203 protein-coding genes and 3 pseudogenes (1 of these 206 running past the window's edge) are annotated in these 230,686 nt (G+C 60.7%); 104 read left to right on the forward strand and 102 right to left on the reverse strand.

The annotated features are described in order from the left end of the window. Together FXO12_RS18290 and FXO12_RS18295 are read right to left on the reverse strand one after the other, a co-directional pair. On the reverse strand, positions 1–33 hold the 5' portion of the coding sequence (locus FXO12_RS18290; RefSeq protein ID WP_057975202.1) for a FecR domain-containing protein. 912 nt of this gene lie to the left of the window's left edge; only the first 33 of its 945 coding nucleotides appear in the window; its start codon is at positions 31–33; its stop codon lies beyond the left edge, outside the window. Then, positions 33–539 carry a sigma-70 family RNA polymerase sigma factor gene (locus FXO12_RS18295; RefSeq protein ID WP_057975203.1) on the reverse strand — a complete coding sequence of 169 codons (507 nt, stop codon included), beginning with the start codon at positions 537–539 and terminating at the stop codon, positions 33–35. Before FXO12_RS18295 ends, FXO12_RS18290 begins: the two co-directional genes overlap by 1 nt. 541 nt (positions 540–1,080) lie before the next feature. Here FXO12_RS18295 and mnmG point away from each other — a divergent pair. The 17 genes from mnmG (at position 1,081) to FXO12_RS18380 (ending at position 17,353) form a co-directional block, all read left to right on the forward strand. After that, complete coding sequence (gene mnmG, locus FXO12_RS18300; protein WP_014720591.1) at positions 1,081–2,973, forward strand: tRNA uridine-5-carboxymethylaminomethyl(34) synthesis enzyme MnmG; 1,893 nt, start codon at positions 1,081–1,083, stop codon at positions 2,971–2,973. Continuing rightward, positions 2,970–3,614, forward strand: a complete 645-nt coding sequence (gene rsmG, locus FXO12_RS18305) for a 16S rRNA (guanine(527)-N(7))-methyltransferase RsmG (protein ID WP_160049719.1) — start codon at positions 2,970–2,972, stop codon at positions 3,612–3,614. The genes mnmG and rsmG overlap by 4 nt, the downstream gene beginning before the upstream one ends. A gap of 18 nt (positions 3,615–3,632) precedes the next feature. After that, positions 3,633–4,430, forward strand: coding sequence for a ParA family protein (locus tag FXO12_RS18310; protein ID WP_005792605.1), 798 nt, complete (start codon positions 3,633–3,635; stop codon positions 4,428–4,430). A 9-nt stretch (positions 4,431–4,439) separates the two neighbouring features. Further along, on the forward strand, positions 4,440–5,312 hold the full coding sequence (locus tag FXO12_RS18315; protein ID WP_003195890.1) for a ParB/RepB/Spo0J family partition protein: 873 nt from the start codon (positions 4,440–4,442) through the stop codon (positions 5,310–5,312). Positions 5,313–5,460: 148 nt separating this feature from the next. Beyond that, entirely contained in the window at positions 5,461–5,868 is a 408-nt protein-coding gene (locus FXO12_RS18320; protein WP_010565865.1) for a F0F1 ATP synthase subunit I, read from the forward strand. 16 nt (positions 5,869–5,884) lie between these two features. Beyond that, positions 5,885–6,754, forward strand: coding sequence for a F0F1 ATP synthase subunit A (atpB, locus tag FXO12_RS18325; RefSeq protein WP_003195886.1), 870 nt, complete (start codon positions 5,885–5,887; stop codon positions 6,752–6,754). Between the two features lie 133 nt (positions 6,755–6,887). Beyond that, positions 6,888–7,145, forward strand: coding sequence for a F0F1 ATP synthase subunit C (gene atpE / locus FXO12_RS18330; protein ID WP_002555987.1), 258 nt, complete (start codon positions 6,888–6,890; stop codon positions 7,143–7,145). Positions 7,146–7,201: 56 nt separating this feature from the next. Continuing rightward, the gene (locus FXO12_RS18335) at positions 7,202–7,672 is read left to right on the forward strand and encodes a F0F1 ATP synthase subunit B (protein ID WP_003195835.1); all 471 of its coding nucleotides are present in this window, start codon (positions 7,202–7,204) and stop codon (positions 7,670–7,672) included. Between the two features lie 12 nt (positions 7,673–7,684). Beyond that, complete coding sequence (locus tag FXO12_RS18340; RefSeq protein WP_003195833.1) at positions 7,685–8,221, forward strand: F0F1 ATP synthase subunit delta; 537 nt, start codon at positions 7,685–7,687, stop codon at positions 8,219–8,221. A gap of 21 nt (positions 8,222–8,242) precedes the next feature. Continuing rightward, positions 8,243–9,787, forward strand: coding sequence for a F0F1 ATP synthase subunit alpha (gene atpA / locus FXO12_RS18345; RefSeq protein WP_003195831.1), 1,545 nt, complete (start codon positions 8,243–8,245; stop codon positions 9,785–9,787). Positions 9,788–9,837: 50 nt separating this feature from the next. Further along, positions 9,838–10,698, forward strand: a complete 861-nt coding sequence (atpG, locus tag FXO12_RS18350; protein WP_003233565.1) for a F0F1 ATP synthase subunit gamma — start codon at positions 9,838–9,840, stop codon at positions 10,696–10,698. 27 nt (positions 10,699–10,725) lie between these two features. Next, entirely contained in the window at positions 10,726–12,102 is a 1,377-nt protein-coding gene (gene atpD, locus FXO12_RS18355; protein ID WP_003195827.1) for a F0F1 ATP synthase subunit beta, read from the forward strand. A 44-nt stretch (positions 12,103–12,146) separates the two neighbouring features. After that, a complete protein-coding gene (locus FXO12_RS18360) occupies positions 12,147–12,563 on the forward strand; it encodes a F0F1 ATP synthase subunit epsilon (RefSeq protein ID WP_003195825.1) in 417 nt (138 codons plus the stop codon). 123 nt (positions 12,564–12,686) lie between these two features. Further along, the gene (glmU, locus tag FXO12_RS18365) at positions 12,687–14,054 is read left to right on the forward strand and encodes a bifunctional UDP-N-acetylglucosamine diphosphorylase/glucosamine-1-phosphate N-acetyltransferase GlmU (protein ID WP_160049720.1); all 1,368 of its coding nucleotides are present in this window, start codon (positions 12,687–12,689) and stop codon (positions 14,052–14,054) included. A gap of 238 nt (positions 14,055–14,292) precedes the next feature. Continuing rightward, a complete protein-coding gene (locus FXO12_RS18370; protein WP_003195822.1) occupies positions 14,293–15,060 on the forward strand; it encodes a DeoR/GlpR family DNA-binding transcription regulator in 768 nt (255 codons plus the stop codon). A 10-nt stretch (positions 15,061–15,070) separates the two neighbouring features. Further along, on the forward strand, positions 15,071–16,903 hold the full coding sequence (gene glmS / locus FXO12_RS18375; protein WP_054917001.1) for a glutamine--fructose-6-phosphate transaminase (isomerizing): 1,833 nt from the start codon (positions 15,071–15,073) through the stop codon (positions 16,901–16,903). An 84-nt stretch (positions 16,904–16,987) separates the two neighbouring features. Continuing rightward, entirely contained in the window at positions 16,988–17,353 is a 366-nt protein-coding gene (locus FXO12_RS18380) for a hypothetical protein (RefSeq protein WP_054896099.1), read from the forward strand. 168 nt (positions 17,354–17,521) lie between these two features. On the opposite strand, the gene FXO12_RS18385 is transcribed toward FXO12_RS18380, so the two are convergent. From FXO12_RS18385 to FXO12_RS18410, 6 genes are read right to left on the reverse strand one after another with little or no spacing between them, the layout of a single operon-like run. After that, positions 17,522–18,454 (reverse strand): phosphatidate cytidylyltransferase, encoded by a 933-nt coding sequence (locus tag FXO12_RS18385; protein WP_034129176.1) that lies wholly within the window; start codon positions 18,452–18,454, stop codon positions 17,522–17,524. A gap of 1 nt (position 18,455) precedes the next feature. Then, positions 18,456–19,076: a 1-acyl-sn-glycerol-3-phosphate acyltransferase gene (locus tag FXO12_RS18390; protein WP_034129175.1), complete on the reverse strand. Its 621-nt coding sequence runs from the start codon at positions 19,074–19,076 to the stop codon at positions 18,456–18,458. A 9-nt stretch (positions 19,077–19,085) separates the two neighbouring features. After that, a complete protein-coding gene (locus tag FXO12_RS18395; protein WP_054896098.1) occupies positions 19,086–19,529 on the reverse strand; it encodes a hypothetical protein in 444 nt (147 codons plus the stop codon). Next, entirely contained in the window at positions 19,519–20,817 is a 1,299-nt protein-coding gene (locus FXO12_RS18400; protein ID WP_160049721.1) for a phosphatase PAP2/dual specificity phosphatase family protein, read from the reverse strand. The genes FXO12_RS18395 and FXO12_RS18400 overlap by 11 nt, the downstream gene beginning before the upstream one ends. A gap of 2 nt (positions 20,818–20,819) precedes the next feature. Then, complete coding sequence (locus FXO12_RS18405) at positions 20,820–22,568, reverse strand: bifunctional alpha/beta hydrolase/class I SAM-dependent methyltransferase (protein ID WP_057975209.1); 1,749 nt, start codon at positions 22,566–22,568, stop codon at positions 20,820–20,822. Between the two features lie 10 nt (positions 22,569–22,578). Continuing rightward, entirely contained in the window at positions 22,579–23,199 is a 621-nt protein-coding gene (locus tag FXO12_RS18410; protein WP_057975210.1) for a CDP-alcohol phosphatidyltransferase family protein, read from the reverse strand. 433 nt (positions 23,200–23,632) lie between these two features. Here FXO12_RS18410 and FXO12_RS18415 point away from each other — a divergent pair, with 433 nt between their 5' ends. The 9 genes from FXO12_RS18415 (at position 23,633) to cfaB (ending at position 35,473) form a co-directional block, all read left to right on the forward strand. After that, a complete protein-coding gene (locus FXO12_RS18415; protein WP_057975211.1) occupies positions 23,633–26,155 on the forward strand; it encodes an RHS repeat-associated core domain-containing protein in 2,523 nt (840 codons plus the stop codon). Between the two features lie 134 nt (positions 26,156–26,289). Next, a complete protein-coding gene (hflK, locus tag FXO12_RS18420) occupies positions 26,290–28,215 on the forward strand; it encodes a protease modulator HflK (protein WP_057975332.1) in 1,926 nt (641 codons plus the stop codon). A 9-nt stretch (positions 28,216–28,224) separates the two neighbouring features. Continuing rightward, positions 28,225–29,226 carry a protease modulator HflC gene (gene hflC, locus FXO12_RS18425; protein WP_161793234.1) on the forward strand — a complete coding sequence of 334 codons (1,002 nt, stop codon included), beginning with the start codon at positions 28,225–28,227 and terminating at the stop codon, positions 29,224–29,226. Then, positions 29,223–30,257 (forward strand): protease modulator HflK, encoded by a 1,035-nt coding sequence (gene hflK, locus FXO12_RS18430; RefSeq protein ID WP_003195796.1) that lies wholly within the window; start codon positions 29,223–29,225, stop codon positions 30,255–30,257. The genes hflC and hflK (FXO12_RS18430) overlap by 4 nt, the downstream gene beginning before the upstream one ends. After that, positions 30,254–32,140 (forward strand): cation-translocating P-type ATPase, encoded by a 1,887-nt coding sequence (locus FXO12_RS18435; protein ID WP_057975212.1) that lies wholly within the window; start codon positions 30,254–30,256, stop codon positions 32,138–32,140. The genes hflK (FXO12_RS18430) and FXO12_RS18435 overlap by 4 nt, the downstream gene beginning before the upstream one ends. 116 nt (positions 32,141–32,256) lie before the next feature. After that, positions 32,257–32,508: a membrane protein gene (locus FXO12_RS18440; protein WP_003195792.1), complete on the forward strand. Its 252-nt coding sequence runs from the start codon at positions 32,257–32,259 to the stop codon at positions 32,506–32,508. Between the two features lie 67 nt (positions 32,509–32,575). Beyond that, on the forward strand, positions 32,576–33,421 hold the full coding sequence (locus FXO12_RS18445) for a DUF692 domain-containing protein (RefSeq protein ID WP_034134115.1): 846 nt from the start codon (positions 32,576–32,578) through the stop codon (positions 33,419–33,421). After that, positions 33,412–34,200, forward strand: a complete 789-nt coding sequence (locus FXO12_RS18450; protein WP_057975213.1) for a DNA-binding domain-containing protein — start codon at positions 33,412–33,414, stop codon at positions 34,198–34,200. The genes FXO12_RS18445 and FXO12_RS18450 overlap by 10 nt, the downstream gene beginning before the upstream one ends. Positions 34,201–34,288: 88 nt before the next feature. Then, entirely contained in the window at positions 34,289–35,473 is a 1,185-nt protein-coding gene (gene cfaB / locus FXO12_RS18455) for a C17 cyclopropane fatty acid synthase CfaB (protein WP_014720571.1), read from the forward strand. A gap of 134 nt (positions 35,474–35,607) precedes the next feature. Here cfaB and cls read toward each other — a convergent pair whose 3' ends face one another. Next, the gene (gene cls, locus FXO12_RS18460; protein WP_057975214.1) at positions 35,608–37,047 is read right to left on the reverse strand and encodes a cardiolipin synthase; all 1,440 of its coding nucleotides are present in this window, start codon (positions 37,045–37,047) and stop codon (positions 35,608–35,610) included. A 130-nt stretch (positions 37,048–37,177) separates the two neighbouring features. Here cls and FXO12_RS18465 point away from each other — a divergent pair, with 130 nt between their 5' ends. After that, on the forward strand, positions 37,178–37,699 hold the full coding sequence (locus tag FXO12_RS18465) for a DUF3617 domain-containing protein (protein ID WP_014720569.1): 522 nt from the start codon (positions 37,178–37,180) through the stop codon (positions 37,697–37,699). Here the strand turns inward: FXO12_RS18465 and FXO12_RS18470 are convergent. From FXO12_RS18470 to folE2, 6 genes are read right to left on the reverse strand one after another with little or no spacing between them, the layout of a single operon-like run. Further along, entirely contained in the window at positions 37,696–39,033 is a 1,338-nt protein-coding gene (locus FXO12_RS18470) for a dihydroorotase (RefSeq protein ID WP_057975215.1), read from the reverse strand. The genes FXO12_RS18465 and FXO12_RS18470 overlap by 4 nt on opposite strands. Positions 39,034–39,036: 3 nt before the next feature. Beyond that, complete coding sequence (locus FXO12_RS18475; protein WP_057975216.1) at positions 39,037–39,597, reverse strand: DapH/DapD/GlmU-related protein; 561 nt, start codon at positions 39,595–39,597, stop codon at positions 39,037–39,039. Next, positions 39,594–40,472, reverse strand: coding sequence for a metal ABC transporter substrate-binding protein (locus tag FXO12_RS18480; RefSeq protein ID WP_054916969.1), 879 nt, complete (start codon positions 40,470–40,472; stop codon positions 39,594–39,596). Before FXO12_RS18480 ends, FXO12_RS18475 begins: the two co-directional genes overlap by 4 nt. An 11-nt stretch (positions 40,473–40,483) precedes the next feature. Beyond that, positions 40,484–41,350 carry a metal ABC transporter permease gene (locus FXO12_RS18485; protein ID WP_057975218.1) on the reverse strand — a complete coding sequence of 289 codons (867 nt, stop codon included), beginning with the start codon at positions 41,348–41,350 and terminating at the stop codon, positions 40,484–40,486. Beyond that, the gene (locus FXO12_RS18490) at positions 41,351–42,019 is read right to left on the reverse strand and encodes a metal ABC transporter ATP-binding protein (RefSeq protein ID WP_054916966.1); all 669 of its coding nucleotides are present in this window, start codon (positions 42,017–42,019) and stop codon (positions 41,351–41,353) included. Continuing rightward, on the reverse strand, positions 42,016–42,906 hold the full coding sequence (gene folE2 / locus FXO12_RS18495) for a GTP cyclohydrolase FolE2 (protein WP_057975219.1): 891 nt from the start codon (positions 42,904–42,906) through the stop codon (positions 42,016–42,018). The genes FXO12_RS18490 and folE2 overlap by 4 nt, the downstream gene beginning before the upstream one ends. 128 nt (positions 42,907–43,034) lie before the next feature. On the opposite strand from folE2, the gene FXO12_RS18500 reads away from it, so the two are divergent. Then, positions 43,035–44,246, forward strand: a complete 1,212-nt coding sequence (locus FXO12_RS18500; RefSeq protein ID WP_057975220.1) for an N-acetylmuramoyl-L-alanine amidase — start codon at positions 43,035–43,037, stop codon at positions 44,244–44,246. On the opposite strand, the gene FXO12_RS18505 is transcribed toward FXO12_RS18500, so the two are convergent. Continuing rightward, on the reverse strand, positions 44,243–44,611 hold the full coding sequence (locus tag FXO12_RS18505; protein WP_034129159.1) for a hypothetical protein: 369 nt from the start codon (positions 44,609–44,611) through the stop codon (positions 44,243–44,245). The two genes, FXO12_RS18500 and FXO12_RS18505, sit on opposite strands and share 4 nt — an antisense overlap. 125 nt (positions 44,612–44,736) lie before the next feature. On the opposite strand from FXO12_RS18505, the gene dksA reads away from it, so the two are divergent. The 4 genes from dksA to FXO12_RS18525 are packed head-to-tail and all read left to right on the forward strand — an operon-like array spanning position 44,737 to position 48,025. Continuing rightward, positions 44,737–45,141: an RNA polymerase-binding protein DksA gene (gene dksA, locus FXO12_RS18510; protein WP_034129158.1), complete on the forward strand. Its 405-nt coding sequence runs from the start codon at positions 44,737–44,739 to the stop codon at positions 45,139–45,141. A gap of 27 nt (positions 45,142–45,168) precedes the next feature. Next, positions 45,169–46,374 carry a zinc metallochaperone GTPase ZigA gene (zigA, locus tag FXO12_RS18515; protein ID WP_057975222.1) on the forward strand — a complete coding sequence of 402 codons (1,206 nt, stop codon included), beginning with the start codon at positions 45,169–45,171 and terminating at the stop codon, positions 46,372–46,374. Next, entirely contained in the window at positions 46,374–47,018 is a 645-nt protein-coding gene (locus FXO12_RS18520; protein ID WP_054896083.1) for a DUF1826 domain-containing protein, read from the forward strand. Before zigA ends, FXO12_RS18520 begins: the two co-directional genes overlap by 1 nt. Positions 47,019–47,062: 44 nt before the next feature. After that, positions 47,063–48,025, forward strand: coding sequence for a GTP-binding protein (locus FXO12_RS18525; RefSeq protein WP_057975223.1), 963 nt, complete (start codon positions 47,063–47,065; stop codon positions 48,023–48,025). Here FXO12_RS18525 and FXO12_RS18530 read toward each other — a convergent pair. Beyond that, a complete protein-coding gene (locus FXO12_RS18530) occupies positions 48,019–48,414 on the reverse strand; it encodes a DUF3301 domain-containing protein (RefSeq protein ID WP_003195752.1) in 396 nt (131 codons plus the stop codon). The two genes, FXO12_RS18525 and FXO12_RS18530, sit on opposite strands and share 7 nt — an antisense overlap. Before the next feature lie 117 nt (positions 48,415–48,531). Here FXO12_RS18530 and pdxY point away from each other — a divergent pair, with 117 nt between their 5' ends. Continuing rightward, complete coding sequence (gene pdxY / locus FXO12_RS18535; protein WP_003195749.1) at positions 48,532–49,404, forward strand: pyridoxal kinase PdxY; 873 nt, start codon at positions 48,532–48,534, stop codon at positions 49,402–49,404. Positions 49,405–49,537: 133 nt separating this feature from the next. On the opposite strand, the gene FXO12_RS18540 is transcribed toward pdxY, so the two are convergent. Then, positions 49,538–50,023, reverse strand: a complete 486-nt coding sequence (locus FXO12_RS18540) for an acyl-CoA thioesterase (protein WP_003195747.1) — start codon at positions 50,021–50,023, stop codon at positions 49,538–49,540. 281 nt (positions 50,024–50,304) lie between these two features. Between FXO12_RS18540 and FXO12_RS18545 the strand changes: the two genes are divergently transcribed. Further along, positions 50,305–52,065, forward strand: coding sequence for a cation:proton antiporter (locus tag FXO12_RS18545; RefSeq protein WP_057975224.1), 1,761 nt, complete (start codon positions 50,305–50,307; stop codon positions 52,063–52,065). Positions 52,066–52,147: 82 nt separating this feature from the next. Here the strand turns inward: FXO12_RS18545 and FXO12_RS18550 are convergent, their stop codons facing one another. The 3 genes from FXO12_RS18550 to uvrD all read right to left on the reverse strand — a co-directional run bounded on the left by FXO12_RS18550 (position 52,148) and on the right by uvrD (position 56,047). Next, positions 52,148–52,555, reverse strand: a complete 408-nt coding sequence (locus FXO12_RS18550; RefSeq protein WP_034129154.1) for an SMI1/KNR4 family protein — start codon at positions 52,553–52,555, stop codon at positions 52,148–52,150. 135 nt (positions 52,556–52,690) lie between these two features. Further along, positions 52,691–53,557 (reverse strand): Tim44 domain-containing protein, encoded by an 867-nt coding sequence (locus tag FXO12_RS18555; protein WP_003195740.1) that lies wholly within the window; start codon positions 53,555–53,557, stop codon positions 52,691–52,693. 306 nt (positions 53,558–53,863) lie between these two features. Then, on the reverse strand, positions 53,864–56,047 hold the full coding sequence (uvrD, locus tag FXO12_RS18560) for a DNA helicase II (RefSeq protein ID WP_014720554.1): 2,184 nt from the start codon (positions 56,045–56,047) through the stop codon (positions 53,864–53,866). 278 nt (positions 56,048–56,325) lie between these two features. Here uvrD and FXO12_RS18565 point away from each other — a divergent pair, with 278 nt between their 5' ends. The 3 genes from FXO12_RS18565 to FXO12_RS18575 all read left to right on the forward strand — a co-directional run bounded on the left by FXO12_RS18565 (position 56,326) and on the right by FXO12_RS18575 (position 60,688). Continuing rightward, the gene (locus FXO12_RS18565; RefSeq protein ID WP_060772792.1) at positions 56,326–59,199 is read left to right on the forward strand and encodes a bifunctional diguanylate cyclase/phosphodiesterase; all 2,874 of its coding nucleotides are present in this window, start codon (positions 56,326–56,328) and stop codon (positions 59,197–59,199) included. Positions 59,200–59,361: 162 nt separating this feature from the next. Further along, the gene (gene hexR / locus FXO12_RS18570) at positions 59,362–60,228 is read left to right on the forward strand and encodes a transcriptional regulator HexR (RefSeq protein ID WP_003177007.1); all 867 of its coding nucleotides are present in this window, start codon (positions 59,362–59,364) and stop codon (positions 60,226–60,228) included. 262 nt (positions 60,229–60,490) lie between these two features. Next, positions 60,491–60,688 carry a PA3496 family putative envelope integrity protein gene (locus tag FXO12_RS18575; protein ID WP_072445664.1) on the forward strand — a complete coding sequence of 66 codons (198 nt, stop codon included), beginning with the start codon at positions 60,491–60,493 and terminating at the stop codon, positions 60,686–60,688. On the opposite strand, the gene FXO12_RS18580 is transcribed toward FXO12_RS18575, so the two are convergent. After that, positions 60,618–61,592, reverse strand: a complete 975-nt coding sequence (locus FXO12_RS18580) for a LysR family transcriptional regulator (protein ID WP_057975225.1) — start codon at positions 61,590–61,592, stop codon at positions 60,618–60,620. The two genes, FXO12_RS18575 and FXO12_RS18580, sit on opposite strands and share 71 nt — an antisense overlap. 194 nt (positions 61,593–61,786) lie before the next feature. Here FXO12_RS18580 and FXO12_RS18585 point away from each other — a divergent pair, with 194 nt between their 5' ends. Together FXO12_RS18585 and oadA are read left to right on the forward strand one after the other, a co-directional pair. Further along, positions 61,787–63,202 (forward strand): acetyl-CoA carboxylase biotin carboxylase subunit, encoded by a 1,416-nt coding sequence (locus tag FXO12_RS18585; protein ID WP_003195732.1) that lies wholly within the window; start codon positions 61,787–61,789, stop codon positions 63,200–63,202. A gap of 11 nt (positions 63,203–63,213) precedes the next feature. Further along, positions 63,214–65,022 (forward strand): sodium-extruding oxaloacetate decarboxylase subunit alpha, encoded by a 1,809-nt coding sequence (gene oadA / locus FXO12_RS18590; RefSeq protein ID WP_034129149.1) that lies wholly within the window; start codon positions 63,214–63,216, stop codon positions 65,020–65,022. Positions 65,023–65,096: 74 nt separating this feature from the next. On the opposite strand, the gene FXO12_RS18595 is transcribed toward oadA, so the two are convergent. From FXO12_RS18595 to FXO12_RS18615, 5 genes are all read right to left on the reverse strand, one after another. After that, positions 65,097–66,032: a hypothetical protein gene (locus FXO12_RS18595; protein ID WP_127880328.1), complete on the reverse strand. Its 936-nt coding sequence runs from the start codon at positions 66,030–66,032 to the stop codon at positions 65,097–65,099. Positions 66,033–66,365: 333 nt separating this feature from the next. Continuing rightward, positions 66,366–67,694 (reverse strand): autotransporter domain-containing protein, encoded by a 1,329-nt coding sequence (locus FXO12_RS18600; protein WP_057975227.1) that lies wholly within the window; start codon positions 67,692–67,694, stop codon positions 66,366–66,368. 111 nt (positions 67,695–67,805) lie between these two features. Next, positions 67,806–70,772, reverse strand: coding sequence for an autotransporter domain-containing protein (locus tag FXO12_RS18605; RefSeq protein WP_057975228.1), 2,967 nt, complete (start codon positions 70,770–70,772; stop codon positions 67,806–67,808). A 155-nt stretch (positions 70,773–70,927) separates the two neighbouring features. Continuing rightward, a complete protein-coding gene (locus tag FXO12_RS18610) occupies positions 70,928–71,698 on the reverse strand; it encodes an amino acid ABC transporter permease (protein ID WP_014720547.1) in 771 nt (256 codons plus the stop codon). Beyond that, positions 71,695–72,516 (reverse strand): ABC transporter substrate-binding protein, encoded by an 822-nt coding sequence (locus FXO12_RS18615; RefSeq protein ID WP_020302822.1) that lies wholly within the window; start codon positions 72,514–72,516, stop codon positions 71,695–71,697. The genes FXO12_RS18610 and FXO12_RS18615 overlap by 4 nt, the downstream gene beginning before the upstream one ends. Positions 72,517–72,630: 114 nt before the next feature. On the opposite strand from FXO12_RS18615, the gene FXO12_RS18620 reads away from it, so the two are divergent. After that, complete coding sequence (locus FXO12_RS18620) at positions 72,631–73,533, forward strand: homocysteine S-methyltransferase family protein (RefSeq protein WP_034129144.1); 903 nt, start codon at positions 72,631–72,633, stop codon at positions 73,531–73,533. 126 nt (positions 73,534–73,659) lie between these two features. Here the strand turns inward: FXO12_RS18620 and FXO12_RS18625 are convergent, their stop codons facing one another. Genes FXO12_RS18625 through FXO12_RS18635 form a run of 3 tightly spaced genes read right to left on the reverse strand, consistent with a single transcriptional unit; the run spans position 73,660 to position 75,423 of the window. After that, positions 73,660–74,331, reverse strand: a complete 672-nt coding sequence (locus FXO12_RS18625; RefSeq protein ID WP_057975230.1) for a GNAT family N-acetyltransferase — start codon at positions 74,329–74,331, stop codon at positions 73,660–73,662. Between the two features lie 10 nt (positions 74,332–74,341). Further along, positions 74,342–74,788, reverse strand: coding sequence for a GNAT family N-acetyltransferase (locus tag FXO12_RS18630; RefSeq protein WP_057975231.1), 447 nt, complete (start codon positions 74,786–74,788; stop codon positions 74,342–74,344). Beyond that, positions 74,785–75,423 (reverse strand): FMN-binding negative transcriptional regulator, encoded by a 639-nt coding sequence (locus tag FXO12_RS18635; protein WP_034129141.1) that lies wholly within the window; start codon positions 75,421–75,423, stop codon positions 74,785–74,787. Before FXO12_RS18635 ends, FXO12_RS18630 begins: the two co-directional genes overlap by 4 nt. A gap of 87 nt (positions 75,424–75,510) precedes the next feature. On the opposite strand from FXO12_RS18635, the gene FXO12_RS18640 reads away from it, so the two are divergent. Further along, on the forward strand, positions 75,511–77,049 hold the full coding sequence (locus FXO12_RS18640) for a PLP-dependent aminotransferase family protein (protein ID WP_057975232.1): 1,539 nt from the start codon (positions 75,511–75,513) through the stop codon (positions 77,047–77,049). Between the two features lie 5 nt (positions 77,050–77,054). Here FXO12_RS18640 and FXO12_RS18645 read toward each other — a convergent pair whose 3' ends face one another. The 8 genes from FXO12_RS18645 to aspA all read right to left on the reverse strand — a co-directional run bounded on the left by FXO12_RS18645 (position 77,055) and on the right by aspA (position 94,156). Then, on the reverse strand, positions 77,055–81,665 hold the full coding sequence (locus FXO12_RS18645) for a dermonecrotic toxin domain-containing protein (RefSeq protein WP_057975233.1): 4,611 nt from the start codon (positions 81,663–81,665) through the stop codon (positions 77,055–77,057). Positions 81,666–81,780: 115 nt separating this feature from the next. After that, positions 81,781–82,872, reverse strand: coding sequence for a polyamine ABC transporter substrate-binding protein (locus FXO12_RS18650; RefSeq protein WP_054896069.1), 1,092 nt, complete (start codon positions 82,870–82,872; stop codon positions 81,781–81,783). Continuing rightward, complete coding sequence (locus FXO12_RS18655; protein WP_057975234.1) at positions 82,869–83,903, reverse strand: histone deacetylase family protein; 1,035 nt, start codon at positions 83,901–83,903, stop codon at positions 82,869–82,871. Before FXO12_RS18655 ends, FXO12_RS18650 begins: the two co-directional genes overlap by 4 nt. Before the next feature lie 127 nt (positions 83,904–84,030). Then, complete coding sequence (locus tag FXO12_RS18660; protein WP_057975235.1) at positions 84,031–85,023, reverse strand: AraC family transcriptional regulator; 993 nt, start codon at positions 85,021–85,023, stop codon at positions 84,031–84,033. Positions 85,024–85,086: 63 nt separating this feature from the next. Beyond that, positions 85,087–89,724, reverse strand: coding sequence for a DUF6543 domain-containing protein (locus tag FXO12_RS18665; RefSeq protein ID WP_057975236.1), 4,638 nt, complete (start codon positions 89,722–89,724; stop codon positions 85,087–85,089). Between the two features lie 115 nt (positions 89,725–89,839). Beyond that, entirely contained in the window at positions 89,840–90,817 is a 978-nt protein-coding gene (locus FXO12_RS18670; RefSeq protein WP_054896065.1) for an asparaginase, read from the reverse strand. Between the two features lie 76 nt (positions 90,818–90,893). Then, positions 90,894–92,339 (reverse strand): sodium:alanine symporter family protein, encoded by a 1,446-nt coding sequence (locus FXO12_RS18675; RefSeq protein ID WP_054916993.1) that lies wholly within the window; start codon positions 92,337–92,339, stop codon positions 90,894–90,896. A gap of 392 nt (positions 92,340–92,731) precedes the next feature. Continuing rightward, the gene (gene aspA, locus FXO12_RS18680) at positions 92,732–94,156 is read right to left on the reverse strand and encodes an aspartate ammonia-lyase (protein WP_003195657.1); all 1,425 of its coding nucleotides are present in this window, start codon (positions 94,154–94,156) and stop codon (positions 92,732–92,734) included. A gap of 181 nt (positions 94,157–94,337) precedes the next feature. On the opposite strand from aspA, the gene FXO12_RS18685 reads away from it, so the two are divergent. From FXO12_RS18685 to FXO12_RS18705, 5 genes are all read left to right on the forward strand, one after another. Beyond that, positions 94,338–95,246: a LysR substrate-binding domain-containing protein gene (locus FXO12_RS18685; protein ID WP_019818139.1), complete on the forward strand. Its 909-nt coding sequence runs from the start codon at positions 94,338–94,340 to the stop codon at positions 95,244–95,246. A 333-nt stretch (positions 95,247–95,579) separates the two neighbouring features. Beyond that, positions 95,580–96,071, forward strand: a complete 492-nt coding sequence (purE, locus tag FXO12_RS18690; protein ID WP_003195648.1) for a 5-(carboxyamino)imidazole ribonucleotide mutase — start codon at positions 95,580–95,582, stop codon at positions 96,069–96,071. An 11-nt stretch (positions 96,072–96,082) separates the two neighbouring features. Further along, positions 96,083–97,168 (forward strand): 5-(carboxyamino)imidazole ribonucleotide synthase, encoded by a 1,086-nt coding sequence (locus FXO12_RS18695; RefSeq protein WP_054896064.1) that lies wholly within the window; start codon positions 96,083–96,085, stop codon positions 97,166–97,168. A gap of 105 nt (positions 97,169–97,273) precedes the next feature. After that, positions 97,274–97,519 carry a GlsB/YeaQ/YmgE family stress response membrane protein gene (locus FXO12_RS18700; protein WP_005792540.1) on the forward strand — a complete coding sequence of 82 codons (246 nt, stop codon included), beginning with the start codon at positions 97,274–97,276 and terminating at the stop codon, positions 97,517–97,519. A gap of 77 nt (positions 97,520–97,596) precedes the next feature. After that, positions 97,597–98,133, forward strand: coding sequence for a DUF3299 domain-containing protein (locus FXO12_RS18705; RefSeq protein WP_003195640.1), 537 nt, complete (start codon positions 97,597–97,599; stop codon positions 98,131–98,133). A gap of 114 nt (positions 98,134–98,247) precedes the next feature. On the opposite strand, the gene FXO12_RS18710 is transcribed toward FXO12_RS18705, so the two are convergent. Beyond that, positions 98,248–99,147 (reverse strand): D-hexose-6-phosphate mutarotase, encoded by a 900-nt coding sequence (locus tag FXO12_RS18710; RefSeq protein ID WP_057975237.1) that lies wholly within the window; start codon positions 99,145–99,147, stop codon positions 98,248–98,250. 58 nt (positions 99,148–99,205) lie between these two features. Next, positions 99,206–99,610 carry an acyl-CoA thioesterase gene (locus FXO12_RS18715; protein ID WP_003176975.1) on the reverse strand — a complete coding sequence of 135 codons (405 nt, stop codon included), beginning with the start codon at positions 99,608–99,610 and terminating at the stop codon, positions 99,206–99,208. Positions 99,611–100,016: 406 nt separating this feature from the next. Between FXO12_RS18715 and FXO12_RS18720 the strand changes: the two genes are divergently transcribed. The 7 genes from FXO12_RS18720 to FXO12_RS18750 all read left to right on the forward strand — a co-directional run bounded on the left by FXO12_RS18720 (position 100,017) and on the right by FXO12_RS18750 (position 109,444). Next, positions 100,017–101,306 (forward strand): MFS transporter, encoded by a 1,290-nt coding sequence (locus FXO12_RS18720; protein WP_034129128.1) that lies wholly within the window; start codon positions 100,017–100,019, stop codon positions 101,304–101,306. Between the two features lie 119 nt (positions 101,307–101,425). Next, positions 101,426–102,412 (forward strand): phosphate ABC transporter substrate-binding protein PstS, encoded by a 987-nt coding sequence (locus FXO12_RS18725; protein ID WP_003195633.1) that lies wholly within the window; start codon positions 101,426–101,428, stop codon positions 102,410–102,412. A gap of 483 nt (positions 102,413–102,895) precedes the next feature. Next, entirely contained in the window at positions 102,896–104,929 is a 2,034-nt protein-coding gene (locus tag FXO12_RS18730; RefSeq protein ID WP_173647461.1) for an ABC transporter permease subunit, read from the forward strand. A gap of 15 nt (positions 104,930–104,944) precedes the next feature. Beyond that, positions 104,945–106,615, forward strand: coding sequence for a phosphate ABC transporter permease PstA (gene pstA / locus FXO12_RS18735; RefSeq protein WP_034129126.1), 1,671 nt, complete (start codon positions 104,945–104,947; stop codon positions 106,613–106,615). 99 nt (positions 106,616–106,714) lie between these two features. Further along, positions 106,715–107,548 carry a phosphate ABC transporter ATP-binding protein PstB gene (gene pstB, locus FXO12_RS18740; protein WP_003195626.1) on the forward strand — a complete coding sequence of 278 codons (834 nt, stop codon included), beginning with the start codon at positions 106,715–106,717 and terminating at the stop codon, positions 107,546–107,548. Positions 107,549–107,618: 70 nt separating this feature from the next. Continuing rightward, positions 107,619–108,380: a phosphate signaling complex protein PhoU gene (gene phoU / locus FXO12_RS18745; protein WP_034129125.1), complete on the forward strand. Its 762-nt coding sequence runs from the start codon at positions 107,619–107,621 to the stop codon at positions 108,378–108,380. Between the two features lie 164 nt (positions 108,381–108,544). Beyond that, positions 108,545–109,444: a response regulator gene (locus tag FXO12_RS18750; protein WP_034129124.1), complete on the forward strand. Its 900-nt coding sequence runs from the start codon at positions 108,545–108,547 to the stop codon at positions 109,442–109,444. Between the two features lie 135 nt (positions 109,445–109,579). Here the strand turns inward: FXO12_RS18750 and FXO12_RS18755 are convergent, their stop codons facing one another. The 3 genes and pseudogenes from FXO12_RS18755 to phoB all read right to left on the reverse strand — a co-directional run bounded on the left by FXO12_RS18755 (position 109,580) and on the right by phoB (position 113,279). Then, positions 109,580–110,920 (reverse strand): hemolysin family protein, encoded by a 1,341-nt coding sequence (locus tag FXO12_RS18755; protein ID WP_057975239.1) that lies wholly within the window; start codon positions 110,918–110,920, stop codon positions 109,580–109,582. Between the two features lie 257 nt (positions 110,921–111,177). Continuing rightward, entirely contained in the window at positions 111,178–112,464 is a 1,287-nt protein-coding gene (gene phoR, locus FXO12_RS18760) for a phosphate regulon sensor histidine kinase PhoR (RefSeq protein WP_219857405.1), read from the reverse strand. Between the two features lie 126 nt (positions 112,465–112,590). Further along, a pseudogene (phoB, locus tag FXO12_RS18765) lies at positions 112,591–113,279 on the reverse strand (phosphate regulon transcriptional regulator PhoB). A gap of 152 nt (positions 113,280–113,431) precedes the next feature. Here phoB and FXO12_RS18770 point away from each other — a divergent pair. Next, on the forward strand, positions 113,432–113,809 hold the full coding sequence (locus tag FXO12_RS18770; protein ID WP_054896059.1) for a hypothetical protein: 378 nt from the start codon (positions 113,432–113,434) through the stop codon (positions 113,807–113,809). 118 nt (positions 113,810–113,927) lie between these two features. Here the strand turns inward: FXO12_RS18770 and ubiA are convergent, their stop codons facing one another. Both ubiA and FXO12_RS18780 read right to left on the reverse strand, forming a co-directional pair. Beyond that, positions 113,928–114,818, reverse strand: a complete 891-nt coding sequence (ubiA, locus tag FXO12_RS18775; RefSeq protein WP_160049722.1) for a 4-hydroxybenzoate octaprenyltransferase — start codon at positions 114,816–114,818, stop codon at positions 113,928–113,930. Beyond that, positions 114,818–115,381 carry a chorismate lyase gene (locus FXO12_RS18780; protein WP_034129121.1) on the reverse strand — a complete coding sequence of 188 codons (564 nt, stop codon included), beginning with the start codon at positions 115,379–115,381 and terminating at the stop codon, positions 114,818–114,820. The genes ubiA and FXO12_RS18780 overlap by 1 nt, the downstream gene beginning before the upstream one ends. Positions 115,382–115,576: 195 nt before the next feature. On the opposite strand from FXO12_RS18780, the gene FXO12_RS18785 reads away from it, so the two are divergent. The 3 genes from FXO12_RS18785 to FXO12_RS18795 all read left to right on the forward strand — a co-directional run bounded on the left by FXO12_RS18785 (position 115,577) and on the right by FXO12_RS18795 (position 117,395). Further along, positions 115,577–115,744 (forward strand): rubredoxin, encoded by a 168-nt coding sequence (locus tag FXO12_RS18785; RefSeq protein WP_014720509.1) that lies wholly within the window; start codon positions 115,577–115,579, stop codon positions 115,742–115,744. Between the two features lie 36 nt (positions 115,745–115,780). Next, complete coding sequence (locus FXO12_RS18790; protein WP_054896057.1) at positions 115,781–116,929, forward strand: NAD(P)/FAD-dependent oxidoreductase; 1,149 nt, start codon at positions 115,781–115,783, stop codon at positions 116,927–116,929. A 190-nt stretch (positions 116,930–117,119) separates the two neighbouring features. Further along, on the forward strand, positions 117,120–117,395 hold the full coding sequence (locus tag FXO12_RS18795) for an HU family DNA-binding protein (RefSeq protein ID WP_003195589.1): 276 nt from the start codon (positions 117,120–117,122) through the stop codon (positions 117,393–117,395). 129 nt (positions 117,396–117,524) lie between these two features. Here FXO12_RS18795 and FXO12_RS18800 read toward each other — a convergent pair whose 3' ends face one another. From FXO12_RS18800 to tssA, 17 genes and pseudogenes are all read right to left on the reverse strand, one after another. Beyond that, positions 117,525–118,187, reverse strand: a complete 663-nt coding sequence (locus FXO12_RS18800; protein WP_082631491.1) for a hypothetical protein — start codon at positions 118,185–118,187, stop codon at positions 117,525–117,527. Positions 118,188–118,323: 136 nt separating this feature from the next. Next, positions 118,324–118,983, reverse strand: a complete 660-nt coding sequence (locus FXO12_RS18805; protein ID WP_057975240.1) for a hypothetical protein — start codon at positions 118,981–118,983, stop codon at positions 118,324–118,326. Continuing rightward, positions 118,983–120,464: pseudogene (locus tag FXO12_RS18810) on the reverse strand (RHS repeat-associated core domain-containing protein); the annotation flags it as partial. The gene FXO12_RS18805 and the pseudogene FXO12_RS18810, both read right to left, overlap by 1 nt. A 21-nt stretch (positions 120,465–120,485) precedes the next feature. Then, positions 120,486–120,917: a hypothetical protein gene (locus FXO12_RS18815; protein WP_034129265.1), complete on the reverse strand. Its 432-nt coding sequence runs from the start codon at positions 120,915–120,917 to the stop codon at positions 120,486–120,488. 84 nt (positions 120,918–121,001) lie between these two features. Then, on the reverse strand, positions 121,002–121,310 hold the full coding sequence (locus tag FXO12_RS18820; RefSeq protein WP_034129264.1) for a hypothetical protein: 309 nt from the start codon (positions 121,308–121,310) through the stop codon (positions 121,002–121,004). Then, positions 121,307–121,858, reverse strand: coding sequence for a hypothetical protein (locus FXO12_RS18825; RefSeq protein WP_034129263.1), 552 nt, complete (start codon positions 121,856–121,858; stop codon positions 121,307–121,309). The genes FXO12_RS18820 and FXO12_RS18825 overlap by 4 nt, the downstream gene beginning before the upstream one ends. After that, positions 121,852–126,228, reverse strand: coding sequence for an RHS repeat-associated core domain-containing protein (locus FXO12_RS18830; protein ID WP_082631492.1), 4,377 nt, complete (start codon positions 126,226–126,228; stop codon positions 121,852–121,854). Before FXO12_RS18830 ends, FXO12_RS18825 begins: the two co-directional genes overlap by 7 nt. A gap of 12 nt (positions 126,229–126,240) precedes the next feature. After that, the gene (locus FXO12_RS18835) at positions 126,241–126,675 is read right to left on the reverse strand and encodes a DcrB-related protein (RefSeq protein WP_057975242.1); all 435 of its coding nucleotides are present in this window, start codon (positions 126,673–126,675) and stop codon (positions 126,241–126,243) included. Positions 126,676–126,690: 15 nt separating this feature from the next. Beyond that, positions 126,691–128,634: a type VI secretion system Vgr family protein gene (locus FXO12_RS18840; RefSeq protein ID WP_057975243.1), complete on the reverse strand. Its 1,944-nt coding sequence runs from the start codon at positions 128,632–128,634 to the stop codon at positions 126,691–126,693. A gap of 156 nt (positions 128,635–128,790) precedes the next feature. After that, positions 128,791–131,451 (reverse strand): type VI secretion system ATPase TssH, encoded by a 2,661-nt coding sequence (gene tssH, locus FXO12_RS18845; protein ID WP_054896054.1) that lies wholly within the window; start codon positions 131,449–131,451, stop codon positions 128,791–128,793. Further along, a complete protein-coding gene (gene tssG, locus FXO12_RS18850) occupies positions 131,444–132,487 on the reverse strand; it encodes a type VI secretion system baseplate subunit TssG (protein ID WP_057975244.1) in 1,044 nt (347 codons plus the stop codon). Before tssG ends, tssH begins: the two co-directional genes overlap by 8 nt. Next, the gene (gene tssF, locus FXO12_RS18855) at positions 132,451–134,310 is read right to left on the reverse strand and encodes a type VI secretion system baseplate subunit TssF (RefSeq protein WP_003195564.1); all 1,860 of its coding nucleotides are present in this window, start codon (positions 134,308–134,310) and stop codon (positions 132,451–132,453) included. The genes tssG and tssF overlap by 37 nt, the downstream gene beginning before the upstream one ends. Further along, positions 134,307–134,822 (reverse strand): type VI secretion system baseplate subunit TssE, encoded by a 516-nt coding sequence (gene tssE / locus FXO12_RS18860; RefSeq protein ID WP_034129256.1) that lies wholly within the window; start codon positions 134,820–134,822, stop codon positions 134,307–134,309. Before tssE ends, tssF begins: the two co-directional genes overlap by 4 nt. Before the next feature lie 72 nt (positions 134,823–134,894). Next, positions 134,895–135,383: a type VI secretion system tube protein Hcp gene (locus tag FXO12_RS18865; protein ID WP_003195562.1), complete on the reverse strand. Its 489-nt coding sequence runs from the start codon at positions 135,381–135,383 to the stop codon at positions 134,895–134,897. Positions 135,384–135,538: 155 nt separating this feature from the next. Next, positions 135,539–137,035 carry a type VI secretion system contractile sheath large subunit gene (gene tssC, locus FXO12_RS18870; RefSeq protein ID WP_003195559.1) on the reverse strand — a complete coding sequence of 499 codons (1,497 nt, stop codon included), beginning with the start codon at positions 137,033–137,035 and terminating at the stop codon, positions 135,539–135,541. 2 nt (positions 137,036–137,037) lie between these two features. Next, positions 137,038–137,544 carry a type VI secretion system contractile sheath small subunit gene (gene tssB / locus FXO12_RS18875; RefSeq protein ID WP_003195557.1) on the reverse strand — a complete coding sequence of 169 codons (507 nt, stop codon included), beginning with the start codon at positions 137,542–137,544 and terminating at the stop codon, positions 137,038–137,040. Between the two features lie 54 nt (positions 137,545–137,598). Then, positions 137,599–138,615: a type VI secretion system protein TssA gene (tssA, locus tag FXO12_RS18880; RefSeq protein WP_054896052.1), complete on the reverse strand. Its 1,017-nt coding sequence runs from the start codon at positions 138,613–138,615 to the stop codon at positions 137,599–137,601. 393 nt (positions 138,616–139,008) lie between these two features. Between tssA and tagH the strand changes: the two genes are divergently transcribed. From tagH to FXO12_RS18945, 13 genes are all read left to right on the forward strand, one after another. Continuing rightward, positions 139,009–140,337, forward strand: a complete 1,329-nt coding sequence (gene tagH / locus FXO12_RS18885) for a type VI secretion system-associated FHA domain protein TagH (RefSeq protein WP_057975245.1) — start codon at positions 139,009–139,011, stop codon at positions 140,335–140,337. A gap of 57 nt (positions 140,338–140,394) precedes the next feature. After that, positions 140,395–140,904 (forward strand): type VI secretion system lipoprotein TssJ, encoded by a 510-nt coding sequence (gene tssJ / locus FXO12_RS18890; protein ID WP_034129109.1) that lies wholly within the window; start codon positions 140,395–140,397, stop codon positions 140,902–140,904. An 18-nt stretch (positions 140,905–140,922) separates the two neighbouring features. Beyond that, positions 140,923–142,257, forward strand: coding sequence for a type VI secretion system baseplate subunit TssK (gene tssK / locus FXO12_RS18895; protein WP_003195550.1), 1,335 nt, complete (start codon positions 140,923–140,925; stop codon positions 142,255–142,257). Positions 142,258–142,263: 6 nt separating this feature from the next. Further along, positions 142,264–143,553, forward strand: a complete 1,290-nt coding sequence (locus FXO12_RS18900) for a DotU family type VI secretion system protein (RefSeq protein ID WP_054896050.1) — start codon at positions 142,264–142,266, stop codon at positions 143,551–143,553. Continuing rightward, positions 143,550–147,050, forward strand: coding sequence for a type VI secretion system membrane subunit TssM (tssM, locus tag FXO12_RS18905; protein ID WP_057975246.1), 3,501 nt, complete (start codon positions 143,550–143,552; stop codon positions 147,048–147,050). The genes FXO12_RS18900 and tssM overlap by 4 nt, the downstream gene beginning before the upstream one ends. Next, positions 147,047–147,700 (forward strand): type VI secretion system-associated protein TagF, encoded by a 654-nt coding sequence (gene tagF, locus FXO12_RS18910; protein ID WP_014720494.1) that lies wholly within the window; start codon positions 147,047–147,049, stop codon positions 147,698–147,700. The genes tssM and tagF overlap by 4 nt, the downstream gene beginning before the upstream one ends. Next, the gene (locus FXO12_RS18915) at positions 147,701–148,420 is read left to right on the forward strand and encodes a PP2C family serine/threonine-protein phosphatase (RefSeq protein WP_034129104.1); all 720 of its coding nucleotides are present in this window, start codon (positions 147,701–147,703) and stop codon (positions 148,418–148,420) included. Beyond that, complete coding sequence (locus tag FXO12_RS18920; protein ID WP_054896047.1) at positions 148,417–151,395, forward strand: serine/threonine-protein kinase; 2,979 nt, start codon at positions 148,417–148,419, stop codon at positions 151,393–151,395. Before FXO12_RS18915 ends, FXO12_RS18920 begins: the two co-directional genes overlap by 4 nt. Continuing rightward, a complete protein-coding gene (locus FXO12_RS18925) occupies positions 151,395–152,099 on the forward strand; it encodes an ABC transporter ATP-binding protein (protein ID WP_034129102.1) in 705 nt (234 codons plus the stop codon). Before FXO12_RS18920 ends, FXO12_RS18925 begins: the two co-directional genes overlap by 1 nt. Then, positions 152,099–153,283 (forward strand): FtsX-like permease family protein, encoded by a 1,185-nt coding sequence (locus FXO12_RS18930; protein ID WP_057975247.1) that lies wholly within the window; start codon positions 152,099–152,101, stop codon positions 153,281–153,283. Before FXO12_RS18925 ends, FXO12_RS18930 begins: the two co-directional genes overlap by 1 nt. Beyond that, positions 153,276–154,988 carry an SUMF1/EgtB/PvdO family nonheme iron enzyme gene (locus FXO12_RS18935; RefSeq protein ID WP_057975248.1) on the forward strand — a complete coding sequence of 571 codons (1,713 nt, stop codon included), beginning with the start codon at positions 153,276–153,278 and terminating at the stop codon, positions 154,986–154,988. Before FXO12_RS18930 ends, FXO12_RS18935 begins: the two co-directional genes overlap by 8 nt. Before the next feature lie 84 nt (positions 154,989–155,072). Beyond that, positions 155,073–155,996, forward strand: a complete 924-nt coding sequence (gene tagQ, locus FXO12_RS18940; protein WP_003195532.1) for a type VI secretion system-associated lipoprotein TagQ — start codon at positions 155,073–155,075, stop codon at positions 155,994–155,996. Between the two features lie 124 nt (positions 155,997–156,120). Further along, entirely contained in the window at positions 156,121–156,495 is a 375-nt protein-coding gene (locus tag FXO12_RS18945) for a hypothetical protein (protein ID WP_003195530.1), read from the forward strand. Positions 156,496–156,624: 129 nt separating this feature from the next. Here the strand turns inward: FXO12_RS18945 and FXO12_RS18950 are convergent, their stop codons facing one another. The 6 genes from FXO12_RS18950 to exbB form a co-directional block, all read right to left on the reverse strand. After that, positions 156,625–158,025 (reverse strand): aminoacyl-tRNA deacylase and HDOD domain-containing protein, encoded by a 1,401-nt coding sequence (locus FXO12_RS18950; protein WP_032894530.1) that lies wholly within the window; start codon positions 158,023–158,025, stop codon positions 156,625–156,627. A 213-nt stretch (positions 158,026–158,238) separates the two neighbouring features. Next, entirely contained in the window at positions 158,239–160,314 is a 2,076-nt protein-coding gene (recG, locus tag FXO12_RS18955; protein ID WP_034129255.1) for an ATP-dependent DNA helicase RecG, read from the reverse strand. A gap of 8 nt (positions 160,315–160,322) precedes the next feature. Continuing rightward, complete coding sequence (locus FXO12_RS18960) at positions 160,323–161,243, reverse strand: hydrogen peroxide-inducible genes activator (protein ID WP_003195523.1); 921 nt, start codon at positions 161,241–161,243, stop codon at positions 160,323–160,325. A gap of 156 nt (positions 161,244–161,399) precedes the next feature. Continuing rightward, a complete protein-coding gene (locus FXO12_RS18965) occupies positions 161,400–162,146 on the reverse strand; it encodes an energy transducer TonB (protein WP_003195521.1) in 747 nt (248 codons plus the stop codon). Further along, positions 162,143–162,568 carry a TonB system transport protein ExbD gene (gene exbD / locus FXO12_RS18970; RefSeq protein ID WP_003195519.1) on the reverse strand — a complete coding sequence of 142 codons (426 nt, stop codon included), beginning with the start codon at positions 162,566–162,568 and terminating at the stop codon, positions 162,143–162,145. The genes FXO12_RS18965 and exbD overlap by 4 nt, the downstream gene beginning before the upstream one ends. A gap of 6 nt (positions 162,569–162,574) precedes the next feature. Beyond that, entirely contained in the window at positions 162,575–163,558 is a 984-nt protein-coding gene (gene exbB, locus FXO12_RS18975) for a tonB-system energizer ExbB (RefSeq protein WP_034129097.1), read from the reverse strand. A 188-nt stretch (positions 163,559–163,746) separates the two neighbouring features. On the opposite strand from exbB, the gene FXO12_RS18980 reads away from it, so the two are divergent. Then, positions 163,747–164,598 (forward strand): SDR family oxidoreductase, encoded by an 852-nt coding sequence (locus FXO12_RS18980; protein ID WP_057975249.1) that lies wholly within the window; start codon positions 163,747–163,749, stop codon positions 164,596–164,598. 126 nt (positions 164,599–164,724) lie between these two features. Here the strand turns inward: FXO12_RS18980 and FXO12_RS18985 are convergent, their stop codons facing one another. From FXO12_RS18985 to FXO12_RS19010, 6 genes are all read right to left on the reverse strand, one after another. Then, positions 164,725–165,465 (reverse strand): hypothetical protein, encoded by a 741-nt coding sequence (locus FXO12_RS18985; protein WP_057975250.1) that lies wholly within the window; start codon positions 165,463–165,465, stop codon positions 164,725–164,727. 56 nt (positions 165,466–165,521) lie between these two features. Further along, entirely contained in the window at positions 165,522–165,902 is a 381-nt protein-coding gene (locus FXO12_RS18990; protein WP_003176922.1) for a RidA family protein, read from the reverse strand. 24 nt (positions 165,903–165,926) lie between these two features. Then, the gene (gene spoT / locus FXO12_RS18995) at positions 165,927–168,032 is read right to left on the reverse strand and encodes a bifunctional GTP diphosphokinase/guanosine-3',5'-bis pyrophosphate 3'-pyrophosphohydrolase (RefSeq protein ID WP_003195510.1); all 2,106 of its coding nucleotides are present in this window, start codon (positions 168,030–168,032) and stop codon (positions 165,927–165,929) included. 60 nt (positions 168,033–168,092) lie between these two features. Further along, complete coding sequence (rpoZ, locus tag FXO12_RS19000; protein WP_003195508.1) at positions 168,093–168,356, reverse strand: DNA-directed RNA polymerase subunit omega; 264 nt, start codon at positions 168,354–168,356, stop codon at positions 168,093–168,095. A gap of 167 nt (positions 168,357–168,523) precedes the next feature. Continuing rightward, positions 168,524–169,144, reverse strand: a complete 621-nt coding sequence (gmk, locus tag FXO12_RS19005; RefSeq protein ID WP_019818119.1) for a guanylate kinase — start codon at positions 169,142–169,144, stop codon at positions 168,524–168,526. 10 nt (positions 169,145–169,154) lie between these two features. Then, positions 169,155–170,018: a YicC/YloC family endoribonuclease gene (locus FXO12_RS19010; RefSeq protein WP_003195504.1), complete on the reverse strand. Its 864-nt coding sequence runs from the start codon at positions 170,016–170,018 to the stop codon at positions 169,155–169,157. 287 nt (positions 170,019–170,305) lie between these two features. On the opposite strand from FXO12_RS19010, the gene rph reads away from it, so the two are divergent. Continuing rightward, positions 170,306–171,028: a ribonuclease PH gene (rph, locus tag FXO12_RS19015; protein WP_003195497.1), complete on the forward strand. Its 723-nt coding sequence runs from the start codon at positions 170,306–170,308 to the stop codon at positions 171,026–171,028. 22 nt (positions 171,029–171,050) lie between these two features. Further along, a complete protein-coding gene (locus FXO12_RS19020) occupies positions 171,051–171,419 on the forward strand; it encodes a DUF4870 domain-containing protein (protein WP_003195495.1) in 369 nt (122 codons plus the stop codon). Between the two features lie 59 nt (positions 171,420–171,478). Here the strand turns inward: FXO12_RS19020 and FXO12_RS19025 are convergent, their stop codons facing one another. Next, positions 171,479–172,258 (reverse strand): exodeoxyribonuclease III, encoded by a 780-nt coding sequence (locus tag FXO12_RS19025; protein ID WP_003195493.1) that lies wholly within the window; start codon positions 172,256–172,258, stop codon positions 171,479–171,481. A gap of 82 nt (positions 172,259–172,340) precedes the next feature. On the opposite strand from FXO12_RS19025, the gene pyrE reads away from it, so the two are divergent. After that, the gene (gene pyrE, locus FXO12_RS19030; protein WP_057975296.1) at positions 172,341–172,985 is read left to right on the forward strand and encodes an orotate phosphoribosyltransferase; all 645 of its coding nucleotides are present in this window, start codon (positions 172,341–172,343) and stop codon (positions 172,983–172,985) included. A gap of 165 nt (positions 172,986–173,150) precedes the next feature. Here the strand turns inward: pyrE and argB are convergent, their stop codons facing one another. The 5 genes and pseudogenes from argB to coaBC form a co-directional block, all read right to left on the reverse strand. Then, positions 173,151–174,056 carry an acetylglutamate kinase gene (argB, locus tag FXO12_RS19035; protein WP_003213275.1) on the reverse strand — a complete coding sequence of 302 codons (906 nt, stop codon included), beginning with the start codon at positions 174,054–174,056 and terminating at the stop codon, positions 173,151–173,153. A gap of 19 nt (positions 174,057–174,075) precedes the next feature. Continuing rightward, positions 174,076–175,482 (reverse strand): annotated as a pseudogene (locus tag FXO12_RS19040) (phosphomannomutase/phosphoglucomutase); the annotation flags it as partial. Further along, entirely contained in the window at positions 175,415–175,669 is a 255-nt protein-coding gene (locus tag FXO12_RS19045) for a hypothetical protein (protein WP_125919836.1), read from the reverse strand. The gene FXO12_RS19045 and the pseudogene FXO12_RS19040, both read right to left, overlap by 68 nt. Before the next feature lie 67 nt (positions 175,670–175,736). Beyond that, positions 175,737–176,192, reverse strand: a complete 456-nt coding sequence (gene dut / locus FXO12_RS19050) for a dUTP diphosphatase (protein WP_054919777.1) — start codon at positions 176,190–176,192, stop codon at positions 175,737–175,739. A gap of 5 nt (positions 176,193–176,197) precedes the next feature. Then, on the reverse strand, positions 176,198–177,406 hold the full coding sequence (gene coaBC, locus FXO12_RS19055; protein WP_003195481.1) for a bifunctional phosphopantothenoylcysteine decarboxylase/phosphopantothenate--cysteine ligase CoaBC: 1,209 nt from the start codon (positions 177,404–177,406) through the stop codon (positions 176,198–176,200). A 142-nt stretch (positions 177,407–177,548) separates the two neighbouring features. Between coaBC and radC the strand changes: the two genes are divergently transcribed. Next, positions 177,549–178,223: a DNA repair protein RadC gene (gene radC, locus FXO12_RS19060; RefSeq protein WP_057975297.1), complete on the forward strand. Its 675-nt coding sequence runs from the start codon at positions 177,549–177,551 to the stop codon at positions 178,221–178,223. A 129-nt stretch (positions 178,224–178,352) separates the two neighbouring features. On the opposite strand, the gene FXO12_RS19065 is transcribed toward radC, so the two are convergent. Then, the gene (locus FXO12_RS19065; RefSeq protein WP_057975298.1) at positions 178,353–179,945 is read right to left on the reverse strand and encodes an ABC transporter substrate-binding protein; all 1,593 of its coding nucleotides are present in this window, start codon (positions 179,943–179,945) and stop codon (positions 178,353–178,355) included. A gap of 457 nt (positions 179,946–180,402) precedes the next feature. Here FXO12_RS19065 and rpmB point away from each other — a divergent pair, with 457 nt between their 5' ends. Continuing rightward, the gene (rpmB, locus tag FXO12_RS19070; RefSeq protein WP_003176907.1) at positions 180,403–180,636 is read left to right on the forward strand and encodes a 50S ribosomal protein L28; all 234 of its coding nucleotides are present in this window, start codon (positions 180,403–180,405) and stop codon (positions 180,634–180,636) included. A gap of 11 nt (positions 180,637–180,647) precedes the next feature. Further along, positions 180,648–180,803, forward strand: coding sequence for a 50S ribosomal protein L33 (gene rpmG, locus FXO12_RS19075; RefSeq protein ID WP_003176906.1), 156 nt, complete (start codon positions 180,648–180,650; stop codon positions 180,801–180,803). 149 nt (positions 180,804–180,952) lie between these two features. On the opposite strand, the gene FXO12_RS19080 is transcribed toward rpmG, so the two are convergent. Further along, on the reverse strand, positions 180,953–181,315 hold the full coding sequence (locus tag FXO12_RS19080) for a cupin domain-containing protein (RefSeq protein ID WP_014720478.1): 363 nt from the start codon (positions 181,313–181,315) through the stop codon (positions 180,953–180,955). A gap of 230 nt (positions 181,316–181,545) precedes the next feature. On the opposite strand from FXO12_RS19080, the gene FXO12_RS19085 reads away from it, so the two are divergent. Both FXO12_RS19085 and FXO12_RS19090 read left to right on the forward strand, forming a co-directional pair. After that, positions 181,546–183,039 (forward strand): aldehyde dehydrogenase, encoded by a 1,494-nt coding sequence (locus tag FXO12_RS19085; protein WP_003195472.1) that lies wholly within the window; start codon positions 181,546–181,548, stop codon positions 183,037–183,039. Positions 183,040–183,197: 158 nt separating this feature from the next. Next, the gene (locus tag FXO12_RS19090) at positions 183,198–184,340 is read left to right on the forward strand and encodes an MFS transporter (RefSeq protein ID WP_057975299.1); all 1,143 of its coding nucleotides are present in this window, start codon (positions 183,198–183,200) and stop codon (positions 184,338–184,340) included. A gap of 124 nt (positions 184,341–184,464) precedes the next feature. On the opposite strand, the gene FXO12_RS19095 is transcribed toward FXO12_RS19090, so the two are convergent. Both FXO12_RS19095 and FXO12_RS19100 read right to left on the reverse strand, forming a co-directional pair. Beyond that, positions 184,465–186,033: a phospholipase D family protein gene (locus FXO12_RS19095; protein ID WP_057975300.1), complete on the reverse strand. Its 1,569-nt coding sequence runs from the start codon at positions 186,031–186,033 to the stop codon at positions 184,465–184,467. Between the two features lie 61 nt (positions 186,034–186,094). After that, on the reverse strand, positions 186,095–187,519 hold the full coding sequence (locus FXO12_RS19100; RefSeq protein ID WP_054896025.1) for a PLP-dependent aminotransferase family protein: 1,425 nt from the start codon (positions 187,517–187,519) through the stop codon (positions 186,095–186,097). A 166-nt stretch (positions 187,520–187,685) separates the two neighbouring features. Here FXO12_RS19100 and FXO12_RS19105 point away from each other — a divergent pair, with 166 nt between their 5' ends. Beyond that, positions 187,686–187,910: a DUF1127 domain-containing protein gene (locus tag FXO12_RS19105; protein WP_034129086.1), complete on the forward strand. Its 225-nt coding sequence runs from the start codon at positions 187,686–187,688 to the stop codon at positions 187,908–187,910. Here the strand turns inward: FXO12_RS19105 and FXO12_RS19110 are convergent, their stop codons facing one another. Beyond that, positions 187,911–189,203 (reverse strand): FAD-binding oxidoreductase, encoded by a 1,293-nt coding sequence (locus tag FXO12_RS19110; protein WP_057975301.1) that lies wholly within the window; start codon positions 189,201–189,203, stop codon positions 187,911–187,913. It lies immediately after the preceding gene. A gap of 115 nt (positions 189,204–189,318) precedes the next feature. Here FXO12_RS19110 and FXO12_RS19115 point away from each other — a divergent pair, with 115 nt between their 5' ends. Continuing rightward, on the forward strand, positions 189,319–189,672 hold the full coding sequence (locus tag FXO12_RS19115) for a YkgJ family cysteine cluster protein (protein ID WP_054919711.1): 354 nt from the start codon (positions 189,319–189,321) through the stop codon (positions 189,670–189,672). Between the two features lie 71 nt (positions 189,673–189,743). Here FXO12_RS19115 and FXO12_RS19120 read toward each other — a convergent pair whose 3' ends face one another. Further along, positions 189,744–190,232, reverse strand: a complete 489-nt coding sequence (locus FXO12_RS19120) for an Lrp/AsnC ligand binding domain-containing protein (protein WP_003176896.1) — start codon at positions 190,230–190,232, stop codon at positions 189,744–189,746. 156 nt (positions 190,233–190,388) lie between these two features. On the opposite strand from FXO12_RS19120, the gene dadA reads away from it, so the two are divergent. The 6 genes from dadA to FXO12_RS19150 all read left to right on the forward strand — a co-directional run bounded on the left by dadA (position 190,389) and on the right by FXO12_RS19150 (position 196,487). After that, the gene (gene dadA, locus FXO12_RS19125; protein ID WP_054896021.1) at positions 190,389–191,690 is read left to right on the forward strand and encodes a D-amino acid dehydrogenase; all 1,302 of its coding nucleotides are present in this window, start codon (positions 190,389–190,391) and stop codon (positions 191,688–191,690) included. After that, entirely contained in the window at positions 191,662–192,015 is a 354-nt protein-coding gene (locus tag FXO12_RS19130) for a RidA family protein (RefSeq protein WP_003195456.1), read from the forward strand. The genes dadA and FXO12_RS19130 overlap by 29 nt, the downstream gene beginning before the upstream one ends. Before the next feature lie 79 nt (positions 192,016–192,094). Beyond that, the gene (gene alr, locus FXO12_RS19135) at positions 192,095–193,168 is read left to right on the forward strand and encodes an alanine racemase (protein WP_034129082.1); all 1,074 of its coding nucleotides are present in this window, start codon (positions 192,095–192,097) and stop codon (positions 193,166–193,168) included. A gap of 116 nt (positions 193,169–193,284) precedes the next feature. Then, a complete protein-coding gene (locus FXO12_RS19140; protein ID WP_014720470.1) occupies positions 193,285–193,833 on the forward strand; it encodes a cupin domain-containing protein in 549 nt (182 codons plus the stop codon). A 182-nt stretch (positions 193,834–194,015) separates the two neighbouring features. Further along, a complete protein-coding gene (locus FXO12_RS19145) occupies positions 194,016–194,426 on the forward strand; it encodes a cytochrome c5 family protein (protein ID WP_034129081.1) in 411 nt (136 codons plus the stop codon). Positions 194,427–194,564: 138 nt separating this feature from the next. Next, positions 194,565–196,487 carry an acetyl-CoA hydrolase/transferase C-terminal domain-containing protein gene (locus FXO12_RS19150; RefSeq protein ID WP_057975302.1) on the forward strand — a complete coding sequence of 641 codons (1,923 nt, stop codon included), beginning with the start codon at positions 194,565–194,567 and terminating at the stop codon, positions 196,485–196,487. A 54-nt stretch (positions 196,488–196,541) separates the two neighbouring features. On the opposite strand, the gene FXO12_RS19155 is transcribed toward FXO12_RS19150, so the two are convergent. Beyond that, on the reverse strand, positions 196,542–197,114 hold the full coding sequence (locus FXO12_RS19155; RefSeq protein WP_003195447.1) for a xanthine phosphoribosyltransferase: 573 nt from the start codon (positions 197,112–197,114) through the stop codon (positions 196,542–196,544). A 58-nt stretch (positions 197,115–197,172) separates the two neighbouring features. Further along, positions 197,173–199,182, reverse strand: a complete 2,010-nt coding sequence (gene rep / locus FXO12_RS19160) for a DNA helicase Rep (RefSeq protein ID WP_005792464.1) — start codon at positions 199,180–199,182, stop codon at positions 197,173–197,175. 266 nt (positions 199,183–199,448) lie between these two features. On the opposite strand from rep, the gene FXO12_RS19165 reads away from it, so the two are divergent. Further along, entirely contained in the window at positions 199,449–201,113 is a 1,665-nt protein-coding gene (locus FXO12_RS19165) for a bifunctional diguanylate cyclase/phosphodiesterase (RefSeq protein WP_057975303.1), read from the forward strand. 125 nt (positions 201,114–201,238) lie between these two features. On the opposite strand, the gene FXO12_RS19170 is transcribed toward FXO12_RS19165, so the two are convergent. Then, a complete protein-coding gene (locus tag FXO12_RS19170) occupies positions 201,239–202,642 on the reverse strand; it encodes a NorM family multidrug efflux MATE transporter (RefSeq protein ID WP_054917116.1) in 1,404 nt (467 codons plus the stop codon). A 152-nt stretch (positions 202,643–202,794) separates the two neighbouring features. Between FXO12_RS19170 and FXO12_RS19175 the strand changes: the two genes are divergently transcribed. Both FXO12_RS19175 and FXO12_RS19180 read left to right on the forward strand, forming a co-directional pair. After that, the gene (locus tag FXO12_RS19175) at positions 202,795–203,715 is read left to right on the forward strand and encodes a LysR substrate-binding domain-containing protein (protein ID WP_014720465.1); all 921 of its coding nucleotides are present in this window, start codon (positions 202,795–202,797) and stop codon (positions 203,713–203,715) included. 176 nt (positions 203,716–203,891) lie between these two features. Beyond that, positions 203,892–205,868: a methyl-accepting chemotaxis protein gene (locus FXO12_RS19180; RefSeq protein ID WP_054896018.1), complete on the forward strand. Its 1,977-nt coding sequence runs from the start codon at positions 203,892–203,894 to the stop codon at positions 205,866–205,868. A 3-nt stretch (positions 205,869–205,871) separates the two neighbouring features. Here the strand turns inward: FXO12_RS19180 and FXO12_RS19185 are convergent, their stop codons facing one another. After that, positions 205,872–206,786 (reverse strand): ABC transporter six-transmembrane domain-containing protein, encoded by a 915-nt coding sequence (locus FXO12_RS19185; protein WP_034129060.1) that lies wholly within the window; start codon positions 206,784–206,786, stop codon positions 205,872–205,874. A 112-nt stretch (positions 206,787–206,898) separates the two neighbouring features. Here FXO12_RS19185 and FXO12_RS19190 point away from each other — a divergent pair, with 112 nt between their 5' ends. Beyond that, positions 206,899–207,474, forward strand: coding sequence for a TetR/AcrR family transcriptional regulator (locus tag FXO12_RS19190; RefSeq protein WP_057975304.1), 576 nt, complete (start codon positions 206,899–206,901; stop codon positions 207,472–207,474). A 6-nt stretch (positions 207,475–207,480) separates the two neighbouring features. Here FXO12_RS19190 and FXO12_RS19195 read toward each other — a convergent pair whose 3' ends face one another. Both FXO12_RS19195 and FXO12_RS19200 read right to left on the reverse strand, forming a co-directional pair. Beyond that, positions 207,481–208,977, reverse strand: coding sequence for a YifB family Mg chelatase-like AAA ATPase (locus FXO12_RS19195; protein ID WP_057975305.1), 1,497 nt, complete (start codon positions 208,975–208,977; stop codon positions 207,481–207,483). 650 nt (positions 208,978–209,627) lie between these two features. After that, positions 209,628–209,891 carry an accessory factor UbiK family protein gene (locus FXO12_RS19200; RefSeq protein ID WP_057975306.1) on the reverse strand — a complete coding sequence of 88 codons (264 nt, stop codon included), beginning with the start codon at positions 209,889–209,891 and terminating at the stop codon, positions 209,628–209,630. A gap of 423 nt (positions 209,892–210,314) precedes the next feature. Here FXO12_RS19200 and glnK point away from each other — a divergent pair, with 423 nt between their 5' ends. From glnK to sutA, 4 genes are all read left to right on the forward strand, one after another. Next, the gene (gene glnK, locus FXO12_RS19205) at positions 210,315–210,653 is read left to right on the forward strand and encodes a P-II family nitrogen regulator (protein ID WP_002555808.1); all 339 of its coding nucleotides are present in this window, start codon (positions 210,315–210,317) and stop codon (positions 210,651–210,653) included. A 34-nt stretch (positions 210,654–210,687) separates the two neighbouring features. Beyond that, the gene (locus tag FXO12_RS19210) at positions 210,688–212,025 is read left to right on the forward strand and encodes an ammonium transporter (RefSeq protein WP_020302863.1); all 1,338 of its coding nucleotides are present in this window, start codon (positions 210,688–210,690) and stop codon (positions 212,023–212,025) included. 209 nt (positions 212,026–212,234) lie between these two features. Further along, positions 212,235–212,660: a secondary thiamine-phosphate synthase enzyme YjbQ gene (locus tag FXO12_RS19215; RefSeq protein WP_034129056.1), complete on the forward strand. Its 426-nt coding sequence runs from the start codon at positions 212,235–212,237 to the stop codon at positions 212,658–212,660. Positions 212,661–212,762: 102 nt separating this feature from the next. Further along, the gene (gene sutA / locus FXO12_RS19220; protein ID WP_014720461.1) at positions 212,763–213,095 is read left to right on the forward strand and encodes a transcriptional regulator SutA; all 333 of its coding nucleotides are present in this window, start codon (positions 212,763–212,765) and stop codon (positions 213,093–213,095) included. Positions 213,096–213,283: 188 nt separating this feature from the next. On the opposite strand, the gene FXO12_RS19225 is transcribed toward sutA, so the two are convergent. Genes FXO12_RS19225 through FXO12_RS19250 form a run of 6 tightly spaced genes read right to left on the reverse strand, consistent with a single transcriptional unit; the run spans position 213,284 to position 217,871 of the window. Beyond that, positions 213,284–213,979 carry an HAD family hydrolase gene (locus FXO12_RS19225; RefSeq protein WP_034129055.1) on the reverse strand — a complete coding sequence of 232 codons (696 nt, stop codon included), beginning with the start codon at positions 213,977–213,979 and terminating at the stop codon, positions 213,284–213,286. Next, a complete protein-coding gene (xerC, locus tag FXO12_RS19230) occupies positions 213,976–214,875 on the reverse strand; it encodes a tyrosine recombinase XerC (protein WP_034129054.1) in 900 nt (299 codons plus the stop codon). Before xerC ends, FXO12_RS19225 begins: the two co-directional genes overlap by 4 nt. Before the next feature lie 2 nt (positions 214,876–214,877). Then, positions 214,878–215,594, reverse strand: a complete 717-nt coding sequence (locus tag FXO12_RS19235; RefSeq protein ID WP_054896015.1) for a DUF484 family protein — start codon at positions 215,592–215,594, stop codon at positions 214,878–214,880. A 13-nt stretch (positions 215,595–215,607) separates the two neighbouring features. Continuing rightward, on the reverse strand, positions 215,608–216,438 hold the full coding sequence (gene dapF, locus FXO12_RS19240) for a diaminopimelate epimerase (protein ID WP_034129052.1): 831 nt from the start codon (positions 216,436–216,438) through the stop codon (positions 215,608–215,610). A gap of 3 nt (positions 216,439–216,441) precedes the next feature. Further along, positions 216,442–217,689 carry a diaminopimelate decarboxylase gene (gene lysA / locus FXO12_RS19245; protein WP_034129051.1) on the reverse strand — a complete coding sequence of 416 codons (1,248 nt, stop codon included), beginning with the start codon at positions 217,687–217,689 and terminating at the stop codon, positions 216,442–216,444. A 14-nt stretch (positions 217,690–217,703) separates the two neighbouring features. After that, complete coding sequence (locus FXO12_RS19250) at positions 217,704–217,871, reverse strand: lipoprotein (protein ID WP_003195417.1); 168 nt, start codon at positions 217,869–217,871, stop codon at positions 217,704–217,706. A 238-nt stretch (positions 217,872–218,109) separates the two neighbouring features. Between FXO12_RS19250 and cyaY the strand changes: the two genes are divergently transcribed. The 3 genes from cyaY (at position 218,110) to rnk (ending at position 219,208) form a co-directional block, all read left to right on the forward strand. After that, complete coding sequence (cyaY, locus tag FXO12_RS19255; RefSeq protein ID WP_034129050.1) at positions 218,110–218,442, forward strand: iron donor protein CyaY; 333 nt, start codon at positions 218,110–218,112, stop codon at positions 218,440–218,442. Further along, positions 218,442–218,663, forward strand: a complete 222-nt coding sequence (locus FXO12_RS19260; protein ID WP_215908744.1) for a DUF1289 domain-containing protein — start codon at positions 218,442–218,444, stop codon at positions 218,661–218,663. Before cyaY ends, FXO12_RS19260 begins: the two co-directional genes overlap by 1 nt. A 131-nt stretch (positions 218,664–218,794) precedes the next feature. After that, positions 218,795–219,208, forward strand: a complete 414-nt coding sequence (gene rnk, locus FXO12_RS19265) for a nucleoside diphosphate kinase regulator (RefSeq protein WP_034129049.1) — start codon at positions 218,795–218,797, stop codon at positions 219,206–219,208. Here the strand turns inward: rnk and FXO12_RS19270 are convergent. The 3 genes from FXO12_RS19270 to FXO12_RS19280 all read right to left on the reverse strand — a co-directional run bounded on the left by FXO12_RS19270 (position 219,205) and on the right by FXO12_RS19280 (position 222,849). Beyond that, a complete protein-coding gene (locus FXO12_RS19270) occupies positions 219,205–222,045 on the reverse strand; it encodes a class I adenylate cyclase (RefSeq protein WP_057975307.1) in 2,841 nt (946 codons plus the stop codon). The genes rnk and FXO12_RS19270 overlap by 4 nt on opposite strands. Before the next feature lie 169 nt (positions 222,046–222,214). Beyond that, a complete protein-coding gene (locus tag FXO12_RS19275; RefSeq protein WP_003195403.1) occupies positions 222,215–222,469 on the reverse strand; it encodes a TIGR02647 family protein in 255 nt (84 codons plus the stop codon). 95 nt (positions 222,470–222,564) lie between these two features. Next, complete coding sequence (locus FXO12_RS19280; protein WP_014720450.1) at positions 222,565–222,849, reverse strand: hypothetical protein; 285 nt, start codon at positions 222,847–222,849, stop codon at positions 222,565–222,567. A gap of 125 nt (positions 222,850–222,974) precedes the next feature. Here FXO12_RS19280 and FXO12_RS19285 point away from each other — a divergent pair, with 125 nt between their 5' ends. Then, entirely contained in the window at positions 222,975–223,634 is a 660-nt protein-coding gene (locus FXO12_RS19285; protein WP_034129047.1) for a glutathione S-transferase family protein, read from the forward strand. 106 nt (positions 223,635–223,740) lie between these two features. Here the strand turns inward: FXO12_RS19285 and argH are convergent, their stop codons facing one another. Beyond that, entirely contained in the window at positions 223,741–225,135 is a 1,395-nt protein-coding gene (argH, locus tag FXO12_RS19290) for an argininosuccinate lyase (protein WP_057975308.1), read from the reverse strand. 501 nt (positions 225,136–225,636) lie between these two features. On the opposite strand from argH, the gene FXO12_RS19295 reads away from it, so the two are divergent. From FXO12_RS19295 to FXO12_RS19315, 5 genes are all read left to right on the forward strand, one after another. Next, entirely contained in the window at positions 225,637–226,383 is a 747-nt protein-coding gene (locus tag FXO12_RS19295; RefSeq protein WP_034129045.1) for a LytTR family DNA-binding domain-containing protein, read from the forward strand. A 138-nt stretch (positions 226,384–226,521) separates the two neighbouring features. Then, on the forward strand, positions 226,522–227,463 hold the full coding sequence (hemC, locus tag FXO12_RS19300; RefSeq protein ID WP_034129044.1) for a hydroxymethylbilane synthase: 942 nt from the start codon (positions 226,522–226,524) through the stop codon (positions 227,461–227,463). Beyond that, positions 227,460–228,218: a uroporphyrinogen-III synthase gene (locus FXO12_RS19305; RefSeq protein WP_054896010.1), complete on the forward strand. Its 759-nt coding sequence runs from the start codon at positions 227,460–227,462 to the stop codon at positions 228,216–228,218. Before hemC ends, FXO12_RS19305 begins: the two co-directional genes overlap by 4 nt. 18 nt (positions 228,219–228,236) lie before the next feature. Then, positions 228,237–229,352, forward strand: a complete 1,116-nt coding sequence (locus FXO12_RS19310) for a uroporphyrinogen-III C-methyltransferase (protein ID WP_034129042.1) — start codon at positions 228,237–228,239, stop codon at positions 229,350–229,352. A 5-nt stretch (positions 229,353–229,357) separates the two neighbouring features. Next, on the forward strand, positions 229,358–230,599 hold the full coding sequence (locus FXO12_RS19315) for a heme biosynthesis protein HemY (RefSeq protein WP_160049723.1): 1,242 nt from the start codon (positions 229,358–229,360) through the stop codon (positions 230,597–230,599). Positions 230,600–230,686: the final 87 nt, after the last annotated feature.

Consider the following 230,686-nt stretch of genomic DNA (forward strand, 5'->3'; position numbering starts at 1 on the left):
GGCCTCGAACGTCTTGCGGTCGGGGCTGACCATTACCGGCTGGCCATGATCAGGGAGCATTCGGTGAGGGCGCGGATCATGTGTTTCTTCACCGTGGTCAGCGATACCTGCAGTTGATCGGCGATCTGTTGATAAGTCAGCCCTTCAATCTGTGCGAGCACGAAAATTCGCCGTGCCCGCTCACCCAGGCCAGACAGCGCTTTATCCACAGCCACTAGGGTTTCGATGATGATTGCCTTGTCTTCTTCACTGATAGCTGTGGTTTCGGGACGCTCTGCCAGGGTTTGCCTGTAGGCCTGCTCGATGGCGTGCCGCCGATAGCGGTCAATCACCAGACCCCTGGCGATGGTCGTCAGATAGTCCCGTGGTTCACGGATCTGCGCTGCGTGACATCCACCAAGCATGCGCACGAACGTATCGTGGGCCACATCGGCTGCATCGCTGGCGTTATGCAATTTTCCCTTGAGCCATCCGCGCAACCACGAATGGTGCTGTTCATAGATGTGCTGGACCGCTGCGGTATGTGAGGAGGAAGGCATAGTCGCGACAAGGTAGGTTAATGATAATCGCTATTATTAACTGGCCCAGTGTTTTCCCACAATAGATCTGTTTTTGTCCCACCCGGGATTAATTCCCAGCTTTGCCGTGGACGAAATCGGCCGTTTCTGTGGATTAAGCCCTGTGAATAACCGCGGTTGTGCCCAGTTGATAACAGGGCCTGAAACCTGAGTAAAAACCCAACTGTGGATAACCAGTCGTTTAATCCACAGGCTTAAAGCACTTATCCAAGGGCCTCATCGGCAGATGACCACAACGTTTTGAATCTCTGTACACATTGAAAATAAAGGCCTGCAGAGATCTATCCACAGAAATGTTGCTCAGTATAAATAAACATAAAAACAAAGATTTAATAAATTTCTCTCTTTTAATTTCTATTGTCTGTGATTCATCCACAGCTGGTTAAATTTTGTGCAAAGGGTTCTTTAGGAAGGGCGAAGTCCCTATACTTGCCGCCAAAGCTGTAGAACCCTTTCAACAAACAATTCCTGATTACCTACATAAGCAGGCACGAGGTGCGTGGTGGATTTCCCTTCCCGTTTTGAAGTGATCGTCATCGGCGGCGGTCATGCCGGTACCGAGGCAGCACTGGCGTCAGCACGCATGGGCGTAAAAACCCTGTTGCTGACGCATAACGTGGAAACCCTCGGTGCCATGAGTTGCAACCCCGCAATTGGCGGGATTGGCAAAAGCCATCTGGTCAAGGAAATCGATGCCCTTGGCGGGGTAATGGCGATGGCCACCGACAAGGGTGGTATTCAATTTCGCGTGCTCAACAGCCGCAAAGGCCCGGCCGTACGTGCTACCCGGGCTCAGGCCGACCGCATCCTGTACAAGGCAGCGGTACGCGAAACCCTGGAAAACCAGCCGAACCTGTGGATATTTCAGCAGGCCGCCGATGACTTGATCGTCGAGCAGGACCAGGTACGCGGTGTCGTTACGCAAATGGGTCTGCGTTTTCATGCAGATTCGGTCGTACTGACCACGGGCACGTTCCTCGGCGGACTTATCCACATCGGTATGCAAAATTATTCCGGTGGTCGTGCCGGTGACCCGCCGTCGATTGCCTTGGCAAAACGTCTGCGTGAACTACCGCTGCGCGTCGGCCGTTTGAAAACCGGAACCCCGCCACGCATTGATGGGCGTTCTGTGGATTTCTCGATGATGACCGAGCAAGCCGGCGACACGCCGATCCCGGTCATGTCGTTCATGGGTTCCAAAGAACAGCACCCGAAACAGGTCAGCTGCTGGATTACCCACACCAACGCCCGAACCCACGAAATCATTGCTGCGAACCTTGATCGTTCGCCGATGTATTCCGGGGTGATCGAAGGCATTGGCCCGCGCTATTGCCCGTCGATCGAAGACAAGATCCACCGCTTTGCCGACAAGGAAAGCCACCAGGTCTTTATCGAACCCGAAGGCTTGACCACCCACGAGCTGTACCCCAACGGAATTTCCACTTCGCTGCCGTTCGATGTGCAAATCCAGATCGTGCAGTCGATTCGCGGTATGGAAAACGCGCACATCGTGCGTCCGGGCTACGCCATCGAGTACGACTACTTCGACCCGCGCGACCTGAAATACAGCCTGGAAACCAAAGTGATCGGCGGCCTGTTCTTCGCCGGCCAAATCAACGGCACTACCGGTTATGAAGAAGCCGGGGCCCAAGGTTTGCTGGCCGGGACCAACGCAGCATTGCGTGCACAAGGCAAAGACAGCTGGTGCCCGCGTCGCGATGAAGCCTACATCGGCGTATTGGTCGACGACCTGATTACCCTGGGTACCCAGGAACCGTACCGGATGTTCACATCTCGGGCGGAATACCGTCTGATCCTGCGCGAAGACAACGCCGACCTGCGCTTGACCGAAAAAGGTCGCGAGCTGGGCCTGGTCGATGACGCCCGCTGGGCGGCCTTCTGCAAAAAACGCGAAAGCATTGCGCTCGAAGAACAGCGTCTGAAAAGTACCTGGGTTCGCCCGGGCACGGAGCAAGGCGACGCCATTGCAGAAAAATTCGGCACGCCGTTGACCCATGAATACAACTTGCTCAACCTGCTTTCCCGCCCGGAAATCGACTACGCTGGTCTGGTCGAAGTGACTGGCCAGGGCGCAGAAGACCCACAGGTTGCCGAACAGGTTGAAATCAAGACCAAATACGCAGGCTACATTGATCGCCAGCAGGACGAGATCGCTCGGCTGCGCGCCAGTGAAGACACCAAACTTCCTGTGGATATCGACTACACCGGAATTTCCGGGCTATCGAAAGAAATTCAAAGCAAGTTGGGGATAACTCGGCCGGAAACCCTCGGGCAGGCTTCACGTATCCCTGGCGTCACTCCGGCAGCCATCTCGCTGTTGATGATTCATTTGAAAAAACGCGGCGCGGGCCGTCAGTTGGAGCAAAGCGCTTGAGTTCGTTGGTCACCTCGCAACACGCCGAAGAGTTATCCACAGGAGCGCGTCAGTTGGGCGTAGCCCTGACCGAAGCCCAGCATGAGCTACTGCTGGGCTACCTGGCCCTGTTGATCAAATGGAACAAGGCTTACAACCTGACAGCAGTGCGTGACGCAGACGAGATGGTGTCGCGGCATTTGCTCGACAGCCTCAGCGTGATGCCGTTTATCGAAAATGGCCGTTGGCTCGATGTGGGCAGCGGCGGCGGCATGCCTGGCATCCCGTTGGCGATCCTGTTTCCCGAGTCCCACGTGACCTGCCTGGACAGCAACGGCAAGAAAACCCGCTTCCTGACCCAGGTCAAACTCGAACTCAAGCTGGATAACCTGCAAGTTATCCACAGTCGTGTCGAAGCATTCACGCCTGAACTGCCTTTCAACGGGATCGTGTCTCGGGCGTTCAGCAGCATGGAGAACTTCAGCAACTGGACACGCCACCTGGGCGACCGTGATACCCGCTGGTTGGCAATGAAGGGCGTTCATCCAAGCGACGAGCTGTTAGCATTGCCGGCAGACTTCCACCTCGATAGCGAACACGCCTTGACCGTACCTGGTTGCCAAGGCCAACGCCATCTGCTGATACTGCGCCGCACGGCATGATTGGGAACACAAGCAAGAATGGCTAAGGTATTCGCGATAGCGAACCAGAAAGGTGGCGTGGGTAAAACCACCACCTGTATCAACCTCGCAGCATCCCTGGTCGCGACCAAGCGTCGGGTGCTGTTGATCGATCTCGATCCACAGGGCAACGCCACCATGGGTAGCGGTGTGGATAAACACGGCCTGGAAAACTCGGTCTACGATTTGCTGATTGGCGAATGCGACCTGGCCCAGGCCATGCACTATTCCGAGCACGGCGGTTACCAACTGCTGCCGGCCAACCGCGATCTGACCGCGGCGGAAGTGGTGCTGCTGGAAATGCAGATGAAAGAAAGCCGTCTGCGCAGCGCCCTGGCGCCCATTCGCGAAAACTACGATTACATTTTGATCGACTGTCCACCGTCGCTGTCGATGCTCACGCTTAACGCGCTGGTTGCCGCCGATGGGGTAATTATCCCCATGCAGTGCGAGTACTTCGCTCTCGAAGGCTTGAGCGACCTTGTGGATAACATCAAGCGAATTGCCGAGTTGCTCAACCCGAACCTGAAAGTCGAAGGCCTGCTGCGTACGATGTATGACCCGCGCCTGAGCCTGATGAACGATGTGTCGGCGCAGCTCAAGGAACACTTTGGCGATCAGTTGTACGACACCGTGATTCCACGCAACATCCGCCTGGCCGAAGCGCCAAGCTATGGCATGCCCGCGCTGGCGTACGACAAATCCTCGCGTGGTGCCATTGCCTACCTGGCATTGGCTGGCGAGATGGTTCGCCGCCAACGCCGTAATTCACGCACCGCTGCAGCCCAGCCAACTTAAGGAATCCCCATGGCCGTCAAGAAACGAGGTCTCGGACGTGGACTGGATGCACTGTTGAGTGGTCCGACCGTCACATCGCTTGAAGAACAAGCGGTGCAGGCCGACGAGCGCGAGCTGCAGCACTTGCCGCTGGACCTGATCCAGCGGGGCAAATACCAGCCACGTCGGGACATGGACCCCCAGGCCCTGGAAGAACTGTCCAACTCGATCAAGGCCCAGGGCGTGATGCAGCCCATCGTGGTGCGCCCCATTGGCGGTGGCCGCTTTGAGATCATCGCCGGGGAGCGCCGCTGGCGTGCCAGCCAGCAGGCCGGCAAGGAAACCATCCCGGCGATGGTGCGCGATGTGCCGGATGAAACCGCGATCGCCATGGCGTTGATCGAGAATATCCAGCGTGAAGACCTCAACCCGATCGAAGAAGCGATTGCGTTGCAGCGTTTGCAGCAGGAATTCCAGCTCACCCAGCAACAAGTGGCCGAGGCAGTGGGCAAGTCCCGCGTCACCGTGTCCAACTTGTTGCGTTTGATCGCGCTGCCGGAAGTGATCAAGACCATGTTGTCCCACGGCGACCTGGAAATGGGCCATGCCCGTGCGTTGCTCGGTTTGCCGGAAAATCAACAGGTTGAAGGGGCGCGACACGTTGTCGCACGAGGCCTGACCGTGCGTCAGACTGAAGCGCTGGTGCGCCAGTGGCTCAGCGGCAAACCTGCACCGGTCGAAACCGCCAAACCTGATCCGGATATCGCGCGACTCGAGCAGCGCCTGGCCGAGCGCCTGGGCTCTGCGGTGCAAATTCGTCACGGCAAGAAGGGCAAAGGGCAATTGGTCATCGGATATAACTCCCTTGACGAGCTTCAAGGCGTCCTTGCCCACATCCGCTGAAACATTTGCTTATGTAGCGCGTGATCGGAAATCACTACCCGACAGTTGAATAGGGGCTGAACCGCCCCTATACTCTGCGCGCATTTTGTCGGCACAAATTATGCCAAGTTATTGATTTCCGGCAGCCGACCATTGAGGAGCAAGAGTGATGGAAACCCGCACGCCAAACACGTTGCCGTTCCATCGCTTGGCTGTTTTTCCGGTTCTACTGGCTCAATTTGTCATTTTGCTGATCGCCGCATTGGCGCTTTGGTATTGGCATGGAGTCGTAGCCGGGTATTCAGGACTCTGCGGAGGCCTGATAGCCTTGCTGCCCAATATGTATTTTGCTCACAGGGCCTTTCGGTTTTCCGGCGCCCGAGCAGCCCAGGCTATCGTCCGGTCTTTTTATGCCGGCGAGGCGGGGAAACTGATTTTGACGGCAGTGCTGTTTGCACTGACCTTTGCAGGTGTGAAGCCATTGGCGCCGCTGGCTGTATTCGGCGTCTTCGTGTTGACCCAACTGGTCAGCTGGTTCGCTCCCCTGCTAATGAAAACAAGACTTTCGAAACCTTAGGGCGTTTGAGGCAACCATGGCAGAAACAACCGCTTCGGGCTATATCCAGCACCACTTGCAGAACCTGACCTTCGGTCAGCTTCCTAATGGCGGCTGGGGCTTTGCCCACACCGCAGCAGAAGCCAAAGAAATGGGTTTCTGGGCTTTCCACCTGGATACTCTGGGTTGGTCGGTCGCATTGGGCCTGATCTTCGTTCTGATTTTCCGCATGGCGGCAAAGAAGGCGACTTCCGGTCAGCCAGGTGCTTTGCAGAACTTCGTTGAAGTATTGGTCGAATTCGTCGATGGCAGCGTGAAAGACAGCTTCCATGGCCGTAGCCCGGTGATTGCACCGCTGGCACTGACCATCTTCGTCTGGGTGTTCCTGATGAACGCCGTCGACCTGATTCCGGTGGACTGGATTCCTCAGTTGGCCATGGCGATCTCCGGCGACCCGCACATTCCATTCCGCGCCGTATCCACCACTGACCCGAACGCCACACTGGGCATGGCTCTGTCGGTATTCGCGCTGATCATTTTCTACAGCATCAAGGTCAAGGGCATCGGCGGCTTCATCGGCGAACTGACCCTGCACCCGTTCGGCAGCAAGAACATCTTCGTTCAAGCCCTGCTGATCCCGGTGAACTTCCTGCTGGAATTCGTCACCCTGATCGCCAAGCCGATTTCCCTGGCTCTGCGACTGTTCGGCAACATGTATGCCGGCGAGCTGGTGTTCATTCTGATCGCTGTGATGTTCGGCAGCGGTCTGCTCTGGCTTAGCGGCCTGGGCGTAGTTCTGCAGTGGGCGTGGGCTGTGTTCCACATCCTGATCATTACCCTGCAGGCCTTCATCTTCATGATGCTGACCATCGTCTACCTGTCGATGGCGCACGAAGAGAACCATTAAGACCAGTCTCGACTAGTCTGATGTCCTTCCCGGTCAAACGGGAAGGTGGCCCAACAGGGCTATGAAACGATTTGTTTTACCGCTTTAAAATCTAAAAAACCTAAACCATACGACGTAAAAGTCGGGAGGAAAGATGGAAACTGTAGTTGGTCTAACCGCTATCGCTGTTGCACTGTTGATCGGCCTGGGCGCCCTGGGTACTGCCATTGGTTTCGGCCTGCTGGGCGGCAAATTCCTGGAAGGCGCAGCGCGTCAGCCAGAAATGGTCCCAATGCTGCAAGTTAAAATGTTCATCGTCGCCGGCCTGCTCGACGCCGTGACCATGATCGGCGTTGGTATCGCACTGTTCTTCACCTTCGCGAACCCCTTCGTTGGTCAACTCGCTGGCTAATCACTCGACTTTTCGAGTGATTGGGGTGATGGACAACGAATGAGCGAGGTGTTGGCGTGAACATTAATGCAACCCTGATTGGCCAATCCGTTGCGTTCTTCATTTTTGTAGTGTTTTGCATGAAGTTCGTGTGGCCTCCGGTCATCGCGGCTTTGCACGAACGTCAGAAGAAGATCGCGGATGGTTTGGACGCTGCCAGCCGTGCAGCTCGCGACCTGGAGTTGGCCCACGAGAAAGTGGGTCAGCAACTGCGCGAAGCTAAAGCACAGGCAGCCGAGATCATTGAGCAAGCCAAGAAACGCGGTAACCAGATCGTCGAAGAGGCTGTTGAAAAAGCCCGCGTCGAAGCTGACCGTGTGAAGGCTTCGGCTCATGCCGAGATCGAACAGGAACTGAACGGTGTCAAAGACGCGCTGCGTGCCCAACTGGGTGCTCTGGCCGTTGGCGGTGCTGAGAAGATCCTCGGTGCCACAATCGATCAAAACGCGCACGCGGAGCTGGTTAACAAACTGGCTGCTGAAATTTAAGCGAGGGCGATCATGGCAGAACTGACCACGTTGGCCCGACCTTACGCTAAGGCAGCCTTCGAGCACGCCCAGGCCCACCAGCAGCTGGCCTCTTGGTCAGCCATGCTCGGCCTGGCTGCAGCAGTGTCGCAAGACGACACTATGCAGCGCGTGCTCAAGGCCCCGCGCCTGACGAGCGCAGACAAGGCCGCCACTTTTATTGAAGTGTGCGGCGACAAGTTTGATGTGAAGGTGCAGAACTTCATCCACGTCATTGCCGAAAACGACCGTCTCCCGCTATTGCCGGAGATCGCCGCTCTGTTCGACCTGTACAAGGCCGAAGCAGAGAAATCGGTAGACGTTGAAGTGACCAGTGCTTTCGCATTGAACCAAGAACAGCAAGACAAACTCGCCAAGGTTCTCAGTGCACGACTCAATCGGGAAGTGCGCCTGCAAGCTTCGGAGGACGCATCGCTTATTGGTGGTGTTGTTATCCGTGCCGGCGACCTGGTTATCGATGGCTCGATTCGCGGCAAAATCGCGAAACTTGCCGAAGCATTGAAATCTTGAGTTTGAAGGGGCAGCAGAGCAATGCAGCAACTCAATCCTTCCGAAATAAGTGAAATTATCAAGGGCCGCATCGACAAGCTCGATGTGACCTCCCAAGCCCGTAACGAAGGCACTGTCGTCAGCGTATCTGACGGCATCGTGCGGATTCACGGTCTGGCCGACGTAATGTACGGCGAGATGATCGAGTTTCCGGGCGGCGTCTACGGTATGGCCCTCAACCTGGAGCAAGACTCCGTAGGTGCCGTTGTATTGGGCGCGTACACCAGTCTGGCTGAAGGCATGAGCGCCAAGTGCACAGGCCGCATCCTGGAAGTTCCGGTTGGTAAGGAACTGCTGGGTCGCGTAGTCGACGCACTGGGTAACCCTGTTGACGGTAAAGGTCCACTGGGCAACACCGAGACCGACGCGGTCGAGAAAGTTGCTCCAGGCGTGATCTGGCGTAAGTCGGTAGACCAGCCTGTACAGACTGGCTACAAGGCTGTCGATGCCATGATCCCAGTCGGCCGTGGCCAGCGTGAGCTGATCATCGGTGACCGTCAGATCGGTAAAACCGCTCTGGCGATCGACGCGATCATCAACCAGAAAGACAGCGGCATTTTCTGCGTCTACGTAGCCATCGGTCAGAAGCAATCGACCATCGCCAACGTAGTTCGCAAGCTGGAAGAAAACGGCGCCCTGGCCAACACGATCATCGTGGCTGCCAGTGCTTCGGAATCTCCTGCGCTGCAATTCCTGGCACCGTACTCCGGCTGCACCATGGGTGAATTCTTCCGCGACCGCGGTGAAGACGCGCTGATCGTTTATGACGATCTGTCCAAGCAAGCAGTGGCTTATCGCCAGATTTCCCTGCTGCTGCGCCGTCCACCAGGCCGTGAAGCTTACCCAGGCGACGTGTTCTATCTCCACTCCCGTCTGCTGGAGCGCGCATCCCGCGTTTCCGAAGAGTACGTAGAGAAGTTCACCAACGGCGCAGTGACCGGCAAAACCGGTTCCCTGACCGCACTGCCGATCATCGAAACCCAGGCTGGCGACGTTTCCGCGTTCGTTCCGACCAACGTGATTTCCATCACCGACGGTCAGATCTTCCTGGAATCGGCCATGTTCAACTCGGGCATCCGCCCTGCAGTGAACGCCGGTGTTTCGGTATCCCGTGTGGGTGGTGCCGCTCAGACCAAGATCATCAAGAAGCTCTCCGGTGGTATCCGTACCGCTCTGGCTCAGTATCGTGAACTGGCGGCATTCGCCCAGTTCGCTTCTGACCTGGACGAAGCGACCCGTAAGCAACTTGAGCATGGTCAGCGCGTTACCGAGCTGATGAAGCAGAAGCAATACGCCCCAATGTCGATCGCTGACATGGCGTTGTCGCTGTATGCCGCTGAGCGTGGGTTCCTGACCGACGTTGAAATCGCCAAGGTCGGCAGCTTTGAACAAGCGCTGATTGCTTACTTCAACCGCGATCACGCCGAATTGATGGCGAAGATCAACGTGAAGGGTGACTTCAATGACGATATCGACGCTGGCATGAAAGCCGGTATCGAGAAGTTCAAGGCCACCCAAACCTGGTAAGCCGCAGCGGGAGCCGCAAGGCTCCCGCTTGCTAACCTGATAGGTGTTACATGGCAGGCGCAAAAGAGATTCGCAGTAAGATTGCGAGCATCAAAAGCACGCAAAAAATTACCAGCGCCATGGAAAAAGTGGCGGTCAGCAAAATGCGCAAGGCACAAATGCGCATGGCTGCTAGCCGTCCTTATGCGGAGCGTATCCGCCAGGTAATTGGGCATCTGGCCAACGCCAACCCGGAATACCGCCACCCGTTCATGATCGACCGCGCCGTCAAGCGTGTGGGTTATGTGGTAGTGAGCAGTGACCGTGGTTTGTGTGGTGGTCTGAATACCAACCTGTTCAAGGCCCTGGTCAAGGACATGGCGGTAAACCGCGAAAACGGCGTCGAGATTGATCTGTGTGTTGTTGGTAGCAAGGGTGCGGCCTTTTTCCGCAACTTCGGCGGTAACGTCGTTGCAGCTATCAGCCACCTGGGTGAAGAGCCGTCGATCAATGATTTGATCGGCAGTGTGAAGGTGATGCTGGATGCGTACCTGGAAGGCCGTATTGACCGCCTCTCCGTGGTATCCAACAAGTTCATCAACACCATGACCCAGCAGCCAACCGTGGAGCAATTGATTCCACTGGTGGCGACTCCGGATCAGGAACTCAAGCACCACTGGGACTACCTCTACGAACCAGACGCCAAAGAGCTGCTTGACGGCTTGATGGTGCGCTACGTGGAGTCGCAGGTGTACCAGGCGGTGGTCGAGAACAACGCAGCTGAACAAGCGGCGCGGATGATCGCGATGAAAAACGCTACCGATAACGCCGGTGATCTGATCAGCGATTTGCAGCTGATCTACAACAAGGCGCGTCAGGCTGCGATCACCCAAGAGATCTCGGAAATCGTCGGCGGCGCTGCCGCGGTTTAACGGTTCAAATATTCAGAGGATCCAGCTATGAGTAGCGGACGTATCGTTCAAATCATCGGCGCCGTTATCGACGTGGAATTTCCACGCGACAGCGTACCGAGCATCTATAACGCGCTGAAAGTACAAGGCGCGGAAACTACCCTGGAAGTTCAGCAGCAGCTGGGCGACGGCGTAGTTCGTACCATTGCGATGGGTTCCACCGAAGGCTTGAAGCGCGGTCTGGACGTTGTCGACACTGGCGCTGCCATCTCCGTACCGGTCGGTAAAGCGACTCTGGGCCGGATCATGGACGTACTGGGCAACCCGATCGACGAAGCTGGCCCGATTGCCACCGAAGAGCGCTGGGGCATTCACCGCGCAGCACCTTCGTTCGCAGAACAAGCGGGCGGCAACGACCTGCTGGAAACCGGCATCAAGGTTATCGACCTGGTTTGCCCGTTCGCCAAAGGCGGTAAAGTCGGTCTGTTCGGTGGTGCCGGTGTAGGCAAGACCGTAAACATGATGGAACTGATCCGTAACATCGCCATCGAGCACAGCGGTTATTCCGTGTTCGCAGGTGTTGGTGAGCGTACTCGTGAGGGTAACGACTTCTACCACGAGATGAAGGACTCCAACGTTCTGGACAAAGTGGCACTGGTTTACGGTCAGATGAACGAGCCGCCGGGAAACCGTCTGCGCGTAGCCCTGACTGGCCTGACCATGGCCGAGAAGTTCCGTGACGAAGGTAACGACGTTCTGCTGTTCGTCGACAACATCTACCGTTACACCCTGGCCGGTACTGAAGTATCCGCACTGCTGGGCCGTATGCCTTCGGCAGTAGGTTACCAGCCGACCCTGGCTGAAGAGATGGGCGTTCTGCAAGAGCGTATCACTTCGACCAAGGAAGGTTCGATCACCTCGATCCAAGCGGTATACGTACCTGCGGATGACTTGACCGACCCGTCGCCAGCCACCACCTTCGCCCACTTGGACGCCACCGTTGTTCTGTCCCGTGACATCGCTTCCCTGGGTATCTACCCAGCGGTCGATCCACTCGACTCGACTTCGCGCCAGCTGGACCCGAACGTGATCGGCCAGGAGCACTACGACACCGCTCGCGGTGTTCAGTACGTGCTGCAGCGTTACAAAGAACTGAAGGACATCATTGCGATCCTGGGTATGGACGAGCTGTCGGAAGCCGACAAGCAGTTGGTAAACCGTGCTCGTAAGATCCAGCGTTTCTTGTCGCAGCCGTTCTTCGTGGCTGAAGTCTTCACCGGTGCCTCGGGTAAATACGTTTCCCTGAAAGACACCATTGCTGGCTTCAAAGGCATCCTCAACGGTGACTACGACCACCTGCCAGAACAAGCGTTCTACATGGTCGGCGGCATCGAAGAAGCGATCGAGAAAGCCAAGAAACTGTAATCCTGGCGCCCGGAAACGGGCGCTCATCAGGTTGAGGCAATCAGATGGCTATGACAGTCCATTGCGATATCGTCAGCGCGGAAGGAGAAATTTTCTCCGGTCTGGTCGAGTTTGTAACAGCGCACGGTGACCTGGGTGATCTTGGTATCGCCATGGGTCACGCCCCGCTGATCACAAGCTTGAAGCCAGGTCCGATCACTCTGACCAAGCAAGGCGGGGAACGTGAGGTGTTTTACATCTCCGGTGGTTTCCTCGAGGTTCAGCCGAACATGGTCAAGGTACTTGCCGACACCGTGCAACGTGCTGGCGACCTGGATGAAGCCTCCGCTCAGGAAGCCGTCAAGGCTGCCGAGAAGGCGCTGAACGAAAAAGGCGCAGACTTCGACTACAGCGCTGCTGCAGTCCGTCTGGCCGAGGCCGCAGCCCAGCTGCGTACTCTCCAGCAGATCCGCAAGAAGTAAGCGGCGTCGCCGTTTTGTTTCATGCGTGATTGATTAAAAAGGGTAGCCTCGGCTACCCTTTTTCTTTTTTTGCAAAACACTTCTTTGGTCTGAACCCGGACCGCCCAGGATTGGTAGCCATTCATGTCTCTTGAAATCGTCATTCTCGCCGCAGGCCAGGGCACCCGCATGCGTTCAGCCCTGCCCAAGGTACTGCATCCGGTTGCCGGCAACTCCATGCTGGGCCATGTTATCCACAGTGCCCGCCAGTTGGACCCACAACGTATTCATGTGGTGATTGGCCACGGTGCCGACGTGGTCCGTGAGCGTCTGGCTGCGGACGATCTGAATTTCGTATTGCAAGACAAGCAACTGGGCACCGGCCACGCGACCGCGCAGGCTGTGCCTTTCATCACCGCGGACACGGTATTGATCCTCTACGGCGATGTACCGCTGATTGAAGTGGAAACCTTGCGACGTCTGCTGAAGCACGTGGTGCCTGGCCAGATGGGCCTGCTGACCGTTGAGCTGGATGACCCTACGGGCTACGGCCGCATTGTGCGCAACGCCGACGGCAAGGTGGCTGCCATCGTTGAACACAAGGATGCCAGCGAAGCCCAGCGCGCGATTACTGAAGGCAATACCGGCATTCTCGCCGTGTCTGCCAACAAGCTCGCCGACTGGATGAGCCGCCTGTCCAACAACAACGCTCAGGGCGAATACTACCTCACCGACGTCATCGAGATGGCCGTCAGCGATGGCCTGCTGGTCGCCACCGAGCAGCCCCATCATCCGATGGAAGTGCAGGGCGCCAACGACCGCAAACAACTGGCAGAGCTGGAACGTCACTATCAACTGCGCGAAGGCCTGCGCCTGATGACCCAGGGCGTGACCCTGCGAGACCCGGCGCGTTTCGATGTACGTGGCGAAGTCACGGTGGGCCGCGACGTCCTGATCGATATCAATGTGATCCTCGAAGGCCGCGTGATCATTGAAGACGGTGTGGTCATCGGTCCGAACTGCGTGATCAAGGACAGCACCTTGCGCAAAGGCGTGGTGGTCAAGGCCAACAGCCATATCGACGGTGCCGTGATGGGTGAGGGCAGCGATGCCGGGCCGTTTGCGCGCTTGCGTCCGGGTAGCGAGTTGGGGGCCAAGGCGCATGTGGGTAACTTTGTCGAACTGAAAAACGCTCACCTCGGCGAAGGCGCCAAAGTCGGCCACCTGACTTATCTGGGCGATGCCGTCATCGGCGCACGCACCAACATCGGCGCTGGCACCATCACCTGCAACTATGACGGTGCCAACAAGTACCAGACCACCATTGGTGAAGACGTGTTCATCGGGTCCAATAACTCGCTGGTTGCTCCCGTGACCATCGGTGATGGTTCCAACACCGCAGCGGGCTCGACCATCAACCAGGATGTGGATAAGTCCCAACTGGCCGTTGCCCGCGCCCGCCAACGCAACATCGACGGCTGGAAACGCCCGGTCAAGATCAAAAAGAGCTGAGTTATCCACAACTCGATAGGTTGAGACTCACTCCTGTGGAAGCTGGCTTGCCTGCGATAGCGGTCTGACATTCATCATGATGTCGCCTGACACGCAGCTATCGCAGGCAAGCCAGCTCCCACAGTTGTTTAGTGGCATGTCCGAAAGCTCTACAAAAATGCCTTCCGCCTCTTGACGATCTTTCCCCAATAGGTTTTGATTGCCTTCGCTATCTTTCGAAACGAAACTTATCACTACCATGTCGAAACGAAACACCCCCCAGCGACGCCACAATATCCTCACCTTGCTCAACGAGCAGGGCGAAGTCAGCGTGGACGAGTTGGCCAAACATTTCGAAACTTCGGAAGTGACCATCCGCAAGGACCTTGCTGCCCTCGAAAGTAACGGCTTGCTCCTGCGTCGCTACGGCGGTGCAATCACTATGCCCCAAGAGCTGGTGGGCGACGCTGCCCAGCCCATCTCGGCCTACAAGCGCGCCATCGCCCGTGCGGCCGTGAAGCGTTTGCGTGAACATGCGCGCATCATCATCGACAGCGGCAGCACTACCGCCGCGATGATCCCCGAACTGGGCCATCAGCCGGGCCTGGTGGTGATGACCAACTCCCTGAACGTGGCCCGCGCCTTGAGCGAATTGGAACACGAGCCGGTGCTGTTGATGACCGGGGGTACCTGGGACCCACATTCGGATTCGTTCCAGGGCCAGGTCGCTGAGCAGGTGCTGCGTTCCTATGACTTTGACCAGCTGTTCATCGGTGCCGATGGCATCGACCTGCAGCGCGGTACCACTACCTTCAACGAACTGCTGGGCTTGAGCCGTGTGATGGCCGAGGTCGCCCGTGAAGTGGTGGTGATGGTCGAATCCGACAAGATCGGCCGCAAGATTCCCAACCTGGAACTGCCCTGGAGCAGCGTCCATACCCTTATTACCGATGATCGCCTGCCGCTCGAGGCCCGCGACCAGATCCAAGCCCGCGGCATTACGCTGATATGCGCGGCAATCATCTAGGAGAAACACCATGTGTGGAATTGTTGGCGCAGTCGCCGAACGTAACGTTACTGCCATCCTGATCGAAGGCCTCAAGCGCCTCGAATACCGCGGCTACGATAGCGCCGGTGTGGCCGTCTTCACCAACGCCGGCAAGCTGGAGCGCATGCGCCGCCCGGGTAAGGTCAGCGAACTGGACCAAGCCCTGGCCGGTGAACCGCTGGCAGGCCGCCTGGGCATTGCCCACACCCGTTGGGCCACCCACGGTGCACCGTGCGAGCGTAACGCTCACCCGCACTTCTCCGGCGACCTGGCCGTGGTGCACAACGGCATTATCGAAAACCATGAAGTGCTGCGTGAACAACTCAAGGGCCTGGGCTACGTCTTCACCTCGGACACCGACACCGAAGTGATCGCCCACCTGCTCAACCACAAGCTCAAGGATCACAGCGACCTGACCACCGCCCTCAAGGCCACGGTCAAGGAACTGCATGGCGCCTACGGCCTGGCCGTGATCAGCGCCAGCCAGCCTGACCGCCTGGTTGCCGCACGCAGTGGCAGCCCATTGGTGATCGGCCTGGGCCTGGGCGAGAACTTCCTTGCCTCCGACCAACTGGCCCTGCGCCAAGTGACCGACCGCTTCATGTATCTGGAAGAAGGCGACATTGCCGACATCCGCCGTGAAAGCGTGCAGATCTGGGATGTGAATGGTCAGTCCGTCGAGCGCGAAGCCGTGCAATACCGCGACGGTGCCGAAGCCGCCGACAAAGGCGAGTTCCGCCACTTCATGCTCAAGGAAATCCACGAGCAGCCGTCCGTGGTACAGCGCACCCTGGAAGGTCGCCTGAGCCAGAACCAAGTATTGGTGAACGCTTTCGGCCCGCAAGCCGCCGAACTGTTCGCCAAAGTGCGCAATGTGCAAATCGTCGCCTGTGGCACCAGCTACCACGCCGGTATGGTGGCGCGTTACTGGTTGGAAGAACTGGCCGGCATCCCCTGCCAGGTCGAAGTCGCCAGCGAGTTCCGCTACCGCAAGGTGGTGGTGCAGCCCGACACCCTGTTCGTGACCATCTCCCAGTCCGGTGAAACCGCCGACACCCTGGCTGCCTTGCGCAACGCCAAGGAGCTGGGCTTCCTCGGCAGTCTGGCGATCTGCAACGTCAGCATCAGCTCCCTGGTGCGTGAATCCGACCTGACCCTGCTGACCCAGGCCGGTCGCGAAATCGGCGTGGCCTCCACCAAAGCCTTCACCACCCAACTGGTGGGCCTGTTGCTGCTGACCCTGTCCTTGGGCCAAGTGCGCGGCACCCTCGCCGAAGGTGTCGAAGCCACCCTGGTGGAAGAACTGCGTCGCCTGCCGACCCGCCTGGGTGAAGCCTTGGCCATGGACAGCACCGTGGAAAAAGTCGCCGAGCTGTTCGCTGACAAGAACCACACCCTGTTCCTGGGCCGTGGCGCGCAATACCCGGTGGCGATGGAAGGCTCGCTGAAACTCAAGGAAATCTCGTACATCCACGCCGAAGCCTACCCGGCCGGCGAGCTGAAGCACGGCCCGTTGGCCCTGGTGGACGACGACATGCCGGTGGTTACCGTGGCGCCGAACAACGAACTGCTGGAGAAGCTCAAATCCAACCTGCAGGAAGTACGCGCCCGTGGCGGCCAACTGATCGTTTTCGCAGATGAAAAAGCCGGCATGACCAACGGTGAAGGCACCCACGTCATCAACATGCCGCATATCCACGACACGCTGTCGCCGATCCTCTACACCATCCCGCTGCAGTTGCTGTCGTACTACGTGGCCGTGCTCAAAGGCACCGACGTTGACCAGCCGCGTAATCTGGCGAAGTCGGTGACGGTGGAATAAGCCTTACTGACGTACCCAATAGGGGCTGTTTTAAACAGCCCCTTTTTTTCGTTCTGGATTCGCTCAATTCAAGGATGCGTATTGATGCAAAGCCCTTCTGCTACCGTCCACGCACGTCTGCACAATCGTCGGTTTGTGGTCGCGAATAACGCGCAAGGCTTGTCCGGTACCGGCACCGTGTTTCATTACAAAGTCGAAGACGGGGTGATTTCGAGCATTTATCAGGGTGGCCGAATTCGCCTGGGAACGCAGGTCGGGCGGGTCACCGGCCCAGATACTATCGAGCTGCTTTATCAGTGCGTCACCCTGGACGGGGAGCTGCTCGCAGGGTGGTCACGAGGCACGGTAGGTGTTGATCACGCAGGGCGCACTACCCTGAGTTTCGTTTGGGGCTGGCTATCGGGTGCGACCGGAGGCGGAGAGTCTAGCTATATCGAGATCACTGGCTAGAGGCATTGAAAGCACCATAAAACCTACAGGCAGGCGCATATCCCCTGTGGGAGCGGGCTTGCCCGCGAAGGCGGCGTGTCAGTCGCTGCATCTGTTACTGCACTACCGCTTTCGCAGGCAAGCCAGCTGCCACATTTTGATCTCCATCGGGTTTGAGAAAGGTGTGGGTCAGGTCCACCAGTAGCGCACGAGATGAAAGAAGATCGGCGCCGCAAAGCACACCGAATCCAGACGATCCAACATCCCGCCGTGTCCTTCGATCATGTGCCCCCAGTCCTTCACACCGCGGTCACGCTTGATCGCCGACATCACAATCCCTCCCGCAAACCCCAGCAAGTTGATCAGCAGCGCGATCAGAAACGACTGCCAGGGATTGAACGGTGTGGTCCACCACAGCGCCGCGCCGATCAAGGAGGACAGCAGAATTCCGCCCACAAACCCTTCCACGGTTTTCGATGGCGACAGGTTGGGCGCGATCTTGCGTTTGCCGAACAGCTTGCCGCACACGTACTGCAATACGTCCGACAGTTGCACCACGATCACCAGATAGGCGATCAGCAGCAGGTTGCGGCCTTCGTAGCCCGGTATGTCCAAGGTCAGTAGTGCCGGGACGAAAGACACGCAGAACACGGCGATCATCAGCCCCCATTGCACCTTCGATGCCCGTTCCAGAAAGTGCGTACTGTCGCCGCCCAGGGAGGCGAGGATCGGCAGCAGCAGGAACACGTACACCGGGATGAAGATCGAGAACAGCCCGTACCAGTCGGCGTAGATCAGCAGGTATTGCAGCGGCAGGGCCAGGTAGAACGCGGCCACCAGGGCCGGGTAGTCGCTGCGTCGGGTGGGCGTGAGGGTGAGGAACTCGCGCAGGGCGTAGAACGACACCGCGTAGAACAGCAGGATCACCGCGCCGGTGCCGAGCCAGAACGCGATGCCGATCACCACCACCATCACCCACCAGGCGTTGATGCGGGCGTTGAGGTTGTCGATCACGGCATTCGGGCTGCCACGGGTGCGCAGCTTGAGGATCAGGCCGATCAGCGAGGCGATGACCAGGATCGCGCCGATGCCGCCAAATAACATCAGGGTTTGGCTATCCATCTCAGGAATGCTCCGGGGCAAGGGCGAGCAGGGCGTCGCGGCTGCGGGCAAGGAAGTCGGCTTTGTCTTCGCCTTCTTCCAGTTGCAGGGGGGCACCGAAGCTGGTGGTGCATAACAAGGGCAGTGGCAATACGCGGCCCTTGGGCATAACCCGGTTCAGGTTGGCTATCCACACCGGGACCAGCTCGGCCTGTGGGTAACTCTTTGCCAGGTGGTACAAACCGCTTTTGAACGGCAGCAAGCCATCCTCCAGATTGCGCGTGCCTTCGGGAAAAATGATCAGCGAATCGCCGCCCTCCAACGCCGCAAGCATGGGCTGCAATGGGTTGTCCACAGGGTCCTTGCGCTCACGGTCGATCAGCACGCCATTGAACACTCGATTGATGATGTAGCGGCGCAGCGCACTCTTGTTCCAGTAATCACTGCCGGCCACCGGGCGTGTGAATTTGCGCAGGTTCTGCGGCAGTGATGCCCACACCAGGACGAAGTCGCCGTGGCTGCTGTGGTTGGCGAAGTAGATCCGCTGCACCGGGACCGGCGCGCACCCCAGCCACAGGCTGCGGGCGCCAGTGACGGTGCGGGCCATGGAAGTAATCAGCGTGGCGACCACGGGTTCGAACATGGGAATTCCTTATCCGGCGAAAGGTAGCCAAGGGCTGGCGAGAATGACGCCCAGGGTCAACAGCGCTTGCGCGCCCAGCAGCCAGGCTTGTTTACGCAGCAGTTTGAGGGCGCCGCGACGGCGTTCAGTCCATGGCCGACCGGCTCGCTTGGGCGATTGCAGGCCAAGGGTTTGCAGGGCCTGGTCCAGGTCTGGCGTGCGGGTGGTGTCGCGAGCGAGCAGGGCGAACAGGTCGGCGTCAAAGGCCACCCGCAGCGCCCAATACTTTTGCAGCAGGCCCAGCACGATCATCCACAGGGCCAACAGCAGACAAATGGTGGAAATGCTGGCCAACAGCAGCTGGGCGAGGCCAAACAGCACGCCTAGCAGCGTCAGGCCTGTGGATAACTGATCCAGGGAGCGGCCGCGGCGCAACAGGCTGGCGACGACCTGGAGTTCCATATCAGCAGGCATTTGGCAAACCCTCCAATGCTTGACGGTGTTCGGGGTGCAGGACCACATCGGCCCGCGCTGTACGAATAATAGCCAGCGCTTGCTCAACCGTGGTGGCTCGCCCCGTGTTCAACAGCCAGGCGGCGACGGCGGTGGCGCTGCGTGAGTAACCGAGGGCACAGCACACCAACAGGGGGCCGCTCGCTTGCAGGCGTTCAATGGTGTGGGCCGCTTTCAAGCATTCGTCGGGGGTTGGGGCGATCAGGTCCAGCACGGGCACGCGGGCGTAAGCACGGCCCTGTGGATTAATCGGCAGTTCGGCGCATAAGTCGACAATGGCCTTGAATGAACCCAGCTCGCGGGTGGCAGGAATACGCCCGAGCCAGACGTTATCCACAATCGGATCGGCCTGAGGATGTTTGCGCGTCCACAGCCGCGAATTGATCCAGGCGCCCGCCAGATAAGGTGCATATAACCAGCGTGCCGCAGGCGTAAGGTGGCCATCCTCACGTTTTTGAAAGCCCGACGCGCCGAGTACGAGGTAGTTGGCCGTGATCAACCCCAGAGAAACCGCAGGCCATAGCAGCCACAGGCAAGCGCCACCGCATAAGCAGGCCAGCACTGTCAGTATCACTGCGCCCAGCCCATAGCGTATCCCTAGCCGCCATCGTTGGTTATCCCGCGTCAGCCGTGCATTCAGTAAGGGGCTCGGGTGCTGCATCGGCCATAACCACACGCACAACCACCCCGCGAGGGCGCCTGTGGGTAAGTCGATAAAGTGATGTTGATAAGTGGTCAGCACCGAAACCCCGATTAGCGCGAACCAGCCGTGCACCACCCAACGCCAGAATCCTTGAGTATGCCGTTGGTACATCACCCACAGGATCACCAGCAGCGCGATATGCAGCGAAGGCGCCTGGTTGAAGGGCTTGTCAAAACCGGCCAGCACCGCAAACAACCAACCGAACACACCGTCCAGTTCCGGCCGCTCAAACGTGAAGCGCAGTGGCCAGATCAGGAAGCAACTCACGGCTATCACCTGCGCACTCAGCAGGCGCAGCGCATGCTGTTTGAGCTCATGACGCGTGTTGGGTAGCAGCAACGAGAAGCCGTAAAGCAGGTCGACGGACCAGTAGGGCACGATGGTCCATGCCCAGAACGGCATGTGTGTTTCCCAGCCGAACACCAGGGTGCCGACGTCGCTGCGCTGGCTGGTGACCCAGGTGGCGAAGCCGTAGGTGCTGAAAAACAGCGGTGCCAACAGCAGCAGCCAAAGCATCGCAGGTTTCAATAAACCGGTTTCGCGCATGTTCAGATCTTCTGTGCCAGGGACACGGTGAAAATGCCCCACTCATCCACGCGCTGGGTGATCTTGCGAAAGCCCGCTGCTTCGACGAGTTGGTCCATTTCCGCCTGGCTGCGCCGGCGCATCACCCAAGCCTGACCCTGACGGTGGCTGGTAAGCGAACGGGCAATCAGCTCCAACTGCGGGTGCCACGGTTGGCCGGTGTAGACCAGGTAACCACCTGGCTCCACGGCTTCGGCCAGGCCCGCCAGTGAACCGCCGACCATGGCGTTATCGGCGAACAATTCGTACAGGCCAGACACCACGGCCAGGGACGGCTTGGGGTCGAGGGCGGCCAGGTCGGCGCGGTCGAACGCGTCGCCTTTGACGAACTGGGCGATGTCCCCCAAACCCTTTTCGCGAATCAGCGCGCCACCGTCGCGCACATTGATATCGCTGTAGTCGCGCAGCAGGATCGACTCCGGCAACGGCGAGACGCCCTGCAAGGCTTCAAGAATGTAACGGCCGTGGCCGGCGGCGATATCGACGATACGGACTTCGCGGTGATCATCACGCAGCTTGGCCATGGCCAGGCGCAGCAGCTCTTCGACGTTCAGCTTGCGCTGGCGAATACCACGCCAGCCGATGGAGTTGAGGTAGTTGGTATCGATCATCCGCCCCAGCCCGCCCTTGCCGGTAGGCTTATTGCGATACACGTAGTCCAGGGTGCTGCCGGAATCGAAGCCGGTGTCGAAGCCCAGCTTCACCCCATCCGACAGGTTCTTGCCCAAGCCCATGCTGGCGCGGGTCATGCGCCAGTACAGGTCGCGCAGTGAATTGCGTGGCAACGGCGCGGCGAGGGATTCGGATTCGGCGCACGTGGCGCCAAGTTTGTCTGCATCCAGTAAAGAAGCGCGGTCCAGCGGGTGGGCGAAGTTCTGCAAGATAAAGCGCTTGGCGCTGCTCACAGCCACGGCGCGATCACGTTCGCCGAGGGTGTCGTGAAAAAAGCCGGGGAGGATATGCAGCTCTTTTTTAAGGCTGCCGAGGCGGTCGAAGAACTGCTGCTGGGGTTTACGGTGCACCACAAAGTCGGAGCCCGAAATAAGCAGTTGGGTCGGCACCTGGATCGCCTGGGCGTCGGCGACAACCCGGGCGGCCGCTTCGTAAAGGCCCAGCAGCACATTCACCGAAATGGCCTTGGTGATCAGTGGATCGCTGTCGTAGGACGCCACGCGTTCGGGGTCATGGCTGAGGAACTTGGCCTTGACGTAGCTGTTGACGAAAAAGTTGCCACGAAACTTGCGCATCAGTGCCAGGCCGGGGCGGGCGAAGGGCACGTACAGCTTGACCTTGAAGGCTGGCGAGGCGAGCACCAGGGCGCGGATTTTTGGCGCGTAATCATGAACCCAGGTGGCCGCGATCACCGCGCCGACGCTTTGGGCGATGACGGCGATGCCTTCCTCCTCGATGCCGTAGGTGGCATTGATGTGGTCACAGAAAGTCTGCACATCGCGGGCGCTGGTGGCAAAGCTGGGGCTGTCGCCGCGCTCGCCTGGGGATTGGCCGTGGCCACGGGCGTCCCAGGCGAAGAAGTCGAATTCAGGCAGGCCCAGTTCATCCACCAGGTGGGCAATACGCCCCGAGTGCTCATGGCCGCGATGGAACAACAGGATCGCCTTGCGCGGCCCGACACCTGCCGTGGCCGGCCAGTGCCGATAGAAAAGCTCGACGCCATCATGGGTACTGAAGGTGTGCTGTTGCTGTTCGCGCATCGCAAAATCCTTATGCAGAAGGGAGAGATTGTTGTTCTTTGAGGCCCTGACGCACCCGGTTGACCAAGGTATAGGCGAGCAGGGCGGCGACCAGCCACATCACCGCCTCCACCCAACCGGCGCCGAGCCAGCCCAGCGCCACGCCCGTGGCCAGCACCCCGAGCACGAACGCCCGATCACTCTTGCCCATGGGCCCGTCATAACGGCGCGACGCGCCCACCATCGGCCCCAGCACTCCGGCGTATTCGCTGAATACCGCAAGCAGCGTCACCAGCAGCACCGGCGCCAGGCTCATATCGGGGATCAATGCAAAGGGCAGGATCAGCGCACTGTCGGCGATCACATCGCACAATTCATTGAGGTAAGCACCGAGGCGCGACTGTTGGCCGAATTCCCGGGCCAGCATGCCATCGATGGCATTGAGCGCCATGCGCACAATCATCCACAGCGGGATCAGTGCAAACAGCCAGAGGTGTTGGGCAAAGCCCGCGATCAACAGCCCCACCAGCAGGGAAACAACCCCGGCCAGCACGGTGATCTGGTTGGCGGTGGTGCCGTTGTCATAAAGGCGCTGCACGAGAGGCCGCAGCAGGTTTTGAAAACGCGGTTTGAGTTGGTAGATGGAAATCATGGGGGGTGGCGCTTCCTTGTCCGTGAACCCGCGAAAAACTGTCTGAAGTGTGCCGACTAATCGCAGCCGACACCAGTGATGGCTCGTGTTTATAGGGGATTAGTCACGCTCTTGAGCATAATCAATCACCGCTTGTGGGAGCGTCCTATGGGGCCTCAACAGCAGGTGATCGAGTTCGTGTCTATAGTTACATCTCTACACACGCAGAGGGTCGCAAATGTCTTCGACTTTGCACCGACAGACACCGACTCTGAGGGTGACAGACGCGCGTAGGTTGCAAGTAGCGGTCGTTGCGTATCACCGACAGACATTAGACGAGGCACTGCAGGCACGTACCGAAAGGTATTCGCGCGATGTCCTTGGTCGAGTGCATGCACAATGGGACACGCGATTGTGGGCAACGGGTGGTGAAACAGGGGAGCCCAACCAAGTTATGACCCATAGTCTGTCGGGCCAGCTGTTGCGTGTTGAAAGCGTAGATGCGGGCTGGCGTGTCAACCTTGTGGGCGACGCAGCTCAAACGCTGCATAGTTGGGATGGGCGGGGTACTGTCCGGCGGGTGTGCTATGACTCCCAAATACGTCAGGTTAGTGTGAGCGAAGAGTCAGCGACCACTCTCCAGACCTTCGTCGAGCGGCTGACGTACGGATCATCGACTGAAATGGGCAATCGTTGCGGTCGGCTGGTTCGGCATGACGATGGGGTCGGCAGCCAGGTTTTTGTCGATTACGGTTTGCTGGGGCACGTTGCAGGCCAGACTCAACAGTTTCTCAAGGCATTGGTACCCGCGGATTGGCCTGAGTCTTTGGATGAGCGCGACGCGTTATTGGAGAAAGATCACCAAGGCGCGGCAATGCGGTATCTCACGCAATGGCATCACGATGCGTTGAATCAGTTGCTCCGCCAAACCGATGCGTTGGCGAATGTGCAGAGCCATTGCTACAACGTGGCGGGTGAACTGGTTCAATCCAGTCTGACTGAGGATGGAAAACCGGAGCAATTGCTGCTCAGCGCGGTCCGCTATAACGCTTGTGGTCAAGTCGAATCCCAGCTGGCGGGTAATGGTGTCATTTCCCGGCCCGGCTACGACGCCCGCAGTGGGCGACTATTAAGACTGAACACAATCCGGCAGGATAAAGTACTCCAGGACCTACATTATCAGTGGGACCCCGTGGGTAACCTGCAATGCTTGGAGGACCGGGCACAACCAACCCAATGGTTTGATTCTCAACGAATTGTCCCCGTTAGCACTTATCGCTACGACACGCTTTACCATTTGATTGAGGCCACCGGACGGGAAAGCGTCCTGGCCGGCATTCAGCCTGGCCTGCCCGGTGTTGTACTACCAGGAGGAGGTGACGCGAGTCGGTTGCGTAACTACACGCAGGTTTACACCTATGACCTCGGCGGAAATCTAATCACGCTCAAGCATGGCAGCGAACCCTTGCGCATGATGAAGACAGCCGAGCGTAGTAATCGAAGCATGTACATGGCCGATGAGATGAATCCACCGGATTTAGCCAATGGGTTTGATGCAAACGGCAATTTGTTGATGTTGGACGGCGCGCAGAGGATGACATGGGACGCCCGTAATCAATTGCACCAAGTCACCCAGGTGCTGCGCAAGGCGGGGCCTGCGGATAACGAACGGTATTTCTACCATGGCACTGGGCAGCGTGGACGCAAGGTACGAGTGTGGCAGGCAAAGTCTGTTGAGCATGTGGCCCAGGTCATGTATCTGCCGGGTTTGGAGATACACAGCGATACGGCGACGGGAGAAGTCCTGCATGTCATCAGCGTGGCGTTAGGGCGCAGTCAAGTTCGACGGTTAAACTGGCGAGCGAACGGTCGCAAGAGACTACCTGTCCCACAGTGGCGCTACAACGTTGATGACCATCTGGGCAGCGTTGCGTTGGAACTCGATGAATATGGCGACGTGATCAGTCATGAGGGGTATTACCCCTTCGGTGGTACGGCGTGGTGGGCGGTCAGAAGTCAGACTCATGTTAATGGCAAGACCATCCGTTATTCAGGCCAAGAGCGGGATGCGACCGGATTGTACTATTACGGTTCGCGTTACTATGCGCCATGGCTGATGCGCTGGATCAACCCGGATCCCTCGGGCGAAATCGATGGGCTGAATCTGTATCGAATGGTCCGAAATAATCCGCTCCGGTATCGAGACCACGATGGCAGGGCTCCGGAAGTCGCCGACGACTATTCGGATAATTCCCCCAGTGCCCATGTTCCGGCTTATCGACAGAATCCAGAGACATTCCGGCGTCGTGACGTGGATGCTCACGTCGCCGCCGAGCGCCGGGACGCCGTGGAGAGGAGCATGACTCACCGTATGTATGGCGAGCACCGCGTTGAGTCTACTTACACGTCTGCTTCAATCCCAGGCAGGTATCGGTTCAGAAACGAATTCTTGCCCGGCCGCTGGCGCTTGATGGAAAACTACCGTGCGCCAGTAGAGGGGCCCAATGCTACCGACGTTACCTGGCATCAGTATGAAATGATTTCAAGGCATAACAATTTTTACGGTGTTTTACCGCAAGCCATTGTGCGCTGGAACGTTCAAAACAATGAGGCTCTGCTTGCTACGCAGCAGCAGGAAGGCATGCTGGAGCGGTTTTTGGCCAGTGAGGGCAATGGCCGTTCAACTCAGAGAATCATGACTGCTTTCGGCCTGCGTGCTACGGGTATCACGCGACAGGAAGTTTACGATTATCAACTGGGGGCGGACGTTGACATCATAGAGGTTCATGTCGAGCCTCAGCCTGTTCTCGAACCCGCTCCGATGGTTAGGAGCCCGTCCCTGGAGGCTTTGACTCGAGCAGTAGAGCGAGACTTGCGCCGTGCGGCGCGCAACCCTGTCTCACGGGTTGCCCATCGTGTTTGGCGAAACATGCGTAGAGTCATTCAAGGTAGCAGTGCCCGACGTGCCCTGAGGTAACCCTGTGAAGGCCGGACAGCCGACGGATATTTTGCGAGTGCTCCTCGATCTAAATGTGCGAACGGGGTTGAGAACAAAAATTTCACGCTTCGTGTTATATCGTAACGAATTGTGTGCAAGTGGGCGTTGAGCAGATGCAAGTGGATCTAGAGGCTGACGGGGCTTCGGTTGAAGGCCTCGCGCGTTTTCAGCAGGGGCTGTTCCACGCCCGTCGATTGCGCCAGGCCGGTATCGGCCTGACAACCCTGGCCCTCAGTGGTTGGATATTGGCGCTGTTCGTAGCGTTGTTTGCACCCGTGTCGATCTGGCCGGTGGTATTGATCAACTGCGCGTCGGCCTTGCTGCTGCTGGTGGCCGGCTTGCAGTCGGCCTGGTGGGTGGCCGATTGGCGTGCCCAGGCGCTGGAAGTGCCGCGCGGCGAAGCGGTCGAACAATCCATCGAGCCCACACCCTGGCATAAGGGCCTGATCAACCGGTTCGGCAACGGCCTGTTGGCGCAGATTGGCGCACCGGTGCTGTGGTTGGGCGGCTGGTCGTTGCTGGCACTGGTCAGCATCCTGCAGTTCTGGAACCTGGGCTTGCCCGCTGCTGCCATCGGGCAATCGGCAAGTATTGGCGCAGCGCTCGCATTGGCCCTGGCGTTTGGCCTGCTGGTATTCGAACGCCGCCTGGCCCAGGAAACTGCCGCCCAATGGCCGGAAGCCTCGCAACTGGCGCAGTTGAGCCGGATGGCAATTATCTGCCTGGTGCTCAGCGCGATCTGCCTGCTGTTTGCCAATGCGGAGTCGGTGTGGCCGCTGCGCCTGGCGACACTCGTCGGCCTGTTGCCGGCGCTGGTGGCGCTGGAGTTCCTGCTCAGGGGCGTGCTGTCGCTGTTCAGCCCGCGCCAGCCGCGTCTCGAACCGCGCCTGATGGCGCAGAGTTTTATCGCCGGCCTGCTGCGTTGGCCGCCGCAACCCTTGCTGGCGTTGCAGCATGAACTGCACAACCGTTTTGGCATCGACCTGCGCCAGATCTGGGCCTTCACTTACATGCGCCGAGCGTTTTTCCCGGTGTTGCTGGTGGTGCTGGCGGTAGGTTGGGCGCTGACCGGTGTGCATGAAGTGCCCCTGCAAGGCCGTGGGATTTATGAGCGTTTTGGTAAACCGGTCGAGGTGTTCGGCCCCGGGCTGCATGCGGGTTTGCCGTGGCCGTTGGGCCGCGTACTGAATGTTGAAAACGGCGTGGTGCATGAGCTGGCGACCAGCGTCAGTGACGCCGCCACACCGCAGTTGGCCGCAGCCGAAGGCCCGGCGCCGTTGATCGCCAACCGCCTGTGGGACGCCAGCCATGTGAATGACAAATCCCAGGTTATTGCCAGCAGCAGCGGCGACAAGCAGGGCTTCCAGATAGTCAATATGGACGTGCGCTTTGTCTACCGCATCGGCCTCACCGATCAGGCCGCGCTTGCCGCCACCTACAACAGCGCGGATATCCCGACCCTGATCCGCAGCACCGCCAGCCGCATCCTGGTGCACGATTTTGCCTCGCGCACCCTGGATGAATTGCTCGGGGAGGAGCGCACCAGCCTCGCCGACGAGATTGGTCGCAGCGTGCAAGCCGACCTGCAAACCCTCGACAGCGGCGTGGAAATTCTTGCCACGGTGGTCGAGGCGATCCACCCGCCGGCCGGTGCCGCCAACGCTTACCACGGTGTGCAAGCCGCGCAGATCGGCGCCCAGGCTTTGATCGCCCGTGAACGCGGTGCCGCCAGCGAACAGACCAACCAGGCGCTGCTTCAAGCCAGTACCGCCCGCGATCAGGCCCAGGCCAGTGCCCGCGAAGTGAATGCCGGCGCCCAAGCAGCGAACCTGCGCTTTGCCGCCGAACAAAAAGCCTACGCCGCTGCGGGCCAAGCCTTCGTGCTGGAACAGTACCTGGGCCAACTGAGCCAGGGCCTGGCCCAGGCCAAGCTGCTTATTCTGGATCATCGTTTGGGTGCCGACAGTGCGCCGACGATCGATCTACGTTCTTTTACCTTGCCCGCCGACCCGTCGGCGCCGCGCAAAGCCGTTCAATAAGGAGTTCGTCTGTTGAGCGCTCATTCCCACGATCATGATCACGGTCATCACCACCATCACGGCCACCACCATCACCATCACGGCGATGAGCAGGCGACCGGGCCTTTTCCCTGGCGGCGCATGGCGTGGGCGGTGTTGCTGGTGCTGTTTGCCGTGGCAGCGGCGAGCCTGGTGCAAGTGCGTTCCGGCGAGGCCACGGTGATTACCCGCTTCGGCAACCCTGCGCGCGTGCTGCTGGAGCCGGGCCTGGGCTGGCGCTGGCCGGCACCGTTCGAAGCAGCGATCCCGGTGGACCTGCGCCTGCGCACTACGTCCAGCGGCTTGCAGGATGTGGGCACCCGCGATGGCTTGCGGATTATTGTGCAGGCCTATGTGGCGTGGCAGGTGCAGGGCGATGCCGACAACGTGCAGCGTTTTATGCGTGCGGTGCAGAACCAGCCGGATGAGGCGGCGCGGCAGATTCGTACCTTCGTCGGCTCGGCGTTGGAAACCACGGCGGCCAGTTTTGACCTCTCCAGCTTGATCAATACCGACGCCAGCCAAGTGCGCATTGCCGATTTTGAAGCGCAGTTGCGCCAGCAGATTGATCAACAATTGCTCACCACCTATGGTGTGCGCGTGGCGCAGGTCGGTATCGAGCGCTTGACGTTGCCGTCGGTGACCCTCACCGCCACGGTTGACCGCATGCGCGCCGAGCGTGAAACCATCGCCACCGAACGCACCGCCGTGGGCAAGCGCGAAGCGGCGCAGATCCGCTCCGCTGCCGAGCGTGATGCGCGCATCATGCAGGCCGATGCCACTGTGAAAGCCGCCGACATCGAAGCGCAGTCGCGGGTTGAAGCCGCGCAGATTTATGGCCGCGCCTACGCTGGCAATCCGCAGCTGTACAACCTGCTGCGTTCGCTGGATACCTTGGGCACGGTGGTCACGCCGGGGACCAAGATCATCCTGCGCACCGACGCCGCGCCGTTTCGCGCCCTGGTGGATGGGCCGAAGGACCTGCAGCCATGAGCGAGCCTGAAAGCCCGGACAGCCCGTGGATCCAGGCCGGGCGCCTGACGTTCCTGGCACTGTACGCGGTCACTGTATTGGCGGCGTTGGCCTGGGCCTTTTCCAATGTGCGCCAGATCGACCCGCAGAATCGCGCCGTGGTCCTGCATTTTGGCGCCCTCGATCGCATTCAGAACGCCGGATTGTTGCTGGCTTGGCCGCAGCCTTTCGAACAAGTCGTCCTGCTGCCAGCGGCCGACCGGGTGATCGAACGGCGGGTGGAAAACCTGCTGCGTTCCGATGCGGCGCTGCAGGCCGATCGCGTGGCCAGTTTCGCCACCCCCTTGAGCGATGCCCTGGCCGGCTCCGGCTACCTGCTGACCGGCGATGCCGGGGTGGTGCAGTTGGACGTGCGGGTGTTCTACAAGGTGACCGAACCCTACGCCTTTGTGTTGCAGGGCGACCACGTGCTGCCGGCCCTGGATCGGCTGGTGACACGCAGCGCCGTGGCCCTCACCGCTGCGCGGGATCTGGACACCATCCTGGTAGCCCGCCCGGAACTGATCGGCAGCGACAATGGCGCCGCCGAACGGCGTGAGCGGCTGCGCGGCGACCTGGTGCAAGGCATCAACAAACGCCTGGCGGAGTTGGCGGCCAGCGGCTTGGGGCTGGGTATCGAAGCCACCCGCGTCGATGTGCAATCGAGCCTGCCTGGGCCTGCGGTGAATGCGTTCAACGCGGTACTGACCGCCAGCCAGCAAGCCGATAAAGCCGTGGCCAACGCCCGCACTGAAGCGGAAAAACTCACCCAGACCGCCAACCAGGAAGCTGATCGCCAGGTGCAAGTCGCCCATGCCCAGGCCAGCGAGCGCTTGGCCAATGCCCAGGCGCAGACCGCTACCGTTGCCAGCCTGGCCCAGGTCAAAGATCCCGGTTTGCTGTTGCGTCTGTACCGTGAGCGCTTGCCGAAGATTCTCGGCCAGGCCGGTTCAGTGACCACCGTCGACCCCAAAGACGACTCCCGCTTGATCATCCAGGGAGCCGAACAATGAGCGCACCCATGCTGACCTCTGCCGAACAGCGCAGCGCTGCCCGGCAATTGACCTTGGCGATGCTCGCCCTGGGCTTGCTCGTGCTGGGCCTGGTGTGGCGCTGGCTCGCGCCCGACCAGAGCGGCGTCAGCCAGTTGCTGCTGGGCGTGGCATCCCTGCTGGTGGCGGTGCCGGTGATGCGTTCAGCCTGGTACAGCCTGCGCTTTCCAAGCCTGCACGGCATCACCGACCAATTGATCGCCCTGGCCATGCTCGGCGCCTGGGCCACCGGTGATCTGCTCACCGCCGCGTTGCTGCCGATCATCATGATCTTTGGCCATGTGCTGGAAGAGCGCAGCGTGATTGGCTCCCAGGAAGCGATCCATGCCCTGGGCAAACTCACCCGCAGCCACGCCCGCCTGGTGCAGGCGGACGGCAGCATCACCGAAGTGGATAACGGCACCTTGAACACCGGCGATATCGTCGAAGTGCGTGCCGGTGACCGCGTGCCGGCCGATGGCGTGGTGTTGTCCGGCCAGGCGAGCCTGGACACGGCGCCGATCACCGGCGAGTCGGTGCCGTTGGAAGCCAGCGTGGGCGTGCAGGTGTTTGGTGGGGCGATCAACCTCGATGGCCTGCTGCGCCTTGAGGTCACGCGTACCGGCAACGAATCGACGTTGGGCAAAGTCATTGCGCTGATGCAGAACGCCGAGCGTTCCAAGCCGCCGATCACCCGGCTGCTGGAGCGTTACGCCGGCAGCTACATGGTGCTGGTGTTGCTGCTGGCAGCCGTCACCTGGTTTGTCACCAATGACGCCCAGGCAATGCTCGCGGTGCTCGTGGCAGCGTGTCCCTGTGCTTTGGTGTTGTCGGCACCGGCCACGGCGATTGCCGGGATTGCCGTGGCGGCGCGCCATGGCATCCTGATTCGCAGCTCGGCGTTTCTGGAAGAACTCGCCGACCTGACATCGCTGGTGGTCGACAAGACCGGAACCCTGACCTTTGGCACCCTGCGCTTGCAGTCCATCGAGACAAGCGCGCCGGATCGCCAAAAGCTGCTGAACCTGGCGGCCAGCCTCGGTTCGGCAAGCAGTCATCCGGTCAGCCGAGCGTTGGCGGGGTTGGCGACCCAGGAGCAGATGCGGGTGCTTAGCGACATTCGCGAGCGTCAGGGCCTGGGCGTGGTCGCCCAGACCGAGCAGGGCGAAGCGGCGCTGGGACGGCCGGAGTTGTTTGAACAGTTGGGCATCGTCACCACCGCCGTGCCCACCCATGATGGCCCGATTGCCGGGCTGGCGTTGAACGGCGAGTTCCTCGCCTGGCTGCTGTTGGCCGACAGCGTCAAACCCGAAGCGCGCCAGGCCCTGCAAGAGCTGCGTGACTTGGGCCTGGGCCGCCAACTGCTGCTGACCGGTGACCGCCAAAGTGTGGCCGATAGCCTGGCGCTGGACGTGGGCATCAGTGATGTCGAAGCCCAAGCGCTGCCGGAAGACAAGCTCAACCGCGTGTTGGGCGAAATCAGCAGTGGTTTCAGGCCAATGGTGGTGGGCGACGGCATCAACGACTCCCTGGCGCTCAAGGCCGGCGTGGTCGGCGTGGCCATGGGCGCGGGCGGTGCGGACATCGCCCTGGCCTCGGCGGACGTGGTGTTGATCGGCAGCGACTTGCGCCGCCTGGGCACCTGTGTGCGCTTGAGTCGCCAGTGTCGGCAGACGTTGCAGGTCAATGTGATCATTGGCTTGGGCTGGACACTGGCCATTGTGGTGTTCGCCGCATTTGGCTGGCTGGGGGCGGCGGGCGCGATGATCGCGGCGGTGCTGCATAACCTCAGCACCTTGCTGGTATTGGGGAACGCCGGGCGTTTACTGCGCTTCCAGGAGCCGCTGTTGAAACTCGACGAATAATTTCAGAAATATTTGCTCACGGCTGTAACGCCGACAGGAGGCCTCACTCTAGTGCTGTGTCGAGACTGAACAATCCGTTCGGACCGGCTCCACTACTGATCATGAGGAATACAACAATGAGCATTAAATCCGCTGCTGCTGGTGCCGCCCTCGCAATGGCCGCTGCTTCTCTGTTCGCGGGTGTGGCCACCCAGGTACAAGCGGCAGACGCCACCGTTCACTGCTACGGCGTGACCTCCTGCAAAGGTATGAACGACTGCAAAACCAAGGACCACGCGTGCAAGGGCCAGGGCGAGTGTAAAGGGATGGGCTTCAAGGCCATGACCAAATCGGCCTGCGACGCCGCTGGCGGTAAAGTCGGCGAGTAACCGGCAAACAAGTGCAACCGCGGCGGCTGCCTGCTACCGCTGCGGACACTTTGCCCTGGAGTGAGTCATGTCCGCGTCCCTTCCAAGTCTGGGTTACGGCCTGGGTTTACGCAGTGAGTACTACCACCAGATTCTAGAACAGTCGCCGGCCGTGGATTGGTTCGAAGTGATCTCCGAGAATTACTTGGTGCAGGGCGGCAAGGCCTTGTACTACCTGGATGCGATAGCCGAACGTTACCCCTTGGTGATGCACGGTGTGTCGTTGTCCATCGGCGGGCCACATGCCCTCGATACGGATTACCTGAACCACATCAAACAGCTCGCAGAGCGCATTCAGCCGGCGTGGATTTCCGATCACCTGTGCTGGAGCCGTGGCAGCGCGCACCAGTTACATGACTTGCTGCCCCTGCCTTACACCGAAGAAAGCCTCTACCACGTGGCCGGCCGCGTGCGTCAGGTGCAGGACGTCTTGCAACGGCCGCTGGTGCTGGAAAATGTCTCAAGCTACGTGCGTTCCAAGGCGGATGAATTCACCGAGTGGGAGTTCCTCAACGCCTTGGCCCACCTGAGCGGCTGCCAATTGCTGCTGGACGTCAACAACGTCTACGTCAGCGCACGCAACCATGGCTTTGATGCCTGGACGTTCATTCGCAACCTGCCACCCGAAAGCATTCGCCAACTGCATTTGGCGGGGCATATGGACTATGGCGACTATGTGGTCGATACCCATGACCATCCAGTGTGCGACCCGGTGTGGGCGCTGTATCAGCAAACTTTGGAGCATTTGGGCCCGGTGTCGACCTTGCTGGAACGCGATGACCATTTTCCGCCCTTCGAAGAGTTGCTCACCGAGTTGAACAAAGCCCGTGAGTTGGGTGCCAGCGCCTTGGCCCGGAGAGCGTTATGCGCCTGATCGACTGGCAGTTGGCGTTTGAACAGCATCTATTATCCGAAGCGCCCGCGGCCAGCAGTGGCTTTGCCGCCACCTTGCTGGGAGGGCCGACGTTGGATGTGGACACCGGCCTGGCGATTTACCACAACGCCTATCTGTCGCGACTGCAAGAGGTGCTGCGCCATGACTTCGGTGCCATCTGGTATTGGCTGGGAGATGAGCAGTTTTGCTCACTGACCGAGGCCTACATCCGCCGTTATCCGTCGGCCCATTACAGCGTGCGCTGGTTGGGCGAGCGCTTTGCGATGTTTATCGTTGAGCATTTGATGGCTGCGCAAAGTGCGCCTTTGGCTGAGTTGGCACGCCTGGAGTGGGCGTTCACCTTGGCGTTTGACGCCGCCGAAGGGGAGCCGCTGACCTTGAATGACATGGCGCATTTGGCGCCTGAAGACTGGCCCACCTTGCAGGTTGCGCTGGCGCCTTCGGTGCAGCAGCTGCTTTGCCGTTTCAACACGGTGGCGATCTGGCGAGCCAGCAAGGATGAGTCGGATTTCCCCGGCAGCCAGGCGCTGGAACCGGCGCAAATCTGCCTGGTGTGGCGCAACCAGAACCGCTGCCACTACCGCAGCCTGGAAGCCGCTGAAGCTTGTGCACTCTCGGGCATGGTGACCATGGGGTGGAATTTTTCAGAACTGTGTACTGAGGTCGCGGTCACTTATGCAGAGGGGGCGTCGCTGCAAGCGGCCACTTGGCTGAAACAGTGGGTCCAGGAAGGTTTGCTCGAGCGCCGAGCGCCATAGAGAGGGGGGCTATTCATTCGATAGCTTCCTACTTTGTTTGGCATGGTCTACCCTCACAGCAGACGTCTGAAACAAGGGGGGACTACTCATGCTCGCGCAACTTCCACCGGCCTTACAGAATCTTCAGCTACCGCTGCGTCTTCGACTCTGGGACGGCCATGAATTCAACTTGGGCCCTGAGCCCAGCGTCACCATCGTGGTCAAGGACCCCACGGTTGTATCCAGGCTGACCCATCCAACGCTCGACTCACTGGGCGAAGCCTTCGTCGAGGGCAAGCTGGAGCTGGAAGGCTCCATCACCGAAGTGATCAGGGTATGTGACGAGTTGAGTCACGCCTTGGTCGATGACGACGAGGAGAGTCGCCCGGTACGCTCGATTCACGACAAGGCCACCGACGCGGCGGCCATTTCCTACCATTACGACCTGTCCAACGAGTTCTACCAGCTATGGCTGGACCAGGACATGGCCTACTCCTGCGGTTATTTCGAAACCGGCAGCGAGTCGATCGACCAGGCCCAACAAGACAAATTTCGCCACCTGTGCCGCAAGTTGCGGCTGCAGCCGGGTGAATATCTTTTGGATGTGGGCTGCGGCTGGGGCGGGTTGGCGCGCTATGCCGCACGTGAGTTCGGGGTCAAGGTGTTCGGCATCACCTTGAGCAAGGAACAACTGGCGCTGGCCAAGGAGCGGGTGAAAGCCGAAGGCCTGGAAGACCAGGTCGACCTGCAATTACTCGACTACCGCGACCTGCCCCAGGACGGCCGTTTCGACAAAGTGGTAAGCGTGGGCATGTTCGAACACGTCGGCCACGCCAACCTGGCGCAGTACTGCCGGACCCTGTTCGGCGCGGTGCGTGAAGGTGGTCTGGTGATGAACCATGGCATTACCGCCAAGCACACCGATGGCCGCCCCGTAGGCCGTGGCGCCGGCGAGTTTATCGAGCGCTACGTGTTCCCTAACGGCGAACTGCCGCACCTGGCCATGATGACCGCCGAGATCAGTGAAGCAGGGCTGGAAGTGGTCGATGTCGAAAGCCTGCGTATGCATTACGCCCGCACATTGGACCATTGGAGCGAACGTCTGGAAGACAACCTGGAAGCAGCGGCGAAGATGGTACCGGAACAGGCGCTACGCATCTGGCGGCTGTACCTGGCTGGCTGCGCTTATGCGTTTGCCCGAGGCTGGATCAATCTGCACCAGATACTGGCAGTGAAACCCCATGCCGATGGCGGGCATGAACTGCCGTGGACGCGGGAAGACCTCTACCGCTGATCACGCTCAAAACCGTAGGAGCGAGCTTGCTCGCGAAAAACGTCAACGATAACGCGTACTAGCTGAATGAACGCGGCGCCTGTGAGTTTTTCGCGAGCAAGCTCGCTCCTACATTATTGGTTGTGTGTTGGCGGTTAGAGGATGGGTGAGATCAAGCGCGCCACGCGCATCCCCAGTTGTTGCAGGCGACGGGTCTCGCGGCTTTCTTCCTGGCTGACTTCATGGGCCAGGGCAAAGTCGTCCAGCAGCATCTGCTCAACCTGGTTGGCGAAGGTTTCATCCACCGTCAGCAGCATCACTTCAAAATTCAGCCGGAACGAACGGTTGTCCATGTTGGCACTGCCAATGGCGCTGATTTCGCTGTCCACCAACACCACCTTCTGATGCAAAAAGCCCGGCGTGTAGCGAAACACCCGCACGCCCGCTCGCACCGCTTCGTTGGCATACAGGCTGGACGCGGCATATACGATGCGGTGGTCGGGCCGTGACGGCAGCAGCAGGCGCACATCGACTCCGCGCAATACCGCCAGGCGCAGGGCGGCAAATACCGCCTCGTCGGGGATGAAGTAGGGGCTGGTGATCCACACGCGCTCGGTCGCCGCATGGATGGCCTCGACGAAAAACAGCGAACAGGTTTCATAAGGGTCCGCTGGCCCACTGGCGAGCAACTGGCAGAGCACGCCGTCTTCCGGGTAGGCATCCGGCAGGATCAGTGGCGGCAGTTCCCGTGCGGCCCAGAACCAGTCCTCGGCAAACGACTCCTGCAGGCACGCCACCACCGGGCCGGTGACCTGCACATGGGTATCGCGCCATGGCGCCAGGGGCGGTTTTTTACCCAGGTATTCATCGCCTACGTTATGCCCGCCGACAAAACCGGAGATGCCGTCCACCACGACGATCTTGCGATGGTTACGGAAGTTGACCTGGAAGCGATTGAGCCAGCCACTGCGGGTGGCGAATGCCTTGACCTGCACGCCTGCGTCACGCAGCGCTTGCACATAACGATGGGGCAGGGCGTGGCTGCCGATGCGGTCGTACAGGACGTAAATGGCCACGCCCTGAGCGGCTTTTTCCTTCAACAGGGCCTGCAATTGGCGGCCCAGTTCATCATCGTGAATGATGAAAAACTGGAACAGCACGGCGGTCTTTGCGTTACGAATAGCCTCGAAGATCGCGCCGAAGGTGGCATCGCCATTGATCAACAGGCGCACTTCGTTGTTGGCCAGGCAGGGCATGCGGCCCAGCTTGGGCATGGCGCGCAAGGAGGCGTAGGCGCTGGAGTTGCGCGCCGCAAGCGCTTCCTCCACCCACGGGCGCCAGTTCAGTTCGGTGATGGCCGTGTGCATTTCCTGGTTGGCCTGGCGACGGGCCTGGATGTACGCGTCGAAGGTGCTGCGGCCAAAAATCAGGTAGGGGATCAGCGTCAGGTAGGGCATGAACATCAGTGACAACGCCCAGGCGATCGAGCCTTGGGCGGTGCGCACGGTCAGTACTGCGTGGATCGCGGCGAGCGTTCCGAGAAAGTGCAGCGTGGCAATGACGTAGGCGAGCAGGTGCGGGCCAAAGAAATCCATGAACGACGTAACTCCAGGCAGTCCAGTGCGTAACAGACCATGAACGGCTGTGAATGTCGCTATTTTATTTGCCATGCAACACTGGCTGCTTTGCGACGTCTAACGCCCACAATTACCCAGGAGTTACCCGATGAATGCTCGTCTGCTTGGTTTGGCCATGGTTGTTGGTTTGTCGCTGCCTGTGGCGGCGCAGGCGCAGATGCTGGCGCCGGGCTTGTGGGAATTGACCACCAGCAATATGAAAGTCGATAACCAGGACCTGCCGGACTTGTCGCTGATCCTCGGTCAACTCAAGCAACAGATGACCCCTGAACAGCGCGCCATGCTCGAAAAGCAAGGCATCAACATGGCCGGTAAAGGCGTACAGGTGTGCCTGACCCCGGCTCAGGTGGCCTCCGATTCGATCCCCCTGACCGACCCTCAATCGGGCTGCAAACAGGAAGTCACCGACAAGAGCGGCAACCAGTGGAAATTCCGTTTCAGTTGCCCGAAAGCCCAGGGCACTGGAGTGGCAACGTTCCAGAGCCAGAAAGAATTCACCACCAGCGTCAACGGTACCTTCAATGCCACCGGGATCCAGCAGAAGGGTAGCCTGGACAGCCACGCCCAGTGGCTGGGCAACGATTGCGGTTCGGTCAAACCCCGCGCCTAACGCCCGAACTGCAGGGGCAAGCCCTGGCAACTGTTGACCACCTGGCCGTTGTGCCAGGCCAGGTGGCCGCTGACCAGTGTGGTACTCACGCTGTGGCGAAAGCTGCGTTCTGCAAAGGGTGTCCAGCCGCAGCGGGCGAGAATAGGCTGGCTGTTGACCGGCTTGCCAGCAGGCTCCGGTTTGATCAGTACCAGGTCGGCCCAGTAGCCCTCGCGCACGTAGCCGCGATCAGCAATGGCAAACAGGTCGGCCACGCGGTGGCTGGTCTTGGCTACCAGAGTGGTCAGGGGTAAATGCCCGTCGGCCACCAACTCCAGCAACGCCGGCAGGGCATGCTGCACCAGGGGCAAGCCCGAGGGTGCTTGCCGATAGTCCAACTGTTTTTGCGCCCAGGTATGCGGCGCATGGTCGGTGCCAATCACATCCAGACGATCACTCAATAACGCCAGGCGCAGCGCGTCGCGGTCGGCGCGGGTCTTGATCGCCGGGTTGCATTTGATCTGGTGGCCGAGGCGGTGGTAATCGCGGTCATCGAACAGCAGGTGGTGCAGGCAGACTTCGGCGGTGATGTGCTTGTCGGCCAGGGGCTTGTCTTCGAACAGCGCGAGTTCGCGAGCGGTGGTCAGGTGCAACACATGCAGGCGCGTGCCATGGCGTTTGGCCAATTCCACGGCAAACGATGACGAGCGATAACAGGCCTCGGCATCACGGATCAGCGGGTGGGCGACGGCGGGAATATGCTCGCCGAAGCGTTCGCGCAGGCGCTGCTCGTTGGCCAATATGCTGGGCGTGTGTTCGCAGTGAGCGAGCAGGATGGTCGGCGCCTCGGCAAATAGGCGCTCCAGAACGCGTGGGTCGTCCACCAGCATATTGCCGGTGGAGGCGCCCATGAACACTTTGACTCCAGCTACTTCACGAGGAGCGAGGGCCGCGACGGTGTCGAGGTTGTCGTTGCTCACGCCAAAATGGAAGCCGTAGTTGGCCACTGAATGCAGTGCGGCACGGCGCTTTTTATCGGCAAGGGCTTCCAGGTTCAGCGTGGCCGGGTGGGTGTTGGGCATGTCCATGAAGCTGGTGATACCACCGGCCACCGCCGCGCGGGATTCGCTGTAGAAACTGCCTTTTTCCGGTGCACCGGGTTCGCGAAAGTGCACCTGGTCGTCGATCATCCCTGGCAGTAGCCACTGGCCGTTGGCATCGATTTCCACCGGTTCGTTATCGCCTTGAATGCTGGCGGCAATCTTCTCGATACGACCATTGGCGATCAGTACGTCGGCGTCGAATACCTGGCCCTCGTTGACCAGGCGGGCGTTGCGGATCAGCAGGCGGCTCATGGTTCAGAACTCGTTTTGCAGGGCTTTGTAGCCGCGCACCAGGTCGACGTTGGTGCGTGCCACGTCTTCGGAAAACTCCGAGGCGCTGACACTCACCGGCGGGAAGTGCGACAAGTCGGTGTTGGGGCCGATACGCGTGGTGGAGGGCACGTAGAAAGCGGCGGGCAGGTCGCGGCCGTCGACCACCGAGTTGTGGCGCACCACGCACCCATCGCCCACGACGCAATTGAACAGCACACTGTTGAAGCCAATAAACACGCGGTCGCCCACTGTGCAGGGGCCGTGGACGATGGAGCGGTGAGCGATGGAGGTGAATTCTCCGATGGTCACTGCTGCGCCGGATTTGGAGTGGATGACCACGCCGTCCTGGATGTTGGAGTTGGCGCCGATGGTGATCGGGTCCATGGCGCCGCTGGCATCCACTTCGTCGGCGCGGATCACGGCGTAAGGGCCGACGAACACGTTCTCACCGATGATGACTTTGCCGCAGATGATCGCGGTCTTGTCGACGTAGGCCGATTCGGCAATCACCGGCAGGTCGCCGGAAGGATTTTTGCGGATCATGGCTGGCTCAGTGCGGCGCACAGGGTGTTGAGGTTGTATTCGAACAGCCCGATAAAGGTGCTGGCCGGGCCTTCTGCGGCGAGGGCGTCGGAGTACAGCGTGCCGCCGATCTGTGCGCCGCTTTCGTCAGCGATCTGCTTGAGCAGGCGCGAGTCTTTGATGTTTTCCATGAACACGGCTTTGACCTTGTCCTTGCGAATCTGAGTGATCAGCGCGGCAACTTCAGCGGCCGAAGGGTCACGTTCGGTGGACAAGCCCTGGGGTGCGAGGAACTGGATGCCATAGGCTTGGCCCAGGTAACCGAAAGCGTCGTGGGAAGTGACGATGCGGCGGTTACCCGGTGGCAGGGCGCCGAACTTGGCCTTGGCCTCGTCCAGCAGGCTATGGATTTGCTTGAGGTAGGCCTGGCTGTTGCTCAGGTAGGCGGTCTTATTGGCAGGGTCGGCGGCTACCAGCGCTTTGGTGATATTGCTCACATAAATTTCGGCGTTGGCCAGGTTGTGCCAGGCGTGCGGGTCGGGAATGGTTTCGCCATCCTCGTCCATGGTGTGGGAAATCACGCCTTTGCTGGCGGTGACCACCGTTGCCTTGGTTTCGGTGCTGGTGACCAGGCGGTCCAGCCACGGCTCGAAACCGAGGCCGTTCTTGATGATGACCTTGGCCTTGAGCAGTGCCTTGGCGTCGTCCGGCGTGGGTTCATAGGTATGGGCGTCGGCGTCCGGGCCGACCATGTTGCTGATCTGGATATGCTCGCCACCGATCTGGTGGGTGATGTCATCGAGAATACTGAAGCTGGTGACCACTTGGAGTTTGTCGGCGGCGTGGGCCATCGAAAGCGGCAGCAGCAGACTGAACAGCACGAATAGAGCGCGCATCGGGAAACACCTCATTGGGATGTGAGCAAAGGCGGGCGGCGCAACAAGCCGTGCACCGGACCGAACACCACGGACAACAAATACCCAGCGCCTGCCACCAGCACGATCGCCGGGCCGCTGGGCAGTGAGTAGTAGAACGACAGCAGCAGGCCCAACCACACCGACAGGCATCCCAGCAGCGCCGATACCGCGATCAGCACTGGAAGGCGTCGGCTCCAGAAGCGTGAGGCGATGGCCGGCAACATCATCAAGCCGACCACCATCAACGCGCCGATGGCCTGGAAACCGATCACCAGGTTCAGCACCACCAGGGTCAGGAACACGCCATGGGCGAGGGGGCCGAGGCGGCTGACGGTTTGCAGGAACAGCGGGTCGAGGGTGTCCAGCAGCAGCGGTTTGTAGATCAGCGCCATGACGATCAGGCTGAAACCCGAGACCCAGAGCATGCCGGTCAGTGTGGTTTGATCCACGGCCAGGGCGGAGCCGAACAGCAGGTGCAGCAGGTCCAGGCGCTTGCCGGCAAGGCCCAGGATCAGCACCCCGGCGGCCAAAGAGATGGGGTAGATGGCGGCGAGGCTGGCGTCTTCGCGCAGCCCGGTGCGGCGGGTGATCCACGCGGCCAGGCCGGCCATGCTCAGGCCTGCACCCAGGCCGCCGAGGGTCAGCGCGGGCAGGCTCAGGCCGGCGAACCAGAAACCCAGGGCTGCGCCGGGCAGGATGCCGTGGGCCACCGCATCACCGATCAGGCTCATGCGCCGCAGGATCAAAAACACACCTAGCGGCGCGGTGCTGCAAGCCAGTACCAAACCGCCGATGAGTGCGCGGCGCATAAAGACAAACTCATGAAACGGCATCCATAAGTGGGCAGTGAAGTGCATTCAGGCCACCTGCATCTGCGGTTGCGGGCGGATCAGCTCTTTGCTGGGGCCGAATAGGCAGCCGGTGTTTTTGATCTGCAGTACGTGCTGGGTGTGGTGACGCACGGCGGCCAGGTCATGGCAGACGATCACCAGGGTGCGGCCTTCGTTGTGCCAGGCATGGATGTGTTTCCAGCACAGCGCCTGACCGTCCTCATCGAGGGCTGCGTGAGGTTCGTCGAGCAGCAGGACGGATGCGTCGGCCAGGCTCATGCGTGCCAGCAGGGCGCGCTGCAATTCGCCGCCGGACAATGCCATCAACGGTCGATGTTCCAAGCCAGTCAGGCACCAGTCTTCGAGTACCGCGTGCAGGCGTTGGCTGCGTTGTTGCGCGGTGTGTTGGGTGCCCCAGAAACCGGCAGCGACCAGCTCTTGCAGGCTGATAGGGAACTGGCGGTCCAAGTGTTGCTGCTGGGGTAGGAAGGCCAAGCCGCCACGGCGTGGAACATCCACAATGACCTTTCCCGCCAGCGGTTTTTGCAGGCCGGCGATGACTTTGAGCAGGCTGCTCTTGCCTGTGCCATTGGCGCCGATGATGCCGGTGAGGCTGCCTTTTTCCAGGGTCAAATCCAGTGCCGGGGTGAGCGGTTGCCCTGGGGCACCCCAGCGCAAAGAGTTACAGGTGATCATGCAAAGTCTCTCGTCCAGTGGCTTTCAGCCACGGCATCGTGCGCGTGCAGGCTTTCGGCGTGGATCACTTTGAGGTGGAAGGCTTTGATGGCATCCGAGCGTTTCAAGGCGAGGTTCAGGCGGCGAGCGGCGTCTTCGCAGAACATCAGGTTCTGCCCGTTGGCCAGGGCGAAGGCTTGTTCGTCTGCGCGTTTCACCGCGGTTTGTACGGCGGTACCGAGCGCGGCTTCGGCAGCGTTGATCAAGTCGATTATCGGCAGGTCAGTACCTTGCAACTGAACTTGCAACTGCGCGCTGCTGCGTTGGCTATGGGGTGTGGCAACGATACCGTTTGCACTGCCGAGCCAGGCCAGCAGCGCTTCGTGCTGCAACGGAGTGTTGGCGAAATCATCCACAAATTGCTGCTGAATCAACTGCCTGGCGAGGGCGGCGGAGCAAGGGCAGGTTGAGGAATAAGTAACGTCAATTTTTAGTTCCACGTGGAACATCTGGTTTTCCAGACGCGCTTCGATGCTCACCGGGTAGCTCTTCCAGCCGGCTAGCGGACTGACCAGGGCGGGTCGTTTAAGCAGCAACTGGGTGTTGATGCGCAAGTAAGCGTTCTTAGATAAACCTTCATGTGTGTCGAGAAAACGCTGCAGTACATTACGCAGCAGTGCAGGTGTCAGCGGGTGTTGATCGAGCATTTCCAGAGCCAGGTACAGGCGTGACATATGAATGCCACGGGCCGTGCCGTCGTCCAGGCTTACGCCCGCATCAGCGGTGGCGGCCAGGCGTTGACCGTCAATCTGGATCGGCAAGGCGATGCCGCACATCCCCACCCAGTCGAGTGGCAAGGCTTGGCGTGAAGCCTGCGCGGCGATATCCGGCAGAGTCAGCGCGTTCATAAGCAGGTCCATCGTTGGAAATAATTCGACATGTTATAGTATAACAATACGAGCTACGATGAATTTTCTGCTCCAGCCTTTGTTCAGTCATATCGAGTAGGGATACTCCTTTATCTGCGGTATATGCCATGCACCGACGTCAGCTCCTCAACCTGCTGCTGGTCAGCCCCTTGTTCGCCTTGCCTTTGGGGGCTTACGCCACGCAGATTCGCAATGCACGCCTGTGGCGCTCGGAGGACAAGCTGCGCCTGGTGTTCGACCTCAGCGGCCCGGTGCAATACAAGACCTTTTCCCTGACCTCACCGGACCGCTTGATCATCGACTTGAGTGGCGCCGGGCTCAGCGGCGACTTTTCCCAATTGGCGTTGGAGAATAGTGGGATTACCTCGATCCGTTCCGGGCATTTCGGCAAGAGCGATACGCGCATCGTGCTGGACCTGATCGAGCCCATGCAGCTCAACAGCTTCGTGCTGCCGCCCCAGGATGGCCAAGGCCATCGCCTGGTGTTGGACCTGACCAACGCGACCCGTGTGCCCCGTCAAATCGCCGCTGAGACGGCACCCTTGGTAACTCCGGTAGATAAGGCGCATCCCAAGCGCGACATCATCGTGGTGGTCGACCCCGGCCATGGCGGCAAAGACCCAGGTGCCATTGGCTCCAAGGGCCAGCGCGAAAAAGATGTGGTGCTGTCGATTGCCCAGTTGTTGGCTAAACGCTTGAAGCGCGAAAAGGGTTTTGACGTAAAACTGGTGCGCAACGACGACTTCTTCGTGCCGCTGCGCAAGCGCGTGGACATCGCCCGTCAGCACAAGGCCGATATGTTTATCTCAGTGCATGCCGACGCCGCGCCACGGCTGACCGCGTCGGGCGCTTCGGTGTATGCGTTGTCTGAAGGGGGCGCCACCTCCGCCACGGCCCGCTTCATGGCCCAACGCGAAAATGGCGCCGACTTGCTGGGCGCCACCACCTTGCTCAATCTGAAGGACAAGGACCCGATGCTGGCCGGGGTCATTCTCGACATGTCGATGAATGCGACCATCGCCTCCAGCCTGCAACTGGGCAGCTCGGTATTGGGCAGCCTGCAAAACATCACCAGCCTGCATCAGAAACGTGTGGAGCAGGCGGGGTTCGCCGTGCTCAAGTCACCGGACGTGCCTTCAATCCTGGTGGAGACGGGTTTCATTTCCAACCCTCGGGATGCCCAGCGGCTGGTGACGGCGCGCCATCAACAGGCGGTGGCGGATGGCCTTTTCGAAGGACTCAAGCGTTACTTCCAGAAGAACCCACCCATGAACAGCTACATGGCCTGGGTGCAGGCGCAGAAAAACAGCCAGGTCTAACAGCCGGTCATTCGGCTGCAAGTGAACTTGGCGCTGGCGCCCCCTGAGCTGGAAAACCGGTTGATGGTGGTCCAGCCCACGCGCCGCGTGTAGCCGACCCACGCCTCGCCATCCGATGCCAACCCGGTAAAAAACGTCAGTTGCCCATAACGGCTGTTGGTCTGCGCCCAATAGCGTTTGCCGATCACTTCGAAACCGCGCAGATACGTAGTGCTGCCGACGGTTGCCACGCTATAGGCATTGCCCAACGGGTCCACACACGCCAGCAGGTTGGCGCTGCGTGTGCAGTTGGCCAACAGGCTGGGTGCCTGGGCGCAGGCAGGCCCTGCGACTGCCAATAGCAGCGCGCACAGCAGGTATTTCATCGAGGTTCTCAACATAGGCAGGTGACCCAGCATTGCGCCCTTCGTCGCGGCGAGCAAGAGGGATTGGCTTATTTGTATTGTTATACTATAACATAAATGCACAGCCCGACCCGCGAACCGCTTCCATGACCGAACACGACCTTTTGGCCCAACCAGCGGCCGACTACATGAATGAGGCCCAGCAGCGCTTCTTCCGCGAACTGCTGCTGGCTCAGCGCGATGACCTGCAAGCCCGTATCGACGCAGAGTTCCAGGCGCTGCGCGAGCAGGAAACCAACAGCGATCTGGCGGATATCGGCAGTGCCGAAGAGCAACGCCAATGGCAACTGCGCCTGCTGGAGCGTGAAAAGAAGCTATTGGACAAGATCGACGACGCCTTGGAGTTGCTGGCTCGTGGCGAATACGGCTGGTGCCGTGAAACCGGCGAACCCATCGGCCTGCAACGCCTGCTGCTGCGTCCCACCGCCACCTTATGTATCGAAGCCAAAGAACGTGAAGAGCTGCGCGAACGCCATAGACGGGCAGTTTGACCGGCCAACCTTGATGAGGAATACCTGATGCCCAATCGTCTCCCTGTGACCGTGTTGTCCGGCTTTCTCGGTGCCGGTAAAAGCACTCTGCTCAACTATGTCCTGCGCAACCGCGACAACCTGCGGGTGGCGGTGATCGTCAACGACATGAGCGAAATCAACATCGACGGCAGCGAGGTGCAGCGTGATGTCACGCTCAATCGTTCGGAAGAAAAGCTGGTGGAGATGAGCAATGGCTGCATCTGCTGCACCTTGCGTGAAGACTTACTTGAAGAGGTGGGAAAACTCGCCAAAGAAGGTCGTTTCGATTACCTGCTGATCGAATCCACCGGTATTTCCGAACCTTTGCCCGTGGCCGAAACCTTCACTTTTCGCGATGAAAACGAGCAAAGCCTGGCCGACATTGCACGCCTGGACACGATGGTTACTGTGGTCGACGGTATGAATTTCCTGCTCGACTACCAGGCCGCCGAAAGCCTGGCTTCACGGGGCGAAACCCTCGGTGAGGAGGATGAACGTTCCATCACCGACCTGTTGATCGAACAGATCGAATTCGCCGACGTCATCCTGATCAGCAAGATCGACCTGATCAGCAGCCGTGAGCGCGAAGAACTGATGGCCATCCTCGAGCGCCTCAACGCCCAGGCGGAAATCATCCCGATGGTTATGGGCGAAGTGCCGCTGAACAAAATCCTCAACACTGGCCGTTTCGACTTCGAACGCGCCGCCCAGGCCCCGGGCTGGTTGCAGGAATTGCGCGGTGAGCATGTGCCGGAAACCGAAGAATACGGCATAGCGTCCACTGCTTACCGTGCGCGCCGGCCATTCCATCCACAGCGGTTTTTCGACTTTATCGACCGCCCCTGGGTCAACGGCAAGCTGTTGCGCTCCAAGGGTTTCTTCTGGTTGGCCAGCAAACATCAGGATGCGGGCAGTTGGTCCCAGGCGGGCGGGTTGATGCGCCATGGGTTTGCCGGGCGTTGGTGGCGCTTTGTGCCGAAAAGCCAGTGGCCTCAGGACGAAGAAAGCGTGGCGGCGATCATGGCTAACTGGCAGTTGAGCACGGGTGACTGCCGTCAGGAACTGGTGTTTATCGGGCAAAACATCGACTTTGCCCAGATGCGTACCGAGTTGGACGCCTGCTTGCTCACTGATGAAGAAATGGCCCTGGGTGTCGAAGGTTGGCGCCAGCTACCCGACCCGTTTGGCCCTTGGTACGAGCAGATCGCCTGATGCTGGCCCCGGTCATTCCCCTACGCCCTGTCATCCGCCAAAGCTGTGGAGAAACGCCGCTGGCGCTGTCCGACATCCTCAATGATGGCGTCAACCTGGCGATCTGGCAGCGCCAATTGCCCCTGCATATCGCCGAGTTTGGCGCTTTGCTGGTGGCGCTCAATGAACCGTTGGCCGAGTCCTTGGTGGTCGAGTTGGCTAGCGAAGACGCCGTGCCGAACTTGCAAGGTTTTGCGTCCAGCTGTCGCGATCTTGAAGGCTACGATGGGTTTATCGCCGATGTGTCGTGGCTGGTCAGTGCATTCGCCTGCCTGTTGGGCGCCAAGCGCATCGGCGTGCGTTTACGGCTATTGGACAAGGCCATGTGTCCGCGTTTTCACGTTGATCACGTGCCGGTTCGGCTGATCACCACCTACGCCGGTATCGGAAGCCAATGGTTGCGCGAAGGCGTTATGGACCGGCGCAGATTGAGCCAGGCGGATGCCGAGCCCACTGAGCGCATCGAGCAGATCCATTGCGGTGAAGTGGCGCTGCTTAAAGGCACCAAATGGCACGGCAATGAAGGACATGGGCTGATCCACCGCTCGCCAGCGCTCAAGGCCGATGAGCGACGGTTGATCCTGACGCTGGATTGGCTGGCATAACCGCGTAGGATCAAACGCTCTACACGGCCTGAACGATGCCTCTCATGTTGCAGAACATTCCTACCCATGTGATTGCAGGGCCCTTGGGCGCCGGCAAGACCAGCCTGATCAAGCACCTGCTTGCCCAGCGCCCGGCCAACGAGCGCTGGGCGGTGCTGATCAACGAGTTCGGCCAGATCGGCCTGGACGCAGCCCTACTCACACAAGACGATGACGGCATCGCCTTGGGCGAGGTGGCTGGCGGCTGTTTGTGCTGTGTGAACGGTGCACCGTTCCAGGTAGGGCTGGGCCGCTTGTTGCGTAAGGCTAAGCCGGACCGGTTGTTTATCGAGCCCTCAGGCTTGGGCCATCCGGCGCAATTGCTCAAGCAACTGCGGCACGCACCATGGCAAGACGTGCTGGCCGTGCAGCCTTGCGTGCTGGTACTCGATGCCCAGGCGTTGGCGGCGGGCAGGCCGTTGCCGCAGGCACAACAGGAGGCGTTGGCCAGTGCCGGTCTGCTGGTGTTGAACAAGGACGAGACGCTGACTGCGGTGCAACGTCAGGCGATTGAAGCGCAATTACCCGATTGCCCGCTCCATTGGACACGCCAGGCGCGATTGCCACTCGACCAGTTGCCTGGTTTGAAAGCGCAGGCCCAAGTAGCGGTGGATAATCTCGGCGTGCCTGAAGCGGTGGGGCAAATGCCGGCGATCTGGAGTGACCCTGGGTTGCCGATCTGTCTGAGTCAGGGCCAGGAGGGCGGCTGGAGCATTGGCTGGCGCTGGCACCCAAGCCAGCGATTCGATGTCAGCCGTCTGCATCAGTGGCTATCGAGTATCGACTGGCGCCGTGCCAAATTGGTCATCCACAGCGTTGACGGTTGGGTGTCCGCCAACGCTGTGGATAACAGCCCACTGCACTGGCAACCCAGCGCTTGGCGGCGCGATTCACGTGTTGAGTTGATCTTCAGCGCACCACAGGACGTGGCCGCATTGCAAAGCGCCCTGGCAGCCTGCCGTTACTGATGTTTCTTGCTGGCGTGGTCCTGGCGCCACTGGCTCAATTCGATGATCTCGGCGCTGGGCAGCGGCTCCTTGGTTTCGAACGGGTAGGGCGCCAGTTCGATCTGCGCGCTGTGGGCGCCGAATTGGGTGATGACCCCGGCATGCCGGGTTTCGCCGGTCACCGTGAACTCGAAATTATAGATACGCGCCAGGCGTCGGCGGCCATTGGCATCCTTGACGAAACCGATGCGTTTGAGCGCCACGGCACCGTCAAGCAGCTCGATATCGAGCTTGGCGCAATGCTGCTTGACCCGCGCCAGCGCCCGTTCGCGCAGGCCGTGGTTGTGCCAAACCCAGGCGGCGCCGGTGGCCAGCAGCATCAAGACGAAGATGTTTCCCAGGGTCAGCATTCCATGAACTCCAACAAAGTGAGCGCAGCTTAACTGTGTCGCCGGTCTGTCGTACAGGCTGCGTTTAGTCGCATACTGCTCGGCCAGAAATTCAACGGTTTTACGGAAATCTCCCGCATGAAACGTACACCTCACCTGCTTGCGATCCAGTCTCATGTGGTCTTCGGCCACGCCGGAAACAGCGCCGCCGTGTTCCCTATGCAGCGGGTCGGGGTGAACGTCTGGCCGCTCAACACGGTGCAGTTCTCCAACCACACACAGTATGGACAGTGGGCGGGCGAAGTGTTGGCGCCGCAGCAAATTCCTGCGCTGGTAGAGGGTATTGCCGCGATTGGCGAGCTGGGCAACTGTGATGCGGTGCTGTCCGGTTACCTGGGCAGTGCCGACCAGGGCCGCGCCATCCTCAGCGGTGTGGCGCGCATCAAGGCGATCAACCCCAAGGCGCTGTACCTGTGCGACCCGGTGATGGGCCACCCGGAAAAGGGTTGCATCGTGCCGCAGGAGGTCAGCGATTTCCTCTTGGATGAAGCCGCCGCCATGGCAGACTTCCTGTGCCCCAACCAACTGGAGCTGGATAGTTTTGCCGGGCGCAAGCCGCAATCGCTGTTCGATTGCCTGGCGATGGCCAAAGCATTGCTGGCGCGCGGACCCAAAGCGGTGTTGGTCAAGCACCTGGATTACCCAGGCAAACTGCCAGAAGGGTTTGAAATGCTGTTGGTGACGGCCGACGGCAGTTGGCATTTACGCCGGCCCCTGCTGGCGTTTCCGCGTCAGCCAGTGGGCGTGGGCGACCTGACGTCGGGCCTGTTTCTGGCGCGGGTGCTGTTGGGTGATAGCCTGGTGGCTGCCTTTGAATTCACCGCCGCGGCCGTGCATGAAGTGCTGCTGGAAACCCAGGCTTGCGCCAGTTATGAACTGGAACTGGTGCGGGCCCAGGACCGTATTGCCCACCCTCGTGTGCGCTTCGAAGCCACACCGATCAGCCTGTAATGACACAGAACCCAATGTGGGAGCGGGCTTGCCCGCGATGGCGGAGTCTCGGTCAAAGCGATGTCGACTGAACCACTGCTATCGCGGGCAAGCCCGCTCCCACACGTTTTTGAGTTGAGTCGCCGCTTGGAGTTTACGGCGCGTCGGCTTTGATCTCCCGGTAGCGCTTTTCCAGTTCCTGACGAATCTGCCGACGCTGCTGAGCCTGCACAAAGCGGCGCTTGTCTTCGCTGTTCTGCGGCTGCAACGGCGGTACGGCGGCAGGTTTGCGCTGGTCGTCCACGGCCACCATGGTGAAGAAGCAGCTGTTGGTATGGCGCACCGAGCGTTCACGGATATTCTCGGTCACCACCTTGATGCCCACTTCCATCGACGTATTGCCGGTGTAGTTGACTGACGCCAGGAAGGTCACCAGCTCACCGACATGAATCGGCTCGCGAAAGATCACCTGATCTACTGACAGCGTGACCACATAACGACCGGCATAACGGCTGGCGCAGGCATAGGCCACTTCGTCGAGGTACTTGAGCAGCGTGCCGCCATGCACATTGCCAGAGAAGTTGGCCATGTCAGGGGTCATCAGTACCGTCATCGACAGCTGGGCGTTTCCGGGTTCCATAGCACACTCACGGGTTGTAGGCATTGGTTGGGGGAGGCACCTCTGCGGGTACTCAAAGTCTTTGCAGCGCCATCCCTAACGGGACGCCGTCAGGCGGCTCGCCGTCACGCGCGCAGCGATCTGTTTCCATATATTGCACCGGCTTTCCAGCAGAAGTCGCGGTGTTACCCTTCAAAAGCCCTTCTCAGGGCTTTTCTTACGATCAAGGCAGACTTTTCCGACCCTTCAAAGGCGAGGCCGGAAGTGGGAAAAGCGCCGGCACCCTCAAGGAGCCCCTCGCCATGCACGCCATCAGCTTTATCCAGGACTTGGCCGTGATCATGCTGGTGGCAGGGGTGGTCACCATCCTGTTTCACCGCTTCAAGCAGCCGGTGGTGTTGGGCTACATCGTCGCCGGCTTCATTATCGGCCCCCACACCCCGCCGTTTGGCCTGATCCACGATGAAGACACGATCAAGACCCTGGCGGAGCTGGGGGTCATCTTCCTGATGTTTTGCCTGGGCCTGGAATTCAGCCTGCGCAAGCTATTCAAAGTCGGGGCCACGGCGTTTATCGCGGCGTTCCTGGAAATCGTGCTGATGATCTGGATCGGCTACGAGATCGGCCGCTGGTTCGACTGGAGCACCATGGACTCGCTGTTCCTCGGCGCGATCCTGGCAATCTCCTCGACCACCATTATCGTCAAGGCTCTCAACGACCTGAAGATGAAAGACCAGCGGTTCGCCCAGCTGATTTTCGGTGTGCTGATTGTCGAGGACATCCTGGGTATCGGCATCATTGCCTTGCTGTCGAGCATCGCCGTGAGTGGCACGGTCAGCTCCGGCGAGGTGTTCTCCACTGTCGGCAAGCTCTCGCTGTTCATGATCGTTGCGCTGGTGATTGGTATTTTGCTGGTGCCGCGCCTGCTGGCTTATGTGGCCAAGTTTGAAAGCAACGAGATGCTGCTGATCACGGTATTGGGGCTGTGCTTTGGTTTCTGCCTGCTGGTGGTGAAGTTGGAATACAGCATGGTGCTCGGGGCCTTTTTGATCGGCGCGATCATGGCTGAATCCCGGCAGTTGATTAAGATCGAACGCCTGATCGAACCCGTTCGCGACATGTTCAGCGCGATTTTCTTCGTGGCGATTGGCTTGATGATCGACCCGCAGATCCTGCTGCAATACGCCTGGCCCATTGCGGTGATCACCGTGGCCGTGGTGCTGGGCAAGATGCTGTCTTGCGGGCTGGGTGCGTTTATCGCCGGCAATGATGGTCGCACCTCGCTGCGGGTGGGTATGGGGCTGTCACAAATTGGCGAGTTTTCTTTCATCATCGCGGCGCTGGGGATGACCCTGCAGGTCACCAGCGACTTTCTGTACCCAGTGGCGGTGGCCGTTTCGGCGATCACCACGCTGCTCACGCCCTACCTGATTCGTGGCGCGGACCCGCTGTCATTGAAGATCGCGGCGGTAATGCCCAAGCGTATGAGCCGAGTGTTCGGCATGTATGGCGAATGGTTGCGCAGCATTCAGCCTCAGGGCGAGGGGGCGATGTTGGCCGCGATGATCCGCAAGATCATCCTGCAGGTCGGGGTAAACCTGGCGTTGGTGATCGCGATCTTCTTTGCCGGCAGCTTTTTCGCGGAGCGCATCGGTGGGTATCTGGAGGGCTGGGTCAGCGATCAGAGTTGGCAGAAGGCGTTGATCTGGGGCGGGGCGCTGCTGGTGTCGTTGCCGTTTCTGATTGCGGCGTATCGCAAGCTCAAGGCGCTGTCGATGCTGCTGGCGGAGATGAGCGTGAAGCCAGAGATGGCCGGGCGTCATACCCAGCGTGTGCGAAGGGTGATTGCGGAGCTGATCCCCCTCTTGTCGCTGCTGGTGATCTTCCTGCTATTGGCAGCCTTGTCGGCCAGTATTCTGCCGACCAACAAGTTGCTGGTGTTGATTGCCGTGGTCACGGCGGCGGTGGCTGCAGTGCTCTGGCGCTGGTTTATCCGTGTGCATACGCGGATGCAGGTTGCGTTGCTGGAGACGCTGGATAACCACAAGGATACGGAACACTGACTGGCGTTGGCGGGGGCTGCTTTGCAGCCCAGCGGGAGCAAGCTCCCTCGCCACAAAAGCCGGTTGCCAGAGGTCAGGGGACTCAGCTTTCCAGCCAGACGTCCCGTGCCCAGTGCCACACCGATTCCCAGGTTTCTTCAGTAACCAGTTCCTCCTCACCGGACCACAGCACGACGGTGCCGTCTTCTTCGACGCAATAGTAGTCGTCGCCGTCCTGGCAGATAGGGATCAGGCTGCGGTCAACACCGGCATCCCAGGCGTTGGCCGCAACGTCTGGCAGGTAAGTGTGGGACTGTGGGTCGGTGACGGTCACCGGCTCCAGGCTGCCGTAGACCACGTCACTGACGGTCAGCAGGAATTCACGGAAGACAAAGGGGATGTCGATGAACAGTTGTTCCTCGATTTCCACCAGCAGGTCTTCGTCAGGCAGCTCCAAAGGAACCGGGACCGGTTCGTTGGCTTCACGCAGTTGTTCGATGATTTCTTCCACGGCCGGGATCCTCTTGCTAGATGGCGCGGTTTATAGGGGCGTTTTATACAGTAGCTCGCTATAAGTGCAACCGTGAAATAGAAAACCCCGGACATGTCCGGGGTTTTTGTTACCGCTTGCTCAAACGCGCAGGTATTAGCCGTTCTGGCGGATACCGGCGACCAGCCATGGCTGGTCGTCGCCCTGGGCGCGTTCCATATTCCAGCTTTCGCTGAACACTTCGCCCTGGTCGAAGCGCGAGGACTTCGACACGCCGCTGAAGGTCAGGGTGGCGATAGTCTTGTCGGCACGATCATCCACGCCATCGAGCTGTACGCGCAGGTCGTCGATGTAGGTCGACTGGAAGGCGTCACCGATCTCGGCACGTTCGCGCTTGAGGAACTCCAGCAACTGCGGGGTCACGAACTCGGAGATCTTGTCCATTTCGTTGGCGTCCCAGTGCTGTTGCAGGGACTGGAAGTGGCTGCGGGCCGCTTCGACGAAACGCTCTTCGTTGAACCAAGCCGGTGCGTTGATCACCGGACGGGCGGCAGGGGCTGCCGAACCACCGAAGATCGAACCCATGGCAGGCTTCTGTTCGAACGCTTCACGCTGCATCGGCGCGCCGGCTGGAGCCAGGTGCTCCTGCTGCTTGCGGCGACGGGCGGCGATAAAGCGGAAGACCAAAAAGGCGATGACGCCCATGATCAGGATGTCGAAGATCTGCATGCCCTGGAAGCCGTCGCCCATGAACATGGACGCAAGCAGGCCACCGGCGGCGATGCCGGCCAGTGGGCCCAGCCAACGCGAAGCACCGCCGGCCTTGGCAGCAGCGCCAGCGGCACCGGCTGCGCCTGCAGTAGCCGCAGCACCGCCGGCACCGGCGGATGGAGCCATTTGGCTGGTCTGGTGAGTCGGTGCCGCGCCCGAGCTTTTGCCGCCACCGAAGCGTTTGGCGTTGGCGTCGAGGCTCATCGTCAGGCCGATGCACAACGCCATGGCGATGCTAAGAAAACGTTTCATATAGGGAATTCCCATTTGTGGATTGCACGCGCGCCATGTTGCACAGGTGTCGTGGCAGTGGCTAGCGGCATAATGTTTCGGGCTTTTGCGTAAGACCAAATCCGAAGGGTCTGTAGGACCAATTACAGATATTGGCCCGCACGCCTCTAAAACAAGGCTGGGCCAATAATCTTCATGTTACGCAGTGTTTCATGATGGTGGGCTTATTGTGGCCAGAGATTGCTCCCGCTGGGCTGCGCAGCAGCCCCAAAAAACGGGCGCGCTGCGCACGCCAGCGGAAGCAATCTATGGCCACAGGTGATCAGCTCAGACCGCTTCGAGCTTGGCGTAACCCATCATCAGCCACTTGCTGCCCTCGGCGAAGTTCACCTGCACCCGCGCCTGGGCGCCTGCGCCTTCGAAGTTGAGGATCACGCCTTCGCCGAAGATCGCATGCTTGACCTGCTGGCCCAGGCTGAACGGGGTTTCCGGTATTTCGGAACCGGCAAACATGCTGCTGGAGTTCTGTTGCTGGCCACCGCCGAACGGGCGGCTGACGCTGTTGGACAAGCGTACTTCCTGGATCAGCCCCTTCGGCACCTCACGTACGAAGCGCGACACCTTGTTGTAGGTTTCGCTGCCATACAGGCGTCGGGTCTCGGCGTAGGTCATCACCAGGTTCTGCATCGCCCGGGTAATGCCCACGTAGGCCAGGCGGCGTTCTTCTTCAAGGCGGCCGGGTTCTTCCAGGCTCATCTTGTGAGGGAACAGGCCTTCTTCCATGCCCACCAGGAACACATAAGGGAATTCCAGGCCTTTGGCGCTGTGCAAGGTCATCAGTTGGATACTGTCTTCATGCTCGTCGGCCTGGGTATCGCCGGCTTCCAGCGAGGCGTGGCCCAGGAAGGCGGCGAGCGGCGTCAGCTCTTCGTCGTCCTCGGTGTTTTCGAACGCGCGGGCGGCGCTGACCAGTTCCTCAAGGTTTTCTACCCGGGCCTGGCCTTTCTCGCCTTTTTCCGCTTCGTGATAGGCGATCAGCCCGGACTGCTCGATCACGGTCTGAGTCATCAGGTGCAGCGGCATCTCTGCGCACTTGGCGGCCAGGTTCTCGATCAGCTCGACAAACACCCCCAACGCCCCCGCAGCACGGCCAGTCAGGCCTTTGTTGGCGATCAGCAAGCGCATGGCTTCCCACATCGACACATCGGCATGGCGCGCATGGTCGCGGATCGCTTCGACGGTTTTCTCGCCAATGCCACGCGCCGGGATGTTGATCACCCGCTCCAGCGCTGCATCGTTACCCCGGCCTTCCAGCAAGCGCAGGTATGCCATGGCGTTCTTGATTTCTGCACGTTCGAAGAAGCGCTGGCCGCCGTAGATGCGGTACGGGATGCGCTCGCGCAGCAAGGCCTCTTCCAGCACCCGCGATTGGGCGTTGGAACGGTACAGAATCGCGATATCGCTGCGGGCCAGGCCGGTTTTCAGTGCGCTTTCAATGGTTTCGACCACGTAGCGCGCTTCATCGTGCTCATTGAACGCCGCGTACAGGTTGATCGCTTCGCCTTCGCCGCCGTCGGTCCACAGCTCTTTGCCCAGGCGCCCGGTGTTGTTGGCGATCAAGGCGTTGGCCGCCTTGAGGATCCCGGCGGTGGAGCGGTAATTCTGCTCCAGGCGGATGGTCACCGCGTCCGGGAAGTCTTCGGAATACTGGTAGATGTTCTCGATTTTCGCGCCACGCCAGCCGTAGATCGACTGGTCGTCATCGCCCACCACCATCAGGCTGTCACCGCCCTTGGCCAGTAGACGCAACCAGGCGTACTGCACGGCGTTGGTGTCCTGAAACTCGTCCACCAGGATATGGCGGAAGCGTTTCTGGTAATGGGCCAGCAAACCGGGGTTGTCGCGCCACAGGTCGAGGGCACGCAGCAGCAGTTCGGAGAAGTCGATGACGCCAGCGCGCACGCAGGCCGCTTCATAGGCCTCATAAATGCTGCGCATTGTGGCCAGGAACAGGTCGCCGCTGGCTTGGATATGTTGCGGGCGCAGGCCCTCGTCTTTCTGGCCGTTGATAAACCACTGTGCCTGGCGCGCCGGCCAGCGTTGTTCGTCCAGGCCCAGTTCGCGGATCACGCGCTTGACCAGGCGTTGCTGGTCGTCGCTGTCGAGAATCTGGAAGGTCTGGCTCAGGCCGGCTTCCTGCCAATGCGCCCGCAACAGGCGGTGCGCCAGGCCGTGGAAGGTGCCCACCCACATGCCCGCCGGGCTGATGCCCATCAACTGCTCGATGCGATGACGCATCTCGGCAGCGGCCTTGTTGGTGAAGGTCACCGACAGGATGGAATGCGGGGACGCGTTTTCGACCTGGATCAACCAGGCGATACGGTGCACCAGCACTCGGGTTTTACCGGAGCCAGCACCGGCCAGGACCAACTGACGGCCAACGGGGGCCGCTACGGCCTGGCGTTGGGCATCGTTGAGAGAGTTCAGCAAAAGAGAGAGATCATCGCGCATCGACGCATTCTATGGGCCTTGGGGGGCCTGGGCAAATCCCAATGCCGGATGGTCGATGCAAAACGCCTGCACGCTACCGACGCGGCGAACATTCTGACGGGGGGGATGACCGGTTGGTCATCGGCCGCAGCCCATGCCGTGTCTTGCTCAAGCGGTCTGGGCCAAAGGTTTGCGGCCAATCGCAGGAGGTTTTTTATGACTTGTAGCAGTTTGGCCCAGGCGCTTGCTTGTGTATGCTCCGTCGACGTTTCGGGCTCACCATTATAAGAACACCGCCTATGACCCTTAGCACCGACCTGTTTGGCCCCTCGCCGGCCCCGGCACAGGTCATCCGTAAACACTATGCAACCGAAATCGCGGTTGAGCGCACGCGCCTGCTGTATCAAGGTTCGTTGCTGCCGACGCTGCTGATGCTGGTCAACGGCCTGGTCTGCGCCTGGTTGCTGTGGAACCCCAATCAGTACCTGCTGGACAGCGTCTGGCTGCTCTGGCTGCTTGCCCTGGTGGCGATGCGCGTGATTCAAGTGGCAGCCTTTGATTCGGCCATGCCCAGCCGGCAGGCCCAGCCCGTGTGGCGCCGTATGTTCATGCTCGGCTCGGCGGTCAGTGGCCTGACCCTCTCCGTTGCGGCCATTGCCCTGGTGCCCACGGACAGCTTCATGCATCAGGCCTGGGTGTTTGGCCTGATCGGCGCCGCCACCTTGTCGGCCAGCGTGGCCTATGCCGTGAGCTTTTGGGCTTACCTGTCGTTTGCCTTGCCGTGCCTGGTGCCGGCCATCGTCTACCTGTTCTGGGATGGCACCCCACAGCAACAAGGCTGGGGCGTGCTCGGGCTGATCCTGCTGGCGTCCCTGAGCCTGGTCGCGTGGCAGGTCAACCGCCTGATCCAGCGCGGGTTGTTGCGCCGTTTCCAGAACCAGGCCCTGATCGAGCATTTACAGCAGGCGCAGCAACGCAGTGAGCAGTTGAACCAGGACCTGGTGCGCGAAGTCGAGCAGCGCCGCGAGGTGGAGCAGAACTTGCGTGAAGCCCAGGTCGGTCTGCAAGATCGTGTGGCGCAACGCAGCCAGCAATTGGATGCTGCCAGCCTCGCCTTGAGTAAAAGTGAAGCGCGCCTGGCTATGGCCCTGCAAGCCAGTGAGCTGGGCCTGTGGGACTGGAACCTGCAAACCGACGAGGTCCACCACACGCAACTCAAGGAGTTGTTTGGCCTGGAGCCCGAATACGTCACGGCGATGCTCAGCCACCTCAAACCGCGCCTGCACCCCGACGATCTGCCACTGCTCAAGCACGCACTGGTAGAGCATCTCAAAGGCCGCAGCGAGGATTATCAGGTGGAGTACCGGATACGTCATGGCGATGGGCATTGGGTGTGGATCGAAGACCGCGGGCGCGCCGTGGAGCGCACACCCAGTGGCCGCGTCGTCCGTATGCTGGGCACGCGCCGCGACATCAGCGCCGGCAAGGCGGTGGAGGAGCAGCAACGCCTGGCTTCGACGGTGTTCGAGGCGGCCAGCGAAGGCATTGTGATCCTCGACCCGAACTACGCGCTGATCGCCGTGAACCAGGCGTTCAGCCGCGTCACCGGTTTCGACATCGACGACATGCTTGGCCGCAACGTCGTGGAACTGCCCAGCAGTCGCGATGCGCGGCGCCACTTCCCGCTGATCCGCCAGGCATTGCTCAGCCACGGCACCTGGCAGGGCGAATTGGTGGAGACGCGCAAGAACGGCGAACTGTACCCGCAATGGCTACAGCTAAATGTGGTGCGTGATGTACGGGGGAACGTCAGTCATATCGTAGGATTCTTCGCCGATCTGTCCGCCCGGCGCGAGTCGGAAGAGCGCATGCGCTACCTCACCCACTACGACGAGTTGACCGGCCTGGCCAACCGCTCGCTGTTTCGCGAACGGCTGCGCGAAGCTCACCAGCGGGTGCGCCAAGGCGGTCGCAGCCTCGCGCTGCTGCATATCAACCTCGACCGCTTCAAATTGCTCAATGACAGCCTGGGCCATGAAGTGGCCGACCAACTGCTGCAGAAAATGGCGCGGCGCTTGATCAACGCGCTGCCGGAGGCCGACACCATTGCGCGCCTGTCCGGTGATGAGTTCGCCGTACTGTTTGACGCCTATGGCAACTTATCCAGCCTGGCGCGGGTGGCGACCCGGTTGCTGGCGAAGCTGCGCGTGCCGGTGAACGTGGAGGGCCATGAGCTGGTGGTAAGCGCCTCTATGGGCGTCAGCCTGCTGCCTGATAACGCACGGGAGATTTCTGCACTGGTCAGCCAGGCGAATATGGCGATGCAGCACGCCAAGCATTTGGGCGGTAATAATTTCCAGTTCTTCACCGACAGCCTGCAAGCCAGCACCCTGGAGCGTTTGCAGCTGGAAAACCACCTGCGCAAAGCCATCGACGAGCGTCAGCTCACGGTGTTTTACCAACCCAAGCTGTGCCTGGTCACTGGCAAGCTGAAGGCTGCCGAGGCGTTGGTCCGCTGGGAGCATCCGCAATGGGGCATGGTGCCGCCGAGTGACTTTATCGGTTTGGCGGAAGAAACCGGCTTGATCGTGCCGTTGGGCGAATTTGTGCTGCGCCAGGCCTGCTGGCAGGCCTGCGAATGGCAGCGTCAGGGGCTGGCGCCGATTCGCGTGTCGGTCAACCTGTCGGTGCATCAGCTGCGCCAGGGCAAGCTGGTCAGCCTGGTGCGCCAAGTGCTGGAGGAAACCGCACTGGACCCGCAGTACCTGGAGCTGGAACTGACCGAAAGCCAGTTGCTCGACAGCGTTGAACACATCATCGCCACCTTCCAGCAATTGCGCGACCTGGGGGTGAAGCTGGCCATCGACGACTTTGGCACCGGTTATTCGTCCCTCAGCTACCTCAAGCGTATCCCGGTGGACTACGTAAAAATCGACCAGGCCTTTATCCGGGGGCTTGGCCAGGGGCGCGAGGATGCGGCCATCACCCGTGCGATCATCGCCATGGCCCACGGGTTGGCGCTCAAGGTAGTGGCCGAAGGAGTGGAGGATCAGCAGCAGCTGGATTTCCTGCGCGGTGAGCAGTGTGACGAGGTACAGGGTTACCTGATCAGCCCGCCCATGAGGGCCGAAGGGCTGGCGGATTTGTTACGCAAAAACGCAGATTTTTCTTAACGCAGCGTAGGCCGCCTTTATGGCTACATAGCGGCTGCCCGCTGAATCAGAGGGGAGCAGGGCGATTTAGTGATGCATCTAACGGGCAAAACGACAATTCTTGTAGTATAACTACAAGCTTGCTACATCCCTGGCGCCTGCCAATAACAAGAGTCCTGCCCTTTGAACCTGTTGCAACATATCGCCCAGTCGCGCCACCTGTTACGCAAATCGGAACTCAAGGTTGCCGATCATGTGCTGCTTGACCCTGCGGCTGTGATGCACAGTTCCATGGCCGACCTGGCCCACAGCGTGGGCATCAGCGAGCCGACCATCGTGCGCTTCTGCCGCGCCATTGGTTGCTCCGGCTTTCAGGACCTCAAGCTCAAGCTGGCGCAAAGCCTGGCTGCCGGGGCGAGCTTCGGCCAGTTTGCAATCCATGAAGACGACTCCGTCGCCGACTACAGCCTGAAAATCTTCGACACCACCTTACACACCTTGATGGAAGTGCGTGAGAAGCTCGACCCGGTGGAGCTGCAAAAGGCCGTGACCGCAATGTCCCAGGCCCAGCGCGTCGAGTTCTACGGCTTCGGTGCGTCCGGCGCGGTGGCGGCCGATGCCCAGCACAAGTTTTTCCGCCTGCTGCTGACCGCTGCGGCCTACAGCGACCCGCACATGCAGGCGATGTCGGCGGTGACCTTGAAGCCCACTGACGTGGCCATCTGCATTTCCCAATCAGGTCGTTCCAAAGACCTGCTGATCACCGCCAACCTGGTGCGTGAGAGCGGCGCGTCGTTGATTACCCTGTGCCCGAGCCAGACGCCATTGGCCGAGTTGTCCACGGTGAACCTGGCGATCGACGTGCATGAAGACACCGAAATCTACACGCCGCTGACCTCGCGCATTGCCCACCTGGTGGTCATCGACGTGTTGGCGATGGGCGTGGCCATGGCCCGTGGCCCGAGCCTGGTCAACCACCTCAAGAGCGTGAAGCGCAGCTTGCGTAGCCTTCGCCTCTCGCCAAAATCCGTCAAAGCCCTCGACGACTAAGCCCAGGCCATACTCGGTCAAAGTGTGGGAGCTGGCTTGCTGTGGCGAGGGAGCTTGCTCCCGCTGACTGCGCAGCAGTCTCCGGCTTTTTGGGGGCGCTTCGCACCCCAGCGCAAGCAAGCTTGCTCGCCACAGCGAACCAGCTCCCACAGGGAGTTTGCGTCAATTTCGCAAGATTCATCATCCTGTAATCCCCGCGCCGCCAAACCGTCATCCCCCACGCCCATCCTGTACTCCCCGTACTCGCATTGGGAGACTCCAAATGACCCGGCCCTACGAAGACAGCAACAGCACCGTCAAGACCCGTCGTCAGCAGGAAGACCAGCGCCGCATGGCGTTCCGTCGCGCCATCGAAGACCGTTGCGAGGAGCGCCAGTTGCTCCAGAGCATCAGTGACTACCCGGAACTGCATTGGCAGGCATCCGTGGCTGCCCAGCGAAACGCTCAGCCAGCGCGCTGATCTGCACCCGTTCGCTGCGAATAAAGCCCAGGAACGCATGGGCCACCGGTGACAGGCGTTTAGCCTTGGCCTGCACCAGGCACCAACTGCGGTACAGCGGCAGTTCTTCCACCGGCAGCTCCTTGAGCCCGCCGGTGGCCAGCTCCAGGTTCAAGGCGTGGCGCGTCAGCAATGCCACGCCCAACCCTGCACTCACACATTCACGCTGCGCCTCGGCCGAGGCCACTTCCACCGTCTGGGTGAAGTGCACGCGTTTTTCCTTGAAGTATTCCTCGCAGGCCAGTCGCGTGCCAGAGCCCGGCTCGCGGATGAGCAGGGTATAAGGCTCCAGGTCCTGCAAGCGCAGTGGCCCTTGCAGGCTCAACGGATGATCTGGCAGCGCCACGGCGACAATCGGATTGTTGAGAAACGGCAGGAATTCCAGGCCCATGTCCTGGGGCACCATGGACATGATCACCAGGTCGTCGCGGTTGTCCGAGAGCCGGCGGATCACCTGGGCACGGTTGACCACCGTGAGCTGCAATTGCACTTCCGGATGCTGGCGCTTGAAGGCGGCGAACAGGTGCGGCACGAAATACTTGGCGCTGGACTCCACCGCCAGTTTCAGTTGGCCTTGCAGTGAGCCCTGCATGTCCGACAGCTGCATATCGAGGTTTTCCAGGCGCCCGAAGATGTCGCGGCTGGCCCGTTGCAAAGCTTCGGCGGCCTCGGTCATGTAGAGTTTTTTGCCGACATAGTCGAACAGCGGTTGGCCGATCAGTTCTTCCAGCTGGCGAATTTGCAGGCTGACCGCCGGTTGGGTGAGGGACATTTCCTCGGCGGCACGGCTGTAGGAACGCAAATCACACACTTCATTGAAGATCTGCAATTGACGCAATGTCATACGCATCAATGACTTACGCATTTTATAAAGCCTCGGCCCCTTGGTGTTCCGGCCAACTATAAGTCTTTACTTATACACAACCCAATAATTATTGATTTTTGTTAATTCTCCTGTGCGCATAGTGTGTGTCTCGCGACTGTCATGAAACATTTGGTCACGCGCCGGCCCGGCTGCAACGGGTCGAAGCACGCAAATCGGCTCAAGGGAATTTCCAAGTGATAAAAAAGATCCTGATCGCCAACCGTGGTGAAATTGCCGTACGAATCGTGCGTGCCTGCGCCGAGATGGGCATTCGCTCGGTCGCGGTTTATTCGGACGCCGACCGCCATGCGTTGCACGTCAAGCGTGCCGACGAAGCCCACAGCATCGGTGCCGAGCCACTGGCCGGTTACTTGAACCCGCGCAAGCTGGTGAACCTGGCGGTGGAAACCGGCTGCGATGCGCTGCACCCCGGCTACGGCTTCCTGTCGGAAAACGCCGAATTGGCAGATATCTGTGCCGAGCGCGGCATCAAGTTCATCGGCCCCTCGGCAGAAGTGATTCGCCGCATGGGCGACAAGACCGAAGCGCGCCGCAGCATGATCAAGGCCGGTGTGCCGGTCACGCCGGGCACCGAAGGCAACGTTGCCGACATCCACGAAGCCCTCACTGAAGGCGACCGTATCGGTTACCCGGTGATGCTCAAGGCCACCTCCGGTGGTGGCGGCCGTGGCATTCGTCGTTGCAACAGTCGCGAAGAACTTGAACAAGCCTTTCCCCGCGTGATTTCCGAAGCCACCAAGGCCTTCGGTTCGGCGGAAGTGTTCTTGGAAAAATGCATCGTCAATCCCAAGCACATCGAGGCGCAGATCCTCGGCGACAGCTTTGGCAACGTGGTGCACCTGTTCGAGCGTGACTGCTCGATCCAGCGTCGCAACCAGAAGCTGATCGAAATCGCCCCCAGCCCGCAACTGACCCCGGAACAGCGCGCCTACATCGGCGATCTGTCGGTGCGCGCCGCCAAGGCCGTGGGCTACGAGAACGCCGGCACCGTGGAGTTCCTGCTCGCCGAGGGCGAGGTGTACTTCATGGAGATGAACACGCGGGTGCAGGTGGAACACACCATCACCGAAGAAATCACCGGCATCGATATCGTTCGCGAGCAAATCCGCATCGCCTCCGGCCTGCCGTTGTCGGTCAAGCAGGAAGATATCCAGCACCGTGGTTTCGCGTTGCAGTTTCGTATCAACGCTGAAGACCCGAAGAACAACTTCCTCCCAAGCTTCGGCAAGATCACCCGTTACTACGCCCCTGGCGGCCCCGGCGTGCGTACCGACACGGCGATCTACACCGGCTACACCATCCCGCCGTTCTATGACTCCATGTGCCTGAAACTGGTGGTGTGGGCGTTGACCTGGGAAGAAGCCATGGACCGCGGCCTGCGTGCCCTGGACGACATGCGCCTGCAAGGCGTGAAGACCACTGCCGCCTATTATCAGGAAATCCTGCGCAACCCGGAATTCCGTAGCGGCCAGTTCAATACAAGCTTTGTGGAAAGCCACCCTGAGCTGACCAACTACTCGATCAAGCGCAAACCCGAAGAGCTGGCCCTGGCCATCGCCGCCGCCATCGCCGCCCACGCAGGCCTGTGAGGAATATAACAATGAGCAAGAAGATCTTCGTAACCGACACCATCCTGCGCGACGCCCACCAATCGTTGCTGGCCACCCGCATGCGCACCGACGACATGCTGCCGATCTGCGACAAGCTCGACAAAGTTGGCTACTGGTCCCTGGAAGTCTGGGGCGGCGCGACCTTCGACGCCTGTGTGCGCTTCCTCAAGGAGGACCCGTGGGAGCGCCTGCGCCAACTGCGTGCCGCACTGCCCAATACGCGCCTGCAAATGCTGCTGCGCGGCCAGAACCTGCTGGGCTACCGCCATTACAGCGACGACGTGGTCAAAGCCTTCGTGGCCAAGGCGGCGGTCAACGGTATCGACGTGTTCCGCATTTTCGATGCAATGAACGACGTGCGTAACCTGCGCGTGGCCATTGAAGCGGTGAAAGCCGCTGGCAAACATGCACAAGGCACTATCGCCTACACCACCAGCCCAGTGCATACCGTGGAAGCGTTCGTGGCCCAGGCCAAGCAATTGGAAGCCATGGGCTGCGACTCCATCGCGATCAAGGACATGGCCGGCCTGCTCACGCCCTACGCCACTGGCGAACTGGTCAAGGCACTCAAAGCCGAGCAGAACCTGCCGATCTTTATCCATTCACACGACACCGCCGGCCTGGCCGCGATGTGCCAACTCAAGGCCATCGAAAACGGTGCCGACCACATCGATACGGCCATCTCCAGCTTTGCCTGGGGCACCAGCCATCCGGGCACCGAGTCGATGGTCGCAGCCCTTAAAGGCAGCGAGTTCGACACCGGCCTCGACCTGGAACTGCTGCAAGAGATCGGCCTGTACTTCTACGCCGTGCGCAAGAAGTACCACCAGTTCGAGAGCGAATTCACCGCCGTCGACACCCGTGTGCAAGTCAACCAGGTGCCGGGCGGGATGATCTCCAACCTGGCCAACCAGCTCAAAGAGCAGGGCGCTCTGAACCGCATGAGCGAAGTGCTGGCCGAGATTCCACGAGTGCGTGAAGACCTCGGCTTCCCGCCACTGGTAACGCCGACCTCGCAGATCGTTGGCACCCAGGCGTTCTTCAACGTATTGGCCGGCGAGCGCTACAAAACCATCACCAACGAAGTGAAGCTCTACCTGCAAGGCGGTTACGGCAAGGCGCCGGGCACGGTGAACGAAAAACTGCGCCGCCAGGCCATCGGCAGCGAAGACGTGATCGACGTGCGCCCGGCGGATTTGCTCAAGCCGGAAATGACCAAGCTGCGCGGCGAAATCGGCGCATTGGCCAAGTCCGAAGAAGACGTGCTGACCTACGCCATGTTCCCGGACATCGGGCGCAAGTTCCTCGAAGAACGCGACGCCGGCACCCTGGCCCCTGAAGTGTTGTTGCCGATCCCGGAAGCGGGCGGCGTGGCCCGTGCTGGCGGTGAAGGTGTACCGACCGAATTCGTTATCGACGTGCACGGCGAAAGCTACCGTGTGGATATCACCGGTGTCGGTGTAAAGGCCGAAGGCAAGCGTCACTTCTACCTGTCCATCGACGGCATGCCGGAAGAAGTGGTGTTCGAGCCGCTAAACGAATTTGTCAGCAGCGGCGGCAGCAAGCGCAAGCACGCGACCGAACCGGGCCATGTCAGCACGGCGATGCCGGGCAATATCGTCGATGTGCTGGTCAAGGTCGGCGACGTGGTCAAGGCCGGCCAGGCCGTGCTGATTACCGAAGCCATGAAGATGGAGACCGAAGTGCAGGCAGCGATTGCCGGCAAGGTCGCCGCTGTTCATGTGGCCAAGGGCGACCGGGTGAACCCTGGGGAAATCCTGATCGAGATCGAAGGCTGATTACTCAGCCTTCCAACTACCGCTTAAACCTCGGGGGGGCATGTGCCCCCTTTTTTTTGCTGATTTTTTGACCATCAGGCGGTGATTGCCGGGCTCTCCTTGCGTTTGAATTCGACAAAAATGCCCTTCGGGGTGTAGATCAATTCAGGTTCCAGGGTGGTCAGGTTACTGCTGATGGCGCCGAACCTCCCATCAATGGTGGTCGCTTTGGCGATGGGTAGCTGGCGCTTGAGCAACTCGTCGCTCTCTGGCTGTACGTCAAGGTGCAGGGTGGGGTTCCCCAACGTTAATGTGTTGCCGACGTTCAGCACGGAGTGCTGTTGATCCACGCCGATTTTGAAATTCACGCTCGATCCTGGTTTCAGATTCAGATCATTGGTGATCCTTGTCCGCGCCGTAATAGCGGGGTCGAGCAGCAGGGTGCCGGCTACGTTAAGATTGTCGACGTTACCGCCGGAGTAGCTCGCGCCCGGCTCGATATCCATTGTGCCCTTGATCCCACTACGGTTGATCAACGTCGCGTCGCTGTACACCTTGCCTTGTCGGTTGGCGTGCAGTGCACCGGTCAGCTCCCAGGAGCCTTTGCCGACCCACAGATGCTGCATTCTTGTCGCCCCTTCAAAAGTCCCTCCTTCAGCATCGTCGAGAATCACCTGATTGGTGCCACTGCCCCCATCCACTTCGCCGTTGAAACGGCTGCCTTTCTTGATAATCAACAGATCGTCACCGCCTCCCATGTCGAGGGCTACGCCGTTGCCGCCGGTGATAACGCCCTGATTGGTCACTTCATCGGCTTTATTTCCGTCCAGCTTCACACCCGTGCCTGTTGCACCGGTGATGCCCCCTCGGTTATCCAGCCAGACAGAGGTGAGCCCGGAGCTGACCAAGCCATGAACAGGCGCCTTGATCTGTACATCCGGGCTGTTGACGATTTCAACGGCTGTCATGAGGTGGGGGTTAGCCAGATTGGCGTCGCTTTGGGTCAGTTTGGCCAAGTGGTCGATATTCATACCGTGACTGCTCGCTGAGCCTGGGGTAGTCATGAGTTTGATGGTATGGGTATTGAGCAAGCCATTGGACGGTTGGCTATGGGCAGTCTTGAGCTCGCCAGACAACGCTGGCGGGTGTGCAGGTGGCTCTGCTGGTGTGGCCGGGGTGACGGCAGCGGCGAGGGACTGGGTGCCATGGGCAAACAGCATGCCCATGGAAGGGATATACGAGAATGGCGAGATCATGGTTTCCGGCCTCTTCGGTGTAGGAGGCCGGAGTGTAGCGAGCACAATCACCGGCTTAATGTCAGGCGTTGTAACCGGCTTGAGCGTGAAGTTTCCTCAGTTGCTGTCTTAAAACCCCATCTTCCATTCGCCTACCAGCCCATGGTTACGGCTGTTACTGCCGACCTCAGCGGTGTACGCGACGCTCAGTGCCTGATGAGCAGAAAGGCCTATGTCCAACCCCGTGCGCAGGGCCAGGCTGTCGCGGTTCAGCGAGACACCATCGACGGTGAAATCACTCTTTTCTCCGGTCAGGTCAATCAGTCGGGAAGATTGCTTCACGCTGCTTTGCACGTCGCCGTAGAGGTGCTTCCAGTGGGTGCTCAAATGCGGGGACAGGCTCATTTTGTTATCAAAACGATAAAGGCTGCCCAAGCGAAGCCCCAGGGTGCTGCTGAGGTTTTGCTGGGTTTGCGCACCGACATTCAACGCCGCAAAGCCGCCTTTCTCCTTGAAGCCTTCACGATGGTAGCGCTGGTACCCCAGGCCTGCGAACGGCTCGACGCTTAACGTATCCTTGCCCAGCTGGTAGCCCATTTCGCCAAACACGGTTTGGCTTTGGGCCGTGTATTTGCCTTTGAGTTGCTCGCGATAACCCAAGAAGTCGATATCGACACCGCGTTTGTTTTGCCCGTCATGGTTGCTGTGGATGGCACCCAGGCGCAGAGCCAGCGGGCCGTCCTGGCGTACGGCGTATGCGCCCAGATGCCAGCTGTCGAGCGCTGCTTTGAAACGCTTGTGCTCAAACTCGCTTTCGGATTTGCCTCCCACCACACCGGCACGCCAAGCGTGATCGACTGCCCAGTCGGCGCCCAGAACAACGCCCTTGGTGCTTTGCTGCAACCCGACGCTGCCATATTGGCCGTCAAGTTTGCCGTTGTGGCTGAGGCCTTTTACCCAGATGCGGCCATCGGCATCGTCTGCGACGTTTGCTGGCAGGTCGCGCAGGACCGAGAGCAGCGTGTCGCTGACCTGTTGCGTGCTCATTTGGGTGGCTGCGGCAAGGTTGGCGTTCTGGCTGCCCGCGAGTTGTTCGAGGGCCTGAGCGACCTTCCCCGGTGCGAGGTTATTGAGGTATTCGCCGATATTGCCCAGTTCGTACCTGTCCCAGGGGGTGAGTTTGTCTGATTCAAGTAGCGATTTTACCGCCGCGTCAACGGCCAGCGCCAGGCGCTGGCCGTTGCGAGTGTTTGTGTGTTCGGCCAGGTAAAAATCGACGGGGGCGTCTGTCGAAAGGCGATGCAAGACGCCGTCACGATTGATTGACCCGGTCAGTTCTGTGATCCCGGACCGATCGAACACGTGTTCCACGCTTCCCTGCGCTTGGGCAAATTGAATGCTGCTGGCGGCCAGCCCGAAGGACATGACGAGCACGAGTCGCTGTAAGGTGAATGGCATGCAGTCCCAACCTCTTGATTAATGAGGCCGGGAATTTAGGCGAGGTGAGGGGGGGATAACTGTCAGGCCATCGACCCCTGATTTGCGGGAGTTGTCTCTAGTACGGTGCGATTAAAAACTCATCTGCCATTGGCCGGTCAGTGCATGGTTGCGGCTGTTGCCGCCCACTTCGCCTGTATAGCCCAGGCCCAGGCGATGGCGGGCGGATAAGCCCAGGTCCAGGCCCGCTTCCAGCAACAGGCTGTCCCGATCCAGGGCGCTGCCTTGCACATTGAACGCCGTGCCCCCCGCCAGGAAAGCCTGGCCGGTGGTGCTGTCGACATCGCCATAGGTGTGCTTCCAGCCAACGCTGGCGCGGGGTGTGAGGCTGACGCCGTTGTCCAGCTGGCTCAGGTGCGCCAGGCGCAGGCCGAAGGTGCTGCTGAAGTTGTCCTGGGTCTGGCCCTTGACGTGTAACGCAGCGGCGCCGCCTTTTTCTTTATAACCGTCGCGCTGGTAGCGCTGGTAGCCGAGGTTGGCGAACGGCTCTGCGCTCAAGCGACCTGTGCCAAGGGCGTAGCCCAGTTCAGCAAAAGCCTGCTGGCTGTTGGCGTCATAGTCGCCTTTGGGGCGGTCGTTAAAACCGTTGAAGGCCACCGTGCGTTTACTGTCGCCTTGGTGCCCGCTGTAGGCAGCACCCAGGCGCAAGGCCAGTGGGCCACTCTGGCGCAGGGCATAGACGCCGGCGTGCCAGCTGTCGACGCTGCCGTCCACACCGGCGGTGTCCAGGTCGGTCTTGGAATAACCCCCCAGCACCCCCAGGCGCCAGTCGCCGTCCAGCGCCCAATCGGCACCGAGCACTGTGCCCTTGGTGCGTTGGGTCAAACCGTTACTGCCGTGCTCGCCGTCGAGCTTGCCGTAGCTGCCGATACCTTGCAGCCACAGGCGGCCGCGGGCGTTCGGGTCATTGAGGTTGCGCACCTCGGCGGGTACGCCGGTGGCCGCCAGTGCGGGTGTGTCTTTGCCGTCCAGCCCCACCAGCAGTCCCGCACCGCCGCCCACCTGGTGCATGGCGGTGAGCATGCTGTTGCCCACTTGAGCACTGGCATTGAGGGTGGCGCTGGTGAGGCTCGCAGTGCTGCTACCCGCCAGTTGTTCGATGGCTGCACCGGCCGTGGCGGTGGTGGTATTGAGCAGGGCGTTGTACAGCGGATTGTTCGTGCCCAGGCCCGCCAGGCTGCTGGCGGCGCTGGCACCGTTGGCGGTTCTGGCGAACTGGTTGAAGGCGATGTCGTTACGTGTGTACGTGAGGCCGACCTGAGTGGCGCTGTAGTCCAGGGTTGGGGTCAGGAAGGCGTAGTCGCTGGTAACCTTGCCAAACGTGCCGTTGATGCTACCGGCTTGCAGCACGCTGTAATGGCTTTGCCACGGGTAGGTGCCTTCGCCGGGGTTGACCGCCAGGGTCGCGCCATTAAGGTAAGCGGTGCCGCCGACCTTGATCGGTGCGCTACTGCCGTCGGCGTTGACGCCATAGGCGAGGGTCGAGCCGCTGCCCATGCGCAAGTCACGGCTGATGCTGGCGGTACCCAATGCGGTGTTGGTCTGCAGGGTGCCGTTCATCAGCAGGCTGCCCACCGAGCCGCCGCCGGCATACACACCGCCTGCATCGACCGTCACATTACCGGCAATGCCGCCTTGGTTGACCAGCTTGGCACCGCTGGAAATCTCGCCGCCGTCGCTGAAATCACCCTGGCCGGTCAACGTCCAGATGCCTTGCTTGACCTCCAGCCATTCAAGGTTGCGGCTGTCGCCAAAACTGCCCCCTGCGACGTCGTCCAGGGTCAGTCGGTCGTAACCGCTGCCGCCGTCCACTGTGCCGATAAAGCGGCTGCCATTGCGCAAGATCACGTGGTCGTCACCGCCGCCCAAGTCCAGGGCCAGGCCATTGCTGGCACTGATCGTGCCGCTATTGATGACTGTGTCGGCGTAATTGCCGACGAACTTCACACCAAAGCCATCCAGGCCTTGAATCGTGCCGTGGTTCTCCAGGGTGGTAGTCGCAAGCCCGGGCCCGTCGCTGCCGTCGTCCACCAGGATGGCATTGTTGGCACCACTGATCAGCGCGCCCTGGGCGTTGTAGATAGCGCCGCCGCCCAGGGCGATCCCGTCGCTGCCGTTGGCAAAGCCGTTCTTGTCGACACCCCCGGCGCCGACACCCTGGATGACGCCGTAGTTTTCGATATGGGCGATCTTGTCGATGTCCACGCCGTCACCGTCGCCATCCGGTTGCAGCCCGGAGAACGCGCCGGTGATGGTGCCGTGGTTGATCACAGTGCCGTCGCCATCGGAACCAAAGCCCGAGCCGTTGCGGCCGATCACCGTGCCGTAGTTGGTCAGCGTGGCGCCCTCGTCCGTGGTGATGCCATGGCGGCCACCGGAAATCAGGCCGTAATTGGTGACCGTTACGCCGCTGGCGGAGTCGATGTCCACGCCATCGAACTTGTCATCGCGGGAGAAGGTGTTGCCGGTGGAAATCTCGCCGTAGTTAGTGATAGTGGCGTTGGCGCCGGTCTTCATGCCGTCGCTGGCCTCCCCGCGAATCAAGCCACCGGCACGGTTGATGATGGTGGTGGTGACGTTGCTGCTGCGCAGCGCATCCAGGTCCAGCCCTTGGCCGGTGGCCGAGCGAATGGTGCCGCTGTTGTCGATCAGCACGCTACCGCTGGCAAAGTTATTGTTGATGCGCAACGCATCATTGGCGCCTTGGATCACCCCGCCGGCAAGGTTGTAAATGCTGTACCTGCGCTCCCCGCTGACACTTCCTGAACTGTCGATACCCCGACCGCCACTGGAGACCAGCTTGCCCGCGTTAGTCACCACCACCCCCGCACCGCGGGTGCCGTCCTTGAGCGTCACCGCCACCCCAGAGGTTGTAATGCTGCCAGGCGCCGACGTGGTCAACGTATCACTGCCCCCCAAGGTTTGCCCCTGGGGGGTAGGCGTGTCGATCTGCAGGGTTTTGGCTGCGGCTGCTTCGATGAAACCACCGCTGGCCAACAGGGTGATGGCGAGCGCGAGGCGTTGAGGAGACGGGGGCATGCTGGGCGACCTTGTTATGGCAAGCGAGTCGACCTGTATAGCGGAGGGGAGTTGCAGGAATGTGTCGAAAAGATGACGACAATGAATATGCAATCTATTGCAGATCCTTGAGCCTATTCAGCCTGAGCGCTGCAATATATTGCACATTCTGCACGTCAACCGCGCCGCACGTAGCCCTTGCCGAAATGCCGCTCCATCCGCGCCTGGATCAATTCGAGCCCCAGGGACATCACCCAATAAATGATCGCCGCCGTCGTGAGCATCTCGATATAGCGGTAGCTTGAGCGGCCATAGGACTGCGCCAGAAACATCACTTCCCACACGCCCATCACCGAGATCAGCGACGAATCCTTGAGCATCGAGATGAACTGGTTAGTGGCCGGCGGGATGATGGTGCGCATGGCCTGGGGCAGGGTCACGTGCCAGAAGATCGCCCTGTCGCGCATGCCCAGGGCCAGCGCAGCCTCGCGTTGGCCGTGGGGCACGCCGAGGATGCCGGCCCGGAAAATCTCGCTCAGGTAGGCGCCGTAATTCAGTGACAACGCGATGATCCCGGCGACGATGGCGCCTGGCACCAGCCCCAATTGCGGCAGGCCCAGGTAGATCAACAGGATCTGGATCAGTAGCGGCGTGCCGCGAAAGAACGAGGCGTAGAAACTGGCAATGCCGAACGCCACGGCACTTTTGGACAGGCGCCCCAACGCGGTGATAAAGCCCAGCACCGACGACGCGACAATGGCGCACAGGCACAAGAACAGCGTCAGCGCCGCGCCTTGCAGGAAGCCGTTGGGCGCAAGGTGCAGGCCGACCAGGTTGGGCAGCTTGTCGAGGATGATCGAGAACTTCAGGTCAAAGCTCAGGAAAAAACTCGCAAACAGGGCGAACAGCGCCGCCCAGGTCAGGTAAAGCCGTAGGCGAAAACTCATCGGCTTATATCGGCGCCGATCCATTTTTGCGACAGCGCGCTCAAGGTGCCGTCCTGCTTGAGCTGGGCGAAGACCTCACGCACTTTGCTGTCCCACTGCGGGTCGCCTTTCTCGATGGCCACCGAGTTGGGCTCCGAGTACAGCGGCGCACCGGCGAGCTTGAAACGCTTGTCCTGGGTCAGGCGCGGCTGCGCGGTGACCAGGTTGGTGAGGATCGCATCCAGGCGCACGCCAGCGCCCAGGCCCAGATCCTGGAACGCCACGTTGTCGGTGTCGTACGGGGCGATCTGCACCTCCTCGAACGGGTACTGCAACTGCGTGTCTTCGGCGCCTTCGATCACCAGGTTCTTGTTCAGGTAGCTTTCGTAGCTAGAGGCGCTGGTGAGGCCGACTTTTTTGCCGGTCAGGTCCCGGGCGTCGTGGATGCGGTCGTCCTTGGCATTGACCACGATCACGGCGGGCGAAGCGTAGTACTCCACCGGGAAGTCGAACACCTCGGCGCGTGCCTTGCTTGGGGTCATGGAACAGATGCAGATGTCGTAGCGCCCGCTCCAGCGGCCGGCGGCGATCACGTCCCAGGACGGGGTTTCCAGGCGCAACTTCACGCCCAGTTTTTGCGCCACGGCCTTGGCCACGTCCACGTCGAAACCGTCGAGCTGATTCTGGTCATTGAGAAATGAAAACGGCGGATAGCTTTCCATCAGCACGCCGACCAGCTCTTTCTTCTGCTCGACACGATCCAGCGTGGCACCGCCAAAGGCTTGGGTTGAAGCAGCCAACATCGTCAGGCCCAGGGCCAACAGCGGTCTGAATTTCAAAATCGAACACCTGAATAAAAAAGAGGTTGTTATTAACCGAACGGTACGCATTAAATAGTTATAAGAACGACTCTCATAGTGAGTTATTTTCATAAGCATATGAGTAAAAAGCATATGGGCGCAGTAAGCACAGTAATTCTCGATGGTGGCATGGGCCGTGAACTGCAACGCCGTGGCGCGCCGTTCCGTCAGCCGGAATGGTCGGCACTGGCCTTGAGCGAAGCGCCGCAAGCGGTGGAGGCGGTGCACGCGGCCTACATCGACAGTGGTGCTAATGTGATCACCAGCAACAGTTACGCGGTGGTGCCGTTCCACATTGGCGAAGCGCGGTTTGCCCAAGAAGGGCAGGCGCTCGCCGCCCTGGCCGGTGAGTTGGCGCGACGGGCGGTGCAGGCCTCCGGTAAAGCCGTGCAGGTAGCCGGCTCACTGCCACCGCTGTTTGGCTCTTATCGCCCAGATCTGTTCCAGGCCGAGCGCGTCAGTGAGTTGCTCACCCCCTTGGTGAACGGCCTGGCGCCGCATGTCGATCTGTGGCTGGCGGAAACCCAGAGCTCAATCGCTGAAGCGCGTGCGATCCATGCCGGGTTGCCGAAAGATGGCAAGCCATTCTGGCTGTCGTTTACCTTGAAAGACGAAGACACCGACGAGGTGCCGCGCCTGCGCTCCGGCGAACCGGTGGCGGACGCAGCCGAGGCGGCGGCGCAACTGGGCGTGCAGGTATTGCTGTTCAACTGCAGCCAGCCGGAAGTGATCGGCGCGGCCATTGATGCGGCGCGGGCAACTTTCGAACGATTGGGTGTAGCGATTCAGATCGGCGCCTACGCCAACGCTTTCCCACCGCAACCGAAGGAAGCCACGGCCAACGATGGTCTGGACCCGTTGCGCGACGACCTCGACCCGCCCGGTTACTTGCAATGGGCGGCCGATTGGCAAGCGCGCGGCGCCAGCCATCTGGGTGGATGCTGCGGCATCGGACCCGAGCATATTGCGGTGCTGGCCCAGAAGTTGGCTGGCTGAGCCTAAGTTCCGAGAGTCGCCACCCTCCAATGTGGGAGCTGGCTTGCCTGCGATGGCATCAACTGGTTTGCCTGATACACCGAGGTGTCTGTATCGCAGGCAAGCCAGCTCCCACACATGTGAGCATTAATCCCGACACTCTGTGAGTGTCTTCAACTGGCCCGAACCACTCTGGTTCGCCTGCGACAACCACGCCTCAAACCCGGCACCGACCTTCGGCCATTCCGAATCCAGGATCGAATACCACGCCGTATCGCGGTTCTGCCCCTTGACCACCATGTGCTGGCGGAACACCCCTTCAAAACTGAACCCCAAGCGCTCGGCTGCGTACTTGGACCGCGCGTTGCCGTTGTTGCACTTCCACTCCAGCCGACGGTAGCCCTGCTCGAACGCATATTTGGCCAGCAGGTACACCGCTTCGGTGCTTTTCGGCGAGCGCTGCATGGGTGCGCCGAAGGTGACGTGACCGATTTCGATACGGCCTTGCGCCGGGACGATGGACATCAGGCTGAGGATGCCCTGAACCTGGCCCGTCGCACGGTCGATCACGCTGAAAAAGTACGGGTCGCTGTGGGCTGCGTGATTGTTCAACCAGGCGTCGAAGGCACTGCGCTCGGTGAACGGGCCGTAGGGCAAGTAATCCCACAGCTTCGGATCGGCCCCTGGGCCGTCAAGGGCTTGCCACAGTTGATCGGCATGGCGCGCCGGGTCGAGCTTTTCCAGGTGGATAAAATGCCCTTCAAGCAGTTGCGCAGTCGGCGCCGGGACGCCTTTCCAATCAGCGAGGGAATTGATCATGCAGTGCTCCTTAAAGACCTTTGCGAAATTGGATGAAGCCTGGGCGTTCGGCGATGCGCTCATAGAGCTGGATCGCCGTGGCGTTGGTCTCATGGGTCAACCAGTGCACCTTGCAGCAGCCATCGGCCTTGGCGGTGGCGTAGACGAATTCGATCAGCTTGCGACCGACGCCTGTGCCACGTTGGGCTGGGTCAACCAGCAAGTCCTGCAGGTAGCAGGAGTTCTCGATGCTCCAGTTGGAGCGATGGTAGATGAAGTTGACCATGCCCACCGCCTTGCCGTCCTCCCAAGCCAGTGCCGAATGGGTCGGCTCGCTGGGGTCGATCAGGCGTTGCCAGGTGCTTTGGCTGACGGCGTCCGGCAATTCGGTGTTGTAGAACGCCAAGTAGGCCTGCCATAGCGGCAGCCAGGCGGCTTGGTCGGCGGCTGTGACCTGGCGAATGTCGATCAAGCTCATTCTGAAACTCCTTGGGGAATAAAGCGGGCGAGGGTCTGGTCACGTACATCGGCACTGGCGGCCAGGCCGTCACGGACACCGGCCATGTCGGCGGCGCTGCGGTTCTGGCTGAGTTTGCGTTTGCCCACCAGGCGTTCGATCGGCAGGGCAAAGCCGACAATGGCCTTGAGCATGCCGTCGATGTAGTCCGCCGGTGCGTCGCTGACACGCCAGGGTTGGGCGCGGGCGCTTTCATGGCGGTCGGTGAGGGCGGTGACCACCTTGAGCAAGCGCTCGGCGTCGCTGAATACCGCAGGCGTGCCATAGGCGTGCACGGCGATGTAGTTCCAGGTCGGGACCACTTTGCCGTGCTCGGCCTTGGCGGGGTAAAACGCCGGGCTGATATAGGCGTCGGCACCGGCGAAGATCACCAGCGCTTCACCGCCATTTTGCAGCTCGCGCCATTGCGGGTTGGCTTTGGCCAAGTGACCGTACAGCGTGCCATTGGGCCCTTCATCGGGGTTGAGCAGCAAGGGCAAGTGGCTGGCTTGCAGGCCGTTTTCACCCACGGTTACCAACTGCGCCAGACGGGTGTGCTGGATCAGTTGCTGGATTTCGGGCAAGTCATCGAGAGCAAAGGCGCGGGGTGTGTACATGGAGATTTTCCTTGGCGAATGCCTGCATCCTAGGCAGGCTATTGGTTCGTTGTAAGAGCCATCTAGCGCTATTTTCATAGGTCCAATATGCCGCCTGTTTCGCCACCGCTGTCCTTCAACCCCGCCGGTATCGAGCTGGACCGCCGCCAGGGCCTCACGCGCCAGCTTTATGAGGCCCTGCGCCAGCGGGTATTGGATGGGCGATTGGTCAGCGGCACGCGGTTGCCCGCAACCCGAGATTTGGCGACAGCCTTGTCGATTTCCCGCAACAGCGTGGTGCGCGCCTACGACCAGTTGTATGCCGAAGGGTTTATCGAGAGCCGGGTGGGTGATGGCACCTATGTTGCCCAATTGCCGATGCCCCAAAAACTATCCACAAAAGTATCCACAGGGTTGTCAACAGGCTTATCCCCAGGGTTATCCACAAAATGGGCAAATTTACCCGAGGATTTGGATGACGAAGTTATCCACAGTGCCGGGTTGGCGCGGGTAAAAGACCACCACCTGCCTCAGCCGCCTTCGGGGCCGCCTCGGGCATTTCGCGTGGGCGTACCCGCCTTCGATCTGTTCCCGTTTGAGGTATGGGCCAAGCTGAATGGGGCGTTCTGGCGCAAACCCGACCTGGAACAGCTGTGCTATGGCGACCCGGCAGGTGATCGCCGCCTGCGCGGTTTGATCGCCGCGTACCTGCGCAGCTCGCGTGGCATGCAATGCACGGCTGAACAAATTGTGATCACCAGCGGCGCACAGCAGGCCATCAGCCTTTGTGCACAGTTGCTGGTGGAGCCTGGGGATGGCGTGGCGGTGGAAAACCCTGGCTATCGCGCGGCCGGCCATGCATTCGCTTTGGCCGGGGGGCGACTGCACGGCGTGCCGGTGGACGGTGAGGGCATGGATTGCCAGGTGCTCAGTACCCTCAATGATTGCCGCGTGGCGTATGTCACGCCTTCCCATCAGTATCCGCTGGGCGTGGTGATGAGCCTGGCACGCCGCCTGGAGTTGCTGGCCTGGGCCGAGCGTTCAGGCGGCTGGATCGTGGAGGACGATTACGACGGCGAGTACCGCTACAGCGGCGCGCCGCTGTCACCATTGGCCGCGCTGGATCGCAGTGGCCGCGTGCTGTACGTGGGCACCTTCGGCAAGGTGGCGTTCCCGGCGTTGCGTCTGGGTTACCTGGTGTTGCCACCGGGCCTGGTGCAAGCCTTCACCCGGCGCCGCGCGGTGGACGTGCGTCACTCCGAAGTCAGCACCCAGGCGGTGATGGCCGAGTTCATGGCGGCGGGGCACTTCCAGCGCCACATTCGCCGGATGCGCCGTGCTGCGTTGAGCCGTCGCAATGCCTTGTTGGCTGGATGGTCAGAGGCATTGCCCGGTGTTGGCCCATTGCCCAACGTTGCAGCGGGACTGCACTTGACGGTGCGTGTCGACAGCGTGTCCCGCGAGCAACAATTGCTAAAGCAAGCTCATGCAGTCGGTGTAGAGATCAACGGCTTGAGCACCTATTGGCTGCCAGACTCCAGCACACCGCCGGACCAACGCGCCGGCCTGGTGCTGGGGTTTGCTGCCGTGCCTGAGTCGGGCATTGCGCAGGCGCTGGAGCGTTTGCGTCTGGCTTGGCTGCCATAAGCCGATCAGGTGTTGAAGAACAGCGATTGGGCCAGTTGGGCGCCGATGCTGCTGCGATGGATTTCAATCATGTCCCAGTCACTGGGGCCGGTGCGCTGATAGGCACCGCCTAGACGTTGTTGCTCGCGGGTCTTGAGGTGATCCTTGGTGAAGTTTTCCAGCGCGGCATCTTTTGTTTCATAGTGAAAGTGCGCGTACCACAGCACAGTGCCGTTTTCTTTGTCGCGAATCTCGTACTCGTCCAGATAGTCCTTTTTGGGCCCCTTGAGGGGGCGGCGGCTGATGACCTTGACGATGCGGATCAACCCTTGGCTGTTGAGCCAGTCAACCCGTTCGGCGGTTGGCGCTTGATGCTTGATCATGTCGATGTAGTGTTTTTTACCAAGCCGATAGAGGCGTTGCGCCGCGTCGTTGAGCTGGCGCTTGGTTGAGGCGGCAGAAGCGTGATCGCTTTCAGTAAGATTGCGCTGGGTCAGGGCTTCTTCGATATCGTTTGAGGCTTTTTCCAGCGCCTTTGCATGATCATCGAACATGTCTTGAATATCCTGCGGCGCATGCCAGGGTTTCCTGGAGAAACCCTGGTATTTACGGGTTTCAGCTTGTTCGCCATCCAATAGCGCTTGCCCCGTGTTGATGCTGGTGTCCAGATCCACAGCTACCGGTGCGCTTGGCTGCGATGGGGCTTTCTGCCGTTTAACCCAGACTCCCGGTGCCTTCTCATGAAACGTGGCGAGCACCTTGCCGGTCATGTGTGCCTTGACGTCGACCAACGAACTGTCTGCTTCGCGGGGCTCACCCATCACCAAGCCGTGATGACGTGTCTTGATCACTTTACGCCTTGGGGCGGGCTCGGCCCTGGAGCTGCCGGGCTTGGGCTGCTGGGCTTTTTTCTCTCGCAGCAGGTAGGCCAGGTCGTGGATGGCCCGTTGGCTGAACTCGCTTATTTGCAGGCGAAAACGTTCGAGGCGGGGTTTGAGCAAGTGCTGCGGGTAATCGGCATGCAGATCCAGCAGGCGTTGGTCGGCGCTGGAAAATTGCTCAACGAGGCTGTTGAGCACCTCGATACGATTATCCAGCGAGGCGCCATTACCGCGTTCAATAATCTCACTGAAACTTTCAACGTTGATTTCGGCTGAATCGACGATCTGGCCCATTCGCTCACGCACGGTGGCTGGAACCTGGCTTTGCGTCTCATCGATACACAAGTAACGGCCCAAGCCAATCTCGAGAGATTTGAGTTCAATGAGCGTGAGCTGCGGCAACTCTCGCATGGTTTTACGAATGATAGCCGCGCCTTCATCTCCCAGGGTTTTAAGTTCGTTGAAGCGGTCGTTGATGAATTCCAGCCGCCTGATGATGCCAAGGTTCTGAGTGGACAGGGTTTTTGCGATTTTTGCCTGGTTTTTATAGTCAATGTCTACCTCGGCATCAAGAACCGGCAACGACGCCTTCAAGGCTTTCTTGTAGCTCTTCACCTGTTGCTCCATGGCTATTTGTGTCAGTTGCACCTGTTGTTTCAGGTAACCGCTCATGTTGCTCTGGTAGGTGGGTACGGTGTCGATGATGCTCAAGGACTTCAGCTGGCTGATCGCTTCGTCGTACGCCGCCAGCCGCCTGTCGACCTTGTCGATGAACGCTGTACGCTGCAGGTCCGTGGACGGCCCCGGGGTAGCGTCCAGCGCGGGCTTTGATTCAAGCACGTCCAGTTGTTGACTGGCGGCGACGGCGTCAAAGGCGTTGAGCTGCCTCTTGAGTGCTGCAATGCGCGCAGGCTGATCGACCTTGACCGCCCGCCGGCGGTTTCTAAGACCGCCGCCGCGCAGTCGCAGGCGGATGTCGACAAACCACTGGCCCGCCAGGTTGCCGATCAGCGGCGGGCCTGTACGCAAGGGAGATTTGGAGTCGATGATAATGACACTGTCGTTGTCATCCACGATGACTTCGAACCAGCGCTCACCAACGGGTGCAAACCACCGATCCGCGAGTGGATAGAGATTGAGGTGGCGGCCGGGGGTTTTATTTTGCTCGCCAAGCTTATCGGGTTTGGCAACATTAAAACTGTCGAGTGTTCTGGCCAGTCCCAGGCGACTATGGCTCAGGGCGCCGCGCGTGTGTACGGCACCTTCATGCTTGGCAGGTAGTTGATTGTCGGGAATATCCGGTTGCTGCACGCAGGTATATTTTTTCTCGGCAACCGGCGGTTTGCTCACCGTTTCGATTGTCGTTTGTTCGGATTCAGGCTCAATCCTGGCCGCATCGAACTGCTTTCGAGGTCGCGGATGGCGCAGGGCTATATGCAGAGTCAGCGCCATTCCCAGGTTGAGGAATACATCCACCAACGCAGTCCAGGCCGTTGAGTGGTCATCCTTGTTCACGGCCTCCTCGGCAGCTTGCAGGTCGTCCATGATTTGCCAGATCCAGGCGGCGACTCCCAGGGTGCGGCCCATGAACGGCAGCGCGGCACTGAATATTTGCCAACCTGCATGTCGAAAGGTCGCCCACCGTTTCTGTACGTTGGATACCGACTGGCGTGTTGCCAATTCGACCATGGCATTGGCATTGGCCTTGAACAGCGTCGCTAACGCGTCATTGCCTATTTCTTCGTTGGTCAGCGTCACGGGGCCGCTCATGTACAGCACGGTAAGCGGCTCGACCAGTGCGCGCACCACGGTCCAGGGCGAGGGAAGGGTGTCGGGGAACACATATTGTGCATAGTTGAAGCGTTGCGCGTCGGGCAGCCAGGCCAGCACTGACTCGCGCAAGGTACGGTCATGTTTGATGGCGTACAGCAGGTTTTGCCGCGATGCAAATTGCATCAGCGTCGGTTCGAGCAGGGGCCGATAAAGCACGCAGGGGCCGGCGTCGGAATGCCTCGGGCCGATCACGAACATATTGGCGACCACGTCTTGCTCATGGCCGGGGCGCAAGGTGGGCACAAAGGCCAGGCAGCGAATGACAATGGGCTGCCCATCTACTTTGCGCTCCTGTTCTTCGTTGTGCATCACCGCGGCGATGTAGCGGTAACCGCGTTCATCGACGCCGCCCTGGCCGCGGATTTTCATCTGCAAGGCCAGCAGTGGCAGTTGCACCTGAAGGTGGCGGGTGTAGATCTGCTGTCGATGGCGCGATTGCAGCGGATCATCGAGCAGTTTTTGTTTGACCAGGGCTGGGTAGTTCTGGCCTATATCAATGTCTTCTATGACGTCTTTCAGAAAGCGGTAAGTCAGCCAGGTGGGTACACCGTTGTCCTTGCCGTTGTAGTGCACGGTCGCGTTGCCGGTAGGCAAGCCGGTAAGGTTTTCCAGGGCCAGGTCGATCAGGTCACGACGAGTGATGTCGACGGCACCCGGAATGACAAATGTGCCCCACAGAACCGGGCTTTCAATCACAACCTCGACCTTATCCAGATTCAGACTCACGCCCTTTTCCGGGACGCGGATATGGCTGTGCAACTGAGTCCGGGCATAGTCACGAATAGACGGAATGCCGTCCTGGAATGTTTCGCCGTGGTAATGGGTGTGCAGTTGGGCCAGGTCGATCATATAGCGGCTGTAGGCGGCGGTATCGGAGTCCGTCGCCGAGGTCAGCCAGTCCGGGAGTTGTTGGTGAATCTGGCGAATATTCGACAACTGGTGATCGCTCATCTCTTCGATGCTCGGCACGATCCGGGCGACAGTTGGGGCGGGCGGCTGATCCTGCAGGCCGGCCCCGCCGAGGCTGCCAATGACCTGGATTTGCAGCGAGATCAGCGTGCAGGCCAGCGCATCGAAGAAGTTGCCATCAGGCTCGTACAAGCGCCATTGCAAGGTAGCGTCCTGCTCTGGTGCATTCAGCCTTGCCGGCAGCGAAGCACCGAACTGGGCCAATGACTCGAACGTCTCATACCCGCTCACAAGCGAGTGCGTCAGCACCATCGGGCGGTTCTCGTGTTCGCCCACCAATACGGTAAGGTCCAGGAAGTAGAGGTGGGTAGACTGGCCATCTTCAAGAATATCCACGTCAACCAGGTAGGCATGGGTTTTATAGGGGTCTTTCAGCGAGCGCCTGGCTCGGTCGGGCTCATGAAAAACCGTGCGGGCCATGGCGCATTCGTGCTCATCCAGTCCTTGCTCTTCGGTGATGTTCCACACGTTTCTCAACGCGCTGGAGAAGGCCTGCCAGCGTGGGCCGGCTGCGCCATTGGACGCGTTCCAGAAGTCCAGCTGCTGCTCCTGGAACGCGGCGAACAGCAGGTCTGATAACTCGTTGATCAGACGTGCAATGGCATCGATTTTCACCGCGAGGTGTACGGGAGCCGTAGCGTTGGGTTGTAGCGTGAGGAAGTGTTGACCGTCGAGGTAGGTCACCCTGTCGCTGGACAGTGCCTGATGAGCAAGCACCGAGGTGAGTGATTCCACAGTAGCGGGCGCGCGCTCGACGGCGTTACCGACCACCTCCCATTGAGGGCTGACTACCACGGCCAGATCGGGGTCGATATTCAGGTTGGGATACAGCTCTTTGAGTGCAGAGCGCAGTGTGGCGGCGGCAACTTCCCGGGCGGTGGGGCCGGTGGTTAACTGGGTAAGCAGTTCATAGGTACTGGGCGGGCGGTGATTATTAGCGGTGTCATTGGGCATGTGCAGCTCCTCTGCATTCGATGGCCCGGACGGGCTTCGCAAATGAGCAAAGTAGCGAGCTGCGTTGCGTCGAGGGCGGTAGATACGTCGAGGCGCATCTACGCCCGCCAGTGTTTCACGTGCCGGATTTGATCTTGGTCCAGGCTCTGGTCCTGGCGCGCTCCGCATCACGCCCCAGAGGCTTTAACGTATACAACGTCGCCATCGCCGCTTCGGTCGGGTAGAGGTTGGGGTTGTTGCGAATGGTCGGATCGACTCGTTCGGTCGCGTCCTTGTTAGGGTTGGGATAACCGACAAAATCGCTGATGGGCGCAATAACCTCGGGCTGTAGCAAGTAGTTGATAAAGGTATAGGCGTCCTGTGGGTTTTGCGCGCCCTTGGGGATGGCGAGCATGTCGAACCAGATCGGCGCGCCCTCTTTGGGCAGGCGCATGTCCACGGAGACGCCGTTTTTTGCCTCTTTGGCACGGTTGGCGGCCTGGGAGAAACTGCCGGAATAACCCACCGCGACACAGATGTCGCCATTGGCGATGTCGGCCATGTACTTGGACGAGTGAAAGTAAGTGATGTACGGGCGGATCTTCATCAACAGCGCTTCGGCCTTGTCGTAGTCCTTGGGGTTGCTGCTGTTGGGGTCCAGGCCCAAGTGCTGCAACGCCAGGGGCAGGATCTCCGAGGGCGAGTCCAGCAGTGCGACGCCGCATTGCTTGAGCTTGCTGATGTTCTCTTCCTTGAAGATCAGGTCCCAGCTGTCCACGGGGGCGTTGTCGCCCAGGGCCGCCTTGACCTTGGCTGGGTTGAAGCCGATCAGGATGGTGCCGTACATGTAGGGCACGGCGTATTGATTGCCGGGGTCGTTGGCTTCGATCAGCTTCATCAGTTTGGGGTCAAGATGGTTCCAGTTCGGCAACTGGCTGCGGTCCAAGGGCTGGAACACGCCGGCTTCGATCTGTTTGGCCAGGAAAACGTTGGACGGTACCACCACGTCATAGCCGGAGTTGCCGGTGAGCAGTTTGGCTTCCAGGGCTTCGTTGGTGTCGAAGATGTCGTACACCAGCTTGATCGACGGGTGCTGGGCCTTGAAGTCTTCCAGCGCCTTGGGCGTGATGTAGTCGAACCAGTTGTAGACCTTCAGGGTTTTTTCTTCGGCCTGGGCTGCGCCGCTGACAACCACGGCGCACAGGGCGAGCGACTTGAGTATGTTCATTGGGCTGCTTCCTCGAAACCTTCCAGCACGTTGACGGCGTTGATGCCGATTTCTTCCACCGCGTAGCCGCCCTCCATCACGAACAGCGTGGGTTTGCCCAGGCGGGCAATGCGTGCGCCCATGGTCAGGTAGTCCGGGCTGTCGAGCTTGAACTGCGAGATAGGGTCGTCCTTGAACGTGTCCACGCCCAGGGACACCACGATGATGTCGGCGGCGTAGCACTCGATTTCGGCGCAGGCCTGTTCCAGCGCGGCGCTCCAGGCCTGCCAGCCGGACCCGGCCGGCAACGGATAGTTGAAATTGAAACCCGCGCCTTCGCCTTCGCCATGCTCATCGGCATAACCGAGGAAGAACGGAAACTCTGCCTCCGGATGGCCGTGAATCGAGGTGAACAGCACGTCGCTGCGCGCGTAAAAAATGGACTGCGTGCCGTTACCGTGGTGGTAGTCCACATCGAGGATCGCGATCTTTTTGCAGCCCTGATCAAGGAATGCCTGGGCTGCGATGGCCGCGTTGTTGAGGTAGCAATAACCGCCCATCAAATCGCTGGCGGCGTGATGCCCCGGCGGGCGGCACAGCGCGAAGGCACTGTGGGCGCCTTGGGCGATAGCGGCCTGGGCGGTGAGGGCAACTTGTGCTGCGCTGTAGGCCGCTTGCCAGGTGCCGGCTGTAATCGGCGCACCACCGTCGAAGCTGTAATAGCCCAACTGGCCGTGCAGGCTGGTGGGCATCACGCGGCGCAACGTGCGCGCAGGCCAGGTGTAGGGCAACAGATCGCCGTCCTGGCCGTATTCGGTCCAGCGCTGCCAGGCGCCTTTGAAGAAGTCGAGGTAGTCGAGGCTGTGGATACGTTGCAGCGGTGCCAGGCCGAAGTCCAGCGGCGCTTGCACGGGCCCCAGCTCCCGCGTCTTGACCCGTTGCAGCACATGGTCGGCGCGCGAGGGCATTTCGAAGCAGGGCATCAGTTGCCCGTCCATCAGTTCACAGCGGCCATGGTGCAAATGATGATCGTCCGAGTAGATCGTCAGCATGTTGTTGTTCTCCGAAGGCTTTGGGGTATGCCTTGCAGTGTTGCCAGACGCCGGGTTTTGGAGAACGGCAGGAGCGGCCAAAAGGGGATCGATATGGCCAATGTGTCTGTCCGCTATTCGCCCCTTGCTAAGGCCTGAACTGACTCGGTGCCACACCGCTCCAGCGCACGAACGCATGCCTGAAGCTCGCGGTCTCGCTGAAGCCCAGTTGCTCGGCGATCCGGTAGATCGGCAGTTCATCCTCCCCCAGCAAATGTTTGGCGCGTTCGAAGCGTAGTTCGTCGAGCAACTCCTGATAGCTGCAGCCCAAATCATGCAAATGCCGGCGCAGGGTACGTGCTGAACAGTTCATCTGCCCTGCCAGTCCCTCCAGGCCCGGAGCGGCATTCAGTTGCGCGGCCAGTAACAGGCGCACACGCCCCAGCCAGGCCTGGCGACCGGTGAACTCGGCATTCTGCCGCCGGCAGCGTTCCACCATGGCGCAGTGGGTGACGGCGTCGGCCAGCGGCAGGGGTTGATCGAGCCAGTCACGGTCGAACGCAAAGGCATTGCTGGCGGCGCCAAATTGCAGCGGGCAGTCGAAGCGTTCGGCGTAGCGTGCTCGATAGTCGGGCGCTGGGTATTCAAAGCGCGCGCCGAGTAATGGCAGTGGTTGGCCGAGCAGATCGTCGCCGATGACTTTCAGCGAGAGCAGGCAGAACTCGACATTGAAGGCGTGCAGGGCTGGATCTTCGCGATAGTCACTGGCGCTGAACCAGACACGCTGGCCGTCCTCCTCCAGGCTCAGTTCAAAAAGTGTTCCCAACAGCGCCGGGTAGCGCAGGGCCAGGCGCAAAGCGTCACCGAAGGTGGCACTGGTGAGCAGTGCATAACCGAGCATGCCGTAGGATGACACATGCATGCGCCGGCCCAGTTCCAAGCCGATACCCCGGCGCAACGCCACGGCGTTGGCGCATACGCGCATTTCCTGATGAGTGGTAATACGCGTATCGGCGCGGCCCAGGTCGGCGCTGCTGATGCCACTGCCGGCCAGCAGGGTTTGGCTGGGTATGCCGTCAGGCTTGAACGTCTCCAGTATCAGCGAGACCGCATTGAGGGTGGTCAGGTGTGAATGCAGCATGATCGATTCCAGCCTGGGTTTGCCAGGCTGGAGCAAGTTATGTGCCGTTGCGCGAGGGGATGGTCAATAGACCTCTGGCGGGAAAAACAAGCGCTGGGCTTGCGTCAGGTTGATGGAGCTGCGGTAGTAGTTGAGTTGTTCCTCTGCGTTCAAGTCGGTGATCGTGTCAGCCACCTCTTTGAGCTGTTGTTCTGCTGGTGTTTTCAACCGTGCATGGAGAAATCTGTTAAGTGAAGCGTGGGCGCTCGAGTATTGGAAATGTGCATACCAGAGGGGTTTGCTGGTAGACAGATCAATGACGGCATACTCATCTTGATAGCTCCAAGTGGCGCCCTTGAGGGGCTGGCGGGTCGTGACCTTTTTGATCGCAATTTCGCGGTGGTTAATGAGCCAGTCGACATGGGCAAGGGTCGGCGGCTGTTGCTTGATCAGCTTTGCCACGGTTTCAGTGGCTCGTGCGTAAAGTGCTTTTGTGGCAGCCTTGAGTCGTTTGCGCAGGTCTGCGCTGGATTGCTTGGTTTGTGCCGTGACTTTGGCTTTGATCAATGCCTCGTCAATATCTTGCTCGCTGCGCTCGAGCAACCAGGCGTGCTGGTGAAACATGTACTCGATGCCGATGGCCGTGCGCGAGGTATCGTTGGCTTGTTGGCTGGCGCGTTCTTGAAACTTCGGCAATTGGGCGAGTAGTTTCTCGCCCGCGGTGGTGGCGTCGTGGAGCGTGAGCGTTGTGGATGTGGCCTGTGCCGTGGGCGTTTCGATGTGTTCGACCCACATACCCGGAGTCTTCTCATGAAAGGTGGCCAGGACCTGGCCGGTTATCGGGGTCTTGATATCAACGAACCTTGATACGGTCCCTATGGGGTCCAAGCGGGGTTCGCCAATCAACACGCCGTTGTAGCGTGTCTGGATAAATTTTTTCAGCGGCCTGGGTAGCGCAGGGGGAGGGGTGGGCCTGATTCGCGTCAGTTTCTGTTCTTCGTGCAGAGGGACAAGTGCCGCCTTGGCGCGGTTGGCGAACCCTTGCAGCGATCGACTCAGGCGCTCCAGGGGTTGGGCCTGGATCTGTTCGGAGAACTCTTGAGAAAAGTCCTTCAAGCGCTCATCGATGAACTTGAACTGCTCCACTAGATTGCTCAAGGCATCGATACGCTCGTCCAGGCGATATTCGCTTCGCTCATCCAGGGTGTCACGCAGGGTCTGTACCGCGACGTCGGCACTGTCGAGCGTGTTGTTGAGCATCTCCCAGGCATGGGGTTCGGTTGCGAGGGATTCAGGGGTCAGGCACAAGTGACGCGCCAACGTCACCTGCAGGGCCCTGAGATCGTCGCTCATATAGCGGGGCAGTTTGCGCTTGCTCTCCCTGATCACGTCGAATCCGGCCGGGCCGAATTTGCGTAGTTCGGTGAAGCGTGACTGAGCGTAATCCAGGCGTTTGATCATGCTGTCGCTCATCTCGACGATCTGTTGGTAATCCGCGATATCGCTGGTATGAGGTGGCGGTGCATGGATTGGGAGCTGTTCCAGAACGGGCGAAAGTTTTGAAGTAAAGGGGACGAGTTCTTCGTTTACCCCTGCTTCATTGAGCGCCAGTTGGGCCTGTAGATAGCCAATGGCTTTTACTTGGAATTCAGGCTCCGAGGTGAAGACGGCGATGGTCATCAGGTGTTGCCGTGCTTGTTCGTAGTCTTCCGATTGGCCATCGAGCGTGTCCAGGTAGGCCTGGCGTTTGGCTTGGGCACTGGTACTGGGGGCCTCGGCCATTGCTTTGCGGGTTTCTTGCAGTAGGCGCTGCTGGGTTTTCTTCGCGCTTTCAAACGCTTTCAATTTACTGCGCGATGCGTCGGCTTCGGTGATCGCAAGGTCCTTGGCGGTATTTTTCAACCGATCGGTACTGGGTTTGCGCAGGCGCACCCGGTGGTCGACGGACCATTCGCCCTGAGCGTTGTGAATCAGTATGGGGCCGATGCGGTTGGCCTGGTTGGGGTCAATGACAACAATGTTTTTATCGTCGTCCACTTTCACCATGAACCAGTTTTCGCCGACGGGAGCGTAGTGCTGCTCTCCTGACTGATACAGGTAGCGGTCAGCAGCCGGCTGGTCTATGACGGCGCCGAGGTCAGCGGGCTTTTCTGTTTTAAAGCTTTCAAGCATCGAGGTTTCCAGCGCTGGCGTGCGGTTGATTGCGCCGCTCGTGTTCAGTGCGATCTCGTGATCGGGAGGCGGGGCCAGCGAGGTTCGCTCAGGCAGTTGCTCGACGGTGAAGCTTATCGTGCTGGAGGGGCCCGGCGTTTCAGGCGCAAGCTCGGTCGTCTTGACTTTGGTGGGCTCGATCCTGGCCGGCTCGAACTTAGGTCTGCTGCGCTGTGCGCTGTGTAAGGTGATCGCCATACCCAGGTTAAGCAGCACATCGGTCAGCGCAGACCATTGTGCAGGCTTGTCGCCCTCCTCATGGGCCTGGGCAAAAGTTTCCAGCTGTTCGACGATTTGCCAGATCCACGCGCTAGTGCTTGCGACGCGCCCCATAAAGGGCAGTGCGGCATTGAAGAGCACCCAACCGGCCTGCTTTAGCGTGTCCCAGCGGCTTTCGGCATTCGATACCGATTGGCGGTCCGCCAGTTCAATCAGCGCTTTGGCGTTGCTCTCGAACAGCGTCTTGAACATATCCCCGTTGAGGCTCTCCTCACCAAGACTCACGGGACCGCTATAGGTCCATAGCTCGATGGGGTTTACCAGAAAGTCGGCGATGACCCACGGCGACGGCCAATGACTGGTAAAGACATAATTGGCGTAGTGGTTACGCACCGCGTCCGGTAGCCAGCTAATCACCGAATCGCGCAACGTGCGCGACTGGCTGATGGCATACAGCAAGTTTGCCGGTGATGGGTATTGCAGCAACGCGGGTTCAAACAACGGGCGGTATAGCAGGCAAGGGCCGTCTTGAGCATTTTCTGGGCCGATGATGTACATATTGGTGACGTCATCGTTGCCGTTGATGAGCCGGCGCTTGGGGTTGAAGCTCAGGCGTCGCACCATGATGGCTTTGCCGTCGACGTAATGGTCGCCGCTTTCAGGCTGCATCACAGCCACAACGTAGCGGTAGCCGCGCTCGTCAATCCCGCCCATGCGGCGAATCTTGTGCTGTAAGGCCAGCATCGGCAATTGGACTCGCAGGTGATCGCGGTACAGTTTTTTGCGACGTGACGCCTCGGCCGGGTCATCCAGCAGTTTGCTGCGGATCAATGCAGGGTACGTGACACCGATATTACAGCGGCTGATCAGTGTTTCGAGGTAAGCCACGGTTATCCGATCCGGTATGGATTGGCGGATGTCGCTCAGCAACGTTTTATTACCGGTGGGCAGTGCAATCAGGTTTTGCAGGGCCAGTTCGGCAAGGCTGAACGTGGTGGTTTCGAACTGCCCGGGCACGGTGAAAAGGCCCCATACCACCAGGCTCTTGACCTGGATTTTCAGCTTGTCGAGCTTCAGGTAATGCAGCGTCGGGTGGTCCTTGAGCAGCTCGATTTTCAACTGGTCCAAGGCGAACTGATGAATGCTGGGAATACCGTCATCGTAGGTCTTGCCGGCATTCAGGCTATTGAGCGAGGCCAAGTCCTTGAGGTGGCGTGAATAAAGCGACTGATCGCTGGCAGAGGCATCGGTCAGCCAGTCCGGCAGTTGGGTTTGATACCAGCCTGGGCCCGGCCCTTTGGCGATGGCTTTTTCGGCAGGCATCGGGAGTGTTTGCAGGGGCGGGTGTTTCGCGCTGGGCTGTTTGTAATCCCCGGTTTTGAGGTTTTCCACAGTCTCAAGTTGCAGGGCGATCAGCTTGCAGGCAGCGTGCTCGAAAAAATCGCCGTCAGGTTCATAAAGGCGCCACTCCAGGCGATCAAAAGCCTCCGGTTGCTCCAGGTGATCCTTCAACGAATCGCCTAGCTGTTGGTAGGTGTCGTATTTCTCGTATCCCTTGAAGGGTGAGTAACAGAGGATCAGGGTTTTGTCTTCGAGTTTGCCCTCGAGCACGGTCATGAATACTTGGTCTGTGTGCTGCGTCTTGGAACCTTTTACCAGGTCGGCATCAATCAGATAAGCGCGGCTGCCATAAGGGTTATTGCCTTGGCGAGCGGAGCGGGTGGGTGCATGAAACAGCGTTCGGGCCATCGTGCAGTCTTCGTCGGTCCAGGCATCGACGTGTTGCACATTCCAGGCCCCGCGCAGGCTCTGGGTGAGTGTTTGCCAGCGAGGACCGTTGCCGTTGCTCTGGTTCCAGAACGTTACCAACTGTTCCTGAAAGGCCCGGTAGACCACCGGCGCCAGGGTATTGATAAGATTGGCGATTTCGACAATACGCACGGGTAAATGAAGCGGGGGGGTGGTCAACGGCTTCAGGGTCAGGAAGTGATTGCCCTCGACGCACAGCGTCGGCACCTTGAGGATGGCCTGCCGGGCCAGGATGCTGCTCAAGGTTTCATAGCGTGTTGGCCCTGGCACGATCTGGTCATCGATGAGCTCCCAGGTGGGAGTGCCCATCAGTGTCATGGCCGGGTCGATGTCCAGGTCTGGGTATTTCTCCAGTAAAGACTGGCGCAGCAGTTCGCGAGCTGCTTCACGAAACGAAGGTCCGACGGACAGTTGAGTGGCCAGTTTGTGTGTTTCAGTGTCTGGAGGCGTTTGCTGCGAGGGTGTGGAGCTGGAGGTTGTCATGCGGGCATCCCTGTCTTGCCGATCAATGGAAAAAGCCGAGAGCAGGCTCGGGTTTTCCATGTTAGGTATCAGCAAGCAGGGAATAGCAGTGCTTATGTAGGGCTGTCTTGGGCGTTCAAGTTGGGTTGGTATGCAGGTCCAACTCTACCAGGCGCCGCACTTCCTCGACGGCAAGGCCGGCACCGAGCAGGGCGTGCAACTTGCCGAACGCGGCTTCGCGGGTCATGCCTGCGCCGGACAACACGCCGGCGCCCCGCAAGCGGCTGCCGGCCTCGTAGACATCCAGCTCTACACCGCCTTCATGGCACTGAGTGATGGCGACCACCACCACACCTTGATCTTGCGCACGCTGCAAGCTGGCGAGGAACTGCGGATTATCGCTCGGCCCGGTGCCGCTGCCGAAGCACTCCAGCACCAAGCCCTGAATGCCGCTGCTGATGATTGCGTCTAGCTGTGCAGCGTCGAAACCGGGTATCAGCGGCAGTACGCCGACGTTCGCCAAGGCTTTGGGCTGACGGTAATCCAGCGCTGCCGGCAGGGTTTCGGCACGGGCGAAGTCATCCTTGCGTTGCAAGGCCGCAAACGGATTGCGCCCAAAACTGCGAATCTTCGCGCAGCGGGTCGGTGCCATCAGCGCGCCGTGGAAGTACAGGTGCACACCCGGCTCCAACCCTTCGGCCAAGGCTGTCAACGCACCGCTGACGTTTTCCCAGGCATCGCTGTCGGGCACACCGGCGGGCAGCATCGAACCGGTGAACACCACCGGTGCCGGCAGGCCCAGCAGTTGGAAGCTCATGGCCGCCGCGCTGTAGGCCAGGGTGTCGGTGCCGTGCAGGATCAGCACGGCATCGCAGCCGGCGTCTACCGCCTCGACCACGGCGCTGCGCAGGCGCTGCCAGTAAGCGGGGTTCATGTTGGCGCTGTCGATCAGTGGTGACATTTCCCGGAAGCGCCACGCGGGCAGGTCTGCGTCGGCGAACTGTTCACGCATGCGTACTTCAAAACCAGACGCGGGTGCCAGGCCATTGGCGCTGGCCTGCATGCCAATGGTGCCGCCGGTATAGAGCACCATCACGTTATTAGCTGATTGCATCGAAAATCTCCTGAACGAAAAACGCCGCCGGGCCCAGAGCATGCCCAAGGCCGGGCGGCGTGTCATCTAGCCGTGATTAACGTTGCGCTTGAGCGCTCAGTTCAACTGCCGGGGCCGCTTCGGTTTTCACCGGGTTGGCCGGCCAGGCCTTGCGGTCCAGGTCCAGGTCGGGGAACTGGCTGGAATCGAACACCGGGGTCTTGATACCCGCCGCGCGCTGGTTGTCGTAGTCGTTGAGGATGCGCATGGCAATCTTGAACAGGAACGCCAGGGCGAACAGGTTGACGAACGCGAGCATGGTCATGGTGATGTCGGCGAAGGCAAACACCGTGCTCAAGTTCTCGATGGAGCCCCAGAAAATCAGCACCAGCACCAAAGCGCGATAACCCATCAGCACCTTGCGGTTGTTGCCGACCAGGAAGCGCAGGTTGCTCTCGCCCAAGTAGTAGTTGTACATGATCGACGTGAACACGAACAACGCCAGGGCCACCGAGATGAACATGCGGCCCCAGTCACCCACTACTGCCGCCAGGGAGTTCTGGGTCAGGGCAATGCCGTCGCCTTCAAAGCCTGGGGTGTAGAAACCCGACAGCAGGATCAGCAACGCAGTACAGGTGCAGATCACGAAGGTGTCGAGGAACACGCTGAACGCTTGCACCACGCCTTGGGCGATAGGGTGTTCTACCGACGCCACTGCCGCCACGTTAGGCGCACTGCCCAAGCCTGCTTCGTTGGCGAACACGCCGCGCTTTACACCCATGATGATCGCGCTGCCCACCAGGCCACCGAAGGCTTGGTCGAGGCCGAACGCGCTCTTGACGATGGTCGCGAGCATGGCCGGTACGTGGTCGAATTGCAGCACGATCACGTACAGGGTCACGGCGATGTAGACCAGGGTCTTGACCGGCACCAGCAGGTCGGCGATCGAGGCGATACGCTTGATCCCGCCGATGAACACCAGGCCCAGCAACACCGCCAGCGCGAGGCCGGTGTAGGTGGTGTCGAGGCCGAAGGCGTTGTTCAGCGAGTGGGTGACAGCGTGTGCTTGCAGGCCGTTGAAGGCAAAGCCGAAGGTCACCAGCAGCAGGAACGCCATGACCATCCCCAGCCAGCGCTTGTGCAGGCCGTGCTGGATGTAATACGCCGGGCCGCCACGGTAGGTGCCTTCAGCGTCGGTGCGCTTGTACAACTGGCCGAGGGAGCACTCGATAAAGCTCGAAGACATGCCCACCAGCGCGGTGACCCACATCCAGAACACGGCACCTGGGCCACCCAACGTCACGGCAATGCCGACACCGGCGATGTTACCGGCACCCACGCGGCCGGCCAGGCTGAGCATCAGCGCCTGGAACGAGCTGAGTTGGCCGGCGCTGCTCTTGAGGCTGTCTTTAAACACCGAGAACATGTGGAAAAAGTGACGCAACTGCACGAAACGCGAGCGGATCGTGAAATAACCGCCGAGCCCGACTATGAGCACGATCAGTACTTTCCCTGAGAGGAAGTCGTTGATGACTTCGAGCATGGAGTGTTCCTCGCTGATTTTTCTAATGGCAAACGCAGGACGGTCCGACGCATCGCTCGGCACCAGGCAGTGCACGACGCTCGATCCCCATCCTTTTGCGGGTGTTGTTATTCATGCGCTTTCGCGTGGTTCCCGGGCCTCGTTACCGACAGCCGCAGACGCGAAGAGGGGCGGCACTATACCTAGGCGAGCGTGATCCGTCTGCACGGGGCGATTAAAGGTTTCAGCGCGGTCGCGGAAGGGGAGGAAGGTTTGCGGTGCGATATTAGATTTTTTATGGGCGTCATGGAGCAACCTCAAGGCAAAAAAAAGGGCCTGAAGAACGAGCCTTCAGGCCCTCAAAAGGTGAGAGGTGTCTAGTCCCTCAACCTGGTGAGCGGTGCAACAAACGCTTAGGCCTTCAGCGGGACCAAGCGTGGAGCGATCATGTTTTCCGGGCGCAGGATGTCGTCGAGCATGGCGTCGTCGAGCAAGCCTTCTTCACGCACCAGTTCCAGCACGCCGCGCCCGCTTTCAAGAGCGATACGCGCAATGCGGGTGGCGTTTTCATAGCCGATATACGGGTTCAGCGCGGTGACCAGGCCGATGGAATGCTCCACCAGTTCGCGGCAGCGTGCTTCGTTGGCGGTGATGCCGACGATGCAGTGCTCGCGCAGCATGTCCATGGCGCGTTGCAGCAGGCGGATCGAGTCGAAGATCTTGAAGGCGATCAGCGGCTCCATCACGTTCAACTGCAATTGTCCGCCTTCGGCTGCCATGGTCAGGGCCAGGTCGTTACCGATCACCTGGAATGCCACCTGGTTAACCGCTTCCGGAATCACCGGGTTGACCTTGCCGGGCATGATCGAGCTGCCTGGCTGGCGTGCCGGCAGGTTGATCTCGTTGATGCCGGTGCGTGGGCCGCTGGACAGCAGGCGCAAGTCGTTGCAGATCTTGGACAGCTTCACGGCGGTACGCTTGAGCATGCCGGAGAACAGTACAAAGGCGCCCATGTCGGAGGTGGCTTCGATCAAGTCGGCCGCCGGTACCAGCGGCTGGCCGCTGATGGTGGCCAGGCGTTGTACGGCCAGGGCCTGGTAACGTGGGTCGGCGTTGATGCCGGTGCCGATGGCGGTGCCGCCCAGGTTCACTTCGGTGAGCAGCTCCGGTGCCAGGGTCTTCAGGCGCGCCAGGTCTTCGCCCAGGGTAGTGGCGAAAGCGCGGAATTCCTGGCCGAGGGTCATCGGCACGGCGTCTTGTAACTGGGTGCGGCCCATTTTCAGCACATGGCTGAACTCGGCGCCTTTGGCGGCGAACGCCTGGATCAGGCTGTCGAGGCTGGCCAGCAGCGCGTCATGGCCCAACAGCAGACCCAGGCGGATCGCGGTCGGGTAGGCGTCGTTGGTCGACTGCGCCATGTTCACGTCGTTGTTGGGGTGCAGGTACTGGTATTCGCCCTTCTGGTGACCCATGGCCTCCAGCGCGATGTTGGCGATGACTTCGTTGGCATTCATGTTGGTTGAAGTGCCGGCGCCGCCTTGAATCATGTCCACCACGAACTCTTCGTGGAAATCGCCGCGGATCAGACGAGCACAGGCTTCGCTGATGGCAGCGTGCTTGGCTTCGCTGAGCTGGCCCAACTCGCGGTTGGCGTCAGCGGCCGCTTGCTTGACCATTGCCAGACCGACCACCAATTTCGGGTAATGCGAAATCGGAACGCCCGAGAGGCGGAAGTTATTCACCGCTCGCAGGGTCTGGATGCCGTAATACGCTTGAGCCGGTACTTCGAGTACGCCAAGCAGGTCTTTTTCGGTACGGAATGATGCAGCAGAGGACATGACGGAAATCATCTCAATATGGACCCGGAACTGGCCGGAACGCTGCGAATGCTAGGCTTGTAGAACTTTTTGGGCCAATGCTGTTAAACACTGGCCTATGCACAAACGGCATAATGTGGATGTGACCCGGTTATCTTGGCGGGCGTGTGTGCCAAAATGGTGCATTCCGTGGGAGGCAGTGATGAACCTTGAGAGCAAGTGGTTGGAAGACTTCAGCGCCCTGGCGGCGACGCGTAGTTTTTCCCAGGCGGCTGAGCGGCGCTTTGTCACCCAGCCGGCGTTCAGTCGGCGTATCCGCAGCCTGGAAGCCGCGTTGGGCCTGACGCTGGTCAACCGTTCGCGTACACCGGTGGAGTTGACGGCGGCGGGGCAGTTGTTCCTGGTTACGGCGCGCACAGTGGTCGAACAGCTCGGTGAAGTCCTGCGCCATTTGCATCACCTGGAAGGCGGGCAGGGCGAAGTCATGCAAGTGGCGGCCGCCCACTCCCTGGCCTTGGGGTTCTTCCCGCGCTGGATCGCGCAGTTGCGCAACGAGGGCTTGAATATCGCCACGCGGCTGGTGGCCACCAACGTCGGCGACGCCGTGCACGCCCTGCGCGAAGGCGGTTGCGACCTGATGCTGGCGTTCTACGACCCGGACGCGGCGATGCAAATGGACGCCGAGATTTTCCCGTCGCTGCATCTGGGCAACACCGAAATGCTCCCGGTGTGCGCCGCCGATGCCGAGGGCAAGCCGCTGTTCGACCTGGAGGGCGAGGGCAGCGTGCCGCTGCTGGCCTACAGCGCCGGCGCGTTCCTGGGCCGCTCGGTGAATTTGCTGCTGCGCCAGAGGGCTCTGCGCTTTACCACCATCTATGAAACCGCCATGGCCGACAGCCTCAAGAGCATGGCGCTCGAAGGCTTGGGGATCGCCTGGGTGCCGCAGTTGAGCGTACGTGCAGAGTTGGCACGTGGCGAACTGGTGGTGTGCGGCGGGCCGCAATGGCATGTGCCGCTGGAGATTCGCTTGTATCGCTGCGCGTTGGTGCGCAAGGCGAATGTGCGGTTGTTGTGGAGGAAGCTGGAAGGTGGGGCAGCGCAAAGCGCTTGAGCCCAGCGCATAACACATGTGGGAGCTGGCTTGCCTGCGATAGCGGTGTGTCAGCCAACCTATTTGGCTCTGATCCACTGCTATCGCAGGCAAGCCAGCTCCCACAGGATTTCGTGGTGTATTCGCTGACTCTTAAGTCAATAAAACCGCCACTTTGCGCCGCTAGACAGATGGTCATCCCAGGGGCTGTTTATCTGGATTATTACGGTATACTGCGCGGCCTTCGGCCGGTCCAAACCGGCCTTAATTCGTACACCAAGCCACGCTGGATTTCCCGCGTGGCTTGTTGTTTTTTGACGCGCCTGCGGGCGCCCAGAGAGAAGAGGCACGACGATGAGTGCATTGGTTGGCGTGATCATGGGCTCCAAGTCCGATTGGTCCACCCTTAGCCACACCGCCGATATGCTGGAAAAACTCGGCATTCCGTACGAAGTGAAGGTGGTCTCCGCCCACCGCACCCCGGATTTGCTGTTCCAGTATGCCGATGAAGCAGAATCCCGTGGCATCGAGGTGATCATCGCCGGTGCCGGCGGCGCGGCGCACTTGCCTGGCATGTGTGCGGCCAAGACTCACCTGCCCGTGCTTGGCGTGCCGGTGCAGTCGTCGATGCTCTCGGGCGTGGATTCGCTGTTGTCCATCGTGCAGATGCCGGCTGGCATTCCGGTGGCAACCCTGGCAATCGGCAAGGCCGGCGCGATCAACGCAGCCTTGCTGTCCGCCAGCATTCTGGGCGCCAAGCACCCGCAGTTTCATGCGGTGCTGAAAAAATTCCGTGCTGAGCAGACAGACAGCGTGCTGGACAATCCAGACCCACGCATCGCCTGAGGTTGTTGACGATGAAAATCGGTGTAATCGGTGGCGGCCAACTGGGCCGCATGCTGGCTTTGGCGGGTACGCCGCTGGGTATGAACTTCGCTTTCCTGGACCCGGCGCCGGACGCCTGCGCTGCGGCCCTGGGTGAACACCTGCGCGCTGACTACAGCGACCCGGACCACCTGCGCCAATTGGCCGATGAAGTTGACCTTGTGACCTTCGAATTCGAAAGCGTCCCGGCCGAAACCGTGGCCTTCCTGTCGCAGTTCGTGCCGGTGTACCCGAGCGCCGAAGCCTTGCGCATCGCTCGCGATCGCTGGTTCGAAAAGAGCATGTTCAAGGACCTGGGCATTCCGACGCCGGCCTTCGCCGATATCCAGTCCCAGGCGGACCTGGACGCGGCGGTCGCCAGCATCGGCCTGCCGGCGGTGTTGAAAACCCGCACCCTGGGCTACGACGGCAAGGGCCAGAAAGTCCTGCGCACCGCGGCCGATGTGGTCGGCACTTTTGCCGAGCTGGGCAGCGTTGCCTGCCTGCTGGAAGGCTTCGTGCCGTTCACTGGCGAAGTCTCGCTGATTGCCGTACGCGCCCGTGATGGCGAAACCCGCTTTTACCCGTTGGTGCACAACACCCACGACAGCGGCATTCTCAAGCTCTCCGTGGCCAGCACCGACCACCCGTTGCAGGCCCTGGCCGAAGATTATTCCAGCCGCGTCCTCAAGCAACTGGATTATGTCGGCGTGATGGCGTTCGAGTTCTTTGAAGTCGACGGTGGCCTCAAGGCCAATGAAATTGCCCCGCGCGTGCACAACTCCGGGCACTGGACCACCGAAGGCGCCGAGTGCAGCCAGTTCGAAAACCACCTGCGGGCGGTGGCGGGCTTGCCGTTGGGCTCCACGGCCAAGGTCGGCGAGAGCGCCATGCTCAACTTCATCGGCTCTGTACCGCCGGTGGAGCGTGTGATGGCGATCGACGATTGCCACGTGCATCACTACGGCAAGGCCTTCAAGGCCGGGCGCAAGGTCGGCCACGCCAACCTGCGTTGCAAGGACCGTGCGACGCTGCAGGCGCAGATCCTCAAGGTTGAAGCGCTGATCGCCGAACAATAAGCCTGACCACGGCGGGAACCATTGGGGTTCTGCGTCTCTCTGATTGCAGGATGCCAAAGGCTGACTAGGCTTTGGCATGACTCATACCAATCAGAGGGAAATGCCATGGGTATCATCGGAACCATTTTTATCGGCTTGATCGTCGGCCTGCTGGCGCGCTTCCTCAAGCCTGGCGACGACAGCATGGGCTGGATCATGACCATCCTGCTGGGTATCGCCGGTTCCCTGGCCGCGACCTACGGCGGTCAGGCCCTGGGGATCTACCAGGCAGGCCAGGGCGCAGGTTTCATCGGCGCGCTGGTGGGTGCCATCGTGTTGCTGGTGATCTACGGCCTGATCAAAAAGAAGTAATCAGCCGACAAAGTCCTCTGCGCTGCGCAGGCGCAGAGGGCTAGAATGCTCGGCACTTGTATTTGCCGAGCCTCTCCATGCGCCGTCTTCTGTTAACGCTTCTTCTGCTGGGCTCTGGCCTGGCGCACGCTGGCGAACTGCCGGAAACCGACTGGCTCGACCTGATGCCGCTGTCGGATCAGAAAGCTCTCGAAGCCATGCCCGAGATCGACCACAACTCCCCCGAAGCTCAAGGCACGTTCACCGAAAAGGGTGGCTTGAAGCAGAGCAAGGGCCTGCCTGCGGTGATGTATTCCACCAAGACCGTAGCGGCCATGAACGGCAAGAATATCCGCATTGGCGGCTATCCGGTGCCGCTTGAAACGGACGCCAAGGGCCGTAGTACGTTGTTCTTCCTCGTGCCTTACCCGGGCGCCTGCATACACGTGCCGCCACCGCCGCCTAATCAACTGGTGCTGGTGCGCTATCCCAAGGGGTTGAAGCTGGATGATATCTACACGCCGCTGTGGGTCACGGGCACGCTGAAGGTGGAGAAGGTCAATAACGACTTGGCAGATGCCGCGTATGCGCTGGAGGCGGGGAAGGTGCGGGTGGTGAAGGAGTCTGATCTCTAAAGCTCAGAGCATAACCTGTGGGAGCTGGCTTGCCTGCGATAGCAACGCCTCGGTGTTCCTGATACACCCAGTTGCCTGCATCGCAGGCAAGCCAGCTCCCACATTTGATTGGGTTTACAAGGCCAGTGCCGTGATGCTCACGCCTAGAGTGTGGCTTTCGCCGGGCGCCAGGTTCACAACATCGTCCAGCACGTTGGCCGTCTCGATGCACAACATACCCTGCCAGCCGTCATCGGCCATATCGTCGAAAGCCTTGGCGCGTTCGGTCCAGGGGTTCCAGACCACGGTGGATTTCGAGCCTTCGCTGGTGAGCTGGATACGGCGCTGCCAATCGCTATCGACGATGTTCAACTGGGCCGGCGTATTCAGGTAAATGCGGTCTGTTTCGGCGCTGAAGTGCAGCAGCCCGGCTTGCTGTTTCTCGGCCCACCCGTCGGCGGTATCGATGTAAGCCACGCCATCCAGGCCCTCGACCTGCACCTTGCGCACATCGCTCACGGCGAAGTAGGTGTGCAATGCCTGGCTGAGGGTCACGGCGTCGGCGCCGCGGTTGTGGCTGGTCAGGCGGATGTGCAGTTGGTCATCCAACAGCAGGCTCAGCGTCAGGTCTACCTGATGGGGCCAGCCTGGAAAGCCGCCAGCCGGCACCGGCAATACCAGGTCCACTCGCAGCGTCTGGCCGTCGAGTTCGGTGATGGCCAGTTCCCAGCGGGCGGTGCGCACAAAACCGTGGGCGCCGGCAGGCTGATCACTCTGGCGCATGGCTTTGACGCTTTGCGGGTTGCGGTCGAACACCCCGAACCACGGCCAGCACACTGGTACGCCAGTACGAATGCCTTTGCCCTGCTTGAACACTGCCTCAGGGTTCGGCCAGATCAGCGGCTGTTCGCCCTCGCGCTGGTAACTGAAGATATGCGCACCCTGTTGGGCCACCATCAGCTCGGCGCCGTTGTGGCGGATGCGCCAGCAGTCCAGCTCGTCGATTTTTACCGTCTCAACGTGGGGCGTAGGCATGACAAAGCTCTCTTAGTGGCAGGCAATGGGGCAATTGACCGTTAAAACCCGGCGAGGTTTAACGCGCCCGTGACGGTACCGAGCGCGTGCGGCCGCTGCCATCGATGGCGACGAACACGAATACGGCTTCGGTCACCTTGCGCCATTCGCTGGACAACGGATCGTCGCTCCACACTTCGACCATCATCTGGATCGAACTGCGGCCGATTTCCAGGGCCTGGGTATAGAAGGAAAGCTGCGCACCCACGGCCACCGGCACCAGAAACGCCATGCGATCAATGGCCACGGTGGCCACGCGCCCACCGGCGACCTTGCTGGCCATTGCCGTGCCGGCGAGGTCCATCTGCGCGACCAGCCAGCCGCCGAAGATATCGCCAAAACCGTTGGTTTCACGCGGGAGCGCGGTGATTTGCAGGGCGAGATCGCCTTGCGGGATAGGATCTTCTTGTTCGAGTTCGATCATGCCGAGGGTGCCTCTGACCCGTGACGCTTCATGGGTATTTCAAGTGGATAGCCGTCTTCTCAGAAAAACGTTTCAGCACCAACATACACCGCTCGATGCGTTTCTCGTAAGGCGAACTAAAGGGAAACTCTGCCAAATCGGCTGGATGGCACCCAACAACGTTTTGGCACAGCAGCCCCTCAAGACAGCGGGTCTGGCGCTTGCACCGGCGAGTATATCGAGACCCTGGCGCCACGACGACCTCCCGACGCTCATTTGGTCGGTAAATAGACGCTGTATCGGGGCTTTTGCGCGCAACTGTGCTCCTGGCGCTGTGCTTTTTCGAGCGATTTGCTATCTTGCCAAACCCGCCGCAAGTCACGGGCGTGCAGTCCTTTACGATGATTACTATAAGAGAAGCCTTGCCATGTCCTCCGTGCCCGCAAGCAGTGCGCAACCCTCGCGCCCGCTGACCCGCAACGACTACAAAACCCTGTCGCTGTCTGCCCTGGGTGGAGCGCTGGAGTTCTACGACTTCATCATCTTTGTGTTTTTCGCCACCGTGGTCGGGAAACTGTTCTTCCCTGTCGACATGCCCGAATGGCTGCGCATGATGCAGACCTTCGGCATCTTCGCCGCCGGCTACCTGGCGCGCCCCTTGGGCGGCATCATCATGGCGCACTTTGGTGACCTGCTGGGGCGCAAGAAGATGTTCACCCTGAGCATCTTCATGATGGCCGTACCCACCCTGATCATGGGGCTGCTGCCCACCTACGCGCAGATCGGCCTGTGGGCGCCGGTCCTGTTGCTGCTGATGCGCATCATCCAGGGCGCGGCGATTGGCGGCGAAGTACCGGGCGCCTGGGTGTTCGTCTCCGAGCACGTCCCGCCGCGCCACATCGGCTATGCCTGCGGCACCCTGACCAGCGGCCTCACCGCCGGTATTCTGCTGGGCTCGTTGGTGGCTACCGCCATCAATAGCGCCTATACACCGGAACAGGTCTCTGATTACGCCTGGCGGATTCCTTTCCTGCTAGGCGGCGTATTCGGCCTGCTGTCGGTGTATCTGCGTCGTTGGCTGCATGAAACCCCGATCTTCGCCGAGATGCAGCAACGCAAGAGCCTGGCCGCTGAACTGCCCTTGCGCGCCGTGTTGCGCGATCACCGTGGCGCCATTGTGCTGTCGATGCTGCTGACCTGGCTATTGTCGGCCGGCGTGGTGGTAGTCATCCTGATGACCCCGACCGTGCTGCAAACCATCTACCACTTCAGCCCTACGGTTGCGCTGCAAGCCAATAGTCTGGCCATCGTGACCCTGAGCCTGGGTTGCATCGCCTCGGGTGCGCTGGCCGACCGCTTTGGCGCCGGTCGCGTGCTGGTCACAGGTTGCGCACTGCTGCTGGCGACTTCCTGGACGCTGTATCACAGCCTGATGGCCCACCCGGACTGGCTGTTCCCGTTGTATGCCCTGACCGGCTTGTTTGTCGGCACCATCGGCGTGGTGCCCTACGTGATGGTCAAAGCCTTCCCGCCGGTGGTGCGCTTCAGCGGTCTGTCGTTCTCCTATAACGTTGCTTATGCCGTGTTCGGCGGGTTGACGCCATTGGCGGTGTCGCTGCTGATGAAGGAGAGCCCGATGGGCCCGGCTTACTATGTGGCCGTCCTGTGTGTGATGGGGATGCTGGTGGGCGGGTATCTGTGGAAACGCGGCCGCTGAAGCCTGCACATTCAGATAGTGGCCTTTCATCTAATTGTCATATTTCAGACATAGAGTGTTCACACGGCCTGCCGATACTTGGCCCCGATCCAATTATCCCTATCTGCTAGGAGCAAGGCATGAAACTGAAACGTTTGATGGCGGCAATGACTTTTGTCGCTGCTGGCGTTGCGACCGCCAACGCGGTGGCCGCTGGTGTTGATCCGGCAATCCCGGCTTACGTCAAGACCACTGGTGTGTCGGGCAACCTGTCCAGCGTCGGCTCCGATACCTTGGCTAACCTGATGACCCTGTGGGCCGAGGGTTATAAAAAGGAATACCCGAACGTCAACATCCAGATTCAAGCTGCTGGCTCCGCTACTGCGCCACCTGCGCTGACTGAAGGCACCTCCAACCTGGGCCCGATGAGCCGCAAGATGAAGGACACCGAACTGGCTGCCTTCGAGCAGAAGTACGGCTACAAGCCAACGGCAATCCCGGTTGCCGTGGATGCCCTGGCGGTATTTGTGCACAAGGACAACCCGATCCAGCACCTGACCATGGAACAGGTCGATGCGATCTTCTCCTCGACGCGTCTGTGCGGCGCCAAAGCCGATGTGAAAACCTGGGGTGACCTGGGCGTGACCGGCGACCTGGCCAACAAGCCAGTGCAACTGTTCGGGCGTAACTCGGTATCTGGCACCTACGGCTACTTCAAGGAAGAAGCCCTGTGCAAAGGCGACTACAAGCCAAACGTGAACGAACAACCGGGCTCGGCTTCGGTCGTGCAGTCGATCAGCTCCTCGCTGAACGGCATCGGTTACTCGGGCATCGGCTACAAGACCGCCAGCGTGAAGACCGTGCCATTGGCCAAGAAAGGCAGCACTGACTACATCGAAGACTCCGAAGAAAACGCCCTGAACGGCAAGTATCCGCTGTCGCGTTTCCTCTACGTGTATGTCAACAAAGCCCCGAACAAGCCACTGGCGCCGCTGGAAGCTGAGTTCGTGAAACTGGTGCTGTCCAAGCAGGGCCAGGAAGTGGTGGTCAAAGACGGCTACATCCCGCTGCCAGCCAAAGTCGCCGCCAAGGCCCTGGCTGACCTGGGTCTGAAAGAAGGCAACTAAGCCTGCGATACCTGATGTAGACGCATGCTTTTCTGTGGGAGCGGGCTTGCCCGCGATGCTGGCGACGCGGTTTAGCGTTGAAATCGTGTTGATGCCATCGCGGGCAAGCCCGCTCCCACATAAGCAGTCTGCATCCCTAATTTTTATCCGCTGCCAGCCCTGCTTCGCGGCGGATTTGTTGCGTCACTGCACTGTCATCTTTCTGTCATACAGGATCGCTAGGGTGTGCGCATGAATGATCTGGCCAATTCCACCATGACGACGACTTCCCCTCCCAAGCGCATTGATTTCAATACGCCTGAGCTGCAACGCAAGCGCCGCATCCGCGCGCTCAAGGATCGCTTCACCCGTTGGTATGTGCTGGTCGGCGGCCTCGCCGTGCTGGCCGCCATTACCCTGATCTTCTTCTTCCTCGCCTATGTGGTTGCGCCATTGTTCCAGGGCGCCTCGTTGACCAAGGAAGACGCGTTGACGCCCGCTTGGATGCAGGACGCCGGCAAGCCGTTGATGATCTCCCTCGAAGAACAGAACCAGGTCGCCATGCGGGTTTCCGACAAGGGCCAGGCGCTGTTCTTTGCCGTGGACACCGGTGCCGAGCTCAAGCGTGTTGACCTGCCAATTCCGGCCGGTACCAGTGTTGCTTCCATTGGTGAAGATCAGCCGGGCAGCCCGCTGGTGATTCTTGGCTTGTCCAATGGCCAGTCTTTGGTGTTCCGCCACACCTATAAGGTGTCGTACCCGGACGGCAAGAAGACCATCACCCCAGCGATCGAGTACCCCTACGGCGAAACGCCGATCGTGCTGGATGACGCCGGTCGTCCCCTGGAACACGTTGCGCTCAACGCCACCGATACCTCCCTGGTGGTGGCAGGTTCCGCCGGTTCGCACTTGAACGTGCTGACCCTGAGCCGTGAAGAAAACATGATGACCGGTGAGGTCACCAGCGAGCAGAAGCGCGTCGAGCTGCCGCAGATGACCGAGCCGGTGAAGGCGATCTTCATCGACCCACGCCAGCAGTGGTTGTATGTGATCAACGGCCGTGCCCTGGCCGACGTGTTCAGCCTGCGCGACAAGAGCCTCAACGGTCGCTACAAACTGTTGGAAGACGCCGACACGGAAATCACCGCCAGCACCCAGTTGGTCGGCGGTATCTCGCTGATCCTGGGTAACTCCAAAGGCGGCCTGGCCCAGTGGTTCATGGCCCGCGACCCCGATGGCGAACAGCGCCTGAAGCAGATCCGCACCTTCCAGATGGGCACCGCGCCCATCGTCGAAATCAGCGCTGAAGAGCGCCGCAAAGGCTTCACCGCCCTGGATGCTGCTGGCCAGTTCGGCGTGTTCCACAGCACTGCCCACCGCACCTTGCTGGTGGACCCGGTGGTCGACGGCCAGGGTCTGTTCGGCATGTCGCCACGGGCCAACCGTGTGATTGTCGAGGCGGGTGGCAAGCTGCAACCGTTGTTGCTCGACAACCCGCACCCGGAAGTGTCGTGGAGCGCGTTGTGGAGCAAGGTCTGGTACGAGAACTACGACGAGCCTAAATACGTCTGGCAATCCACGGCCGCCAACACTGACTTCGAACCCAAGATGAGCCTGGCCCCGCTGACCTTCGGTACCTTGAAGGCCGCGTTCTACGCCATGTTGCTGGCGGCGCCACTGGCGGTTGCTGCAGCGATCTACACCGCTTACTTCATGGCGCCGAGCCTGCGCCGCAAGGTCAAGCCGGTGATCGAGCTGATGGAAGCCATGCCGACGGTGATCCTCGGATTCTTCGCCGGCCTGTTCCTGGCGCCGTATGTGGAAGGGCACCTGCCGGGCATTTTCAGTCTGTTGATGCTGTTGCCGATTGGCATCCTGGTCGCCGGCTTTGTCTTCAGCCGCTTGCCTGAGTCGATCCGCCTGCGCGTTCCCGATGGTTGGGAAAGCGCGATCCTGATCCCGGTGATCCTGTTGGTGGGCTGGCTCTCGCTGTACATGAGCCCGTACCTGGAAACCTGGTTCTTCGGCGGTGACATGCGCATGTGGATCTCCCACGATCTGGGCATTACCTACGACCAGCGCAACGCGTTGGTGGTCGGCCTGGCCATGGGTTTTGCGGTGATCCCGAACATCTACTCCATCGCCGAAGACGCCGTGTTCAGCGTGCCACGCGGCCTGACTCTGGGTTCCCTGGCCCTGGGCGCCACGCCGTGGCAGACCATGACCCGCGTGGTCATCCTCACCGCCAGCCCGGGCATCTTCTCGGCGCTGATGATCGGCATGGGCCGCGCTGTGGGCGAGACCATGATCGTACTGATGGCTACCGGTAACACCCCGGTGATGGAGATGAACCTGTTCGAGGGCCTGCGCACCCTGGCGGCCAACGTTGCGGTGGAGATGCCCGAGTCGGAAGTGGGCGGCAGTCATTACCGCGTGCTGTTCCTCTCTGCGCTGGTGCTGCTGTTGTTCACCTTCATCATGAACACCCTCGCCGAGCTGATTCGTCAGCGTCTGCGCAAGAAATACTCGTCGCTTTAAGAAAGGTAGAAGTCTGTGAAACAGAACTCCCTGAATGGATGGTTCAAGAGCGGCGCCCCCGGCGTCTGGATCAGCGGTGGCGCGGTGTCCATCGCGGTCATCATGACCATTGGTTTGCTGGCTGTGATTGCGGTGCGGGGCCTGGGCCATTTCTGGCCGGCCGACCTGATCCAGGCCAACTACAACGTGCCAGGCCAGGCCAACCACATCGTGATCGGCGAAGTGGTGCAGAAAGAAGAAGTGCCGCGTGAGCGCCTGAAAAGCGCGGGCCTGCCGGTGCCGGACCAAGGCCCGGAATTCATGACCCGTGAGCTGATCAAGGTCGGCAACCGCGACCTGAACGGTAACGACTTCACCTGGATTGTCGGTGAGTGGCTGAAGGACCAGACCAAGCCTGCGAACCTGATGGCCATCGAGCGTCGTGAGTGGGGCAACTTCTACGGCACCCTGGTCAACGTCAAGCAGGACGGCAAGGTGATTGCCGAAGGCGAGGCCGCGTGGCCTGAGCTGCAAGCCCGCGTGGACCGCGTGAACAAGCTGGCCGCTCAGCTCAAGAGCCTGGAAAAAACCGATATTGGCGCGATCAACGCAGGGCTGGAGCGCATCCGCCTGCACGGTCGCAAACTGGAACTGGAAGGCAAGCTCGACGCTGCCGCCCAGGCCGACATGGACGCCGACCGCGCCGAGCTGAACGCCCGCTACCAGGACATCGAAGCGCGCCTGGCCGACCTGCATGCCCAGTTCAACCGCGACGCCCTGACGGCGCGTGACGGCAACGGCAAGGAAGTGGAAATCGGCATCGGCAAAGTGGTGCACGCCTATCAGCCGAACGCCATGGGCACGATGACCAAGATCGGCTTCTACTTCAGCAAGGTCTGGGAATTCCTCAGCGATGACCCACGGGAAGCCAACACCGAAGGCGGGATCTTCCCGGCCATCTTCGGCACCGTGATGATGACCCTGATCATGGCAATGATCGTGACCCCGTTTGGCGTACTGGCCGCGGTGTACCTGCGTGAATACGCCAAGCAGAACACCTTGACGCGCATCATCCGCATCGCCGTGAACAACCTGGCCGGCGTACCGGCCATCGTCTACGGCGTGTTCGGCCTGGGCTTCTTCGTGTATGTACTGGGGGGCTCGGTAGACCGTTTGTTCTTCGCTGAAGCGCTGCCTGCGCCGACCTTCGGTACGCCGGGGTTGCTCTGGGCTTCGCTGACCCTGGCGCTGCTGGCGGTGCCTGTGGTGATCGTGGCCACCGAAGAAGGCCTGGCGCGGATTCCTCGCACCGTGCGTGAAGGCTCCCTGGCGCTCGGCGCGACCAAGGCGGAAACGTTGTGGAAGATCGTGCTGCCAATGGCCAGCCCGGCGATGATGACCGGCATGATCCTCGCCGTGGCCCGTGCCGCGGGTGAGGTGGCACCGCTGATGCTGGTGGGTGTAGTGAAGCTGGCGCCGTCGCTGCCGCTGGATGGCAACTACCCGTACCTGCACCTGGACCAGAAGATCATGCACCTGGGCTTCCATATTTATGACGTCGGCTTCCAGAGCCCCAACGTCGAAGCCGCACGGCCGTTGGTGTACGCCACCGCCTTGCTGCTGGTACTGGTGATCGCCACGCTCAACCTGTCGGCAGTGTGGATTCGTAACCACCTGCGCGAAAAATACAAAGCGCTGGACAGCTAATGCGATCCAATGTGGGAGCTGGCTCGGTGTCAGGCACAGAATTTGAGTAAGCCGCCCCGGCGGTTCAACGAAATGAATTGGTAGCACAGGGAGCATCCCATGCAACACGAAACCCAATCCCACGGCATCAACATGTCTGCCCTGGGTCGCGACAAGCAGAGCCTGAGCCTGGCCCAGGAAACCGTGGCCATCGAAGTCCCCGGCCTGAGCCTGTACTACGGCGACAAGCAGGCACTGTTCGATGTCAGCATGAACATCCCCAAGCAACGCGTGACCGCCTTCATCGGCCCGTCGGGCTGCGGCAAGTCCACGTTGTTGCGTACCTTCAACCGCATGAATGACCTGGTGGACGGTTGCCGTGTAGAAGGTGCAATCAACCTCTACGGCACCAATATCTACCGCAAGGGCGAAGACGTGGCCGAACTGCGTCGCCGCGTGGGCATGGTGTTCCAGAAGCCTAACCCGTTCCCCAAGACCATCTACGAAAACGTGGTCTACGGCCTGCGCATCCAGGGCATCAACAAGAAGCGCATCCTCGACGAAGCCGTTGAGTGGGCCCTTAAAGGCGCGGCGCTGTGGGACGAGGTCAAGGACCGCCTGCACGAATCGGCACTCGGCCTGTCCGGCGGCCAGCAGCAACGTCTGGTGATCGCGCGCACCATCGCCGTGGAGCCGGAAGTGCTGCTGCTCGACGAACCGTGCTCGGCACTCGACCCGATCTCGACGCTGAAAGTCGAAGAACTGATCTACGAGCTCAAGTCCAAGTTCACCATCGTTATCGTGACCCACAACATGCAACAGGCGGCGCGGGTTTCCGACTACACCGCGTTCATGTACATGGGCAAGCTGGTGGAGTTCGGCGATACCGACACCCTGTTCACCAATCCGGCGAAGAAGCAGACCGAAGACTACATCACCGGTCGCTACGGCTAGGAAGCTGTGGTTCTGATTGCACTGACGCTGCGGTTCTCCGCACCTTACCGGACGCTCCAAGGACGCCAACATGATTAGCAAAGAAGGCCTTACCCACCACATCTCCGCGCAGTTCAATGCCGAGCTTGAGGAAGTGCGCAGCCACCTCCTGGCGATGGGCGGGCTGGTGGAGAAGCAAGTCAATGATGCGGTCACCGCGCTGATCGAGGCCGACTCGGGCCTGGCTCAGCAGGTGCGTGAGATTGACGAGCAGATCAACCAGATGGAACGCAATATCGACGAAGAGTGCCTGCGCATTCTTGCCCGCCGCCAGCCAGCGGCCTCGGACCTGCGTTTGATCATCAGCATTTCCAAGTCGGTGATCGACCTGGAGCGCATTGGCGATGAAGCCACCAAGATTGCCCGCCGCGCCATCCAGCTGTGCGAAGAGGGTGAGGCGCCCCGTGGCTACGTGGAAGTGCGCCATATCGGCGATCAGGTGCGCAACATGGTGCGCGATGCCCTCGACGCTTTCGCCCGCTTTGACGCCGAACTGGCGTTGTCGGTGGCTCAGTACGACAAGATCATCGACCGCGAATACAAGACCGCGCTGCGCGAGTTGGCCACCTACATGATGGAAGACCCGCGTTCGATCTCGCGGGTCTTGAACATTATCTGGGTGCTGCGCTCCCTGGAGCGTATCGGCGACCACGCGCGCAATATCTCGGAATTGGTGATTTATCTGGTGCGCGGCACCGACGTCCGGCACATGGGCCTAAAGCGCATGAAGGCCGAAGTTGAAGGCACTGCTGATCTAATCCCTAATGTTCCGGGCGAATCTGACGATAAGTAAGGTTGCCCGAGAAATTAACGCCCGGCCTCTGGCCGGGCGTTTTTGTTTGCGGCATCTGAATTTTTTGCACAGCAGGCGCCATAAAGTCCTTCTGTGACCCGCGAGTTTTGGCAAAATGCCATCAGTCAGGCGTTTTGCAGACGTTTTTATAGGATGAAGGGTCGATGAGTAAAGTCAGTGTGTTGGTGGTGGATGACGCCTCGTTTATTCGCGACCTGGTGAAGAAGTGCCTGCGTAATTACTTCCCCGGGATCAAGATCGAAGATGCGGTGAACGGCAAAAAGGCGCAATCCATCCTCATGCGCGAAACCTTCGACCTGGTGCTGTGTGACTGGGAAATGCCGGAAATGTCCGGCATTGAGCTGTTGACCTGGTGCCGCGAGCAAGCGCACCTGAAGGCCATGCCGTTCGTGATGGTGACCAGCCGTGGCGACAAGGAAAACGTGGTGCAGGCTATTCAGGCGGGGGTTTCCGGCTACGTCAGCAAGCCGTTCACCAACGAGCAGTTGCTGAACAAGGTCAAGCAGGCCCTGCACAAGATCGGTCGCCTCGATGCGCTGATTGCCAGCGCGCCGACCAAGATGAACTCAGCCTTTGGCAACGACTCCCTGAGCGCCCTGACCGGCGGCAAACCCGAAGCGGTCAAGCCGGCCCCGGTGGCGGCGCCCAGCAAAGGTCTGCTCAATACACCGCCAGCCAAGGCCCCCGCAGCAGCGGCGCCGACTGGCAGTCGCGGTCAGGGCCAGTTGCGCCTCGCAAGCGGCACCCAGCAATGCGTGATCAAGGCCCTGAGCATCAAGGAAGCGTTGCTGGTGGTAAAGCGTGGCGAGGTCCTGCCACAAGTACTGGAAAGCGCCGTGCTCGACCTTGAACAGGGCGACAACGCCGAAGTCGCACGGCTCAACGGCTACCTGCACGCCATCGTCGCCTACGAGCCCAAGCCCGACAGCGACTGGTTGCAACTGACTTTCCGCTTTATCGACCAGGATGCGCAGAAGCTGGACTACATATCCCGCCTGATCGCCCGTGGCACGGCGCAGAAGCATTTCGTGCCGGGTGCGTGAAGCACCGCGACGCCTATCCCCTGTAGGAGCGAGCTTGCTCGCGAAAAACGCCAACGATAACGCGTGCTTCCTGAATAAACGCGGCGCCTGTGAGTTTTTCGCGAGCAAGCTCGCTCCTACAGAGGGCGTCTACAGTCAGTCCAGCAACAACACCTTGGCCAACACGATCTTCGGCCCTTTCATCTTCTTGATGATGATCCGCAAGCCTTCAACTTCCAGCACTTCTTCTTCTTCCGGCACGCGCTTGAGCGTGTCGTAGATCAGGCCGGCCAGGGTTTCGGCTTCGATGTGGTCCAGGTCGACGCCCAACAGGCGTTCCACCTTGAACAACGGCGTGTCGCCACGCACCAGCAGTTTGCCGGGCTGGTAGGCGAGGATGCCGCGCTCGGCCTTGCGGTGTTCGTCCTGGATATCGCCCACCAGCACTTCCAGCACGTCTTCCATGGTCAAGTAGCCGATGATCTTGCCGTCGGCTTCTTCCACCAGGGCGAAGTGCGCGCCGCCTTTGCGGAACTGCTCCAGCAGTTGCGACAACGGCATATGCCGCGATACGCGTTCCAGTGGGCGGGTCAATTCGGCCAGGTTGAACGATTCGGGGATATGGTCCAGGGCCGCCAGTTCCAGGAGCAAATCCTTGATGTGCAGCAAGCCGACAAACTCGTTGCGCACCGCGTCATACACTGGGTAGCGGCTGAATTTATGGCGACGGAACAGCGCGAGAATTTCCTTGAGCGGGGCGTTGAAGTCCAGGGTCACCAGGTCTTCCCGGGAGTTGGCCCAGTCCACTACTTCCAGCTCGCCCATTTCCACGGCGGAGGCCAGTACGCGCATGCCTTGGTCGCTGGGGTCCTGGCCACGGCTGGAGTGCAGGATCAGCTTGAGTTCTTCGCGGCTGTAATGGTGCTCATGGTGGGGGCCAGGCTCGCCTTGGCCCGCGATACGGAGGATGGCGTTGGCACTGGCGTTGAGCAGGTAAATGGCCGGGTACATCGCCCAGTAGAACAGGTACAGCGGCACGGCCGTCCACAGTGACAGCAACTCGGGTTTGCGAATCGCCCAGGATTTTGGGGCCAACTCACCGACCACGATGTGCAGGTAGGAAATCACGAAGAAGGCGGCAAAGAACGACACGCCCTTGATCACTTCCGGCGACTGCACGCCGACCGCGCTCAGCATCGGCTCGAGGATGTGCGCAAAAGCCGGTTCACCGACCCAGCCCAGGCCCAGGGACGCCAGGGTGATACCCAACTGGCAAGCCGAGAGGTAGGCGTCGAGCTGGCTGTGCACGGTACGCAGGATCTGCCCGCGCCAGCCGTTCTTATGGGCGATGGCCTCGACGCGGGTGGCGCGCAGTTTGACCATGGCAAATTCCGCCGCAACGAAGAAACCGTTGAGCAGTACCAGGATCAGTGCAAAAAGAATCATGCCGAAATCGGCGAAGAGTGTAGCGAGGGTAATGCCAGGGGAAGGGTCCATGATGGGGTTTTGCAGGTTCCGTGTGTTCAATAAGGGGTGACAGGTAGGCCTGAAAGGCAGGCGCAAGTCGGCCAATGTAGCGGCTGACGGGGCGCTTGCCTAGTGCCCGCTGCCGGGCGGGGCTGCAAAGTCGTGTCGCAGAACCCGTGTGGGAGCTGGCTTGCCTGCGATGGCGGTCTGCCTGCTACCGATAATTTGGCTGACCCGCCGTCATCGCAGGCAAGCCAGCTCCCACAGTGGGCCGTGCTCACTTCCGCTTAATCATCGGCCTCGACCGCTCGCGAACGGTTTACCTGCGCCGGCGGAAAATGACAGGTAAAGGTACTGCCATGCCCCAGCACGCTGCTTATTTCCAGGCGGGCCCGATGGCGCAGCAGCACATGCTTGACGATGGCCAGGCCCAGCCCGGTGCCGCCGGTGTTGGAGTTGCGGCTGGAGTCGACACGGTAGAAGCGCTCGGTCAGGCGCGGCAGGTGCTTGGCGTCGATACCGATACCCGAGTCCTGCACACTCAGGTGCGCGCCGTGCTCGTCGGCCCACCAGCGAATGCGGATATTGCCCTTGTCCTGGGTGTACTTCACCGCGTTGAACACCAGGTTGGAGAATGCACTGCGCAATTCGCCTTCACTGCCCTTGAGCAATACGGTTGGGTCGGCCTCCAGCGTGATCTGCTGCCCGCGTTCGCCCGAGAGGGCCTGGGCATCGTTCTTGATCGTCTGCAACAGGCTCTGCACCGCCACGGGGTGGTTGTCCGAGGGGTAGTCCGTGGCTTCAAGCTTGGCTAGCAACAGCAGGTCGTTAAGCAGGGTTTGCATGCGCGAGCCTTGCACCTGCATCTGCTGCAGGGCGCGGCTCCAGCGTGGGTTGATCTCATCGACATTGTCCAGCAACGTCTCCAGGTAGCCGCAGATCACCGTCAACGGCGTGCGCAGCTCATGGGAAACGTTGGCGACGAAGTCTTTGCGCATCTGCTCCAACTGGTGGATACGGGTCACATCACGTACCAGCATCAAGTGCTCGTTGTTGCCGTAGCGAGTCAGGTACAGCTGGATGCGCACGCGGTCGTTGGTGGGCGAGGGGATTTCCAGGGCTTCTTCGTAGTTGTCCTGCTCGAAGTATTCCTTGAAGCGCGGGTGACGCACCAGGTTGGTCACCGGCTGGCCGCTGTCCTGGGGCGTCTTGAGGCCCAGCAGAGTCTCGGCGGCACGGTTCCACCATTCCAGGTTGCCGTCGCTGTCGAGCATGATCACCGCGTCCTTGAGTGCGGCGGTGGACTCCTGCACCCGGTCGATCACCGCTTGCAGGCGCCCGCGTACCCGTTGGTCGCGGCGCTGCAGGTGGTAGATGCTGTCGAACACCTCGCCCCACAGGCCATAGCCATCGGGGGGGGCCTCATCGGGTTTGTGCTGGCGCAGCCATTCATGCAGGCGCAGCAATTGTTTGAGGGTCCAGCCCAGGTACAACGCGATGCCGGCGGCCAGGCTCCAGCCGTAATAGCCACTGATCAGCCCGACCAGCAGGCAGGCAGTGATCAACAGAAGCATGTGGCGGATCAGGGTGCCATGCCAGTTCTGGTTCAAGGTGCGTCCTTCGGAGCAGTTTCAAGTTTCAAGCTGCAAGCTCCAAGCTTAAGCAGTCCCGCTTTTAACTTGCGGCTTGTGGCTGATTGCTCAACCTTTGGTAGAAAACCGATAGCCGGTACCGCGCACGGTTTGTACCAGATTCTCGTACGCGTCGCCCAAGGCTTTGCGCAGGCGGCGGATATGCACGTCCACAGTGCGCTCTTCCACATAGACGTTGCCCCCCATACCTGGTCGAGCAGTTGGCCACGGGTGTAGGCGCGCTCCTGGTGAGTCATGAAGAATTGCAACAGGCGGTATTCGGTCGGCCCCATCTCCGCGGGCTTGCCGTCGATGGTCACGCGGTGGCTGATCGGGTCCAGGATCAAGCCGTCGACTTCGATAGGCGCTTCGCCATCGGTCGGGCCGGCGCGGCGCAGCACGGCTTTGAGGCGCGCCACCAGTTCCCGTGGGGAAAACGGCTTGGTGATGTAGTCATCGGCGCCCACTTCCAGGCCCTGGATCTTGTTGTCCTCTTCGCCCTTGGCGGTGAGCATGATGATCGGGATATCCCCGGTCAGCTCGTCACGCTTGAGACGGCGGGCCAATTCGATGCCCGAGGTGCCGGGCAGCATCCAGTCGAGCAGGATCAGGTCCGGCTTGCGGTCGACGATAATGGCGTGGGCCTGCTGGGAGTTCTCCGCCTCCAGGCAGTCATAGCCGGCCATTTCCAACGCGACGGCGATCATTTCGCGAATGGGCGCTTCGTCGTCAACGATCAGAATGCTCCTGCCAACCATGCTCAATCCTCTTGTCATTTAACTGTCTTGCGCCGCATTAGATAACGGAATTATTGCAGTCGTGTGACAGTAATTTAGTCGCTTGGGCAATTAACGGCACTCTGAACTACCCTTTGGGTCCGAATCCTGACAACCACAAAAGGAAGGTTCCGATGACTTACAGCACTGTTTCCTGGAAAACCCTGCTGGTATCTGCGGTGTTGACGCTGCCAGGGTTGGCGTTTGCGGCAGAGCCGGCGATGACTAAAGATGGGATGTTGGTGGACCACAAGGGCATGACGCTCTACACCTTCGACAAGGACGCTGATGGCAAATCAGTGTGCAAGGACCAGTGCGCGACCAACTGGCCACCGCTGAAGGCAGAGTCCACCGACACCAAGACCGGCGATTGGACGGTGATCACCCGCGACGACCAGACCAGCCAGTGGGCCTACAAAGGCAAGCCTGTCTACACCTACAAGGACGACAAGAAAGCCGGTGACAAGACCGGTGATGGCAAAGGTAGCGTCTGGCACATCATCAAGCCCTGACTAAGCGGCGGCTTGGAGGCCTTCGCGAGCAAGCCCGCTCCCACTTTTGATTGCGAATACAGTCAAATGTGGGAGCGGGCTTGCCCGCGATGGCGTCCCAACAGTCACCACAGAATCCTCAGCGAACCGCGTAATCCACCACGATCCCGACAAAAATCGCCAACCCCGCCCAGTGATTATGCAAGAACGCCTTGAAGCACTTCATGCGGTCCCTGTCCCGTGTGTACCAGAACTCCCAGACAAAACAGCCCGCTGCCGCCAGCAACCCGAGGTGGAACCACCCGCCCAACTCGAACCGTGCGCCGGCCAGCAACAGGCACGCCAGCGCCAGGCCTTGCAGGGTGAGGATGATCACGCGGTCAGCGTCACCGAACAGAATGGCGGTGGATTTCACCCCGATCTTCAAATCGTCATCGCGGTCGGTCATGGCGTAATAGGTGTCGTAGCCCACCGTCCACAACAGGTTGGCGATGTACAGCAGCCACGCGGTGGCAGGCAAATGGCCGGTCTCGGCGGTAAACGCCATCGGCATGCCCCAGGAAAACGCTGCGCCCAGCACCACTTGGGGGTAATAGGTGTAGCGCTTCATGAACGGGTAGCTTGCCGCCAGTGCGAGGCCGCCCAGGGACAGCAGGATGGTGCTGGCATTGGTCAGCAGCACCAGCAGGAAACTGATGCCCATCAGCACGGCAAAAAACACCAGCGCTTCCTTCGAACTGATCTTGCCGCTCACCAGCGGACGTTGCTCGGTGCGTTTCACATGGCCATCGACCTTGCGGTCGGCCCAGTCATTGATCACGCAGCCGCCGGCCCGGGTGAGTACCACGCCCAGCACGAAAATCACGATATTGATCAGTGACGGCGAACCCTTGCCGGCGATCCACAGGGCCCACAGCGTCGGCCACAGCAGCAGGTAGATGCCGATGGGCTTGTTGATGCGCGTCAACTGAATGAAATCCCAGGCCCTGGGGTTCAGGCGGTTCAAGGACTTGAGCAGACGTTGGTACATCAGCAGTTCTCCGGATGATCTTGCAGCGCGTGCCAGAAACTCGGCAGGAAGACTTCCGCCACCAGCACGCTCAGCGCCCCGCGGTCGAAGCGCGAGCGGCGCGCCCACAGATTATCGGCCTGGTCCGCTGTCGGCAGCCAGGCACGAGGGTAGTGACACACTTCGATGGCCTGGCGGGTAAAGGCGCGGTCGCAGAACAGCAACTCGCCCAGCGAGCGGCTGCCCAGTTCGTCCATGTGCAGCCCGTCGCCCTGCAAGGCACTGCGGGCCGCCACGCTGCGGGCGAACACCCAAGGCTGGCCGTGCCCGCGCAAATACACCTCGCGTACCCAACCGATACTGGCCGGCGGCAGGTCCAGGGCGGCGCATTCGTCGTCGCGCAACGGTTGCCAGCCTTCGAACAGCGGCGTCACGCTGAAACCCTCGTTGGACAGCCACGTCAGCCGTCGCGTCAGCGAGCCTTCGTCAAACAGCCAGTTGAGGGTCAAGGGCGTGGGCAAGGGGCTCAGAAGGCTCTGGGTCAGCCATTGGCAAGCATCGGGAAGGGCGATTGAGTGCGGCACGGTGAGTCAGTATTGGCAGCAAAAGAGGCGGCGAGCTTACCATGGCACCCTGGGCTTTTGCCGTGCCAAACCCGTCGTTTGCGTCGAACGTGCTTGCATCTGCCGGCCCTGATCAGTACAAAACGCCCTGAGCCGCGCGGCAACGCTGGATCCATCGACCGCCGGCCAACACGCCTGAACCTGAGGAAGCATGTAATGAAGAAGTGGCAATGTATCGTCTGTGGCCTTATCTATAACGAAGCGGACGGCTGGCCGGATGACGGTATTGCACCAGGCACTCTGTGGCAGGACGTCCCGGAAGACTGGCTGTGCCCGGACTGCGGCGTGGGTAAGTCGGACTTCGAAATGATCGAAATCGCGTAATCCCGAATTTAAGAAACGTACTACAAGGAGAAAGGAATGAACGCACCTGTCGTGATCATCGGCACAGGATTGGCCGGTTACAACGTCGCCCGGGAGTTTCGCAAGCTCGACAGCGAGACCCCGTTGCTGCTGATCACTGCCGATGACGGACGCTCCTACTCCAAGCCCATGCTCTCCACCGGCTTTGGCAAGAACAAGGAAGCCGATGGCCTGAGCATGGCCGAACCTGGCGCCATGGCCGAGCAACTCAAGGCCCAGGTGCGCACCCATACGCGCATCAGCGGCATCGATCCAGGCCACAAGCGCCTGTGGATCGGCGAGGAAGCGGTGAGCTACCGCGACCTGGTCCTGGCCTGGGGCGCAGAAACCGTGCGCGTACCGGTCGAAGGCGATGCAGCTGAGCTGATTTTCCCGATCAACGACTTGGAAGACTACGCGCGCTTTCGTGCCGCTGCTGCCGGCAAACGGCGCGTGCTGCTGCTTGGCGCTGGCCTGATCGGCTGTGAGTTTGCCAATGATCTGATCCTGGGCGGCTATGAAATCGACCTGGTCGCGCCGTGTGAGCAAGTCATGCCGACCCTGCTGCACCCGGCGGCAGCCGCAGCGGTGCAAGCCGGGCTGGAAGGCATCGGCGCGCGTTTCCACCTGGGCCCGGTGCTCAATCGCCTGCAACGCACGGCTGATGGCCTTGAAGCGCACCTGTCGGACGGTGAAGTGATCCACTGTGACCTGGTGGTGTCTGCCATTGGCCTGCGCCCGCGTGTAGACCTGGCCGCAGCGGCCGGCCTGCAAATCAACCGCGGGATCATGGTGGACCGCCACCTCAAGACCTCCCACGCCAATATCTATGCCCTGGGCGACTGCGCCGAGGTCGATGGCCTGAACCTGTTGTACGTGATGCCGCTGATGAGCTGCGCCCGTGCCCTGGCGCAAACCCTGGCCGGCAATGCCACGGCGGTGAGCTATGGACCGATGCCCATCACCGTGAAAACCCCGGTGTGCCCGCTGGTGGTATCACCTGCGCCACGAGGCACTGAAGGCGTCTGGAGTGTCGAAGGGCAGGGTGCCGACATAAAGGCCCTGTGCCGCGATGCCAGCGGCCGCCTGCTGGGTTACGCACTGACCGGCAGCGCTGTCATGGAAAAACTGGCGCTGAACAAAGAACTTCCGCCGTTACTGGCGTAAATACCACCCGTTCTGTCGCAAACATCACGTTCATACCCCGAGAAAGGCCGCCGCGAGACTGGCGCGGCGCCCGAGGGCATGCCATCCTCACTCCCGTCTGCCGCAGAGTAGAGCCTGCGGCGCCTTGGCGCTGCTCCACCAGAGAGCAGCACGGACATAACAACAAAAAACCGTCAAAGAGGCTTCACATATGCGTAAACCAGATCTCGCAGCCGCCATCGCTGAAAAAGCCGATCTCACCAAAGAACAGGCCAACCGCGTCCTCAATGCCGTCCTCGAAGAAATCACCGGCGCCCTGCACCGCAAGGACAGCGTCACCCTGGTCGGCTTCGGCACTTTCCTGCAACGCCACCGCGGCGCCCGCACCGGCAAAAACCCGCAAACCGGTGAGCCAGTGAAAATCAAGGCGAGCAACACCGTAGCGTTCAAGCCGGGCAAGTCGCTCAAAGACAGCGTCAACCCGTAAGTTAAGCGGTACCGTCTCGAAGGGAGGCGGGGCGGTAAAGAAGATGGGCACGCCGACTGGGTCGGGTGCCCATTTTTTGTTGGGTGCTGATGCGTATGCCAGATTAAGCCAGCTCGCCTAATCGCATTTTCAGGTGAATTGAACTAGGAAATAGCCGCCCACATCCCCTTCCTTCAGCTTTTTCGCTCGATTATCGGCGAACACATAGCCGATACCTCCACCGAATATTCCTTCGTGACTAGGGCTGATTTTTGCAATATCGGCGTCGGTGAGTTGAGCCAAGAAATAGTAGCGAGGGCTTTCATACAAAGGGTCTTGCAACCAAGCAGGGCGCCCAAGGGCCTTGCTGATACCCGCGCCACTGTCCACGTCTTCCAATTCCTCCTCCATTTGTTCGGGAGTGAACGGTTGCTGGGCAATGTACGTTCGCGGAATTGGATCAACCAACGCAGCGGGTGTGAGTTCGGAAGTCGCCAGCGCGTGAAGCAGAACCTGGCTATGGCCAAGTTGAAGTTTTTCCATCTCGCTTTGTTGATGGACAGTCAACTTTCGTACAGACGATCGTGTGTACGTTTCGTCAGTTCGCTCAACGGAGACGAACACCGTAAGCGCCATCCCGGAGGGTATGAATGGGACGTCCAAGAACGTTGAGGTCATCGTAATCACCGGCAGCATAAGCTGACCGGTTTGCGGATCTTTAGGCCACAGTGCAAGGTCTGTAAGCCACGCACCTCCGCCTATTTGTCCAAGGTTATGGTCTTGCTCTGAGAGGATAATTTGATTGATACCCATAGCCGGTGATCCTTTAGAAACAACCTTTTCGTTTGGCGAATGACGTGGCAGAGCGCCTCTCGCTATGGATTTCGATCAAGCGATGCTCGGCATCGTAGATGAATGTTCCCGTTGACCTTGGGTGTTGTTCTGGCTATCAAGACAGATGCAGGTAAAACAGTTCCACTTCATTTGGATCTTCAGAGGACCTCAGCACAGCTTTGTATTTGTCTTCAAGTTTCTGATTTAGACCTTCGTTATATAGCAAATAAAGAGCAGGATAATCAGTGTTGGTGCGAATCCAGTCTTCCGAATCTGCTTCGTCAAACCAACATTGGGCTAATCCAATACTGGTCAGCAACTGCTCTTTCCAGTCAGGTTTTTCATCCAGGCTGTCAAATGAATACAACCATATTGAAAAACGCTCATTGAAGTTCTCAAGCGTTTCGCCGGGATTTTTTAGTGGCCGCCAGTCCGTCAGTTCGGCGACAACATGGTTGGAAGTCCGGGTTTTAATAGTCTTCTCGATAATAGACTGGGACCAGTTTTCCGGATATTCAAACCGTTCGTCTCGGAGTGCTTTATTAAGGACGTTGTTCACGCACGTCATCAGCGCTGGGTCCACTATCTGAAGCGTCAAGTGGAGAGAAAACCATCCCTTGCTCTTGGATAGATTTATCGTGTAGCGACGAACTCGACCACGCTCGCCATTCGTTTCAAAATTTCTGCCTTTTTTTAGCGCGTACCCATGTTTCGCAAAGGGTTCTGCTAAGAATGAGGTCAGTAACTTCAATATATCTTTTACAGTTTCAGTCATTACGGCAACCTCCATAGTGGGACCCTGGCTTCGCTAACGGTTACGCCTTTTGTGCTCTTTCCAGAATTACCAAATATGCCTTTCCCATCGGCGATGATTTTGTCTTTTGCAAGCTGGGCTTTAGACCGTACAGCACCACCTGACTTGACCTCAATTGCGACGACTTTCCCGGTTTTGTTATTTTTTATCAAAATGTCTACGTAGCGGCCTCTCCCTGCACCTGGAGTTTTGACATAAACCTGTGTACCGAGCACGGTCACTTTGGGATTATTTAATAGCTTCTGATGCACCAGGTTTTCAGCGGCTTTACCGTTGACTTTATTCTGCCTCCTTTGTGCTGAGGAACAGGCCCAGCCCCAGGGGTCTATCCAACCCGTCGGGTTAGGAGCGTATTGGTAAAGATTGCCGCCTCCCGCCAACCCAATCGGATCCGGCGTCGTAAACCTCCCCACATCCGGATCATAAAACCGAAACGTGTTGTAGTGCAGCCCAATCTCCCGATCCAGATACTGCCCCTGGAACCGCAAATTCTGCTCTTCGATAAAGTACGCTTCACGCACTTCTTCGTCTGCATTCCCCCACACCTGATAGCGCGCCTGCCACACCGTTTTCCCATCAGCTTCGGTCAGTTGCTCAGGCAATCCATTCAGGTCGTTGTGGTAGTAGCGCACGCTTTGATGCTCGCCCGTGCCGTCCACGCGAGCCAGCGGTATATAGCCGTCTTCTTCATAGAGATAGAGGCTGGTCTGGCTATGCCGATGCTCCTGCAGCAGGCGCAACCCCTCCCAATCAAAGCGGCTTTCACCCAACGGATAGCCGTTGCTGTCATGTTCGGTTTTAGCGATGCGCCGGCCGAGGGGGTCGTAGGTCATTTTCACGACCGTTTCGCGTCCATCCTTCTGGCTACGGACTTCGATCAGGCGATGCTCTGCGTCGTAGGCAAAAAGCTGTACGCCGCGTAGGGCACTGCGCTTTTCGATCATTCGGCCAAAGCCGTCGTAACGATAGCGTTTGTCCTGATAGGTCAACAGCTTGTTATTCACCACCAGCCCCGCACTGGCTGACGGACCGTCCAGCAGGTTTGCTGCGGCATCGTAGGCAAACGTTTCTCGCTGGCCCTGAGCGTTGTCCTGGCTGGCGATAATGCGCCCGGTGGCGTCGTAGTGGAGCAGTTGGCGCTGGTCCCGACGGTTATCGCGGTCACGCTCCAGGCGGCCGATCAGGTTATCGGCCGGGTCATAGTCAAAGTGTTTTTGCTGGGCGGCCGGCAGTTGCGTGGGCTGGCCGTTGGGACGGCGTATCCGTGAGCGCAGGCGGCCGCTGCGGTCGTATTCGCTGCGCGTAGTGATCTGGCCTTGGGTACGCAGGACTTCACGGTGCAGGCGGTCGCGTTCGAAGTCGCAGATGACGCGCCCGTCGAGGTTGATCTGGTGCAGGTGGCCGCTGCCGTAGTACAGGCGGTTGAGCCAACGGTCGTCGGGTCATATAGTCTGGTCTCACTATCAAGTGTGGCCCGGTATCCAGAATAAATTTTTACCTCCGGATTTAATGATCTTCTCAATCAGCTCAGTAAATGATTTTGCGATCAGTGTGCTCTCATCGGCGGTCGGGTAACTGTCCCAGAACGAGTCGTAGCAGTAGCCAAATTGCGGGCCAGGTTTCAGGTTAATTGAAATTATTTGATCCGCACATTTAACGAGCGCGTACCAGTTAGCTGAGTCTGGGTCCTCCAAGTCTTCGTCCATAACGACAAAGTCGGAGCGTTCAAGTTCTGGCGCCTGAATCATGAAGCTGTACTGTGCCTTTGGATAGAAAACAGCGCTGCTGTAATGGTTATAAAAATCGGTCAAGTCATCGGGGACGGGATTACTCGGCAACCCAGTAGAAGGTGCTGTCGTGCAGTCAGCGTTTTCTATTAGATTAAGAATGTTCATCTTCCGCATCCATTGTAGATAAAGAGAATAACTTTAATTAAAACGAAATGCATCCATCCCTTTTTGCCTCAGCCATTTGATCCGTTACCAATCGCCTCGCCACTCATCAGCATACTCTGATGTTGGGTCAAGGCCGACAATTTTTCCTAAGGTATAAATGTGTTCAAATATAGATTCGCGTTCGATAGTTTCTATTTCATTCTCGAAATAATTAATGTTAAGTATGCACTTTTTGAAGTGTTCCAAGATGGTTGATTGATTTGTTTTTTCAGGAAGTTGTTGCAATTCACTGATAAGTGCTTCGAGCAGCCTCGTTATCTTGGCGATAAGTTTTTTTTCACCCTCTAGATTAAGGTGATGCTTTTGAAAGTCCTGTAACTCTTTGTTTTTCATTTGGTTGTACTCAATTTTTTGGCGTGTGGCGCTGAGATGCCTTTGAATAAGAATTCTTTGGATTTGTCCCAATTCACTCCGTTTTCAAAATAGTTTATTAAACGATTTTGTAGCTTTTCTGGATCGCCGATCATGCCTGATAATTCATATTTATAAATGGTGTCGAGGTCGTCGGTTAATGTTAAGTTGCTTTTCAATGTAATTGCATCAAGAGTTTCAAAAGAATCAGTCAGTTCTATAAGATCCGCGCCGTAATTGCCGCCAATAATAGCTCTCAGCATTTTTTTTTCGGGAGGGCGCATGTCTATGCGGACTTTATCCGATGACGGCTCACTTATGGCGAGGCCCTTCAAAGCCTTCGTGGACGCGAAGATAAAAAATAGCGGGTCGACTTTTTGGAGGTTTACACCTGTCCAGGTATCCTGAGTATTTGTCAAGTCGAAAAACTGCAGGTAGTAGTTTTCACGCATCTGGACAAGCGTGTAGAGGTCATCTTTTAGTTTTAAACTTAGAATCTTGCCTTCTTGCCATGTGATCTTCTTCAGCATCTTCCGGGACCTTTGAATTTCTTAGTTGATTTTTGAGGTTTGACGCCTCTATGTTTATCTGCGGCCGCGAGATAAATATCCCGTCTTTTGTTATTCGGGCCGACAGGTCTTTGTTTGTTCGCGACAGGGCCTTCTTTCAATTTGTCTTCATATATTCTTTGTTCCAGGCCCCTTGCAATGTCTTTTCCTTTTTGCCCATCTCCTTTGAATACTGCCTCTGGTGCAACGTCAAAAATTTGCTTATTAGGATAGCGGTAGTCCAACACAGCTTGCGCGGAATGCCCCAACCCAGGCTTGCTGGCGTAACCCACATAAGGTTTACCGTCTTTCACGCCGACGTAAGTGATGTGTGTCGCTTTCGCAGGGTCACCTGCCCATCCCCACGGGTCAATCCAACCAATGGGATTCGGCGCGTACTGGTAAAGATTGAATCCACCCATCAACCCAATCGGATCCGGCGTCGTAAACCGCCCCACATCCGGATCATAAAACCGAAACGTGTTGTAGTGCAGCCCAATCTCCCGATCCAGATACTGCCCCTGGAACCGCAAATTCTGCTCTTCGATAAAGTACGCTTCACGCACTTCTTCGTCCGCATTCCCCCACACCTGATAGCGCGCCTGCCACACCGTTTTCCCATCAGCTTCGGTCAGTTGCTCAGGCAATCCATTCAGGTCGTTGTGGTAGTAGCGCACGCTTTGATGCTCACCCGTGCCGTCCACTCGAGCCAGCGGTACATAGCCGTCTTCTTCATAGAGATAGAGGCTGGTCTGGCTATGCCGATGCTCCTGCAGCAGGCGCAACCCCTCCCAATCAAAGCGGGTTTCACCCAACGGATAACCGTTGCTGTCATGTTCGGTTTTAGCGATGCGCCGGCCGAGGGGGTCATAGGTCATTTTTACGACCGTTTCGCGTCCATCCTTCTGGCTACGGACTTCGATCAGGCGATGCTCTGCGTCGTAGGCAAAGAGCTGTACGCCGCGTAGGGCACTGCGCTTTTCGATCATTCGGCCAAAGCCGTCGTAACGATAGCGTTTGTCCTGATAGGTCAACAGCTTGTTATTCACCACCAGCCCCGCACTGGCTGACGGACCGTCCAGCAGGTTTGCTGCGGCATCGTAGGCAAACGTTTCTCGCTGGCCCTGAGCGTTGTCCTGGCTGGCGATAATGCGCCCGGTGGCGTCGTAGTGGAGCAGTTGGCGCTGGTCCCGACGGTTATCGCGGTCACGCTCCAGGCGGCCGATCAGGTTATCGGCCGGGTCATAGTCAAAGTGTTTTTGCTGGGCGGCCGGCAGTTGCGTGGGCTGGCCGTTGGAACGGCGTATCCGTGAGCGCACGCGGCCGCTGCGGTCATATTCGCTGCGCGTGGTGATCTGGCCTTGGGTACGCAGGACTTCACGGTGCAGGCGATCGCGTTCGAAGTCGCAGATGACGCGCCCGTCGAGGTTGATCTGGTGCAGGTGGCCGCTGCCGTAGTACAGGCGGTTGAGCCAACGGCCGTCGGGCAATTGCGTCTGGATCAGGTTGCCGAGCTCATCGTAGTGGTAGTTCAGGCTGCCGGCGGCGCTTTGTTCGATAAGCAATTGGCCGCGCGCGTCGTAGGCGAAGGCCAGTGCCTGGGTGGTTTCGTCATTGCCGATGAAGGTGACAGCGGTAAGTTGGTCCAACGGGTCGTAGGTGTATTCGGTGCGACCATCATCGGTTTGTTTCAACAGCAAGCGGCCCACTGCATCGCGTTCAAGTCGATGCACAATTGAAGGCTCAGGTGTCTGCCCCGTGGGCACGTACTCAACGGCGGCTACGTTATCCAGAAGGTCATAGGCATAACGTCGGGCGCTGCCGTCGAGGTCTTGCTGCTCTACCAGACGGTCGCACGGGTCCCAGGTAAAGCGGTAACTCTCACCATTTTCATTGGTCAGGGTTTGGAGGTGTCCGTAGGCGTCGTAGCGGAACTCAATCTGCCGGCCATGGGCATCTATTCGTTGGCGCACTTGCCCGCGGCGTCCGTATTGGTAGCGGGTGGTGTGACCTGCGGCATCGGTATAGCCGATCAACAACCCGCTGGTGTCACGCAGGTACTGCTCGATGCGGCCGTCCGGCATTTCGCTCTGTAGCAACCGGCCTTGGCTGTCGTGTTGATAGCGCTGGCGCTCACCCAAGGCGTCAATGACCACCTGCAAATGACCCTGGCGGTCGTACTCGAATGCTGTGGGGTACCCCGAACAGTCGATATGCTGGATTAACTGTCCGGTTTCATTCCAACGCAGGGTTTTGCTTTTGCCCGTGGCATCGATGATCTCCACCACCTGTCCAAACGTATCGTAGCGATACCGTGTGACATGCCCCAACGGATCGATTTCACTGACGCAATTGCCGCGCTGGTCATACTGATATTGCCACGCGTGGCCTGCCGCATCGGTCTCCACCAACGGCAGCGACCAATGCTCCAGCCATAACGTCGACTCGATACGCCCCAATGGATCCCGAGTGCTGCACAGGTTGCCGGACTCGTCGTAGCCGAACTGCCATTTGCCGCCTTGCGGATCGGTGGCGCTGAGCAGCTGACGCTCGTCATTCCATTCAAACTGCCAGGTTTTTCCCAGGTTGTCGGTGTACTCGGTTATCTGATACTGCGGGTTCCAGCGGCGTGTGCTGACCCGTTGCAAACCATCAGTAATGCGCGTCACACCGCCCGGCAGGTCATAGTCGAACCGGTACTCGTCACCTTCGTCGGTCCAGTGCCGCACCACGCGCCATTCGCTACCGTCCACACAGTCCCATTGGTAGTAACAACGCAGCCCGGTGGGCAGCTGATGCTCGACCATGCGCTGGCCGCTGTCGTAGGTGAAGCGGCGTTGCACATTTGCGTCGGTATCGCGAACTTCGGCCAGGTCGCCGCGAGCATCGTAGCCGTAACTGACAAGGGTTTCTCGGCTGTGATCGGGGTATAGCCGTTTGACTTGCTCCACTCGCGCAGGCCATTGCTGGCTGTAAACAAGTTCGACACGCACATGGTCGAACGTATCTCGTAAGTGGCTCAGCCGACCCTGAATGTCATAGTCAAGGAAGATTCGGTTGTCGTTGCGATCCCCCAATTGGCTAAGGCGCAGGTGTGAGGCGTTGCCTGGCGTGGGTTCGAATAGCCGATACAGCCCATCAACGCTTTCGATCAGTAGTTGGCCATTGGTATTGCGCCGTACGCTCAAGCCTTCTCCTGCGCTGAATACGGCACCGCCCAGCGGGATCACGCCCATGTCGATCTGTCGCGCTTGCTCATCGGTATAGACCAGCCGTTCCCCACCTTCGGGGTGTACGCCGATCTCGACGCAGACCTCGTAGATCACGCTCCAGCTGGCACCGAACAGACCGTCGCGACGCTCGTCCCGGCTGCTGTAGTAGCGCTGCCACTCGATAGGGAGCAGGCCGGGCAGGGCGAAGTCCAGATCGTCTTCCCCATCAAGAATTTTCGCGCCCGTGGAGCTGTGTACCGGGTTAGGCGAGCCTGCTACCGCGGAGGTAATGGCATTGGTCACTTGGCTGGTGCCCCACGACACCAGTCCACCAACGACCATGCACGGCAGCTTGCTGAAAAACTTGGAGCCCCCACCGCGCAGCATCAACAGCGCGGTCACCGCCAGCCCGACACCGGGGGTCTTGCCGCTGCGGATCTCGCGCACCACCACGGGGCTGCCGCCAATACGCACGTTGCTGGAGATCATCCCCGACTCGACAATCGATGCGTCGCAGGTACTTCGGTCACCGCTGCGGGCGGCCGGCTGACCATTAATCGTGACCTTGCTGGAGCCTTCGGCAATAAACTGCGGTGGCATGGGTGGATGCTTGGTGCAGATGACGATGTCCAGCGGTTTGGGGACTGCGCCCGGCGCAGGAACCGCCACGGTGGGGCGCCACATCTGCGAGAAAAATCCCTTGGCCATGTCCAGGTAGCTGGCTTCCTCGGGATTGCCGCCTTCGGCAGGTTGCGGGCTGACCGGGCCGATTGCGCCTGCGGCACGCGCAGCGGGTATGCCGTTGGTGAAGGTGTTATGTGAGCCGGTGGCAATGGTCGCCATCACCACCGGCGGGAATAACGCATTGCCTATCCAGTCACAAACTTTTGTCAGTCCCTTGTCTGCCCCCGTCTTGCTCATGCCAATGCCGACGATGATGCCTACCACCGCGCCCAGTACAAAGCAGCCTAGCCCGCCGGTTACAACCGTAATACCGGTGGCGGCCACAATCGCAGCCGTGGCGACGGCCGTAATAGCGATGTTGGCCGCAATTTCCAGCACGCCGCCCAGGATGTCGGCCATCGCCGAAGTGTGCAGCAGGCCGTCGCCGAGGCGTGCCGCCCAGAGAGCGTCAGACATGGATTAGGGGCTTCAAGGTTTGGGATTCAGCTGCAGGGTGCTTTTGATGGTTGCCCAATGGGCGCTTTCAGCATCGCCCAGGGGTTGGGCTTTGACATAACTCAGGGCAAGCATCTGCCGAGTGCCGGGTATCACAAGTGCTAACTGGTATTGATGGATGCGCTCGGTGCCTTTGCTGAACTGGTTATGCACTTCGATGGCGTCTATATCCTGCGCCGCGCCTATATGAAGAGCCTTGGCCGGTTGATAGCGCAAGTCCTGTACCTGCTTTTCCAGCTTCGCCAGTTGCTCTTCGAAGTTGCTCTGCAGCGTCTCGCCATCACCCAGCAGGCTGCGGCTAACGATCAGCGACGTACCCAGCGCGGCGAACTTCAGAATATTGATGGAAGCATCCTGAACCTCATCGCTGGGCAGGGTGAATTCAAATTCATTGAGTCGATAGGTCATTGAAACGGAGTCTCGTTATTGGCCGGAAGACGGCTTGGGAAACATGGCGTTGACGGCGGCGTCAATGTCGCCCTTGACCCCTTGGCCCATGGGTGTGGTGCCGCCTTTGCCGCCAATATTCAAATGCAGATTGCCTCCGGTGTTGATCTCGGAGCTGCCTTCGGAATACACATTGATCTGAACACCGGTGAGATTGATCTGCCCGCTGGCATTGAGCTCCAGCACGCTTTTGCCACAAACCAGACGCAGGTTTTCGCCCACTTCAATCAGGTAACTTTTACTGATGGCGTCTGTCTTGCTGAACCCCACCATGAGCATGTCGTCGTGCTTGACTGCACGCATTCGGTCGTTGCCGATCGTCACTACCTCGTCATGACCGATGCTCTTATTCCGGTCATGTCCCACCGAGTGGCTTTCATCCACCTCCACCACGATGTCCTGGTTACGCTCGGCATGGATATACAACTGCTCCAACCCCTTCTTGTCCTCCATGCGGATTTCATTGAAGTTGGCCGGCGTTCCGCCCTTGCTGGAGCGGCTTTTCATGCCGCTTTGGGTGGCGTTCTCCGGCAAGTCGTAGGGCACCGTCTGCTCAGCGTTGTACACCCGCCCGGTGATGATCGGTCGGTCGGGGTCGCCTTCGAGGAAGCTGACGATCACCTCTTGGCCGATGCGTGGAATCTGCATCGAGCCCCAGTTCTTGCCGGCCCAGGATTGCGACACACGAATCCAGCACGAGCTGTTCTCGTTGGATTGGTCGTGGCGGTCCCAGTAGAAATGCACCTTCACGCGGCCGTACTGGTCGGTCCAGATTTCCTCGCCCTTGGGGCCTACCACCAGCGCGGTCTGCGGGCCTTTGACGATAGGACGGTGGGTGTTGGCCAGCGGGCGGAAACTCTGTTGGGCGTCGATGCAGGTCAGGCTGCTTTCGAACTGCGCGGAGCCTGAACCGCCACCGCTTTCCAGGCTTTCTTGCACGACGAAGTAACGGCAACCGACGATCAGGTACTCGCGGTTCTGGTCCTGGCGGCTGAAGCCGGTGAGGCTGAACAGATGGCCCGAGCCCAGGCCGCGCGCATTGCCGCTGAACTCGATCTGTTCATGCAGGGTTTGCAGGGCCTCAATGCGGGTGCGCGCATAGTGTTCGCCGTCGGCGCTTTGCACGTAGGTGCCGGGGTAGTCGTACAGTGGGTAGTCGCCGGCGGTGTGCGGGCGCGGCATGGCCGAGCGCACGTCGATGCTCGCGCTGGGGCGCTGGAAGTCGTAGTCGTTGAGCTCCAGCGAGCCCGGCTGCACCTCCTGCGCCAAGTGCCAATTGTGCATATGGTCGCGTTCGCGCTGCTGCTCGTCCTTGGGGTAGTAGGGGATCGACGCGTAGCCGGGCACGCTGGTGTGGGCGCCATAGGCGTCGGCCAGCACCAGCACATGGCGGTCCTGTTCATGGCGGAAGAAGTAGTAGATGCCTTCCTGTTCCATCAGCCGGCTGACGAAATCGAAGCTGGTCTCGCGGTACTGCACGCAGTACTCCCACTCGCGATACGGCCGGCTGAGCGCGTCTTCGAAGTCGGAAAAACCCAGGTCACGGAACACCTGCTTGATGATCTGCGGGATGCTCAGGTTCTGGAAGATACGGCAGTCGGAGGTCCGGCTGAGCAACCACAGCCAAGGGCGCAGGGTGACTTGGTAACTGGCGAACTGGCCTTTGTCGATGTTCTGGCTGCACCGCGCAACGATCCCGTGGAAATGCCGCTCGCCGCCGTCCGCCAGTTGCAGGCCGACGCTCATCGGTTTACCCAGCAATTGGTTGAGGTCGATGTTGGCGTCCAGGGACGTCAGTTGCAGCTCATAGTTGAACAGCCGGCCCAGCTCTTCACCGCCGCCCATTTCGTTGAGCAGCAGCACATCCGGCCCGAGGGGGCTGTTGATCTTGGCCAGGCGTGAGGCTTGGTTGAATAGCATCGGTAGTCCCGTAAATACCGTCATCACTGACGGAACCGGATCAACTGTGGGAGCTGGCTTGCCTGCGATAGCGGTGGATCAGTCAACATCAATGCTGAATGTCAGACCGCTATCGCAGGCAAGCCAGCTCCCACACTGACCGTATTCCAACAATAGTTATTCGGTGTCGCTGAAGTCGTAGTGCAATTCATTATCCCGACTGCTGATCCGCACCCCCGCCAGTGCCTTGCCTTCCAACATGCGCGTGAGGAATTCGCGGCTCATGTCCGGCAGCAGGCTGTTGGTGAGGATGGTATCGATCATGCGCCCGCCACTTTCGGTTTCGGTGCAGCGCGAGACGATCAGGTCGACCACTGCGTCGTCATACTCGAACGCGACTTTATGGGTGTTCTCCACACGCTTCTTGATGCGGTTCAGTTGCAGGCGTGTGATCGCCTTGAGCATCTCGTCGCTCAGCGGGTAGTACGGGATGGTCACCAGGCGACCGAGCAAGGCCGGTGGGAAAATCTCCAGCAACGGCTGGCGCAGGGCCTTGGCGATTTCCTCGGGCTCGGGGGTGTTCGCCGGGTCCTTGCAGACGTGGGAAATCAGTTCGGTACCGGCATTGGTGGTCAGCAGGATCAGGGTGTTCTTGAAGTCGATCACCCGGCCTTCGCCGTCTTCCATCACGCCCTTGTCGAACACCTGGAAGAAAATCTCGTGCACGTCCGGGTGAGCTTTCTCCACCTCATCGAGCAGCACCACGCTGTAGGGTTTGCGCCGTACCGCTTCGGTCAGCACACCGCCTTCGCCGTAGCCGATATAGCCCGGTGGCGCGCCCTTGAGTGTGGACACGGTGTGGGCTTCCTGGAACTCGCTCATGTTGATGGTGATGACGTTCTGCTCGCCGCCGTACATGGCTTCGGCCAGGGCCAGGGCAGTTTCGGTCTTGCCCACACCCGAGGTACCGGCCAGCATGAACACGCCAATCGGCTTGCTCGGGTTGTCGAGACCGGCGCGGGAGGTCTGGATGCGCTTGGCGATCATTTGCAGGGCATGGTCCTGGCCGATGATGCGTTTCTTCAGGTGCTGGTCGAGGTTGAGCACGGTTTCCAGTTCGTTGCGGGCCATGCGGCCCACCGGGATGCCGGTCCAGTCGGCGACCACCGAGGCCACGGCCTGGTAATCCACGGTCGGCAGGATCAACGGGGTCTCGCCTTGCAGGGCGGTGAGGCGCTGTTGCAGATCGACCAGTTTTGCACGCAGTTCATCGTTGCCGCTGTCCACAACCCCGGCCTTTTCGCGCAGGGTTGCGCGGGTGGCGAGCAGCTCATCCACCAGGGTTTTCTCTTCGGCCCAACGGCTTTCCAGCGTGGCCAGACGCTCACGTTCGGCGGTCAGCAGCGCTTCGCTATGGGTTTGACGCGCTCCAATGGCAATGCCGATCGCATGCTCACGGGCGATGATTTGCAGCTCGGTTTCCAGGGCTTCGATACGGCGACGGCTGTCGTCCACTTCCGCGGGGACCGCGTGCAGGCTGATGGCGACGCGGGCGCAGGCGGTGTCCAGCAGGCTCACGGACTTGTCCGGCAACTGGCGCGCCGGAATGTAGCGGTGGGAGAGCTTCACCGAGGCTTCCAGAGCTTCGTCGAGGATCTGCACCTGGTGGTGTTTTTCCATTGTGGAAGCCACGCCGCGCATCATCAGCAGGGCCTTGTCTTCCGACGGCTCGGCAACCTGTACCACCTGGAAACGGCGGGTCAGGGCCGGGTCTTTCTCTATGTGCTTTTTGTACTCGGCCCACGTGGTGGCAGCCACGGTACGCAAGGTGCCACGGGCCAGGGCAGGCTTGAGCAGGTTGGCCGCGTCACCGGTGCCGGCGGCGCCACCGGCACCTACCAGGGTATGGGCTTCGTCGATAAACAGGATGATCGGCTTGGGTGAAGCCTGCACGTCTTCGATGACCTGGCGCAGGCGCTGTTCGAACTCGCCTTTCATGCTGGCGCCGGCTTGCAACAGGCCCACGTCGAGGCTGCGCAGTTCCACGTCCTTGAGCGCAGGCGGTACGTCACCGGCGACGATACGCAGGGCGAAACCTTCGACCACGGCGGTCTTGCCCACCCCGGCCTCACCAGTGAGGATCGGGTTGTTCTGGCGCCGACGCATGAGGATATCCACCAGTTGGCGAATCTCCTCGTCACGGCCCACGATTGGGTCGAGCTTGCCGCTGCGGGCCTGTTCGGTCAGGTCCACAGTGAAGCGCTTGAGCGCTTCCTGCTTGCCCATCGCGCTGGGCGCCATGGCACCGCTGGCCTCGCCAGGGACGCCGGCATTGAAGCCATCGCTGGCGCTCAAGGCATTTTCTGGCGAGTCACCGACGTATTCATCAAAGCGCTCGCTCAGGGCCTCGGCCTTGATCTTGTCGAACTCGCCGGACAAACCCAGCAGCGCATGGCGCAGGCTCGGTGTCTTCAAGATGCCCAGCACCAGATAACCGGTGCGCACCTGGCTTTCGCCGAACATCAGGCTGCCATACACCCAGCCGCGTTCTACGGCTTCTTCCACGTGGGACGACAGGTCGGTGATCGACGTCGAGCCACGCGGCAGGCGATCCAGGGCTTCGGTGAGGTCACGGGCCAGGCGCGCCGGCTCCACGTTGAACTGGCGGATGATGCGGTGCAGGTCCGAGTCCTGCAGTTGCAGCAACTGGTGAAACCAGTGGGCCAGTTCCACATACGGATTGCCCCGCAACTTGCAGAACACGGTGGCGGCTTCGATGGCTTTGTAGGCCACGCTGTTGAGTTTGCCGAACAGTGCGGCGCGACTGATTTCACCCATGCTCTGGATTCCTTGAGGTGGTGGCGTGGTCGGCGTAATGCCGGGCCAGGATTAGGTCGTTGGCGTCATGCGCAGGTTGGCCGAGCCAGGTGTTGAAGCCCAGGCGGAACTGGCCGTTGAGTTGCAGCGCCGGAACTTCGGGTTGTTGCAAAACCAGGTTCAAGTCCCAGTCCAATTCATGGCCCAGGTACTCGGCCACCCACGCCACCAGCTCGTTGAACGGCTGTTGGCCGGGCAGCATGCCCATGTAGTCATCCAGCGTGAGCGGGCCCAGGCGGATGCGGAATTTGTGCTGGCGGTCCCACACGTGGCTGCCCAGGCAGAAGTCCACGCCCAACTGGTTGGCGCTGACCCCCACGCGGCTGCGTTCGGGCAGTTCCAGCCATTGGCCGACGTATTCTTCGATCTCTACCGGCAGGCCGAAATACTCGCCGAGGATCGCTTTCAAGCCATCCGGGTAGCGGGTTTGCGCCGACAGATGGCCGCTGTAATGCAGCTTTGCGGTATCGGGGATGAGCCCTTGATTGAGCAGGCTCGGCATCCCGCGGCCACTCAGGGCGGCGAGGCGGGCGGACCAGTAGTCATCGTCCGGGCGGTCATGGCTGACCGTCGGCCGCGCCTCGGCCCAGGCCCGATAGAACAGGGTCAACAAGCGATGGTGGAACACATCCAGGAACTGCTTGCTGGTGCTGTCGGCGTTATTGCGTTGGCGCTCGCGTACGTACTCGGTGATGTGCAGCGGCAGCGGCCCGTTGGGGCCGCCGAGGCCGAAAAAGAACTGCTCCAACCGCGCCGGCTTGCCGTCGCCACCGGGGTCGACCGAGGCGAGGGTGGCGGGTGCGAAGGTGCAATCGGCCTGCTGCCCCAGGCGCAGCGGGTCATCGGCCAGGCGCAGGGAATGGCCCAGGCGTGGCAGCTCGGGCGTTTCGCACTCGATGCGCCGCAATGCCTGGAAGAAGTCATATTCCCAGGGCTCCTGGTGCATCGCGTCCAGGGTTCTCACAGGGTCGGACGCCGTCCGGGCTTGGCTTTCCATCGCATGATCTCGCCGCGTTCGGTGGTACGGATCACCGTCTCGGTAAAGCTGTTGATCGACACGTAGCGTGCCAGGAAGCGCTCCAGCACTGCACCGAGCAGGAACACGCCGGTGCCGCGAAACGCGTTTTCATCGAACTCCAAGGTGATTTCCAGGCCGCGGCCAAACACAATCGGGCCAGGCATCGGCAGGCGTCGAGTCACCGCCTTGCTGCTGACTTCGCGCAGGCCTTCGATCTGCAATTGCAGGGCGGCGTCATTGCTGTCGCCGTACAGGCGCAGCAGTTCGCGCAAGGCGCCGGCGCCCTGGCCCTGTTCGCTCAAGGACAGGTAGTTGAGCGACAACTGGCTGATCAGGCGCCAGGCCTTGGCGTCATGCGCATGGCTGGCACGCGGGCGGCTTGGCCCGGCGACGCACCGCACGGCCAGCACCGGCGCACTATCGGCCAGGGTGAAGTCGGTCTTGCCGTTGCCCACGCTCATGAACAGCGGCAGGTCGCGGTTGGTACACAGCGCCGTCACGCCCAGTTGGCGCAGGTCATGGCGATACGGCGCCTGGCGGCTGTCCACCAGGCTGACGAAGGTTTCACTGCCCACATAAGTGGAGCGTGGGCCATTGCGGCGCTGATCGCTGGACAGCACCCGCGGCTCGCGGCGCACGCTGTAATAGGCCTGGTCGCGGCCATAGCGCGACGGATCGCGCACCGCATAGAACGGCAAGAACGGCTGCTCCGGCCCGGTGCCATGGCCGGTGATGCCGCTCAACGAGTGAATCTCGAAATCCATCGGCCGCGTACGGTCGGCGATCACGTGGTGTTCATTGACCCGGTCGGACAAGTGGATGCGGTCCACGCGCTTGGGGAACAGGTTGATGGCGGGCGTGCAGAACGGCAAGAACTGCGCCGCGCCGACACTGCCTTCCAGGCTCGGTTCGTGGCGGTCGAACAGCACGATCAGTTCCAGCTCCTGGCCGTCACACCGTTTGACCGCACGGCTCAACTCGGCGAACTCAACGAACAGGAAGCGATGGGGCAGGGCAAAGTATTCCTGCAACAGGCGATAGCCCTGGAACGCCCGCGCCACCACCGGCATGGCCGCATCGGCATCATCGAACCCCCGCGAGCGCAACGCGCCCTGGGGCAGGCGCTCGACCCAATCGCCACCGGGCTGGCGTGCAAACACCGCGCAGGCATTGCCCAGCAGTTGTTCGTAGAGGCGAAACGGTTGTTCATCAGCGCCGCTCAGGTACAGCGGCAAGGTATCCAGGTCGAGGCTGTTGAACGGCAGCTCGGCACCGGTGCGCAGGGTCAGGCGCAGGCCGGCCTTGGCTTTCGGTTCGCTGGCGGCTAGGCGCCCGAGCACGGCGGCGGGATTGCCGAAATATTCGGCGTTGCTGACCTGCAACGGCCACAGCGTCACCGGGTGCGCGGTGCGGTACTCGCAGCAGGTCTGGGTTTCACGGCCCAGGGCGGCACGCAGCACCGTGTCACGGGGTAGCGGGAAACCGCCGGCCAGGGAGCCTTCATCGGGGTCGGTCTGCAGTTGCACTACGGTCATCGACGGCGTCGGTGCCAGGTAATGCGGGTAGGCGATTTCCAGCAAGTTGTGGGTGAAGGTCGGGTACTCGGCGTCGAGCTTGAGCTGCACGCGGGCCGTGAGATAGGCGAATCCTTCAAGCAAACGTTCGACGTACGGGTCGGCGCAGTCCATACCGGACAGGGTCAGCCGACTGGCGATCTTCGGGTATTCCTTGGCGAACTCGGCGGCGCTTTCGCGCACGTGGTGCAGTTCCTGGTTGTACAGCTCCAGCAGGCGCGGGTTCATGGGCGTCTCCGCTGGTCGGCATTCAGCACGCGCACATGGCCGGACTCCAGGTCCACGTCGGTCTGCAACAGCAAACGCAACGGCACCGGCTGTGCCCACAGGTCCCCTTCAATCTCGAAACTCAGGGCGTTGTGATTCATCTCGCCATGGCCCATGCGCGCCTTGACTCGCAATGTGTGGCGCAAAATACGCGGCTCGAAAGTGGCGATGGCCTGGTAAATCAAGGCTTCCAGGGCTTTGATATCGACGCTCGAAGCGCTGTTGCCAGCCAGTGCCGGCAGGCCGTAATTGACCACCGAAGTGCCGGCCGGGGTGTGCAGCGTGGCATCGGTATCGAGTAACGAGGTGGTGTTAAGCAACCACGCCAGGTCACGCAGCACCGAGGCCTTCAATTGGGTCAGGGACAGCACGCGTTTGTCGGCGCTTTCCTTGGGGTTGGTCGGGTCTTCGTCGGTCAACCGGTCCAGCAGGGACGGTTGCAGACGGTCGCGGGAAGCGATTTCAGTTACCACCAAAGCAGCTCCACGGACGGGTTGCGAGAGGGACACAATGGCCGTGGCACCGGGCCACGGCCACAAGGGCTATCAGCGTTTGGTGTTGGAACGGATGTTCCAGCCAAACTTGATGGCGCCGCCGTCTTTGGTGCCGTCGGCTTTCTGCGGCTGGTAGTCGACCATCACTTGGGCAAAGTTCAGGGTGACGTTTTCGGTCAGGCGATCATCGCTGCCCGAACCGCCGGTGCTCAAGGAGGTGACCAGCACTTCTTCCAGGTTGATCACCATGTACTCGACCTGGCTCTCGCCACCGGCCTTGCGCACGGTCAGCTTGACCTTGTCGATGTGCTTGCCGCTGGCGCAGTGCATCATCAGGTTGGGCGAAGCCTTGTCGACGTACTTGGTCAACGACAGGTCCTGGATATTCACCTTGCCCGCGCCGCCGCCGCCGCCGACGTGCATGTTGCCGGACTGGGACATGCCCCAGCTCCAGTTCAACACATCGATTTCGTCCTTGTGGGCCTTGTCCATGGACTCGCCCTTGATGTCGCCGATCTTGATGAAAATATCAACAGCCATGTTTTCTCCCTGTGTGGCCCATGCCACTTGATTGGGTGATCGTTCCCACGCTCTGCGTGGTAACGCATCCTGTGACGCTACGCGTCACCGGGACGCAGAGCGTCCCGGGCGGCATTCCCACGCGGAGCGTGGGAACGAGCTAGCTCAATCGTTACTTATGCGCTTTTTGCCGAAGGCAGTTTCGATACCAGGCGCAACGACACCGTCAGCCCTTCAAGCTGATAGTGCGGGCGCAGGTAGAACTTGGAGTTGTAATACCCCGGGTTGCCTTCGACTTCTTCCACGATCACTTCGGCCGCCGCCAACGGGTGCTGGGCCTTGGTGGTTTCGGTGGAGTGCGCCGGGTCGCCGTCGACGTAGTTGAGGATCCAGTCCTGCAACCAGCGCTGCATTTCGTCCTTCTCTTTGAAGGAGCCGACCTTGTCGCGCACGATGCACTTCAAGTAGTGGGCGAAACGGCAGGTGGCGAACAGGTACGGCAGGCGTGCGGCCAGGTTGGCGTTGGCGGTGGCGTCCGGGTCGTCGTATTCGGCAGGTTTCTGCAGCGACTGGGCGCCAATGAACGCGGCGAAGTCGGTGTTTTTCTTGTGCAGCAGCGGCATGAAACCGTTCTTCGCCAGTTCCGCTTCACGGCGGTCACTGATGGCGATTTCGGTCGGGCACTTCATGTCCACGCCACCGTCATCGGTAGGGAACGTGTGGGCCGGCAGGTTTTCCACTTCACCACCAGACTCGATGCCGCGGATGCGCGAGCACCAGCCGTAGTGCTTGAACGAACGGTTGATGTTCACTGCCATGGCGTAGGCGGCGTTGGCCCAGGTGTACTTGGAGCTGTCGGCGCCGTCGGTGTTTTCTTCGAAGGCGAAGGCTTCCACCGGATCGGTCTTGGCGCCGTACGGCAGGCGTGCCAGGAAGCGCGGCATGGTCAGGCCGATGTAGCGCGAGTCTTCCGATTCACGCAGCGAGCGCCAGCCGGCGTATTCCGGGGTGGTGAAGATCTTGGTCAGGTCGCGTGGGTTCGACAGTTCCTGCCACGAACCCATGCCCATCACGGTCGGCGAGGCCGCAGCGATGAAAGGCGAGTGCATGGCGGCGCAGACTTTCGACAGCTCGCCCAGCAGTTCCACGTCGGGCGGCGACTGGTCGAAGTAGTAGTCACCCACCAGGCAGCCGTAAGGTTCGCCACCGAACTGGCCGTATTCTTCTTCGTACATCTTCTTGAAGATCGGGCTCTGGTCCCACGCGGTGCCCTTGAATTTCTTCAGTGTCTTGTGCAGGTCTGGCTTGGAGATGTTGAGCACGCGAATCTTCAGTTGCTCATCGCTCTCGGTGTTATTGACCAGATAATGCAGGCCACGCCAGGCGCTTTCCAGTTGTTGGAAATCCTGGTGGTGGATGATCTGGTTGACCTGGGCGGTGAGCTTGGCGTCGATGGCGGCGATGATCGATTCGATCGACTTGATCGCGTCGTTGGACACCAGGTCGGTTTGCGCCAGGGCCTGTTCAGCCAGGGTGCGCACCGCGGTTTCAACGGCTTCGCGGGCACGCTCGGTCTTGGGCTTGAATTCTTGCAGCAGCAGGTTCGCGAACTCGCTGGCTTCTTCGGTGGTACCCAGGATCTGGCTGCCTTCGCGGGCGGTATTGTCCGTCATGATTACTGCTCCCCTGCAGGCTTGGGCGCGCTGGCAAGTGCCTGAAGCAATGCCGGGTCCTTGATCGCCTTCATGATGATTTCTTCAGCGCCAGTCTTGCCGTCCATGTAGGTCAGCAGGTTGGCCAATTGGGTGCGGGCTTCGAGCAGCTGGTTCAGCGAGTCGACCTTGCGGGCCACGGCGGCCGGGCTGAAGTCGTCCATGCTTTCGAAGGTGATGTCCAGGCTCAGGTTGCCTTCGCCTGTCAGCTCATTGGGTACGTGGAACGCGACGCGTGGCTGCATGGCCTTGAGGCGTGAGTCGAAGTTGTCGACGTCCACCTCAAGGAACTTGCGGTCGGCCACGGGTGCCAGCGGCTCGGCAGGCTTGCCGGCGAGGTCGGCCATCACGCCCATCACGAAGGGCAGCTGGACCTTTTTCTCGGCGCCGTAAAGCTCGACGTCGTACTCGATCTGCACTCGAGGCGCACGGTTGCGCGCGATGAATTTCTGAGAACTTTGCTTCGCCACGTTGCTGCTCCTGGTCGCTTGAGCGACGGTGTTGTTACTGCACGGTCCGGCGGCTTACTCGCTGTCGGGGCCGCGCAGGTTTTCAAATTGGGACATGCCATCGGGAATCAGATTGCGAACGATGGCCGCAAAGTCGGCATGTACCAGATTCTTGGCTCGGTTCAACAGCACCGGCAGCGGGCTCGAAGGCTCGTGGCGGGTGTAGTACGCAAGGATTTTGTCGAGGCTGCGCAGCACATCGTCGCGGGTGGCGATGTCGCCCGTCGGGCGAGGGGCTGCGGGCGCGGCGGCGTCGACCGAGGGGGCATTGTCTTCACTGACGGCCTCGGGATCGCTGCTGCTGTCGGTGTCTGGCACCGCTTGATTGAGAAGTTGCAGGGCCTGTTTGAGCGGCTGCTTCAAGGCGCTGAGGTCCACGCCCTGGGCGGAACCGACTTGGTCATTGACCTGTTGCTCAATGGCCTCGCACGCCGTGCGCGCCGCGCTCAAGGCGTCGCGGGTGGCTTGCAGTTGTTCGGGGTCGCTGTCCAGGAACGCGGCGTTGAGTTGCTGGTTGCCCAACTGTTCATCGGCAAAACTCTGCAGGCCGCTGGCGTTGAGCGCGGCGCGCAGGCTCACGGGCCCGAAGGTGCGCGAGCGTGTCAGGATGCTTTCGCGCAGCAGCCGAATATTGGTTTCGCAGGTCAGGCCGGTAAGGGCGTTGATGCGCACGGTGGGGTCGTTGTCATCGTCGGCATCCAGGCGCGGGTGCAGATCGGCCCAGTATTGGCGCAGCAAGGCGTTGATCAGCGTGAGGACTTCGGCCAGCCCGGCCACACCCTGGAGGGCGAGGGTGCTTTGCAGCAGAAAGTGGGTGATGCGCAGGTCTTTGCTGCGCTGCAACAGGTCGAGGCTTTGCTGCTGGATGCTGCGCCACTCGGGCGGCTCAGCGGGCAGGATCGAGTCGCCCATGCTGCGTTCGGGTTGGCCCTTGGCATCACGTTCCAATTGCAGAAATTGCGCGTCATATTCCATGTCCTCGCCACAAGGCGACGTCGCGGAAACGGCGGTGAGCAGCAACGGCACATCCACTGAATTCGATCTCCTTATCGGCCCGCTGGATGGCGGGCAATTCATGCACTAGTTGCGTAATGAACTTTGCATGTTTTCTTGGTCATACACTCAGTGCGCCACTACTGTGCCATCACTGATGTTCAAGAAGTTGTGCATTTTTGGTGTAGTACTTATGGCTTGTCAAGGTAAGCTATTCGCCCTCTGTGACAGATGTGCGGTGTTTAACAACCTGCGCGACTGGCGAGTCGAAAGGCGCGCCCAGAGCGGATTTTTGTCATGGAAGCCAGTTAAGATCAGCGATCATGCTGGTAAAAGCAGATTTTGGCGGTCGTTTGTACGACAGGACGGGACTCTCCAGGGCGGTGCTGCCTCCTGGGTAGACTGCGCGCGATGTATCAGCAAGGAGGCAAGATGTCGCTGTGTTTGACTATCACTAGTTATCACAAGATCACCCCTGGGCAATGCCCCGAAAAGTCCATGGATCAGGGCGTGATGGCTATTGGCCGCAGTTCTGACAATGACTGGGTATTGCCCGACCCTGAGCGTCTCGTCTCTTCGCAACATTGCGTTATTCAATACAAAGATGGCCGTTATTACTTGACCGATAACAGCACCAATGGTGTGGAGTTGGTCAAGGCGGGTATTCGTATGCGTCGGGGTAACAGCGAGCCGTTGCAAGATGGTGAGTTGATCCGCATCGGCGATTACGAAATCCAGGCGCGTATCGACTTCAACGTGCAGGCCATCGACAGCCAGCCATTTGCCGGTGACTCACCCAACAGCTTTGAAGCGCTGATGGGCGCCGTGGCGAGCCAACCTGCGCCCACACCGATGATCGCGCCGCAGTTCCAGCGCGCCTCGGCCATGGAAACCTTGCCAGACCTGTTCGACTTCCTCAGCCCCACCGCCGTGCCGCCGCCTACCGTGGCGGATCATGTGCCGTCCGAGCAACACGATTTTCGCCCCCCGGCTCCAGTGGCCGTACCGGCGCCCGAAAAGCCATTGGTGCAAGGCTCGGTGATTCCCGAAGACTGGGACCTGTTCAGCGACGCGCCCGCCCCCGTCGTCAATGCTGCGCCCGCCCCAGCACCGATCATCCCGTCGCCGCCCGTGGTCGAGCCTGTTGCGCTCCCCGTGGCCAATGCCGAGCCACCACCGGACCTCCTGCAAGCCTTCCTGCGCGGTGCGGGCCTGGACCAGTTGCGCCTGGACAAAGCCGACGCCTGCGCGCAGATGGAAAGCATCGGCCGCAGCTACCGGCTGATGGTCGAGGGCCTGATCGACGTATTGCGCGCCCGTGCCAGCCTCAAGGGCGAGTTCCGCATGCAGCAGACAATGATCCGCCCCGCCGAAAACAACCCATTGAAATTCGCCCCGAATGCCGATGAAGCGTTACTGCTGTTGCTGCGTCATGGCAACCAGGCGTTCATGGCGCCGGACCTTGCCGTACGTGACAGTTTCGACGACCTGCGCGCCCACCAGTTGGCCGTGATGGCTGGCGTGGAAGCGGCGATCAAGCACTTGCTCACGCGCTTTGAACCGGCGCAGCTGGAGGAGCGCATGGGCAAGCCCGGCGGCCTCTCCAGTCTCTTCAATGGTTCGCGCCAGGCCCAGTACTGGCAGCAGTTCACCGAGCTCTACAGCAACATTTCCCGCGAGGCCCAGGACGATTTCCAGGACTTGTTCGGTCGTGAATTCAGCCGGGCCTACGAAGAACACAGTGCACGACAGCGACGCTGAAAACGCCTCGCACCAATGGATAAAACGGATAGCTAAATACGTCATTGAGGACGCAGGATGATTCCCAGGTTTTTACTCGCAGCCGCTACCGTGCTGCTGCTGACGGCGTGTGCCAACGACACTGCCAAACCCCAGGCGGCTGCCGAGGCCGAAGCTGACACGGCCGCCGTTGAGCTGCATTTTCACGCGATTGCCGGGCTTAACCCCGGTGCCAACGGCCAGGCCGCGCCGGTGCGGGTGCGCATTTTCGAATTGAAAAACGCCGCGACCTTTTCACGCTCCGATTACTTCGCCCTGGCTGACCGTGCGCAATCCACCCTCGGCCTCGACCTGCTGGACCAGGACGAAGTGATGGTGCAGCCCGGCCAACAACTGAGCCTGCAGCGCGATCTCGACCCGTCCACGCGCCAGATCGGCTTGCTGGTGGGCTACCGCGAGTTGGACCGTGCGCAATGGCGCACGGTCATCAACGTGCCGCCGCGCCAATACAGCGAATACCAGATCAGCCTCGACGTGCATGCCGTGCGCGCCGACGTCGTGGCTTCCCCATCCAGCCCAGCCCAATAACAAGCAATCGGAGCCCCCATGTCCTGGAACAATCGCGTGGTCTGGTCGGAAGGCATGTTCATCGGAACGCAGCACTTCCAGCAGCATGACCGTTACCTGGAAAACCTGATCGATGCCCGCAGCCGCCCGTTGTCGGCGGGTGCCTGGGGGTTCTCCGAGCTGCTGATCGACCAGGGCCTGCTGGCCCAGGGCAAGCTGGCGATCGTGTCGGCCCGCGGCCTGTTGCCCGATGGCACGCCGTTCAATATTCCCCAGGACGACCTGGCGCCGAGCCCGTTGAATATCGACGACAACCTGCGCGACGGCCTGGTCTACCTGGCCCTGCCGCTCAAGCGTGCCGGCGCCCGTGACACGGTGGACGAGGGCGAGGCCCTGGAAGCCGCGCGCTACGTGAGCCAGGTGCGTGAAGTGCGCGACGACAACGCCCCGTTCGAAAACCGTGCACCGGTGGCCGTGGGGTCGCGGGCGTTGCGCCTGCTGACGGCGCAGGACGGCATCAGCGACTACGCGGCCATCGGCCTGGTACGCATCAAGGAAAAGCGTGCCGACCGTGCGTTGGTGCTCGATGACACTTACATCCCGCCCGTGCTGGACGTGGCCGCGAGCAAACCGCTGACGGCCTTTCGCAGCGAACTGCTGGGCCTGTTGCACCAGCGTGGCGAAGCCCTGGCCGGCCGCGTGGTGGCCTCGGGTGCCGGGGGGGCCTCGGAGATCGCCGACTTCATGCTGCTGCAACTGGTCAACCGCGCCCAGCCGCTGATCCAGCACTTCAGCCAGTTGAGCCCGTTGCACCCGGAGCGCTTCTTCAGCGAACTGGTCAGCCTGGCCGGTGAGTTTTCCACCTTCTCAACCTCCAGCCGTCGCCCCCAGGAATACCCGCAGTACCAGCACGATGACCTGGCCCTGAGCTTCATGCCGGTGATGGCGGCCTTGCGTGAGGCGCTGTCGATGCTCATCGACAGCAAGGCCACGCCGATCCCGATTGTGGAGAAAGCCTACGGCATTCATGTGGCGATGCTGGCCGACAAGACCCTGCTCGACAACGCCAGTTTCATCCTCGTGGTGCGCGCCGATGTGCCCGGCGAAACCCTGCGTGCGCGTTTCGGCCAGCAGAGCAAGGTCGGCTCGGTGGAGCACATCCGCGACATGGTCAACCTGCAACTGCCGGGCATCGGCCTGCTGCCGTTGCCGGTGGCGCCGCGCCAATTGCCTTACCACGCCGGCAGCACCTACTACGAGCTGGACCGTGGCAGCGAGCACTGGCAGCAGCTGAATAATTCCGGCGGTTTCGCCTTCCATATCGCCGGGCAGTTCCCGGGCTTGAACCTGGCCTTCTGGGCGATCCGAGGATAATTGGCGATGCATCCCAATGATGATGACCGCACCCAGTTCATGCCGCGCCCGGGTGGCCGAGAACCTGCACCCGCGCGTGCCGAACCTGCGCCGCTGTCGATGCCGGCTGCGCCGATCCTCACCGGCAAGAGCCAGGGCCTCAACCCGCTGGAAAGTGCCGCCGGCCCGTTGCTGGCGTTGTTGACGCGGTTGCGCAACACCATTGCCCATCCCGCGCCGGCCAGCCTGCGTGCGCAGTTGCTGGCGTACCTGCGCCAGTTCGAAGAACGCGCCGAAGCCGCCGGTGTGGCACGCAATGAAGTGCTGTTGGCCCGTTACGCGCTGTGCACTGCCTTGGATGAAGCGGTGCTGAGCACGCCGTGGGGCAGCACCAGTGACTGGGGTAAGCAGAGCCTGCTGATCACCGTGCACAACGAAGCCTGGGGTGGCGAAAAGGTTTTCCAGTTGCTTGATCACTGTCTGCAAAGCCCACGGGAACGCCTGTACCTGCTGGAGCTGTTGTACCTGTGCATGTGCCTGGGTTTTGAAGGGCGTTACCGCGTGATGACCGACGGGCGCAGCCAGTTGGAAGCCTTGCGTGAACGCACCGCCGCAGCGATACGCAGCGCCCGTGGCGAGCACGAGCGTGAGCTGTCGCCGCACTGGCGCGGTGTGACCGTGGCCCGTGATCGCCTGGCGCAATTCATGCCGCCATGGATTGCCGTGGCGATTGGCTTGGCGCTGCTGTTGGCGTTGCTGTTCGGCCTGCGCATGAAGCTGGCCTCGGACGCCGAGCCGGTGTTCAAGAATATTCATGCCCTGGGCGAGATCCCGGTGCAGGCCATCGACCGTCCGGTGGCGCAGCCCAAAGTGATTGAGCGCCCGCGCCTGGCCGGGTTTCTGGCCGATGACATCAAGGCCGGCCGCGTGGCGGTGGAAGACAAGGTTGACCGCTCTGTGGTGACCATTCGTGGCGATGAGCTGTTCGCCTCGGCCAGCTCCAGCATCGTCGATGACTACCAGCCGCTGATGCTGCGCATCGCTGACGCCATTCGCAAGGTCAAGGGCCAGGTGCGTGTCACCGGGCACAGCGACAACCGCCCGATTGCCACGTTGCGCTTCCCCTCCAACTGGGCGTTGTCCGAAGCCCGGGCCAAGTCGGTGCTGGAGATTCTCGCGGCCAAGACCGGCCAGGCCGAGCGCTTCAGTGCCGAAGGCCGCAGCGACACGGAGCCGTTGGCTACCAACAGTACTGCCGAAGGCCGTGCCCGCAATCGTCGGGTTGAAATCACCGTATTGGCGGAGGGCGTCGAGTGAAGGCGTTTTTCAGTTTCATGATTCGCTGGGTGATCCCCGTGCTGGGCCTGATTGCCCTGAGCCTGATCATCTGGTTTGTTGGCCCGCTGCTGGACGTGCTGGTGCCCGAAGGGCGCCGTTGGGCGCTGATCGTGCTGGTGTTTGCGCTGTGGGTGACCTACCGCGTGTTCCGTATTATCCAGGCCCGTCGCCAGGCCGCCGAAGTGATGCGCAGCCTGGCCGCAGAAACCCCGGTCGACCCCAACAGCGTTGCGACCGCCGAAGAGCTGTCCACGCTGCGCCAGCGCATGGACGAAGCCCTGGCACTGCTGAAAAAGGCCAAGCTGGGCGGCGATGAGCGCCGCAACCTCTACGAGTTGCCGTGGTACGTGATCATCGGCCCGCCGGGCTCGGGCAAGACTACCGCGCTGGTCAATTCCGGGCTGCATTTCCCGCTGGCGGCGCAATTGGGTGCCGGTGCGGTGCGGGGCGTGGGTGGTACGCGCAACTGCGACTGGTGGTTTACCGACCAGGCCGTATTGCTCGACACCGCTGGCCGCTATACCACCCAGGACAGCAACTCCACGGTGGACAAAGCCGCCTGGCTGGGCTTTCTCGACTTGCTGAAAAAGCAGCGTTCGCGCCGGCCGATCGACGGGGCGTTTATCGCCATCAGCCTCTCGGATCTGCTGCTGGGCACCGACGCCGAGCGCGCAGCCCATGCCGCCGCGATTCGCCTGCGCATCCAGGAGTTGTATACGCAGCTGGGCGTGCGTTTCCCCATCTACCTGATGCTCACCAAGCTCGACCTGGTGCCGGGCTTCATGGAGTTCTTCGACAACCTGAGCAAGGAAGAGCGCGCCCAGGTGTGGGGCATGACCTTTGCCCTGGACGACGGCAAAAACAGCGACAGCCCGCTGGCGCACCTGCAAAGCGAGTTCGCGGGCTTGGAGCAGCGTCTCAACGAACGCCTGGTCGAGCGCTTGCAGCAGGAACGCGACCCGGCACGACGCGACCTGATCTACGGCTTCCCGCAGCAGTTCGGCGCGCTGAAAGATTGCCTGCAAAGCTTCCTCGAAGGCGTGTTCAAACCCAACGCTTTTGAAGAGCGCGTGTTGCTGCGTGGCGTGTACTTCACCAGCGGCACCCAGGAAGGCAGCCCGATTGACCGCCTGATCGGTGCCATGGCCCAGAGTATGAACCTGGACCGCCAGCACCTGGCGCGCCAGAGCGGTACCGGGCGCAGTTACTTCATCGAAAAACTCTTCACCGCCGTGGCCTTTGCCGAGCGTGGTTTGGTGGGTGTGAACCCGAAGGTCGAACGGCGTCGCAAGTGGATCGCCCGTGGCGTACTGGCGGCCACCGTCGCGCTGGTGGTGGTGGTCAGCAGCCTGTGGTGGGTGAGCTATCGCGCTAACCAAGCGTATATCGCCCAGGTCGATCAGAAGGTCGCGCCCCTGGGCCAGACCGTACAGAACCTGAGTCCGGCACAACGGGAAGTGCTCGCCGTGCTGCCGTTGCTCAATGCGGTGAAGAACCTGGCGGGGGATTCGCCGAGCTGGTCCGAAGGGCTGGGGCTGTACCAGGGCGATATGCTCGAAGCCGAGTCCGCCAGCGTGTACCGCAAACTGTTGATCGCCGTGTTCGCGCCACGCCTGGTGACGCGTATCGAAGAGCAACTGCACGGCGGCGGTAACTCGGACTTTCTCTACGAGGGCCTCAAGGCTTACCTGATGCTCGCCGACACCGAGCATTACGACCCCGACTTCATCAAGGCCTGGATCGCCCTGGACTGGGACCGCAACCTGCCCCGCGACCTGCCGGCCGACCAGCGTCAGGCCCTGGCCGGGCACTTGCAGGCGCTGTTCGAACGCCACCCGCCGAGCGCACGCCTGGACCCACGGCTGATCGACGATTTGCGTCGACAGTTGCAGCAATTGCCGGTAGCCCAGCGCGTGTACGACCGCGTCAAGCGCCAGAAACTGCCCGAAGGTATCCCGGACTTTCGCCTCAATGAGGCCGCCGGTCGCGATGCCGCGCTAGTGTTCAGCCGCAAGAGCGGCAAGCCGTTGGGCGAGCCGTTGAGTGGTTTCTTTACTGCCAAGGGCTATCGCCAGGCGTTTTTGCTCAGCAGTCTGAACCAGACCGGCACCCTGGCCGAAGAGCAATGGGTGCTGGGCCATGAACAGGCCGACCAGCAGAACGTGGTGAGCCTGGCCGCCGACGTGCGCCGTTTGTACTTCCAGGATTACCAGCGCCAGTGGGACTCGTTGCTCGCCGACATCGACTTTGTGCCGATCACCAGCGTGGCACAGGCCGCCGATGTGCTGCGGGTGATTTCCGGTCCCACCTCGCCGCTGAAAAAACTGTTGGTGGCGGTCGCCAGGGAAACCGACCTGCAAGCCGAAGAACGCCAACTGGCCGCCAAAGGCGTGCCGGTGGAGGGCGGCGTGGACAAGCTCAAGGAGCGCCTCGGCAGCTTGCTGGGCGAGGCACAACCGACGGCGAATGCCCCGGCACCGGCGGATGATCCGGTGACCGCGCACTTTGCCGAACTCAACAGCATCGTCAGCAAAAACGAAGGCGAACCGGCGGCCATCGACGGCCTGCTGTCGGACATGAATGCGCTGTATGTGCAGGTCAGTGCCATGGTCGGTGCCAGCGGCGATGCCTTGCTCGGTGAGGCCAAGAACCAGGCGGCGGCTGCGGCCACGCGGGTCAGCCTGAACGCCGAGCGTCAGCCGCCGCTGGTGCAGGGCATGGTCAAGTCGGTGGTCAATTCCACCACCAACAGCATGATGGGCGGGGTGCGTAACCAGCTGAACGCGGCGTGGGTCAGTGAGGTGGTCAACGTGTATCGCCAGTCGTTGGCCGGGCGTTACCCAATGTCGCCGGGCAGTGCGCGGGACGCCACCCTGGATGACTTCGGCCAGTTCTTCGGCGTGGGCGGGGTGATGGACAACTACTTCCGCAAATACCTGCAGCCCTATGTGGACACATCGGCACAGACCTGGCGCTGGCAACCTGGGGCGGCGCAGAAGCTGGGGATTGCTCCTGGCGTGCTGCAAACCTTCCAGCGTGCGGCGTCGATTCGGGACGCGTTCTTCCGCTCCGGTGGCACCCAACCCATCGTGCGTTTCGAACTCAAGCCGGTGTCGATGGACCCTACCATCACTCAGTTCCTGCTTGACCTGGACGGCCAGCAATTGAGCTACGACCACGGCCCGAGCCGCCCGGTAGCGATGCAATGGCCGAACCCCGGCAGCATTGGCGTGGTGCGTATTTCTATCATGCCGCCGTCGGCCAGTGGTCGCTCCGGCATCACCCTGGACGGCCCGTGGGCCTGGTTCCGTCTGCTGGAGCAATCAGACCTCACCGCAGGCAACTCGCCGGACCGTTTCAACCTGCGCCTGCGGGTCGATGGCGCGAGCATCGCCTACGAGTTGCGCGCCAACAGTGCGTTCAACCCGTTCAAGAGCCGCGTGCTCAGCGGCTTCAGCCTGCCGGAGCGGCTATGACGGCCCTGGGTTTCTACGGCAAGTTGGCCAGCCGCGGGGACTTCGTCAGCCGCGCCTTGCCCCAGAGCTTTATAGGCCCGTGGGACAGCTGGCTGGCAGCGGGTTTGCTCGCCAGCCAGAACAGCCTCGGCGCTGACTGGCTGAATGCGTACCTGGTCAGCCCGTTGTGGCGCTTTGTGCTGGCGCCGGGCGTGTGCGGGCCGGATGCGGCGGCGGGCGTGGTGATGCCGAGCATTGACCGGGTCGGGCGGTATTTTCCGCTGGCGGTGGTGACCTTGCTGGATCACGACACCAACCCGGCGTCGCTGGTGGGCGGTTCGGACGCCTGGTTCGAGCAGGCTGAAACCTTGTTGCTCAGCACCCTCGACAGCGGCGCGACCTTCGAAAGCTTCAACGCCGGGCTCGACGAGTTGGGCGTACCGGCCAGCGAGCCGCGAGCGGTGGACAGCCGTTTTGCCGGCCTGCAAAGGGTGGCAGCCACCGTGCCGCACCAGCGTATGACCGCGCTGGCCGAACAGGCGTGCGAGGGCGCAAGCCTGTGGTGGGGGCGAGGTTCGCAGCGTATCTCCCCCGGTTTATTACGGTGCCAGGGCCTGCCTGCCGCCAGCGATTTTGCGCAGTTTTTGCTCGGACAAGAAGGTGTGGTGTAGATGGGCGTGACGTACGAATCCGCGAGCAAAAGCCATGTGGGCATGGTTCGCCAAGTCAACGAAGATGCCTTTCTGGACCTGCCGGAAAACCGCCTGTGGGTGGTGGCCGATGGCATGGGCGGGCACGCGGCGGGGGACTATGTCAGCAGCTTGATCGTCGACAGCCTGCGCCATGTGCCGCTGGGCCGCTCCCTGGACGAATACTCGGCGGCGCTGCGCAATGACCTGCTGCGCATCAACGCGGCCGTGCGCGAAGAAACCGCCAACCGTGGCGTGACCATGATGGGCAGCACCGTGGTGGTGTTCGCCGCGCGCGGCTTGCGCGGGGTGTGCCTGTGGGCCGGCGACAGCCGCCTGTACCGCTTGCGCGACGGCGTGCTGGAAAGCATTTCCCGCGACCACAGCTACGTGCAAGACCTGCAAGACAGCGGCCTGCTCAGCGAAGCCGACGCCCGCACCCACCCGCGCTCCAATATCGTCACCCGCGCCATTGGCGTGGAGGCCCAGTTGGACGTCGCCTCGGTGGACCTGTTAATCGCTCCCGGCGACAGCTATTTGCTGTGCAGTGATGGCCTCAACAAGACCGTCGAAGACCATGAAATCCGCGACGTGCTCAGCCATGACGCGCCGGATGAAATCGTGCGCAGCCTGGTGCACTTGGGGCTCAATCGCGGCGCACCAGACAACATCACCACCCTCGTCGTGAAGGTCTCGTCATGAACATCGTCATCCCGGGTTATGACATCGAAGGCGAGATTGGCGAAGGCGCCATGGCCAGCGTGTACTTGGCGACCCAGCGCTCGCTGGAGCGCAAGGTGGCGTTGAAGGTGATGGCGGCAGCGCTGGCGGCCGACCCGAGTTTCTGCGAACGCTTCCTGCGCGAGGGCAAGACGCTGGCGCGTTTGTCACACCCGCACACGGTGACCATCCATGACATCGGCAACGTCGGTGAGCTGTATTACATGGCCATGGAATACCTGCCCAATGGCACGCTCAAGGAGCGCATTGCTGCTGGGCTGACCCCGGAGCAGGGCGTGACGCTCATCCGCCAGATTGCCTCGGCCCTGGGCTATGCCCATGCCCAAGGGCTGGTGCACCGCGACGTCAAGCCGGCGAACATTCTGTTCCGGGCCGATGGCACGGCGGTGTTGTCGGACTTCGGGATTGCCAAGTCGCTGGACGATCGCACCCAATTCACCCAGGCCGGGTTTGCCGTGGGCACGCCGAGCTACATGAGCCCCGAGCAGGCGCGGGGTCAGGAGATCGATGGCCGCGCCGACCTCTACGCGCTGGGCGTGGTGCTGTATGAAATCCTCGTCGGCAAGCTGCCTTACAACGGCACCGATGCGCTTTCCACCGCTCTGGCGCATTTGACTGAACCCTTGCCGGAATTGCCGGTGCATCACGGGCGCTACCAGGGGGTGCTGCGCAAGTTGTTGGCCAAGGACCCGGCGGAGCGTTATCCGGATGCGGCAGCGTTGTTGTTGGCGCTGGATCAACTGCCTGCTGATGAATCGGATGCCACGCTGGTACGGCCGCTGCCGATTCCATTGAGCGTTGATCTGGCGGGCATCACGCCTGTCACCATCGACATTCCGACGGATAAACCGCAACCGCAGCCAATAGTGCGTCAACCGGTGGTCACGCCGACGCAGCACAATGCTCCGTCCGAGCAGCGCCGTGGGCCGGTATTGGCCTTGGCCGCTGTGGCGGTCGCCGTCGCGTTGGCCATTGGCGGCGCCAGCTACTGGTGGTTGAACGGCGGCGATGAACCGGCCAAGCCGCCAGCCGCCGTGGCGCCCAAGGTGACGCCGCCCGTGGCTGTCGCTGAAGTGGATGGCGGTCAGCGCCCGTTGCTGATGGCAGGCAAGAAAACCTTGTTCCAGCGTGTACTCAGCAAACCCGGCGCCCTGCTTTCAGTGGACGCTGGGAGCCCGCCGGGTAGAGCGCTGCCGGCGTTTTCCGTGCTCTACGTGTATCAGCGCAAAGAAGTCGATGGCAGCCCGTGGGTGCGCGTCGGCGCCGCTACCGATGGTCGCAGCGACGGTTGGCTGCCGGCCTCCCAGGTCAGCGACTGGAAACAAAGCCTGGTGCTCAAGTTCACCGAGCGCTCAGGCCGGGCGCCCGTGATGTTCCTGCGCCAGCCCGGTGAGGTGGAAAAACTACTGGCTGACCCTGCTGCAGCGAAAAGCGCCTTGGCCAAGGCGCAGAACAACCGAGAAGACAACCAGCAAGTCCTGGCCCTGGAACCCACCGCCAGCGCGGTGCCGCAGAACCAGTTCTACCTGTTGCCGATCTTCGATTCCAAAGAGAGCTTCGACGACAACGGCCAGCCGGTGCAGTTGCTCAACGTGGCCTCCATCGACCCAGGCAGCCGCGCCGCTGCCAGACCGGCCAGCCCGACGCTCAGCGCGAATGCCGACGCATTCCGCACGGCGGTGGTGCTGGTGGTGGACACCACCGTGTCGATGCAGCCCTACATCGACCAGATTCGCGACGTGGTGCATGAGCTACAAACCCGCATTGCCGAGCGCGGCGAGTTGGACAGCGTCAGCTTCGGCATGGTCGGCTTTCGCAGCAGCATCCAGAAAACCCCGGGCCTTGAGTATGTCGCCAAGACCCTGATCAGCCTCGACCAAGGTCGCGACCCGCAGCGCTTTCTGGATATGGCGCGCCAGGTCAAAGCGTCGACGGTGTCCAGCCACTCGTTCAACGAAGATGCGTTTGCCGGGGTGATGCAGGCAGTGGACGGCATGGATTGGTCCGGCTACGGCGGGCGCATCATCCTGCTGGTTTCCGATGCCGGCGCGCTGCGCAAGAACGACCCGTTCGCCGCCACCCAGATGAACGAAGCGGAAGTGCGCCAGGCGGCGCTGGGCAAGCAGATCAAGATCTACGCGCTGCACCTGCGCACCGATGCCGGCAAGAAAACCCATGCCGGCGCCGAGAGCCAGTATCGCGTCCTCACCGCCGACGCCAACCCGCAGATCGGCGACCTGTACACGCCGGTGCCAGGGGGCGATGTGCGCAAGCTGGGTGAGCGCGTCGATGAGATCGGCACGGTGTTCGCCAACCTGGTGCATCAGGTGCGCAGCAACACGCCGCAGCCCGTGCCGTTGCTCAGTGCCGCGCCGAGCCTGGCGGACAAGTCCGCCGCCGTCGGCTATGCCATGCACATGGACTTTCTCGGGCGCAAGACCGCGAGCCAGGCACCGCAATTGGTCAGCGCCTGGACCGCTGATCGTGACCTAACCAACCCGGCGCTGCCAGCGTTCCAGGTGTGCGTGATGTTGACCAAGCTGCAACTCAACGACCTGCAACAATCGTTGAAGTTGATCGTGGATGCAGCGCGCAAAACACAAAGCTCGCCCAAGGATTTCTTCCAGGAGATCGCCAGCGCCTCGGCCTATATGAGCCGCGACCCGCAGGCCCTGCGCAAGGGCGGCAACCTGGCTGACGGCGGCCTGCTCGGTGAATACCTGGAGGGCCTACCGTACCGCAGCAAGTCGCTGAACATGACCCAGGACCTGTGGTTGTCATTGAGCGTGGCCGAGCAGGAAGACTTTATCGACGAGCTGGATTCGAAAATCCGCCTGTATGAAACCTTCCATAACGACGTGGCCAACTGGGTCCGTTTCGGCGATGCCGAACCGGGCGATGCGTTGTATCGCGTGCCGCTGTCGACGCTGCCGTAATGTTGAACCTGAGCGCGGTGCACAAGAGCCGGGGCGTCGGTAGCCAGCGCTACAGCCTGGCGATCCCTGCGTTGCAGCTGGGCGCGGGTGAACAACTGGCAATTGTCGGCCCCAGTGGTTGCGGCAAGAGCACCTTGCTCGACCTGCTGGCGCTGGTGTTGGCGCCGGATCAGGTGGGGCAGTTTGCATTCAACCAACACGACGTCGGCGCGCTGTGGCGTGCCGACCGGCAATCGGCGCTGGCCGCGTTACGCAGCCAGCACTTGGGCTATGTGCCGCAGACCGGGGGGTTGCTGGGGTTTCTGGACGTGCGCGGCAATATCGCGCTGTCGCGCCAACTGCTGGGCTTGCAGGACGACGGCCGCGTGGCGCGCCTGGCTGAGCAGTTGCAGATCAGCGATCAGTTGGCCAAGCGCCCGGCGGCGTTGTCGGTGGGCCAACGCCAGCGGGTCAGCTGTGCGCGGGCTCTGGCCCATGGGCCGCAACTGGTGCTGGCTGATGAGCCGACGGCGTCCCTGGACCCGCTCAACGCCGAGCGCGTGATGCAGGCGCTGCTGGCCCAGGCCCGCGAACACCGTACGGCCTGTGTGATCGCCACCCATGACGAACCGCTGGCCCGCGCCAGTGGCTTGCAGGTGCGGCGAATCAGTTGCCAGCGCGACCCAGACGGCGGCGTCACCGCAACCCTCGGGGAGGCGTGCTGATGCGCATCGGCCTGGTTGCTTCGCTTGCGTGGCAGGACTACCGCAACGATGGGTGGCTGTCGGCCTGTTCGGTGTTGGCATTGGTGGCGGTTATCGCGCCATTGCTGGTGTTATTCGGGCTGAAATTTGGACTGGTTAGCAGTTTGACCGAACGCTTGGAGACCGACCCCGCCAGCCGTGAAATCATCCCGTTGGGCGGTGGTCGATTCAGCTCGGCGTTTATCGCGCAACTGGGTGAGCGCAGCGATGTGGCGTTTGCTGTGCCGCGCACACGGCAGATTGCGGCCACGGCGCAGGTGGGCACCTTGACCCTGGAAATGCTGCCGACTGCCGCAGGCGACCCGTTGCTGGCAGGCTTGCCGATGCCCCACGGCCTGGGCCAGATCGTGCTCAGCCATACCGCCGCCGAAAAGCTCGCGGCAAGGCCCGGTGATTGGCTGGAAACCAGCTTTGCGCGGCAAGTGGCGGGGCGCGTCGAGGCCCAGCGCACGCGGTTGCAGGTGTTGGCGGTGTTGCCGCTGGAGGCCTTCGCTCGCGAGGGTCTGTTTGCCGATCTGGCGTTGCTGGAGGCAGCGGAAGATTATCGCGACGGCCGTGCGGTGCCGGCGTTGGGTTGGGCCGGTGAAGCGGCGAGCGTGAGCGAACAGCGTATCTACCCGGCGTTTCGCCTGTATGCGCGCAGCCTCAGTGATGTGGAACCGTTGCGGGTGTATTTCGCCGGGCAGAAGCTGTTGGTTTCAACCCAGGCGCACACCATCGCTCAAGTGCAATCGTTGAGCCGCAACCTGTCGATTGTGTTCTGGATCATCGCCGGGTTGGCGTTGGCCGGGGCGTTTGCGGCGATTTTCGCGGGGACCCTGGCGGCGGTGGCGCGTAAGCACCGTGAACTCTCGGTGTTGCGCCTGCTGGGGTTTTCCACCGCCGCGTTGTTGCTGTTTGTGCTGCTGCAAGCGCTATACAGCGCGGGTTTTGCCGCTGTGCTCAGCGTTGGGCTGTATGGCCTGGCTGAGGCGGCGTTGAACAAGCTTTTTGTGCAGGTGCCAGGCGAGTACGCCAGCCACCTGTTGGCGCGCCATTACGGCCTGGCCCTAGTGGCGGTGCTCGGCGTCAGTGCCGTGGCGGCCGCCTGTGGTGGTTGGCGGGTGGCCCGTATCCAGGCTTCTGAAGGAATCAGAGATGTATAAATTACTGGGCGCCTGCGTGGCGCTGAGCCTGGCCTCGCTGGCCTGGGCTGATGAAGCAAGTTACAAGCTCGACAACCCCAAGCCGTTGCCGGACGACGTGAGCCTGCCGCTGCCCTGCGAAGGTAACATGGTATTCCGCTACGCCTACATTCTGGCCCAGGGCACCCTGGATGACCGTGAAATCAGCCTGGGCTACCCCTTTGCCGAAGGCGAGGCGGGTTATCAGCAGTCGTTTATTTCCGGTTACCGCCGCGACTTCATCAACGGCCAGTTCACCCTCAAGGACTTGCCCAAGGACTGGAGCAAGGTCATCGCGCCGCAGATGCCGAAGACCGACGCCAAGACCCCGCTCAAGCCCATGCTGTACTTCATTGGCAAATACGAAGTGACTGCTCGCCAATACGCCCAGGTGATGGCCCAGGCGCAGTCCCTGGCCAGCGGCGAACCGGCGCCGGCGTGTGATGCGCCCACGGGCATGGCCGGGCGTTTGCCCAAGGTGAAACTGTCGCGCTTTGAAGCCGAGCGTTTCTCGGCGGTGTACAGCGCCTGGCTGATGAAATACCACCGCGAACTGCTGCCGGTGAGCGGGCGCGGTGCGTCGACCGAAGACGGTGGCCTGGGATTTGTGCGCCTGCCCACCGAAGTGGAATGGGAGTACGCCGCGCGCGGCGGCCAGGCGGTGAGCCGCCAGGACCTGGAAGGCCGGCTGTATCCACGGCGCGTCGAGGGCAGTGAAAGCGATGGCCCGCTGGCCGATTACGCGGTGTTCAACCAAGTGGCCGGCGGCACCGGCCAGGCAGCGCGGTTGATGCCCATCGGCACCAAATTACCTAACCCCATCGGCATGTTCGACGTGATCGGCAACGCCGCGGAAATGGTCCAGGAATCCTTCCAACTGGTACACGCTGGCCGCCGCCAGGGCACCTACGGCGGCTTTGTGGTCAAGGGCGGCAACTACCTGGAAGGCGAGGGCACGTTGTTCACCGGCATGCGCCGCGAATACCCGCTGTTTGCCGCTGATGGCACCGAGCAAAGCAACGAGACCACCGGTTTTCGCGTGGCGATTGGCGCGTTGTCGGCGCCGCGCTCGCGCTACAAGGAGCTGTTCGCCCAGTGGCAGAAGGAAGGCCGCCTGGCCGCGCTGACCGATGCCATCGACGACGCCCAGGACCCGACCAAACGCCTGGACAGCATCATCGCCGCCAGTGTCGATCCCAAGCTGCAAGCCGAACTGGGCCTGGTCAACGAAGAGCTCAAGCGCAACGTGTCGCTGATCGCCCAGCAACGCGAAGAAGCGGCGGGCAATTTGATCCAGTCGGCGGCGTTGGTGGCCGAGACCATCAGCAACTACAACATCCGCCTGGCCAACCTGCAGAAGAGTCGCCAGCAGGCGGTGGACAGCAAGGACGAGGCCAGCACGCAGCTGTTCGACATGGCCATCACCAATGGACGCAGCGCGTTGGACGGCGCGGTGGCGATTTACATCGACAACCTGGCCACCGGCACGCGCTACACCGATGCGGTGATCCAGGCGCAGTTTCAACGGATCAAGGAAGAGTTGGATCGCAAGCCAGTGCTCGGCAAGAGCCTGGTGACGCGCGCGACACTGTTCGTTCGCCATGTTGGCAACTACCGCAAGCAACAGCGGGCCGACCCGGCAACGATCTTGAAGGAATTGCTCGCAGCGAGCGGTCAGCGGTCTTGATCGTTGGCTGTCTAGCGAGCTTGGAAGGGACTCAGGCGGCGGTGGGCCGTGCTGGGCAAGTCAAACTTAACAGAGATCACATCTATGCTTTTTTCCCGTAAGGCGGTTTCCAAGCGTCACCTGCTGCTGATCGCAGCTGGTTTCAGCACCGTGTTGACTGGTTGCGCTACGTCGCCTGCGTCCAAGGTGGCGTCGAGCACCAAGGTCGAGTACTACCCCAACTGCTACGAGCCGGTGCAGCACCTGCGCGCCACCGATTCGGACATGACCAAGTCGGTCGTCACCGGTGCCGCGATCGGCGCGGCCGGCGGTGCCCTGCTGGGCGCGCTGACCGGCGACAAGGACAGCCGTGGCCGCAATGCCGCGATCGGTGCCGCAGGCGGCGCCCTGGCTGGCGGTGCGGCGGGTTACTACACCGAGCGCCAGAAACAGATCACCGATGACAACCAGCGCATCGCGTCCTACTCCACCGACTTCAACAAAAGCGCCTCGGACATCGACCGCAGCACCGCCTATGCCAAGGCGTCGCAGCAGTGCTACCAGAGCGCATTCACCAAGCTGGTGGCTGATCGCAAGGCCAAGACCGTCAACGACACCGAAGGCCGCAAGCGCCTGGCGGAAATCGTCGCGGGCCTGAAGGAGTCCAATGACCTGATCGTGACGGTCAACGGCAAAGCCAGCGAAGACCTGAACAACTACACCCAGGCCTACGAGAAAGACCTGCAACAGGTCGGCGTACAGCGCAGCGATGTGGTGACCGTGGCCACCGCCGATACCACGCCAGTGGTCGCTCCGGCCAAGGGCAAGAAAGCCGTCAAGCCAGCCAAGAAGCCGGTTCTGCCGACAGTGCCGAAAGAAGCGGTCACCACCGAACGTAGCATCCAGACCGTGCAGGCCAAGCAAGCTGAAAGCAAGCAGGTCGCCAGTGCGGGCAAGACCCAGATCGAAGCAACCTGCCGCAATCCAAACCTGGCCGACTGGGCGCCAGTGCCTTGCCCTAACGTTTAAGTACTTGTTGCTATAAGCGTTAAACGCCAACCGATCTGCGCCTAAAGCGCGAGATCGGTGGCGTTCCTTTTGCAAATCGTTACACTGCTGCGGCCACTCCAATAAATACACCGAGGCCGTGTGCATGAAATTTCGTCTTCTCCTGTGGGTGCTGGGCCTGATGATGGGCAAAGCCAGCCGCACCAACCCCGCCTTCCAGCAGCAACTGGGTGACAAAGACCTGGCCTTCCAGCTGCAGACCCTCGACGGCAAGGTTGCCCGTCACTTCATCGTCAAAGACCAGCGCATCACCAGCCGCTCAGGTGTCCACCCGGCGCCGGCCTTCGCGATTGCCTTCAAGGATGCCGCCTACGGCTTCGCCACGATGCAGGCGAAGAACAAGCAACTGGCGTTCATGACGGGGATTCAGGACAAGTCGATCCAGATCAAGGGCAACCCGGCACTGGTGATCTGGTTCCAGGGCCTCACCAAGTATTTGAAGCCGAAGAAAAAGAAGTAGGTGGTCAGGTAGACCGAGTTGACTTCATCGCAGGCAAGCCAGCTCCCACAGTGACCGCGTTCCAACTTGGAAATACGGTCAACTGTGGGAGCTGGCTTGCCTGCGATAGCGGTTTAACAGGCGGTGGGCTTACCCCTGGCTGAACTGCGAAGCCAATTCGCGCAACAGCACTTCGGCATCCAGCACTTTACCCACCACGTCCTCGGCCTTCTCGCGACTCAAGCCCAGGCGCTCAAGCAACGCGTCGGGAATGGATTCATCCGGCCCGGAGCCAATCCCCCGGCTGCGCAACAGGCGCACCGCCAGGCACACCAGGTTCGGATACTCGGCATATTGCCCGTCATACGTGGGGTCGTGCTGGAAGCGCAGGGCGGTGCACAGTTCGTCCGGCATGTCCCAGTAGCGCATCAGCCAGGCGCCGATCTGTTCGCGGCTGATGCCCAGCAAATGTTGCTCGACGTAGCTGTGGCACAGGTGCGGGTTGACCTCCAGGTGGCGGCAGATCAGCGAGAAGTGCGGCGGAAACACGTGGGCCAGCAGCAGGTAGCCGAAGTTGTGCAGCAAACCTGCCAGGTAGGTCAGGCCGGCTTCCGGGCGCTGGGCGCGGGGCATGGCACGGGTCAGGCCTTCAATCACGGCGGCGGTGTAGATCGACTGGTGCCAGTACGGCGTGGACAGGTGCGGGCGGTCCTTGGGCAGGCTCAGGGTTTTGCCCAGGGCCAGGCCCAGCGCCAGGTTGATCACAAGATCAAAGCCCAGCACGCGCACGATGGCGTCTTCGACTGAGCGGATCTTGCCCGGCGAGGCGTAGTAGGGCGACGCGGCCCAGCTTACGACCTGGGCGGCAAGGGCCGGGTCGGTTTCCACCACGCCAGTAATGTCGTCGATGGTGGCGTTGGGATCCACGCGCAGCTTGATGATCTTCTGCGCCGTGTCGGCCAGCGGCGGAATTTCGATGGTCGCTTCCAGGCGTTGCTGGATACGGCGAGCGGTGAAGGCTTGCATCGCCTGGGTGATTTCCTCGCGGTCATCATTGGGGCGGTCGAGGTTCGGACGGATGTTGCTCAAGGGCTCACCGAACTGCGCGGCGCTGGCCTTGGTGAGCAGGCTCTTGAAGGCGTCGGTGGGGATTTCCAGCAACAGCCCGGCTTCGCCCGAATGCACCAGCAGGCTCGGCTCATTGAGCAAGCGGCCTTCGTACAGGCACGGCGAACTGGTCAGGGGCGGCAAGCCCGGCAGCAGGCTCAGGTCATGCTTGCCCAGCATGCGCTCGACCCGCTCGGGGGCGACGGCCGTGAGGCGGCGACCGGTGAGTTCGGCGAGGCGGTTGAGGTCCAGCAATTGGCTTTGGGGAAACAGCACCATGAGCGCGCCAACCGCATCTTCAAGCAACACCGCCTGGACCTTTCGGGCAGGGTTCAGGCCAGGCTGTTCGATGACTTCCGTGTAGGGGATGGCGAGCTTTGCGAGCAGCGCCCGAATGACCGGCGGGGCGGTCAGTGGGGCTGTGGCGAGGGCAACTTCTGACATGGCCTGATCCAATTTCTTACATTCATTGGAGTATAACCAGCTTGATACGGGTGTTGGTCGGATAAGTGGCGTTTGTGATGAGGTTGGCGGTGTGCTGATTACCCTGTAGGAGCGAGCTTGCTCGCGAAGACCTTCCTGGCGGCGCCATCATCCAGAGCGTCCGCGTCATCGTTGGCGTTTTTCGCGAGCAAGCTCGCTCCTACAGGGAAGAGGTCAAACCTGGCCGTATTGCTGGCCGTGGCGCAGCCAGCGGTTGAGCAAGGGGCTGACGTGATCGGGCCAACGCTCGAGCAATGCTTGCGCAGCATCGCGCACGGCGGGCAGCAGGTCGGCATCGCGCATCAGGTCGGCGACCTTGAATTGCAGCAGGCCGGTCTGGCGCGTGCCGAGCATTTCACCGGGGCCGCGCAGTTCGAGGTCTTTTTCGGCAATGACAAAACCGTCGTTGGTTTCGCGCATGATGCCCAAGCGCTGGCGACCGATCTGCGACAGTGGCGGATGATAGAGCAGCACGCAGTGGCTGGCGGCACTGCCCCGGCCAACCCGCCCGCGCAATTGGTGCAGTTGCGCCAGGCCCAGGCGCTCGGGGTTTTCGATGATCATCAGACTGGCGTTGGGGACGTCCACGCCCACTTCAATCACGGTGGTAGCCACCAGTAATTGCAGGTTGCCGGCCTTGAACTCGGCCATTACCGCGGCTTTTTCCGCCGGTTTCATACGGCCATGAATCAACCCCACCTTGAGCTCACCCAAGGCACTGGTGAGGTCTTCATAAGTGGTTTCGGCGGCCTGGCAGGTCAGTTCTTCGGACTCTTCGATCAGGGTGCATACCCAGTACGCCTGGCGGCCTTCGGCGCAAGCGCCGCGCACGCGCTCGATCACTTCGACGCGCCGGGTGTCGGTGACCAGCACGGTGTTGACCGGCGTACGCCCCGGCGGCAGCTCGTCGAGGATCGAGGTGTCGAGGTCGGCGTAGGCGCTCATGGCCAGGGTGCGTGGGATCGGCGTGGCGGTCATGATCAACTGGTGCGGGTTCATGCGCCCGCCCACGCCTTTCTGGCGCAGGGCCAGGCGCTGTTGCACGCCAAATCGGTGCTGTTCGTCGATGATCACTAGCGCAAGGTTCTTGAACTGCACTTCGTCCTGGAACAGCGCATGGGTGCCCACCACCATCGGTGCGCCGGCGGCGATCTGCTCCAGGGCGGCCACGCGGTTCTTGCCTTTGAGCTTGCCAGCCAGCCACGCCACCTCCAGGCCCAGCGGTTCGAGCCAGCGCTTGAAGGTGATGAAGTGTTGTTCGGCGAGAATTTCCGTCGGTGCCATCAGCGCCACTTGATAGCCAGCTTCCAGGGCTTGCAGGGCGGCCAGGGCAGCGACCACGGTTTTGCCTGCCCCTACGTCACCCTGGATCAACCGCAGCATCGGTTCTTGCTGGCTGAGGTCGTAGGCGATTTCATTGCCCACGCGCTGTTGCGCGCCGGTGGGCGCAAAGCCGAGGTTGGCCAGGTATTGCGCAGGCAGCCGCGTGGCTCTGGGCATCGCCGGGGCGCGCAGGGAACGCATGCTTTCGCGCAGGCGTTGCTGGGACAGCTGGTGCGTGAGCAGTTCTTCAAAGGCCAGGCGATGTTGGGCCCAATGATGACCGAGGGCGAGTTCGTCCACATCGGCATCGGCGGGCGGGTGATGCAAATACCGAATCGCATCGGCCAGGGGCGCCAACTGATAATCGCGGGCCAGCTCCAGGGGCAGCCAATCGGGCAGACTTTGCGGGCCAAGCATCGTCAGGGTTTGCATGCACAACTGGCGCAGGCGTTGCTGGGTCAGGCCCTCGGTCAGCGGGTAGATCGGCGTGAGCGTGGTGTCCACCGGTGGCGGCTCGTCGCCGGTAATGGCGCGGTATTCCGGGTGGTAGATTTCCAGGCCCGATGCGCCAGGGCGTGCCTCGCCGTAGCAGCGCACGCGGGTGCCACGCTTGAGGCCTTCCTTCTGCGCGTTGCTGAAGTGGTAGAAGCGCAGGCTCAAGCCGCCGGTACCGTCCTGCAGGCGCACCACCAGGCTGCGGCGCTTGCCCATCACCACGTCGGCGCCACTGACGGTGCCTTCGATCACCGCGTCTTGCCCAGGGCGCAAATGGCCGATGGGCACCACGCGGGTGCGGTCCTGGTAGCGCAGGGGCAGGTGGAACAGCACGTCCTGAAGGTTCTCCAGGCCGACCTTGGCCAGCTTCTCGGCCATGGCCTCACCGACACCCTTGAGTGCCGTCACCGACACCTGCGACAGCTCAGTCATACCGTGGCTTAGCTCGCAACGGGCGGCTTGGCCACCGAACACAGACGGATCGAGTCCGCGAGAATCTCAATCGCTTTGGGGCGCGGGAAGCTGGCGCGCCAGGCAATCGCTACGGTACGGAACGGCACCGGCGGCGTGAGTGGGCGCACTTCGATCACGCCCTGGGCGTAGTGATGGCTGTCTACCGCAGACAGCGGCAGGATCGAGATACCCAGGCCGGAAGCGACCATATGGCGAATGGTTTCCAGGGAGCTGGATTCCACCGTGGTGTGCTTGGCGCCGTCGTTGCCCTTGGTCAGGGTCGGGCAGGCTTCCAGCACCTGATCGCGGAAGCAGTGGCCTTCACCGAGCAGCAGCAGGCTCTTGTCGTTGAGCAGGCCGGCGTCGATGGTGTCCTTCTTGGTCCACGGGTGGGAGGCCGGCATCAGCACGTAGAACGGCTCGTCGTAGAGCGGCAGGGTCAGCACGTCCGCTTCGTTGAAGGGCAGGGCGATGATGATCGCGTCCAGCTCGCCGTTGCGCAGTTTGTCGCGCAGCACGTGGGTGAAGTTTTCTTCGATATACAGCGGCATCTGCGGTGCGACGCGATGCAGTTGCGGGATCAGGTGCGGGAACAGGTAGGGGCCGACCGTGTAGATCGCGCCGACCTTGAGCGGCGCGGTCAGCTGGTTCTTGCCGGCCTGGGCCAGTTCGCGAATGCTTTGCGCCTGCTCCAGGACCTTCTGCGCCTGGGCAACGATGCCTTCGCCCACCGGGGTGAGGCGCACGGCGCTCTTGCTGCGCTCGAAAATCAGCACACCGAGTTCGTCTTCAAGCTTTTTCACACCCACCGACAGCGTCGGCTGGCTGACGTGGCAACGCTCGGCGGCATGGCCGAAGTGCTGTTCTTGGGCGAGGGTCACGATGTAGCGTAATTCTGTGAGAGTCATAGCGGGCGTCCATGAGGTTGCGGGCCAAGCATACCGGCTGCAATCGATAGACGCACGTTATCAGAACTTTGCTGGGGATTGAGTGGGGAATATCGGAATTTTACTGAGGTATTAAAGCGAATGTGGGAGGGAGCAAGCCCCTCCCACAGTGCTCTCTCAGCGGCGACGCTTGTCGATGTTGTAGACGAACGGCGCGACCAGTTCGACGCTGCCGTTTTTCAACAGGTCTGCCGGTGGCTTGGGTAGCGGCTGAGCCTTGCGGATCATCTCAAGGGTTGCACGGTCCAGGTCGGCGTTGCCGGAGCGGCCTTCCAGTTCGTAGGACAGCACATTGCCTTCGCCATCGACCACGAAGCGCAAGCGGTTCATACCTTCCTTGCCACTGCGTTGGGCGCCGGGCGGGTACTTCTTGTACTTCTGCAGATGCGCCAGCAACGTGCTTTGCCAGGATGCCTGGGCGGCCAGCTGCTGTGCCGACGGGCCCGGTGTAGGCTGGGCGGACTTCTGCGCAGGTGCGTTGCTCGGCGGCGTTTCGCTCGGCGGCTCCTCGGAAGGTTTCTCCTTGGGCGGCTCGGGCTTCTTCTCCACCGGTTTTGGCGGTTGTGGCTTGGGCTTGGGCTTGACCGGCTTGGGCACCTGGATCGTTGGCTTGGGCGCCTCGGCCAGCTTCGGCAGGGGCAGCTCTTCGACCGGTGGCGGCGGCGGCGCAACGACCTTGGGCGGTGCTGGAGGCGGCGGCGGTGCTGGCAGCGGCGCCAGGTCGATGACCATGGCGGCGGGTGGCAGCTGGATCGCCTGCGGCGCGGACCATTGGAGCGCGATGATGATCGCGACGGCATGCACGCCCAGCACGACGGCGAGGCTGGTGCCATAACGCGTCAGTTTGTGGCGCGTCGTGATCATTTCTTGGCTGCCGTCTCAAGTCCGACCAGGCCTACCTTGAGGTAGCCGGCTGCCCGCAGGGCATCCATCACGCTCATCAGGTCGCCGTAGTCCACGCCTTTGTCGGCCTGGAAGAAGATGGTCGTGTCTTTCTTGCCTTGGGTCTTGGCATCCAGCACCGGCCCCAGGGTTTCAGCCTTGACCTCTTCTTCGCCCAGGAACAGGCGTTGGTCCGCCTTGACGCTGAGGAAGATCGGTTTTTCCGGCCGCGGCGCCGGCTTGGCGCTGGACGCGGGCAGGTCCACCTTGATGTCCACGGTTGCCAGCGGTGCCGCCACCATGAAGATGATCAGCAGCACCAGCATCACGTCGATAAACGGCGTGACGTTGATTTCGTGGTTCTCGACGAGTTCGTCGTCGCCTTGATTCAAATGCAGGCCCATGGCCGATTACCCCACTTTCACCATGTGCGGTTGCGAGCTGCGCTCGGTAGGCAGGTGATCGAGGTCACGGCTGACGAGCAACAGGACTTCTGCAGACGCATCCGATACCTGAGCCTTGTAGCCGGCGATCGAACGGGCGAAGACGTTGTAGATGACCACCGCAGGAATTGCGGCAACCAGGCCCAGGGCGGTAGCCAGCAGGGCTTCGGCGATGCCGGGGGCAACGACGGCGAGGTTGGTGGTCTGGGTTTTGGCGATACCGATGAAGCTGTTCATGATGCCCCACACGGTACCGAACAGGCCGACGAAGGGTGCGGTGGAACCGATGGTAGCGAGTACGCCGGTGCCGCTGCTCATGTTACGGCCGCAGGCGGCCACCAGGCGCTCAAGGCGGAAGCTGACGCGCTCCTTGATGCCTTCTTTTTCACGGGTGTTGGCCGACAGGCGCATTTCTTCCAGTGCGTCGTGCACCAGCAGGTTGGCCAGGGTGCCCTTCTTGGTCGCGGTTTCGCTCGCTTCCTTGAGGGTGGTGGCTTTTTTCAGGTGGACGATTTCAGCGCGCAGACGACGCTTGGCGCCCAACAGCTCGAAGCCTTTGGCAATCCAGATGGTCCAGGTGATGATCGAGGCAATGGCCAGGCCGATCATTACGGCTTTCACCACCACGTCAGCATTCTGATACATGCCCCATGGCGACAAGTCGTGGGCCATGCCCAGGGTGTTGTCTTCTTCCAGCACCACGCCGGTTTCGTCGGCAGGTGCGGCGGCGCCGGCGGCCTGGGCCGGGTCGGTGGCCACTGGCGCGACGGCAGGCGTTGCCGCAGTAGCGGCATTTTGCTCGGCAGCTGCCGGAGCGGCTGGGGCAGTGGCGTCAGCGAATGCGGCGGTCGGTGCCAGCAATACGCTGAACAGCATCGCAGCAATCGCACGCCAGGCGCGGGAGGGGCTGTGAAGCTTGGTTGGCGAAGCGGGGGTTGTATGACGTGTCATGCTGGCCGGACCTGAGAGAAAAAATGGGTGATCGTCCTTCCAGACCATTTAGGGTCGAGGACAAATGGGCGGTTATTATTGCAAGTAATTCTTGTTAACTAAAGTGGCACTGTTACTTTATTTCGCTTTTTACTGGCCGTTGATCCACTCGCGCGGCTAATCTGCGCCTTTGAGAATGGAGTTTTGTGATGTCTGTGCCTTCTGTTGTGATTGCCGGTTGCGGTGATGTGGGTAGTCGGCTGGCTAGCCAATTGCTGGCCTCGGAATGGGAGGTTCACGGCCTGCGCCGCGATATTTCGCGCCTGCCCGACGGGGTGATCGGCATCGCCGGCGACCTGTTCAAAAAGGACTGCCCGGACACCTGGCCGATCGGCGGGGTGGATTATCTGGTGTACTGCGCCGCTGCCACCGACCACGACGAGGCCGGCTATCGCGCCGCCTACGTGCAAGGGTTGCAGCATGTGTTGGAGTGGTTGGAAGACTACGGCCAGACGCCCAAGCATTTGCTGTTTGTCTCCAGCAGCAGTGTGTATGGGCAGCAAAACGGCGAGTGGGTCGACGAAACGTCCGAGACGCAAGCGAAGGGCTATTCCGGGCAGGTGATGCTGGAAGCTGAACAGGTGGCGCTCAACAGCGGTATTCCAGCGACCATCGTGCGACTGACCGGGATTTACGGCCCGGGTCGGGAATGGCTGCTCACTCAGGTTCGCCAAGGCTATCGCGTAGCGGTTGACCCGCCGTTGTATGGCAACCGTATCCACGCCGATGACGCCGCGGGCCTGCTCGCCTTTTTGCTGCGGCATGTGGAGAAGGGCGGTTCGCTGGACAAGGTCTATATCGGCGTTGACGATGCGCCGGCACCACTGGCCGAGGTGGTGGCGTGGTTGCGCGAGTACCTGGGTGTGACCGAATGGGCCGAGGACGCCAGTGTGCGGCGTGCGGGGAGCAAGCAGTGCAGTAATGCACGTATCAAGGCGCTTGGCTGGACGCCGACATACCCGACTTACCGGGAAGGCTATGCGGCGATTCTGAAAGGCTGAAGCGCGGCAAAAAATGTGGGAGCTGGCTTGCCTGCGATAGCGGTATATCAATCACATCTTTGTTGGATGTAATACCGTCATCGCAGGCAAGCCAGCTCCCACATTTGGATTTGGGCGAGGCTTTAATTACTTCTCAAGCAACCATTGGCGAGTGCCTGGCGTAAACGAAGGCACTTCATCGGCCTGCGCGGTATTGATCGCCTGGAAGATCTCCAGTTGCTTACCCTTGCGCGTGAAGATCCATGGGTTGCCCTGGCCGTCCAGTTGCAGCCAGATGCTGTCGTAGCCGCCGCTCATGGAGGCGCAATCGCCTGCCAGGCAGAGTGAATAGCGATCAACCCCCGGCAGGCCGGCGACCTTGCCGTCTGCCTGGAACTGCACCGTGGCACCGCTGCCGGTGCCGTCGCTGATCTTCCAGTCGCCGCCCATATAGGCCGCATACAACGCGCGCTCGAAGGTGGCGCCCAGTGGCGCGCCTTCCGGTGCGGGTTCTTTGGCGCGGGCAAACAGCTGTTCGGGCTCATTGTCGTTGGCCACTTGCAGCAGTTGCTTGCCTTTGCGCTTGAGTTCGGTGGCTGAGCTGCCATAGAAGTCCACGCTCCACGCGCCGGGCTTTTCACCCGACAACTTGCCTTCCGCCACTTCAAAACCGTTGTAGTAGCGCGCCTGCAAAGCCTTGGTGTTGACCTCCCACTCGAGGTTGGGGCCATAGGACTGCAGGGCTTCACGCAAAGGGCCGCCCTTGGCTGCCGCGTCGATGGCGGCCTGGTTGATCCAGGTACCGCTTACATCGAGGTCGGCGGGGTTGCTGGCACAGCCGCCGAGCAACAGTGCGAGCAACGAGGAGGCTACAAGCGCTTTGCGCATTACGAAATCCTTCTGAAACGAAGTCGGCGCAGCCTGTTTGGGCTGCGCCGGGTGTTTTACTCGATGACCAGAATGGCGTCCATCTCAACCTGTGCGCCCTTTGGCAGGGCGGCGACGCCGATGGCGGCGCGGGCTGGGTAAGGTTGTTCGAAGTACTTGCCCATGATCTCGTTGACCTTGGCAAAGTGGCTGAGGTCGGTGAGGAAGATGTTCAGCTTGACGATGTCCTTGAACGAACCACCGGCAGCTTCAGCCACGGACTTGAGGTTTTCAAAGACCTGCACGGTCTGGGCTTCGAAGCCTTCAACCAGTTCCATGGTCTTTGGGTCCAGCGGGATCTGGCCGGACATGTAGACGGTGTTGCCCGCCTTGATCGCCTGGGAATAAGTGCCGATGGCGGCTGGAGCTTTATCGCTGGTGATAACTGTCTTGGTCATGAATGACTCCTTGTAATGGATCGGTTATGCACGCATGCGGGTGATGCGGATCACACCGGTCAAGGCGCGCAACTTTTTGATCACGCGGGCCAGGTGCACGCGGTCGTGCACGCTGACCACCAGTTGGACCACGCTGATGCGACCATCGCGTTCGTCCATGCTGATTTTCTCGATATTGCCGTCGGCGGCGTTGACGCTGCTGGCCAGCAGGGCGATGAGGCCGCGCTGGTGTTCCAGCTCCACTCGCAGTTCGACGTTGAATTCGCCGGTGACATCCTTGGCCCACGAGAGCTGGATGCATTTTTCCGGGTTGTGGCGGATTTCGGTGATGTTGCGGCAGTTGTCCAGGTGCACCACCATGCCTTTGCCGGCGGACAAGTGGCCAACAATCGGGTCGCCCGGGATCGGCGTGCAACATTTGGCGTAGCTGAGCACCAGGCCCTCGGTGCCGCGAATCGCCAGTGGGCCTTCGGGGCTCGGCAACTGTTCGCCTTCGCCCAGCAGGCGGCGCGCAACCACGTAGGCCATGCGGTTGCCCAGGCCGATGTCTTCCAGCAGGTCTTCGATGGTTTCCTGTCGGTACTCGTGGAGCATCGCTTGCACGCGCTCTTGCGGAATCTTGTCCAGGGCGCTGTCGAAGCCGTTGAGCACCTTGTTCAGCAGGCGTTCGCCCAGGCTGATGGATTCGGAGCGGCGCTGCAATTTCAGCGCGTGGCGAATATGCGTACGGGCCTTGCCGGTGACCACGAAGTTGAGCCAGGCCGGATTCGGGCGAGCGCCCGGTGCGCTGACGATCTCCACCGTGGAACCGCTTTGCAGCGGTTCGGACAACGGGGCAAGGCGCCGGTTGATGCGACAGGCGATGCAGCTGTTGCCGACATCGGTGTGCACCGCGTAGGCAAAGTCGACCGCCGTGGAGCCTTTGGGCAGCTCCATGATCCGGCCTTTGGGCGTGAACACGTAGACCTCGTCCGGGAACAGGTCGATCTTCACGCTTTCGATAAATTCCAGGGAGTTGCCGGCACGTTGCTGCATTTCCAGCACGCCCTTGACCCATTGGCGCGCACGGGCATGGGTGCCTTTGGGCTGCTCGTCACCGCTGGACTTGTACAGCCAGTGGGCGGCAATGCCGTTGTTGGCCATCTCTTCCATTTCGCGGGTGCGGATCTGGATCTCGATCGGCACGCCGTGCATGCCAAACAGGGTGGTATGCAGCGACTGGTAGCCGTTGGCCTTGGGAATTGCGATGTAGTCCTTGAAGCGGCCCGGCAGGGGCTTGTACAAATTATGTACAGCGCCCAGTACGCGGTAGCAGGTATCGACCTTGTCGACGATGATCCGGAACGCATAGACGTCCATGATCTCGTTGAAGGCCCGACGCTTGCCGCGCATCTTTTTGTAGATGCCGTAGATGTGTTTCTGCCGGCCGCTGACCTCGCCCTCGATCTCGTCGATCGCCAGGCAATGGCTCAGGGACTCTTCGATCTTGTTGACGATTTCCTTGCGGTTGCCCCGTGCGCGCTTGACCGCCTGGTAGATGCGCGCCGAACGCATGGGGTGCATGGCTTTAAAGCCCAGGTCTTCGAATTCGATACGAATGGCGTGCATGCCCAGCCGGTTGGCGATGGGCGCATAGATTTCCAGGGTTTCCTTGGCGATGCGCCGGCGCTTTTCGCCGGACAGCACTTCCAGCGTGCGCATGTTGTGCAGCCGGTCGGCCAGCTTGACCAGGATCACCCGAATGTCTCGGGCCATGGCCATGGCCATTTTCTGGAAGTTTTCCGCCTGGGCTTCGGCCTTGGTCTCGAAGTTCATCTGGGTCAGCTTGCTGACCCCATCGACCAGTTCGGCCACGGTTTCGCCAAATTGCGCACTGAGCGCTTCCTTGGCAATGCCGGTGTCTTCGATCACGTCATGCAGCATCGCGGCCATCAGGCTCTGATGGTCCATGTGCATGTCGGCAAGAATATTGGCCACCGCAAGAGGATGGGTGACATACGCCTCGCCGCTACGTCGGCGTTGGCCGTCGTGGGCTTGTTCGGCGTAGAAATACGCTCGGCGAACCAGGTTGACCTGGTCTGCGCCGAGGTAGGCCGATAAGCGATCGGCGAGGGCGTCTATGCTCGGCAAAGTGTGAACTCCTGCCGATGGCTGTGACCCCGCGCCGTGCTACGTCGACCAGGCATAGGCTTAGACGTCCTCGTTGGACTCGCCTTCGAACGCTGCAAACAGCGGTTCGTCTTCAACGATTTCGGCGTTGGCGATGAACTCGTAGCTCATCAGGCCTTCAGCGATTTCACGCAGGGCTACAACGGTAGGCTTGTCGTTTTCCCACTGGACCAGAGGCTCTTTGCCGCCAGTGGCCAGTTGACGGGCACGCTTGGTAGAGAGCATGACCAGCTCAAAGCGGTTATCCACGTGTTCTAGGCAGTCTTCAACGGTTACGCGGGCCATGGTATTCCTCGGAGCGAATGCAAGATGCGCGCTGCCCGGTTGGGCGAGCGGACTGAGCAGTTTAAAAAATCACCAGCGTTTAGGGAAGCGCTGATTTTTCGCAGGCCTTCGCAAAACCGCTGCAAGTGCCAATGTAAGGCCCTTGCAGCTGTTTTGGGAAGAGTCAATCAGCCGAGCAATTCGGCGAGTAATTTGCCGAAACGCTGCTGTTGGCGCTTTTGCTGCAGTTGGTTGGCGCGGAAAATCGCCTTCAAATCATCCAGGGCGTGGGTAAAGTCGTCATTGATGATCAGGTAGTCGTAGTCGACGTAGTGGCTCATTTCGCTGACGGCTTCACGCATGCGGCCCTCGATGATCTCATCGCTGTCCTGGCCGCGGTTGGTCAGGCGTTGGTGCAGGGCTTGGAGCGATGGCGGCAGGATGAAGATGGAGCGCGCCTTGGGCATCAGCTGGCGCACTTGCTCGGCGCCCTGCCAGTCGATCTCCAGGATCAGGTCGTGGCCTTCGTCCAGGGTCTGTTGCAGGTGGCTCTGCGAGGTGCCGTAGAGGTTGCCGAACACTTCGGCGCGCTCCAGGAAGTCACCGTGTTCGATCATCTTGACGAACTCGGTACGCTCGACGAAGTGATAGTGCACGCCGTCCACTTCGCCCGGGCGCATGGCGCGGGTGGTGTGCGAGACCGAAATGCGGATCTGCTCGTCAGCGTCGGTCAAGGCCTTGACCAGGCTGCTCTTGCCCGCGCCCGAAGGGGCGGAAATGATGTAAAGGGTGCCGGTGCTGTGGGTCATGGAGGGTGCCTTACTCAATATTCTGTACTTGTTCGCGCATTTGCTCGATCAACACTTTGAGGTTGACCGCCGCCGTGGTGCTGCGCGGGTCGAACGCTTTGGAGCCCAGTGTATTGGCTTCGCGGTTGAGTTCCTGCATCAGGAAGTCCAGGCGCCGACCGGCGGCACCGCCGGACTTGAGTACGCGGCGCACTTCAAGGATATGGGTGCTCAGGCGGTCAAGTTCTTCGGCCACGTCGCTCTTCTGCGCGAGCAGGACCATTTCCTGTTCCAGGCGCGTCGGATCGAGGTCGGCCTTCATGTCGGTGAAGCGGTCGAGGACCTTCTGGCGCTGGGTGGCGAGCATCTGCGGTACCAATTCGCGCAGGGTCACTACGTCGGCTTCGATCGAGGTCAGCCGCTCGTTGATCAGGCGCGCCAGTTCGGCGCCTTCGCGTTCACGGCCGGCCTTGAGCTCCTTCAGGCCCTGGTTGAACAGGGCGAGGGCTTCGGCATTCAAGGCCTGTGGGTCTGCCGCGTCGGCCACCAGCACGCCGGGCCAGGCCAATACTTCCAGAGGGTTCAATGCGGCCGGCTGTTTGATCAGGCCGGCGATGGTTTCGGCCGCGGCCACCAGTTGGGCGGCGCGGTCTCGGTCGACCTGCAGCGGCTTGCCGGTGGTTTCTTCGGTAAAGCGCAGAGTGCATTCCAGCTTGCCGCGGGAGATGCCCTGGCGCAGCGCTTCACGCACGGCACCTTCAAGGTCGCGGAATGACTCTGGCAGGCGCAGGTGCGGCTCCAGGTAACGGCTGTTGACCGAGCGCAGTTCCCAGCTGAGGGTGCCTTGGGCCCCGGCTTTTTCGACACGGGCGAAGGCGGTCATGCTGTGGACCATGGAGGTACCTCGCGTTGGATAAATAGAAATTGGCCAGGCCGACCTGTAGGAGCGAGTTTGCTCGCGAAGAACGCAAGGGCGCCGCGCTGAATCAGGAAGCCCCCGTAATTGTTGGCGTTTTTCGCGAGCAGGCTCGCTCCTACAGTCTGGAGGCGCAGGATTGTAGCGCAGTGGGAGGGGGGTGCCCAAACCCGGGCATTGGTAACCGGATTTTTTAGAAGTGCCCCGAACCGGCTTGCGGCTCTATAATGGTCGGCAGTTTTTCGTCCTCAGTACAGGTATCCCCTATGAAACGTCCAAGTGGTCGCGCTGCCGATCAGCTCCGCTCGATCCGCATCACCCGCAACTACACCAAACACGCCGAGGGATCCGTACTGGTCGAGTTTGGCGATACCAAGGTCATCTGCACTGTCAGCGTCGAAAACGGCGTGCCGCGCTTCCTCAAGGGCCAGGGCCAGGGTTGGTTGACCGCTGAATACGGCATGCTGCCGCGCGCCACTGGCGAGCGTAACCAGCGTGAAGCCAGCCGTGGCAAGCAAGGCGGGCGTACCCTGGAAATCCAGCGCCTGATCGGCCGCTCCCTGCGTGCCGCCCTGGATATGTCCAAGCTGGGTGACGTCACCCTCTACGTCGACTGCGACGTGATCCAGGCTGACGGCGGTACCCGCACGGCGTCCATCACCGGCGCCATGGTGGCCCTGGTCGACGCTTTGAAAGTCATCAAGAAGCGTGGCGGCCTGAAAGCGGGTGACCCGCTCAAGCAGATGATCGCCGCTGTGTCTGTTGGCATGTACCAGGGCGAGCCTGTGCTGGACCTGGACTACCTGGAAGACTCGGCCGCCGAGACCGACCTCAACGTGGTCATGACCAGCACCGGTGGTTTCATCGAAGTGCAGGGCACTGCCGAAGGCGCGCCATTCCAGCCGGCTGAGCTGAACGCCATGCTGGCCTTGGCCCAGAAAGGCATGACCGAAATCTTTGAATTGCAGAACGCCGCGCTGGCTGACTGAGCCGGCCCCAAGGAGAAGCGCCATGAATGACAGCCAGTTGCCGGTCCCGGCCCCGTCCAAGGAAGTACGCCAGTGGGCAATGTTGTGTCATTTTGCGGCATTCCTGGGGTTGGTATTCCCCTTCGGCAGCTTGCTGGGGCCGTTGATCCTGTGGCAATTCAAGAAGGACATGGACCCGCTCATCGATGACCAGGGCAAGGAGGCGCTGAATTTCCAGATCACTGTGGCGATCGCCTGGCTGGTGTGCCTGTTGCTGGGCTTCGTGGTCGTTGGCTTCTTGCTGATGACCGTGCTGGTGATCGGGGCGTTGATACTGACAATCATCGCCGGTATCAAGGCCAACAAAGGCATTGCCTATCGCTATCCGTGGACGTGGCGCCTGGTCAAGTAACCGAGCGGTCACAAAAAAACCGACATCACTGTCGGTTTTTTTGTACCTGGAAAAAGACCTCAGATGGTCAATGTCCAGTCGTAGTCCACGATCAGCGGCGCGTGCTGCGAGAAGCGCGGCTGGCGCGGCAGGCGTGCACTGCGCACGAACCGGCGCAGGCCTGGGGTCAGTAGCTGGTAGTCGAAACGCCAGCCCAGGTTGAGCATCTCAGCCTGTTCGTTATCTGGCCACCAGCTGTACTGGTCGCCTTCGCGACTGACTTCACGCAGGGCATCGACATAGCCCATGTTGCCGACAATCTCGTCCATCCAGGCGCGTTCTGGCGCCAGGAAGCCCGGGGATTGCTGGCTGTCGCGCCAGTTCTTGATATCCAGTTTCTGTTGCGCCACGTACAGCGAGCCACAATAAATGTACTCGCGACGTTTGCGTCGCTGCTTATCCAGGTAACGGGCGAAATCGTCCATTAGCTTGAATTTCTGGTTCAAGTCTTCATCGCCGTTCTGCCCGGAAGGTAGCAGCAAGGTCGCGATGCTGACCTTGTCGAAATCGGCTTGCAGGTAACGCCCGTAGCGGTCGGCTGTCTCGAAGCCGAGGCCGCTGATGACCGCCTTGGGTTGCAACCGCGAGTACAAAGCCACGCCACCTTGGGTGGGCACTTCGGCATCGCAGGCATAAAGGAAGTAGCCATCCAGTTGGAAGGCTGGGTCGTCCAGTTCAAAGGCGGAGGCACGGGTGTCCTGCAGGCAGATGACGTCGGCATTCTGTGCTTGCAGCCAACTGAGCAAACCACGCTCGACTGCAGCCTGAATACCATTAACGTTCACACTGATGATCCGCATAAATGGCCCCAAAAATCGCGTGCGTGTATGATACACGCCGTCCACCCAATTAGCTAAATCCGTGGTATCTGAGGCTTTTTTCATGCAGGCGTATCAGCGCGATTTCATTCGTTTTGCCATCGATCGCGGCGTTTTACGCTTCGGTGAGTTCACCCTCAAGTCCGGGCGCACCAGCCCGTACTTCTTCAATGCGGGCCTGTTCAACTCAGGTTCGGCCCTGGCTCAGCTGGGCCGTTTCTATGCGGCAGCCATCGTTGAGAGCGGTATTTCCTTCGACGTACTCTTTGGCCCGGCCTACAAGGGTATTCCCCTGGCAGCGGCGACGGCGGTAGCCCTGGCGGAGCATCACGGGCAGGACTTGCCGTGGTGTTTCAACCGTAAGGAAGCCAAGGCCCATGGTGAAGGTGGCAGCCTGGTCGGCGCGCCATTGACCGGCGATGTACTGATCATCGATGACGTGATCACCGCGGGTACTGCTATCCGTGAAGTGATGCAGATCATCGCTTCCCAGGACGGCGCCAAGGCTGCCGGTGTGTTGATCGCCTTGAACCGCCAGGAGCGTGGCAACGGTGAGTTGTCGGCGATCCAGGAAGTGGAGCGTGACTTCGGCATTCCGGTGGTGAGCATCGTGTCGTTGAACCAGGTGTTGCAGTTCCTGGAAGATGACTCGCAGCTCAAGCAACATTTGCCGGCTGTGCGTGCATACCGCGAGCAGTTCGGCGTCTGACACTGAATCCTGTGGGAGCGGGCTTGCCCGCGATAGCGATGTGTCAGGCGGTGCATTTTTGCATGTACTGTCGTCATCGCAGGCAAGCCAGCTCCCACATTTGAACTGTGTACAAACAAAGGCCCCGCTCAATTCAATTGAGCGGGGCCTTTTGCTTTGCAGCGATCAAGGGCGCTTGCGGTTACTGATCAACGTACCGACACCGGTATCGGTGAAGATTTCCAACAGTATTGCATTTGGCACGCGGCCATCCAGGATCAGCGAGCTGCCGACGCCGCCCTGCACGGCTTCCAGTGCGCAACGGATCTTCGGCAACATGCCGCCGTAGATGGTGCCGTCGGCGATCAGGTCGTCTACCTGCTGGGTAGTCAAGCCGGTCAGTACCTTGCCTTCCTTGTCCATCAAACCGGCGATGTTGGTCAGCAGCATCAGCTTTTCAGCCTTCAGTGCTTCCGCCACTTTACCGGCTACCAGATCGGCGTTGATGTTATAGGACTCGCCATTAGCACCCACGCCGATCGGCGCAATTACCGGGATGAAGTCGCCCTTGACCAGCAGGTTGAGCAAATCGGTGTTGATGCCGATGACTTCGCCCACCTGGCCGATGTCGATGATTTCCGGCTGGGTCATCTCCGGCGTCTTGCGGGTCACGGTCAGTTTCTTGGCGCGGATCAGTTCCGCATCCTTGCCGGTCAGGCCGATGGCGCTGCCGCCGTGGCGGTTGATCAGGTTGACGATGTCTTTGTTGACCTGGCCACCGAGGACCATTTCCACCACGTCCATGGTTTGCGCGTCAGTGACACGCATGCCATCGATGAAGTGACTCTCGATCGACAAACGCTTGAGCAGGTCGCCAATTTGCGGGCCGCCGCCGTGGACGACCACGGGGTTGATCCCCACAGCCTTCATCAGCACGATGTCGCGGGCAAAGCCGGTTTTCAGCTCATCGCTTTCCATGGCATTGCCGCCGTACTTGATCACCAGCGTCTTGCCGACGTAGCGTCGAATGTAAGGCAACGCTTCGGACAGGACCTTGGCGGTGTTGGCAGCGGCTTCGCGTTCGAGGGTCATTCAGGGCTCCGGGCAAAAATCAGAACGGTAATTGGAGATCAGGGGCAACACGTTTCAACTGGGCGTGGAACACGTCCTTGATGCGCTGCAACTCAGCCTCGGTATCCGCCTCGAAACGCAGGACCAGCACCGGTGTGGTGTTGGACGCGCGAACCAGGCCCCAGCCTTTGGCGTAATCGACTCGCACACCATCAATGGTGGTCAGGTTGGCGCCTTCACCCCATTGCGCATCGTGCAATGCGTCAATGATGCTGAATTTGCTCTCCTCGGTCACATGGATATTGATCTCTGGCGTAGAAATATCATTCGGGAAGGTCTGAAACAGCTCTTCGGCCGTGGATTTCTCCTTGCTGAGGATCTCCAGCAGGCGAGCGGCACTGTAGATACCATCGTCAAACCCGAACCAACGTTCTTTGAAGAACACGTGACCGCTCATTTCACCGGCCAACAGCGCGCCGGTTTCCTTCATTTTCTTTTTGATCAACGAGTGACCGGTCTTCCACATTAGCGGGCGACCACCGTATTCCTTGATCAATGGCGTCAGGCGACGAGTGCATTTCACATCGAAGATGATCTCGGCGTTGGCATTGCGCGCAACCACGTCTCTAGCAAACAGCATCAACAGGCGGTCCGGGAACACGATCTCGCCGGTTTCGGTCACCACGCCCACACGGTCGCCGTCGCCATCGAAGGCCAAGCCGACGTCGGCGCCCACTTCCTTGACCTTGGCAATCAGGTCTACCAGGTTTTCCGGCTTGCCTGGGTCCGGGTGATGGTTGGGGAAGTTGCCGTCTACTTCGCAGAACAGTGGGATCACTTCGCAGTTCAGGGCTTCGAGCAATTGCGGGGCAATCACACCCGCTGCGCCGTTGCCGCAGTCCACCACGACTTTCAAGCGGCGGGCGAGCTTGACGTCGCGAGTGATTTCATCGGAGTAGCGCTGGAGGATATCGACCTTGGTGATGCTGCCGGTGCCGCTGGTCAAGTCGTTGGTCTTCAGGCGGGTGTGCAGAGCCTGGATCTGTTCATTGGCGAGGGTGTCGCCAGCGATGACGATCTTGAAGCCGTTGTAATCCGACGGATTGTGGCTGCCGGTGAGCATGACCCCGGATTTGCCCGCCAGTACGTTGGCGGCGTAGTACAGCGCGGGGGTTGGCACCAGGCCGACGTCGCTGACATGGCAGCCGCTGTCAGCCAGGCCCTGGATGAGTTGCTCGACCAACTCCGGGCCGGACAAGCGGCCGTCACGGCCTACCGAGACGTTGGGTTCGCCTTGGGCCAGGCTCTGGGAGCCGATGGCGCGGCCGATCCAGTAGGCGGTTTCGGCGGTCAGGGTCTTGGGGACCACACCACGGATGTCATAGGCGCGAAAAATGCTGTCGGGAAAGGTCGGGGCTACGCGGGCTGCGGTACTCATCGCGGGGGAAACTCCATCTGAAAGGGGGCAAGGCGGGCCTGATGTGGCTGGCCGGCAGGCTCAAACTGAAGGGTATGACGGCGTTTTCGGCAGAGAGTTCGTGGTGTAAAAATGCCATCGGCGCTTCGGCCTCGGCATTATTTTTACCTAATCCTTTGATTTCATTATAGAAATCTCGATGATCATTTCCGCGCATTCTTTATCCTGAAAGGCCGGGCGGCGGTGTGTGGCCGGTCGATTGCGCCCGGCCACGTTCAGCTTAGTCAGTGACTGCCGGAATGCCCAAAACCGCCTGCACCACGTTGGGTTTCGTCGAATTCCTGCACCAATTCGAAATGCGCCTGCACCACCGGCACCAGTACCAGTTGGGCGATGCGCTCGCCGACGGCGATGTTGAAAGCAGTCTGGCCACGGTTCCAGCACGACACCATCAACTCGCCCTGGTAGTCGGAATCGATCAGGCCGACCAGGTTGCCTAGCACGATGCCATGTTTATGGCCCAAGCCGGAGCGCGGCAGGATCAGCGCCGCCAGGCCAGGATCGCCGACATAGATCGACAAGCCCGTGGGAATCAGGATGGTCTGGCCCGGCTCAAGGACGGTGTCTTGCTTGAGCATGGCGCGCAGGTCCAGGCCGGCGGAGCCCGGTGTGGCGTAGGCCGGCAGGGGAAAGTCGTTGCCGAGGCGTGGGTCGAGGATCTTGGCTTGTAAAGCATGCATGGACATTAAACCTGGTTCAGCCGTTGGGCGATAAAAGAGATCAGTTGGCGGGCAATCTTGCCCTTGCTGGTCTGGGCGAAAAGGGTGGCGTGCAATTCACGGTCGATCACGCTGCACGCATTTTCCTCGCTGTTGAAGCCGATGCTCGGGTTGGCGACATCATTGGCAACGATCAGGTCGAGGTTTTTGTCTTTCAGTTTGCGTGCGGCGTAGTCCAGCAGGTGCTCGGTCTCGGCTGCGAAGCCGACGCTGAACGGACGGTCCGGACGGGTAGCGATGGTGGCCAGGATGTCCGGGTTACGCACCATTTGCAGGAGCAGGCCGTCGCCGCTCGTAGGGTCTTTCTTGAGCTTCTGCGGGGCCACGACCTCGGGTCGGTAATCCGCAACCGCTGCCGAGGCGATAAACAGGTCGCAGGGAATGGCGGCTTCGCAGGCCGCCAACATGTCCCGGGCGCTGACTACGTCGATACGCGTAACGCGATCAGGGGTCGGCAAATGTACCGGGCCGGTTATCAGTGTGACCCGTGCGCCTGCCTCGACCGCAGCTTCTGCCAACGCGAAGCCCATTTTTCCTGAGCTATGGTTGGTGATGTAGCGCACCGGGTCGATGTTTTCCTGGGTCGGGCCGGCGGTGATCAGCACGTGCTTGCCGGTCAGGGCCAGATGCTGGAAGCACTCGGCTGCGCACTGCGCCAGGTCGGTGGCTTCGAGCATGCGGCCCAGGCCGACGTCGCCGCAGGCCTGGCTGCCGGAAGCCGGGCCGAACACCTTGAGGCCGCGGGTTTGCAGGAGTTGGGTATTGGCCTGGGTGGCCGGATCGCGCCACATGGCCTGGTTCATGGCCGGTGCGATAGCGACGGTGGCGTCGGTGGCCAATACCAGGGTGGTGAGCAGGTCATCGGCAATGCCCTGGGCCAGGCGGGCGATCAGGTCGGCAGTGGCCGGGGCTATCAGCACCAGGTCGGCCCATTTGGCCAGTTCGATATGGCCCATGGCGGCTTCTGCGGCCGGGTCCAGCAGGTCGAGGTGAACCGGGTGGCCGGACAACGCTTGCATGGTCAGCGGGGTGATGAACTCACTGCCACCACGGGTCATGACCACGCGCACTTCGGCGCCCTGGTCCAGGAGCCTGCGAACCAACTCTGCGCTCTTGTAGGCGGCAATGCCGCCGCCGACGCCGAGAACGATGCGTTTCCGATACAGACGCTGCATTGGTTTGCCTTTCCAGTTCAGTGATGCCAGTTCAATGACACCTGCGATGACCCCTCCCCAGGTGAAATCGCAGGCAAAAAAGAGGGCCCTACGATAACACAGCGCCCGCCGGGCAACAGCGGAGCAGATACAGGGAGGTGGGATGAGTATTCGTGATTGGCCCGTGGCAGAGCGTCCACGGGAGAAGTTATTGGAAGGCGGCGCGGCGAGCCTGTCCGATGCCGAGCTGTTGGCGATCTTCCTGCGTACGGGGGTGGCCGGCCGAAGTGCGGTGGATCTGGCGCGCCATCTGTTGGCCCAATTCGGTGGCCTGCGCCCGTTACTGGAGGCCAGCCAGACGTTGTTCAGCCAGCATCTGGGGCTGGGGCCGGCGAAGTTTGCCCAGTTGCAGGCGGTGCTTGAGATGTCCCGGCGCCACCTGGCCGAGCGCTTGCGGGCTGACTCTGTGCTGGAAAACCCGCTGGCCGTGCGCGAGTACCTCAAGGCACTGCTGCGCCATGAGCCCCATGAGATCTTCGGCTGCCTGTTCCTGGACTCCAAGCATCGGGTGCTAGGGTTCGAGGTCATGTCCCAAGGCACGATCGACGCTGCGATTGTCTACCCGCGACAGGTGGTCAAGCGCGCCTTGGCGTACAACTCGGCGGCATTGATCCTGTGTCATAACCATCCGTCGGGAAGCACGGAGCCCAGCGCGGCTGATCGAAAATTGACCAAGCTGCTGCAAAAGGCGCTGGACGTGGTGGATGTGCGGGTGCTGGACCACATCATCGTGGGCGATGGTGACCCGCTGTCGATGGCTGAATACGGTTGGCTGTAACGGCCCTGCCTCTGTAGGAGCGAGCTTGCTCGCGAAAAACCAGAGGGCCCGGTGGGGTGTCAGGTTTTTCTGCGTCATCGTTGACGATTTTCGCGAGCAAGCTCGCTCCTACAGGTTGGGGGTTGTGCCTTAGGGCTTGAGGCTGACTTTCGAATAGTCCTGGCGCCCGAACGGGCTTACCTGGTACCCCTGGATGTTCTTGCGGGTCAAGGCAAACGCCGTCGGATGCGCCAGTGGCAGCCACAGCGCCTGTTGCTGGATCTGCGCCTGGGCCTGCTGATACAGCTTGCTGCGCACACCTTGCTCACTGGTGGTTTTGCCCGCACTGATCAACTTATCCAGGGTGGGGTCGCAATAGCGGGCAAAGTTGGTGCCGGACTTCACCGCGGCGCAGGAGAACTGCGGCGTCAGGAAGTTATCCGGGTCGCCGTTGTCCCCAGCCCAGCCCATGAACAGCAAGTCGTGCTCGCCGGCCTTGGCGCGGCGGATCAACTCGCCCCATTCGATCACGCGAATCTCGGCCTGGATGCCAACCTTGGCCAGGTCGGCCTGCAACAGTTGGGCGCCGAGGTTCGGGTTGGGGTTCAGCAGGCTGCCGGTAGGGCGGGTCCATATCGTGGTTTTGAAACCGTCCTTGAGCCCGGCGCGGCCCAGCAAGGCCTTGGCTTTGGCGAGGTCCTGCGGGTAGCCTGGCAACTCTTTGGCATAGCTCCAGGTGTTCGGCGGGTAGACACCGTTGGCCGCTTCGGCGGTGCCTTCGAACACGGCCTTGAGGTAGCTGCCCTTATCAAAGGCCAGGTTGATCGCCTGGCGCACTTCGGGCTTGTCCAGCGGTGGGTGCTGGCTGTTGATGGCGACGAACGCGGTCATGAAGGCGGCGGTTTCTTCCACCTTCAGCGCCGCGTCTTTTTCGGCCTCGCCCACATCCAGGGGCTTGGGTGACAGGGCGATCTGGCATTCATCGCGGTGCAGCTTCTGCAGGCGTACGTTGGCGTCCGGGGTGATGGCGAAAATCAGGTTATCCACCGCCGGTTTGCCGGCGAAGTAGTCCGGGTTGGCCTTGTAACGCACCACGGCATCTTTCTGGAAACGCACGAACACAAACGGGCCGGTGCCGATTGGCTGGCTGTTGAGCTTCTCGGGTGTGCCGGCCTTGAGCAATTTATCGGCATATTCAGCCGGATAGATCGAGGCAAAGCCCATGCTCAGTGCTGGGAGGAAGGTGGAATCGGCATGGTCGAGGGTGAAGCGCACGGTCAGTGGGTCAAGGGCGTCGATTTTCTTCACCAGTGCCGGCAATTGCAGGGATTGGGCGTGAGGAAAGCCGCTCTGGGCGATCTTGTGCCACGGGTTGGCCGGGTCGAGCATGCGCTCGAAGCTGAAGCGTACATCTTCGGCCGTCAGGGTGCGGCTTGGGCTGAAATAGCTGGTGCGATGGAATTTCACATCGGGGTGCAGTTTGAAGGTGTACGTCAGCCCATCGGGCGACACTTCCCAGCTATCTGCAAGGCTCGGTACCAACTTGCCACTGGCCGCGTCGAATTCCACCAAACGGTTCATCAGCACGTCGGCCGAGGCGTTGGTGGTGGTCAGTGAGTTGTACTGCACCACATCGAACCCTTCGGGGCTGGCCTCGGTGCATACGCCCAAGTTGGTGGCCGCAACGGCCATCGGCGCAATAAAGAGAGGGGCAAGCAATAGCGGTAGGGCAGCGAGGCGCATATTCGGTTTCCTGTGCAGATCGAAGGCCCATCTGCGAGTGCAGTCTGGAAAAAGCCTACCGTAGAGGTCTGATTGATAAATGACTAGCCCATTTTTGCCTGTGCTTTTGGCCAAAATGCTGTTTTGATGGCGCCTCAGCGTGTTTCGCCGTGCACTTCCCTGTGACCGCAGACGTTGTAAATCATTCTGTGCGACGAGCGGTCGGCTGTTACAGCGGCCCCTCCTGGCAGCGGTTCAGGCACTTGTGGCCAAGATTTACGCTGCTAAAAGTACACAGGTTGTTGTTGCACTGGGGTCTTTCTGGTATAAAGCAGCGCTCTTTTCTAGGGGCCCGGTTCCTTCACTGTAGGTGTAGCCGGTAAGACCCTAAAGAAACGCGGCGCCTGGCGCCAAATGACTGAGAGATTAAGCGGCCAACCCATGCCGGGTTGGGCATGTGGTTTTAGAGGGCTGAGGCATGTCGAGAGTCTGTCAAGTTACCGGTAAGGGTCCGGTGACTGGGAATAACATTTCCCACGCAAATAACAAAACCCGTCGTCGTTTCCTGCCGAACCTGCAGCATCACCGCTTCTGGGTTGAAGAAGAGAAACGTTTTGTTCGCCTGCGTGTATCTGCTAAAGGCATGCGTATTATCGACAAGCGTGGCATCACTGTCGTGCTGGCCGAAATCCGCGCCGCTGGCAAGATCTAAGGAGCTCTATCATGCGTGAATTGATTCGAATGATCTCTAGCGCCGGTACTGGTCACTTCTACACTACCGACAAGAACAAGCGTACTACCCCGGACAAGCTCGAAAAGAAAATGTTCGACCCGCGCGTTCGCAAGCACGTGATCTACAAAGAAGGCAAAATCAAGTAATTGATTTTCTTCCTTGTGAAAAAAAGCCCGTATCTCACGATGCGGGCTTTTTTTTGCCTGATCGTTCCCACGCTCTGCTGATCGTTCCCACGCTCTGCGTGGGAATGCCGTCTCGGACGCTAAGCGTCCCGTTGTCGATCAACCAATGATCAGGCTTTCTCTTCAAACACCACGTAGATCTTGCGGCACGCTTCCAGCACTTCCCAGGTACCACTGAAACCGGCAGGGATCACAAAGCGGTCGCCGGCCCGCAGTGTCTTGGCATTCCCCTCGGCATCGCGCAACACCGACACGCCTTGTACGATCTCGCAGTACTCATGCTCGGTGTAATTGACCTTCCACTGGCCCACTTCACCTTCCCAGACGCCCGCGTTCATCTGGCCGCATGGGCTGTTGTAGTGGTTGTAGAGTGTCTGTTCGGGGTCGCCCTTGAGGATTTTCTCGGCGGCAGGGCGGTAGCGTTCGGGGGCGGTGTTGGCTTGGCTGAAATCGACGATGTCCTGGATGCTCATGTGCATTTCCCGTCTGGCCTGCAGTTGGAGAGCCCAAAGTCTATGTTTATTAAAATGAACATCGCAAGGGCGTTTGCCGCCGTTCTGTCAAATATATTGAAACATCCCCAGCCGCTGGTTTAGGGTGGCAGCTGCCTTGAGCCGAACAGCAGGCTGGTCGGGCAAGCATTCGTGATGGCGCCGGGATAAACCTCCCAGGCCCTTGTATTCAATAAGAGGAGGACACTCGCATGACCACCCTGACCCGTGCCGACTGGGAACAACGCGCCAAGGCTCTGAAGATCGAAGGCCGCGCCTATATCAATGGCGAATACACCGCCGCCGTTTCCGGTGACACCTTCGAATGCATCAGCCCGGTGGATGGGCGCTTGCTGGCCACTGTCGCCAGCTGTGATGCCAGCGATGCCCAGCGCGCCGTGGAAAATGCGCGTGCCACTTTCAATTCCGGCGTGTGGTCGCGCCTGGCACCAGCCAAGCGCAAGTCCGTCATGATCCGTTTCGCCGCGCTGCTCAAGGCTAACGCCGAAGAGCTGGCGCTGCTTGAAACCCTGGATATGGGCAAGCCCATCAGCGATTCCCTGAACATCGACGTCCCCGGCGCGGCGCAAGCCCTGAGCTGGAGCGGCGAGGCGATCGACAAGATCTACGACGAAGTCGCCGCCACGCCCCACGATCAACTGGGCCTGGTGACCCGCGAGCCCGTCGGTGTTGTTGGCGCCATCGTGCCGTGGAACTTCCCGTTGATGATGGCGTGCTGGAAACTCGGCCCGGCGCTGTCCACCGGCAACTCTGTCATCCTGAAGCCGTCCGAAAAATCCCCGCTCACCGCCATCCGCATCGCCGCGTTGGCCGTTGAGGCTGGTATTCCAAAGGGCGTGTTCAACGTGCTGCCTGGCTATGGTCACACCGTCGGTAATGCCCTGGCGGTGCATATGGACGTCGATACCCTGGTGTTCACGGGCTCCACCAAGATCGCCAAGCAACTGTTGATCCGCTCCGGCGAGTCGAACATGAAGCGTGTATGGCTGGAAGCCGGTGGCAAGAGCCCGAACATCGTGTTTGCCGACGCGCCGAACCTGCAAGCGGCGGCCGAATCCGCCGCCAGCGCCATTGCCTTCAACCAGGGCGAAGTCTGCACCGCCGGCTCGCGCCTGCTGGTCGAGCGCTCGATCAAGGACACCTTCCTGCCGCTGGTGATCGAGGCCCTCAAGGGCTGGAAGCCAGGCAACCCGCTGGACCCAGCCACCACTGTGGGTGCATTGGTGGATACGCAGCAGATGAACACCGTGCTTTCGTACATTGAAGCTGGCCACGCCGATGGCGCCAAGCTGGTCGCGGGTGGCAAGCGCACCCTGGAAGAGTCCGGCGGCACCTACGTCGAGCCGACGATTTTCGACGGCGTGACCAATGCCATGAAGATCGCCCAGGAAGAGATCTTTGGCCCGGTCCTGTCGGTGATCACTTTCGACAGCGCCGAAGAAGCCATCGCCATCGCCAACGACACCCAATATGGCCTGGCTGCGGCGGTGTGGACGGCGGATATCTCCAAGGCACACCTGACGGCCAAGGCTTTGCGTGCCGGTAGCGTGTGGGTTAACCAGTACGATGGCGGCGACATGACTGCACCGTTCGGTGGTTTCAAGCAGTCGGGTAATGGCCGCGACAAGTCGCTGCATGCATTCGACAAGTACACCGAGCTGAAGGCGACCTGGATCAAGCTCTAAGCAACACTGCTGATCCCCCTGTAGGAGCGAGCTTGCTCGCGAAGAACCTGAAGGCGCCGCGTTTATCCAGCATGAACGCGTCATCGTTAACGTTTTTCGCGAGCAAGCTCGCTCCTACAGTCGTTTTGCGAACCAGAATTATCCACAGGAGCGTGGCAATGCGTTGGGCGACTTATTTCGCCGTGCTGGCGTCGGTACTCAGCGTTGGCCTGGCTCTGGGTGTCAGCATGCCGTTGGTATCCCTGCGTCTTGAAGGCTGGGGTTATGGCAGTTTCGCTATTGGCGTGATGGCGGCGATGCCGGCATTCGGCGTGCTACTGGGGGCCAAGGTCTCCAGCCGTATGGCGTCCTGGCTCGGCACTGCCAACCTGATGCGCCTGTGCCTGTGGGCCGGTGCGGTGTCCATCGGCTTGCTTGCAATCCTGCCCAGTTATCCGGTGTGGCTGGTGCTCAGGCTGATGATCGGGGTGATCCTGACCATCGTATTTATCCTGGGTGAAAGCTGGATCAACCAATTGGTGGTCGAGCGGTGGCGTGGCCGGCTGGTGGCGCTCTACGGCTGCAGCTATGCCTTGAGCCAGCTGTCGGGGCCGTTGCTGCTGGGCCTGATTGGCACCGACCATGACTACGGCTTCTGGGTCGGCGCAGGCCTTTTGGTGGTGGCGCCGCTACTGTTGCTAGGACGTACCGGGGCGCCGACGGCGGATTCGTTCAGCGTGACATTTGGCGACCTGTGGCGCTTTTGCCTGGGCCTGCCGGCGATTGCCTGGGCCGTGGCGTTGTTTGCTGCGTTCGAAGCGATGATCCTGACGCTGTTGCCGGTGTACTGCCTGCAACAGGGTTTTACTGCCGAGATCGCCTTGGCGATGGTCAGCACGGTGGTGGTGGGCGATGCGTTGCTGCAATTGCCTATTGGCGCGCTGGCCGACTATCTGCCGCGACGTACCCTGTTTCTGGCCTGTGCACTGCTGTTGCTGGCGTCGAGCCTGGCGGTGCCGTTATTGGTGCACACGTTGCTGATCTGGCCGGTGTGGGTGCTGTTCGGCGCCAGTGCCGGCGGGTTGTTCACCTTGTCGCTGATTTTGATTGGCGAGCGCTACCGCGACGATGCGTTGGTGCGTGCCAACGCTCACGTGGCGCAGCTGTGGGGCATTGGCTGCCTGATCGGGCCGCTGGTGGCAGGAGCGGGCAGCCAGTGGATCAGCGGGCATGCGCTACCGCTGCTGATGGCCGCCGGGGCGCTGGGTTTGGTGGTGCTGTTGCTGCGCCAGGGGGCTTTCGGCGCTACGCAGCCGGCCTGACCTTTAACGCGGCCAATGTGGGAGCTGGCTTGCCTGCGATGACGGTTTGTCAGCCAGCTTATTTGTTGTCTGGCACACCGTTATCGCGGGCAAGCCCGGCTCCCACAGGTGATCCGCAGGGGTTTTAGAGCATGCGTTCCAGGCCAACACTGGTGGCGAACCAGGCATTGAACCGTCGCCACCAACTGCCCGGTTCGCGGGTCAGGGTGTGCATCTGGCCGTTGTCTTCTGTCACCCACACCACCTGGCCGTCCTGCAGTTTGGCCTCATAGCTCAACGCCGGCGCCATGCCTTCCAGCGCCAGGTTGCGCACGTGTTCAGCCAGCTCGGGACTGTCCACCAGTACGCCGACTTCGGTGTTCCACAGCACTGAGCGCGGGTCGAAATTGAATGAGCCGATAAACGACTTTTCTCGGTCGAAGATCATCGCCTTGCTGTGCAGGCTGGAGTCCGAGCCGCGCCAGCTGCCATGCCGAAACAGGTGCGGGCCGCTACTTGCGCTGGGGTCGCCCGGCTGCCGGCGCAGCTCATAGAGCTTTACCCCGTGCTCCAGCAGCGCCTTGCGATACGGCGCATAACCGCCGTGCACGGCCGGTACGTCGGTGGCTTCGAGGGCGTTGGTCAGCAGGCGCACCGAAACACCCGCATCGGCACGCCCTGTGAGGTAGACCAGCCCAGGTTGGCCCGGTACGAAGTAAGCCGAAATCATGATCAGCTCATGGCTGACACCCGCCAGCTCTGGCGCCAGCTGAGTGGTCAGCAACAGTCGGGGGTCGGGGTCGGCCTTGGCCAGTACCTTGCTCGGCGCGTCCCACAGCGCCTGGTTCCAGGCCCAGATCAACTCGCGGCGCCAGATGTCCATGCGGGGCTGGGTCTGGTACGTGCGCAGGCGGTTATACAGCGCGTGGTTCTGCTGACGGGATTGAGCCAGGGAGGCTTCAAGGCGCCCGCGGGCGACGGCGAGGTCGACCTTGGAGGGTTTGTTCGAGACGAAGTCATCGATAGGCTTGCTCAAGGCGCTGTTCCAGTACTGGTCGAAGCTGTGACCCAATTGCTCGGCCACCGGCCCGACGCTGAGCATGTCGATGTCGGTAAAATTCAGGTTCGGTTCGGCGTCGAAATACTCGTCGCCCAGATTGCGCCCGCCAACGATGGCCACGCTGTTATCGGCCAGCCACAGCTTGTTATGCATGCGCCGGTGTTGCAGTGACAGGTTGAATACACGGCCCATGGCGCGCGTGACGCCGGTGCTACGGCCCAGATGCAGCGGGTTGAACAGGCGTATATGCACCTTGGGATGGGCGGCGAGGGTGGCGATGATCTGGTCGAGGCCATCGCTGGTGGTGTCGTCCAGCAAAATCCGCACGCGCACCCCGCGGTCGGCGGCCTTGAGCAGTTCGTCCACAAGCATGCGTGTACTGATGCCGTCGTGCACGATGTAGTACTGCAAGTCGAGGCTGGTCTGGGCGTTGCGGATCAACTCGGCACGTGCCATGAAGGCTTCACTGCTGTTGGGCAGCAAGCGGAAGCCCGAGCGTCCTTGGTAGGGGGCGGCCTGGGCCTGGATCGAGCGACCGAACGAGGAGTCCTTCGCCGGCAGGGCATCGCTGGGGATGCGCGGGGTGTCGAGCGTGGCGCAGCCGCCCAGGGCCAGGGCGGCCAGCAGGCAAAACGGTAAAAGCCGTCGAATCATCAAGGAAACTGCTTCCAGGTCAGGGCGGTTGTGGCATATGACGGCATTTGCTCGGGAAAGGTCAGTCCGCCGTCTCTTGCAGCATCTTGCGTGCAGCGGCACCTACCTTGCGCACGGCCTCTTCAATCTGCGTCGTTGGCTTGGCAGCGTAGTTCATGCGCAAGCAGTTACGGTACTTGCCGGAGGCGGAGAAGATGCTGCCTACCGCCACCTGTACACCTTGTTCCACCAGCACGCGGTTGAGCTTCAAGGTGTCGAAGCCCTCCGGCAGCTCAATCCATAGCATGAAGCTGCCTTGGGGCCGGCTGGCGCGCGTGCCAGCGGGGAAATAACGGCTGACCCAATCGAGCATCAAGTCGCGATTACGCTGGTATTGGGTACGCATCCTACGTAAATGAGGCTCGAAATGACCGCCTTTGAGGAATTCGGCAATGGCAATCTGCGGCTGCGTGGCCGTAGAGCCGGTGCTGATGTATTTCATGTGCAGCACCCGCTCCAGATAGCGTCCCGGTGCGACCCAACCAATGCGCAGGCCGGGCGCCAGAGTTTTGGAGAACGAGCTGCACAGCAGCACACGGCCGTCTTCGTCGAAGGATTTGATGGTGCGCGGGCGTGGGTAGCTGTAGGCCAACTCGCCATACACATCGTCTTCGATAATCGCCACGTCAAAGCGCTGGGCCAGGGTCAGCAAGGCGCGTTTGCGCGCTTCCGGCATGATGTAGCCCAAGGGGTTGTTGCAGTTTGGGGTGAGCTGGATGACTTTGATCGGCCACTGTTCCAGCGCCAGCTCCAGGGCCTCCAGGCTGATGCCGGTGAGCGGGTCGGTGGGGATTTCCAGGGCTTTCATGCCCAGGCCCTTGAGGGTCTGCATGGCACCGTGGAAGCTGGGCGAATCCACCGCGACGATATCGCCGGGCTCACAAATGGCGTGAATGCTGGCGGAGAGGGCTTCGTGGCAGCCGGTGGTGATCACGATGTCTTCGGCGCTCAGTTGGCAGCCGGAGTCCAATGACAGCCGGGCGATTTGCTCACGCAGTTCCATACAGCCGAGGATATTGTCGTAATACAGCCCCGGCAGGTCTTGGCGCCGGCTGACACGGGCGAGGCTACGCAGCAACGGCTTCAAGGTAGGCGACAATACATCCGGCATGCCTCGGCCCATCTGTATGACGTCTTTGCGCGGCACCGCACGAATCAGTTCCAGCACCAGGTCCCATTGGGAGATTTCCACTGGTCGTTGGGCCGGGCGGCCTATCTCGGGCAGTGCCGGCAGTTCACGGCCCACCGGAACAAAATAGCCCGACTTGGGCTTGGGCATCGCCAGGCCGTTGTCTTCGAGCAACCGATACGCCTGCTGCACGGTGCTCAGGCTCACCCCATGTTCCACACTCAAGGCCCGCACCGAGGGCAGTCGATCGCCCGGACGATAGAAGCCCTGTTCAATACGGGTGCCGAGCAATTCGGCGAGGTTGACGTAAAGGGTCATGGTGGTCGCTCCCGAGGGACCAGTACAGATAGGGGAAAAATACAGGATTCAGCCACGCAAAGGCAGCATCTGTATGTATTTAATAAGAGTTGGCTGAATCTGTAATGGTTCTGGCCCCCCACGCATGCTGATCACTCAAGGCAACAGGCCAATGAGGGGCAGTCAAATGAGCGGCATGAGCGATGTACGGCTGGCGTTACGCAGTCAGGAACTGGACGTGGCGCAGGAGCAGGTGATCACTGCCTCGGCGCCTGGCCGCTGGAATCTGTTCTGGCGCCGTCGCCATACGCGCAAGGCCCTGCTGGACCTGAGCCGCGAGCAGTTGCGCGACATCGGGCTGACCGCCGAGCAGGCGCGCCGTGAGGGTTTGAAACCCTTCTGGCGCGATTGATCAGAGCAGTTCTTTAAGGCGGTGCCAGAGCATCCCCAGGGCCAGCAACGGCGAACGCAGGTGTTTGCCGCCGGGGAAGGTGATGTGTGGCACCTGGGCGAACAGATCGAAGCGCCCCTGTTGCTGGCCGCCGATGGCCTCGGCCAGCAGCTTGCCCGCCAGGTGCGTGGCGTTGAGGCCATGGCCGGCATAGGCCTGGGCGTAATACACGTTGGGTTGATCGGCCAGGCGGCCAATCTGCGGCAGGCGGTTGGCGCCGATGCCGATCATGCCGCCCCATTGGTAGTCGATTTTAACGTCTGCCAATTGGGGGAATACCTGCAGCATCTTCGGTCGCATGTAGGCGCCGATGTCCTTGGGGTCTCGACCGGAGTAGTGGCAGGCGCCGCCGAACAACAGGCGGCGGTCGGCGGACAGGCGGAAGTAATCCACCGTCACGCGCTGGTCACACACGGCCATGTTCTGCGGTAACAGGCGGGTGGCTTGCGCCTCGCTCAAGGGCTCGGTGGCAATGATGTAGCTGCCGGCAGGCAACACCTTGCCGCTCAGTTGCGGGTTGAGCCCGTTCAGGTAGGCGTTGCAGGCCAGTACCAGGGTCTTGGCGCGCACAGTGCCTTGGGCGGTATGCACCTTGACCTCAGGGCCATAGTCGATACGGGTCACTGGGGATTGCTCGTACAGCGCCACGCCCAACTGCTGGGCAACGGCAGCCTCACCCAGTGCCAGATTCAGCGGGTGCAGATGGCCGGAACCCATGTCGATCATGCCGCCTACATAGCGGTCAGAGCCGATTACCGTGCCCATCTCGCTGGCTTGCAACAGGCGCACTTCGTGGCGGTAACCGAGGCTGCGCAGCTCTTCGGCATCCTGGGCCAGGCCCTGCAGGTCGCGGGGTTTGTTGGCCAGGTCGCAGTAGCCCCAGGTCAGGTCACAGGGGATCTGGAAGCGCTCCACACGCTCGCGCACGATCTCCACGGCTTCCAGGCCCATCAGCTTCATCTGGCGCACGCCGTCGCTGCCGATCACCTGGGTGAACTGATCCAGCCCGTGGCCGACACCGCGAATCAACTGGCCGCCATTGCGCCCGCTGGCGCCCCAACCGATTTTGCGCGCCTCCAGCAACACCACGCGAAAGCCGCGCTCGGCCAACTCCAGGGCGGTGTTGAGCCCGGAGAACCCCCCGCCGATCACACAGACATCGGCGTTCACCTCACCCGTCAGCGTCGGGTAATCCGGTTGCGGGACGCTGCTGGCGGCGTAGTAGGAAGCGGTGTGCCGGGCGCTGGCGGTCATGGGGAACCTCCCTGTCTGGAAAATTTGACGCAGGATACAGGGGTCGCACGACGCTGTCTGCGCGGGGCTTTTTGCGTCAGAATCCACGTCTATTCGCCGTTCGGTATGGGTTTCGATGAGTTGCAACAGTCAGAAAATCAGCGCGCTGCGTCGCCAGATTCCTTCGTTCGAGTGCGTCCCCGGTTGCCACGACTGCTGTGGGCCGGTGACCACCTCGCCCGAGGAAATGTCGCGTCTGCCGCGCAAGACCGCTGCCGAGCAAGAGGCGGCGATGGACGCGCTGAACTGCGTACACCTGGGGCCCAAGGGTTGCACGGTGTATGACGAGCGGCCGCTGATCTGTCGCCTGTTCGGCACCACCAAGACCTTGCCGTGCCCCAATGGCAGGCGGCCAGTGGAGCTGATTCATCCGCGGGTGGAGAAGCAGATTCATGAGTACATGGCGAGTACCCGGCAGGTGTTGGTCTAGCGGATGTACTCGGTTAAAACTGTGGGAGCTGGCAAGCCAGCTCCCACATTTGACCGTGTTGTGTCAGTGGGTCAGTCAGGGATCGGCAGGTTCAGGCTCTCTTTCACCTCTTCCATCACGATATAGCTTTTGGATTCCCGCACATGGGGGAGTTTGAGCAGGATATCGCCCAGCAATTTGCGGTACGACGCCATCTCCGAGATTCGCGCTTTCACCAGGTAGTCGAAATCACCCGACACGAGATGGCATTCCAGCACGTGAGGCAGTTTCAGCACGGCTCGGCGAAATTCTTCAAAGGTGTCACCCGACTTGTAATCCAGGCTGATCTCGACAAATACCAGCAAACTTCCCTTCAAATGCTGGGGATTGAGCCGTGCGTTGTAGCCCATGATGATCCCTTCGCGCTCCAGGCGCCGCACGCGCTCGGTGCAGGGCGTGGTGGACAGCCCGACCTTTTCCCCCAGCTCCGTGAACGAGATGCGCCCGTCGGTTTGCAGGATGCGCAGGATATTGCGGTCGATCTTGTCCAGCTCCCGCTTGGTCTGGGTGTTGGTACGCATAGGGGATACGCCTCTGTCAAAAGGGTTTTTGCCAAGAATTGTCGCCAAATATAGGCATTTATATAGTGAAATGCACTGCCGATTGTTTTTTACACTGCGCCCATCATTGCTCGAATAACACACGTCAGCGGCTGAGCCCGCGATGAGGATATAAAAATGCGCGTTCTGGTCTTGGGTAGCGGCGTCATTGGGGTGACCAGTGCCTACTATTTGGCGCGGGCCGGCTTCGACGTTGTGGTGGTTGATCGTCAGCCTGCCGCTGCCATGGAAACCAGTTTCGCTAACGCCGGTCAGGTGTCCCCTGGCTACGCCTCGCCATGGGCCGCGCCGGGTGTGCCGCTCAAGGCCATCAAATGGCTGCTTCAGCGCCACGCGCCGCTGGCGATCAAGGCCACCGCCGATATCGACCAATACCTGTGGATGGCGCAGATGCTGCGCAACTGCACGGCTAGCCGCTACGCGGTGAACAAGGAACGCATGGTGCGCCTGTCCGAGTACAGCCGCGACTGCCTTGACGAATTGCGCGCCGAGACCGGCATTGCCTACGAAGGGCGCAGCCTCGGGACTACCCAACTGTTCCGCACCCAGGCCCAGCTCGATGGCGCCGCCAAGGACATCGCCGTGCTGAAAGAGTCCGGCGTGCCATTCGAATTGCTCGACCGAGCCGGCATTGCCCGGGTTGAACCGGCCCTGGCCAGCGTCACCGATATCCTCGCGGGTGCCTTGCGCCTGCCCAACGACCAGACGGGCGATTGCCAGATGTTCACCACGCGCCTGGTCGAAATGTGCAAACAATTGGGCGTGGAATTCCGCTTCGAACAAGACATCCAGCGCCTGGACTACGCAGGCGACCGCATCAACGGTGTGCTGATCGACGGCAAGCTGGAAACTGCCGACCGCTATGTACTGGCTCTCGGCAGTTACTCGCCCAAGTTGCTCAAGCCATTGGGGATCAAGGCGCCGGTGTACCCGCTCAAGGGTTATTCGCTGACTGTGCCGATCACTAACCCGGCAATGGCGCCGACCTCGACCATTCTCGATGAAACCTACAAAGTCGCGATCACCCGTTTCGACAACCGTATTCGCGTCGGTGGCATGGCTGAAATAGCCGGTTTTGACCTGTCGCTGAACCCGCGGCGACGTGAAACCCTGGAGATGATCGTCAACGACCTTTATCCTCAGGGCGGCGATCTGGCCCAGGCCAGTTTCTGGACCGGCCTGCGCCCGACCACCCCGGACGGTACACCGATTGTGGGTGCCACGCCGTTCAAGAACCTGTTCCTGAATACAGGCCACGGTACCCTCGGTTGGACCATGGCCTGTGGTTCAGGTCGCTTGCTGGCCGACCTGATGGCGAAGAAAACGCCGCAGATCAGCGCCGCAGGCCTCGATATTTCCCGTTATGGCAACCACCAGGAGTCCGCACAACATGTCAATCCAGCGCCAGCTCACCAATGAGCGCATGAGCCAGATCGTTGTCCACAGCGGTACCGTGTACCTGGCAGGGCAAGTTGGCGACGACATGAGCGCCGGGATTGAGCAGCAGACCCGTGAAACCCTGGTCAATATCGAGCGCTTGCTGGACCTTGCCGGTACCGACAAATCCAGGTTGCTGTCGGTAACGATCTACCTGAAGGACATCGACGCCGACTTCGCTTTGATGAACGCGGTATGGGACAAATGGCTGCCCAAAGGCGTCGCCCCGGCCCGCGCCACTGTGCAAGCCAAGCTGTGCGAACCCGAGATTCTGGTAGAGCTGTCTGTCGTGGCTGCGCTGCCTTAACAACGATCCCTCTCCCGGTGCCGGCGTTGTTGGTCGGCACCGGTTTTTTATTGACTTTGCTGCCTAGAAGCCTGCCGCCATGCGTCCAGCCCGTGCCCTGATCGATCTCCAAGCCCTGCGCCATAACTACCAATTGGCCCGAGAAGTCACCGGGGCCAAGGCCCTCGCCGTGATCAAGGCCGATGCCTACGGCCATGGCGCGGTGCCTGTGGCCCAGGCACTGGAGGCGCAAGCCGACGGCTTCGCGGTGGCGTGCATCGAGGAAGCGCTGGAACTGCGCGCCGCCGGCATTCGTGCGCCGGTGTTGCTGCTGGAAGGTTTTTTCGAAGCCGACGAGTTGCCGCTGATCATCGAGCAGGATTTGTGGTGCGTGGTGCATTCGCTGTGGCAGTTGGACGCCATCGAGCAAGCTCGTTTGAGCAAGCCGCTGACAGTGTGGCTGAAGCTGGACTCGGGCATGCACCGTGTGGGCCTGCACCCCAAGGATTACCAGGAGGCGTATCAGCGCCTGCTGGCGAGTGGCAAAGTGGCGAAAATCGTGCTGATGAGCCATTTTGCCCGCGCCGATGAGCTCGATTGCGTCAGCAGCAACGAACAAGTAACGGTGTTTGAGGCGGCGCGCCAGGGGCTGGCGGCTGAGGTCAGCCTGCGCAACTCACCGTCTGTATTGGGCTGGCCGAGCGTGTCCAGCGACTGGGTGCGCCCCGGTATCATGCTTTACGGCGCAACGCCCTTTGGCGAAGACCAGGCCCTCGCCGCGCGCTTGCAGCCTGTGATGACCCTGGAGTCCAAAGTCATCTGCGTGCGCGAGTTGCCGGCCGGTGAGCCGGTGGGCTACGGCGCCAGGTTCGTCACGCCCAAGCCGATGCGCATCGGTGTGGTTGCCATGGGTTATGCCGACGGTTACCCACGTCATGCGCCGACCGGTACCCCGGTGCTGGTCGCTGGCCAGCGCAGCCGGCTGCTGGGGCGCGTGTCCATGGACATGCTGTGTGTCGACCTCACCGACTTGCCCCAGGCGGGCCTTGGTTCCACCGTAGAGTTGTGGGGCAAGCACATCCTCGCCAGTGATGTTGCCGTGGCCGCCGAGACCATCCCCTATCAGATTTTCTGCAATCTGCGCCGAGTGCCAAGGCTCTATAGCGGCGCTTAGCCGCCGGCAACGAACCGAGCACACCGGGATTTAGGCCCAAGTGTTGTAAATACTGAACGCTGTCGCCATGATAACGCTCAATTACAACAAAGCCTGAATCCTAGGAGGCTCCTGCATTGGACGTCGGCGAACGACTGCAATCCATCCGTAAACTCAAAGGTCTTTCCCAGCGTGAGCTCGCCAAGCGTGCGGGCGTCACCAACAGCACCATTTCGATGATCGAGAAAAACAGCGTCAGCCCCTCGATCAGCTCCCTGCGCAAGGTGTTGGGCGGTATCCCCATGTCCATGGTCGAGTTCTTCTCCGAAGAAGTGCTCCAGGAAATACCGACGCAGATCGTCTATAAAGCCAATGAGCTGATCGACATCTCTGACGGTGCCGTCACCATGAAACTGGTGGGCCGGGCGCGCCCAAGCCGGGCTATCGCATTTCTCAATGAAATCTACCCTCCGGGTGCCGACACGGGCGAAGAAATGCTCACCCATGAAGGCGAAGAAACCGGAATTCTGGTGGAAGGGCGCCTGGAATTGGTGGTCGGTCTTGAAACTTTTGTGCTCGAAGCGGGCGATAGCTACTACTTTGAAAGCACCAGGCCTCATCGTTTTCGCAATCCGTTCGACGTGCCGGCGCGACTAATCAGCGCAGCCACACCCGCGAACTTTTAAGAATAGAGGCGCCCTGCCAGCGTTGCAGAGGTTCCCGCAGCTGTACACCGTGAGGCCGAATCTCCCTTTATTTAATAGGGTTGTTTCGGCCAGGCGGGCTAACCGTTATACTTTCGCCGCCTGCGAAACCGTGGCCGCAGGCGTGAATAGCCACCATTGAGGGTGAACGCGTGAACCTAATTATGAAAATGCTGGCTGCACCAGCAACCGTACTGGCCCTATGGGCTGTCAGCGCTCAAGCTGCGACCAATGATGACATTGCCAAGCGCCTGGAGCCTGTGGGCCAGGTTTGCGTCCAGGGCCAGGAATGCAAGGGCATGGAAGTTGCCGTGGCAGCCGGCGGCGGCGGCGCGAAAACCCCCGATGAGATCATCGCCAAGCACTGTAATGCGTGCCACGGCAGCGGCCTTTTGGGTGCGCCAAAAATTGGCGACACCGCCGCATGGAAAGAACGCGCCGACCATCAAGGTGGCCTCGATGGCATCCTGGCCAAGGCCATCACCGGTATCAACGCCATGCCGCCCAAAGGCACCTGCGCTGATTGTTCGGATGACGACCTCAAGGGTGCGATCAAGAAGATGTCCGGGCTGTAATCGGCCGATCTTCGTCAAAAATGCCGCTTACCAGCGGCTTTTTTGTGCCCGCGATTTGGTATTCAGGCTGTTCATTGCAGCAAAGACCCGGCAAGCTCGGTCCAACCCCTAATTCATGGAATGTTCGGGAGCAGTCGGATGGTGCAGTTGTGTTCAATCGAGCAAGCAGTTGACGACGTACTGGAGCGCCTGCCGGCGCATATCCACATGGGTATGCCGCTGGGGCTGGGCAAGCCCAACCTGTTCGTCAACGCTCTGTACCGGCGCATCGCAAAATTGCCCGAACGGGCGCTGACGCTCTATACGGCCTTGAGCCTGGGCCGTCCTACGCAGGGTGACGGTCTTCAAAAGCGCTTTATCGAACCTTTCATCGAACGAGTGTTTGGCGACTACCCCGAGCTGGATTTCCTCGCGGACCTGCACAAGGGCAGCCTGCCGAAGAATATCCGTGTGCAGCAATTCTTCATGCAGCCCGGCAGCTTGCTCCACAGCGCCGCGGCGCAACAGGATTACGTCAGCAGCAACTACAGCCATGCGGCCCGCGACATCAACGCCGCCGGCCTGAACCTGGTGGCGCAATTGGTTGCCAGTAGCAGCGAGCATCCCGACCGCCTGAGCCTGAGCTGCAACCCGGATATCACCCTCGACCTGATGCCCATGATCGCCAAGCGCCGCGCGGCTGGGGAGACCATCCTGGTCGTCGGCCAGGTCCATAGCGATTTGCCCTACATGCCTGGCGATGCCGAGTTGGGCATGGATGAGTTCGACTACCTGCTGGATGAAAAAGACAGCACCACGCTGTTCTCCACTCCGAACATGCCGGTGGGCTTTCAGGATCATTTTATCGGCCTGCATGCCAGCACCCTGGTGCGTGATGGCGGTACGTTGCAGATTGGCATCGGCTCCATGGGCGATGCACTGACGGCTGCCTTGCTGGCGCGCCAGGCCGACAACGAAGCCTATCGCCTGTTGCTCACCGACTTGGATGTGTACCAGTGGGCGCCGTTGATCAGCCGCGAAGGCGGCGTCGAGCCGTTTGCCCGTGGCCTTTATGGTTGCAGCGAGATGTTCGTCAACGGCCTGCTGGTATTGGCCGATGCCGGGATCGTGCGGCGCAAGGTCTACCCGGACGTGGCGACCCAGATGCAGGCCAACGCGGGCACCCTGGACGACGCGGCGCAGCCCGATGGCGTGTCGATCCATGGCGGTTTCTTCCTGGGGCCGCGCAGTTTTTACCAGCGTCTGCAGGAAATGACCCACGCCAAGCGCCAAGCATTCAACATGACCCGCATCAGCTATATCAACGAGCTGTACGGGCAGGAAGAACTCAAGCGCCTGCAGCGCCTGGATGCGCGGTTTATCAACAGCGCCATCATGGTCACCTTGCTCGGTGCTGGCGTGGCTGATCAGTTGGAAGACGGTCGCGTGCTCAGTGGTGTGGGCGGGCAATACAATTTCGTGGCCCAGGGGCATGCGCTGGAAGGTGCACGCTCAATCCTGATTTTGCGCAGCTGGCGTGAGTCGGCGGGTGAGGTCAGTTCCAATATCGTCTGGGAGTACGGCCACTGCACCATTCCCCGGCACCTGCGGGATATCGTCATTACCGAATACGGTATTGCCGACTTGCGGGGTCAGACGGATGCCAAGGTGATCGAAGCGTTGCTGAACATCACTGACTCAAGGTTCCAGCACGACTTGATTGAGCAGGCGCAAAAGGCCGGCAAACTGCCCAAGGACTTCCAGTTGGATCCGCGTTTTGCCGACAACACGCCGCAGCGGCTCCAGGCGATTCAGGCCAGGCACCGTCGCTTGTTTCCCGAATACCCCCTGGGCAGTGACTTCACGGATGAGGAGCGGGACTTGTTGCGGGCGCTGAACTGGCTCAAGAGCAAATTCAAACTCACGGAAATTCTGGAGTTGGGCAAGGCGGCACTCGACGCGCCGGAGCCGGAGGCGTTTCCCGAGCATTTGCAGCGGATGCGCTTGGATAAGCCGGAGGGCATCAAGGAAGACCTGTATCAACGCTTGCTGCTGGCCGGACTGCAGGCCACCGCCCACTGACGGCGCAACGCAAAACCTAATGTGGGAGCAGGCAAGCCAGCTCCCACACAGTGATTACTCGATAAAGGTCACGACACCACCGGCCAGCGACTTCACCCGCGCCAGCGACTCAACCCGATAACCCTGTGCATCCAGTTCTGCACGCCCACCCTGGAACGACTTCTCGATCACAATGCCCAAGCCGGCTACGGTCGCGCCGGCCTGCTTGATGATCGAGATCAGCGCTTGGGACGCCTTGCCGTTGGCCAAAAAGTCATCGATCACCAGCACGCGGTCGCTGCTGGTCAGGTGGCGCGGGGAGATCGCCACGGTGCTTTCGGTTTTCTTGGTGAAGGAATACACCGTGGCCGACAGCAGGTTTTCCGTGAGCGTCAAGGATTGCTGCTTGCGCGCGAAGATCACCGGCACACCCAGGTTCAGCCCGGTCATGATCGCCGGGGCAATGCCCGACGCTTCGATGGTGACGATCTTGGTGATGCCCGAATCCTTGAACAGTGCGGCGAACTCGTCGCCGATCAGTTTCATCAGTGCCGGGTCGATCTGGTGGTTCAGAAAGGCGTCAACCTTGAGGACCTGATCGGAAAGCACGATGCCTTCTTCGCGAATTTTCTTGTGCAGTGCTTCCACGGAAAGCTTCCTCTAATGGCGCGTTGTGCGCCGAAAGTAGATTAAAAAGTAGTCGATTCTAGCGCTTTAACATCGCGCGTATATCCGCCAAGGCGGTGTTGCCGCGAACGGCCTTCACCTCGGTGGGAGTGTCGTCATTGCCTTCCCAGGCCAGGTCGTCCGGCGGCAGTTCATCCAGGAACCGGCTGGGGGCACAATCGATGATTTCACCGTATTGCTTGCGCTTGGCGGCAAAGGTGAAGGCCAGGGTCTGACGAGCGCGGGTAATGCCCACGTAGGCCAGGCGGCGTTCTTCCTCGATGGTGTCGGCTTCGATGCTGGAGCGGTGCGGGAGGATTTCCTCTTCCATGCCCATGATGAACACGTAGGGAAATTCCAGGCCCTTGGACGCATGCAAGGTCATCATCTGCACACCTTCGGCACCGTCTTCCTCTTCTTGCTGGCGCTCGAGCATGTCGCGCAACACCAGCTTGCCGATGGCGTCCTCGACGGTCATCTCGCCGTCTTCGTCTTTTTCCAGGGTGTTCTTCAACGCCTCGATCAGGAACCAGACGTTGCCCATGCGGTAATCGGCGGCCTTGTCGCTGGAGCTGTTGGTGCGAAGCCAGTTTTCATAGTCGATGTCCATGACCATGCTGCGCAGGGCGCTGATCGGGTCTTCGCCGGCGCACTGCTCGCGGACCTTGTCCATGAAGCGCTTGAAGCGTGACAGGCGATCAGTGAAGCGCGTGTCCAGGTGTTCGCCCAGGCCGATTTCGTCGGTGGCGGCGTACATCGAGATCTTGCGTTCGGTGGCGTAGTTGCCGAGCTTTTCCAGGGTGGTGGAGCCGATTTCCCGGCGCGGCACGTTGATCACGCGCAGGAAAGCGTTGTCGTCGTCCGGGTTCACGATCAGCCGGAAGTAGGCCATCAGGTCTTTGACTTCCTGGCGTCCGAAAAAGCTGTTGCCGCCCGACAGGCGATACGGCACCTGGTGATGCTGCAGCTTCAGCTCGATCAGTTTGGCCTGGTAGTTGCCGCGATACAGGATCGCAAAGTCGCTGTAGGGCCGGTCGGTGCGCAAGTGCAGGCTGAGGATTTCCACGGCGACGCGCTCGGCTTCGGCGTCTTCGTTGCGGCAGCGGATCACACGGATCTCGTCACCATGGCCCATCTCGCTCCAAAGTTGTTTTTCGAACTCGTGGGGGTTGTTGGAGATCAGCACGTTGGCGCAACGCAGGATGCGGCTGGTGGAGCGGTAGTTTTGCTCCAGCATCACCACTTTCAAGGAGGGATAGTCTTCCTTGAGCAGCATCAGGTTTTCCGGGCGGGCGCCGCGCCAGGCGTAGATCGACTGGTCGTCGTCGCCCACCACGGTGAACTGGTTGCGCGTGCCGATCAGTAACTTCACCAGCAGGTATTGGCTGGCGTTGGTGTCCTGGTATTCGTCCACCAACAGGTAGCGCACCTTGTTCTGCCACTTCTCCAGGATGTCCTTGTGCTCCTGGAAAAGCTTGACTGGCAGCAGGATCAGGTCGTCGAAGTCCACCGCGTTGAACGCCTTGAGCGTGCGCTGGTAGTGGGTGTAGACGATGGCAGCGGTCTGCTCCTTGGGGTTGCGTGCAGCTTCCAGGGCTTCGGCGGGCAGGATCAGGTCGTTTTTCCACGAGCCGATCATGTTCTTGATTTCGTCGACGCCGTCGTCGCCCGCGTATTCCTTCTGCATGATGTCGGTCATCAGGGCCTTGACGTCGGTCTCGTCGAAGATCGAGAAGCCGGGCTTGTAGCCCAGTCGCACATGCTCCTTGCGGATGATGTTCAGGCCCAGGTTGTGGAAGGTGCACACGGTGAGGCCGCGGCCTTCGCCGCCTTTGAGCAGGGTGCCGACCCGCTCTTTCATTTCCCGTGCCGCCTTGTTGGTGAAGGTCATGGCGACGATGTACTGGGCGCGGATGCCGCAGTTCTGGATCAAGTGCGCGATCTTGCGCGTGATCACGCTGGTCTTGCCGGAGCCTGCACCGGCGAGCACCAATAGAGGGCCGCCGACGTAGTTCACGGCTTCTTGCTGCCGGGGATTGAGTCGGGACATACGGAATTTCAGGGGTCGTTGTTCAAAAGGGCGGGCATTTTAACAGGCTGGAAAGATTCTGCTGCCATAGAACGACGGTGTGACGTACCACTCGATCTAAATTTGCCGGTTTTGCTACTTTGCCGCAGGATGTTAAGGATTATTCGAGACTAATATTTACAGTCTACGTTTTTGATAACACCTATCATTTGTCATCCTTTGTCATTGTCAGGCCGCACGTCATAATGGCACCGCTAATGAAATTTTGCAGAGTCTAGGGAGTTAGCGTGTCTACGCCTGTCGAACCCTTGCGTTTGCTGCTGCTGGCCGATGAGCCCGAGTGGGCAGCGTTGTTGCGCGAGTGCCTGGCGCCGATGGGCGAAGGGGCTGTGCTGATCAGTGCGCCCAACTGGGACTCGGTAAGCCGCCTGTTCGATGACGACCAGGGTGCTGTGTTATTGACCACGCCCAGCCTGCAGCCCGGCCCCGGCCGGTGCAGCCTGCCGTGTGTATTGCTGCTGGAGCAGGAGCCACTGGTGTCGCCGCTGGGTGTCAGCGATTGGTTGGTGTTGGATGCATTGGACGCCGACACATTGCGCCGCTGCCTGCGCCATGTGCGCGAGCGCGGCGTGCTGGAAAACACCTTGCAGCGCCTGGCCGAGCAAGACCCGCTCACCGGTATTGCCAACCGTCAGGGCTTCCAGACCTTGCTGGCCGCCCGGCTGGCAGAAAACGAAGGCCGTGGCCTGGCCCTCGGCCATCTGGACCTGGACAATTTTCGTCATGCCAACGATGCCCTCGGCCATCAGGCGGGCGACCGTTTGATCCTGCAAGTGGTGTCGCGGCTCAAGAGCCAGCTCGAGGCCGGGGACCAACTGGCGCGCCTGGGCAGCGATGAGTTTGCCTTGTTGATCGATACCCGCCGGGCGCCCCAGCGCGCCGAATGGATGGCCGAGCGCATCACCGAAGTGATGGCCGAACCCTATTGGGTGGATGGCGAAAGCCTGTTGATCGGTTGCAGCCTGGGCATGGCCCATGCTCGAGCCCGCGCTGGCGCCGACCCGTTGATGTGGCATGCCCATATCGCCATGCAGCAGGCCAAAAGCACCCAAGGCTGTACCTTTCATATCTTCAATGAACGCATCAACCGCAACGCGCGCAGCCTGGCCGACCTGGAAAGTGAACTGCGCCGGGCTTTGCGTCGCGATGAGTTGGAGCTGCATTACCAGCCGCGACTGGACCTGGACGATGGTCATATCGTTGGCCTCGAAGCTCTGGTGCGCTGGCGCCACGGTGAACGCGGCTTGTTGCCGCCTAGCGAATTCGTGCCGCTGGCCGAACAGAGTGGTCTGATCGTGCCATTGGGCTACTGGGTGATCTCCCGAGCTCTGCGCGACATGCAAGACCTGCGTGAACGCGGCCTGCCGCCGCTGCACATGGCGGTCAACCTGTCGTTTCGCCAGTTCCAGGACAGTCAGTTGCTGTCTACCCTCAGCCGCCTGATTGCCGAGCGCGGCGTGGAAGCGCAATGGCTGGAGTTCGAATTGACCGAAACCGCCGTGATGCGCCGCAGCGACCTGGTCAAGCAGACCATGGACGCCCTTGGCCGGCTGGGTGTGCGGTTTTCCCTGGATGATTTCGGCACCGGTTTTTCGTCGTTTGTGCACCTCAACAGCCTGCCGATTGCCTTGTTGAAGATCGACAAGAGCTTTGTCGGCGGCATGGAAGAGCGCGAAGAAAACCGCAAGCTGGTGCACGCCATGATCAACCTGGCCCACAACCTCAACCTGGAAGTGGTCGCCGAAGGCGTGGAAACCCCTGAGCAGCTTGAGCTTTTGCGCTTGTTTGGGTGCGACCAGGTCCAGGGTTACCTGATCAGCAAGCCGTTGCCGCTGCCCGAGCTGGTGGAATACCTGATGTTCGGGCAAAGCCAGCAGGCGCTGTTGGGTTAAGCCTTCAAAGTGGTTCAAATGTGGGAGCTGGCTTGCCTGCGATGGCGGTCGTTCAGCTAATAATGATTAGCCTGACACACCGCTATCGCAGGCAAGCCAGCTCCCACATGTGCCGCGTGTACTCGCTAGTCAGGCAGGGCCGCTCGGAATCCAACAGGAGCATCCGGCTCCTGCCGAATCATCCGCTTCATTTTCGCCTCAAATGCCCAGGTCAGGCTCACCGCCGCACACGCCAGGCCCAGTGCCAGGCCCCACCAGACGCCTGTTGGCCCCCAACCCAGGGTGAACGCCATCAACCAGGCTGACGGTGCGCCAATCAGCCAATAGCAACCCAGGCCCACCAGGAAGGTGGTCTTGGCGTCCTTCAAGCCACGGATACAACCCATGGCTATGGTCTGCACGCCATCGAACAATTCAAACCAGGCGGCGACGGCCAGCAGGCTCACCGCCAGGACGATGACGTCATGGAACGCCGGGTCGTCATGGTCGAGGAACAGTCCGATCAGCGGGTCGGAAAACAGCCACAGTACCGCCGCAAACCCCAACATCACCATGGCGCCGAATCCTATGCCCACTCGTCCGGCCAGGCGTGCCTGCAGCAACTGCCCGGCGCCGTAATGCTGGCCGATGCGCATGGTCACCGCGTAGGACATCCCCGCCGGCACCATGAAGGCCACCGAGACAATCTGCAGGGCGATCTGGTGTGCCGCCAACTGCGTGCTGCCCATGGTGCCCATGCACAACGCCGCAAAGGCAAACAACCCGACCTCTACCGCATAGGTGCCGCCAATCGGCAGGCCCAGGCGCCACAGCTCGCGCAGGTAGTGGGTATTCAGGCGCAGCAGGCCTGTGCCCAGCGGGTAGGCGGCGTAGGTGCGGTTGCTGCGGATGTACCACATCAGTGCCAGCGCCATGCCATTGGCGACGATGGCGGTCACCAGGCCGATGCCCATCAGGCCCAGTTTCGGCAGGCCGAACATGCCTTCGATCAGCGCATGGTTGAGCAGGTAGTTGACCACGGTGCCGCACAGGCTGATCACCATCACCGGGGTGGCCTTGCCGATGGCGCTGGTAAAGCCGCGCAGGGCCATGAAGCTCAGGTAGCCGGGCAGGGCAAAGGGCAGGATCGTCAGAAATTGCCCGGCCGCATGCACGTTGGTTTCGGTCTGGCCGAACATCAGCAGCACCGGCTTCAAGTTCCATAACAGCAACGCCGCCGCCAGGGCCATCAGCCACGCCAGCCACAGCCCGGCCTGGGTCAGGCGAGTGGCGCCGTCGATATCGCCCGCGCCATGGCGAATGGCGACCAGGGTGCCCACGGCTGCGATCACGCCGATGCAGAAGATCGCCACGAACGAATAGCTCGCCGCGCCCAGGCCTCCGCCGGCCAGTGCCTCTGGGCTCAAGCGTGCCATCATCAAGGTGTCGGTCAGCACCATCAGCATGTGCGCCAACTGTGAGGCAATCAACGGCCCCGATAGCCGCAGAATGGCCCAGAGTTCGGTACGTGCCGGATGTTGCATGATCATCACACTCGAATGGTCAGGAAGGTGGGGAAGGGTTGATTCTCGGCGCATTCAGCGCATTGCACAAAAGGATAAAAGCGATCGTTGGCATGATTAAAACTCATGCATGAGCGATTCTGGTAGGGTTTCCAGATTGCGCAGTCGGAGCTTTCAGCATGTCTCGTCGTCTTCCTCCTCTTTATGCTTTGCGGGCATTTGAAGCCGCCTCCCGTCACCACTCGTTTACCCGTGCGGCTGAGGAATTGTCGATTACCCAGAGTGCGATCAGCCGGCATATCCGTACGCTCGAAGATTATTTCGCCTGCCGATTGTTCCAGCGCAGCGGGCGCACGTTGCAGCTCACGGAAGCGGCGCGTTTGTTGCTGCCAGGCGTACGGGAAGGCTTCGCTGCCCTGGAGCGTGCTTGCCATACCTTGAATGCCGAAGATGACATCCTGCGTATGAAGGCGCCGTCCACCTTGACCATGCGCTGGCTGCTGGCGCGGTTGAGTCGCTTCCGCGCGTTGCAGCCAGGCAATGAGGTGCAACTCACCAGTGCGTGGATGAGCATTGATGAAGTGGACTTCAACCAAGAGCCATTCGACTGCGCGGTGTTGCTCAGCAACGGGCACTTTCCGGCGGACTGGGAGGCCAGTTATCTGTTTGCGGAAATGCTTATCCCGGTGGGAGCGCCGAATCTGTTGGACGACGGTCCCTGGGACGTGACGCGGCTGGCAACCGCCGAACTGCTGCACCCGACGCCTGACCGCCGCGACTGGCGTTACTGGCTGCAGCGCATGGGGTTGTCATCTCACGTTTCACTCAAGGGTGGGCAGGTGTTCGACACGCTTGAACTGGGCATGATAGCCGCCGCCCGAGGCTATGGCGTCTCCATGGGGGATTTGCTGATGGTGGCCGAAGACGTGGCGCAGGGACGCTTGAGCCTGCCGTGGCCTACGGCGGTCGCCAGTGGGGAAAGCTACTACCTGGTGTGGCCGAAAACCCGTCCGGGTGGCGAACGTTTGCGACGGCTGGCGGAATTTCTTCAGGGTGAAGTCAAGGCGATGGAATTGCCCCAGGTTGAACGCCTCGATTGAGTAGGGCCGGACCGTTTGTGCAATCGTTTGCGGGATACCCCTGTGATTCGCTCAAGTATTGCCAAATGCCGCCGAAGAAAGGTGTTGGAACCCTCGTGCACTACCGTTTCCCACTAGATAATTTGCCGAGCAGCGCTATGAGATCAGGATGATCCTGGCCTCGGCCAGGAGCTGTCATGTCTCAACCCCGTGCCCGGATTGCCTCCCAGTTAGGCCTTGCACTCGCCGTGATTCTGGCTGTCGTGATCAGCGGCAGTACGGTCTTTGCCTTGCGTACCCTCGACTCCGCCAACCTCGCCACCCGCGAGGAACACTTGGCCAGCGAGGCACGTTTGCTCGCCGACCAACTCAACACCTTCCACAGCACCTTGCGTGAAAGCACCCAGCGTTTGAGCGGGCTGTTTGAAAAGCGCTTCGGCGCCGGCTTGAGTGTGCGTGCGGACCAGCCCGTGGCCGTGGCCGGCGTGCAGACGCCGAGCCTCTACCTGGGCAATGAGGTGCTGAACAATAACTTCGAAGAGGTGGATGAGTTCAAGCAGATGTCCGGTGGCGTGGCCACGGTGTTCGTGCGCAGCGGCGACGACTTTATCCGCGTCAGCACCTCCCTGACCAAGCAGGACGGCAATCGCGCCATTGGCACCGTGCTCGACCGTCAGGGCGCGGCCTACCAGCGCGTTGTGAGCGGCCAGACCTACATCGGCCGTGCCGTGTTGTTCGACCGCTCCTACATGACCCAATACAGCCCCGTACGTGACAGCAGTGGGCAGGTCATCGCCGTGCTGTTCATCGGTTTCGATTACACCGATGCCCAGAACGCCCAGTTTGAAAACCTCAAGCGCTTCCGCATCGGCCAGACCGGCTCCCTCGCGCTGCTGGATGAGCAAAAGCACTGGCTGGTGCCGCCGGCTGGCGTACAAGCGCCGGATCAGGCGATTGCCGTGATGCTCGACCTGGCGAAAAAGCCGGGTGCTGGCCGTTTCTGGAGCGACAAAAACGAAGATTTCTATAGTGTCTCGGTGCCGTTTGAAGGCGGCCCTTGGGCGGTGGTAGCGAGCATGCCCAAGGCTGAGATTCGCGCAGTGACCTGGGAAGTCGGCATCCGCCTAGTGATCGGCAGTGTGCTGGCGATGTTACTGGCAGTGGGCGCCACGGTGTGGCTGTTGCGCAGCAAGCTGGCGCCATTGAGCGAGCTGGTGCGCCAGGCCCAGGCCCTGGGCGCGGGCGATTTGAGTGCGCGGCTCAATGTGTCCAGCCATGACGAAATCGGCCAGCTGGCGCGTAGTTTCAACCAGATGGGTGAGGCGCTGTCGACCATGGTGTCGCATATCCGTACCGCCGCCGAACAGGTCAACAGCCGCGCCCAGGCGCTGTCGGGCTTGTCCGGCGGTGCCTATGAAGGCATGGAGCAGCAGTCCGGCGAGATCACCAGCATGGCCGGTGCGGTGGAAGAGTTCAGTGCTACCTCGCTGAACATTGCCGACAACATGGGCAACACCGAGCGCCTGGCTCAAGAGAATGCCCAGCAAACCCGTATCGGCCGCAGTTCGATGCAAGAGGCGTCATCGTCCCTGGAACATATCGCCACTGCGCTGAACAGCACCGCTGCCGTGATCAACACCCTGGGCCAGCGTTCCCAGGAAATCGGCGGGATCGTCGGCGTGATTACCGCCATCGCAGAACAGACCAACCTGCTGGCGCTCAACGCCGCCATCGAGGCCGCGCGCGCCGGCGAGCAAGGCCGTGGCTTCGCCGTGGTCGCCGACGAAGTGCGCAACCTGGCTTCGCGCACCCGCCAGGCCACCGATGAAATCTCCGGCATGATCCAGAGCATCCAGCAGGAAACCGGTAACGCCATCAGCACCATGGAGCACGGCAATGCGCTGATGCAGGAAGGCCTGTCGCGCAACGCCGATGTGGCCTCGGCCCTGGCGCGTATCGACGAGCAAAGCCGCTCGGCCGGCCAGCAATTTGCTGCGATCACCACCGCCACCCAGGAACAGAGCAGCACCGCGACCTTGCTCAGCAGCAACCTGCAGAGCATTGCGCTGGCCAACAGCGAGCAGCGTGAAGTGGTGTCCAACCTGGCGGTTACCGCCAAGGAACTGGAGACCTTGGCGGCAGGCTTGCGTCATGAGGTGGATCGGTTTCGTTGAGGCTCAGGCCTCCCCAAGCCCTGGGTCTACGCGCTTGCCAATGTCCTTGAGCCGCGCCAGTTGGTCGACCATGCCTGGCGCTTCGTCCAGGCTGGTGACGAAGGTCCACAGATAGGTCATGACGGCGTAGATGTGGCCGGCCTTCACCGCTGGGGACATGGCCAATTGGCTGATCGCAACCACGAACAGTAAGGCCGCGGTCATGCCGATAAACAGGAACGCCGCAGCCTCGCGGTCTGACAGCCAGATGCGCAGGCGTGACAGCACCTGGTAGTGGCGTCGCAGGGTCGGCGCGCCGACCTTTTCGACCAGGCCGATTTCTTTTTCCAGGCGGTTGTTCAGACGTTCGTGCAGCGCCTGATTGCGCTGGGCAAAACGCGGCAACAAGGTGATGCACAGCAGCAGGGCCGCCAGGCACGCCATGCCTACCCATGGCTCAATCACGATCAGCATCACTGCCGCGCCCACAATCGACACCAACGCCGTGGCGATGATAGGCACGTGCTTTTCAAAGAAGTCGACAAACTCCCGAGCAAGTACTACCCGTGCCGCCGATTTCGAGGTGCTGTGGTTCTGTTGGCGCTGGTTGAGAATGACCGGCACCGCAAGGTCCGCGTAGATGCGCGTGAACGTACGGGTGTCCAGCGCCCGTCTCGCCGCCCCAACGGCCCAGAACGCCATGACCACGGCGGCATACAGCAACGCACTGGTGGTATCGCCACGGATAATCGAATCCACCGCGAACCCGGCAAACAGTGGGTAAGCCAACAACAGCGCGTTCTCCAGCGCCACCAGCGACAAGGTGCAAGACAGCTTGCCGGGATAGGCTCTGGCAATAGCCTTGAGGGTCTGGCTGGCAGACTGCTGGCCGATTTTCTTGCTTTCTTCGATCAGAATTTGTGGGGTGACGGATGTCATGGGTGCACCAGAGGAGTAATAGACGCTATTATTGAGCGACTGCTCAAGTATCCTTGAGCGATCGCTCAAAAAGCAAGCGCCGCTTATCTGCTCGTGCTCGAAGGAATTGCCCATGTCGCGTACCGACCGTAAAGACCAGATCATCGCCGCCGCCCTGGAGCTGTTTCGCAGCAAGGGTTTCGCCGATGTATCCACCCGTGACCTCGCCGAACATGCCGGCTTGTCGCGCAGTCATGTCTATCACTACTTCAGCGACTGGAATGAACTGCGCCGCGAAGCCTTCGTACGCTTTGCCAATGAGCAACTGGATGAAGTGCGCGAGCCGTTGGCCGATGCGCCACCTCTGGAGGCGCTCGTGGGTTTTTTGCGCGACTGCCTGCCCAGCACCGCTGACGCCGGCTGGGCGCTGTGGCTCGACGCCTGGGACGAGGCCATGCATGACGCGCAAATGACCCAGGCTTATCTGGTAATCAACGCCCAATGGCAAAGCATGCTTGCCGAGGTGATCGAGCGGGGCGTTGCCGATAGCGTCTTTCGCTGCGAGTCGGCTCAACGCGCTGCACGGCAGATCTTCGCCCTGGCGATGGGCTATGCCGATGACCTGATGCTCAAGCCTTCCGCAGAGTCCGCAGAAGCGGCGCGGCAAGAAGTGCTGGAAGTGGCGAGGCTGCTGCTGGATTTTGCCTGACAAGTGCTAGCCATTTGCGGCTGGTCGGTACTGCAACGCCTCCGCCAAATGATGGCGGGCGATGCCTTCCACTTGCTCAAGGTCCGCCAGGGTGCGAGCCACCTTGAGCAATCGATGGGCTGCGCGCAGTGATAATGTCAGCCGCTCACACGCGCTTTCCAGCCAGCTTTCATCGGCTTTGGCCAACTGGCAGTGTTCGCGCAGCCGGGGCAGATCGAGGAATGCATTGGCGCAACCCTGGCGCTGGTGCTGGCGTTCCCGGGCTTGCGCCACCTGAGCGGACGCTTGCGCGGTGGTATCACCGGCTTGTTGGGCGGGGTTCAGCGCAGTGACCTCCCGCGCGACTGTCAGGTGCAAATCAATCCGGTCCAGCAACGGCCCGGAGAGCTTGTTGCGATAGCGCTGGATCTGCTCCGGTGTACACCGACAACGCCCGCTGGGCTCGCCCATGTAGCCGCAAGGGCAGGGGTTCATCGCCGCGACCAGTTGAAAGCGCGCCGGGAAGCGCACCCTGTCACGGGCGCGGGATATCACGATATGTCCCGATTCCAATGGCTCGCGCAGCACCTCCAGCACCTTGCGATCGAACTCTGGCAGCTCATCCAGGAACAACACCCCGTGATGGGCCAGGGTGATTTCCCCCGGTTGTGGCTTCGAGCCGCCACCCACCAGCGCCGGCCCGGATGCCGAGTGGTGCGGCTGGCGAAACGGGCGGTTTGGCCAATGGCTCAGCGGTGCCAGGCTGACCACGGATTGGATCGCTGCCACTTCCAGCGCTTCCTGCTCGCTCAACGGCGGCAGCAAGCCCGGTAGCCGGCTGGCCAATAAAGTCTTGCCGGTGCCTGGTGGCCCGGTGAACAACAGGTTATGCGCACCCGCCGCCGCGATCAGCAATGCTCGCTTGGCCGCGAGTTGGCCCTGTACTTCACTCAGGTCCGGGTAAGGTTTGTTCAGATACAGCAAGCCGTCGGACGCGTAGGGCTCAATCGGCACATGCCCATTCAGGTGCGCCACCACTTGCAGCAAGTGATCCACCGCAATCACCTTCAACCCCGACGCCAGGCACGCCTCCTCGGCATTGGCGCGCGGCACTATGACGGTGCGCCCGGCCTTGCGCGCCGCCAGCGCGGCCGGCAACACCCCCTTCACCGCGCGCACCTCGCCGGACAGCGCCAACTCCCCAAGGCATTCCACGTCATCGAGCATCAACGCCGGCACTTGCACACTGGCTGCCAGGATGCCCAGGGCAATCGCCAGATCAAAACGTCCGCCGTCCTTGGGCAGGTCGGCGGGCGCGAGATTGAGCGTGATGCGGCGGGCCGGATATTGCAGCGCCGAGTTGAGGATGGCGCTGCGCACGCGATCCTTGCTTTCCTTCACTGCAGTTTCGGGCAAACCCACGAGAGTGAGAGACGGCAGACCATTGGCCATGTGCACCTCGACGGTGACGGCGGGGGCTTCTACACCGACCTGGGCGCGGCTGTGGACGATGGCGAGGGACATGCTCGTTCCTTGAATGGGAGGGCCGCTTCCTGCGGTTTTTTCAAGGGTAGACGAGGTGGGATGGAGCGGGGCGGGGAGGTTTTACAGAACGTATCCGGGCGGCAATGCAAAACAAATGTGGGCGCGGGCTTGCCTGCGATGGCTGTGTGTCAGCAAAGAATCATCCGCTGATGCACCGCCATCGCAGCTTAGGTATCTACACAACTTTGTAGGCTGTCGCAGCAAGGTAACCACGATGCGAAGCGAGTCGCTCTTGATCTGCTTTTGATCTTAGGCGCCCCGTTAAACCACGCTGGCGAATTACGGGCACACCGAGCCTAAGCGAGGTGCCGAGTGGTGGGGCAAGAGCGTTTTGCTTACTTTTGTCTGGGCCGGCATTCCGGCTTTTCAAAAGTGAGCCGCCGTCAGGGCGGAACCCTGAGTGGCCGTTACCGCAGCAATGGATATGTACACAATCCAGCTGTGTTGACTGTCAGGGCGCTATCGCAGGCAAGCCAGCTCCCACATTTGGATCGCGGTGCGTCAGTTAGAACAGCGTCGGCTATCCGGTCGTCACGGGAGCAAGCTCCCTCGCCACAAGTCCAGCGTCGCCACAGCTGTGTAGATACCTATGGCCATCGCAGGCAAGCCAGCTCCCACACTCACCTTGTTTATTCAGCAGAAGGTGGCGTCAACCGTGCTTCAAATTCAGCCACCTTCGCCTCCAGGCTCTCCAGCCTCGCACGTGTGCGGGCCAGTACCACCATCTGGCTGTCAAACTCTTCCCGGCTGACCAGATCGAGCTTGCTGAAACCACTCTGTAGCAAAGCCTTGAACTGGCTTTCGATTTCATTGCGGGGCAGCGGAGTGTCGCCGCTGAACAGGCGAGAGGCGTGGCCGCTCAGGGCGTCGAGGAAGTCTTTGGGCGCGAGCATTGGACATATTCCGGAAAACAGTTGGCCGGCAGTGTACCACGCAGCGTCTATAGTCATTTTCACGCCCCGCTGCGCACGGTTTTCGCGCATTGGGGCGGGCGGCTGCGCACTGTTTTGATGCGCATTGCGGCCGCGCAGGCGCCCCGTAGGTGGGCATAAGCGGGCAAAGGATTGATTTCGGTGGTTTTTACGGAGCTGGCAAGGTTTCTGCTTAGACGATCATGACCCATGCACTGATGCAGTCGCTGTGACGAATGCAGTGCGCCGACGGATCCGGGGTACAGGGCTCGTCACCAGTGGTTCGCTGGCGTCGCGACGGCAAATGCCGAGGCGACGATGCGTTACAAAGCCAGGCACTGCGCTTAGACTTGAGACGGGTTTGTTTTCCTGGGGCAAGTCCACCAAATTCGGGAGAGAGTTTTCATGAAGCTAGTCACTGCCATCATCAAGCCGTTCAAGTTGGACGATGTACGCGAGTCACTGTCCGAGATCGGCGTGCAGGGCATTACCGTTACTGAGGTCAAGGGCTTCGGTCGGCAGAAGGGTCATACCGAGCTGTATCGCGGCGCGGAATACGTGGTCGATTTCCTGCCGAAGGTGAAGATCGATGTCGCCATTGACGACAAGGATCTTGACCGGGTTATCGAGGCGATAACCAAGGCGGCCAACACCGGCAAGATCGGTGACGGCAAGATCTTCGTGGTCAATCTGGAACAGGCTATTCGCATCCGTACCGGCGAAACCGATACCGACGCAATCTAAGCCGCCAAACCCCAACGCCCCAGGAGAAAACAATATGACTCTGCGTAAATTCGCAGGGCTCGGAGCCCTGCTGTCCATCGTAATGCCAAGCCTGGCCATGGCGGCAGATGAAGTGGCTGCTCCAGTCCTCAATTCCGGCGACACCGCCTGGATGCTTACCGCCACCGCGCTGGTGCTGTTCATGACCATCCCTGGCCTGGCGCTGTTCTACGGCGGCATGGTCCGCTCCAAGAATATTCTGTCGGTGATGATGCAGTGCTTCGCCATCACTGGCCTGATCAGCATCCTGTGGGTTGTCTACGGCTACAGCATCGCGTTCGATACCACCGGTATGGAACAAGGTGTGGTCAACTTCAATTCCTTCTTCGGCGGCATGGGCAAGGCGTTCCTGGCGGGTGTCACCCCAGCCAGCATCACCGGGCCGGCGGCGCTGTTTCCGGAAGCCGTGTTCATCACCTTCCAGATGACCTTTGCCATCATTACTCCGGCGCTGATCGTCGGTGCTTTCGCTGAGCGTATGAAGTTCTCCGCGATGCTGATCTTCATGGCTATCTGGTTCACCCTGGTCTATGCGCCGATTGCGCACATGGTCTGGAGCGGCAATGGCGGCCTGATGTGGGACTGGGGCGTGCTGGACTTCGCCGGCGGCACCGTTGTGCACATCAACGCGGGTGTGGCTGGCCTGGTGGCGTGCATCGTGCTCGGCAAGCGCAAAGGCTTCCCCACCACCCCGATGGCCCCGCATAACCTGGGCTATACCCTGGTGGGCGCGGCCATGCTGTGGATCGGCTGGTTTGGCTTCAACGCCGGTTCCGCTGCGGCGGCCAACGGCACCGCGGGCATGGCGATGCTGGTAACTCAAATCGCTACCGCAGCTGCGGCCCTGGGCTGGATGTTTGCCGAGTGGATCACCCACGGCAAGCCAAGCGCACTGGGTATCGCCTCGGGCGTGGTCGCCGGCCTCGTCGCCGTGACACCAGCGGCTGGCACCGTGGGCCCGATGGGCGCCCTGGTGATTGGTCTGGTCGCCGGTGTGGTGTGCTTCTTCTGCGCGACCAGCCTCAAGCGCAAACTGGGTTATGACGACTCCCTGGACGCCTTCGGCGTGCACGGTATTGGCGGTATCGTCGGTGCGATCCTCACCGGTGTGTTCGCAGCTCCTGCTCTGGGCGGCTTCGGCACCGTGACCGACATCGCGGCCCAGGTCTGGATCCAGTGCAAAGGCGTGGGCTTCACCGTGATCTACACGGCGATTGTGACCTACGTCATCCTCAAGGTGCTCGACATGGTCATGGGCCTGCGTGTCACCGAAGAAGAAGAGGCGGTCGGCCTCGACCTGGCGCAACACAACGAGCGCGGCTACAACTTGTAACTACGCGAAAAAAACATGCCCGGCTTGCCGGGCATTTTTTTGCCCGGCGTTTGTCTGTGGCTAAAGGTGCATGGGTTTTCTATCGACTTTGTGATGGGATCCACACTGCACTTTTAAGGGTGCAAATGTCTTACAGGCATGAAGGCGTATTAGGCACTTTGTTTTTTCCCAGAGCGCGCTAGAATGCGCGCCGATGGGCGGAGAACTGTATGTGGCAACAGACCCTGATTACCCTGCGGGCCAAGCCCCGGGGCTTTCACTTGGTAACGGACGAGTTGCTTGCCGGCTTGCCTGAATTGAGGGCGTGCCGTGTGGGCCTGTTGCATCTGTGGCTGCAGCACACCTCGGCCTCGTTGACCGTCAACGAGAATGCCGACCCGGCGGTTCGCCGTGACTTCGAGCGTTTTTTCAACCTGCTGGTGCCACAAGGTCGCGCAGGGTTTGAACATAACGACGAAGGTCCGGATGATCTGCCGGCGCACTTCAAGGCCAGTCTGCTGGGCTGCCAGCTGAGTTTGCCGGTCAAGGCCGGCCGCTTGGCGATAGGGACCTGGCAAGGTGTTTATCTGGGCGAGCACCGTGATCATGGCGGTGCTCGTAAAGTCCTCGCCACCTTGCATGGTGAAGGGGCATAAGCCACTGGTGATCCAGTGGATGTTGATTTTTTTCCGGCAACCTCGACAGAGGGTGAAGCTGGGCTATAACTAATCTGCTTTTCGCAAGTCATGAGGTAGAACATGAGCGACGATGATCTGGAACAAGACGACCTCGAAGTAGGTGATGAAGACGACACCGAAGACGGTCTTGAAGTTGCGGCCGAAGACGTTGCTGAGGACGTCGATGACAGTGTTGGCGATGACGCGGCTCCCAAAGCCAAAGGCAAAGCCAAGGCGGCTGTGTCGGTAGACGAGTTGCCGAGCGTTGAAGCCAAGAACAAAGAGCGCGATGCCCTGGCGCGTGCGATGGAAGAGTTCCTCGCTAAAGGCGGCAAAGTGCAGGAAGTCGAGGCCAACGTGGTGGCTGATCCACCGAAGAAGCCGGATAACAAGTACGGCAGCCGACCTATCTGAGGTCTGCCTCCTGCTTGTAAGAAAAAGCCCGCCGTCGCTGCGGGCTTTTTCATGCCTGGAGCAATTTACCGGTTTGCTGCAATACCCTGTGGGAGCTGGCTTGCCTGCGATAGCGGTCTATCTGCGAGCCCTGTGTTGACTGATCCACCGCTATCGCAGGCAAGCCAGCTCCCACATTGGGGTCAGTGTTAGCTCCAGCGACTCAGCAGTGGCGGTAACTCCGTCAGGCTGCGAATCTGCGCATCCGGGCGCTTGTCACCCTCCCAGGCCTTGCCCGTGGGGTTGAACCACACTGCCCGCAGTCCCGCCTGCTGCGCGCCGGCGATGTCATCCCCAGGATGATCGCCCACATGCACTGCCGCGCTGGCATCCACACCGCCACGTTGCAGTGCTTCATGAAACAGCCGTGCATCCGGCTTGGCGATGCCGATATCTTCAGCGCGCAGGGCAAAGTGAAAGTAGTCCGCCAGGCCCACACGCTGCACATCGGCATTGCCATTGGTGATCACGCCGAGCAGGAAGTGCTGGCGCAGCGCCTTGAGCATCGGCTCGGCTTCCGGAAACACGCTGAGTTGGTGGCGTGCGTGGATGAACGCTTCGAAGCAGACATCCGCCATCTCTGTGGCCTCAGGCTGGGGATAACCGGCCTCCTCGAACGCATGCATCAACACGCGATGACGCAGCAGGCTGATACGGTGTTTGAGTTCGGGATGACGCTGCAGCACCTGCTGGCGCAGGCTGGCAAAATGCTCAAGGGGCAGGTCGCCGACCTTGGACGCGTGGGTCGCCAGCCATTCGCGCATCGACGCTTCGGCGCTGATGATGACGGGTACGTTGTCCCAGAGGGTGTCGTCCAGGTCGAAGGTAATCAGCTTGATACTCATGAGTCGCCGCCCTTGATGCGTTTGGCCCGTGGATGGGCGCTGTCGTACACCGTTGCCAGGTGCTGGAAGTCGAGGTGGGTGTAGATTTGCGTGGTCTTGATATCCGAGTGCCCGAGCAGCTCCTGCACGGCGCGCAGGTCCTGGGAGGATTCGAGCAGGTGGCTGGCAAAGGAATGACGCAACATGTGCGGGTGCAGATTCTGCCCCAGCTCGCGCTCGCCGGCAGCCTTGACCCGCAGTTGAATCGCGCGCGGCCCCAGGCGCCGGCCTTGCTGGCTGACAAACACGGCATCGTCTGCAGGGTTGGTCAGAAGGCGTAGCGGCAGCCATAGCTGCAAGGCTTCGCGGGCTTTCCTGCCCACGGGCAGTACGCGCGTCTTGCTGCCTTTGCCGAGCACTTGCACCAGGCCATCGGCGAGGTCTAACTGATCGAGGTTCAGGCCCGTCAGCTCCGACAGGCGCAGGCCCGAGGAGTAGAACAGCTCCAGGATTGCCTGGTCGCGATGGGCCAGGAAGTCATCCTCGACGGCACCGTCGAGCAATTGCAGGGCGCGGTCTGTGTCCAGGGTCTTGGGCAGGCGCCGTTCGCCTTTGGGCGGTGACAGGCCATTGGCCGGGTCGTGGTCGCACAGGCCTTCGCGATTGAGGTAGTGATAGAGGCCGCGCACCGCCGATAGCAGGCGAGACAGGCTGCGGGAGGATTGGCCCTGTTGGTGCAACCGGGCGACCAGGCTGCGCAGGGCCTGGATATCCAGGGCCTTCCAACTGCTGACGTGCTGTTTTTCGCAATAGGCCAGGACCTTGTTCAAGTCCCGCCGATAAGCTTCCAGCGTGTGGGACGACACCTGGCGCTCATTGCGCAGGTGAGCGCAGTAAGCGTCCAGTTGCCGCTCCATGATCAGCGCACCGCGCGCAGGGTGGTGGTGTGGCGTGGCAGGACGCGGCCCAGCACTTCGGCGATATAGGTCAGGAACAACGTGCCCACCGAGCTTTTGTAGTGCGCCGGGTCGCGGCTGGCGATGGCCAGTACCCCGTGCAAGCCTTGATGGCTGAGGGCGATAACGGCCGTAGAGCCGATCTGCTTGCGCTGTTCGGCGCCAAACAGGAAGTCCAGCTCATGCTCGCGCAAGGTGCCGCTGACGGTCTTGCCTTCGGACAGCAGGCCACCGATGGCCGTCTGCGCTTCGCCACCTGTGACCCAGCGCCCCACCGGCATCGGGTTGTCGCTGAACAGGATCAGGCTGACGAAGGGCACCTGGAAATCCTCGCGCAGGCTGTCTTCCACGGCGATCACCGTTTCTTCCAGGCTGGCGGCATCCATCAGGGCCAGAATCAGGCGGCGGGTCTTGTCGAACAAGCGGTCGTTGTCGCGGGCCACGTCCATCAGATGAGAGAGTCGGTGGCGCATTTCAATGTTGCGCTCGCGCAGGATCTTCATTTGCCGCTCCACCAGCGACACGGTATCGCCGCGCTGGTGGGGGATGCGCAGGGCCGGCAGCAGTTCTTCGTGCTCGACGAAGAAGTCCGGATTAGCCTCAAGGTACGCCGCGACAGCAGCGGCCTCCAGGCTTTCACTCGGGGTAGCGTGTGCGGGTACTTGAGGCTTATCGGTCATTAGCTTGGCTCACTCATAGACGGACCTGTCCTTCGTATACACGCGTGGCTGGCCCGGTCATCATCACCGGGTGGCCAGGGCCTGCCCATTCGATGGACAAACGTCCGCCGGGCAGGTCGATCAACAGTGGCGAATCCATCCACCCCTGGCTGATCGCGGCCACGGCAGCGGCGCAAGCACCGGTGCCGCAAGCCTGGGTTTCGCCGGCGCCGCGTTCCCATACGCGCAATTGCGCACGGTTACGGTCGATCACCTGCAGGAAGCCCACATTGACCCGTGCCGGAAAGCGCGGGTGATGTTCGATCTTCGGCCCCAGTTCATGCACGGGGGCGTTATTGATGTCGGTGACCCGCAGCACCGCATGGGGGTTGCCCATGGACACGGCGGCGACCTCCACGGTTTTGCCCTCCACATCCAGTGGGTAACTGAGGGCCTGCTCGGTGGCCTGGAACGGAATATCCGCCGGCACCAGGCGTGGGGCGCCCATGTTGACGCTGATCTGGCCATCATTGCGGATGTCCAGTTCGATCACGCCACCCTTGGTTTCGACGCGAATCTGGCGTTTGGCAGTCAGGCGTTTGTCGAGCACAAAGCGCGCAAAGCAGCGCGCGCCGTTGCCACACTGTTCCACTTCGGAACCGTCGGAGTTGAAGATCCGGTAACGGAAATCCACCTCCGGGTTGCTCGGCGCCTCGACCAGCAGCAACTGGTCGAAACCGATCCCGGTGTGGCGATCGCCCCACTGTTTGGCGTGCTTGGGCAGGATGTGCGCGTGCTGGCTGACCAGGTCGAGGACCATGAAATCATTACCCAGCCCGTGCATCTTGGTAAAACGCAGCAGCATGGCTTACTCCGGCAGCAGGCTTTCGCCAGCATACAACTCGGCTACCGTCTCGCGGCGACGCACTTCAAATGCTTGATCACCGTCCACCAGCACCTCGGCGGTGCGCCCGCGGGTGTTGTAGTTGGAACTCATGACAAACCCGTAGGCACCGGCCGAATGCACGGCCAGCAGATCACCTTCTTCAAGCGCAAGCTGACGGTCCTTGGCCAGGAAGTCGCCGGTCTCGCAGATGGGCCCGACGATGTCATAGGCGCGGGCGTCGCTTGCGCGCGGCGTCACGGCGGTGACGTCCATCCAGGCCTGGTACAGCGCCGGGCGGATCAGGTCGTTCATCGCCGCATCGACGATGGCGAAATCCTTGTGCTCAGTGTGCTTGAGGTACTCGACCTGGGTCAGCAGCACGCCAGCGTTGGCGACGATGTAGCGGCCTGGCTCGAACATCAGCGTCAGGTCGCGGCCTTCGATGCGTTCGCGCACGGCCTGGATATAATCGGCAATCAGCGGCGGCTCTTCATCGCGATAACGCACGCCCACGCCACCACCGAGGTCGATGTGGTGCAGGTAGATGCCGCACTCGCCCAGGCGGTCGATCAAGGCCAGTAGGCGGTCGAGGGCATCCAGGAACGGTGGCAGGGTGGTAAGTTGCGAGCCGATATGGCAGTCGACACCCAGCACTTCCAGGTTCGGCAGTTGGGCGGCGCGGATGTACACGTCCTCGGCGTCGGCGATGGCAATGCCGAACTTGTTCTCTTTGAGACCGGTGGAGATGTACGGGTGGGTGCCGGCGTCGACATCCGGATTGACGCGCAGGGAGATCGGCGCACGCACGCCCATCTCGGCGGCGACCATTTGCAGGCGCTCCAGCTCGTCGGTGGATTCGACGTTGAAGCAATGCACGCCGACTTCCAGGGCGCGGCGCATGTCTTCGCGGCTCTTGCCGACGCCAGAGAAGACAATTTTGTCCGCCTGGCCGCCGGCGGCCAGTACGCGTTCCAGCTCGCCACGGGATACGATGTCAAAACCAGCGCCAAGACGCGCCAGGACATTGAGTACACCCAGGTTGGAGTTGGCCTTGACTGCGTAGCACACCAGGTGCGGCACGCCGTCGAGGGCGTCGGTGAACGAGCGGTATTGAGCTTCGATATGCGCACGCGAGTACACATAGGTCGGGGTGCCGAAGCGCTGGGCAATCGCGGACAATGCCACGCCTTCCGCGAACAGCTCGCCGTCCCGGTAGTTAAAAGCGTCCATAAGTTTCCCTTAACTTAGTAGGTGTCGTGCTTATGGGCTTTTGACGGCTTTTGCGACGATTGCGCCTGTTCGTTTGGATCTTTGCTGTCATCCGGCAGGTACAACGGGCCTTTCTGGCCACAGGCACTAACGAGGCAAGCGACCGCGACGAGCGCAGCAAGGGAAGAGATCAGGCGCTTCATGGCGAAATCCTTGAATATGCATTAATTGCGCCCGAGTATACCGACCACCCGCCAGCTTGCCTATGCGCCGCACCACCCGTCCGGCGGGGGTTTGCCGAGACAGTAGGGAAGCAGGCTACGATGCCTGGGGATATTTCGTACCGTCATCCGTGATGAAATCAGTATCCTTTGCAATCGGCGAAGCTCGCCCGTATCGTGCGGCGCTTGAGCAAAACCAGACACTTTTGAGGTTGCCACAATGAGTTTGACCGAAGCCCGTTTTCACGACCTGGTGGATGCCACCCAAGAGAAGCTGGAAGATATTTTCGACGACAGCGGCCTGGACGTGGACCTGGAAAGCTCGGCCGGTGTGCTGACGGTCAAGTTCGAGAGCGGCCAGCAATTGATCTTCAGTCGCCAGGAGCCGCTGCGTCAGTTGTGGCTGGCGGCGCGCTCCGGTGGCGTTCACTTCGACTACGATGAAGAAAGCGGCAAATGGCAGTGCGACAAGAGTGAAGAGTTGCTGGGTGAGATGCTTATGCGCCTGGTTCAGGAATACACCGGCGTCGAGCTGGATTTCGACGAGATCTGATGGTGAGTGAGCCTGTAGCCGTACGCCCGCCCAAGCCGCTGTTCAGCAATGTCAGCCCGGCGGTGCCGTCACCTTGTATCAGTTTGTGTCGCCTGGACGAGCGGAAAGTCTGCCTTGGCTGCTTTCGCCATGTGGAAGACATCCGGGAATGGCGCTCTGCCGACGATGCGCGGCGCCGGGTGATCTGCGCCGAGGCCGAGCAGCGCAAGGCGAGCGCCTGACGGCGTCTTGTTTATTTGTGTCGCTGTGGTAGTGTCCGGATACACCTCCATTCATCGAGGTCCGTGAGAACCCCGCCTTTTCCTGGCGGGGTTTTGCTTTTTTGTGCAGAAAAAAGGAGTCTGCCTGAATCATGACCACCGCACCGTCCATCATTCTTACCCGTCTTGACGTGCAGCGTCTGGAGCAACTGATCGACCGCTTGGGCGACGAGTTTCCCGGCGTCGAAGCGTTGCAAGCCGAACTCGACCGCGCCGAAGACGTGGTTGGTCACGATGAAGTGCCTGCGGGTGTCGTGACCATGAATTCCAGCGTGCATTGCCGTGAACAAAGCAGCGGAAAGGACTATCACCTGACGCTGGTCTACCCCAAGCACGCGAACGCCGACGAAGGCAAGATTTCGATCATGGCGCCCGTGGGCAGCGCATTGCTTGGCCTGCAAGTGGGCCAGCACATCGACTGGCCGGCGCCTGGCGGCAAGACCCTCAAGCTGGAATTGCTCAGCGTCGAAGGCCAGCCCAAAGATGGCGGCGCCTTCCCGCTCTAAACCTGATCCAAGGCCGCATTGAGTGACTGTTCCAGTTCGGCTTTATAGCGCAGGTACAGATTGCTTGGGCTTTGCACATCACCGAGCAGCCCCGACAGATCCAGATCAGTGATATAGCCGCGGTAACGCTCGGTTTCCCGACGTTGCCCGACGATCTCCCGGGCGACCACTGCAAACAGCTGGTCGCCAAATTCCAGTTCGGAAAACTCCCGCTGATTACAGTACAGGGTGATCCCTACCTGGCCTGGCGCGCCTTTACCGATGATGGCCTGCACGTCATAAAACGCCTTGTTGGCCGGGTCTTGCGGGGCCGGTCGTGGCTCCACGCCCCGCGCCCGGCCGTTGCCCGATGGCAACAGTTGGTAGTACAGGATCTGTACTTCGCCCGCAGGTTGCTGGGTGTCCAGGGACAATAGCGCTTCCCGACGGTACAGGATCGATTGCAAAAAGCGTTGCAGTGGGGCCAAGAGGCTTTGCTCATCATGAAACGGCAAGCGCTGTTGCCAGAGCGCGTTGAATTCGTCGAGCACATAGACGTCGGCGAAGCCTTCATTGACCCGGTAGAACACCTGCACACACTCGGCTTGGCCCATGGGCAGCAGCAGCGCCAGGTCGTGGTCTTCCAAGGCCATGGCGTCCAGGTGCCACGGGCTGTAGCTGGCCAGCTCCTCGCTAAGGTAAGCGATCAGCGCGTCCTGAGTCGGCAGTGATACATGGGTGGCTTGGCCCGGTACCAGTTCCATGACGTGATAATGCTGCTGCACCTGGAGCAGGTAGCGATGATTGCCTTGGCCGAGCAGCAGATGCTGCGCGGTGTCGAATACCTCTTCCACCCGCTGGGCAATGAACTGTGCCCGGTTGTGACAAAAACAACGCACTCGCAGGCGTGGCAGATGGTTCGATGGCAATTGGTTGAGATAGTCGCGCAGGCAGTCGAGCAGGGCGTGCGGGCCGTCATAGCGGCTGACCATCACTTCGTTCCAGCTGTTGAGTGTGACTTGGTCCAGGGTCAGCACCAGGTTGTCGCGCACGCCGGCATAGCTCAGGGAGTCGGTGCGCTCCGTGGTCATCAGAATATTCAGGTCGCGATGATGCTTGAGCGGGTCAACCCCGACGTTGATCAGCAGCAGCACCTCTTCTGGCACTGCCGGGCGCAGCAAGCGGACCTCGTCGACACTGGCCAGGGGCAGGGTGATGGTCTGTTGCAGGCTGCCCAGCAGGTTGAACAGCTCGAACTCGGTCATGTCACTGGTGCCGGGGTGCAGCGCCAGGCGGGTGCTGCTGTCGATCACGCCGTTGCGATGGCACCAGGTGAGCATTTCCAGCAGGTCGCGGCTGCGTTTGATCGGTGCAAAGTGTTCCCATTCGAGAGCGGTAAGGTTGCCGTTATACAGGCCCCAATGGTGTTGGCCCGGCTCCTTGCGGTTGGGCGACTGCACCAGAGTCAAGGTATCTTCGGCCAGGTCAGGGGCGATGCCGGGGTTGATGAACTCGACCTTGCCGGCCTTGCGCTCGAACGCCGCGTACAAGCGGCGGCCCAGTACATTGAGTTCGCGCTTATTGACCGCGCTGGCGGTCTGTTCGCTGCGGGTGAACTGCGTGAGGAAGCGGTAGCTGTAGTTCAACTCATTGACCAGAGCGCGGCGCTCGGAGGCGACCTGGCGCACTTTCCATTGGCTGCGGCTGTCCAGCAGGGCCAGTTGGCGCGTGTCCCAGCTCCACTCATGCGCCAGGCGTTCCAGCAGTTGCCGTTGCCAACCGGCGGTGCGCTGGCCGGCGCTGAGCTTGCGGTTGACCTTCAGGTACAGGCTGCGCCGCACCAATTCCAGGCGCTCCAGCTCGTTGCGGGCCTTGAGGTACTCCTCGATACGGCGGTAGACCATGATGTACGGGTCCAACTCATCCAGGTCTACCTGATGGCTGAACACCGCCTGTTTGAAGCGCAGGCTCAGGCAGCGCACGTTCGGGTGTTCGCTGGCGTAGACCTCGGTCAGCAGCAGCTTGAGCACCGACTTGTAGGGCGACTCGATGCCCTTGAACAGTTGCCACAGCCCGGCCCCGATAAACTCCCCTGGAGGAATATGAGCCAGATGGCCGAGGTCGAGGGTTTCATCGGTGCGGATAAAACGCTTGGACACCAGGGTGTGAGTAAATTCGGCGTAGCGGCTTTCTTCGTAGACCGGCACCAGCCACCAGATGGGCGTGCGCCCGGCCAGCCAGATCGCGGTGCGATAGAACTCATCCAACAACAGGTAGTGCTGGGTGGTGCCGCAGTCGTCGGAACTCAGTTGCGTATCGCGATCACCCAACACAAAGCGCGTCGGGTCGATCAGGAAGAAATGCGCTTCGGCGCCCATGCCCAAGGCCCAGGTTTCCAGCAGTTGGCACTTTTTGCGCAGCTCGGCCAGCTCGGTTTCGCTCAAGTCGGGAGCGTGGCACACCCACACGTCCATATCGCTTTGATCGGCCTGGGCCAGGGTGCCAAGGCTGCCCATCAGGAACAAGCCGTGGATCGGCGTAGGCGGGTTGCCGTGGCGCGGTTTATAGGAGAACGAACGGGTCAGGCGCTGGGCATCGGCCAGGGCCTGAGCGTCCGGTTCGAAATTCGACAGCCCGGCCGGCGTGCTGCTAGAGACATAGCCCGGCAAGAGCGGGTGATTGACGTGGAAAAACAGCGGCAACAAGGCCAGCACGCTTTGCTGACGTGGCGTCAGCCCCTCGACGGCCCGGGCCATGCGGCCTTGATTGAGGGTCATGAAACGCGCGCGCAGTTGGGTCAGCACCTTGCGGTCGATGCCTTCGTCCAGATCGGGGCGGATTTCATGGGTGCGGGTCATGTCGAACTCGTTGGCTCGCAGGGCCCGACGCGGGCGGCCATGCAGGAGTTTACAGACAGTAGCGTAGGAGTTTTAGAGGGAAATGGCTTTTTGGCGTCAGAATTCTGTATGCCGCGCAGCAGTGCCCGCGGAATCCGCAGGCGGCGGACTCCATGGGCAGTATCAGGTATCAGGCGGCTTCTTTGGTGCTGGCAGTGGTGAGGATGGTCAGCAGGGTTTGGGCTTGCTCGGCAGCGTCCCGGCCAAGACTCGTCAGGTAGCCCCCGTCCGGTTGGTCGATCAGCCCTTTGGCATGGAGGCGCTTGGCAGCGGCGATGGCAGTGGGGGCGGCAGTCTGATGGACTTTCAAGCCTTCCTTGGTGCTGTCCAAGGGGAAGAGTACAAGGATTTCCAGTTCGGCAACCAACTCAGGGGTATACGACATAAGGACTCCAGACTTTCTAAAATTTATTAGAGGCTAGCAGGCCATAAGGTGAACGCACTTTGCCGAACTGTCCAGCGTGTTGCTGCGTGCCGGGGTTATTCCTTTTCCGGCGGCAGCTCGGGCAGTGCCCGCAGTGCCGTTTCATACCACTCGGTATTGAAGGCGCGGTCATCTTCGAGCATGGCATCGATCTCGAACGCCAGCACGTGAGCCATCAGATTCAGGATATCTTCGCGCTCGTAACCCACCAGGGTCAGTTTGTTGAACGTAGCCTTGGCCGCTGGCGGGTTATCGCTCTCGATCTGGTTCTCGATGGCTTCGATCAGCGTGGTCTCGGTGAATTCTTCTTCGTCGTTGTCGATATCGGTCGGCTCGCTCATGGCAGGCTCCTCAAGGAAAGGGCGTCAGTCTACCCCCATTCAGGTGGGTGATGCTGCTGGTCAGGGTGCCCTCAAGGATCTATAACTCTTGCAGCCAACCCCACACCCGGCCTGGAGGCTTTGCGATGCTCAAGCTTTACGGATTTTCGGTCAGCAACTACTACAACATGGTCAAGCTGGCGCTGTTGGAGAAAGGACTGCCCTTCGAAGAAGTGCCTTTTTACGCCGGGCAAACCCCCGAAGCTTTGGCGGTCAGCCCCCGCGGCAAAGTGCCCGTGCTGGGTGTGAAGCAGGGGTTCATCAACGAAACCAGCGTCATCCTCGAATACCTCGAGCAGAGCCAGGAAGGCCCGGCGCTGTTGCCCGCCGACCCGTTTGCGCGGGCTCAGGTGTTGGCGTTGTGCCGTGAGATCGAGCTGTACATCGAACTGCCTGCGCGGGCGTGTTACGCCGAGGCTTTTTTCGGCATGACGGTGCCGGAGGCGATCAAGGAAAAATCCAGGGCCGAGCTGCTGCTTGGGATGGGTACGTTAGGCCGGCACGGTAAGTTTGCGCCTTATGTGGCAGGTGAGAGCTTCACCCTCGCGGACCTGTATTTCATGTACAGCCTCAGCCTGGCCTGCGGTGTGGGCGAAAAGCTGTTTGGGCTGGACCTGCTGGAGCAGTTGCCGAAGGCGAAGGCATTGTTGGCGCGCCTGAATGAGATGCCCAATGCGCAGAAGGTAGAGGCGGACAGGCAGGCGGCGATGCCGGCGTTCATGGCGATGATTGCGGCCAAGAAATAGAGTCGCTTTTGTGGCGAGGGAGCTTGCTCCCGCTGGAGTGCGAAGCGCTCCCAAGATTTTGGGGCCGCTGCGCAGCCCAGCGGGAGCAAGCTCCCTCGCCACAGTTTTAGCGGCTGGCGAGCAATTCTTTGCCGCGCACGACCGCCGCCTTGACCTGTGCCGGCGCAGTGCCGCCCACATGGTTACGGGCATTCACCGAGCCTTCCAGGGTCAGCACGGCAAACACATCCTGCTCGATCTGGTCGCTGAACTGGCGCAGTTCTTCCAGGCTCATTTCCGCAAGGTCCTTGCCGGTGTCCACACCGTACTTCACGGCGTGGCCAACGATTTCGTGGCAGTCACGGAACGGCAGGCCACGGCGCACCAGGTAATCCGCCAGGTCGGTCGCGGTGGAGAACCCGCGCAGTGCCGCTTCACGCATGATCGCGTGCTTGGGCTTGATCGCCGGGATCATGTCGGCAAAGGCGCGCAGCGAGTCGCGCAGGGTGTCGGCGGCGTCGAAGAGCGGTTCCTTGTCTTCCTGGTTGTCCTTGTTGTAGGCCAGTGGTTGACCTTTCATCAGGGTCAGCAGGCCCATCAGCGCGCCAAACACACGGCCGCTCTTGCCACGCACCAGCTCTGGCACGTCGGGGTTTTTCTTTTGCGGCATGATCGAGCTGCCGGTGCAGAAGCGGTCTGGCAGGTCGATGAACTGGAATTGCGCGCTGGTCCATAGCACCAGCTCTTCGGAGAAACGCGACAGGTGCATCATCGCGATGCTGGCTGTGGCGCAGAATTCAATGGCGAAGTCACGGTCCGACACGCCGTCCAAAGAATTGCCGCCCACGGCGTCAAAGCCCAGCAGTTGTGCGGTGTACTCACGGTCGATCGGGTAGGTGGTGCCGGCCAGTGCAGCGCTGCCCAGCGGCATGCGGTTGGCGCGCTTGCGGCAATCGACCAGGCGTTCGTAGTCGCGGCTGAGCATTTCGAACCAGGCCAGCAGGTGGTGGCCGAAGGTCACGGGTTGTGCGGTCTGCAGGTGGGTGAAGCCGGGCATGATGGTGTCCGATTCACGCTCGGCCTGCTCCAGCAAGCCTTTTTGCAGGCGGGTGATTTCGCCCAGGATCAGGTCGATCTCATCGCGCAGCCATAGGCGGATATCGGTGGCGACCTGGTCGTTACGGCTACGGCCGGTGTGCAGTTTTTTGCCGGTCACGCCGATGCGATCAGTGAGGCGTGCCTCGATGTTCATGTGCACGTCTTCGAGGTCGACGCGCCAGTCGAACGTCCCTGCCTCGATCTCACCGCGGATGGTGGTCAGGCCGTCGATAATGCTGTCACGCTCGGCGTCGGTCAGCACGCCGACCTTGGCCAGCATCGTAGCGTGGGCGATGGAGCCCATGATGTCGTGGCGGTACAGGCGTTGATCGAAGGTGACGGAGGCGGTGAAGCGCGCGACGAAGGCGTCGACGGGTTCACTGAAGCGGCCGCCCCAGGACTGGTTGGTCTTGTCGGTGCTCATGGATTCGCTCGTGATCTGCTTAAAAGAGGCATGAAGGTGTGCAGGCGATCATAACAGGGTTGCCCGTGGAGGCGGTGCTGCGGGTGGTCGGCAATTTTATTTGTGTAAGAGATGGCTAAGTGCCTTGCCGCCGACCGCATCCGGGACGAGACTGGTGACAGGTACTTATTGAAACGATATTTGACGATTGAGCAATGTCGCCTCAGTGAGCGTCTACAGTTGGACTGATAGTGTGTGAATGCACCAAAGTCGGGTGATGCGGTCATAACCAGACTATCCATTAAACAGGGGGGTATTCGGATTGTTTATCAGTGAACCCTACGACGATGCCCGAATGCAGCGGGTCTTGGGCGCTATTGAACAGGTCCGGGTAAATTTGGGTGCCATTCTCAGGGCACTTTTTGCCGCTCGCGCTAGTCTTAGCGTGGATCGCTGTGACGTCAGTCACCGCACCTGTCTACGCTATCCTTGTGCGAGACTCACGCAGGAATCCAGCGCAATATGAATGTCCTGATCGTTGATGACGAACCCCAAGCCCGCGAGCGACTGAGCCGTCTGGTCAGTGAACTTGAGGGTTATTCAGTCCTTGAACCGAGTGCCACCAGTGGCGAGGAGGCGTTGACGCTGATCGACAGCCACAAGCCCGATGTAGTGCTGCTCGATATCCGGATGCCGGGCTTTGATGGCCTGCAGGTCGCCGCCCGCCTGAGCGAACGCGAATCGCCGCCTGCCGTGGTGTTGTGTGCGGCGCAGGATGAGTTTTCTGCACAGGCGCTGGAAGACAGCGGTGTCAGTTTTCTCGTCAAGCCGGCCACTGCTGAAGCCTTGCTCAAAGCTTTGAAAAAAGCCGAGCGTCCCAGCCGCGCCCAACTGGCTGCCTTGACGCAACCGGCTGCGCAAAGTGGTAACGGGCCACGCAGCCATATCAGCGCGCGTACCCGCAAGGGCATCGAACTGATCCCACTCGGCCAGGTGGTCTACTTTATTGCCGATCACAAATACGTGACCTTGCGCCACGAGACCGGTGAAGTGTTGCTCGATGAGCCGCTCAAGGCGCTTGAAGACGAGTTTGGCGAGCGTTTCGTGCGCATTCATCGCAACGCGCTGGTCGCCCGTGAACGTATCGAGCGCCTGCAGCGCACGCCCCTGGGGCACTTTCAGTTATTCCTGAAGGGGCTCAATGGTGATGCGTTGATCGTCAGCCGACGCCATGTCGCTGGCGTGCGCAAAATGATGCAGCAGCTTTAGCCCAAGGGCTGCGGCGCGGTCTGCATTCCTTATCCCGGTGCGACGTGGCCAGGGAGGCCCCGCACTTGCTGATTCAAATCAAAGCGTATTTGCCTGAGCTGTTATTATCCGCCGTATCTATTCAGTACGGATTGATCCATGTCCTCTCGCGAAATCCGCATCGCCACCCGTAAAAGCGCCCTGGCCTTGTGGCAGGCCGAATACGTCAAAGCACGCCTTGAGCAGGCCCATCCCGGCCTCAAGGTCTCCCTGGTGCCCATGGTCAGTCGCGGCGACAAGCTGCTGGACTCGCCACTGTCGAAAATCGGCGGCAAGGGCCTGTTCGTCAAGGAATTGGAAACTGCGCTGCTGGACAACGAAGCCGACATCGCCGTGCATTCGATGAAAGACGTGCCCATGGACTTCCCTGAAGGCCTGGGCCTTTTTTGTATCTGCGAGCGCGAAGACCCGCGCGACGCCTTCGTTTCCAACACCTTCGCGTCTCTGGACGAATTGCCGCCAGGCAGTATCGTCGGCACCTCCAGCCTGCGTCGCCAGGCCCAGTTGCTGACGCGGCGTCCCGACCTGCAGATCCGCTTTTTGCGTGGCAACGTCAACACGCGCCTGGCCAAGCTGGACGCCGGGGAATACGACGCGATCATCCTCGCCGCTGCCGGCCTGATCCGCCTGGGCTTTGAAGACCGCATCACCTCGGCCATCAGCGTCGAAGACAGCCTGCCAGCTGGCGGGCAGGGTGCAGTCGGCATCGAATGTCGCACCGCCGACAGCGAAATTCACGCACTGCTCAAGCCTCTCGATCACGCGGACACCGAAGTGCGTGTTACCGCCGAGCGTGCCTTGAACAAACACCTCAACGGTGGCTGCCAAGTGCCCATCGCCTGCTATGCCGTACTCGAAGGTGAGAACCTGTGGCTGCGTGGCCTGGTCGGTGATCCGGACGGCGGTAACCTGCTGACCGCCGAGGTGCGTGGGCCGCAGCGTGATGCCACGGCACTGGGGATTCAGGTTGCCGAGGAACTGCTGGAAAAAGGCGCGGGTGCCATTTTGCAAAAAGTCTATGGCGAGGCGGGCCCGCAGTGACCAAATGGCGAGTGCTGCTGACGCGGCCTGCCGAGGAGTCGACGGCCGTGGCGGCGTTATTGGCCAAGAGCGGCATTCACAGCAGCTGCCTGCCTTTGCTGGAGACAGAAGCCTTGCCGGTGACTGCTGAGCAACGCGCGGTATTCGGCGCGCTGCCGCGCTATTGCGCCGTCATCGTGGTGAGCAAGCCGGCTGCACGCCTGGCGTTGCAGCGGTTGGGGGACAGTGTCCCGCCAATGCCCTGGTTCAGTGTCGGCGCGGCGACGGCACAGATACTGGCCGATCATGGCCTCAAGGTTCACTATCCCGCCACTGGCGACGATAGCGAGGCCTTGCTTGAACTGCCCGCCTTGCGCGAGGCTATTGCACTGCCGGGCGGCCGGGTGTTGATCCTGCGCGGCGAGGGCGGGCGTGAGTTGCTGGCAGAGCGTTTACGCGAGCAAGGTGCTAGTGTCGATTACCTGGAATTGTATCGGCGTTTTCTTCCGGTGTATGAAAAGGGCGCGTTGATGCAACGCATCCAGTTGGAACGCTTGAACGGCCTGGTGGTCAGCAGTGGGCAGGGTTTTTTACACCTGCACGCGTCAGCCGGCCCCGATTGGCCAGAGGTGGCACAGCTGCCGTTGTTCGTGCCCAGCCCGCGTGTATATGAAATGGCGCGTGCTGCGGGTGCAGAAAAAGTTGTGGATTGTCGCGGCGCGAGTGCCGCGGCTTTGTTAGTGGCGTTAGGGAGCTATCCCGTTCCCACTCTCTGATACGCAAAGGACGGATACGTGAGCGAAACAGCCTTGCCTAAAGATGAAGCTCAGCCCGCGCTTGATGCGCCGGTCGAGACACCGGTCAGCGCGCCACGCCGTGGCAATGGCCTGGCCGTCGTCGCCTTGCTGTTGGGCGCTGCGGGCGTAGCCGCCGGCGGCTGGGGGATCTGGCAGGTCCGTGCCCTGCAAGCCAGCAGCCAGCACCAACTGGGCCAGGTGCAGACCCTGGATGACCAGTCCCAGAGCCTCAAGCAAGGCCAGCAACAGCTGGCCGCCCGCCTGGCGCAGTTGCCGGGTGCGGATGAGCTGGAAGAGCGTCGCCGCCTGGTCACGCAGTTGCAGGGAGATCAGCAGCGCCTCAACCAGCGTCTGGAAACCGTGTTGGGTGCCAGCCGCAAGGACTGGCGCCTGGCCGAGGCCGAGCATCTGATCCGTCTGGCCAGCTTGCGTTTGTCCGCCTTGCAAGACATTAACAGCGCCCAGTCGCTGGTCCAGGGTGCCGACGAGATTCTTCGCGAACAGAGCGACCCAGGGGCTTTCGCTGCACGGGAGCAATTGGCCAAGAGCCTGGCCGCGCTGCGCAGCACCGAGCAACCGGACCGTACCGGCCTGTACCTGCAATTGGCTGCCTTGCGTGACCAGGTGGTGCAACTGGCGGCGATTGCCCCGGAGTATCAGCTCACGGAGCCTGCTTCCCAGGGGCGCCCCACCAGCGATACGCAGAACCAGTTGAGCCAGTGGTGGGAGCAGATCTCCCGTTATTTCCGCATTGACTTCAACCCGGATGACAACATCCGTCCCTTGCTGGCAGGCCAAGGCCTGAACCAAGTGCGCCTGGCCTTGAGCCTGGCACTGGAGCAAGCCCAATGGGCTGCGCTTAACGGCGAGGCGGCCGTCTACAGCCGCTCGTTGGGGGAAGCGCGCAGCGTGTTGCAGGACAACTTCAACCAGGACAACCCGCAGAGCAAGGCGATGCTGGCGCGCATTGCCGAGCTTGAGCCCAAGGCCGTGTCCGTGGTCACGCCTGACCTGGCCGCGAGCCTGGCCGCTGTGCAGGCGTACCTTGAGCGTCGTCATCTGTCGGCCGACGAAGCCAAGGCCGCGGCTGGCAAACCGGCGACCCAGGAGTAGAGCTGATGAAGCGTTTCTATGTGATCCTGGTGCTCGCAATTGCGCTCGCCCTGGCCCTGGGTGTAGGCATTTCGAAGCACACCGGCTACGTGTTGATTACCTATCCTCACCTGCTGCATTACGAATCAAGCCTGTGGGCGACATTGGTGGCGGTGTTTGCCATCGGCCTGGCGATTTATCTGGTCCGCGTGTTGTGGAGCCTGGTCACCACATCCGGTGGCGTAGTCAACCCCTGGTCACGGCGCAATCGCAGCCGCCGTGTTCAGATCGCTATCGAGCAAGGCCAGATGGACCTCGCCGAGGGACGTTGGGCCAGTGCGGAGCGCCACTTGCACCGCGCCGCCGAAGCAGAGCGTCAGCCGCTGCTGTATTACATCGGTGCCGCCCGTGCGGCTAATGAACAGGGCCGTTATGAGGAATCCGACGGCTTGCTGGAGCGCGCTCTGGAGCGCCAGCCCCAGGCCGAACTGGCCATTGCCTTGAGCCACGCGCAATTGCAGATGGATCGAGGTGATACGGAAGGCGCGCTGGTCACTCTTCAGGCGATGCATGAGCGTCACCCGCATAACGCGCAAGTGCTGCGACAACTGCAACGCCTGCATCAACAGCGTGGCGATTGGTCGTCTGTGATTCGCCTGCTGCCTGAGCTGCGCAAGGACAAAGTCTTGCCCGCCAATGAACTGGCCGAGCTGGAGCGTCGCGCCTGGGGCGAGAACCTGAGCCTGGCGGCCCAGCGTGAAGAGCAAGGCGAAGCAGGGTTGCAGTCCTTGGAACGCGCATGGGAGCAACTGACCACTGCCCAGCGCCAACAGCCACAACTGGTGTTGGCGTATGCCGACGAACTGCGTCGATTGGGCGCGGATGCCAAGGCCGAAGAAGTGCTGCGTGGTGCTCTCAAGCGCGGTTATGACAGCCACTTGATCCGGTTGTACGGCCTGTTGCGCGGCAGTGATCCTGCGCGCCAATTGAAGTTTGCCGAAGGCTGGCTCAAGGACCACCCAGGCGATGCCAGCCTGTTGCTGACGCTGGGCCGTCTGTGCCTGCAAAACAGTCTGTGGGGCAAGGCGCGGGATTATCTGGAAAGCAGCCTGCAAGTGCAGCGCAATCCCGAAGCCTGCGCCGAATTGGCTCGCCTGCTGGCCCAATTGGGCGACACCGAGCGCAGCAACCAGCTGTTTCAGGAAGGCTTGGGATTGCTCGACAATCGCCTGCTGTCTTCGCCGCTGCCGGTGCCTGCGCGAGCTTGAAGTAGGAAAGGGTGAGTGGATTGGCTCGGACCGATCCGACACCCGCTCCTTCAAAGCTTGAAAACACTCGGTTTAACTGGCCTTGTT

The sequence above is a fragment of the Pseudomonas sp. J380 genome (assembly GCF_009827115.1).
GTDB lineage: Bacteria > Pseudomonadota > Gammaproteobacteria > Pseudomonadales > Pseudomonadaceae > Aquipseudomonas > Aquipseudomonas paracarnis.

Coding starts and splice junctions, on each gene's coding strand:
- glmU (WP_160049720.1), top strand. CDS start 12,687: ATGTCTCTTGAAATCGTCATTCTCGCCGCAGGCCAGGGCACCCGCATG.
- FXO12_RS19175 (WP_014720465.1), top strand. CDS start 202,795: ATGTCTCGTCGTCTTCCTCCTCTTTATGCTTTGCGGGCATTTGAAGCC.
- FXO12_RS18915 (WP_034129104.1), top strand. CDS start 147,701: ATGGGCGTGACGTACGAATCCGCGAGCAAAAGCCATGTGGGCATGGTT.
- oadA (WP_034129149.1), top strand. CDS start 63,214: ATGAGCAAGAAGATCTTCGTAACCGACACCATCCTGCGCGACGCCCAC.
- rph (WP_003195497.1), top strand. CDS start 170,306: ATGAAACGTCCAAGTGGTCGCGCTGCCGATCAGCTCCGCTCGATCCGC.
- FXO12_RS18445 (WP_034134115.1), top strand. CDS start 32,576: ATGTCCGCGTCCCTTCCAAGTCTGGGTTACGGCCTGGGTTTACGCAGT.
- FXO12_RS19010 (WP_003195504.1), bottom strand. CDS start 170,018: ATGGTCCACAGCATGACCGCCTTCGCCCGTGTCGAAAAAGCCGGGGCC.
- pdxY (WP_003195749.1), top strand. CDS start 48,532: ATGAAACGTACACCTCACCTGCTTGCGATCCAGTCTCATGTGGTCTTC.
- tagF (WP_014720494.1), top strand. CDS start 147,047: ATGACGGCCCTGGGTTTCTACGGCAAGTTGGCCAGCCGCGGGGACTTC.
- dksA (WP_034129158.1), top strand. CDS start 44,737: ATGACCGAACACGACCTTTTGGCCCAACCAGCGGCCGACTACATGAAT.
- cyaY (WP_034129050.1), top strand. CDS start 218,110: ATGAGTTTGACCGAAGCCCGTTTTCACGACCTGGTGGATGCCACCCAA.
- atpB (WP_003195886.1), top strand. CDS start 5,885: ATGGCAGAAACAACCGCTTCGGGCTATATCCAGCACCACTTGCAGAAC.
- lysA (WP_034129051.1), bottom strand. CDS start 217,689: ATGGACGCTTTTAACTACCGGGACGGCGAGCTGTTCGCGGAAGGCGTG.
- FXO12_RS18980 (WP_057975249.1), top strand. CDS start 163,747: ATGTCTGTGCCTTCTGTTGTGATTGCCGGTTGCGGTGATGTGGGTAGT.
- FXO12_RS18635 (WP_034129141.1), bottom strand. CDS start 75,423: ATGTACACACCCCGCGCCTTTGCTCTCGATGACTTGCCCGAAATCCAG.
- FXO12_RS18385 (WP_034129176.1), bottom strand. CDS start 18,454: ATGGATAGCCAAACCCTGATGTTATTTGGCGGCATCGGCGCGATCCTG.
- FXO12_RS18785 (WP_014720509.1), top strand. CDS start 115,577: ATGAAGAAGTGGCAATGTATCGTCTGTGGCCTTATCTATAACGAAGCG.
- argH (WP_057975308.1), bottom strand. CDS start 225,135: ATGAGCACCGACAAGACCAACCAGTCCTGGGGCGGCCGCTTCAGTGAA.
- FXO12_RS19275 (WP_003195403.1), bottom strand. CDS start 222,469: ATGTCGTATACCCCTGAGTTGGTTGCCGAACTGGAAATCCTTGTACTC.
- rpmG (WP_003176906.1), top strand. CDS start 180,648: ATGCGTGAATTGATTCGAATGATCTCTAGCGCCGGTACTGGTCACTTC.
- tagQ (WP_003195532.1), top strand. CDS start 155,073: ATGCTTTTTTCCCGTAAGGCGGTTTCCAAGCGTCACCTGCTGCTGATC.
- pyrE (WP_057975296.1), top strand. CDS start 172,341: ATGCAGGCGTATCAGCGCGATTTCATTCGTTTTGCCATCGATCGCGGC.
- FXO12_RS18470 (WP_057975215.1), bottom strand. CDS start 39,033: ATGAGCCGCCTGCTGATCCGCAACGCCCGCCTGGTCAACGAGGGCCAG.
- FXO12_RS18750 (WP_034129124.1), top strand. CDS start 108,545: ATGAGTAAAGTCAGTGTGTTGGTGGTGGATGACGCCTCGTTTATTCGC.
- dapF (WP_034129052.1), bottom strand. CDS start 216,438: ATGCTGCTGCGTTTTACCAAGATGCACGGGCTGGGTAATGATTTCATG.
- FXO12_RS18295 (WP_057975203.1), bottom strand. CDS start 539: ATGCCTTCCTCCTCACATACCGCAGCGGTCCAGCACATCTATGAACAG.
- FXO12_RS18720 (WP_034129128.1), top strand. CDS start 100,017: ATGTCCTCCGTGCCCGCAAGCAGTGCGCAACCCTCGCGCCCGCTGACC.
- FXO12_RS18820 (WP_034129264.1), bottom strand. CDS start 121,310: ATGAAAAACAAAGAGTTACAGGACTTTCAAAAGCATCACCTTAATCTA.
- FXO12_RS19120 (WP_003176896.1), bottom strand. CDS start 190,232: ATGCGTACCAACACCCAGACCAAGCGGGAGCTGGACAAGATCGACCGC.
- alr (WP_034129082.1), top strand. CDS start 192,095: ATGCGTCCAGCCCGTGCCCTGATCGATCTCCAAGCCCTGCGCCATAAC.
- FXO12_RS18670 (WP_054896065.1), bottom strand. CDS start 90,817: ATGCAATCAGCTAATAACGTGATGGTGCTCTATACCGGCGGCACCATT.
- FXO12_RS18565 (WP_060772792.1), top strand. CDS start 56,326: ATGACCCTTAGCACCGACCTGTTTGGCCCCTCGCCGGCCCCGGCACAG.
- exbD (WP_003195519.1), bottom strand. CDS start 162,568: ATGGGCCTGCATTTGAATCAAGGCGACGACGAACTCGTCGAGAACCAC.
- recG (WP_034129255.1), bottom strand. CDS start 160,314: ATGACTGAGCTGTCGCAGGTGTCGGTGACGGCACTCAAGGGTGTCGGT.
- FXO12_RS19315 (WP_160049723.1), top strand. CDS start 229,358: ATGAAGCGTTTCTATGTGATCCTGGTGCTCGCAATTGCGCTCGCCCTG.
- tssF (WP_003195564.1), bottom strand. CDS start 134,310: ATGAACCCGCGCCTGCTGGAGCTGTACAACCAGGAACTGCACCACGTG.
- FXO12_RS19215 (WP_034129056.1), top strand. CDS start 212,235: ATGTGGCAACAGACCCTGATTACCCTGCGGGCCAAGCCCCGGGGCTTT.
- FXO12_RS18930 (WP_057975247.1), top strand. CDS start 152,099: ATGCGCATCGGCCTGGTTGCTTCGCTTGCGTGGCAGGACTACCGCAAC.
- FXO12_RS19225 (WP_034129055.1), bottom strand. CDS start 213,979: ATGAGTATCAAGCTGATTACCTTCGACCTGGACGACACCCTCTGGGAC.
- FXO12_RS18710 (WP_057975237.1), bottom strand. CDS start 99,147: ATGCCTACGCCCCACGTTGAGACGGTAAAAATCGACGAGCTGGACTGC.
- FXO12_RS19250 (WP_003195417.1), bottom strand. CDS start 217,871: ATGAAGCGCCTGATCTCTTCCCTTGCTGCGCTCGTCGCGGTCGCTTGC.
- FXO12_RS18485 (WP_057975218.1), bottom strand. CDS start 41,350: ATGCACTTCACTGCCCACTTATGGATGCCGTTTCATGAGTTTGTCTTT.
- FXO12_RS19150 (WP_057975302.1), top strand. CDS start 194,565: ATGGTGCAGTTGTGTTCAATCGAGCAAGCAGTTGACGACGTACTGGAG.
- tssK (WP_003195550.1), top strand. CDS start 140,923: ATGTCCTGGAACAATCGCGTGGTCTGGTCGGAAGGCATGTTCATCGGA.
- FXO12_RS18730 (WP_173647461.1), top strand. CDS start 102,896: ATGCAGGACGCCGGCAAGCCGTTGATGATCTCCCTCGAAGAACAGAAC.
- FXO12_RS18830 (WP_082631492.1), bottom strand. CDS start 126,228: ATGTCTGACGCTCTCTGGGCGGCACGCCTCGGCGACGGCCTGCTGCAC.
- FXO12_RS18340 (WP_003195833.1), top strand. CDS start 7,685: ATGGCAGAACTGACCACGTTGGCCCGACCTTACGCTAAGGCAGCCTTC.
- FXO12_RS18715 (WP_003176975.1), bottom strand. CDS start 99,610: ATGATCGAACTCGAACAAGAAGATCCTATCCCGCAAGGCGATCTCGCC.
- xerC (WP_034129054.1), bottom strand. CDS start 214,875: ATGGAGCGGCAACTGGACGCTTACTGCGCTCACCTGCGCAATGAGCGC.
- tssG (WP_057975244.1), bottom strand. CDS start 132,487: ATGGAAAGCCAAGCCCGGACGGCGTCCGACCCTGTGAGAACCCTGGAC.
- FXO12_RS19020 (WP_003195495.1), top strand. CDS start 171,051: ATGAATGACAGCCAGTTGCCGGTCCCGGCCCCGTCCAAGGAAGTACGC.
- FXO12_RS19170 (WP_054917116.1), bottom strand. CDS start 202,642: ATGATCATGCAACATCCGGCACGTACCGAACTCTGGGCCATTCTGCGG.
- FXO12_RS18865 (WP_003195562.1), bottom strand. CDS start 135,383: ATGGCTGTTGATATTTTCATCAAGATCGGCGACATCAAGGGCGAGTCC.
- FXO12_RS18370 (WP_003195822.1), top strand. CDS start 14,293: ATGTCGAAACGAAACACCCCCCAGCGACGCCACAATATCCTCACCTTG.
- purE (WP_003195648.1), top strand. CDS start 95,580: ATGAGTGCATTGGTTGGCGTGATCATGGGCTCCAAGTCCGATTGGTCC.
- rpmB (WP_003176907.1), top strand. CDS start 180,403: ATGTCGAGAGTCTGTCAAGTTACCGGTAAGGGTCCGGTGACTGGGAAT.
- FXO12_RS18580 (WP_057975225.1), bottom strand. CDS start 61,592: ATGCGTAAGTCATTGATGCGTATGACATTGCGTCAATTGCAGATCTTC.
- argB (WP_003213275.1), bottom strand. CDS start 174,056: ATGACCCTCGAACGCGAAGCCGCTGCCAACACCGCCAAGGTCCTGTCC.
- FXO12_RS18840 (WP_057975243.1), bottom strand. CDS start 128,634: ATGCTATTCAACCAAGCCTCACGCCTGGCCAAGATCAACAGCCCCCTC.
- FXO12_RS19080 (WP_014720478.1), bottom strand. CDS start 181,315: ATGAGCATCCAGGACATCGTCGATTTCAGCCAAGCCAACACCGCCCCC.
- rpoZ (WP_003195508.1), bottom strand. CDS start 168,356: ATGGCCCGCGTAACCGTTGAAGACTGCCTAGAACACGTGGATAACCGC.
- FXO12_RS18660 (WP_057975235.1), bottom strand. CDS start 85,023: ATGCTGCATTCACACCTGACCACCCTCAATGCGGTCTCGCTGATACTG.
- FXO12_RS19285 (WP_034129047.1), top strand. CDS start 222,975: ATGCTCAAGCTTTACGGATTTTCGGTCAGCAACTACTACAACATGGTC.
- FXO12_RS19185 (WP_034129060.1), bottom strand. CDS start 206,786: ATGACATCCGTCACCCCACAAATTCTGATCGAAGAAAGCAAGAAAATC.
- FXO12_RS19145 (WP_034129081.1), top strand. CDS start 194,016: ATGAAAATGCTGGCTGCACCAGCAACCGTACTGGCCCTATGGGCTGTC.
- FXO12_RS19095 (WP_057975300.1), bottom strand. CDS start 186,033: ATGATTCGACGGCTTTTACCGTTTTGCCTGCTGGCCGCCCTGGCCCTG.
- FXO12_RS19090 (WP_057975299.1), top strand. CDS start 183,198: ATGCGTTGGGCGACTTATTTCGCCGTGCTGGCGTCGGTACTCAGCGTT.
- FXO12_RS18435 (WP_057975212.1), top strand. CDS start 30,254: ATGAGCGCACCCATGCTGACCTCTGCCGAACAGCGCAGCGCTGCCCGG.
- coaBC (WP_003195481.1), bottom strand. CDS start 177,406: ATGCAGCGTCTGTATCGGAAACGCATCGTTCTCGGCGTCGGCGGCGGC.
- glmS (WP_054917001.1), top strand. CDS start 15,071: ATGTGTGGAATTGTTGGCGCAGTCGCCGAACGTAACGTTACTGCCATC.
- FXO12_RS18610 (WP_014720547.1), bottom strand. CDS start 71,698: ATGAGTTTTCGCCTACGGCTTTACCTGACCTGGGCGGCGCTGTTCGCC.
- FXO12_RS18725 (WP_003195633.1), top strand. CDS start 101,426: ATGAAACTGAAACGTTTGATGGCGGCAATGACTTTTGTCGCTGCTGGC.
- FXO12_RS18545 (WP_057975224.1), top strand. CDS start 50,305: ATGCACGCCATCAGCTTTATCCAGGACTTGGCCGTGATCATGCTGGTG.
- FXO12_RS18310 (WP_005792605.1), top strand. CDS start 3,633: ATGGCTAAGGTATTCGCGATAGCGAACCAGAAAGGTGGCGTGGGTAAA.
- FXO12_RS18900 (WP_054896050.1), top strand. CDS start 142,264: ATGCATCCCAATGATGATGACCGCACCCAGTTCATGCCGCGCCCGGGT.
- FXO12_RS19295 (WP_034129045.1), top strand. CDS start 225,637: ATGAATGTCCTGATCGTTGATGACGAACCCCAAGCCCGCGAGCGACTG.
- FXO12_RS18500 (WP_057975220.1), top strand. CDS start 43,035: ATGCACCGACGTCAGCTCCTCAACCTGCTGCTGGTCAGCCCCTTGTTC.
- FXO12_RS19045 (WP_125919836.1), bottom strand. CDS start 175,669: ATGCGCGGAAATGATCATCGAGATTTCTATAATGAAATCAAAGGATTA.
- FXO12_RS18410 (WP_057975210.1), bottom strand. CDS start 23,199: ATGATTTCCATCTACCAACTCAAACCGCGTTTTCAAAACCTGCTGCGG.
- FXO12_RS19190 (WP_057975304.1), top strand. CDS start 206,899: ATGTCGCGTACCGACCGTAAAGACCAGATCATCGCCGCCGCCCTGGAG.
- FXO12_RS18450 (WP_057975213.1), top strand. CDS start 33,412: ATGCGCCTGATCGACTGGCAGTTGGCGTTTGAACAGCATCTATTATCC.
- FXO12_RS19210 (WP_020302863.1), top strand. CDS start 210,688: ATGACTCTGCGTAAATTCGCAGGGCTCGGAGCCCTGCTGTCCATCGTA.
- FXO12_RS18655 (WP_057975234.1), bottom strand. CDS start 83,903: ATGCTGACGATCTACTCGGACGATCATCATTTGCACCATGGCCGCTGT.
- FXO12_RS18390 (WP_034129175.1), bottom strand. CDS start 19,076: ATGTTCGAACCCGTGGTCGCCACGCTGATTACTTCCATGGCCCGCACC.
- atpA (WP_003195831.1), top strand. CDS start 8,243: ATGCAGCAACTCAATCCTTCCGAAATAAGTGAAATTATCAAGGGCCGC.
- FXO12_RS18530 (WP_003195752.1), bottom strand. CDS start 48,414: ATGCTGACCCTGGGAAACATCTTCGTCTTGATGCTGCTGGCCACCGGC.
- FXO12_RS18600 (WP_057975227.1), bottom strand. CDS start 67,694: ATGCCATTCACCTTACAGCGACTCGTGCTCGTCATGTCCTTCGGGCTG.
- aspA (WP_003195657.1), bottom strand. CDS start 94,156: ATGTCCTCTGCTGCATCATTCCGTACCGAAAAAGACCTGCTTGGCGTA.
- FXO12_RS18320 (WP_010565865.1), top strand. CDS start 5,461: ATGGAAACCCGCACGCCAAACACGTTGCCGTTCCATCGCTTGGCTGTT.
- FXO12_RS19260 (WP_215908744.1), top strand. CDS start 218,442: ATGGTGAGTGAGCCTGTAGCCGTACGCCCGCCCAAGCCGCTGTTCAGC.
- FXO12_RS18755 (WP_057975239.1), bottom strand. CDS start 110,920: ATGGACCCTTCCCCTGGCATTACCCTCGCTACACTCTTCGCCGATTTC.
- FXO12_RS18620 (WP_034129144.1), top strand. CDS start 72,631: ATGGGCGCAGTAAGCACAGTAATTCTCGATGGTGGCATGGGCCGTGAA.
- FXO12_RS18640 (WP_057975232.1), top strand. CDS start 75,511: ATGCCGCCTGTTTCGCCACCGCTGTCCTTCAACCCCGCCGGTATCGAG.
- FXO12_RS18805 (WP_057975240.1), bottom strand. CDS start 118,983: ATGACTGAAACTGTAAAAGATATATTGAAGTTACTGACCTCATTCTTA.
- FXO12_RS18925 (WP_034129102.1), top strand. CDS start 151,395: ATGTTGAACCTGAGCGCGGTGCACAAGAGCCGGGGCGTCGGTAGCCAG.
- FXO12_RS18400 (WP_160049721.1), bottom strand. CDS start 20,817: ATGCGCGAAACCGGTTTATTGAAACCTGCGATGCTTTGGCTGCTGCTG.
- pstB (WP_003195626.1), top strand. CDS start 106,715: ATGCAACACGAAACCCAATCCCACGGCATCAACATGTCTGCCCTGGGT.
- gmk (WP_019818119.1), bottom strand. CDS start 169,144: ATGACCCACAGCACCGGCACCCTTTACATCATTTCCGCCCCTTCGGGC.
- FXO12_RS18520 (WP_054896083.1), top strand. CDS start 46,374: ATGCTGGCCCCGGTCATTCCCCTACGCCCTGTCATCCGCCAAAGCTGT.
- FXO12_RS18360 (WP_003195825.1), top strand. CDS start 12,147: ATGGCTATGACAGTCCATTGCGATATCGTCAGCGCGGAAGGAGAAATT.
- phoU (WP_034129125.1), top strand. CDS start 107,619: ATGATTAGCAAAGAAGGCCTTACCCACCACATCTCCGCGCAGTTCAAT.
- FXO12_RS19195 (WP_057975305.1), bottom strand. CDS start 208,977: ATGTCCCTCGCCATCGTCCACAGCCGCGCCCAGGTCGGTGTAGAAGCC.
- FXO12_RS18475 (WP_057975216.1), bottom strand. CDS start 39,597: ATGATCCGCAAAAATCCTTCCGGCGACCTGCCGGTGATTGCCGAATCG.
- phoR (WP_219857405.1), bottom strand. CDS start 112,464: ATGCTTCTGTTGATCACTGCCTGCCTGCTGGTCGGGCTGATCAGTGGC.
- FXO12_RS19110 (WP_057975301.1), bottom strand. CDS start 189,203: ATGACCGCCAGCGCCCGGCACACCGCTTCCTACTACGCCGCCAGCAGC.
- FXO12_RS18405 (WP_057975209.1), bottom strand. CDS start 22,568: ATGCGCGAACAGCAACAGCACACCTTCAGTACCCATGATGGCGTCGAG.
- FXO12_RS18505 (WP_034129159.1), bottom strand. CDS start 44,611: ATGAAATACCTGCTGTGCGCGCTGCTATTGGCAGTCGCAGGGCCTGCC.
- uvrD (WP_014720554.1), bottom strand. CDS start 56,047: ATGCGCGATGATCTCTCTCTTTTGCTGAACTCTCTCAACGATGCCCAA.
- FXO12_RS18415 (WP_057975211.1), top strand. CDS start 23,633: ATGACCCATAGTCTGTCGGGCCAGCTGTTGCGTGTTGAAAGCGTAGAT.
- FXO12_RS18465 (WP_014720569.1), top strand. CDS start 37,178: ATGAATGCTCGTCTGCTTGGTTTGGCCATGGTTGTTGGTTTGTCGCTG.
- FXO12_RS18815 (WP_034129265.1), bottom strand. CDS start 120,917: ATGAACATTCTTAATCTAATAGAAAACGCTGACTGCACGACAGCACCT.
- tssC (WP_003195559.1), bottom strand. CDS start 137,035: ATGACGGACAATACCGCCCGCGAAGGCAGCCAGATCCTGGGTACCACC.
- FXO12_RS18700 (WP_005792540.1), top strand. CDS start 97,274: ATGGGTATCATCGGAACCATTTTTATCGGCTTGATCGTCGGCCTGCTG.
- FXO12_RS18555 (WP_003195740.1), bottom strand. CDS start 53,557: ATGAAACGTTTTCTTAGCATCGCCATGGCGTTGTGCATCGGCCTGACG.
- radC (WP_057975297.1), top strand. CDS start 177,549: ATGAGTATTCGTGATTGGCCCGTGGCAGAGCGTCCACGGGAGAAGTTA.
- FXO12_RS18525 (WP_057975223.1), top strand. CDS start 47,063: ATGTTGCAGAACATTCCTACCCATGTGATTGCAGGGCCCTTGGGCGCC.
- FXO12_RS19085 (WP_003195472.1), top strand. CDS start 181,546: ATGACCACCCTGACCCGTGCCGACTGGGAACAACGCGCCAAGGCTCTG.
- exbB (WP_034129097.1), bottom strand. CDS start 163,558: ATGACACGTCATACAACCCCCGCTTCGCCAACCAAGCTTCACAGCCCC.
- FXO12_RS18985 (WP_057975250.1), bottom strand. CDS start 165,465: ATGCGCAAAGCGCTTGTAGCCTCCTCGTTGCTCGCACTGTTGCTCGGC.
- FXO12_RS19180 (WP_054896018.1), top strand. CDS start 203,892: ATGTCTCAACCCCGTGCCCGGATTGCCTCCCAGTTAGGCCTTGCACTC.
- rnk (WP_034129049.1), top strand. CDS start 218,795: ATGACCACCGCACCGTCCATCATTCTTACCCGTCTTGACGTGCAGCGT.
- dadA (WP_054896021.1), top strand. CDS start 190,389: ATGCGCGTTCTGGTCTTGGGTAGCGGCGTCATTGGGGTGACCAGTGCC.
- FXO12_RS18630 (WP_057975231.1), bottom strand. CDS start 74,788: ATGAGCTTGATCGACATTCGCCAGGTCACAGCCGCCGACCAAGCCGCC.
- FXO12_RS18825 (WP_034129263.1), bottom strand. CDS start 121,858: ATGCTGAAGAAGATCACATGGCAAGAAGGCAAGATTCTAAGTTTAAAA.
- FXO12_RS18950 (WP_032894530.1), bottom strand. CDS start 158,025: ATGTCAGAAGTTGCCCTCGCCACAGCCCCACTGACCGCCCCGCCGGTC.
- FXO12_RS18675 (WP_054916993.1), bottom strand. CDS start 92,339: ATGCTCGAAGTCATCAACGACTTCCTCTCAGGGAAAGTACTGATCGTG.
- FXO12_RS19200 (WP_057975306.1), bottom strand. CDS start 209,891: ATGCTCGCGCCCAAAGACTTCCTCGACGCCCTGAGCGGCCACGCCTCT.
- FXO12_RS19105 (WP_034129086.1), top strand. CDS start 187,686: ATGAGCGGCATGAGCGATGTACGGCTGGCGTTACGCAGTCAGGAACTG.
- FXO12_RS18835 (WP_057975242.1), bottom strand. CDS start 126,675: ATGACCTATCGACTCAATGAATTTGAATTCACCCTGCCCAGCGATGAG.
- rep (WP_005792464.1), bottom strand. CDS start 199,182: ATGTCCCGACTCAATCCCCGGCAGCAAGAAGCCGTGAACTACGTCGGC.
- FXO12_RS18935 (WP_057975248.1), top strand. CDS start 153,276: ATGTATAAATTACTGGGCGCCTGCGTGGCGCTGAGCCTGGCCTCGCTG.
- FXO12_RS18650 (WP_054896069.1), bottom strand. CDS start 82,872: ATGAACATACTCAAGTCGCTCGCCCTGTGCGCCGTGGTTGTCAGCGGC.
- FXO12_RS18790 (WP_054896057.1), top strand. CDS start 115,781: ATGAACGCACCTGTCGTGATCATCGGCACAGGATTGGCCGGTTACAAC.
- tssJ (WP_034129109.1), top strand. CDS start 140,395: ATGATTCCCAGGTTTTTACTCGCAGCCGCTACCGTGCTGCTGCTGACG.
- FXO12_RS18605 (WP_057975228.1), bottom strand. CDS start 70,772: ATGCCCCCGTCTCCTCAACGCCTCGCGCTCGCCATCACCCTGTTGGCC.
- FXO12_RS19280 (WP_014720450.1), bottom strand. CDS start 222,849: ATGAGCGAGCCGACCGATATCGACAACGACGAAGAAGAATTCACCGAG.
- tssH (WP_054896054.1), bottom strand. CDS start 131,451: ATGGGTGAAATCAGTCGCGCCGCACTGTTCGGCAAACTCAACAGCGTG.
- FXO12_RS18665 (WP_057975236.1), bottom strand. CDS start 89,724: ATGACAACCTCCAGCTCCACACCCTCGCAGCAAACGCCTCCAGACACT.
- FXO12_RS19025 (WP_003195493.1), bottom strand. CDS start 172,258: ATGCGGATCATCAGTGTGAACGTTAATGGTATTCAGGCTGCAGTCGAG.
- FXO12_RS18695 (WP_054896064.1), top strand. CDS start 96,083: ATGAAAATCGGTGTAATCGGTGGCGGCCAACTGGGCCGCATGCTGGCT.
- FXO12_RS18960 (WP_003195523.1), bottom strand. CDS start 161,243: ATGACTCTCACAGAATTACGCTACATCGTGACCCTCGCCCAAGAACAG.
- FXO12_RS18945 (WP_003195530.1), top strand. CDS start 156,121: ATGAAATTTCGTCTTCTCCTGTGGGTGCTGGGCCTGATGATGGGCAAA.
- FXO12_RS18490 (WP_054916966.1), bottom strand. CDS start 42,019: ATGATCACCTGTAACTCTTTGCGCTGGGGTGCCCCAGGGCAACCGCTC.
- FXO12_RS19130 (WP_003195456.1), top strand. CDS start 191,662: ATGTCAATCCAGCGCCAGCTCACCAATGAGCGCATGAGCCAGATCGTT.
- FXO12_RS19270 (WP_057975307.1), bottom strand. CDS start 222,045: ATGACCCGCACCCATGAAATCCGCCCCGATCTGGACGAAGGCATCGAC.
- FXO12_RS18625 (WP_057975230.1), bottom strand. CDS start 74,331: ATGATCAATTCCCTCGCTGATTGGAAAGGCGTCCCGGCGCCGACTGCG.
- FXO12_RS18795 (WP_003195589.1), top strand. CDS start 117,120: ATGCGTAAACCAGATCTCGCAGCCGCCATCGCTGAAAAAGCCGATCTC.
- FXO12_RS18380 (WP_054896099.1), top strand. CDS start 16,988: ATGCAAAGCCCTTCTGCTACCGTCCACGCACGTCTGCACAATCGTCGG.
- FXO12_RS18965 (WP_003195521.1), bottom strand. CDS start 162,146: ATGATCACGACGCGCCACAAACTGACGCGTTATGGCACCAGCCTCGCC.
- FXO12_RS18440 (WP_003195792.1), top strand. CDS start 32,257: ATGAGCATTAAATCCGCTGCTGCTGGTGCCGCCCTCGCAATGGCCGCT.
- FXO12_RS18990 (WP_003176922.1), bottom strand. CDS start 165,902: ATGACCAAGACAGTTATCACCAGCGATAAAGCTCCAGCCGCCATCGGC.
- FXO12_RS18480 (WP_054916969.1), bottom strand. CDS start 40,472: ATGCGCGCTCTATTCGTGCTGTTCAGTCTGCTGCTGCCGCTTTCGATG.
- hflK (WP_003195796.1), top strand. CDS start 29,223: ATGAGCGAGCCTGAAAGCCCGGACAGCCCGTGGATCCAGGCCGGGCGC.
- hflK (WP_057975332.1), top strand. CDS start 26,290: ATGCAAGTGGATCTAGAGGCTGACGGGGCTTCGGTTGAAGGCCTCGCG.
- FXO12_RS18395 (WP_054896098.1), bottom strand. CDS start 19,529: ATGCCTGCTGATATGGAACTCCAGGTCGTCGCCAGCCTGTTGCGCCGC.
- FXO12_RS19065 (WP_057975298.1), bottom strand. CDS start 179,945: ATGCGCCTCGCTGCCCTACCGCTATTGCTTGCCCCTCTCTTTATTGCG.
- cfaB (WP_014720571.1), top strand. CDS start 34,289: ATGCTCGCGCAACTTCCACCGGCCTTACAGAATCTTCAGCTACCGCTG.
- glnK (WP_002555808.1), top strand. CDS start 210,315: ATGAAGCTAGTCACTGCCATCATCAAGCCGTTCAAGTTGGACGATGTA.
- cls (WP_057975214.1), bottom strand. CDS start 37,047: ATGGATTTCTTTGGCCCGCACCTGCTCGCCTACGTCATTGCCACGCTG.
- FXO12_RS18770 (WP_054896059.1), top strand. CDS start 113,432: ATGACTTACAGCACTGTTTCCTGGAAAACCCTGCTGGTATCTGCGGTG.
- ubiA (WP_160049722.1), bottom strand. CDS start 114,818: ATGTACCAACGTCTGCTCAAGTCCTTGAACCGCCTGAACCCCAGGGCC.
- FXO12_RS18800 (WP_082631491.1), bottom strand. CDS start 118,187: ATGGGTATCAATCAAATTATCCTCTCAGAGCAAGACCATAACCTTGGA.
- FXO12_RS18575 (WP_072445664.1), top strand. CDS start 60,491: ATGACCCGGCCCTACGAAGACAGCAACAGCACCGTCAAGACCCGTCGT.
- atpE (WP_002555987.1), top strand. CDS start 6,888: ATGGAAACTGTAGTTGGTCTAACCGCTATCGCTGTTGCACTGTTGATC.
- sutA (WP_014720461.1), top strand. CDS start 212,763: ATGAGCGACGATGATCTGGAACAAGACGACCTCGAAGTAGGTGATGAA.
- hemC (WP_034129044.1), top strand. CDS start 226,522: ATGTCCTCTCGCGAAATCCGCATCGCCACCCGTAAAAGCGCCCTGGCC.
- FXO12_RS19115 (WP_054919711.1), top strand. CDS start 189,319: ATGAGTTGCAACAGTCAGAAAATCAGCGCGCTGCGTCGCCAGATTCCT.
- zigA (WP_057975222.1), top strand. CDS start 45,169: ATGCCCAATCGTCTCCCTGTGACCGTGTTGTCCGGCTTTCTCGGTGCC.
- atpG (WP_003233565.1), top strand. CDS start 9,838: ATGGCAGGCGCAAAAGAGATTCGCAGTAAGATTGCGAGCATCAAAAGC.
- FXO12_RS18920 (WP_054896047.1), top strand. CDS start 148,417: ATGAACATCGTCATCCCGGGTTATGACATCGAAGGCGAGATTGGCGAA.
- folE2 (WP_057975219.1), bottom strand. CDS start 42,906: ATGAACGCGCTGACTCTGCCGGATATCGCCGCGCAGGCTTCACGCCAA.
- atpD (WP_003195827.1), top strand. CDS start 10,726: ATGAGTAGCGGACGTATCGTTCAAATCATCGGCGCCGTTATCGACGTG.
- FXO12_RS18685 (WP_019818139.1), top strand. CDS start 94,338: ATGAACCTTGAGAGCAAGTGGTTGGAAGACTTCAGCGCCCTGGCGGCG.
- FXO12_RS18540 (WP_003195747.1), bottom strand. CDS start 50,023: ATGGAACCCGGAAACGCCCAGCTGTCGATGACGGTACTGATGACCCCT.
- FXO12_RS18315 (WP_003195890.1), top strand. CDS start 4,440: ATGGCCGTCAAGAAACGAGGTCTCGGACGTGGACTGGATGCACTGTTG.
- FXO12_RS19100 (WP_054896025.1), bottom strand. CDS start 187,519: ATGACCCTTTACGTCAACCTCGCCGAATTGCTCGGCACCCGTATTGAA.
- FXO12_RS19235 (WP_054896015.1), bottom strand. CDS start 215,594: ATGACCGATAAGCCTCAAGTACCCGCACACGCTACCCCGAGTGAAAGC.
- FXO12_RS18705 (WP_003195640.1), top strand. CDS start 97,597: ATGCGCCGTCTTCTGTTAACGCTTCTTCTGCTGGGCTCTGGCCTGGCG.
- FXO12_RS18645 (WP_057975233.1), bottom strand. CDS start 81,665: ATGCCCAATGACACCGCTAATAATCACCGCCCGCCCAGTACCTATGAA.
- tagH (WP_057975245.1), top strand. CDS start 139,009: ATGTCGCTGTGTTTGACTATCACTAGTTATCACAAGATCACCCCTGGG.
- FXO12_RS18595 (WP_127880328.1), bottom strand. CDS start 66,032: ATGAATATCGACCACTTGGCCAAACTGACCCAAAGCGACGCCAATCTG.
- dut (WP_054919777.1), bottom strand. CDS start 176,192: ATGCATGCTTTACAAGCCAAGATCCTCGACCCACGCCTCGGCAACGAC.